The 226570-nt window shown below is 54.4% G+C and carries 229 protein-coding genes, 4 tRNA genes, 1 other RNA gene and 1 riboswitch (2 of these 235 cut by a window edge); of the genes, 150 read left to right on the top strand and 84 right to left on the bottom strand.

The window, feature by feature from the left end; translation table 11 throughout:
* Together ABWV47_RS08020 and ABWV47_RS08015 are read right to left on the bottom strand one after the other, a co-directional pair.
* Positions 1 to 261: the 5' portion of a fasciclin domain-containing protein gene (locus ABWV47_RS08020; protein ID WP_353310531.1), read on the bottom strand. It extends 243 nt beyond the left edge of the window; 261 of the gene's 504 nt are visible here — the first part of the coding sequence; its start codon is at positions 259 to 261; its stop codon lies off the left edge, out of view.
* A 199-nt stretch (positions 262 to 460) separates the two neighbouring features.
* Positions 461 to 2245 (bottom strand): amidohydrolase, encoded by a 1785-nt coding sequence (locus tag ABWV47_RS08015; protein ID WP_353310529.1) that lies wholly within the window; start codon positions 2243 to 2245, stop codon positions 461 to 463.
* Positions 2246 to 2517: 272 nt separating this feature from the next.
* Here ABWV47_RS08015 and ABWV47_RS08010 point away from each other — a divergent pair, with 272 nt between their 5' ends.
* Positions 2518 to 3828, top strand: coding sequence for an autotransporter domain-containing protein (locus ABWV47_RS08010; RefSeq protein ID WP_353310527.1), 1311 nt, complete (start codon positions 2518 to 2520; stop codon positions 3826 to 3828).
* A gap of 190 nt (positions 3829 to 4018) precedes the next feature.
* Here ABWV47_RS08010 and ABWV47_RS08005 read toward each other — a convergent pair whose 3' ends face one another.
* The 6 genes from ABWV47_RS08005 to ABWV47_RS07980 form a co-directional block, all read right to left on the bottom strand.
* A complete protein-coding gene (locus tag ABWV47_RS08005) occupies positions 4019 to 5098 on the bottom strand; it encodes a BMP family ABC transporter substrate-binding protein (RefSeq protein WP_353310525.1) in 1080 nt (359 codons plus the stop codon).
* A 43-nt stretch (positions 5099 to 5141) separates the two neighbouring features.
* Entirely contained in the window at positions 5142 to 6062 is a 921-nt protein-coding gene (locus ABWV47_RS08000) for an ABC transporter permease (protein ID WP_353310523.1), read from the bottom strand.
* A complete protein-coding gene (locus ABWV47_RS07995) occupies positions 6062 to 6454 on the bottom strand; it encodes a hypothetical protein (protein WP_353310521.1) in 393 nt (130 codons plus the stop codon). The genes ABWV47_RS08000 and ABWV47_RS07995 overlap by 1 nt, the downstream gene beginning before the upstream one ends.
* Entirely contained in the window at positions 6454 to 7533 is a 1080-nt protein-coding gene (locus tag ABWV47_RS07990) for an ABC transporter permease (protein ID WP_353310519.1), read from the bottom strand. Before ABWV47_RS07990 ends, ABWV47_RS07995 begins: the two co-directional genes overlap by 1 nt.
* Positions 7530 to 9077, bottom strand: a complete 1548-nt coding sequence (locus ABWV47_RS07985; protein ID WP_353310517.1) for an ABC transporter ATP-binding protein — start codon at positions 9075 to 9077, stop codon at positions 7530 to 7532. The genes ABWV47_RS07990 and ABWV47_RS07985 overlap by 4 nt, the downstream gene beginning before the upstream one ends.
* Positions 9078 to 9191: 114 nt before the next feature.
* Positions 9192 to 9506 (bottom strand): hypothetical protein, encoded by a 315-nt coding sequence (locus tag ABWV47_RS07980; protein ID WP_353310516.1) that lies wholly within the window; start codon positions 9504 to 9506, stop codon positions 9192 to 9194.
* On the opposite strand from ABWV47_RS07980, the gene ABWV47_RS07975 reads away from it, so the two are divergent.
* The 3 genes from ABWV47_RS07975 (at position 9489) to ABWV47_RS07965 (ending at position 13403) form a co-directional block, all read left to right on the top strand.
* Positions 9489 to 10274, top strand: a complete 786-nt coding sequence (locus ABWV47_RS07975; RefSeq protein WP_353310514.1) for a peptidylprolyl isomerase — start codon at positions 9489 to 9491, stop codon at positions 10272 to 10274. The genes ABWV47_RS07980 and ABWV47_RS07975 overlap by 18 nt on opposite strands.
* 29 nt (positions 10275 to 10303) lie before the next feature.
* A complete protein-coding gene (locus ABWV47_RS07970) occupies positions 10304 to 11284 on the top strand; it encodes a HupE/UreJ family protein (RefSeq protein WP_353310512.1) in 981 nt (326 codons plus the stop codon).
* Between the two features lie 145 nt (positions 11285 to 11429).
* Positions 11430 to 13403 carry a DUF3604 domain-containing protein gene (locus ABWV47_RS07965; protein WP_353310510.1) on the top strand — a complete coding sequence of 658 codons (1974 nt, stop codon included), beginning with the start codon at positions 11430 to 11432 and terminating at the stop codon, positions 13401 to 13403.
* Positions 13404 to 13449: 46 nt separating this feature from the next.
* On the opposite strand, the gene ABWV47_RS07960 is transcribed toward ABWV47_RS07965, so the two are convergent.
* From ABWV47_RS07960 to ABWV47_RS07950, 3 genes are all read right to left on the bottom strand, one after another.
* A complete protein-coding gene (locus ABWV47_RS07960; RefSeq protein ID WP_353310508.1) occupies positions 13450 to 14232 on the bottom strand; it encodes an HpcH/HpaI aldolase family protein in 783 nt (260 codons plus the stop codon).
* A gap of 144 nt (positions 14233 to 14376) precedes the next feature.
* Positions 14377 to 18600, bottom strand: coding sequence for a Hint domain-containing protein (locus ABWV47_RS07955; RefSeq protein ID WP_353310506.1), 4224 nt, complete (start codon positions 18598 to 18600; stop codon positions 14377 to 14379).
* A gap of 769 nt (positions 18601 to 19369) precedes the next feature.
* Positions 19370 to 19444 (bottom strand) — tRNA-Thr (locus tag ABWV47_RS07950).
* Between the two features lie 87 nt (positions 19445 to 19531).
* Between ABWV47_RS07950 and ABWV47_RS07945 the strand changes: the two genes are divergently transcribed.
* From ABWV47_RS07945 to hisD, 5 genes are read left to right on the top strand one after another with little or no spacing between them, the layout of a single operon-like run.
* Positions 19532 to 19708, top strand: coding sequence for a hypothetical protein (locus ABWV47_RS07945; protein ID WP_353310504.1), 177 nt, complete (start codon positions 19532 to 19534; stop codon positions 19706 to 19708).
* Positions 19709 to 20974, top strand: a complete 1266-nt coding sequence (gene murA, locus ABWV47_RS07940; protein ID WP_353310502.1) for a UDP-N-acetylglucosamine 1-carboxyvinyltransferase — start codon at positions 19709 to 19711, stop codon at positions 20972 to 20974. It begins immediately after the preceding gene.
* The gene (locus tag ABWV47_RS07935) at positions 20974 to 21453 is read left to right on the top strand and encodes a DUF2948 family protein (RefSeq protein ID WP_353310500.1); all 480 of its coding nucleotides are present in this window, start codon (positions 20974 to 20976) and stop codon (positions 21451 to 21453) included. The genes murA and ABWV47_RS07935 overlap by 1 nt, the downstream gene beginning before the upstream one ends.
* Entirely contained in the window at positions 21450 to 21941 is a 492-nt protein-coding gene (locus ABWV47_RS07930; protein WP_353310498.1) for a GNAT family N-acetyltransferase, read from the top strand. Before ABWV47_RS07935 ends, ABWV47_RS07930 begins: the two co-directional genes overlap by 4 nt.
* Before the next feature lie 51 nt (positions 21942 to 21992).
* Positions 21993 to 23294 (top strand): histidinol dehydrogenase, encoded by a 1302-nt coding sequence (gene hisD, locus ABWV47_RS07925; RefSeq protein ID WP_353310496.1) that lies wholly within the window; start codon positions 21993 to 21995, stop codon positions 23292 to 23294.
* 88 nt (positions 23295 to 23382) lie between these two features.
* Here the strand turns inward: hisD and ABWV47_RS07920 are convergent, their stop codons facing one another.
* A complete protein-coding gene (locus tag ABWV47_RS07920) occupies positions 23383 to 24147 on the bottom strand; it encodes an SDR family oxidoreductase (protein WP_353310494.1) in 765 nt (254 codons plus the stop codon).
* Positions 24148 to 24189: 42 nt separating this feature from the next.
* Here ABWV47_RS07920 and ABWV47_RS07915 point away from each other — a divergent pair, with 42 nt between their 5' ends.
* The 10 genes from ABWV47_RS07915 to ABWV47_RS07870 all read left to right on the top strand — a co-directional run bounded on the left by ABWV47_RS07915 (position 24190) and on the right by ABWV47_RS07870 (position 31205).
* Entirely contained in the window at positions 24190 to 24783 is a 594-nt protein-coding gene (locus tag ABWV47_RS07915) for a UPF0262 family protein (RefSeq protein ID WP_353310492.1), read from the top strand.
* A gap of 44 nt (positions 24784 to 24827) precedes the next feature.
* Positions 24828 to 25280, top strand: coding sequence for an arsenate-mycothiol transferase ArsC (locus ABWV47_RS07910; protein ID WP_502959698.1), 453 nt, complete (start codon positions 24828 to 24830; stop codon positions 25278 to 25280).
* 272 nt (positions 25281 to 25552) lie between these two features.
* Complete coding sequence (locus ABWV47_RS07905; protein ID WP_353312056.1) at positions 25553 to 26440, top strand: carbon-nitrogen hydrolase family protein; 888 nt, start codon at positions 25553 to 25555, stop codon at positions 26438 to 26440.
* A 79-nt stretch (positions 26441 to 26519) separates the two neighbouring features.
* Positions 26520 to 26738, top strand: coding sequence for a translation initiation factor IF-1 (gene infA, locus ABWV47_RS07900; protein WP_007205486.1), 219 nt, complete (start codon positions 26520 to 26522; stop codon positions 26736 to 26738).
* Positions 26739 to 26769: 31 nt separating this feature from the next.
* Positions 26770 to 27342 carry a Maf family protein gene (locus tag ABWV47_RS07895; RefSeq protein ID WP_353310485.1) on the top strand — a complete coding sequence of 191 codons (573 nt, stop codon included), beginning with the start codon at positions 26770 to 26772 and terminating at the stop codon, positions 27340 to 27342.
* 29 nt (positions 27343 to 27371) lie between these two features.
* Positions 27372 to 28394: a ribonuclease E/G gene (locus ABWV47_RS07890; RefSeq protein ID WP_353310483.1), complete on the top strand. Its 1023-nt coding sequence runs from the start codon at positions 27372 to 27374 to the stop codon at positions 28392 to 28394.
* Positions 28391 to 28573, top strand: a complete 183-nt coding sequence (locus tag ABWV47_RS07885; protein WP_353310481.1) for a DNA gyrase inhibitor YacG — start codon at positions 28391 to 28393, stop codon at positions 28571 to 28573. Before ABWV47_RS07890 ends, ABWV47_RS07885 begins: the two co-directional genes overlap by 4 nt.
* Before the next feature lie 78 nt (positions 28574 to 28651).
* Positions 28652 to 28726, top strand: a tRNA-Phe gene (locus tag ABWV47_RS07880).
* Positions 28727 to 29011: 285 nt separating this feature from the next.
* Positions 29012 to 30694 carry an anti-phage dCTP deaminase gene (locus ABWV47_RS07875; RefSeq protein ID WP_353310479.1) on the top strand — a complete coding sequence of 561 codons (1683 nt, stop codon included), beginning with the start codon at positions 29012 to 29014 and terminating at the stop codon, positions 30692 to 30694.
* A complete protein-coding gene (locus ABWV47_RS07870) occupies positions 30687 to 31205 on the top strand; it encodes a hypothetical protein (RefSeq protein ID WP_353310477.1) in 519 nt (172 codons plus the stop codon). Before ABWV47_RS07875 ends, ABWV47_RS07870 begins: the two co-directional genes overlap by 8 nt.
* An 87-nt stretch (positions 31206 to 31292) precedes the next feature.
* On the opposite strand, the gene tcmP is transcribed toward ABWV47_RS07870, so the two are convergent.
* The 4 genes from tcmP to ABWV47_RS07850 all read right to left on the bottom strand — a co-directional run bounded on the left by tcmP (position 31293) and on the right by ABWV47_RS07850 (position 34222).
* Positions 31293 to 32432 (bottom strand): three-Cys-motif partner protein TcmP, encoded by a 1140-nt coding sequence (gene tcmP, locus ABWV47_RS07865; RefSeq protein ID WP_353310475.1) that lies wholly within the window; start codon positions 32430 to 32432, stop codon positions 31293 to 31295.
* Between the two features lie 33 nt (positions 32433 to 32465).
* Positions 32466 to 33293, bottom strand: coding sequence for a DUF5131 family protein (locus ABWV47_RS07860; protein WP_353310473.1), 828 nt, complete (start codon positions 33291 to 33293; stop codon positions 32466 to 32468).
* 222 nt (positions 33294 to 33515) lie between these two features.
* The gene (locus tag ABWV47_RS07855) at positions 33516 to 33716 is read right to left on the bottom strand and encodes a hypothetical protein (RefSeq protein ID WP_353310471.1); all 201 of its coding nucleotides are present in this window, start codon (positions 33714 to 33716) and stop codon (positions 33516 to 33518) included.
* 281 nt (positions 33717 to 33997) lie between these two features.
* On the bottom strand, positions 33998 to 34222 hold the full coding sequence (locus tag ABWV47_RS07850; protein ID WP_353310469.1) for a hypothetical protein: 225 nt from the start codon (positions 34220 to 34222) through the stop codon (positions 33998 to 34000).
* Positions 34223 to 34697: 475 nt separating this feature from the next.
* Here ABWV47_RS07850 and ABWV47_RS07845 point away from each other — a divergent pair, with 475 nt between their 5' ends.
* Positions 34698 to 34928: a hypothetical protein gene (locus ABWV47_RS07845; RefSeq protein WP_353310467.1), complete on the top strand. Its 231-nt coding sequence runs from the start codon at positions 34698 to 34700 to the stop codon at positions 34926 to 34928.
* A 384-nt stretch (positions 34929 to 35312) separates the two neighbouring features.
* Here the strand turns inward: ABWV47_RS07845 and ABWV47_RS07840 are convergent, their stop codons facing one another.
* The 5 genes from ABWV47_RS07840 to ABWV47_RS07820 form a co-directional block, all read right to left on the bottom strand.
* Positions 35313 to 36599 (bottom strand): AAA family ATPase, encoded by a 1287-nt coding sequence (locus ABWV47_RS07840; protein ID WP_353310465.1) that lies wholly within the window; start codon positions 36597 to 36599, stop codon positions 35313 to 35315.
* A 39-nt stretch (positions 36600 to 36638) separates the two neighbouring features.
* Positions 36639 to 37124 carry a bifunctional DNA primase/polymerase gene (locus ABWV47_RS07835; protein WP_353310462.1) on the bottom strand — a complete coding sequence of 162 codons (486 nt, stop codon included), beginning with the start codon at positions 37122 to 37124 and terminating at the stop codon, positions 36639 to 36641.
* Between the two features lie 50 nt (positions 37125 to 37174).
* The gene (locus ABWV47_RS07830; RefSeq protein ID WP_353310459.1) at positions 37175 to 37387 is read right to left on the bottom strand and encodes a helix-turn-helix transcriptional regulator; all 213 of its coding nucleotides are present in this window, start codon (positions 37385 to 37387) and stop codon (positions 37175 to 37177) included.
* Between the two features lie 126 nt (positions 37388 to 37513).
* On the bottom strand, positions 37514 to 38236 hold the full coding sequence (locus tag ABWV47_RS07825) for a hypothetical protein (RefSeq protein WP_353310456.1): 723 nt from the start codon (positions 38234 to 38236) through the stop codon (positions 37514 to 37516).
* Complete coding sequence (locus tag ABWV47_RS07820) at positions 38214 to 39629, bottom strand: tyrosine-type recombinase/integrase (protein WP_353310453.1); 1416 nt, start codon at positions 39627 to 39629, stop codon at positions 38214 to 38216. The genes ABWV47_RS07825 and ABWV47_RS07820 overlap by 23 nt, the downstream gene beginning before the upstream one ends.
* Before the next feature lie 51 nt (positions 39630 to 39680).
* On the opposite strand from ABWV47_RS07820, the gene ABWV47_RS07815 reads away from it, so the two are divergent.
* The gene (locus tag ABWV47_RS07815; RefSeq protein WP_353310450.1) at positions 39681 to 40685 is read left to right on the top strand and encodes an HNH endonuclease signature motif containing protein; all 1005 of its coding nucleotides are present in this window, start codon (positions 39681 to 39683) and stop codon (positions 40683 to 40685) included.
* A 182-nt stretch (positions 40686 to 40867) separates the two neighbouring features.
* On the opposite strand, the gene ABWV47_RS07810 is transcribed toward ABWV47_RS07815, so the two are convergent.
* The gene (locus ABWV47_RS07810) at positions 40868 to 42886 is read right to left on the bottom strand and encodes a CHAT domain-containing protein (RefSeq protein WP_353310447.1); all 2019 of its coding nucleotides are present in this window, start codon (positions 42884 to 42886) and stop codon (positions 40868 to 40870) included.
* Between the two features lie 597 nt (positions 42887 to 43483).
* Between ABWV47_RS07810 and ABWV47_RS07805 the strand changes: the two genes are divergently transcribed.
* The 3 genes from ABWV47_RS07805 to ABWV47_RS07795 all read left to right on the top strand — a co-directional run bounded on the left by ABWV47_RS07805 (position 43484) and on the right by ABWV47_RS07795 (position 47708).
* A complete protein-coding gene (locus tag ABWV47_RS07805; RefSeq protein ID WP_353310444.1) occupies positions 43484 to 44452 on the top strand; it encodes an SMEK domain-containing protein in 969 nt (322 codons plus the stop codon).
* 227 nt (positions 44453 to 44679) lie between these two features.
* Positions 44680 to 46389 carry a DUF2326 domain-containing protein gene (locus tag ABWV47_RS07800; RefSeq protein ID WP_353310441.1) on the top strand — a complete coding sequence of 570 codons (1710 nt, stop codon included), beginning with the start codon at positions 44680 to 44682 and terminating at the stop codon, positions 46387 to 46389.
* Between the two features lie 2 nt (positions 46390 to 46391).
* Positions 46392 to 47708: a phospholipase D-like domain-containing protein gene (locus ABWV47_RS07795; protein ID WP_353310438.1), complete on the top strand. Its 1317-nt coding sequence runs from the start codon at positions 46392 to 46394 to the stop codon at positions 47706 to 47708.
* A 25-nt stretch (positions 47709 to 47733) separates the two neighbouring features.
* On the opposite strand, the gene ABWV47_RS07790 is transcribed toward ABWV47_RS07795, so the two are convergent.
* The gene (locus tag ABWV47_RS07790; protein ID WP_353310435.1) at positions 47734 to 47931 is read right to left on the bottom strand and encodes a hypothetical protein; all 198 of its coding nucleotides are present in this window, start codon (positions 47929 to 47931) and stop codon (positions 47734 to 47736) included.
* A gap of 333 nt (positions 47932 to 48264) precedes the next feature.
* Here ABWV47_RS07790 and ABWV47_RS07785 point away from each other — a divergent pair, with 333 nt between their 5' ends.
* A complete protein-coding gene (locus ABWV47_RS07785; protein WP_353310433.1) occupies positions 48265 to 48495 on the top strand; it encodes a hypothetical protein in 231 nt (76 codons plus the stop codon).
* Between the two features lie 417 nt (positions 48496 to 48912).
* On the opposite strand, the gene ABWV47_RS07780 is transcribed toward ABWV47_RS07785, so the two are convergent.
* The 5 genes from ABWV47_RS07780 to ABWV47_RS07760 form a co-directional block, all read right to left on the bottom strand.
* Entirely contained in the window at positions 48913 to 49896 is a 984-nt protein-coding gene (locus ABWV47_RS07780) for an AAA family ATPase (RefSeq protein ID WP_353310431.1), read from the bottom strand.
* Positions 49893 to 50843, bottom strand: a complete 951-nt coding sequence (locus ABWV47_RS07775) for a DNA-primase RepB domain-containing protein (RefSeq protein ID WP_353310428.1) — start codon at positions 50841 to 50843, stop codon at positions 49893 to 49895. Before ABWV47_RS07775 ends, ABWV47_RS07780 begins: the two co-directional genes overlap by 4 nt.
* 63 nt (positions 50844 to 50906) lie before the next feature.
* Positions 50907 to 51131 carry a helix-turn-helix transcriptional regulator gene (locus ABWV47_RS07770; RefSeq protein WP_353310425.1) on the bottom strand — a complete coding sequence of 75 codons (225 nt, stop codon included), beginning with the start codon at positions 51129 to 51131 and terminating at the stop codon, positions 50907 to 50909.
* 132 nt (positions 51132 to 51263) lie between these two features.
* Complete coding sequence (locus ABWV47_RS07765; RefSeq protein WP_353310423.1) at positions 51264 to 51905, bottom strand: hypothetical protein; 642 nt, start codon at positions 51903 to 51905, stop codon at positions 51264 to 51266.
* Complete coding sequence (locus ABWV47_RS07760) at positions 51836 to 53029, bottom strand: tyrosine-type recombinase/integrase (RefSeq protein ID WP_353310420.1); 1194 nt, start codon at positions 53027 to 53029, stop codon at positions 51836 to 51838. The genes ABWV47_RS07765 and ABWV47_RS07760 overlap by 70 nt, the downstream gene beginning before the upstream one ends.
* A 102-nt stretch (positions 53030 to 53131) precedes the next feature.
* Between ABWV47_RS07760 and ABWV47_RS07755 the strand changes: the two genes are divergently transcribed.
* On the top strand, positions 53132 to 54247 hold the full coding sequence (locus tag ABWV47_RS07755; RefSeq protein ID WP_353310417.1) for a hypothetical protein: 1116 nt from the start codon (positions 53132 to 53134) through the stop codon (positions 54245 to 54247).
* Between the two features lie 195 nt (positions 54248 to 54442).
* Positions 54443 to 55222, top strand: coding sequence for a hypothetical protein (locus tag ABWV47_RS07750; RefSeq protein ID WP_353310415.1), 780 nt, complete (start codon positions 54443 to 54445; stop codon positions 55220 to 55222).
* Here the strand turns inward: ABWV47_RS07750 and ABWV47_RS07745 are convergent.
* On the bottom strand, positions 55219 to 56667 hold the full coding sequence (locus ABWV47_RS07745) for a DNA cytosine methyltransferase (RefSeq protein WP_353310412.1): 1449 nt from the start codon (positions 56665 to 56667) through the stop codon (positions 55219 to 55221). The genes ABWV47_RS07750 and ABWV47_RS07745 overlap by 4 nt on opposite strands.
* 301 nt (positions 56668 to 56968) lie before the next feature.
* Here ABWV47_RS07745 and ABWV47_RS07740 point away from each other — a divergent pair, with 301 nt between their 5' ends.
* The 5 genes from ABWV47_RS07740 (at position 56969) to ABWV47_RS07720 (ending at position 61841) form a co-directional block, all read left to right on the top strand.
* Complete coding sequence (locus tag ABWV47_RS07740) at positions 56969 to 57673, top strand: competence protein CoiA (protein ID WP_353310409.1); 705 nt, start codon at positions 56969 to 56971, stop codon at positions 57671 to 57673.
* Positions 57674 to 58320: 647 nt separating this feature from the next.
* Positions 58321 to 59478, top strand: coding sequence for an ABC transporter substrate-binding protein (locus ABWV47_RS07735; protein WP_353310406.1), 1158 nt, complete (start codon positions 58321 to 58323; stop codon positions 59476 to 59478).
* Positions 59479 to 59531: 53 nt separating this feature from the next.
* Positions 59532 to 60611: a FecCD family ABC transporter permease gene (locus tag ABWV47_RS07730; RefSeq protein ID WP_353310403.1), complete on the top strand. Its 1080-nt coding sequence runs from the start codon at positions 59532 to 59534 to the stop codon at positions 60609 to 60611.
* Positions 60608 to 61381 carry an ABC transporter ATP-binding protein gene (locus tag ABWV47_RS07725; RefSeq protein ID WP_353310400.1) on the top strand — a complete coding sequence of 258 codons (774 nt, stop codon included), beginning with the start codon at positions 60608 to 60610 and terminating at the stop codon, positions 61379 to 61381. The genes ABWV47_RS07730 and ABWV47_RS07725 overlap by 4 nt, the downstream gene beginning before the upstream one ends.
* On the top strand, positions 61365 to 61841 hold the full coding sequence (locus ABWV47_RS07720) for a pseudoazurin (RefSeq protein ID WP_353310397.1): 477 nt from the start codon (positions 61365 to 61367) through the stop codon (positions 61839 to 61841). Before ABWV47_RS07725 ends, ABWV47_RS07720 begins: the two co-directional genes overlap by 17 nt.
* A gap of 199 nt (positions 61842 to 62040) precedes the next feature.
* Here the strand turns inward: ABWV47_RS07720 and uxuA are convergent, their stop codons facing one another.
* From uxuA to ABWV47_RS07695, 5 genes are all read right to left on the bottom strand, one after another.
* Positions 62041 to 63237, bottom strand: coding sequence for a mannonate dehydratase (uxuA, locus tag ABWV47_RS07715; RefSeq protein WP_353310395.1), 1197 nt, complete (start codon positions 63235 to 63237; stop codon positions 62041 to 62043).
* A 225-nt stretch (positions 63238 to 63462) separates the two neighbouring features.
* Positions 63463 to 64206, bottom strand: a complete 744-nt coding sequence (locus ABWV47_RS07710) for an SDR family NAD(P)-dependent oxidoreductase (protein WP_353310392.1) — start codon at positions 64204 to 64206, stop codon at positions 63463 to 63465.
* A gap of 87 nt (positions 64207 to 64293) precedes the next feature.
* Positions 64294 to 65604, bottom strand: coding sequence for a TRAP transporter large permease (locus ABWV47_RS07705; protein ID WP_353310389.1), 1311 nt, complete (start codon positions 65602 to 65604; stop codon positions 64294 to 64296).
* Positions 65601 to 66095, bottom strand: coding sequence for a TRAP transporter small permease (locus ABWV47_RS07700; protein WP_353310387.1), 495 nt, complete (start codon positions 66093 to 66095; stop codon positions 65601 to 65603). Before ABWV47_RS07700 ends, ABWV47_RS07705 begins: the two co-directional genes overlap by 4 nt.
* 91 nt (positions 66096 to 66186) lie before the next feature.
* On the bottom strand, positions 66187 to 67170 hold the full coding sequence (locus ABWV47_RS07695) for a TRAP transporter substrate-binding protein (RefSeq protein WP_353310385.1): 984 nt from the start codon (positions 67168 to 67170) through the stop codon (positions 66187 to 66189).
* 336 nt (positions 67171 to 67506) lie between these two features.
* Between ABWV47_RS07695 and ABWV47_RS07690 the strand changes: the two genes are divergently transcribed.
* From ABWV47_RS07690 to ABWV47_RS07665, 6 genes are all read left to right on the top strand, one after another.
* Positions 67507 to 68187, top strand: a complete 681-nt coding sequence (locus ABWV47_RS07690) for a GntR family transcriptional regulator (RefSeq protein ID WP_353310384.1) — start codon at positions 67507 to 67509, stop codon at positions 68185 to 68187.
* A gap of 303 nt (positions 68188 to 68490) precedes the next feature.
* A complete protein-coding gene (locus tag ABWV47_RS07685; RefSeq protein WP_353312054.1) occupies positions 68491 to 69741 on the top strand; it encodes a sarcosine oxidase subunit beta family protein in 1251 nt (416 codons plus the stop codon).
* Between the two features lie 12 nt (positions 69742 to 69753).
* Positions 69754 to 69921: a hypothetical protein gene (locus tag ABWV47_RS07680; protein ID WP_353310381.1), complete on the top strand. Its 168-nt coding sequence runs from the start codon at positions 69754 to 69756 to the stop codon at positions 69919 to 69921.
* Positions 69915 to 70202 carry a sarcosine oxidase subunit delta gene (locus ABWV47_RS07675; protein ID WP_353310378.1) on the top strand — a complete coding sequence of 96 codons (288 nt, stop codon included), beginning with the start codon at positions 69915 to 69917 and terminating at the stop codon, positions 70200 to 70202. The genes ABWV47_RS07680 and ABWV47_RS07675 overlap by 7 nt, the downstream gene beginning before the upstream one ends.
* The gene (locus tag ABWV47_RS07670; protein WP_353310375.1) at positions 70199 to 73159 is read left to right on the top strand and encodes a sarcosine oxidase subunit alpha family protein; all 2961 of its coding nucleotides are present in this window, start codon (positions 70199 to 70201) and stop codon (positions 73157 to 73159) included. The genes ABWV47_RS07675 and ABWV47_RS07670 overlap by 4 nt, the downstream gene beginning before the upstream one ends.
* Complete coding sequence (locus tag ABWV47_RS07665; RefSeq protein WP_353310373.1) at positions 73152 to 73712, top strand: sarcosine oxidase subunit gamma; 561 nt, start codon at positions 73152 to 73154, stop codon at positions 73710 to 73712. The genes ABWV47_RS07670 and ABWV47_RS07665 overlap by 8 nt, the downstream gene beginning before the upstream one ends.
* Positions 73713 to 73716: 4 nt before the next feature.
* On the opposite strand, the gene ABWV47_RS07660 is transcribed toward ABWV47_RS07665, so the two are convergent.
* A complete protein-coding gene (locus ABWV47_RS07660) occupies positions 73717 to 74721 on the bottom strand; it encodes a GlxA family transcriptional regulator (protein ID WP_353310371.1) in 1005 nt (334 codons plus the stop codon).
* A gap of 361 nt (positions 74722 to 75082) precedes the next feature.
* Between ABWV47_RS07660 and ABWV47_RS07655 the strand changes: the two genes are divergently transcribed.
* Genes ABWV47_RS07655 through ABWV47_RS07645 form a run of 3 tightly spaced genes read left to right on the top strand, consistent with a single transcriptional unit; the run spans position 75083 to position 76843 of the window.
* Entirely contained in the window at positions 75083 to 75550 is a 468-nt protein-coding gene (locus ABWV47_RS07655; RefSeq protein WP_353312052.1) for a YHS domain-containing (seleno)protein, read from the top strand.
* Between the two features lie 7 nt (positions 75551 to 75557).
* Positions 75558 to 76007, top strand: coding sequence for a rhodanese-like domain-containing protein (locus ABWV47_RS07650; RefSeq protein WP_353310368.1), 450 nt, complete (start codon positions 75558 to 75560; stop codon positions 76005 to 76007).
* A complete protein-coding gene (locus tag ABWV47_RS07645; protein ID WP_353310366.1) occupies positions 76007 to 76843 on the top strand; it encodes a CE1 family esterase in 837 nt (278 codons plus the stop codon). The genes ABWV47_RS07650 and ABWV47_RS07645 overlap by 1 nt, the downstream gene beginning before the upstream one ends.
* A 61-nt stretch (positions 76844 to 76904) precedes the next feature.
* On the opposite strand, the gene mdoH is transcribed toward ABWV47_RS07645, so the two are convergent.
* The 6 genes from mdoH to ABWV47_RS07615 form a co-directional block, all read right to left on the bottom strand.
* Complete coding sequence (gene mdoH / locus ABWV47_RS07640; protein ID WP_353310364.1) at positions 76905 to 78794, bottom strand: glucans biosynthesis glucosyltransferase MdoH; 1890 nt, start codon at positions 78792 to 78794, stop codon at positions 76905 to 76907.
* A complete protein-coding gene (locus ABWV47_RS07635) occupies positions 78791 to 80314 on the bottom strand; it encodes an OpgD/OpgG family glucan biosynthesis protein (protein ID WP_353310361.1) in 1524 nt (507 codons plus the stop codon). Before ABWV47_RS07635 ends, mdoH begins: the two co-directional genes overlap by 4 nt.
* Positions 80301 to 81515, bottom strand: a complete 1215-nt coding sequence (locus ABWV47_RS07630; protein WP_502959690.1) for an OpgC family protein — start codon at positions 81513 to 81515, stop codon at positions 80301 to 80303. The genes ABWV47_RS07635 and ABWV47_RS07630 overlap by 14 nt, the downstream gene beginning before the upstream one ends.
* 21 nt (positions 81516 to 81536) lie before the next feature.
* Positions 81537 to 82901, bottom strand: a complete 1365-nt coding sequence (locus ABWV47_RS07625; protein ID WP_353310358.1) for a tetratricopeptide repeat protein — start codon at positions 82899 to 82901, stop codon at positions 81537 to 81539.
* Between the two features lie 97 nt (positions 82902 to 82998).
* Positions 82999 to 84225: a CaiB/BaiF CoA transferase family protein gene (locus ABWV47_RS07620; protein ID WP_353310356.1), complete on the bottom strand. Its 1227-nt coding sequence runs from the start codon at positions 84223 to 84225 to the stop codon at positions 82999 to 83001.
* The gene (locus ABWV47_RS07615; protein WP_353310353.1) at positions 84215 to 85813 is read right to left on the bottom strand and encodes a thiamine pyrophosphate-binding protein; all 1599 of its coding nucleotides are present in this window, start codon (positions 85811 to 85813) and stop codon (positions 84215 to 84217) included. Before ABWV47_RS07615 ends, ABWV47_RS07620 begins: the two co-directional genes overlap by 11 nt.
* Before the next feature lie 617 nt (positions 85814 to 86430).
* Here ABWV47_RS07615 and ABWV47_RS07610 point away from each other — a divergent pair.
* The 5 genes from ABWV47_RS07610 to ABWV47_RS07590 all read left to right on the top strand — a co-directional run bounded on the left by ABWV47_RS07610 (position 86431) and on the right by ABWV47_RS07590 (position 95211).
* Entirely contained in the window at positions 86431 to 87843 is a 1413-nt protein-coding gene (locus ABWV47_RS07610) for an HlyD family secretion protein (protein ID WP_353310350.1), read from the top strand.
* 3 nt (positions 87844 to 87846) lie between these two features.
* Positions 87847 to 89433 (top strand): glycosyltransferase, encoded by a 1587-nt coding sequence (locus tag ABWV47_RS07605; RefSeq protein ID WP_353310347.1) that lies wholly within the window; start codon positions 87847 to 87849, stop codon positions 89431 to 89433.
* 99 nt (positions 89434 to 89532) lie between these two features.
* Positions 89533 to 90963, top strand: a complete 1431-nt coding sequence (locus ABWV47_RS07600; RefSeq protein ID WP_353310345.1) for a mannose-1-phosphate guanylyltransferase/mannose-6-phosphate isomerase — start codon at positions 89533 to 89535, stop codon at positions 90961 to 90963.
* Between the two features lie 188 nt (positions 90964 to 91151).
* The gene (locus tag ABWV47_RS07595) at positions 91152 to 92546 is read left to right on the top strand and encodes a nucleotide sugar dehydrogenase (protein ID WP_353310343.1); all 1395 of its coding nucleotides are present in this window, start codon (positions 91152 to 91154) and stop codon (positions 92544 to 92546) included.
* A 46-nt stretch (positions 92547 to 92592) separates the two neighbouring features.
* On the top strand, positions 92593 to 95211 hold the full coding sequence (locus ABWV47_RS07590) for a DUF6923 family protein (RefSeq protein ID WP_353310340.1): 2619 nt from the start codon (positions 92593 to 92595) through the stop codon (positions 95209 to 95211).
* An 18-nt stretch (positions 95212 to 95229) separates the two neighbouring features.
* On the opposite strand, the gene ABWV47_RS07585 is transcribed toward ABWV47_RS07590, so the two are convergent.
* The gene (locus ABWV47_RS07585; RefSeq protein ID WP_353312048.1) at positions 95230 to 95844 is read right to left on the bottom strand and encodes a response regulator transcription factor; all 615 of its coding nucleotides are present in this window, start codon (positions 95842 to 95844) and stop codon (positions 95230 to 95232) included.
* A gap of 342 nt (positions 95845 to 96186) precedes the next feature.
* On the opposite strand from ABWV47_RS07585, the gene ABWV47_RS07580 reads away from it, so the two are divergent.
* The 13 genes from ABWV47_RS07580 to rplP all read left to right on the top strand — a co-directional run bounded on the left by ABWV47_RS07580 (position 96187) and on the right by rplP (position 106050).
* Positions 96187 to 96678 (top strand): putative pterin-binding protein, encoded by a 492-nt coding sequence (locus ABWV47_RS07580; protein WP_353310338.1) that lies wholly within the window; start codon positions 96187 to 96189, stop codon positions 96676 to 96678.
* A gap of 36 nt (positions 96679 to 96714) precedes the next feature.
* Positions 96715 to 99210 (top strand): hybrid sensor histidine kinase/response regulator, encoded by a 2496-nt coding sequence (locus ABWV47_RS07575; RefSeq protein ID WP_353310335.1) that lies wholly within the window; start codon positions 96715 to 96717, stop codon positions 99208 to 99210.
* A gap of 669 nt (positions 99211 to 99879) precedes the next feature.
* Positions 99880 to 100188, top strand: a complete 309-nt coding sequence (gene rpsJ, locus ABWV47_RS07570; protein ID WP_044028221.1) for a 30S ribosomal protein S10 — start codon at positions 99880 to 99882, stop codon at positions 100186 to 100188.
* Between the two features lie 12 nt (positions 100189 to 100200).
* Complete coding sequence (rplC, locus tag ABWV47_RS07565; RefSeq protein ID WP_353310332.1) at positions 100201 to 100926, top strand: 50S ribosomal protein L3; 726 nt, start codon at positions 100201 to 100203, stop codon at positions 100924 to 100926.
* Positions 100923 to 101540, top strand: a complete 618-nt coding sequence (gene rplD, locus ABWV47_RS07560; protein ID WP_299423801.1) for a 50S ribosomal protein L4 — start codon at positions 100923 to 100925, stop codon at positions 101538 to 101540. Before rplC ends, rplD begins: the two co-directional genes overlap by 4 nt.
* Complete coding sequence (locus ABWV47_RS07555; RefSeq protein WP_058238271.1) at positions 101537 to 101833, top strand: 50S ribosomal protein L23; 297 nt, start codon at positions 101537 to 101539, stop codon at positions 101831 to 101833. The genes rplD and ABWV47_RS07555 overlap by 4 nt, the downstream gene beginning before the upstream one ends.
* Before the next feature lie 134 nt (positions 101834 to 101967).
* Positions 101968 to 102813, top strand: coding sequence for an RHS repeat-associated core domain-containing protein (locus ABWV47_RS07550; RefSeq protein ID WP_353310329.1), 846 nt, complete (start codon positions 101968 to 101970; stop codon positions 102811 to 102813).
* A gap of 6 nt (positions 102814 to 102819) precedes the next feature.
* A complete protein-coding gene (locus ABWV47_RS07545; protein ID WP_353310326.1) occupies positions 102820 to 103062 on the top strand; it encodes a hypothetical protein in 243 nt (80 codons plus the stop codon).
* Between the two features lie 345 nt (positions 103063 to 103407).
* Complete coding sequence (gene rplB, locus ABWV47_RS07540; protein WP_353310324.1) at positions 103408 to 104250, top strand: 50S ribosomal protein L2; 843 nt, start codon at positions 103408 to 103410, stop codon at positions 104248 to 104250.
* A gap of 3 nt (positions 104251 to 104253) precedes the next feature.
* Positions 104254 to 104532, top strand: a complete 279-nt coding sequence (gene rpsS / locus ABWV47_RS07535; protein WP_353310321.1) for a 30S ribosomal protein S19 — start codon at positions 104254 to 104256, stop codon at positions 104530 to 104532.
* 3 nt (positions 104533 to 104535) lie between these two features.
* A complete protein-coding gene (gene rplV, locus ABWV47_RS07530; protein ID WP_353310319.1) occupies positions 104536 to 104916 on the top strand; it encodes a 50S ribosomal protein L22 in 381 nt (126 codons plus the stop codon).
* A complete protein-coding gene (rpsC, locus tag ABWV47_RS07525; RefSeq protein WP_353310316.1) occupies positions 104916 to 105623 on the top strand; it encodes a 30S ribosomal protein S3 in 708 nt (235 codons plus the stop codon). The genes rplV and rpsC overlap by 1 nt, the downstream gene beginning before the upstream one ends.
* A 13-nt stretch (positions 105624 to 105636) precedes the next feature.
* A complete protein-coding gene (rplP, locus tag ABWV47_RS07520) occupies positions 105637 to 106050 on the top strand; it encodes a 50S ribosomal protein L16 (RefSeq protein ID WP_164644444.1) in 414 nt (137 codons plus the stop codon).
* 221 nt (positions 106051 to 106271) lie between these two features.
* On the opposite strand, the gene ABWV47_RS07515 is transcribed toward rplP, so the two are convergent.
* Entirely contained in the window at positions 106272 to 108437 is a 2166-nt protein-coding gene (locus tag ABWV47_RS07515; protein ID WP_353310313.1) for a methyl-accepting chemotaxis protein, read from the bottom strand.
* 207 nt (positions 108438 to 108644) lie between these two features.
* On the opposite strand from ABWV47_RS07515, the gene ABWV47_RS07510 reads away from it, so the two are divergent.
* The 19 genes from ABWV47_RS07510 (at position 108645) to ABWV47_RS07420 (ending at position 119243) form a co-directional block, all read left to right on the top strand.
* Positions 108645 to 109265: a TIGR02466 family protein gene (locus tag ABWV47_RS07510; protein WP_353310310.1), complete on the top strand. Its 621-nt coding sequence runs from the start codon at positions 108645 to 108647 to the stop codon at positions 109263 to 109265.
* Between the two features lie 211 nt (positions 109266 to 109476).
* Positions 109477 to 109794 (top strand): hypothetical protein, encoded by a 318-nt coding sequence (locus ABWV47_RS07505; RefSeq protein WP_353310307.1) that lies wholly within the window; start codon positions 109477 to 109479, stop codon positions 109792 to 109794.
* On the top strand, positions 109734 to 110381 hold the full coding sequence (locus ABWV47_RS07500; protein ID WP_353310304.1) for a hypothetical protein: 648 nt from the start codon (positions 109734 to 109736) through the stop codon (positions 110379 to 110381). Before ABWV47_RS07505 ends, ABWV47_RS07500 begins: the two co-directional genes overlap by 61 nt.
* A 397-nt stretch (positions 110382 to 110778) precedes the next feature.
* Positions 110779 to 111765: a hypothetical protein gene (locus ABWV47_RS07495; protein WP_353310301.1), complete on the top strand. Its 987-nt coding sequence runs from the start codon at positions 110779 to 110781 to the stop codon at positions 111763 to 111765.
* Between the two features lie 209 nt (positions 111766 to 111974).
* A complete protein-coding gene (rpmC, locus tag ABWV47_RS07490) occupies positions 111975 to 112175 on the top strand; it encodes a 50S ribosomal protein L29 (RefSeq protein WP_353310299.1) in 201 nt (66 codons plus the stop codon).
* Positions 112176 to 112189: 14 nt separating this feature from the next.
* Positions 112190 to 112420, top strand: coding sequence for a 30S ribosomal protein S17 (gene rpsQ, locus ABWV47_RS07485; RefSeq protein ID WP_073253018.1), 231 nt, complete (start codon positions 112190 to 112192; stop codon positions 112418 to 112420).
* A 101-nt stretch (positions 112421 to 112521) separates the two neighbouring features.
* On the top strand, positions 112522 to 112890 hold the full coding sequence (rplN, locus tag ABWV47_RS07480; RefSeq protein WP_005849814.1) for a 50S ribosomal protein L14: 369 nt from the start codon (positions 112522 to 112524) through the stop codon (positions 112888 to 112890).
* Position 112891: 1 nt separating this feature from the next.
* Positions 112892 to 113203, top strand: coding sequence for a 50S ribosomal protein L24 (rplX, locus tag ABWV47_RS07475; RefSeq protein ID WP_353310295.1), 312 nt, complete (start codon positions 112892 to 112894; stop codon positions 113201 to 113203).
* Positions 113196 to 113756 carry a 50S ribosomal protein L5 gene (gene rplE / locus ABWV47_RS07470; RefSeq protein WP_353310293.1) on the top strand — a complete coding sequence of 187 codons (561 nt, stop codon included), beginning with the start codon at positions 113196 to 113198 and terminating at the stop codon, positions 113754 to 113756. Before rplX ends, rplE begins: the two co-directional genes overlap by 8 nt.
* An 18-nt stretch (positions 113757 to 113774) precedes the next feature.
* Positions 113775 to 114080 carry a 30S ribosomal protein S14 gene (rpsN, locus tag ABWV47_RS07465; protein ID WP_093325866.1) on the top strand — a complete coding sequence of 102 codons (306 nt, stop codon included), beginning with the start codon at positions 113775 to 113777 and terminating at the stop codon, positions 114078 to 114080.
* Between the two features lie 12 nt (positions 114081 to 114092).
* Positions 114093 to 114482, top strand: a complete 390-nt coding sequence (rpsH, locus tag ABWV47_RS07460; protein WP_353310290.1) for a 30S ribosomal protein S8 — start codon at positions 114093 to 114095, stop codon at positions 114480 to 114482.
* 10 nt (positions 114483 to 114492) lie between these two features.
* The gene (gene rplF / locus ABWV47_RS07455; RefSeq protein ID WP_353310287.1) at positions 114493 to 115026 is read left to right on the top strand and encodes a 50S ribosomal protein L6; all 534 of its coding nucleotides are present in this window, start codon (positions 114493 to 114495) and stop codon (positions 115024 to 115026) included.
* An 11-nt stretch (positions 115027 to 115037) separates the two neighbouring features.
* Positions 115038 to 115400 carry a 50S ribosomal protein L18 gene (rplR, locus tag ABWV47_RS07450; RefSeq protein ID WP_353310284.1) on the top strand — a complete coding sequence of 121 codons (363 nt, stop codon included), beginning with the start codon at positions 115038 to 115040 and terminating at the stop codon, positions 115398 to 115400.
* A 114-nt stretch (positions 115401 to 115514) separates the two neighbouring features.
* The gene (gene rpsE, locus ABWV47_RS07445; protein WP_353310281.1) at positions 115515 to 116081 is read left to right on the top strand and encodes a 30S ribosomal protein S5; all 567 of its coding nucleotides are present in this window, start codon (positions 115515 to 115517) and stop codon (positions 116079 to 116081) included.
* Between the two features lie 13 nt (positions 116082 to 116094).
* Positions 116095 to 116283, top strand: coding sequence for a 50S ribosomal protein L30 (gene rpmD / locus ABWV47_RS07440; RefSeq protein WP_209064855.1), 189 nt, complete (start codon positions 116095 to 116097; stop codon positions 116281 to 116283).
* Positions 116284 to 116502: 219 nt separating this feature from the next.
* Positions 116503 to 116718 carry a DUF1127 domain-containing protein gene (locus ABWV47_RS07435; RefSeq protein WP_353310278.1) on the top strand — a complete coding sequence of 72 codons (216 nt, stop codon included), beginning with the start codon at positions 116503 to 116505 and terminating at the stop codon, positions 116716 to 116718.
* Positions 116719 to 116954: 236 nt separating this feature from the next.
* A complete protein-coding gene (locus ABWV47_RS07430; protein ID WP_353310276.1) occupies positions 116955 to 117167 on the top strand; it encodes a DUF1127 domain-containing protein in 213 nt (70 codons plus the stop codon).
* A 423-nt stretch (positions 117168 to 117590) separates the two neighbouring features.
* Positions 117591 to 118715 carry an amidohydrolase gene (locus tag ABWV47_RS07425; protein ID WP_353310274.1) on the top strand — a complete coding sequence of 375 codons (1125 nt, stop codon included), beginning with the start codon at positions 117591 to 117593 and terminating at the stop codon, positions 118713 to 118715.
* Positions 118716 to 119114: 399 nt separating this feature from the next.
* Positions 119115 to 119243 (top strand): hypothetical protein, encoded by a 129-nt coding sequence (locus ABWV47_RS07420; protein ID WP_353310271.1) that lies wholly within the window; start codon positions 119115 to 119117, stop codon positions 119241 to 119243.
* Here ABWV47_RS07420 and ABWV47_RS07415 read toward each other — a convergent pair.
* From ABWV47_RS07415 to gcvA, 8 genes are all read right to left on the bottom strand, one after another.
* Positions 119235 to 120095 (bottom strand): bile acid:sodium symporter family protein, encoded by an 861-nt coding sequence (locus ABWV47_RS07415; RefSeq protein WP_502959689.1) that lies wholly within the window; start codon positions 120093 to 120095, stop codon positions 119235 to 119237. The two genes, ABWV47_RS07420 and ABWV47_RS07415, sit on opposite strands and share 9 nt — an antisense overlap.
* 334 nt (positions 120096 to 120429) lie before the next feature.
* On the bottom strand, positions 120430 to 120939 hold the full coding sequence (locus tag ABWV47_RS07410) for an anthrone oxygenase family protein (RefSeq protein ID WP_353310266.1): 510 nt from the start codon (positions 120937 to 120939) through the stop codon (positions 120430 to 120432).
* Between the two features lie 61 nt (positions 120940 to 121000).
* Positions 121001 to 121384, bottom strand: a complete 384-nt coding sequence (locus ABWV47_RS07405; protein ID WP_353312046.1) for a DUF4345 domain-containing protein — start codon at positions 121382 to 121384, stop codon at positions 121001 to 121003.
* 206 nt (positions 121385 to 121590) lie between these two features.
* Positions 121591 to 122145, bottom strand: coding sequence for an NADPH-dependent FMN reductase (locus ABWV47_RS07400; RefSeq protein ID WP_353310264.1), 555 nt, complete (start codon positions 122143 to 122145; stop codon positions 121591 to 121593).
* A 35-nt stretch (positions 122146 to 122180) separates the two neighbouring features.
* Positions 122181 to 123008, bottom strand: a complete 828-nt coding sequence (locus ABWV47_RS07395; RefSeq protein WP_353310261.1) for a Rossmann-fold NAD(P)-binding domain-containing protein — start codon at positions 123006 to 123008, stop codon at positions 122181 to 122183.
* Between the two features lie 194 nt (positions 123009 to 123202).
* On the bottom strand, positions 123203 to 123490 hold the full coding sequence (locus ABWV47_RS07390) for a DUF1330 domain-containing protein (RefSeq protein WP_353310258.1): 288 nt from the start codon (positions 123488 to 123490) through the stop codon (positions 123203 to 123205).
* A gap of 111 nt (positions 123491 to 123601) precedes the next feature.
* Positions 123602 to 124606 (bottom strand): AraC family transcriptional regulator, encoded by a 1005-nt coding sequence (locus tag ABWV47_RS07385; RefSeq protein ID WP_353310256.1) that lies wholly within the window; start codon positions 124604 to 124606, stop codon positions 123602 to 123604.
* A 628-nt stretch (positions 124607 to 125234) separates the two neighbouring features.
* On the bottom strand, positions 125235 to 126140 hold the full coding sequence (gene gcvA, locus ABWV47_RS07380) for a transcriptional regulator GcvA (RefSeq protein ID WP_353310254.1): 906 nt from the start codon (positions 126138 to 126140) through the stop codon (positions 125235 to 125237).
* Positions 126141 to 126281: 141 nt separating this feature from the next.
* Between gcvA and ABWV47_RS07375 the strand changes: the two genes are divergently transcribed.
* The 27 genes from ABWV47_RS07375 (at position 126282) to ABWV47_RS07245 (ending at position 150552) form a co-directional block, all read left to right on the top strand.
* Positions 126282 to 126923 (top strand): pyridoxamine 5'-phosphate oxidase family protein, encoded by a 642-nt coding sequence (locus tag ABWV47_RS07375; RefSeq protein WP_353310251.1) that lies wholly within the window; start codon positions 126282 to 126284, stop codon positions 126921 to 126923.
* A 13-nt stretch (positions 126924 to 126936) separates the two neighbouring features.
* Complete coding sequence (locus ABWV47_RS07370) at positions 126937 to 127899, top strand: alpha/beta fold hydrolase (protein WP_353310249.1); 963 nt, start codon at positions 126937 to 126939, stop codon at positions 127897 to 127899.
* 116 nt (positions 127900 to 128015) lie between these two features.
* Positions 128016 to 128858: a PhzF family phenazine biosynthesis protein gene (locus ABWV47_RS07365; protein ID WP_353310247.1), complete on the top strand. Its 843-nt coding sequence runs from the start codon at positions 128016 to 128018 to the stop codon at positions 128856 to 128858.
* 291 nt (positions 128859 to 129149) lie between these two features.
* Positions 129150 to 129623: a 50S ribosomal protein L15 gene (gene rplO / locus ABWV47_RS07360; RefSeq protein ID WP_353310244.1), complete on the top strand. Its 474-nt coding sequence runs from the start codon at positions 129150 to 129152 to the stop codon at positions 129621 to 129623.
* A gap of 108 nt (positions 129624 to 129731) precedes the next feature.
* Positions 129732 to 131096 (top strand): preprotein translocase subunit SecY, encoded by a 1365-nt coding sequence (gene secY / locus ABWV47_RS07355; protein WP_353310242.1) that lies wholly within the window; start codon positions 129732 to 129734, stop codon positions 131094 to 131096.
* Positions 131093 to 131668, top strand: a complete 576-nt coding sequence (locus ABWV47_RS07350; protein ID WP_353310240.1) for an adenylate kinase — start codon at positions 131093 to 131095, stop codon at positions 131666 to 131668. The genes secY and ABWV47_RS07350 overlap by 4 nt, the downstream gene beginning before the upstream one ends.
* A gap of 79 nt (positions 131669 to 131747) precedes the next feature.
* Positions 131748 to 131969 carry a DUF4926 domain-containing protein gene (locus ABWV47_RS07345; protein ID WP_353310238.1) on the top strand — a complete coding sequence of 74 codons (222 nt, stop codon included), beginning with the start codon at positions 131748 to 131750 and terminating at the stop codon, positions 131967 to 131969.
* On the top strand, positions 131966 to 132328 hold the full coding sequence (locus ABWV47_RS07340) for a hypothetical protein (RefSeq protein ID WP_353310236.1): 363 nt from the start codon (positions 131966 to 131968) through the stop codon (positions 132326 to 132328). The genes ABWV47_RS07345 and ABWV47_RS07340 overlap by 4 nt, the downstream gene beginning before the upstream one ends.
* Before the next feature lie 133 nt (positions 132329 to 132461).
* Positions 132462 to 132935, top strand: a complete 474-nt coding sequence (locus ABWV47_RS07335) for a DUF6392 family protein (protein ID WP_353310234.1) — start codon at positions 132462 to 132464, stop codon at positions 132933 to 132935.
* Positions 132936 to 134081: 1146 nt separating this feature from the next.
* Positions 134082 to 134444 carry a hypothetical protein gene (locus ABWV47_RS07330; RefSeq protein WP_353310232.1) on the top strand — a complete coding sequence of 121 codons (363 nt, stop codon included), beginning with the start codon at positions 134082 to 134084 and terminating at the stop codon, positions 134442 to 134444.
* A gap of 225 nt (positions 134445 to 134669) precedes the next feature.
* Positions 134670 to 135038 (top strand): 30S ribosomal protein S13, encoded by a 369-nt coding sequence (gene rpsM, locus ABWV47_RS07325; RefSeq protein ID WP_353310230.1) that lies wholly within the window; start codon positions 134670 to 134672, stop codon positions 135036 to 135038.
* A 15-nt stretch (positions 135039 to 135053) separates the two neighbouring features.
* Positions 135054 to 135443 (top strand): 30S ribosomal protein S11, encoded by a 390-nt coding sequence (rpsK, locus tag ABWV47_RS07320; protein WP_353310228.1) that lies wholly within the window; start codon positions 135054 to 135056, stop codon positions 135441 to 135443.
* Positions 135444 to 135558: 115 nt separating this feature from the next.
* On the top strand, positions 135559 to 136575 hold the full coding sequence (locus ABWV47_RS07315; protein ID WP_353310226.1) for a DNA-directed RNA polymerase subunit alpha: 1017 nt from the start codon (positions 135559 to 135561) through the stop codon (positions 136573 to 136575).
* Positions 136576 to 136714: 139 nt separating this feature from the next.
* Positions 136715 to 137134 (top strand): 50S ribosomal protein L17, encoded by a 420-nt coding sequence (gene rplQ / locus ABWV47_RS07310; RefSeq protein ID WP_353310223.1) that lies wholly within the window; start codon positions 136715 to 136717, stop codon positions 137132 to 137134.
* 128 nt (positions 137135 to 137262) lie between these two features.
* On the top strand, positions 137263 to 138432 hold the full coding sequence (locus ABWV47_RS07305; protein ID WP_353310220.1) for an NAD(P)/FAD-dependent oxidoreductase: 1170 nt from the start codon (positions 137263 to 137265) through the stop codon (positions 138430 to 138432).
* 181 nt (positions 138433 to 138613) lie between these two features.
* Positions 138614 to 139996, top strand: coding sequence for a trypsin-like peptidase domain-containing protein (locus ABWV47_RS07300; protein ID WP_353310217.1), 1383 nt, complete (start codon positions 138614 to 138616; stop codon positions 139994 to 139996).
* A gap of 17 nt (positions 139997 to 140013) precedes the next feature.
* Positions 140014 to 141336 (top strand): replication-associated recombination protein A, encoded by a 1323-nt coding sequence (locus tag ABWV47_RS07295; protein WP_353310214.1) that lies wholly within the window; start codon positions 140014 to 140016, stop codon positions 141334 to 141336.
* A gap of 122 nt (positions 141337 to 141458) precedes the next feature.
* Positions 141459 to 141848: a fluoride efflux transporter CrcB gene (gene crcB, locus ABWV47_RS07290; protein ID WP_353310212.1), complete on the top strand. Its 390-nt coding sequence runs from the start codon at positions 141459 to 141461 to the stop codon at positions 141846 to 141848.
* Complete coding sequence (locus tag ABWV47_RS07285; protein ID WP_353310210.1) at positions 141845 to 142891, top strand: RluA family pseudouridine synthase; 1047 nt, start codon at positions 141845 to 141847, stop codon at positions 142889 to 142891. The genes crcB and ABWV47_RS07285 overlap by 4 nt, the downstream gene beginning before the upstream one ends.
* 101 nt (positions 142892 to 142992) lie before the next feature.
* Positions 142993 to 143496 carry a VOC family protein gene (locus tag ABWV47_RS07280; protein ID WP_353310208.1) on the top strand — a complete coding sequence of 168 codons (504 nt, stop codon included), beginning with the start codon at positions 142993 to 142995 and terminating at the stop codon, positions 143494 to 143496.
* 52 nt (positions 143497 to 143548) lie between these two features.
* A complete protein-coding gene (locus ABWV47_RS07275) occupies positions 143549 to 144226 on the top strand; it encodes an HAD-IA family hydrolase (RefSeq protein ID WP_353310205.1) in 678 nt (225 codons plus the stop codon).
* Positions 144223 to 144933 (top strand): ATP12 family chaperone protein, encoded by a 711-nt coding sequence (locus tag ABWV47_RS07270; protein WP_353310203.1) that lies wholly within the window; start codon positions 144223 to 144225, stop codon positions 144931 to 144933. Before ABWV47_RS07275 ends, ABWV47_RS07270 begins: the two co-directional genes overlap by 4 nt.
* A 200-nt stretch (positions 144934 to 145133) precedes the next feature.
* Positions 145134 to 146150, top strand: coding sequence for an amino acid ABC transporter substrate-binding protein (locus ABWV47_RS07265; protein ID WP_353310200.1), 1017 nt, complete (start codon positions 145134 to 145136; stop codon positions 146148 to 146150).
* 126 nt (positions 146151 to 146276) lie between these two features.
* Positions 146277 to 147509 (top strand): amino acid ABC transporter permease, encoded by a 1233-nt coding sequence (locus ABWV47_RS07260; RefSeq protein ID WP_353310197.1) that lies wholly within the window; start codon positions 146277 to 146279, stop codon positions 147507 to 147509.
* 3 nt (positions 147510 to 147512) lie between these two features.
* Positions 147513 to 148814 carry an amino acid ABC transporter permease gene (locus ABWV47_RS07255; RefSeq protein ID WP_353310195.1) on the top strand — a complete coding sequence of 434 codons (1302 nt, stop codon included), beginning with the start codon at positions 147513 to 147515 and terminating at the stop codon, positions 148812 to 148814.
* A gap of 11 nt (positions 148815 to 148825) precedes the next feature.
* Positions 148826 to 149617, top strand: coding sequence for an amino acid ABC transporter ATP-binding protein (locus ABWV47_RS07250; RefSeq protein ID WP_353310193.1), 792 nt, complete (start codon positions 148826 to 148828; stop codon positions 149615 to 149617).
* 128 nt (positions 149618 to 149745) lie between these two features.
* A complete protein-coding gene (locus ABWV47_RS07245) occupies positions 149746 to 150552 on the top strand; it encodes an SDR family NAD(P)-dependent oxidoreductase (RefSeq protein WP_353310191.1) in 807 nt (268 codons plus the stop codon).
* Between the two features lie 3 nt (positions 150553 to 150555).
* Here the strand turns inward: ABWV47_RS07245 and ABWV47_RS07240 are convergent, their stop codons facing one another.
* From ABWV47_RS07240 to ABWV47_RS07225, 4 genes are all read right to left on the bottom strand, one after another.
* Positions 150556 to 151053: a SixA phosphatase family protein gene (locus ABWV47_RS07240; RefSeq protein ID WP_353310188.1), complete on the bottom strand. Its 498-nt coding sequence runs from the start codon at positions 151051 to 151053 to the stop codon at positions 150556 to 150558.
* Positions 151050 to 151703 (bottom strand): ferredoxin, encoded by a 654-nt coding sequence (locus ABWV47_RS07235; protein WP_353310186.1) that lies wholly within the window; start codon positions 151701 to 151703, stop codon positions 151050 to 151052. The genes ABWV47_RS07240 and ABWV47_RS07235 overlap by 4 nt, the downstream gene beginning before the upstream one ends.
* 119 nt (positions 151704 to 151822) lie before the next feature.
* The gene (gene argB / locus ABWV47_RS07230; RefSeq protein ID WP_353310184.1) at positions 151823 to 152686 is read right to left on the bottom strand and encodes an acetylglutamate kinase; all 864 of its coding nucleotides are present in this window, start codon (positions 152684 to 152686) and stop codon (positions 151823 to 151825) included.
* Positions 152687 to 152893: 207 nt separating this feature from the next.
* Positions 152894 to 153910 carry a zinc-binding alcohol dehydrogenase family protein gene (locus ABWV47_RS07225; RefSeq protein ID WP_353310181.1) on the bottom strand — a complete coding sequence of 339 codons (1017 nt, stop codon included), beginning with the start codon at positions 153908 to 153910 and terminating at the stop codon, positions 152894 to 152896.
* Between the two features lie 100 nt (positions 153911 to 154010).
* Between ABWV47_RS07225 and ABWV47_RS07220 the strand changes: the two genes are divergently transcribed.
* Positions 154011 to 154376, top strand: coding sequence for a winged helix-turn-helix transcriptional regulator (locus tag ABWV47_RS07220; protein ID WP_353310179.1), 366 nt, complete (start codon positions 154011 to 154013; stop codon positions 154374 to 154376).
* An 18-nt stretch (positions 154377 to 154394) separates the two neighbouring features.
* On the opposite strand, the gene ABWV47_RS07215 is transcribed toward ABWV47_RS07220, so the two are convergent.
* The gene (locus ABWV47_RS07215; RefSeq protein ID WP_353310177.1) at positions 154395 to 154715 is read right to left on the bottom strand and encodes a putative quinol monooxygenase; all 321 of its coding nucleotides are present in this window, start codon (positions 154713 to 154715) and stop codon (positions 154395 to 154397) included.
* A 181-nt stretch (positions 154716 to 154896) separates the two neighbouring features.
* On the bottom strand, positions 154897 to 155184 hold the full coding sequence (locus tag ABWV47_RS07210) for a putative quinol monooxygenase (protein WP_353310176.1): 288 nt from the start codon (positions 155182 to 155184) through the stop codon (positions 154897 to 154899).
* 127 nt (positions 155185 to 155311) lie between these two features.
* On the opposite strand from ABWV47_RS07210, the gene ABWV47_RS07205 reads away from it, so the two are divergent.
* On the top strand, positions 155312 to 155662 hold the full coding sequence (locus ABWV47_RS07205) for a winged helix-turn-helix transcriptional regulator (RefSeq protein WP_353310175.1): 351 nt from the start codon (positions 155312 to 155314) through the stop codon (positions 155660 to 155662).
* Here the strand turns inward: ABWV47_RS07205 and rnpA are convergent.
* Together rnpA and rpmH are read right to left on the bottom strand one after the other, a co-directional pair.
* Positions 155659 to 156111: a ribonuclease P protein component gene (gene rnpA / locus ABWV47_RS07200; RefSeq protein ID WP_353310173.1), complete on the bottom strand. Its 453-nt coding sequence runs from the start codon at positions 156109 to 156111 to the stop codon at positions 155659 to 155661. The two genes, ABWV47_RS07205 and rnpA, sit on opposite strands and share 4 nt — an antisense overlap.
* Before the next feature lie 22 nt (positions 156112 to 156133).
* Complete coding sequence (rpmH, locus tag ABWV47_RS07195; protein ID WP_005980833.1) at positions 156134 to 156268, bottom strand: 50S ribosomal protein L34; 135 nt, start codon at positions 156266 to 156268, stop codon at positions 156134 to 156136.
* A 377-nt stretch (positions 156269 to 156645) separates the two neighbouring features.
* On the opposite strand from rpmH, the gene ABWV47_RS07190 reads away from it, so the two are divergent.
* From ABWV47_RS07190 to ABWV47_RS07145, 10 genes are all read left to right on the top strand, one after another.
* Positions 156646 to 157386: a TVP38/TMEM64 family protein gene (locus tag ABWV47_RS07190; RefSeq protein WP_353310164.1), complete on the top strand. Its 741-nt coding sequence runs from the start codon at positions 156646 to 156648 to the stop codon at positions 157384 to 157386.
* A gap of 2 nt (positions 157387 to 157388) precedes the next feature.
* Positions 157389 to 158807, top strand: a complete 1419-nt coding sequence (locus ABWV47_RS07185) for a dihydrolipoyl dehydrogenase family protein (protein WP_353310161.1) — start codon at positions 157389 to 157391, stop codon at positions 158805 to 158807.
* Between the two features lie 18 nt (positions 158808 to 158825).
* Positions 158826 to 160214: a sensor histidine kinase gene (locus ABWV47_RS07180; RefSeq protein ID WP_353310159.1), complete on the top strand. Its 1389-nt coding sequence runs from the start codon at positions 158826 to 158828 to the stop codon at positions 160212 to 160214.
* 63 nt (positions 160215 to 160277) lie between these two features.
* A tRNA-Arg gene (locus ABWV47_RS07175) sits at positions 160278 to 160354 on the top strand.
* 417 nt (positions 160355 to 160771) lie between these two features.
* A riboswitch (guanidine-I (ykkC/yxkD leader) is annotated at positions 160772 to 160881 on the top strand.
* Between the two features lie 95 nt (positions 160882 to 160976).
* Positions 160977 to 162044, top strand: coding sequence for a putative urea ABC transporter substrate-binding protein (locus ABWV47_RS07170; protein WP_353310156.1), 1068 nt, complete (start codon positions 160977 to 160979; stop codon positions 162042 to 162044).
* Between the two features lie 54 nt (positions 162045 to 162098).
* Positions 162099 to 162911 carry an ABC transporter permease gene (locus ABWV47_RS07165; RefSeq protein WP_353310154.1) on the top strand — a complete coding sequence of 271 codons (813 nt, stop codon included), beginning with the start codon at positions 162099 to 162101 and terminating at the stop codon, positions 162909 to 162911.
* Positions 162908 to 163666, top strand: coding sequence for an ATP-binding cassette domain-containing protein (locus tag ABWV47_RS07160; protein ID WP_353310151.1), 759 nt, complete (start codon positions 162908 to 162910; stop codon positions 163664 to 163666). The genes ABWV47_RS07165 and ABWV47_RS07160 overlap by 4 nt, the downstream gene beginning before the upstream one ends.
* On the top strand, positions 163653 to 164927 hold the full coding sequence (locus tag ABWV47_RS07155) for an agmatinase family protein (protein WP_353310149.1): 1275 nt from the start codon (positions 163653 to 163655) through the stop codon (positions 164925 to 164927). Before ABWV47_RS07160 ends, ABWV47_RS07155 begins: the two co-directional genes overlap by 14 nt.
* A complete protein-coding gene (locus tag ABWV47_RS07150; protein ID WP_353310146.1) occupies positions 164927 to 165391 on the top strand; it encodes a hypothetical protein in 465 nt (154 codons plus the stop codon). The genes ABWV47_RS07155 and ABWV47_RS07150 overlap by 1 nt, the downstream gene beginning before the upstream one ends.
* On the top strand, positions 165388 to 165540 hold the full coding sequence (locus tag ABWV47_RS07145) for a hypothetical protein (RefSeq protein ID WP_353310144.1): 153 nt from the start codon (positions 165388 to 165390) through the stop codon (positions 165538 to 165540). The genes ABWV47_RS07150 and ABWV47_RS07145 overlap by 4 nt, the downstream gene beginning before the upstream one ends.
* Before the next feature lie 98 nt (positions 165541 to 165638).
* Here ABWV47_RS07145 and ABWV47_RS07140 read toward each other — a convergent pair whose 3' ends face one another.
* The 3 genes from ABWV47_RS07140 to ABWV47_RS07130 form a co-directional block, all read right to left on the bottom strand.
* Complete coding sequence (locus ABWV47_RS07140; RefSeq protein ID WP_353310141.1) at positions 165639 to 166373, bottom strand: proteasome-type protease; 735 nt, start codon at positions 166371 to 166373, stop codon at positions 165639 to 165641.
* Positions 166374 to 166461: 88 nt separating this feature from the next.
* Entirely contained in the window at positions 166462 to 167442 is a 981-nt protein-coding gene (locus ABWV47_RS07135) for an alpha-E domain-containing protein (protein ID WP_353310138.1), read from the bottom strand.
* Positions 167442 to 168866, bottom strand: coding sequence for a circularly permuted type 2 ATP-grasp protein (locus ABWV47_RS07130; RefSeq protein ID WP_353310136.1), 1425 nt, complete (start codon positions 168864 to 168866; stop codon positions 167442 to 167444). The genes ABWV47_RS07135 and ABWV47_RS07130 overlap by 1 nt, the downstream gene beginning before the upstream one ends.
* A gap of 134 nt (positions 168867 to 169000) precedes the next feature.
* Between ABWV47_RS07130 and ABWV47_RS07125 the strand changes: the two genes are divergently transcribed.
* Complete coding sequence (locus ABWV47_RS07125) at positions 169001 to 172480, top strand: transglutaminase family protein (protein ID WP_353310134.1); 3480 nt, start codon at positions 169001 to 169003, stop codon at positions 172478 to 172480.
* 123 nt (positions 172481 to 172603) lie between these two features.
* On the opposite strand, the gene ABWV47_RS07120 is transcribed toward ABWV47_RS07125, so the two are convergent.
* Together ABWV47_RS07120 and ABWV47_RS07115 are read right to left on the bottom strand one after the other, a co-directional pair.
* Entirely contained in the window at positions 172604 to 172900 is a 297-nt protein-coding gene (locus ABWV47_RS07120) for a DUF1330 domain-containing protein (protein ID WP_353310131.1), read from the bottom strand.
* Positions 172893 to 173588, bottom strand: coding sequence for a GntR family transcriptional regulator (locus ABWV47_RS07115; protein WP_353310129.1), 696 nt, complete (start codon positions 173586 to 173588; stop codon positions 172893 to 172895). Before ABWV47_RS07115 ends, ABWV47_RS07120 begins: the two co-directional genes overlap by 8 nt.
* 105 nt (positions 173589 to 173693) lie before the next feature.
* Here ABWV47_RS07115 and ABWV47_RS07110 point away from each other — a divergent pair, with 105 nt between their 5' ends.
* The 7 genes from ABWV47_RS07110 to ABWV47_RS07080 all read left to right on the top strand — a co-directional run bounded on the left by ABWV47_RS07110 (position 173694) and on the right by ABWV47_RS07080 (position 181860).
* On the top strand, positions 173694 to 174296 hold the full coding sequence (locus ABWV47_RS07110) for an amino acid synthesis family protein (RefSeq protein ID WP_353310127.1): 603 nt from the start codon (positions 173694 to 173696) through the stop codon (positions 174294 to 174296).
* Positions 174268 to 175095 carry an alpha/beta fold hydrolase gene (locus ABWV47_RS07105; protein WP_353310125.1) on the top strand — a complete coding sequence of 276 codons (828 nt, stop codon included), beginning with the start codon at positions 174268 to 174270 and terminating at the stop codon, positions 175093 to 175095. Before ABWV47_RS07110 ends, ABWV47_RS07105 begins: the two co-directional genes overlap by 29 nt.
* Positions 175092 to 176030 carry a flavin reductase gene (locus ABWV47_RS07100; RefSeq protein ID WP_353310122.1) on the top strand — a complete coding sequence of 313 codons (939 nt, stop codon included), beginning with the start codon at positions 175092 to 175094 and terminating at the stop codon, positions 176028 to 176030. The genes ABWV47_RS07105 and ABWV47_RS07100 overlap by 4 nt, the downstream gene beginning before the upstream one ends.
* 2 nt (positions 176031 to 176032) lie before the next feature.
* Complete coding sequence (locus ABWV47_RS07095) at positions 176033 to 177070, top strand: LLM class flavin-dependent oxidoreductase (RefSeq protein ID WP_353310120.1); 1038 nt, start codon at positions 176033 to 176035, stop codon at positions 177068 to 177070.
* Positions 177071 to 177084: 14 nt separating this feature from the next.
* Positions 177085 to 178548 (top strand): aldehyde dehydrogenase, encoded by a 1464-nt coding sequence (locus ABWV47_RS07090; RefSeq protein WP_353310117.1) that lies wholly within the window; start codon positions 177085 to 177087, stop codon positions 178546 to 178548.
* Positions 178549 to 178892: 344 nt separating this feature from the next.
* Positions 178893 to 181040: an MORN repeat-containing protein gene (locus ABWV47_RS07085; RefSeq protein WP_353310114.1), complete on the top strand. Its 2148-nt coding sequence runs from the start codon at positions 178893 to 178895 to the stop codon at positions 181038 to 181040.
* A gap of 367 nt (positions 181041 to 181407) precedes the next feature.
* Positions 181408 to 181860 carry a hypothetical protein gene (locus tag ABWV47_RS07080; protein ID WP_353310111.1) on the top strand — a complete coding sequence of 151 codons (453 nt, stop codon included), beginning with the start codon at positions 181408 to 181410 and terminating at the stop codon, positions 181858 to 181860.
* A gap of 81 nt (positions 181861 to 181941) precedes the next feature.
* Here the strand turns inward: ABWV47_RS07080 and ABWV47_RS07075 are convergent, their stop codons facing one another.
* A complete protein-coding gene (locus tag ABWV47_RS07075) occupies positions 181942 to 182232 on the bottom strand; it encodes a hypothetical protein (RefSeq protein WP_353310109.1) in 291 nt (96 codons plus the stop codon).
* 254 nt (positions 182233 to 182486) lie between these two features.
* A tRNA-Cys gene (locus tag ABWV47_RS07070) sits at positions 182487 to 182560 on the bottom strand.
* A gap of 249 nt (positions 182561 to 182809) precedes the next feature.
* On the opposite strand from ABWV47_RS07070, the gene ABWV47_RS07065 reads away from it, so the two are divergent.
* The 3 genes from ABWV47_RS07065 (at position 182810) to ABWV47_RS07055 (ending at position 185890) form a co-directional block, all read left to right on the top strand.
* A complete protein-coding gene (locus ABWV47_RS07065) occupies positions 182810 to 183463 on the top strand; it encodes a protein-L-isoaspartate O-methyltransferase family protein (RefSeq protein ID WP_353310106.1) in 654 nt (217 codons plus the stop codon).
* 45 nt (positions 183464 to 183508) lie between these two features.
* Positions 183509 to 184918 carry a TolC family outer membrane protein gene (locus tag ABWV47_RS07060; protein WP_353310103.1) on the top strand — a complete coding sequence of 470 codons (1410 nt, stop codon included), beginning with the start codon at positions 183509 to 183511 and terminating at the stop codon, positions 184916 to 184918.
* Between the two features lie 72 nt (positions 184919 to 184990).
* Positions 184991 to 185890: a hypothetical protein gene (locus ABWV47_RS07055; RefSeq protein ID WP_353310100.1), complete on the top strand. Its 900-nt coding sequence runs from the start codon at positions 184991 to 184993 to the stop codon at positions 185888 to 185890.
* A gap of 113 nt (positions 185891 to 186003) precedes the next feature.
* Here the strand turns inward: ABWV47_RS07055 and ABWV47_RS07050 are convergent, their stop codons facing one another.
* On the bottom strand, positions 186004 to 186324 hold the full coding sequence (locus tag ABWV47_RS07050; protein WP_353310098.1) for a DUF6280 family protein: 321 nt from the start codon (positions 186322 to 186324) through the stop codon (positions 186004 to 186006).
* Between the two features lie 219 nt (positions 186325 to 186543).
* Between ABWV47_RS07050 and efp the strand changes: the two genes are divergently transcribed.
* Positions 186544 to 187107, top strand: coding sequence for an elongation factor P (gene efp / locus ABWV47_RS07045; RefSeq protein WP_353310096.1), 564 nt, complete (start codon positions 186544 to 186546; stop codon positions 187105 to 187107).
* A gap of 82 nt (positions 187108 to 187189) precedes the next feature.
* The gene (locus ABWV47_RS07040) at positions 187190 to 187660 is read left to right on the top strand and encodes a GNAT family N-acetyltransferase (RefSeq protein ID WP_353310094.1); all 471 of its coding nucleotides are present in this window, start codon (positions 187190 to 187192) and stop codon (positions 187658 to 187660) included.
* Here the strand turns inward: ABWV47_RS07040 and ygfZ are convergent, their stop codons facing one another.
* Positions 187661 to 188404, bottom strand: coding sequence for a CAF17-like 4Fe-4S cluster assembly/insertion protein YgfZ (gene ygfZ, locus ABWV47_RS07035; RefSeq protein ID WP_353310091.1), 744 nt, complete (start codon positions 188402 to 188404; stop codon positions 187661 to 187663).
* Between the two features lie 73 nt (positions 188405 to 188477).
* Between ygfZ and ABWV47_RS07030 the strand changes: the two genes are divergently transcribed.
* Positions 188478 to 189164 carry a TIGR04283 family arsenosugar biosynthesis glycosyltransferase gene (locus ABWV47_RS07030; RefSeq protein WP_353310088.1) on the top strand — a complete coding sequence of 229 codons (687 nt, stop codon included), beginning with the start codon at positions 188478 to 188480 and terminating at the stop codon, positions 189162 to 189164.
* A 6-nt stretch (positions 189165 to 189170) separates the two neighbouring features.
* Here ABWV47_RS07030 and ABWV47_RS07025 read toward each other — a convergent pair whose 3' ends face one another.
* Complete coding sequence (locus ABWV47_RS07025) at positions 189171 to 191045, bottom strand: ABC transporter ATP-binding protein (RefSeq protein WP_353310086.1); 1875 nt, start codon at positions 191043 to 191045, stop codon at positions 189171 to 189173.
* Between the two features lie 174 nt (positions 191046 to 191219).
* Here ABWV47_RS07025 and ABWV47_RS07020 point away from each other — a divergent pair, with 174 nt between their 5' ends.
* Positions 191220 to 192416: a pyridoxal-phosphate-dependent aminotransferase family protein gene (locus ABWV47_RS07020; RefSeq protein WP_353310083.1), complete on the top strand. Its 1197-nt coding sequence runs from the start codon at positions 191220 to 191222 to the stop codon at positions 192414 to 192416.
* Here the strand turns inward: ABWV47_RS07020 and ABWV47_RS07015 are convergent.
* Together ABWV47_RS07015 and ABWV47_RS07010 are read right to left on the bottom strand one after the other, a co-directional pair.
* On the bottom strand, positions 192413 to 192598 hold the full coding sequence (locus ABWV47_RS07015) for a histidinol phosphate aminotransferase (RefSeq protein WP_353310080.1): 186 nt from the start codon (positions 192596 to 192598) through the stop codon (positions 192413 to 192415). The two genes, ABWV47_RS07020 and ABWV47_RS07015, sit on opposite strands and share 4 nt — an antisense overlap.
* Positions 192599 to 192694: 96 nt before the next feature.
* Entirely contained in the window at positions 192695 to 193798 is a 1104-nt protein-coding gene (locus ABWV47_RS07010; RefSeq protein WP_353310077.1) for a pyridoxal phosphate-dependent aminotransferase, read from the bottom strand.
* A 121-nt stretch (positions 193799 to 193919) separates the two neighbouring features.
* On the opposite strand from ABWV47_RS07010, the gene ABWV47_RS07005 reads away from it, so the two are divergent.
* From ABWV47_RS07005 to ABWV47_RS06985, 5 genes are all read left to right on the top strand, one after another.
* Positions 193920 to 194711, top strand: coding sequence for a crotonase/enoyl-CoA hydratase family protein (locus tag ABWV47_RS07005; RefSeq protein ID WP_353310075.1), 792 nt, complete (start codon positions 193920 to 193922; stop codon positions 194709 to 194711).
* 175 nt (positions 194712 to 194886) lie between these two features.
* Positions 194887 to 195471: an alginate O-acetyltransferase AlgF gene (locus ABWV47_RS07000; RefSeq protein ID WP_353310073.1), complete on the top strand. Its 585-nt coding sequence runs from the start codon at positions 194887 to 194889 to the stop codon at positions 195469 to 195471.
* A 4-nt stretch (positions 195472 to 195475) separates the two neighbouring features.
* A complete protein-coding gene (locus tag ABWV47_RS06995) occupies positions 195476 to 196852 on the top strand; it encodes an MBOAT family O-acyltransferase (RefSeq protein WP_353310071.1) in 1377 nt (458 codons plus the stop codon).
* A gap of 11 nt (positions 196853 to 196863) precedes the next feature.
* Positions 196864 to 197877 (top strand): alginate O-acetyltransferase AlgX-related protein, encoded by a 1014-nt coding sequence (locus ABWV47_RS06990; protein WP_353310069.1) that lies wholly within the window; start codon positions 196864 to 196866, stop codon positions 197875 to 197877.
* Entirely contained in the window at positions 197874 to 199178 is a 1305-nt protein-coding gene (locus ABWV47_RS06985) for an alginate O-acetyltransferase AlgX-related protein (protein ID WP_353310066.1), read from the top strand. Before ABWV47_RS06990 ends, ABWV47_RS06985 begins: the two co-directional genes overlap by 4 nt.
* Positions 199179 to 199286: 108 nt before the next feature.
* Here the strand turns inward: ABWV47_RS06985 and ABWV47_RS06980 are convergent, their stop codons facing one another.
* The 3 genes from ABWV47_RS06980 to ABWV47_RS06970 form a co-directional block, all read right to left on the bottom strand.
* On the bottom strand, positions 199287 to 200171 hold the full coding sequence (locus ABWV47_RS06980) for an NAD-dependent epimerase/dehydratase family protein (protein ID WP_353310064.1): 885 nt from the start codon (positions 200169 to 200171) through the stop codon (positions 199287 to 199289).
* A 298-nt stretch (positions 200172 to 200469) separates the two neighbouring features.
* Entirely contained in the window at positions 200470 to 203574 is a 3105-nt protein-coding gene (locus tag ABWV47_RS06975) for a valine--tRNA ligase (RefSeq protein ID WP_353310062.1), read from the bottom strand.
* Between the two features lie 606 nt (positions 203575 to 204180).
* Positions 204181 to 204618 (bottom strand): Lrp/AsnC family transcriptional regulator, encoded by a 438-nt coding sequence (locus ABWV47_RS06970; protein ID WP_353310059.1) that lies wholly within the window; start codon positions 204616 to 204618, stop codon positions 204181 to 204183.
* Positions 204619 to 204724: 106 nt separating this feature from the next.
* On the opposite strand from ABWV47_RS06970, the gene ABWV47_RS06965 reads away from it, so the two are divergent.
* From ABWV47_RS06965 to ABWV47_RS06955, 3 genes are all read left to right on the top strand, one after another.
* On the top strand, positions 204725 to 205855 hold the full coding sequence (locus ABWV47_RS06965; RefSeq protein WP_502959688.1) for a type III PLP-dependent enzyme: 1131 nt from the start codon (positions 204725 to 204727) through the stop codon (positions 205853 to 205855).
* A gap of 76 nt (positions 205856 to 205931) precedes the next feature.
* On the top strand, positions 205932 to 208229 hold the full coding sequence (locus tag ABWV47_RS06960) for a xanthine dehydrogenase family protein molybdopterin-binding subunit (protein ID WP_353310053.1): 2298 nt from the start codon (positions 205932 to 205934) through the stop codon (positions 208227 to 208229).
* Positions 208216 to 209295, top strand: coding sequence for a T6SS phospholipase effector Tle1-like catalytic domain-containing protein (locus ABWV47_RS06955; RefSeq protein ID WP_502959697.1), 1080 nt, complete (start codon positions 208216 to 208218; stop codon positions 209293 to 209295). The genes ABWV47_RS06960 and ABWV47_RS06955 overlap by 14 nt, the downstream gene beginning before the upstream one ends.
* Before the next feature lie 2 nt (positions 209296 to 209297).
* Here ABWV47_RS06955 and ABWV47_RS06950 read toward each other — a convergent pair whose 3' ends face one another.
* The 7 genes from ABWV47_RS06950 to ABWV47_RS06920 all read right to left on the bottom strand — a co-directional run bounded on the left by ABWV47_RS06950 (position 209298) and on the right by ABWV47_RS06920 (position 216609).
* Positions 209298 to 209969 carry a nitroreductase gene (locus ABWV47_RS06950; RefSeq protein ID WP_353310050.1) on the bottom strand — a complete coding sequence of 224 codons (672 nt, stop codon included), beginning with the start codon at positions 209967 to 209969 and terminating at the stop codon, positions 209298 to 209300.
* 20 nt (positions 209970 to 209989) lie between these two features.
* The gene (locus tag ABWV47_RS06945; RefSeq protein WP_353310047.1) at positions 209990 to 211099 is read right to left on the bottom strand and encodes a TFIIB-type zinc finger domain-containing protein; all 1110 of its coding nucleotides are present in this window, start codon (positions 211097 to 211099) and stop codon (positions 209990 to 209992) included.
* A 68-nt stretch (positions 211100 to 211167) separates the two neighbouring features.
* Complete coding sequence (locus tag ABWV47_RS06940; RefSeq protein WP_353310044.1) at positions 211168 to 212316, bottom strand: SPFH domain-containing protein; 1149 nt, start codon at positions 212314 to 212316, stop codon at positions 211168 to 211170.
* A gap of 23 nt (positions 212317 to 212339) precedes the next feature.
* Entirely contained in the window at positions 212340 to 213254 is a 915-nt protein-coding gene (locus tag ABWV47_RS06935; RefSeq protein WP_353310041.1) for a DUF2927 domain-containing protein, read from the bottom strand.
* Positions 213251 to 214447, bottom strand: coding sequence for a toxic anion resistance protein (locus tag ABWV47_RS06930; RefSeq protein WP_353310038.1), 1197 nt, complete (start codon positions 214445 to 214447; stop codon positions 213251 to 213253). The genes ABWV47_RS06935 and ABWV47_RS06930 overlap by 4 nt, the downstream gene beginning before the upstream one ends.
* Positions 214448 to 214481: 34 nt before the next feature.
* Positions 214482 to 215366 (bottom strand): 5-bromo-4-chloroindolyl phosphate hydrolysis family protein, encoded by an 885-nt coding sequence (locus ABWV47_RS06925; RefSeq protein WP_353310035.1) that lies wholly within the window; start codon positions 215364 to 215366, stop codon positions 214482 to 214484.
* A gap of 328 nt (positions 215367 to 215694) precedes the next feature.
* Complete coding sequence (locus ABWV47_RS06920; protein WP_353310032.1) at positions 215695 to 216609, bottom strand: pseudouridine synthase; 915 nt, start codon at positions 216607 to 216609, stop codon at positions 215695 to 215697.
* A gap of 62 nt (positions 216610 to 216671) precedes the next feature.
* Between ABWV47_RS06920 and ABWV47_RS06915 the strand changes: the two genes are divergently transcribed.
* A complete protein-coding gene (locus ABWV47_RS06915; RefSeq protein ID WP_353310029.1) occupies positions 216672 to 217136 on the top strand; it encodes a nucleoside deaminase in 465 nt (154 codons plus the stop codon).
* A gap of 11 nt (positions 217137 to 217147) precedes the next feature.
* On the opposite strand, the gene ABWV47_RS06910 is transcribed toward ABWV47_RS06915, so the two are convergent.
* On the bottom strand, positions 217148 to 217843 hold the full coding sequence (locus ABWV47_RS06910) for a metal-dependent hydrolase (protein WP_353310026.1): 696 nt from the start codon (positions 217841 to 217843) through the stop codon (positions 217148 to 217150).
* A 462-nt stretch (positions 217844 to 218305) separates the two neighbouring features.
* On the opposite strand from ABWV47_RS06910, the gene gatC reads away from it, so the two are divergent.
* From gatC to ABWV47_RS06865, 9 genes are all read left to right on the top strand, one after another.
* Entirely contained in the window at positions 218306 to 218593 is a 288-nt protein-coding gene (gatC, locus tag ABWV47_RS06905; RefSeq protein ID WP_353310023.1) for an Asp-tRNA(Asn)/Glu-tRNA(Gln) amidotransferase subunit GatC, read from the top strand.
* 60 nt (positions 218594 to 218653) lie between these two features.
* Positions 218654 to 220141, top strand: a complete 1488-nt coding sequence (gatA, locus tag ABWV47_RS06900) for an Asp-tRNA(Asn)/Glu-tRNA(Gln) amidotransferase subunit GatA (RefSeq protein WP_353310020.1) — start codon at positions 218654 to 218656, stop codon at positions 220139 to 220141.
* Between the two features lie 35 nt (positions 220142 to 220176).
* Complete coding sequence (locus ABWV47_RS06895) at positions 220177 to 221004, top strand: RodZ family helix-turn-helix domain-containing protein (RefSeq protein WP_353310017.1); 828 nt, start codon at positions 220177 to 220179, stop codon at positions 221002 to 221004.
* Between the two features lie 12 nt (positions 221005 to 221016).
* Positions 221017 to 221664 (top strand): N-acetylmuramoyl-L-alanine amidase, encoded by a 648-nt coding sequence (locus ABWV47_RS06890; protein ID WP_353310014.1) that lies wholly within the window; start codon positions 221017 to 221019, stop codon positions 221662 to 221664.
* Between the two features lie 106 nt (positions 221665 to 221770).
* An RNA gene (gene rnpB, locus ABWV47_RS06885) (RNase P RNA component class A) lies at positions 221771 to 222146 on the top strand.
* Positions 222147 to 222206: 60 nt separating this feature from the next.
* The gene (locus ABWV47_RS06880) at positions 222207 to 222881 is read left to right on the top strand and encodes a lysoplasmalogenase (protein WP_353310012.1); all 675 of its coding nucleotides are present in this window, start codon (positions 222207 to 222209) and stop codon (positions 222879 to 222881) included.
* Positions 222882 to 222929: 48 nt separating this feature from the next.
* Positions 222930 to 224015 (top strand): signal recognition particle-docking protein FtsY, encoded by a 1086-nt coding sequence (gene ftsY / locus ABWV47_RS06875; RefSeq protein WP_353310009.1) that lies wholly within the window; start codon positions 222930 to 222932, stop codon positions 224013 to 224015.
* A gap of 79 nt (positions 224016 to 224094) precedes the next feature.
* Positions 224095 to 224997, top strand: coding sequence for an EamA family transporter (locus ABWV47_RS06870; protein WP_353310007.1), 903 nt, complete (start codon positions 224095 to 224097; stop codon positions 224995 to 224997).
* A gap of 12 nt (positions 224998 to 225009) precedes the next feature.
* The gene (locus ABWV47_RS06865; protein ID WP_353310004.1) at positions 225010 to 225618 is read left to right on the top strand and encodes an inner membrane-spanning protein YciB; all 609 of its coding nucleotides are present in this window, start codon (positions 225010 to 225012) and stop codon (positions 225616 to 225618) included.
* 61 nt (positions 225619 to 225679) lie between these two features.
* On the opposite strand, the gene ABWV47_RS06860 is transcribed toward ABWV47_RS06865, so the two are convergent.
* Positions 225680 to 226369 carry a glutathione S-transferase N-terminal domain-containing protein gene (locus tag ABWV47_RS06860; RefSeq protein WP_353310001.1) on the bottom strand — a complete coding sequence of 230 codons (690 nt, stop codon included), beginning with the start codon at positions 226367 to 226369 and terminating at the stop codon, positions 225680 to 225682.
* Positions 226370 to 226407: 38 nt separating this feature from the next.
* Positions 226408 to 226570 carry the 3' end of an alpha/beta fold hydrolase gene (locus ABWV47_RS06855; protein ID WP_353312042.1) on the bottom strand. It continues 635 nt past the right edge of the window, so 163 of the gene's 798 nt are visible here — the last part of the coding sequence; the start codon falls outside the window, past its right edge — the gene reads right to left on this strand; its stop codon occupies positions 226408 to 226410.

Here is a 226570-nt window from a genome sequence, read left to right as displayed (position 1 = left end):
AAGCGTTTCAACTGTGCCCTCGGGGAGCGCCGCGAAGGCCTCATCTGTGGGGGCAAACACGGTGAACGGACCTTCACCTTTCAAAGTGTGCACCAAGCCTGCAGCTTTCACAGCGGCAACCAGCGTTGTGAAGCTTCCTGCGCCCACGGCGGTGTCAACGATATCCATCTTGTTGCCATGGTGCTCGGCAGTCGCAAAAGTTGCGCCAGTGACAGCGATTGCAGTGCCCAAAACCGTCGCGATAAAGGTGCGTCTGAACATGATCTTTCCTCTCCATTGTTGATGCTAAGGCTACGGAGCGTGCAGATCATTTGGATCAGGGTTTCTAATCCAAAGGTTAGTGCGGGTGTTTCAATTATTTGAAAATAAACAAAAAACGTTTTTGTGATACTTCCGTGAGGACGGTGTGGGATTTACCTGAAGCTGACCCTCTGGCGGTCTGGTCATGTTTTTGGTGGCATCAGTTCGAGCGGGTTGCGGCGTGGGCGACATCCAAAACGTGGTGGCCCATCGGTGGGATCAGTTCTGCCTTCTTTGGGCCATCTGTGGCGCGGTAAATCTCCTGATCTTCCTTGATGGTCACCTGCACCTTAAGGGTTGCCAGCGTCTCCGGGTCGATGGCGGTTGGGTCGTCAGACAGGATCACGAAATCCGCGATTTTACCCACTTCGATAGAGCCTTTGTTGTCTTCTTCAAAGTGTTGATAGGCTGGCCAGAGGGTCATGGCTTTAAGTGCTGTCATAACGTCCACGCGTTGATGAGGGCCGAGGATATCACCGGATCGGGTGCGGCGGGTGACTGTGGCGGACAACACGCGCATGCTGTCAGGGAAGGCGACGGGCGCATCGTGGTGGGTGCCAAACATCATACCGCGTTCGCGCACCCAGCCGGTGGGGGAGATGTTGTCAGCATTGATGGGACCGACGGTGAAATCACGGTGCCAGTCGCCCCAATAAAACGTGTGCATAGGAAAGAGCGACGGGAAGACATTGAGGTCGTGCATCTCCGCCACTTGGTCTTTGCGCAGGAATTGGCCGTGGATCAGCACCGGACGCCTGTCGTCGATCCCGTGTTTGGCCTCGGCTGCCTTGATGGCGGAAAGCAGCATGTCTGAGGCGCCTTCGCCATTGGCGTGAGTTAGGATTTGTATGTCGTTTTCAAACGCCCATTCGATGGCGTCATTGACTTGGTCTTCGCTGGCGGCAGAGTAGCCTTTGTAGCCGGGCGGATAGCTGCCCACGGGGTCATAGTAGGGGCGGTCACGCAAGGCGGTGAAACCTTGGGGAGAGCCGTCGATGGTGAGTTTGGCCCCGGCGATGCGCACGCCGTTTTCATAAGTGTCTGATCTGTTGGCCAAGATGTAGTCGCGATCAACCAACACGTCTGGGTAAACGGCGAGATCTACCGGGAGGTCTCCGGCGGCGGCTACGGCGCGGGCGATTTCGGCCACTTGTGGTGTGGCACGGCCTTCCTGTGCAGTGGTGTAGCCAAAGCTGGCCCAGAGCTGTGTGCCAGCGCGGGCGAAGGTTTTAAAACCCTCTTCGCCAATGCCGCCCATCAGTTTGCCTAAGACAAGGAAAAAGGAGTTCTCTTCGAGCACGCCATTGGGAGTGCCATCGTCAGCGTAGCGGATCACACCACCGGGCGGGATGGGGGTGGCGCGGGTGATGTCAGCTGCGGCGAGTGCGGCAGAGTTGGCCGCGCCGAAGTGGCCGGACTGATGCACGACGATGATCGGCACGTCTTGGGAGACCGCGTCGAGATCTTCTTTGGTGGGGTGGCGCAACTCGGCCAGTTGGGATTGGTCATAGCCAAAGCCGACAATGAGGTTGGCCGCCGCGATGGCCGCTTGGTTGTCGGCGATCCAAGTGCGCAGGGTGTCTTGCAGGGAGGTGATGTCTTGTACTTTGCCATCCGGTGGCGCGAGCAGGTTGGCGGAGAGCGCTTGCAAGCCGCCCATGACAGCGTGGCCGTGGCTGTCCACAAAGCCCGGCAGCATCGTGCGGCCGTTCAGATCAAACACTTGAGTGGTATCGCCCTGATGCGCGAGCATATCGGCGCGCGCGCCAACAGCCAGGATGCGGCCATCTTTCACCGCCACAGCCTCGGCGCGCGGGGCCGCGTCGTTGATGGTGAGGATGGGGCCGCCGGAATAAATTGTGTCTGCGATCTCTTGGGCGAGAAGGGGCGCGGATAGAATGGTGTACAGTGCTAGTCCGCCAAACGTGGCTGTCAAACGAGTCATCACAAAATCCTTTTGGAGTATGTGATAACTGTGGGCGCAAGCGGTGGCGGCTGTCAAATGGCGGTGTTGTGACGCGGGAGAATTGTCTTAGGACGACAAGTGCGTTTCGTTTTCACGATCACTTAGGTCTCTTGGCCCCAAATATGTCTGGCACACTAAAAATAAGGCCCGCCAAATTGGTGGGCCTTTTTGCACTCTGTGAACTCTCCTTTGAATTAAGGGTATCGAAGTCATTTCGCCCCTAGAGTGTGGTGTTTTTGGGGAGTTTAATCATGTCATTGATTTTAAAAAGGTTTGATAGCCTGTTGATTTCTGCAGGTGTTGCGGTGGTGCTGAGCGCCTTTGCCATGCAAACGCACGCCAGCACCAATGTTAGCGACTACGGAATGTGGCGATGTTATGATTCCGAGGCACAATATGAAATGGATATTGCGGCCTCAGCAGGCGAAGTGGCCAGATTTACGATCCCCTTGTCCAAGCATGACCTGATGACATTTCAGTTCTTCGGGGAAGGGACGCTGAGTTTTGATTTTCGGGAAAAAGGCGGTACGCGTCACCGCGAAACGGTGAACCCCGGGGATGTATTCACCTTTGAAGCCTTGGACGACGGCGACTACGTACTATTGTTTGAAAACGCGACCGGTGAACATCTCTGGTACAAAGCGAACGCAAATTGCGTTCCAGCTCGTAATGTTGCTTACTGGAGGCAGACTTTTGGCAACTTGGTCAAAGCCAGCGCCAGTGCACACATCGGCAGCACCATGAGCGCCTTGCAGCGCAATACCAGCATTCGTTTGGGACAGAGATCGACGGAGGCCGTCAGCCGAAATGAGGTATTTCTGTCCACAGAAGCACTCGCAGGTGGCACGGTTTCGCCATGGAATGCTTGGTTTTCGGCGGAGCGAAGAGTCCTGGACGGTGGGCTGGATGGTCACCATGACGCATTAGCTGCGGGCTCAGACGTTTTGCTTCCAGGTGGCACCGCGCTTGTCGGGGCTGCTTTGCACTATGGTGCCCTGAATGTGGTAAACGGTCCCGGCACGACCATTCAGGACCAGTCTTATAGCATCGGTCCCTATTTCGCAGCGAGCCTTGCGCACAACCTGACACTGGAAGGGCATGCAAGCTACGCGGAGCCGGAATTTACAGTCGACAGCGCCCAGTTTCGCTCGACGCGGTTGAGTGGTGGGCTTTCCCTATATGGCGCGATTGCGTTGCCATCGTTAGACGTGGCTCCGTTCTTGCGGCTCAGCGGGTTTTCCGATGACCAGCCGCCACATTTTTCAGGCGGCGTCCCCGTTGACGCGCGATCACTAAAGGCTTGGACTGCAAGTGTGGGGGCCAGTGTGGCTTTGGTGCCGCGACAGATAGGGGGGCTCGCGCCCTATGCCAGCCTCGCGCTGGAACACAGCCGAATTGATGACAGTCTGTTGGGTCGAAGCCAATTTACCGCACCGCGGGTGGGGCTTGGTCTTCGTCAGGCCATCGGTGGCGGCGTGTTGAGAATTGACTTTGATGCAGGGAAGTTGCTCGAAGACACGAAGGACTATGGCATTCAGTTTGGGTATCAGGTCGCCTTGTAGGTCAGTTTTGGTCATCGGTCGGCCGCAATAGGCCGTCTACGTCTTGAACGGTGATTTGCCGTGCGATCTGCTGTTAGCCGGTTTCGCCAGATGAAGGCGGTACTGGAGGCCGAAAAGTTGTGACGCGCAGAGATACTAAAAAAGGCCCGCCGATGAGGCGGGCCTTTGAGATAGTTAAAGAGCGATCCACTTAGTTCGGGATCTCGGCGGTGATGCCTTCAACGTAGAAGTTCATGCCAGCCAGACCGTCGTCGCTGTAGTCTTGTGCGGTTTCACCTTCGGCCAACCATGCAGAGCCGTCCTGCTTGTTTAGCGGGCCGGTGAAGGCGTGGTAGGAGCCGTCTGCGAGTGCTGCGACCATTTCCATTGCGGAGGCTTTGATCTCTGCTGGAACTGCGTCGGAGATTTCACCGATGCCAACCATGCCGGCGCCAATGCCGTCCCATGTGGAAACAGATTCCCATGTGCCGTCCATGACGGCCTGGGTGCGTGCCACGTAGTAGGGGCCCCAGTCATCGATGATGGAGGACACACGTGGGAACGGAGCGTATTCGGACATGTCAGAGGCCTGACCAAATGTGATCACGTTGCCAGCAGCTTGTGCCGCAGCTTGTGGTGCCGTGGAGTCGGTGTGCTGCAGGATCACGTCGGCGCCTTGTTCGATCAGCGCTTTGGCCGCGTCCGCTTCTTTGGCGGGGTCAAACCAAGTGTAGGCCCAGATGATGGAGAATTCGATGTCTGGGTTCACAGCCTTAGCGTGGATGTAGGCGGAGTTGATGCCACGGATCACTTCTGGAATTGGGAAGGAGGCGATGTAGCCAATTTTGTTGGTCTTGGTCATCTGGCCTGCGATGTGGCCCTGAACTGCGCGGCCTTCGTAAAAGCGTGCGGAGTAGACGGACACGTTGTCAGCCTGTTTGTAGCCAGTGGCGTGCTCAAACTTCACCTTAGGGAATTTTTTGGCAACGTTGATGGTTGGATCCATATAGCCAAAAGAGGTGGTGAAGATCAGGTCTGCGCCTTGCAGCGCCATCTGAGTGATCACACGCTCAGCATCGGCCCCTTCTGGAACGTTCTCAACAAAGGTGGTTTCAACCTTGTCGCCAAACGCCTCAACCACAGCCTTGCGGCCTTGGTCGTGCTCATAGGTCCAGCCGCCGTCGCCCACGGGGCCTACGTAGACAAAACCCACTTTGGTGGTGTCGGCCATGGCAGTGGTCGCAAGACCCAGCGCCATTGTAGCGCCGGTCAGAAGTTTGGTCAGTTTCATTTCGGGAATTCCCCCTGTTGGTAGCAGTTTTTTGTTGTGTGCCTCATTGAGAGGCGTGGAAGGTGCGGCCGAGCGCGGCGGGTGCACCGCTTTTGTCAGCCGACATGATGACGAGCACCAAGATGGTTATAAGATAAGGCGACATTGCCAAATATTCGACCGGAATTGCAATGCCTGCGGCCTGAAGATTGAGTTGCAACACGTTGATGCCGCCAAAAAGATAGGCACCCAATAGAACGCGCCATGGCTTCCAGCTCGCGAACACCACAAGGGCCAAGGCGATCCAGCCGATGCCCGCGGTCATGCCTTCGGTCCATTGTGGTACACGAATGAGCGAAATATAGGCGCCGCCAAGACCTGCGCAGGCGCCACCGAACATGATCGCCAGAATGCGCACGCGGATCACGTTATATCCCAGCGCATGGGCGGCGTCATGGCTTTCGCCCACAGCGCGCAGGATCAGCCCGCCGCGCGAGTATTTCAGAAACCACCAGACAGCAGCGGTGAGGACGACGCCGACATAGAGCACAGGGTCGTGAGAGAAGAGGATCGGTCCAAGAACCGGAATATCCGAAAGCACCGGAATATCTAACCGTTCTGTTTCTGGAGGTTTCAGTCCGACAAATGTTTTGCCCATCAATGCTGAGAGACCGAGGCCAAAGAGCGTGAGCGCCAGACCGGAGGCCACCTGGTTTGCCAATGCAAACTGGGTCAGGAAGGCAAAAAGAAGAGAAATTACTGCACCCGCAAAAATCGCGGCCAAATAGCCTAGCATTGGAGAGGAGGTTTGCACCGCGATGGCAAAGCCCGAAATGGCGCCGATGATCATCATGCCTTCGACACCGAGGTTGAGCACGCCGGATTTTTCCACGACGAGTTCACCGATGGCGGCCAGAAGCAGCGGGGTGGCGGCAACCATCAGAGAGGCGATCAGCAGGACGGGGTTGATGGCGGAAAGGTCCATTAGGCGGCTCCTCCGATGAGTTTTAGGTAGAAGATCCGGGCGAACCGAGCGAGCACACCAATCGCTAGGCCGACGTAAAAATTTTTGACGGACAGCGCTTGTCGCGCTTTGTCTTTTGCCGCTTTTTCTTCGTTGACTGGCCTTGCCACGGCTCCGGTTACTTTGCGTTTGGCCCAACGAAAAAACTTCGGAGAGTGTTGAAAGGCCAGTAGGAACGGAAGGTTCACGAGGTAAAAAAATGCGAGTACCCCAAGCCAAAACGCAAATTCATTGAAGCTGTTCGCTGATGCAAGAAGCCAAGTATACATGTAACCACATAGGATGCCGATGCAGAGCACAGCAGCGTTTATTAGTGCTTCAATTGGCCTAACGTTTGTTCCTTGGGCGGACATCACGCGGCTCCCTTTGTTTTCAGCACAACGCGGTAGTTGGTGAGCAGATCAAGTGCGAGCAGGAAGAACAGCAGCATACCTTGGAAGACCTGAATGGCGGCCGAAGGCAGGCCGAGGTTGCCTTGGGCCAGATCACCGCCAACGTAGGTCAGCGCCATGAGCAGGGCTGCGAGCAAGATGCCGACCGGGTGCAGGCGGCCGAGGAAGGCGACAATGATGGCGGTGAATCCGTAGCCTGAGGCAAAGTCGATGTTGACCTGTCCTGAGGGGCCGGTGACCTCAAACATGCCGGCCAAACCGGCCAGTGCGCCGGACGTTCCGAGGCAAAAGAGGATCAGGCGGGTGGGGTTCACGCCCGCAAACCGCGCCGCGCGGGGGGCTTCGCCGGTGAGGCGGATGTTGAAGCCAAGAATGTGCCGGTTGAGCAGCACATAGGCAAAGATCACTGCGATGAAGGCAAAGGCCATGCCCCAGTGCAGGCCGACGGCTTCGTTGATCCAGCTGCTGGCGGCGGGGTAGTCGCCGAAGTTGCGGGAGCCCGGAAAGCCGTGGCCTTCTGGGTTGCGCAACAGGCCCAGTGACATGGAGGCGAGGAACTGTTCCGCCACATAGACCAGCATCAGAGATACAAGGATTTCATTGGTGCCAAAGCGGACCTTCAAAAGCGCGGGGATCATGCCCCAAGCCCAGCCACCAAACGCGCCCGCAAGGATCATTACCGGGAAGATCAGGCGGCTTTCCGTGGGATAGACCGCAAGACCGACAGCCGCGCCGCAGATCGCGCCCATGATGTATTGGCCTTCGGCGCCGATGTTCCAGATGCCTGCCTTGAAGCCCAGAGAGAGGCCAATGGCGATCAGCACCAGAGGGGCGGCTTTGACCAATAGCTGTGGGCGGTAGTAGAAGGCGAACTCCCCAAAAACCGGATCGTAGAAAATGGTGCGAATGGCCTCAAACGGGTTTTTGCCAAGCACGGCAAAAAGAATGCCGCCCATGATCATAGTGATGATCACCGCGATGATTGGGGTGGCCAGCGATAGGGCGCGCGACGGGGTGGGGCGTTTTTGTAGCGCGATCATGCGCCTGCTCCTTCTTGATCTTCTGCGCCAACGTGGGCGACTTCCATGCCGTGGGCGCCGCCCATCATCAGGCCAATTTCGTCAATGCTGAGCCCGGCGGCGGGGCGGATGTCGGACATGCGGCCCTCGTTGAGCGCGCCGAAGCGGTCAGAGATTTCCATGAGCTCATCAAGGTCTTGGGAGATCACCACAATCGCAGCGCCGCCTGCGGCGAGATCCAGCAGCGCCTGACGGATCGCGGCGGCTGCGGCGGCGTCCACACCCCATGTGGGTTGGTTGACCACCAGCACCTCGGGGCGTTGCAGCACTTCGCGGCCGATCACAAATTTCTGCAGGTTGCCGCCTGACAGCGCGCGCGCAGCAACATGGGTGCCGGGAGTGCGGACGTCAAACCGCTCGATGATCTTCTGCGCAAACTCAGTGGCGCTGGACCAGTTCACAAAGCCATTTGATGTCAATTTCTCACGAATGCCACCCGTCAGAAGCGCATTTTCGGTGAGGCTCATGTCTGGTGCGGCGGCGTGGCCGAGGCGCTCTTCTGGCGCGGCAAGGATGCCACGTTCACGCCGGGCATTGGGGCCGAGGTTGCCGACGTCTTCGCCTTTGACTTTGATCGCATCCGCTGGTGTGAGCGCCTCGCCAGACAAGGCGGCCAGAAGTTCGTCTTGACCGTTGCCTGCGACACCGCCCAGCCCAAGGATTTCGCCCGCACGAACGGTGAAGTGGATGTTTTTGAGCGTGGTGCCAAATGGATTGGATGGTTTCAGCGACAGGCCTGACACATCCAGCACAACCTCGCCCGCCTTCTCTGCGGCGCGGGTTGGGGTTTGAAGTGTGTCTCCAACCATCATTTCCGCCATATCGCGCGCCGACGTCTCCGCAGGTACACATTCGCCGACGTTCTTGCCGAGGCGCAGAATGGTGGCGTGGTCACACAGCGTGCGAATTTCTTCAAGCTTGTGAGAAATGTAAAGGATAGAGGTGCCCTCGGATTTCAGCTTGTTGAGGGTCTCAAACAGGATTTCGACCTCCTGTGGGGTCAGAACTGAGGTGGGTTCATCCATGATCAGCAGTTTGGGGTCTTGCAGCAGGCAGCGGATGATTTCCACGCGCTGACGTTCGCCTGCGGAGAGGTCGCCCACGGTGCGGTCAGGATCAAGCGGCAGGCCGTATGTCTCGCTGACCTCGCGGATGCGGCGGGCGAGATCGTTCATGGCGGGTGGGTTTTCCATGCCAAGTGCGACGTTCTCTGCCACGTTGAGTGCGTCAAACAGGGAGAAATGCTGAAACACCATGGCGACGCCGGTGGCGCGAGCGGCTTTGGGCTCTGGCGGCGCAAAGTGTTGGCCCTGCCAAGTCATGGTGCCGCTGTCGGGTTTCACAAGGCCGTAGATCATTTTGACCAGCGTGGATTTTCCGGCGCCATTTTCGCCAAGCAGCGCGTGCACTTCGTTGGGACCAATATCAAAGGACACATCATCATTGGCCACCACCCCAGGATATGTCTTGGTCAATCCCGAGATTGAGAGTAGCGGTGTGGTCATTGGCGTCCCCCAGTGCGCGGTCTTGGTCACACCCTTTGTGTCCAAACCACTTGTTTTCATGCGTGCTTACCCTAGAAACTGGGCCGTGGACTCTGCAAGGTAAACTTCAGCACCCTATCCAGAGTTGACCGGCATGCGCGCGTGATCCTTGGTGCGGTCGCCTTCCATATCCTTGGTTTTTAAGGGCTGCGCCAGCCTATTTTCAATGAAACGTAGAAAGAGTTGCAGGTCGGTCGCATACGGGGCTGCCCATTTTTTGCACAGATTGGCTGCAATTTCGTCCGCTGAGGCTTGATTGTGACCCATCAACACATAGGGTGGCCTGAGATTTAGGTTATTTAAGAGGACGTGATGGGCGTGGGCCAATTTTTGAGAGATCCGTTTTTTCATTTTGCGGTGCTGGCCGGGGCTGTGTTTGGCTATTTCCATTTGATAGACGCCTCACCGGATGCGGAACCTGACAACATCACATTTTCTGTCGAAGAGGTCGCTGTACTGGCCGCGCGGATGCAGAAAACACTGAGCCGTCCGCCAAGCCCAGATGAGGTGACGCAGTATCTTGATCAGCTTGTGACAGAGGAAGCGTTGGTGCGCGAAGCGTTGGCGCTTGGTATGGATCAAGGGGATGGCGTCATTCGGCAGCGATTGGCTCAGAAGATGCGGTTTTTGGTGGATGGGGCCGCGCAGGCAGCGGTGCCAGACCCAGATGTGTTGCGTGCCTATTTTGACGAAAATCAAAGACGCTATGCCACTGCGCAAACCTATACGTTTACTCAGGTGTTTTTTGGGAATTTAGAAAACCCAGATGAGTTGACCACTGCCCTTGAAGCGCTGAATGCGGGCGCAGATCCGGCCACCGTCGGCGAAAGAACCGGGTTGCCATCGACGTTGACGGAGGCGAGTGCTCGTCAAGTAGAAGGGGTCTTTGGGCGTGGTTTTGTACCGGTTTTGGACCCCCTGACGCTGAATGTTTGGAGTGGGCCGGTGACATCGGCTTTTGGCGTGCACGCGGTGAAGGTGACGTCGGTTGCGCCAGAAGTTGTGCCGGCATTTGAGGAAGTGCAGGCCGCTGTTTTGACGGATTGGCGAGACGCACAAGCGGCGATTTTGCAGCAAGACATGCTTGTTGAGCTTGTCGCTCAATATGAGGTGACACTGCCTGAGCCGGCCGAGATTGCGGCGGTGCTGGCGCAATGACACGGGTTTGGACCTACATATCTGGGGCAATGGCTGCGATTTTGAGTATCGTTGTTGCCTGCGGCGTACAGGCGCACGAACTTGACCCTGGTTACGTCGACATTCGACCATTTGGTGGACAACAGTACAGTGTCAGTGTGCGCGTGCCAGATGTTCAAGGCGCGCCTATGGATGTGTCCCTGCGCCTGCCGGAGACGTGTGATCCCGGGCTCGGCCCAAAACTGCGCTCTGATGGCCAAGCCTGGCAAAGCGGGTGGATTACAACGTGTGAAGGCGGTTTGGCAGGACATGTCATCGCCATCGACGGGTTGGATGCACAGCGCACTGATGTGTTGCTTCGGGTGGTTGCCACGCCGGGTGATGGCGCGCAAACTGCGCGACTGACCAGCCATACCACCCAATTTGTTGTGTCGGCTGACCCCGGAGCTTTGGCGGTGTTTGGAAGCTATTTTCCGTTGGGCTTTGAGCACATTCTAGAGGGATACGACCATTTGCTGTTCGTGTTTGCGTTGATGCTATTGGTGGGCACAATGTGGCAACTGGTGGGGGCTGTGACAGCGTTCACTGTGGCGCATTCGATCACTTTGGGCTTGTCTGCGCTGGATGTCATCCGGGTGCCAGGACCGCCGGTTGAGGCAGTGATCGCACTGTCCATCGTGTTTCTTGCACTTGAAATTCTGCGCGGGCAAAACAGCGCCGCCGGGCGTAACCCGTGGCGGGTGTGTTTTCTGTTTGGATTGCTACATGGGCTGGGATTTGCGGGCGCACTGCGTGAGATTGGTTTGCCACAGCAGGACATCCTCGCAGCACTTGTGGCGTTTAACCTCGGTGTGGAGGCCGGGCAGCTGGTGTTTGTCGCTGTGATGGCTGGTCTGTTGTTTGCGGGGCGCTGGACAATTGCGCAGATGCGACGTGACAGGTCTATGACCCCGGTTCTGCGAACGGTTTCGGGGTATGGCATCGGCGCGGTGGCGACGTTTTGGTTTGCTGAGCGGCTGGCTGGATTTTAGGGTTTGCCGAACGAAACTACGTTTTTTCTTTGGAAAACAAGACGGTCCGGTTAGGCTTCTCTTATACCACGGCACTATTCAATTATTGAATTGGACCTGCGCGATCTAGGCGCGGGTCGCTGCATTGTATTCTGGGAGGCTCGCGATGTTATTGAGAAACGCTTTTGAGAAGAAACGATTTCTGAGATCTGATCTGCTTAAAACCACTGTTTTGGGTGTTGGATTGGCGTTGGTTGCCGGCCCGGGTTTGGCACAGGTGGTGCCATCGGAAGAGGCCGCGGAGGGGAGTTTTTCTGAGGCTCCGTATTCACCCTATGCAAATCGGGACTTTCCAATGTTTCCTTTGTGGGGGGAGACCCATTTGCACACAGGGCTTTCGCTGGATGCCGGAGCCTTTGGCAATATCTTGGGGCCAGATGACGCGTGGCGGTTCGCAAAAGGTGAGCAGGTAATGTCTTCCACCGGGCAGCCAGTGAAATTGAGCCGTCCGCTTGATTGGATGGTGTTGACCGACCACACGGATTTGATGGGGTTTGCACCGGACTTGCAGGCCGGAAAACCCGGTGTTCTGGCGGACCCGAAAGGGCGGGAGTGGTACGAGGGGTATAAAAAAGGTGGGGCTGAGGCCGGCAAAACAGCATTTGATCTGATCACCAACTTCTCTCAAATGACGTTGCCAGAATTGCTTTTGGAAAACTACAGCCCGGGTGCAGACCCGTATGCGTTCACTTGGGAAAAAATTGTGGATGCCGCGGAGACCCACAATGATCCGGGGAGGTTCTCAGCCTTTATTGGGTTTGAATGGACGTCTGTTCCCAAAGGTTTCAACCTTCATCGCAACGTGATGTTGCGTGATGGTGCAACCCGCGCCTTGCAGATGGTGCCACCCGTCACACAACCGCCTTATGGCGACACAGATCCGTTTCATCTTTGGAACTGGCTGGAAGAATATCAGGAGAAAACCGGGGGCCGTGCGGTGGCGTTTGCACACAACGGCAACCTGTCGAATGGATGGATGTTCCCGACTGAGGATACCTATCACGGTGGCAAAGTAGACAAAGAGTACGCGCAATTGCGTGCCAAGTGGGAGCCGCACTATGAAATCACGCAGATCAAAGGTGACGGCGAGGCGCACCCCTATCTTAGCCCCAATGACGAATTCGCGGATTATGAAAACTGGGATGTCGGGAACCTTGATCTGACCGAGGTGAAAACCGAGGGTATGCTGGGCGGGGAGTATGCGCGTGAGGCGCTCAAACGTGGTTTGGCGCTTGAGAAACAGTTGGGTGTAAACCCGTACAAGTTTGGATTGGGCGGCGCGACGGACAGCCACACAGCGTTGACCACAGCAGAGGAAGAGAACTTCTTCTCAAAGTCCGTCAGTGTGGAGCCGTCTCCAACACGCATCGAGCATCCGTTTATCGAAAGCGCGTTGGGCCGGATTGACGGGCACATGTTGGTGGCGTCGGGGTATACAGCTGTTTGGGCGACAGAAAACACCCGGTCTGCGATTTTTGATGCGTTCAAGCGCCGTGAGACCTACGCGACAACGGGCCCACGCATTGGCCTGCGGTTCTTCGGTGGCTGGGAGTTTGACGAAGATGATTTGCGTAACCGCAATCCGGCTGTGATTGGGTATTCCAAGGGTGTGCCAATGGGCAGTGATCTACGCCCGACGGAAGGCGAAGGCGCGCCGAGCTTCTTGTTGGTGGCACTGCGCGATCCGATTGGTGCCAATTTAGACCGGATGCAAGTTGTGAAAGGCTGGATGGATGCTGAAGGGGCACTCCATGAAAAAGTCTTTGATGTGGTTTGGTCTGGCGACCGTACGCCGGATGCCGAGGGGAAGTTGCCAGCAGTGGGCAATACAGTGGACATCGAAAGCGCCAGTTGGAGCAATACAATTGGTGCTTCGGAGCTAACCACGGTTTGGACAGACCCAGAGTTTGATGCATCTGAGCCAGCGTTTTATTATGTGCGAGCGCTGGAAATTCCAACGCCGCGCTGGGTGCTCTATGACAAAGTGCGCTATGGCATTGAGTTGCCGGAAGACGCGGTATTGATCCATCAGGAACGGGCGTATTCGTCGCCGATTTGGTACACACCCAAAGAAGGCTAAGGCGCTGTTACCTATAAAGGAAGACGCCCGATTGGGGCGTCTTTCACTATGCCTTGGGTAGCAAAGACTTGGCCTCTGCGGACAACGATCGTGCTGCGGTCGCCAACACAAAGGTGTCTATGCCAACGGCGACAAATGTGGCCCCAAGCGAGAGATACCTTTGCGCGTGCTGTAATGAGAAGGTGAGGATGCCGGGCGCTTTACCTGCGGCTGCGATGCGTTGAATGGCGTCTTCAATCACAGCTTGAACTTCGGGGGCGTCACTGTTGCCGGGGAACCCCATGTCTGCTGACAAATCTGCGGGACCAATGAACACACCGTCAACGCCGTCAACTGCCAGAATGTCATCAAGGTTGCTGATCGCGGCGCGGGTTTCAGCCTGTACCAAAACACAGATTTGAGCGTTTGCGGTCGTGGCATACTCTGTGACTGAGCCAAAGCCCGTCACGCGCGCGCCTATACCTCCCAAGCCGCGGATACCATCAGGCGCATAGTGGCACGCGCGCACGATTGCCTCTGCTTGTTGCGCGGTGTCGACCATAGGAACCAGCACGGTTTGCGCGCCTGCATCCAGGGTCTGCTTTAATATCCAAGCTTCGCCAACAGGTACACGCACCACCGCGTGGCTGGTTGTGCCATGTAGCACACGGAGTTGGTCGGTGATGGAGAGAAGGTCATTGGGGCCGTGTTCGCCGTCGATCACCAGCCAGTCAAAGCCTGTGGTGGTCATCAGCTCTGCGCCGACCGTGCTGCCAAAATTCATCCAACAGCCGATTTGAGGTTGTTTTTTGGCAAGCGCGGCTTTGAAAACATTTGGTGCTGCAGGCATGTTTATCTCTGATCCTTGGTGTTGCTCACACAGACTTGACACCAGGTTGGTGTCCGATGTCTAGCCTTGAAGATCGGGTGCGCAAAACGAGAAAGGTCGACCCGAAGGTCGACCCGTCCCATAGCGAACTTTTGTGCAGGCCGCTTAGGCCAACAGTTTGGCTTCGTGCCGTTTCAGAGACAGACGGGCTGTGGTGTAGTTGGCCAGACCGTCAAGATCTTTCAGCTCGGGGAACAGAGCGAAAATTTCATCACGCTGTTCTTTGCCGATCCCGTTCATTGAGTATTCACCTGGCTGGAAGCTTTCGCTCCATGCACCATCAGCGAGGACCACTTCGTGGTTGTCACACATGAAGTGGATGTAGTCGACGCCAGCTGCGTCCACTTGCTCCACACCGTCCAGATGCAGCAGGTGTTTGGCCGAAACCAGAACTTCGCGTTCGTCAAACAACAGCTCAGCCTGTTCCGACACCAGCAACATGCGGTGGCTCGGAGACACCATCATGTCACGTTCCGGCTGGTTTGGACCCAACGCGCCCTGTTTGATCAGGATTGGGCGGAACTCTGGGCGGGCCATAAGCTCTTGCGCAGAAACGTGTTTGCGACCTGCCCAACGGATGGTTTGCAATCCGTTGTCACGTGTCACAACCTGATCGCCTTCTTGCAGGTTCTCCACCGAAACTTCGCCCAGCGGGGTCAGGATCTTGGTGCCGGGTGTGAAGCAAACGATTTCGATGTTCTCAAAGGTTGCTGTGCCGGTGACATTGCCCGCGCCGTCGAGGAATTCGACGGTGCCGTCGAGACCGTTGCCGTCGCTGTCAGTTTCCAGATCGGTCAGGCGCCAGTCCACGCCACGTTCACCAGCGATATCAAGTGTGTCGAGGTCGTCGCCACCGTCACCACCCAAGATTTCGTCACCAATGCCTTCTTCAGCAGAGTTGATGATGAAGAGGTCTCGATCATCGCCACCTGAAAGGACGTCGGTGCCGGTGCCACCGGTGATGGTGTCATTGCCGTCCCCGCCGGAGATGGTGTCGTCACCTTCTTGACCGTAGATTTCGTCGTTGCCGTCCCCGCCGCGAATGTCGTCATCACCAGGTTCCAGCGCAAGCGCATCATCGAAATCAGCAGGGCGGTCGACCAGCTCACCTGTGTCCAGATCAAAGCTGTCTTCGCCGTAGATCACATCATCGCCGTCACCACCTTGGATAGTGTCACCGCCGATGCCGCCACCGATGCTGTCGTTGTCATCACCGCCGTTGATGCGGTCATCACCAGAGTCGCCGTTGATGATGTCATCGCCGTCGCCACCGTTCAGGACGTCAGGTGTTTGACCAACAGAGGCCACGCCTGTGACGCCGGGGGTTCCGCCGGTGATACGGTCATTGCCTTCGCCGCCGTCGATGGTGTCTTCGCCCGCGCCGCCAATGATCAAGTCATCGCCTGCGCCACCGTCGATATCGTCACCGCCAATGCCACCGATCAGCGTGTCATCACCAATGCCCGCAATGACAACGTTGTTGCCGGAGCCCGCGTCGACGTAGTTTGCACCAGCGCCGGTTGAGATGATGTCGTCGCCGTCGCCGCCGATGATGCTGTCATCACCTTCGCCGCCGTCGATGATGTCAGAGCCTTGGCCACCGTCGATTGTGTCGTTGCCTTCGCCACCTACCAGAAGGTCGGAGTCGCCTTCGCCCATCAGGACATCGTCGCCGTCGCCGCCCCAGAGGCTGTCGCCTTGTGCGCCGCCCCAAAGTTCGTCGTCGCCGTCTTCGCCGAAGAGTTTGTCGGTGCCGATGCCACCAAAGATGGTGTCGTTGTCATCGCCGCCGGACACATCGTCAAAGCCTGCGCCCGCGTCGATCAGGTCATTGCCTGCGCCGCCGTGCACAACATCGTCGCCCTCGCCGGACAACACGGTGTCGTCACCTGCGCCTGCGTCAACCGCGTCGCGATCATCGCCACGTGGTGTACCACCTGGTGCTTCAAAGAAGCTGGAAGGTACGGTGGAGTCGAGCGCCTCGTCTAGGAAGTTGTCGAGCGCATCAAAGTTGTCAATGCGATCACCTTCTGGATCACCCATGTAGGAGGCGTCGATCAAATCTGCGCCATCAGTGCCTTCGACCACGCCGTCCAACGCGCTGGTGTCCACGATCACAACGTTTTCGATGTTCACAAAGGTTGTGGTGATCCCCGTGCGTACGTCGCTGTCATCCAGATAGTAGACAACCCCATTTTCAGGGTTCAAAGGATCATATTCAACTTCAGCATTGCCGCGTACTTCGAGCGTGTCGAAGTCGTCGCCGCCTTCTGCGCCGTCCACAAATTGATTGTCGATACCAACAACAATGATGGTGTCGCGGTCATCACCTGCGTTGACAACATCTTCGCCCGGGCCGGTGGAAATCACATCATCGCCAGCGCCACCGTCGATGGTGTCATCGCCGTCGTTGCCGAGGATTGTGTCATTGCCGTCTTCGCCCCAGAGCACGTCGTCGCCCGGGTTGCCTTCGAGGAAGTCATCGCCTGCGCCCGCAAATAGCGTGTCGTCGCCACCGCCTGCGTCAAGGGAATCGTCGCCAGCGCCGCCGTGCATCTCGTCGTTGCCCTGAGAGCCGTCGAGTTGGTCGTTGCCGTCGCCGCCTTCCAGAGTGTCGTCGTCTGCGCCACCGGCGAGAACGTCGTCATCCGCCCCACCGATCAGGCGGTCATTGCCGTCGCCGCCCGTCAGCGTGTCGTCGCCATCGCGGCCGATCAGCAGATCGTCGCCCAGCACACCTTCGGCAAAATCGTTGCCTGCGCCACCGACCAAGCTATCGTCACCGGTGCCGCCGCCCAAAACGTCATCGCCCGCGCCGCCAAAGGCCACGTCGTTGCCGGGACCGGCGACGACGGTGTCATTGCCGCCGTATCCAACGATGATGTCGTCATTTGGGCCGAGAGCCGGGAAGATGTTGTCTTCGTTGTCGACAAAATCGCCATCCGGATCACCAGCGTAGATGTCGTCGATCAGCTCGCCAGCAGCGGTGCCTTCAACGATGCCATCGCGGTCGCGGTCTGACAGTTCGTCGTAAAGGATGTTCTCGATTTCGTGGAATTCGAAAGCTTCGCCGGTTTCATCGATCACGACGACGCCATTTTCGTCGTTCTCCGGATCGTAGACGATTGTCACAGGACCCTGACCGCGCAGGTCAAGCGTGTCGTTGTCGTTGCCGTCTTCGCCGCCAACAACCAGATCGAGGTGAGACCCACCGACAATTGTGTCGGAGTCCGCGCCGCCATCCAGCGTGTCCATGCCGTCGCCACCGGTGAGAAGGTCATCCCCTTCCTGACCGTAGATCAGGTCTTCGCCTGCACCGCCGGTCAAAACGTCGTCGCCGTCTACAGGAAGCTCGCCTTCGCCACCTTCAAAGAAGATGTCAGAAACTGTGACGTCCGCAGGGTCGTCAGACAGGTTTACGAGACGCACTTCAAAGTTTGCTACTGGGCCTGGAATGTTGACCAGTACCGAATTCGCACCGTCCGTGGAATCGCCCGGTGCAGAGCCATCCGAAATTGCACCTTCGCTGCCCGGAGCAGCGTCGATGTCAACAACGTTCAAGTTGGACAGGTCTTCCGCAGTGAACGTGACTTCGATTGGGTTGCCTTCAGCATCCCACGCGAGCACTTTCACAACAGAGTTTTCGTCGATGTCGTTGATGCGGAACTGAACGTTTTCAACCGCTTCGGAGAATGCAATCATTTGCGAGGTTGACGCATTGACGCCAGACCCGGTGGTCAAACGTGCTGCGCTGTTTGCGTCGCCGGTCTCTCCGCCAGTGTCGATGCCATCGAGCAACTGTGTGTCGTCTTCAAAGGTGTTGTCACCCCCGCCAATATTCGAGGTGGTGTAGGTGACCGAAATTGACCCTGTGTCCTGAACAAACGGTTCGCTTAGTACGTCGCCGTCGGCCGGGGTCCCGATCTCGCTCCAGTTAAAGCTTTCGATGGCACCGGAGGATGGGGTGGGTGTGGTGCCGGGTGCGTAGCCGCCATAGATGGTGTCGTTGCCATCCATGCCGTCAACGGTGTCGTTGCCGCCATCGCCTGCAAGGTGATCGTCGCCGGGGAGGTCATCCCCATCTTGGCTGCCAACTTCATCGCCAAACACTTCGTCGTCGCCGTCTCCGGCACGCACTGTGTCGTCGCCGTTGCCAGCAAAGATTGTGTCATCCCCAGCGCCAGCATGGATGCTGTCATCGCCGTCTTGAGCGCTGATCGCGTTGCCGTTGCTGTCTACGGTGTCGCCGTCCGAATCTGTAGAGCCGACTTCAATGATGTCGTCTTCTTCAGTTCCGTCCACAATTCCCGGTCCATTTGGATCAGCCATAATACCCTCTTTCTCCACAGCGCAGCCACCTCACACACCAAAGCGTTCCTCACCCACTTCTCACAGAAGGCGCGACGCTATTCAGCGGTTTGAAGTGACATCACGACAATGCCCATCACATGTTGTTGGCTGCCCCAAGCCAGAACTCAGTCCCCCAGTTGGACTTGGCGTAAATATGCGCGAAAGATGGCGGGGAAGAAACAAAAACATACAAAATTTGACGAAAACACGACGAGATGCGGCGGGTTGCCCTCTGCATGATGGTTAATGTAGCAAGGATATTTTTGGAATTGTTTCCGAATTGGGGCGCAATTGTGGCGCCAAATGGGGCGTGTCGAGGCATATTGACGCCATATTTTGGCCTTTATTACGTTGAGGTTCGCTTGGATGGCATCGGGAGGCCATCGGCCGTTTCCAAAATTGAACCAATCGAGTGGAGTTCTTGGTTAAGGCGAGCTGTGTTCACCCAGTCACATCGGCATCTCGGCATTGTTGCTGAAATGAAAACAGGGGCATTCAATTTCGCCAATTGGCCACAATATGTAAACGCTAGGTCTGGATTTACGTAGGGGTATGCGAATCGATAAGCGCGGTTCTGGCAAGATTCGGCCCGTTTTGGGGCGTCGAGTGCGCGGAAATCTGCCGCCCAGATTCGGCTTCAAAGGCAGTGAGTACACCCTCAAATTGATGCCAAAATTGCGACATTCTTTGTGGGCACCAAATGCGCGCGCGGCACAGATCTCTTACGTAAAGAAGCTTGGGAGTTGAATGGTGCTGTGAGGGAGGATTGAACTCCCGACCTCACCCTTACCAAGGGTGCGCTCTACCACTGAGCTACCACAGCATTACCGTGGCGCGGTGATTAGACTCAAATTTCAGACTGTGCAAGCGCAATCTGGACCCTTTTTTACGGCTCATGTAAGGAAAGTGCATGGAACGTAAAACGACCCCTGTAAATAAAGTCAAAAAAACTGCCTCAAGCCGTGAAGACCGGTTAAAGGCTGCATTGAAAGCCAATATGGGGCGGCGCAAAGCGCAGGCGCGCGCGCGGGCAACAACTGACGCGCCGGACACCACCGAGGCAGATAAGAATAAAGGGCAAGACTAAATGGACTCAATTGTTGTACGCGGGAATGGGCCGCTGAATGGACAGATCCCGATTGCCGGAGCGAAAAACGCCTGTCTCACGCTGATGCCGGCAACGCTGCTCAGTGAGGAGCCGCTTACGCTGACCAATGCGCCACGACTGAGCGACATCAAGACAATGAGCCAACTCTTGGGCTCACTGGGCGCAGAAGTCACAAGCTTGCAAGACGGCAAGGTGTTGGCGATGTCGAGTCACGACATCAACAACCATGTGGCGGACTATGACATCGTGCGCAAAATGCGCGCGTCCAATCTCGTTCTGGGTCCGATGCTGGCACGGCTGGGCCATGCGGTTGTGTCACTTCCCGGTGGCTGCGCGATTGGCGCGCGTCCGATGGATTTGCACATCTTTGGTCTGGAAAAACTGGGTGCAGAGATCGAGCTGAAAGACGGCTACCTGCATGCCAAAGCGCCAAACGGATTGAAAGGCGCGGTCGTCGAGCTGAGCTTTGCCTCTGTTGGTGCGACCGAGAACATCATGATGGCGGCAACGCTGGCCAAAGGCACCACTGTTATTAAAAACGCAGCGCGCGAGCCTGAGATTGTTGACCTGGCCACTTGTTTGCGGGCGATGGGCGCGCAGATCGAGGGTGATGGCACCTCTGATATCACTGTTCAGGGTGTGGATCGCCTCCATGGGGCCACGCATCCAGTTGTGACAGATCGCATTGAACTTGGCACCTTTATGTTGGCTCCGGCATTCTGTGGCGGCGAAGTTGAGTTGCTGGGCGGTCGTCTGGATTTGGTTGAAAGCTTTGTTGCTAAGCTGCATGAAGCTGGCATCGATGTGGAAGAGACCAAAGCGGGCCTCAAGGTGGCGCGCAAGAACGGACGTGTGAAAGCAGTGGACGTCACCACAGAGCCGTTCCCGGGTTTTCCGACGGATCTGCAGGCGCAGTTCATGGCAATGATGTGCACGGCCGCTGGCACCTCGGTGCTGGAAGAAAAGATTTTTGAAAACCGCTTTATGCATGCGCCAGAGCTGATCCGGATGGGCGCCAACATCGAGGTTCAGGGCGGTACTGCCACGGTCCACGGTGTCGAAAAACTCAAAGGCGCGCGGGTGATGGCGACGGATTTGCGTGCCTCAGTGTCTTTGATCCTTGCGGGATTGGCCGCAGAAGGTGAAACCATCGTCAGCCGGGTCTATCATCTGGATCGCGGCTATGAGAGGGTTGAGGAGAAGCTGGGCAATGTTGGTGCCCATATTGAGAGGGTCAAAGAATAGTGACGCAAGATGCACGGTTTGAAGACGGCGGCGATCGTCCGCTGAATCTTGGCGCTTTGGACGGAGAGGATCTGCAGGTTCTGTCGACTTTGGCACAGGACGCAGTTTTTCCGGCGTCTGAAATGCAATGGCTGCCGTCCGAGCGCCGCTTCGCCGTGTTGATCAATCGCTTTCGTTGGGAAGACCTGAAATCTGCAGAGTTGCGCAAGCGTTCGGTGGAGCGCGTGCAATGTTTGCTGGTGGTCGACAATGTGCAGTCCGTGGCCTCTCAGGGAGTGGAGCGCGGCGATGCCGACACCATCTTGTCTCTGCTCGCTATCAGCTTTGAAGCGGGTGAAGATGCCGAGGGGTCTGTGATCCTGACATTGGCAGGGGATGGTGCCATTCGCTTAAAGGTTGAGGCATTGGACGTTGCGTTGAAAGACGTGACGCGCCCCTATCTGGCGCCGTCCAAGAATACGCCATCCCACCCGGAATGATCAGAGCGCTGACTGCGGATGATTTGACCGCTTATCGTGGTCTTTGGCTGCATGGGTTGTCCGAAGATCCCTTTGCATTTCTATTGACCGCTGACGAGGCTGTGGCCACCCGCGACAGTGCCTTGGCAGCCAAGCTTACAGCAGGCGAGGTCATCGGTGCGTTTCGCGGTGGCCATCTGTTGGCTTTTGTGGCGTTTCGTCGGGGTGGTCCTGAGCGGCTGCGCCACATGGCGGACATCGGTCCTTTATATGTGCATCCCTCTGCGCGGCGGCGCGGGTTGGCGCAGGCTCTGATGACAGAGGCCATAAAGGTGGCAGCGGCATTGGGGGTGCTGCAACTAGAGTTGTGCGTGGATGCTCAAAACCTTGGTGCGCGGAAACTTTATGAGGCGTGCGGGTTTCAGAAAATCGGCCTGCGACCGCGGTCGGTGATTGTGAATGGAGTTCCGCGAGATGATCTCTTGATGCTCAAGACGCTTGACGCTTGAGCCTCCCATGGGGGCGGTCTAAGAAGGCGCAACCTTTTCGGAGATACTGCCATGCCCGTTTTTCTTGATGCACAGGATGCCGACTTTGAGGCCAGCTTCACCGCGCTGTTGAGTGCAAAACGTGAAGACAGCCCGGATGTGGATGCCGTTGTCGCGGACATTATCGCGGATGTGCGGCATCGCGGAGATGCGGCAGTTATTGAGCTGACGGCTAAATTTGACCGCTTGGAGCTCACGCCAGAAACGATGCGGTTTTCTGAAGAAGAGATCGACAGCTATTGTGCGCAGGTCAATGACACTGACCGTGCTGCGCTGGAGTTGGCCGCCGCGCGCGTCACGGCCTATCACAGCCGTCAAATGCCAGAAAACGCCAGCTGGACCGATGAGAGGGGCGCCACATTGGGTTGGCGTTGGACGCCGGTGTCAGCCGCAGGACTTTATGTGCCCGGCGGGTTGGCGAGCTATCCGTCTTCCGTATTGATGAATGCGATTCCGGCCAAAGTGGCTGGGGTCAAGCGTTTGGCGATTGTGGTGCCCACCCCGGATGGTGTGGCGAACCCGTTGGTGTTGTTGGCGGCACGGCTGGCTGGTGTGGATGAAATCTACCGCATAGGTGGCGCGCAGGCAGTTGCCGCGCTTGCTTACGGCACGGACACGATTGCGCCGGTGGATAAGATAACAGGCCCTGGAAACGCGTTTGTGGCTGCGGCCAAGCGGCGGGTTTTTGGAAAGGTGGGCATTGATATGATCGCCGGTCCATCAGAAATTTTGGTGATCGCAGACAAAGACAACAATCCTGATTGGATTGCGTTGGATTTGCTGAGCCAGGCGGAACACGATGAAAGCGCGCAGTCGGTTTTGATCACGGATGACGTGGCATTCGGTAAGGCGGTTGCGGCGGCGGTGGACAAGCGGCTTGAAACGCTGGAGCGTCGCGAAATTGCTGGCGCGAGCTGGCGGGATTTTGGCGCGGTGATTACGGTTCCGAATTTGAATACGGCTGCGGCTTTGTCCAATCGGATTGCGCCGGAGCACTTGGAGCTTTGTGTGGCGGACCCAGATGCCTTGAGTGAGGATATCACCCATGCTGGCGCGATTTTCTTGGGGCAATTCACACCAGAAGCGATTGGCGACTATGTGGGTGGACCCAACCATGTGCTGCCGACAGCGCGCTCTGCAAGGTTTAGCTCTGGCCTGTCAGTGATGGACTTTATCAAACGCACAACATTGTCCAAAATGACGCCGGAGGCGTTGCGTGCGATTGGGCCTGCAGCCGAGACATTGGCAATCTCTGAAAGCCTTGAGGCGCACGGCTTGAGCGTGCGTGCACGGCTTGATGCTTTGAACAAATAGGGGGTGCTTTGCACCATGTTGGCAATCTGTGCGTCTTGGTCTTTTGCGTCACCCAAAGGACAAGGTGACATCCCGGACAGCGCGGAGATCAATAATGGCTGGAATAGCCACCATCGACAGCCCAAATTTGTCCTGTGACATAGCTTGCCGCAGGTGAGGCAAGGAAGAGGATCGCGGGCGCAAGCTCGTCTGGGTGTCCCCAGCGTTGTAAGGCGGATGCTGCCTTTAACTTGGCCGTGACTGCCGGATCTTTGGCAGCTGCTGCGTTTGGCGCAGTCTTGAAGAATCCGGGCGCAACCGCATTCACATTTATGCCAGAGGGGCCAAGTTCTGCAGCCAGAGCTTTTGTCATGCCATTGATGCCTGCTTTTGCCGTGGTGTAGGCGGCATCCCCGGATTGGGCGATGAGGCCTGCGATGGACGAGATATTGACGATGCGCCCGTATCCCTTGGGAGACATTTGTTCTGCAGCATGCTGAGCGAGACGAAAGGGCGCGATCAGGTCCACGTCCATTAGGCGGGAGAGGTCTTGGTGGGTAAATTCTTTCAAGTGGCGGCGATCACGCATGCCAACGTTGTTGACCAAGATATCCACGCCGCCATGTGCAGACAGTCGCCTAAACGCCTGCTCGGATGCTGTCTCATCTGAGATGTCAAATGGGAGGGGCTGTGCGCTTTGGCCTTTGTTTTGGATCGATTGTGCAGCGTGTGTGCAATTGTCGCCGTTACGCCCGTTGATCCAGACCTGAGCTCCTGCCTGTGCCAGCAGTTCAGCGGCGGCAAACCCGAGGCCCTCCGAGCTGCCCGTGATCAGCGCGTTTTGGCCAGTGAGATCAAACATGGGTAGCGCCATCGTCGGCTCCTTTTTCGATATATTGTGGTAGAGGTCGCGCAGATGTGGTCGGGCTGTCAACCGGGGGGACGGGCCCTGAGGCGAATGGTCGTGCATGGACAAGAGAGGGCTTGCTGCGCTACTCATGCTGCATCGCAAAAAAATCAAGAGACACCCATGTCCCGGATCAGCCACATCCAGATCGACGACACAAATCTGCCGCCGCCCACGCCTGAAATTGATCAGGAGCGGAAGGTGGCAATATTTGACTTGCTGGAAGACAATAGCTTTGCGTTGCCCCATCGCGATGATCGAGTGGTGCCGGAGGGGCCGTTTTCGGTTGATCTGTCTATTCGCGATAAGCGTTTGGTATTTGATGTGACCACCGAATCCGGAGACAAAGCTGTGGAATTTCACCTGAGCCTTTCGCCGTTCCGGCAAGTGGTGAAGGACTATTGGGCGATTTGTGAGAGCTACTTTGACGCTGTAAAAAACCTACCACCCAGCCAGATCGAAACCATCGATATGGCACGACGTGGCATTCACAATGAAGGCGCGCGCGTGCTGCAGGAACGGTTGGACGGCAAAGCAGATGTGGACACGGACACCGCGCGGCGGTTGTTTACCCTGATCTGCGTTTTGCATTTTGGAGGCTGACGCACGTGGCAGGAGCGGAGCAGACACAGCCGGTTTCACCGAAGTTGCCTCAATCGGTTTTGTTTTGTTGTGATCAGAACGCTGTGCGTTCGCCCATGGCTGAAGGCATCATGAAAAAGCTCTATGGGCATGACGTCTATGTGCAGTCTGCTGGCATTCGCAGTGATCTGGACATTGACGGGTTTGCGATTGCAGTTTGTGCCGAGATTGGCGTGGAACTGGACAGGCATCGCACCCGCAGTTTTGAAGAGATGGAAAAGCGCGGTGACGAGATGTCTAGCTTTGACATGGTTGTGGCACTGACACCTGCCAGTCGCGCAGAGGCAGCGAAGTTGACGCGATTTGACCACCTAGAGCTCGAATACTGGCCGGTGACAGACCCAAGTGGGGCGCTGGCTGGGGATGGGCGTGAGGCAAAACTTGCGGCCTATCGGAAGGCGCGAGACGAAATTGTGGCCTATTTGCAGAGCCGTTGGGGAGCGCCCGAGGCCATATGAGCCCAAAAGGCAGGGGGACTTTTTGGGCTGCGTTCAACGTATGAGACGTTGTGTGCCAGGCATCAAACGGTGGTGCAGCGCGAACAACACCTGAGACGGTCGGTTTCCTGTCAGCCCCTTGGTGCATGTGACACAAGTGTAGAGATGCATGTTTAGACACGGCTACTAGGCTCGGCCATGGCTTCTTTCGGATGGGGGCAGTGGGGGCAGGCCCATCGCAGCCGTAAAACTATGCAGACATTTTTCAAAAAACTTGGGGGACCAAACACATGGTGACGATCGCGACCGCGGCCTATCCACTGGATATTTTGGAGAACTGGGAGGCTTACGAGGCCAAACAAGCTGCATGGGTGGCAGATGCAACAGCCCAAGGTGCTGAGCTTTTGGTCTTCCCTGAGTACGGCGCGATGGAACTGGCCACGTTGGCTGAAATCCCCATTGCAGATGATTTGGAAGCCGCGACTGCAACGGTCGCCTCATGGATCGACGCAGCCAATGCGGTGCATCAGCGATTGGCGAGGCAGCACGGGGTATATATTTTGTCAGGCTCCGCGCCGGTTTATGCAGAAAACGGTGTGCGTGGCCGCCCGGTGAACCGCGCGCATTTCTTTGGGCCGGAGGGTGGCATGGAGTTTCAGGACAAGCTGATCATGACACGCTACGAGCGCGAGCATTGGGATGTGGTGCCCGGTGCACCGCTTCAGGTATTTGAGACCGCGCTGGGACGGATCGGGGTTCTGATCTGCTACGACAGTGAATTCCCCTTGCTGGGAAAGGCGCTTGAAAGTTGTGATGTTGTTCTTGTCCCAAGTTGCACCGAGACCCTAGCTGGCTATTGGAGGGTGCGGATTGGCGCGATGGCGCGGGCGTTGGAATTGCAATGCGTGACGGTTCAGTCCTCGGTTGTGGGGGCAGCAGAGTGGTGTGATGCAGTGGCGATGAACCGCGGCACGGGTGGGGTATTTGGGCCGCCCGATTTGGGGTTCCCGGAGACTGGCGTGTGTGCCGAAGGGCAGATGAATGAGCCCGGCCGGACCATTGCTGATGTGAATTTGGAGACAATAGCGCATGTGCGTGAGGAGGGGGCCGTGTGCAACCGCCGCGACTGGGTGCGACAAGAGGGGGCGCAGACAAAGCTCACTTTTGCACAATTACGCTGAGATAGCCCTTGAAAACCTGTAAGATTGGGACCATTTAGGGGCAGCCCGCAACAGGCGGGTGCAATGTGAAGGAGATAACATGGCCAAGGAAGAACTGCTCGAATTTCCCGGTGTCGTTAAGGAACTCCTGCCGAATGCGACGTTTCGGGTCGAGCTGGAAAACGGCCATGAGATCATCGCACACACGGCAGGCAAGATGCGTAAGAACCGCATTCGTGTTCTGGCTGGTGACAAAGTCCAAGTCGAGATGACACCGTATGACCTGACCAAGGGTCGGATCAACTATCGCTTCAAGTAAGCGTTTGCGCGGAAAACAAACGAGGTCCGAGATGAAGCTGATCCTCGGCTCTGGAAGTCCGCGTCGCCGGGAGCTCCTGGCGCAAATCGGGGTGGTGGCGGATGACATTCGCCCGCCCGACATCAATGAAGATCCCCACAAAGCAGAATTGCCGCGACCTTATTGCGTGCGCATTGCCCAAGAAAAGGCAGCCGCTGTTCAGGCGGGCCCAGATGACATTGTGTTGTGCGCTGACACAACCGTTGCATTGGGGCGTCGCATTATGGGCAAGCCAGCAGATGTCGACGAGGCGGCCGCGTTTTTACGCGCCTTGTCCGGTCGACGACATCGTGTGATCACTGCTGTCGCGGTGAAGCGTGGCGATCGGATGTGGCAGCGCGATGTGGTCAGCGATGTGAAAATGAAACGGCTGTCTGAAGCGGAGCTGCGGACTTATCTTGCCACCAATGACTGGATGGGCAAGGCAGGGGGCTATGCGATCCAAGGCCCTGCTGGCGCGTTTGTTCCATGGATGTCAGGTTCGTTTACTGGCATCGTGGGCCTCCCAGTTGCAGAGACTGCCGGGCTTCTGGTCGCGGCGGGTTATCCGCTTTATAACACCTAATTTAGTGCCACCAAAAAGAGGAGCGCGTGATGAACGGGCGTCAAATCATTCTCGACCACATCAACGGGCGTGAGGCCGCAGCCTTGATGGTGGATGGGCAGCTGGACGATCTTTTGATTGAAAGCGATGCTCCGCGTGCTGGTACGATCTATCGCGCGATTGCGGATCGTCCTGTCAAAGGGCAGGGCGGCATGTTTGTGAAAACGCCAGATGGGAGTGCGTTTCTGCGGCAGGTTAAAGGGTTGGCACCGGGCGATCGCATTTTGGTGCAGGTTACTGGCATGGCTGAGCCGGGGAAAGCCATTCCGGTGACGCAGAAAGTGCTTTTCAAGAGCCGTTATGCGATTGTGACCCCGGGTGCGCCGGGTTTGAACGTTAGCCGGTCCATCCGTGACGATGACGCGCGCGATGCGCTGTTGGCGATTGCACATGCAGAGGCTGGCGAGGCAGATGTAGGCTTGATTTTGCGCTCTGCGTGTGAGGGCGCCCCTGAGGATGAGATTGCCGAAGATGTGCGCGCCATGCTGGATCTGTGTGAGGCGGTGATGGCCGACGTTGAGGGTGATGTCGAGATGCTGTCAGAGGGCGATGGCCCACATGTTGCGGCTTGGCGGGATTGGTCGGAGCCGGCGGATGTTGTGACCGAGGCTGGCAGTTTTGAGACCCATGGCGTGTTAGATGCTTTGGAGGCCGCGGATGGCGATGAGGTCGCGCTGGGCAGTGGCGCGTATATGTATGTTGAGCCCACACGTGCGCTTGTGGCTGTGGATGTGAACACGGGACGTGACACCTCGCCTGCGGCGGGGACAAAAGCGAATTTTGCCATGGCGAAACTGCTGCCACGTGCGCTGCGTGTGCGCGGTCTTGGCGGGCAGATTGTGTTGGACTTGGCGCCGATGGCCAAGAAGGACCGCCGCGGATTTGAGGCCACATTGCGTGCGGCTTTGAAGCGTGACGTTATCGATACCACGTTGGTCGGCTTCACCCCTTTGGGGCACTATGAACTACAACGTAAAAACGCACGCACCCCGTTAACAGAGCTGTTAAAATGAGCTGCCCGATTTGTAAGAAAACGACGGTACAGACCTACCGTCCATTTTGTTCCAAACGTTGTGCTGACATCGATTTGGGAAAGTGGTTTGGAGGGGACTATGCAGTGCCTTCGCAGGATCCTGAAGAGGCCATTGAGGCACTTGAAGAGATTGAAAAACAATCTTCGCGATTGCACTGAGGTTTTTGCCTTTTTGCTCTGGACAGCCCCGTTTGGCTGACATAGAACGCCTCCACCCAAGGTGAAACGCCTTCCCGTGCCCGGGTAGCTCAGGGGTAGAGCAGTGGATTGAAAATCCTCGTGTCGGTGGTTCGATTCCGCCCCCGGGCACCATTTTTACCAAGTAATAACAAATACTTAGTGAGAATACGACAGCGCGGGTGACTTGGCAAAATATGCACGGGTATCACTGGGGTAGCATTTCAATTTCTCAATGAAGTGTTTTCTTGCCGTTTTGGGCCCAAAGCCGCCTTAGAAGATTGTTTGGGTTGTTCGACTTAGTTCCAACTGATGCGGACATTCGAGTTTGGCATCGCCTTTCCGACTATGGCCAATGGAGCGACACTCACGTTAGTATGCTTTGATAGGCTTAATACTCATTTGGACGCATTCTTATTCATGGCAGACCCCAAAGCTAAATCATCACCGAAAACGCAGCGCGCAAGCGATCCTTCAGGACAGTCAATCCTTGCCGAACATCATAGCAACGAGCTCTTTGTAGCGATTGTCGGTCCCGCTGGTGCCGGCTCCGGAACAGCTGCTAAAAGGATAGAGGCATTTTTTGTTGACGACTACCAGTATGAAGCGGTCATCATCAAAGCCAGTGCGCTCATCAGAAGCGCTGCATTAAACTTAGGGCTGGAAGTTCCTGTTGAAGGGGCGCGCAAAAGCTTAGATGGCATCACAACAATGCAAGACAGAGGCGATGATTTGCGGAAAGGCGATTTCGCCGGTGGTGGAGAAGATCACTCTGAAGTCGCAAGATTTATTTTGAGGCAAATCTCGCTGGAACGGGCGAAGATGCAGGGCGCAACGTTCAATGAAGACGAAGGGGTCGAGCCAGATGGTCGGAAGCGAGTCTACATTATTGATTCATTGCGGCATCCGGCAGAGGCGCATCTTTTGCGTCGCGTTTATCAAGAAGCCTTTGCGCTAGTAGGTATCGTGTGTGACCCAGTTGTACGCGAAAAACGGATCCGCGAGAATCTTTTCGACAGAGCAGAATGGGGTTTGCAGTCTACAAAGGATCAGGTGAAGAATTTTCTAGATCGCGATGAAGATGCTCCAGAAAAATTTGGGCAACATGTTTCCGACACGTTCCACGAAGCCGATTTTTTTGTGGATAACTCCGCCGAAGGCGAGGAAGACCTAAGTATTACTGGGATGAATGACCAACTTAAGAGGTTTGTGTCCCTGATTGCCCAAGATCGGATTGAGAGGCCGACCATCGCAGAGACTGCCATGCATCATGCGAGAAGCGCGCAGATGAGAAGCGCCTGCCTCTCTAGACAGGTTGGAGCTGCATTGGTCAATCAAGACGGAACAATTGTTGCAACCGGCACCAATGAAGCACCTCGAGCGGGAGGAGGTGTATATGGTGAAGATGTTAGCCAAGATCAGTTTGAAGATCATCGATGTGCATTCAGAGAATCTGTTTATTGTAGTAGCAACAAGGAGCAAAATGAGATCATACAGGAGCTCATAGATGCTTTCCCAGAGTTAGCGTCTCAAACGGACGGGCATTCTGTTTTGAAAAAGATTCGAGGAACTCGTTTAGGAGGACTGATTGAGTTTAGCCGAGCAGTTCATGCGGAAATGGACGCAATACTGTCCGCTTCGCTCGCAGGCGTGTCTCCGAAGGGGTGCCGACTATTTGTAACCACTTATCCGTGCCATTACTGTGCAAGACACATCGTTGCGGCGGGTGTCGATGAGGTTCAGTTTATTGAGCCTTACCCAAAGAGTAGGGCAACCGCGTTGCATTCAGACGCGATCACTACTGAGTCTGAAGGTTGGCTAGCACCATCGATAATCGGGAACCAGTCTCCGAATACTTCAAACAGCGTGCCGGGCTTAGCGTCCGATGAGCCACACTCCGTAAAGAAGGTGCTTTTCAGGCCCTTTGTTGGGGTGTCGCCACGGATGTATCGCCGAGTTTTCTTGAAGGATCGAAACTACAAGGATAAGGTAACAGGAGAAAGAGTTCATGGAACTCCTGCGTGGGGCGGGCCCATGGACAGTTACAGAGTCTCTTACGTAAAATTGGAGAGCAAGTTGGGCCGAGAAGCATCCGATGAGTAAACCCAAGCTTACGCTCGTTCACGACTCGGCGTCCAATCCAAACGTGAGCCAGTTTAGAGAACAATGGGGCTTTGAGAACGCTAAGCAACTCAAACTATTTGACGAGAGTGATCGTGATCGTTTGTTCGTCGTACCAATGAATGAAATGGACGGGTTTCGTTTTTCTAAATTGATCGAAGGAGAAATGCCTACCTCGATAATTGATACGAGAAAATACCCTGATTTCTTTGGATTATTTCGGTCAACAAGAGCTGCCTTAGATCAATTCCGAAAGTCCCAAATTGACTACGTGCATGCGCCCGTTCGTTGGACTGCAATTCAGGAAGCAGCAGATTCTTGGACTGTAAGGTCTAGCTTGATTGATGGCCTTTCTCGAGCGAAAGGAGCATCAGATTTTCATGGGCGAGCAGTATTATTACTTATTTCAACAGATGAAATGAAAGAGGCTTGTTCTGCCATTTTCGCATCTCTTCCCGACTTTGAACAACAATGGCAACTACAGGCTTTGTGAGTGAACGCTAACTTTGCACCTAGGCCGTTTGTGTGGCCAAATTGTCAAATGTCTGGCCCTGACAGGGGATGCATAGAGTAGATCAGACTAACTACTCATGAGCGTAATTACGTCCTTGTGGCGAGGCTTTCGTTGTCTGGGCTGCCTCCACTGATCTGAAACGATCTCGGCTTTTGTCATATTCACGATTGCAGCTCCAATCTCAGTGCGCTTGAGATAGAGTTGCTCTTGCACCTTTGCGGCCAGCTCGAAGAATTCAGTTGCTCCATGCTTGATTAAAACTGATCTAATTGTGGACTCAACCCTCTCGCAGTGCTCTTGTCTTGCTCGTAGATAAGGACCCCGCACTTCAATCTCATCGAACATGTCGCCAAAAAGATCGCCACCTTTTTGGTCTACCTTCTTTGTAAACCGAGTTCGGTCGTGATCAGAGAGAGCTTTAAACTCGGCATTGCGTAGAACTTCAAGGCCCTCCGGGTGGTTGGTACCATATGCTAGGTTAAAATGAATTTGATCGCGATCCGGATTATGGATTGGCGAGTAGCAGGAGAACCTGAAACCCAAATCCTCTTTGAGCATCTTAAGATACTCTTGCTCGACGAGTTCTATCGTCAAGTCTCCTCGAACCAATCGCTCTGCGCGTTTTGCTCCCAGCAGCCCAGCGAGGTTTTTCCTAGTGTCTGGATGACCACCGGTGGCTTGACGCTCCAAAAATGACCGCATCATATTCACAATGATTTCGTATGAGCGGCCATTGTCAAACGTGCGCAGGCACGATGGAGGGAAGCCTGAGTACCCTGTTGGGTCGACAAAAAGCAGACGAAATTGATGGTCAGCCGCGCGGTCAATTGCAACAGAATTCTGCTCGAACGTCCCCTCGAAAGTCAAAAGCTTCAAAAGCGGGTACTCTGGCTTACTGCGCTCAATAAAGGCCTTCAAAATCTGGTATGAATCAGGGTCGGCCTCATTATATATGCAGCGAATACGCGGCGAGGACGCTTCATGACCTTGTTGCTCAGCAACCTTAGATAGCTCCCTCAAAGACACGCCGATGGACGTGTCGCTTAGGTTCAAGGTGTCATTATTCTTCCAGGGCCCGGCGAACCCATCGATCACATCTATCGTCCGCCAGGTGCTCAAAATCTTAGTAGCAAAAGGAACTAAATAGCGTGCGTATATTTCGTGTTTTGCTTTGCTTTGCTCTCGGCCTGCGTACAAATCCTGCAATATGTTGAGTCTCCATAAAAATACGTGAACTGGCTACCCAAAAAATCTGTTTTCAGGCAATCCGTCGTGGGTGGTGCCATCCAAAATTCTGCCAGCTGATTTTTTTCCGAGACGGAACATCGCTGTTCCATCTTTCGCGATCTTCATACGGTGAGCAGGCAGATTCTCTCCGTCACCGGGGCCCCAATCGCCCCACTGCTTGAAATGAAACGCGACCGATTGCTCCATGCACTGGGCGTGGATGTCTCTGAACCATTTTGGCGAAGCAGGACGAGCCTTGGGGCCGCTCTCGCCGCCAGTAATAACCCAGTCAATTGTCGAACCCAACCATTGCCTGAGATCAAGAGGACCAAGTAGTGGTTCCGCTGAAATGAACCTAACCTTTGCCGGTATTTCGGCCAAGTATGGAAGTAATTCGTCAGCCCTAGTCTGAAGCTCAACCGTTGTGCCAAGCCATACATTGGTAGGCCAATCTTGGCCCCACTTCGCCATGGTTTTAACGTTCTGCGGACGTTTTGTAAGCAATAGCCAGTCCAAATTCGGTGTTGCCTCGATCAGCTCGAATAGTCTTGCGCGCGGCTCAACCAATTCAGAACGATCCTCGAATACATCCGCCATTGAAGCGCAAAACACACGGGGACGATCAGTGGTACTCCCTGCATCTCGATTCCATTTTAGGGGTTGCTTCCAATGATTGTCGGACATTGTCCGACGTTCCTTTTTGGGCCCCCAGACTTTTTGACCAAGACGCTTAGCCCATGTCTCAGCATAGCAATGCTTACAAGCCTCGGACACTTTTGTGCATCCCCACCAAGGGTTGAAGGTGTGGGTGGTCCACTCGATTTTTGAATTCTTACCCATGAGTTGACCTCAACCAAAATCAAATTTCCTTCATTCTGGCACGGACCAGAACAAATGGGAAACAAAAAGCGCTCAACATTACATCGTACCTAACGTACGCGGCCACAAATGTCTGCCTTCTTTAGGAGATCTATCAGTTTTAACGCTTGCAACGAACGTCCTGTTCCCGCCGAAAGCAAAGGGCCATTTCAATGGTCCTCTTACGTCACCGACGAACCGTGTTTAGCTACGCAGTGCTTTTCTCGCTTCTTTCTCAGCAGCCGATCCCCGTACCCATTGCCACGGAGTGCGTGGTTTGCGTGCCTTCGCCAGTTCCGGGTTTACCTTGGCATCGCTGGCGGCGGCGCGCAGGCGTTCGCGGGCCTCGCGGGGATCAAGCTTGAGTTCGTCGCAGATTGCTTTGAGCGTCACGATATCTGCCATGTCAGTCTCCTCTGGTTCTGATGGAGATCGATAAGACGCAGGCTGCGATCCTGTCAGGGATAACCCCAGCGCATCTTTAGCTTTTCTCGAATTGCTGCTACCACTGATCTCGATGCAGGAGACGCACCTGCGTTGGGGCTTAGAAACCCCTCGGTGACTTAGACCGCTTCGGCGGTTGAATACCTTTGACCCTATGGTCGGGGTGCCTGTGTTATACAACAGGCTCCGGCTAAAGGCACAGGGACCGTGTCACCGCGGTTTTCTAACACCCCGATCACCAGTCAACCGCGAGGGCGCTCGCAGATCGGGGCGCTATGGGTCTTCAACTCACCGAACCAATCGAATGGGTAGATCGAGCGAGTTTGCCGCAGCAGGCAGGCATTTATGTAATCTCGCGCGGAGAACCAACCAACACCGTCTACATAGGCAGGACATGGGCGACGAAAGGGATCAGGAACCGGATACGCCAGTTCCACAGATCGGCGTCGACCGGTAAGAAAGGCCATGCAGGGGGCGTCACCTTTCACGGTGTTTTCAACGGTGACACATCAGGCATGTGGGTCTCGGTGCATTTACCTGATGGGATCGATCCATCGGATCACATTCTTCACCCTTACATCGCTTACGCCGAACGGCGGCTGATCTGGGAGCATGTCGAAGCGCACGGGGCGCTGCCGGTATGCAACTCACAATGACCTGCAACAAATCCCCGGCAGGTTGAGCTAAACGCGTGCGCGGCGGCGTTACAATGAGCCAGCAGGGCCACGTCGGGCATTTTCCGATCATACGCTGCGAATTCTCGCCGGAAGCGCTGCTTGGCTCACTGAGGTGCTGCCCCGCCCCGCCGTCTGCACAGATGGTTAAAGCCAGTATTGGGCTCTTACGCAGCCTCTACATAGGCCCGCAGGGTTTCACCTGACCGGACTCCGCAACTTTCTTATCGAGATTACATCAACCAACTTTCCACGGAGGAATTTGAAAATGGCCATCAGCGCAAAGTGGGGCTTCAACGGCGAAACGAAAGTCATTCTCGGCAACTGGCATAGGCTTTGGTGCCTGCTATTCGGACCATTCTACTATCTGTTCAAGGGCATGTGGCTATGGGCGATCTTTTCGTTCTTCACCCTCAATGGTCTCTGGATTGGCTTCCCGCTCTACAACCGTTCAATCGTGCTGCGCCACTTCCACCGTCAAGGCTGGGTGCAGAAATGATCGAAAGAGCGCTCAAATCGGCGGATTGCTATCCAAGTGGAACCCCAAACACCCGCACGATACCCGACACAGGTGCGGACTCTTTGAAAAGAATCAGAGATTTAGCTCAGGCTCGCACCCGACAGACTGATACATAGTCCTCGTGTCGCCCTAGACAGGCTTGCCGGACACTCAATTGGGTGCTGGCGCAGGAGGTATGGGGGCAGGCGTTTTTTTTACTGCGCTTGCCTCGTGGGCAGACAAGGGGTCATACATACTGCCGAGACTTCCGGCTCCCAGCCGCTCCGCACCCCAAGCCCACGCTGGCCTCCAAAAAGTGAAGGACGGACCTAAGCCCGCCCCTCATTCGATATAAAAATTATTGTACACGAATTATTATAACGATCACTCCTCGGCAGTGGGCCGTCCGAGCTTCCAGCGGCTACTTTTTCCCTTACCCACTTGCTCGATCTCGCCTGACTTCGCCATTTCAGCCCGTAGGGCGTTCAATGTACCGGCTGATGCAAGGCTCCGGGCTGTCACAGCGCTTTCGATCTTCTCCCACTTGACCGGCTTTTCGGAAAGAAATTCGAGAATGAACTCTCGCGCGGCGTCGGCGGCTGATGCGGGTCTGCCGACGGAATTCGTTTCGACTCTGCAAACTTCAGCTTCATTCGCGGCTGAGAATTCCACCGGGTGCAGGACCGGTGTTCCGTCGCGGCCTCCACCGAAACGCTCGAAAATGATCGTTTTGCCGAGTTCGCTGGCATTGGCCTTGCCGTGCGCCAGTGCGAAACGTGACCGATCTGTTGGGTCTGTACCGTAAAAAAGAGCGGACCGAATGCTTGCGGCGAAGCCGATGGAGCCAACTATGCGGTACAGAGGGTGTTCTGCCGATTGCTTGTTCAGGTGGCCAATTGCCAGCACAGCACACCCGGCGTCTTCAGCAATCTCGGTCAGTCGACCCAGAAATTCCCCGACTTCGTTTTGCCGGTTCATATCCCGCCCACTGCCCATGTAGGCGGTAAGCGTGTCGATCACTACCAGCTTGGGCCGTTCTTGCTCGATGTAACGCGCCATCGCCTCAAGGTTCTCTGGCGACAAAATTTTGAAGCGGTTCATCACGCGGATTTGGTTGATGTCCGCGTTGTTCTCTAGCAATCGCGGCAATGTCACCCTCTGCCAGTTGTCTTCAGCAGACAGCATGAGGACCTTGCCTTTCGGCGCACACTCGTCCGTGAGCGGCCAAGGCGTCCCTGTAGTCACCGCAGCGATCAGCTTGGTCACTAAAAGCGACTTACCCATACCGGGATTACCCGCAAGGAGAGTCACGCCAAAATACGGGATGTATGGGTAATAGAGGAATTCCATCGGCAAGGGCTCGGTCGTTTTTGGTGGGCCGAACAGTGCGGTTGTGTCCTCGACATAGTTTCCACTGCTCTGAATGGCGGCGTGCAACTCGCTGGCCGACAACGGCGTTTCAGTGAAATCGTTGTTCAAGGCTTCCAGCATGGCCTCAACCGCATCTTCGTCGTCGAACCGCCGACGCAGGAAGCAAGCGGAGCGAAAGAAAAAATCGTTGCGCCCACCTCTTTTAATGACGAGGTCTTTTGACTCCGATTGTGACCGCTCTTGCCCTTGCTGCGTTCGTTTGGGTCTGAGACTGCTCAGGTTATTCGGCAGGGTTGCCATTTGTGAGGGACACCGCGTGGAGCAGCGATATAGCTTGCCCTAGGGATGGTTGCTGGGAGGAACCATCGCCATCCTGTTGCCGCCAGTTAGGACGTCGAGTTTTTCTGCCTTGAAGGTGCCCTCGGATAACTCGCCTTCGAAATACAGATGGTAACCTCTTCCAGTGAACACCTTGACCGTATCTGGAAGGTCAAGCCGTTTCACGGCTGCGCGCCCTGCATCACCGTCTACATCAACGACAGTCAATCCAGAGAGAGATATAGCGAGGTTTGCATTGGTATGCCGTCGCAGGGCTCTTTGCACCAGTGCGATATCATCGGTTGCGCTATTCACACCATTTGGGAAGAACTTGGATAAGGGGTGCTTGCCGGGGGATGGGCAGTCGTCACGCTTGCAGGCACAGCGTCCATCCTCGAGTATCCCATAGGTCAGTACTACCTTTCGCCCAGCTTTAACTTGGGCTTTCGCAGCGCCCAGTATTGATTTGGAGCGCATCGCATCGGACACGCGATTTTTTCGTCGCATGGTGTTTCCTCTTACTTTTCTGTTGGGAAAAGGGGCTTGAAATCCCCCAATCAGTAGTCTGCGTAGTGAGTGCGGACGCGCTCTTCGGAACGTTCGGTAAGCCAGTCTTCGATCTCTGACATGAACCACGCGACGGTGGTTCCACCCATCCTGATACGACGAGGGAAACGCCCTTGGGCCTCCCAGCGCAGTTTCGTGGTGTTCGACACGTTGATGCCCATGCGCTTCAGGTCTTCGCGCGTAACGAGGGTCTTATTTGCCATACTGTCTGTCATAGTTTTTCCTTTCGTTTCTGAAAGGAACCGGTTCCTGACACAGTTGTGGCGCAGTTAATTTAGCTTGTCATTTCAATGCTATGAACAAGAACGTTGCAAAGTGAGACGTTCTGTTCAATCGTCAAATCGATAGTCGGAAACCGCTCTTTGAATTTGCCTGTTTAGGTTTTCTAGATTTGTGGAATCTTTTGAGAACTTTGAATAGTAGGCCGCCAGGAGCGGTCGCGCTGCCTCTCGTATGAATTCTGGGTATTCGCCATCTATTTTGCCTTCTGATGCGGAGCGCTTCACATGCTCAAGGCCCCGGATATCGATGAAAACTTCGGTTATACCGTTGACAACTGCCTGCATTGTTTCCGCATGCGCGGTTGCTGCCCCGACATCTTTCGGCGCGCCGCTGACTGCTTGAACTAACTCAAGTAGGTTCGACACGGTGGCTTCGGTTTGCTTCACCCTTTTCCTCATTTCCGAAGCCGGAACAAAACGGGAGGACTTTTCTTTCCCTATGCGGACAACCACGGATGACAGCAGGTCGTCAGAATCGGCCAAGCCTGCCATCAATCGACGGGACAAATCATCGATCTTTGCGGCCCAAGCGAGTTTTTGTGCCGGTGTCGCGGAACCGCCCACGAAGTCGAAAACGGACAGGAGGTATTCGGCGGTTGCAGCAAGTTGAAGCCGAAGCTCTTCAATTTGGGCTGGACTCTCAAGGCGTATCGTCTTTGCGATCTCGACCGCCGCATCGTTGGTATAAATTTCGGACCACGGATTTTGGCTGGGTGGGAACTTTTTGCTCGCGTATCCAACCCAGCGTTCAGGCGTGATGTCGCCTTTCAAGTTGCTGAGCATTCTTGGGCGTTGTGATTTTTTCGATATGCTCATTCCACTTGTCCAGCGCCTCGCGCTTCTCGTCCGCGTATGAATAGACATTGTAGATGGCCGCAACGCCTGAGACTACACCCGTCTTGTGGTTCAGCAACGCCTCGGTCACAGCTTGCGGAATGCCGATTTGCGCCATGTTGGTGGACATCGTGCGACGCAAGTCATGGATGTGCCACGGTTCAGTGCCATCGGGCAATGCATTATCGAACCGTTCTTTCAAGCGACCGAATCCTGAGATCGGCGTAACACCTTTCGTCGTGAATACATAATCTGACCCAAGGAAAGGAGGGACCCTGCGCAACACATCAAACATGGCATCCGTGATCGGGACTGTGTGTTGCCTCCCATTCTTGGCCCGTTCGGCAGGCAAGGTCCAAAGGCGTTTTTCAAGGTCTAGTTCCGACCAGCGCATCTCGGCAACCTCGGCGCGTCTCTGGCCGCTGAGGGCTAGAAGCTTCATGCAATCCCCAAAAGGATAACCCTCTGCTTCAAAGGCTGTCCAAAGAGCGTCTAGCTCTTCGTCGCTCAATACCCGATTGCGAGGTTGTTCTTTGGCGCGTGGCTTCATCCCGGCAATGGGTGAAACTTCGATCAAGCTCCGCTCTACGCACCAGCCCATTAGATGTTTGAGATGAGCCAATGCGCGGTTCACGCCGATTGGTGCAGATTTCTGGATCTCGTCGCATGCTTTCACCACATCTGCGCGTTTAATCTCGTTAATTCGCATGTTGAGCAAGGCTGTAAACTTGGCAAGCTGTGCTGCCTTGCGGTCGCTATCTCGGTTGTGAACTTTGGCGTATTTTTCAATGTAATCTGGGATCACTTCGCTCAAAGTCGGCTTGGTATCGACCTCGATGCGGGTGTTCTGTTCGAAACGGCCCGTTTCAACTTCATAGAGTAATTGTCGCGCTCGTGCCCGAGCGTCGGTCAGGGAAAACGGTCCGAACTGGCCGATGGTCAAACGCTTCATTTTTCCGTTTATGCGCTTGTGAAAACTGAAGGTTTTGGTGCCGGACTTGTTTACGCGAAGGACCAAGCCGGGAACAACAGTGTCGCGATAGTCAACGCGCTTGTTAGGATCGGGCTTTCTGGTTTCGATGAGCTTGGTGGTGAGTTTCTGTTTCATAGAGTCATGATAAGAGACCCGGAAATGCCACGTCAGGGACAATCCTAGATGATCTGAGACGCGACTGATCGCACTGAACCAGAGGTCAAACGGGTTTGAAGTTTGCAGACCTTCAATCGTCGGTTGACTTCTTGCCTGCGCACGCGACATTCTTCCGTTGCGTTTCAGAGCATAAGGCAGCGCCTGACGCCTTGTTTCATTTCTGCCAAAAACAACCGGCACCAGATCGAGTAGTCTGGGGAAGGCCGAGGCAACTTTGCACTGGAGAGTGTGATGCCATCTTTGGATCAAACGAATTCACCAGTGGGCGATCAAGATCACCTGCTTGAAATCTACGAAAACGAAATCGAAGTCGAATATCGGGGTGAGCGGCATCTCGTTCGCGATAACGGCGCGGTTTATCGCTTCAATGAGTATCGAAAGCGCGCCCGCCCACTGGACAAGACGTGGACCTTCGGGCGCCAAAACCAAACAACCGGATATCAGCATCTGGCGGGTGTACCAGTTCACCGCATTGTTTGCTCAGCATTTCACGGCGAGCCGCCCACAGATCAGCACGTAGTGGATCACATTGACACCAATCGTGCGAACAACCGACCGGAAAACCTGCGATGGCTGACGAGGTTAGAAAACGCCCTGTTGAATGAGATCACCGCGCGACGCATTGAACTGGTCTACGGGTCAATAGAAGCCTTCCTAGCTGATCCGACAAAAATCCAAAGTGAGGCTTCCTATCCAGATGTATCTTGGATGCGAACTGTATCGAAAGACGAGGCCGCCAAAACGAAATCGCGTTTCGAGAAATGGGCAAAAAGCGGATCGGTGCCCAGTGGTGGCGCAATTGGTGAGTGGCTATACGGCACCTCAGAACGTGCGGATTTCGAGCCTGACCCAGAAGAGTACGAGTCTCTCACCCCTTCGGTCATCCAAGTTCGCTGGCGGGTCCCAACGGAGTTTCCCGAATGCCCAACGGAAGTGAGTAACGACGCGCTGGGGCAATATGCGGAAAACCTTGTGTTTGGCAAAGTCTTCGCCCGAAACGACATCTATCAGAGCTTGGTGGTTCAACAATCTCTCGTCGAAGATGCATTGGTTGTTTTGACCCACAACCCCGGCCCCAATGCGATCAAGGATTGGGCAGTCGCGCAGATTTCCATCCATGGCGAGTTCTTCCACCATCGAAGTGAACACCAGTATTTCTCACTTCAAGGGGCACTCAAGACGTTTTGCGAGCTGACCGGGGACAGCTATGAGGATTGTATGGATGACTATTGCTGAGTCGAAGGGGAAAGGGTCCTGATGACAGCTGTTTCTGGCTACTGAAAGAACACCGGGGAAGCCCAATCGAAAATGTCACCTGGAGCATTGAAGTTTTCAAGGCGTTCCATGATTTCGCCTTCGAACTGGTCTCGCAGCGCCGTAACACGTTGCCCCCAAGGTTCTCTAACTCTTTTTAGAGTTTAAGCAAATGCACCAAAATGGTCATTTTGTGCAGCCACCAACTCGGAGCAAATTGTCAAACCAAAGGCTGAAGCCACTCGGGGCTCAACGGGCCAAAGGTGAGAAACAGCCGCTTGTGCCGGTGAGGCCAATGAAGGTGCGAGCCCCAGTTTTTGTATCCCACCCAAGCCATCTGAAACGCCGCCATCACAAATGTTCAAACAAAGAAGGCGCCTCCCTTCATTTTCTGGGTGAAGGTCAACTAGGTCGTCTACAGCAACGACCTCACCCTGATTTACGAGGATTTTTGAGGAACCAAGTTGCCAGTGGTCGAAAACTCCATGCCCTATTACTTGGATGAAGTCATAGGCACGATCGCGGTACATTGCGAAGAAGTCATCTCGACCAAGCTCACGCCCAAGATAGACATGTGCTTCGACACCGTGCCGTTGCAGAAATTCCGACGCCGAGGCCGCCTCCATTTCAGAATACCAATCATCACATGAAGCCCAGATGGCTGCCCGCCGAATTGGGCGATCTCGAAGCGGAGTCCGTAGACTCGAACTCAAAGGCCAGCATTCATTCGTCTCCCGCGACAACAGCGCCTGAAGCGGGTGAAGGTTGTGGGGAAAACATGTAAAGGCGGGCGATCCAGCCAGTTTCTCGGCTAAAACTGGAACATTGTAAAAGTCGAACAATGCTCCCTCGAATGCGCTTGCAAAATCTCTGTTTGGTTGCCCGGGACGCTCCGGTGCTGCATCAAGCTCGGGGCCAGCTTGCACAGTGCGCGTTGTTCCCAACGCGTTGTTGGTAGCTTCATTCATTGCTTCCACAACCTTGATGGCTTCAACAAATTCGCCCCGAAACTCAATCATTTCAGACCCATCCCCGAGAAACCCAATTCCTGAGATCGCCGAAGGCAACAGCACGCTAGTTCCAGCGGCAGCGGTTTCAATCTCTCCATGGTACCATGCCGCGAGAACCTTAGAGAAATCCGACGCCCGGTCGTGATCAAACGCAAATTTTGCAACAGGGCTGAGCAAACTTGATTTCCTGTCGAGTGCAATCACTTGATCTGAATAAAGTAGATAGTTTTGACAAACTTCATCCGAATGCTGGGATGCTGCGTGTATCAGCCGCTCAATGTTCTGGTCCCAATCAGCGACGTTTTCAAAGGAAGCGAATAGGAACTGAAAAAGTTCGTTCGGGATTAAAAAATCGGCAAATTTTTCCAACAGTGTTTTTGCCCAAATGTAGTGAGTGTCGCCGATAAGGTCGCAGCATCGGGTGGAAAATGCTTTTGCAATCAGTGCTTTGTTGTCTATCGATATTCCTTTTGCTCCGTAAAAACTTCTCAACACAACGGCAATAGTAGGCGCAGTTTCATGTCCCACATCTCGCCCCCAACACATGAGGCTCACCGATGCTCTAACAACTAATTCACGTTCTGCCGGCAGCCGGAAGACTGTGCCCTCAAGAAGCTTGGCGATTTTCTCCGCTGGCGATTGCAGGGCAGATTGATGGAGGCAGTAGTAGAAAAACACATCAGCCCATTCCAAAAACGAATTCGGGAAGTGTTCTGGAAGAATGTCTACTAGTATGGCAATGAAGCGAAACGGTCTCTCGAGGAAAAACTCTCGCTGAGAACTGGATTCTACGCGGTCACTCAGGCCATTGAGTATCCAGTCGAAAACACAATCAAAGCGACCTCTCGCTATCGCAGCTTTCATAGGTGCAACCGATATCTCAAACTGAAGATATTCGAGCAGCAAGCGCTCGACCTTGTCAGTCGCGCTGGCCTGAGCTTGAATGATCTCCTCCGCAACTGCCGCACTGACTCCATTGAGTTCGTCAAACGAATTGGCCTGAGCAGCAGCTTGTAGGTTGTTCAATTCAAATAGCAATCCCGGCACTTGAGGCGCTGAGATGGGAAATTCTACTTCAGGAAGCGTAAAACCGTAGTCCGCAGTGAGCTTTCGCCAGTTTGATAAATCGTACAATTGCAGTCCCTTGAAAATTGGATCAAACGGCTGCTGCATTGGGTAGGTCTACAGCCGCGTGATGCAACCCTAGGGAGATTTGGGCAAGGTTTGAATAGAGAAGGCTTCGTCCATTCGACGGAACTCAAGGCTTTTGCGGCATTCGAGTATGCTGCGCTTCACCCAATTGCCGGAAACTGAAACGGTAGTTGGATGGTCTCCTCGAGCACCTCGGGTATCGCTGGGGTAGCAGGAGTAGCGTGCTTGAATGCTATAGCGCGAGGCGGGTCGAGACGATCTGCCATGTACAAAGATCAAGGTTTTCAATCAGCTATGTTGCGGGTTGAGCGATCCTGAAACAGCACGCGTGGATCACAAGGCTAATTGAAAATCCTCGTGTCGGTGGTTCGATTCCGCCCCCGGGCACCACTTTTACAAAGTAATATCAACTACTTGAGACCTTGGTGCAGTGTGTGTCCCGTAGAGCGCTCTGGGTTTGGGTGTCGTATGGGTGTTAAGTCCTTGGGTCAGTAGGACACATATGGGGTATCGTATAAGCGTCACATCGTTTTTGAACTCGCCCTCGCTGTCCACAAATGGTTGACGCTTTCACGCTTGAGTTGCACTGTCGGATCAAGATGGTTGGAGCACCAATTTATGGGTTTGCAGAGAGATCAGGACATAAACGTAATCATTCAGCGGTTTGCGTATCTTAGAAACATAATTGAAATATCTGTTGCTCAAAATTTGACGAGCCTGAATGTAATTTCAGAGAATTTCTTCAGGGACCTGTTGAACTTGATCTTAAACAGTGATTTTCAGAACCTGAATGTTGAACTAGGGAATGCGGCAGCGATTGACTTGGGTGATAAAAACCAAGCCATGTGCATCCAGGTTACCTCGACAGGTGATAAGTCCAAGATCACTAAGACAGTGAAGAAGTTTGCCGAGCATGGTCTGCACAATGACTACAAGCGTTTGGTCGTCTTAATCGCTACGAAGAAGAAATATCAGGCTGACAAAGTCTCCAGTGCGAATTCAGAATTCGAAATTGACCTGAAAAAAGATGTTTGGGATTGGGATGATGTGGTCAAGCTCGCCAACGACCTATCTCAAGACGACTTGAGTGAAGTCCGCTCATTTGTAGAAGCCGGTATCAAGTTTGAAGAGGTTGCGACTCCGCTGAATGAGGTCGGTACATTCATCGATCTTATGGAAATCCTAAGTAACGAAACTCACGATGAAGCAGGCAAAGGCGTTTTGAAGGAACCTGATCCCGAAGGAAAGATCAAGCATCGTTTCAGTTCGCACGCTGACTATCTGCTAGAACAGTATGGAGTGCATTTTGTAGAATATGGCGCAGTACTAGCCGAGACCATCAAGCAAGGGGATCTTGGTTCCGCGCGTGTTCGTAGGCTCGGCTTACATCTCGCAACAAAGAGCAACGCCATACTCATGGCTTCTGAAGGGGACCCGAAAGAAGCGCTTGAAAAGTTGGTTGAGTTCTATGTTGAGGCCCTCCAAAAGTACAACAAGCATTCAGATGAAGGTGCAGTACGCTTCTTCATGTTAGATCAGATGGTGAAATGTCATGTTTTCCCAAACCCGGTGCAGCTAAGTGCCTAACATTTTCGCAAGCAACGAAAATTTGAGCTCGCTACCTCCCTTGGTCGGGATGGAAGTCATGCAGTTGGTTCGGAAGTCTCCCCAGCAAAAGGTCTCACTCTTTGATGTTTTCGAAAAGCTGAAAGACCGCCCATGGTTCGCACCAAAAGTGATATACTTTGCCCTGACATTCCTCTACGCCACCGACCTTATTGAGTTCGATGGAGTGCATGTATCTGCAGGTAAACATGCTACAGATTAGCAAGCTATACTCCGACCCTCCCGTCTTTGATGCGATCCCTTTTTTACCGGGAGTTAACCTGATTCTTGGGGAGCCAAGCGAAGGAAGCGCGAAAACGAACGGAGTTGGAAAATCCATTGCAATAGAATTTCTGAACTTCGCTCTGCTTTCCAAATATTCTTCCTCACGCGTCAAAAAAATCCCTAAGGACGTTGTTCCACTGGATGTGGAAGTCTGCGTTGATCTATTGATTGGAAGTCAAGAGGTAACGATTAAGAGGAAGCGCGGTGAGGAAAATAGGCCAACAATTTCGGTGAATGGAGACCTTTTTGAGTTCTCCAAATTGGAGGACGCACATTCTTTTTTGGGCAACCTTTTATTTGAGGGGAGTGAAGGCACACACCCTTCTTTTAGATCAATGTTGGGCGTGCTTCTCCGAGATGAACGATCGGAATTTAAATCGATAATAAATGGATACGACACCACGCTCAAAATATCTGATGACTACGCACCTCATCTCTATCTTCTTGGTGTGAACATCAGTTCTTACAAGAAGATCAAAGTTTTGCAGAAGGAGGCTACCGATCTCCGTCAAAAGGTAAAAGAATATGAAAAGAGCGTAATGCTTCTGCGCCAGAAGAAAATCGATGACGCTCGAGCTGACTTAAACGAACTAGATGCCGAAGTTTCAATTATTGAACAGGACATCGAAAATCTCGAAAACACAGCATCCTATGACGTACTCGAAGCTGAAATGCAGGAACTGGACGAGTCAATTCTTGAGCGACGTCGCCAGTCGGCAATAATTCTGGACAAAATGTCTCGCCTTGAACCAATAGAAGTCGAGAGAGTTGAGATATCGACCGATGAGCTCTCTGAGTATTACAATGATTTGAAGGCGGGTTTGGGAGATCTGGTTGCAAAAGACTTCGACGAGTTAAAGGCTTTCAAAGCCAAGATATACCGTTTTCAAGATGAAGTTCTGCGGAAGCGCCGAGACAGCCTTGAGCGAAGCCTGAAGGAGGTCAAAGGCGCGCTCAGGGTGATGGACAAAGAGTACCAGAAAAAGCTCCGTCTCTTGGATCAGGGTGGCGCACTCAAGGCGCTAAAGCAAACATTCGCCACCTATCAAGAAAAGGCTGACCAGCTTGCTGACCTACGTAGCTTTATTACTGGTCATGACGGTGCTGTTTCGCAAAGGCGTGAAAAGCTATTAGAAAAAGATACCGAGGTGCAACGGCTTCAAGTCAATATTGATCAAGCAAACAGGATAAAGTCGAGCTTTGAAGGAACAATTCTGGATATCCACAATTTCGTCATGGGCAATCGACAGGCGGCATTTCACATTGAAACCGTTGATAAGGCACAAGTCGTTGATATCACACTGAGAATCGACAGTGACGGAAGTCACAGCGTTGAACGAGAGAAAACCTTCATCTATGACTTCAGCCTGTTGACCAATGAGTTGACTGGTGAAAGACATTTCGGGCTTCTGGTACACGACAATATTTTCGAAGTTGACTCGGATACGTTGAAACGGAGTTTGGGCTTCATTGCTCAACATGCACCGGCGTTACAAGGGCAATACATACTTACTTTGAACTCAGATCGGGCGTCTTCAGATGCACTGGAAGCCATGAATGCGCTGGCAAGTAGTGTACGAGCTAGGTTCACGAAACAAAGCCGTTTCCTTAAGAAAAAATATCAAGAGGAATAGAAGTGGCTCTGCGAGACCTATACGGGAACACTTCGGAATCAGGCTTCACGATCAACTTCTTTATGCAAGCTGGCGTAAACCCGAGAGTGGGTCTGCTGGCCGCTCCGTTCTTCACGACAACAGCCCCCATAGAAGCGCTGACCAACAGGGGTTGCGAGGTTCAGCTTGTCGTCAGGTTCTCACCGGCCACCACACCTGAGGCACTACGTACTGCGCTCGAAAACCCGTTGGTGAAGGTGAGATACTTCACCGATGCAAAGTTCCACACCAAGCTTTACATCATCGATGACGTCGCCCTTGTTGGGTCAGCCAATCTGACAACCAACGGCCTGCAGTCGAATCGCGAACTTTCCGTGCTGCTGAGACAGGACCGTGACGAGGCGTTCTACGATCTACCCCAAATTTTCGATGACTTGTGGAATGATGCAGACGTCCTAAACGAGGGAGTGCTACGCGAGTATACCAAGGCGTTCAAATCGAAAGAAAAGCCGCAGGGGGAGGATGCGTTTGAAAAGTACATCCATAAATTTGTTAAACCTGTAGCCCCAACAAGTGTGGTCGTAGGCAGCGCGAAAAAGTCGAAGGAGCGCTCGTTCATCCAGAACTTTCGTCGCAAGTACGACGAGGTGCTGGTTCCAGCTCACAATGAGCTTCTTGCCGCCGCGAAAGAACACGGGTTTGGGCGTCCAGAATATTCAGGACATGACCCTCAGATCGAAATGGGGCGCTTCCTAGGTTGGTTGAGGCTCACACAGGGTGGCGGCAACGGATGGCGTGAGACCACTTTGTTACGTGATCCCGAGGAACGGGCAAATCGCATAGCGCAATACGTGAATGTTTGGCAGTCGACCGACGACACTGTGAAGGGTGACGCCTACCACGCCTCCTCGGAAATCGAGAACATCGAGAACATTCGAACCTACCTTTGTGACCCCTCCGAACTTGAGCAACTCAGCTACGACGACCTATTCCGCTATTTGACAGGGTGTCACGCCTTTCTTGAACGGTTGCGTTTCGCATCAAAAGATCTGGGTGAAGACTTAACCGGCCTCGAACGTTTGCGCCTCGATTTTCAAGCGAACAACACGCGCGAGGCCGTTGTTAAAACGGTGAAGTACTTGTTGTCTGGTCCCGGTGACGCAATTGATCGTGCCTACGACTGTGTGTATGGCAGCTACAAGCTAAATGGCTTTGGCGAAGCCTGCGTGATGGAGCTGCTCGGTTGGGGTGACCCAACGCGGCCGCCATTCAACAATCGCTCAATTAGGGGGATACGGCTTCTTGGATTTGATGTGGAGCACCTGGTCGCCGGAGAATAAAGGCAGCAAAGCGCTCCCTTTTCTGTCAAGAGAGAACGCGTCTCGCGGCCTTCTCAGCTGTCGATCCCTTTACCCATTGCCACGGTGTGCGTGGCTTACGTGCTTTCGCGAGTTCTGGATTTGCTTTGGCGTCGGTGACGGCTGCGCGCAAGCGTTCGCGAGCTTCGCGCGGGTCGATCTTGAGTTCCTCGCAAAGGGTTTTAAGCGTGATGATGTCAGACATATCGATCTCCTTGGTTTCTGATGCAGATCGATAAGACGAGGTCAGCAGACATGTCAGGGACAACCCTTCGCACGAACGTATCCTTGAAGCACTTTCAAGGAACCCACAACCAATCCCCAGCATGTGCAGCGATAGGCGCGCGTGGCCGCGTTGTATTGAGCCAGCAGGACGTATGACCAGCATTCGCGACATATCCAGCCCGACGCAACACCGAGCCTGACACTGGCCCCTGTGCGCCGCGCAGGCAGGTACCTCACCGGGAAATACCCTGACGACTGCTGCTGCCCGATCTTATTGCGCTGTTGCGACTGCAATCAGTGAAAGGAGATCGCAATGGTCATTCGTGCGACTTGGAGCTTCAACGGACAGGAGAAAATTGTCCTCGGCAATTGGCATCGCCTGTGGTGCCTGCTGTTCGGCCCATTCTACTATGCCTTCAAAGGAATGTGGTGGTGGGCAATCTTATCCTTCTTCACCTTGAACGGCTTGTGGATCGGCTTCCCGTTGTTCAATCGCAGCATTGTGCTGCGCCATTTCCATCGAAAGGGTTGGGTTCAAAACTGATGCGTCGGAGACTCCAGCCAATGAGTAAACCCACCCATACAGCACCCGAATACACCATTTCAGATGAACCCGAATGCGGACCGATTGAAAAGACTCAGTGATTTGGGTCCGTCTCCCTTCTAACAGCCTGATCAATAGTCCGCGTGTCGGTCTCGGACGTGACTGCACGAACCTGAGGAGACCAAGGCAACATGTGACCACAGGGGGATGGGGGAGGCGTTTTTTTAACGGCGCACGCCTTATGGGCAGACAAGGGGTCATGCATAATTCCGAGAATTTTGGCTCCTAGCCGTTTCCAAGAACGCCAAGATCGCCAAGGGCGTCATTCATGAACGTGACGAACTTGAGGAGTGAAGTGCGCCAAATTCATCAATGACGATGTTGGCGTTCTTGGCGCACTTCATATCCTACCTGTGGTCATTCTTCGTCTGGCAACGACAGGAACCAACCCTTTGCCTTTTTCTTGGACCTGACGCCCAGAGCGCGCCTTGCACGCTCCAAGGTCTTGGGGGCGATGTCGCGAGCAGCAGCCTCTTTCTCCACCTTGGTTGAAGGTTCCGGCCCATTCTTGAGAAATACGCGCAGGAACTGGGTCGCTTCATCCAGTGCCGACATGCGGGGCGGACCATCAGAAGAAATCAGGTCATCAATCGTAATGTCCGAAGGCCCCAGCCAATTCAGGGTCGCCCTGCCTCCTTCTTCACCAATGATCTCATAGCTTTGAGTTTGCCCCCGAACGGCAATGTTATGCTTGATATGTACAACAAGCTTGGTCGAACTGTCGCTCGGATGCTCGCATACTAGAAATGCTGACCTCGCCGCGCCAATCACATCCATAGAACCACCCCCCTGATAAATGGCCTTGCTGTGCTTGGCCTTAGTCAGGTGCCGGATGATGACGACAGCCGTTTCACCAGCTTCAGCAATGTCTTTCAGGAATGACAAAAGCTGCCGGATCACGTTGGGTTTGTAGATATCCTGTCCAGCCGGGATGTAGGCAAACAAGGGGTCGAGGATCAGCAGGTCTGGTGGTTTGCGCTTCACCTCTCGCATGAGCGCTTGCAGCCCTTTTTCGTCCAGAGACAGGAAGTCACCCTGAACTCGAATGCGCGACGGATCGCCCCCCATCGCATCGATGCGCGGCCTGATTGTATAGGCTGCATCATCCTCAGCGCTGAGATAAAGCACACGACCGCGCCCCAACTTTTGCCCATCGGGCAACTCCCCACCGATACTGACCTGTACGGCCAGCAGCATAGCGAGGAATGATTTTCCGACGCCGGGGTCGCCCTCCATGATTGTGATCATGCTGAATGGGATGAACGGCTCCCACAGCCACTCGACTTCCTTGGGGTCGATTGTGTCCAGACCGACAAAGAGCTCCTTTTTCTTCGAGGTCATTTCGCACCTTCTTTCTTAGCGATGATGCGGGACACTTCAGTTTCTAGCGCGCTAAGGTCGTCGCCGTACTTGTCTCGAAAATACGGGCTGCTCCAAACCACGCTGGCGATCTCGTCCAATGTGGCATTGGCCTCGTACAGCCCAGCGACTAGCGCATATATTCGGTTTGAACGATTGTCCGCTTGAACTTGTTTGTGTCGTATGAGTGAGCGCGCCGAAGCACTTAATTTGGCCCGATGATTTTTCAGAACCTCCAATGGGGTAAATGCCAAATGATCCATACCCAATGCTTTGTACGTGCGCTGATAGCTTCGTCCGTTGTCTGGCGTCGGTTCGGGGCGTTCTGCAACACGGTTCCAGTTACGCGAAACCAACTTGACGAACGGCTCGTCATATTTGGGCTTGTGGTTGATCGAGCCGGGAACGCGTAGCATCTTGGTAATGGTCCAGCCATTGTCGCCCCCGTGTCTGTCAGCAAGCGAACGTGAGAAACGTTCGGCTTCTTCTACGCTGTACCGCTTGTCCCAAAGCCAAAGACCTTGGAAGCGGCCCGGCGAGGTTTCCCAGAGATGATTGGGATGTGGCTCATAAGCGCTGGGATCGCTATCGTCGATGTCGCACCAAGCCAGCCTTGTGGGTAGCGCAAATTCTGTTTTGCGCCGTTCGACCGAAAATGGGTTTGGACAAAAGTAAAGATTGAAATCCCATCGCGAGTGAGTGTTCAGGAACCTGTTCAGGCCAACAGTGACATCGTTGGCCCTCACAATATGTTCACGCCAGTGGTTGCCGTCGGGATCGGTTGTGGCGACAAAAAAGAAGCTGGGCTTCGGTGCACCTTTCCAAATGTCATGCAGGAAACCCACCATGCTTTGGTGGATGACGCAGTCGTCGTTATAGTCCTTGAATGCATATGGATGCCCTTTGCGAGGGCGAGCTTTTGCTTTCACGCGAGTTCGCATGTTCTGTCCTTTCAATTTTTTGGGGGAAGTCAGGGCGCTTTGCGCCCCATATCAAAACTCGGCGTAATGCGTGCGAGAGCGTTCTTCGGCGCGCTCAGCGAGCCACTGTTCAATCTCATTCAGCAACCAAGCGACGCTTGTGCCCGCAAGGCGGACTCGGCGTGGAAACCGTCCACGTGCCTCCCAGCGCAAAAGCGTACTGTTGCTAACCATAATACCAAGGCGCTTGAGATCAGCGCGTGTTGCAAGGGCCTTTTGGCCATCTGAAATATTCATTGTCTTTCCTTCTACATGTTTGCGTTTGTGAAGGAGCGCTCCGACAAGAAGGAAGATGGATCAGGTTGGATCGTATTGCGAGCGAAGGTCCTGAAGCCCTCAACTCATTTCGAATTCGGGTTTTCAAATGGCTTAGATGTTCGCCTGTATTGGGCCGTCAAGCTGTTCGTAGTTGCCAGTCGTTTCAAAGAAAACGCGCCTAACGAAATCAGGGACATGGCCTATGCTCTGACCCAGATCCTTGTCCCAATTTCCCCGTGAAAGCTTTAGGTTTGGATAGTGTTCACGCAGTTCTGAAAGACAGACAAAAACCACGTAATGTCTGATTTCATGAGTGTGAGTGATCTTGCCAGCGGTTTCACCCGTGATTTCGTCCTCAAATTCACGTTGAAGCAATGTCACCTTGTTCTTTAGGTCGGCCAGCGCATCATGCAGAGCCGCATTCGCGTGCGGATCATCGTCGCCAAAGCGCTCCCAATGCGCGAAATGGGGAGCATTCTCATCACTCAAAGCAGCTTGCAGCGTTTCAATCGGATTGACCACTTGGCGTTGCAGCCATGTCTTTCGTTGTGTCAGCGATTTGTCGAATGGAGCCAGACAGAAACCATTGGGAGAGGCTTCAATCCCCCGACGAACTCGAAGGCATTCGTCGCGCAGTTTGCCCCAAAAGGCTGCAAAAACTTGATCGTCTTCAAGCCCAAGGGTTACTCGGACTTCCTCCCGGCACTCGTCTCCGAACGCGCCGTCGTGATTTTCGTCAATTCGTTCGCCCACAATTCCAGCGCCTCGCGTTTCTCGTTGAAATATGTGTAGCGATTGTAGGTTGCGCCGACGCCTGAGACGACTCCTGATTTATGGTTGGTCACGGCGTCGATCACATGAGGTGCCACACCGATCTTCGCCATGCCCGTGGAGGCCGTGCGTCTGAAGTCATGGAAGCGCCAATCAGGTGTGTTTTCCGGCAGCGTCGCCTCGATACGTTCCTTGAGGCGTCCGAACCCAGAAATCGCTGAGCGCCCTGTCGTCGTGAACACGAAGTCGCTGTCGAGGAACCTGTGCAGGGATCGCAGTATTTCCACGGCCTGTGGAGGTAGGGGCACGATATGCAACCGTGCGTTTTTGACACGGCTGGCTGGAAGTTCCCAAATACCTTCATCGAGATTGAGTTCAGACCAGCGCATGTCAGACACTTCTGCCCGTCGTTGCCCCGTCATCATCAGCAGCTTGAGGAAAGGTCCGAATGGGTAGTCCTCGGCATCGCTGTGCTGCCATATCGCGCGAATTTCATCATCGCTCAGTACGCGATCACGAGGGATTTCACGCGTCGGCGGCCTAAGGAGAGCCACAGGTGATGTTTCAATATCGCCACGCATCACACACCAGTTCATGAGCTTTTTGATCGCTGAGAGCGCCCGATTTGCGCGATATGGCGTACCCTTAGCGATGATATCGTCCAACACCTTGGTCACATCTTGCCGCTTGATCTGGTCAATGGGCCGGTGTTTCAACCCGTCGAACTTGTGCAGAACGCTTTCGGTACGCTTCCAGTCCTTGGTGTTGGGCCTAGCATAAAGATTAATGAACTTGGGAATTGTCTCGCCCAGCGTCAGGGCCGACGCCTCTGAAACCTCAGGGGCCTTTTCGAACTCCCCCAACTCAACATCACGGGCGATCTCCATCGCACGGCGTCTAGCATCGGCAAGGGAGACCACAGGATAGGGGCCGATTTTAACGCGTCTGCGCGAACCATTTGGGCGTACCAATGTGTAGAACACCTTGGCACCTGTGGTAGACACACGTACATGCAGGCCGGGTGTTTTCGGATCGCGGACTTCGTACCGCTTGGTGGCCGCAGGTTTCAACGCGTCGAGTGATTTGGTTGTCAGTATCTGTTCCATATGGATATTGTAAGACACTCAGAATCCGCGTGTCAGGGTATGGTTTGGTGCGGTCTGAGAGTTTATGTTCAAAACTCCTATAGAATGCGTTCAGTTGGGGGTGTGCTTTTGGAAAAATTTTGTGTCTTCTGTGGGAAACCTCCGGAAAACAAGAATAAAGAGCACGTCTTGCCCCAGTGGCTCTTAAGGGAGACAGGCGACCCAACGCGCGTTGTGAAAATGGGCATCAACTACAAAACACAGAAACCCATACAGTTCTCTTGGAATAGCTTGACCATGCCGTCATGCACGTCCTGCAATGACGAATTCTCTGGGCTTGAAAGCCGGATCAAGCCGATCATCAAGGCGTTACAACGTCGCGAGGGCGTCACCGTCGAGAACTACATCTTGCTTATGGACTGGATGGATAAAGTTCGCGTCGGGCTTTGGTTAAACTACCACGTCCTCCAAGGAAACCCTACAGGGATAGCCCCCAACTTCCATATCAAGGAAAGGATCGGCCGAAAGGATCGATACCTTGCAGTCCACGCAATTGATACCGAGGAAAAAAGCCTAAACGCGTTTGGTGTGGAAAGCATCGTATTTCACAACGCGCCCATTTGCTTCGGGTTGAAGGTTAACAGCATTCTTCTAGTCAATATTTCTGCCGATTTCATCTTTTCAGAACGAGCTGGTTTCCCATTTCCAACACGCCGAGAGTACATAAACGAAGGTGAATACGTAGGTGCTCAAAAGTTGGTCGACTTTGACATGCGAAAAGCAGTCGAGCACCCTGTTCTACACCCGAGGATGCATAAGGCTTCAATCGAGTTGGTTCAGCCTATCCTGCAATTAGACGCACGTGAGGCGGCCTCAACGGAACCACAGGAAACTATGCGAAACTTCTTGGGCGTTAACTGGGATTTCGATTCATATCTTGCGCCGCGAACGTACCCACCACATTTCCAACCCAAAGGTGTCGTGTTGCGCCAATTCCAAGACCAAACCGTTCAGTTGCCGGATATCGAGCAGAAGATTGAATTCGACTCTGTTACCGGGCGCGAGTGTCGGCCACTTGGCGAACTAGTCGCACAAATCTACGAATATCAAAACATGATGTTTGAGAGTGTCGCACCAGAGGGTTTCAGCACAGAGGATAGGCATTGGCAGCGCATTCTGGAGTTTAACTTGGCAGTTGCTGGTGAGTACAGAAAACGCGCTGGAGAAAGTTCGACATAACTGCCAAAAAAACGCGATTTCTGGCTGGTTGCCTTTTGTGAATTCGGCTTGGAGGCACCTTAGAAGACGTGTAGCAATATCGTGTACTAACTTGAGCGATTTGAAATGACGGCTGAATACCACAGGAAATTGGCGATGGACGCTGTTGCGTCGATCAAGACTTGGCAAGATTGCTGGCCAATTTGGCGCGAGGTCGTGTCCGACCTTACAGATGACTTGTCAGACGCGACCAAGGTGCATCAGGTTGGAGATCACCTTCGCGAAGTGTTCTTCGCAACCAACACTGGTAGTCGAGATCAGGGTTCATTATCTGGTGGTGGGGCTGGCTGGGAAAGTCTGGTAACGTGGTATCTCAACTTGGTGTTCTCAGGAACGAACGCCGTTGCGATGCGACAGTCTCAGGCCGTGGTGCCTCGAACTTTGCTGGACGCAACAACTATCCGGTACGGAAACCATCAGACGAACACGGAGTCAGATGTTTGTGTCGTCGTGTACCCCGAGGATTTCGATTTCCCAGAACCCGACAAGGGTTTCATGAAGAACTTAGATGTCGAGGTAGCCAAGCGAATTGGTGACGTTGAACTCGGGATCATTCAGTGCAAGACGAACTGGAACGACAACGCCCAAGTGCCAATGTTGTGGGACATGGTGTACCGGGCCAGCTTTGGGCCAAGCACAGGCATCCACATTGGGAAGAATGGTTACAGCGTGAAGAACCTTCAAAGGTTCACCTACTCTTTTGTGACCGTCCCGTCACAGAAAGAAGGACGCATGCCCAGTAAGAGCACGCAGATGGCCGTCAAGCGTGTTTGCAACCTCACTGGGGGTAACTACTGGGGCTTGCCAACGAAATCCGGCGTTGCCCTTTCGCTGTCAGAGATATTCGACAGTAATTTCGCGAGCGCATTCAGCTTGAACGTCCGCGCCAGCATAAAGAAATCAATCGACACACAAACGGGTCTGTTTGAAAGCTAGACTGCCGCATCGATAATCTTGCGGAAGTGCTCACCTACGGCCTCGGCAAGACCCACCGGAACAGCATTGCCGATCTGGGTGTACTTTGGCACTTCGCGGTCGAACAAGCCTTCTCGAGGATTGCCTGCGCGACGCAAACCACCTGTGGTTCGTTTGCCAGCGAATTGGTACCAATCCGGGAACAATTGAAGACGTGCCCACTCGCGAACCGTCAGGGCGCGTGGCTGGCTGAAGTGCACGTAGTCATCTGCAAGCGAAGTCGCCGTGATGTTGGGCTCGGTGTTACCCCAGCGCGCCCGAAGAACTCGCTGAGAAAACTTCTTGGTTTTGAACTGGTCTGGGATCTCACCGTTGTTGTCCAGCATGTGCTGAAACTTGGCGACGATGTTCGGCTTGTGCTTGCTGTATTCTTGCTCGGTCAAAGGCACGGTCTTGCTGTGGAACCAGTGCGGGGCCGTACGAAGCCGTCTTTGTAAATCGTTCTTTGGCTTAGATGGATACTTGTCCGTTGTGAATGGCCCCTTCGCGAAGTCGCCACTGCGCAAGGCATCGGCCACACTGTCATCGATCAGGTCGCCCAGAAGGTCGATAAGATCCGGAAAGCCCCCTGTAGGTTGGGGGAGGAAGCCACATTTGACGGCGTCTTCCTCGTGGGCTTGGGGCTCCAGCCAATCACAAGAGTCCAAGATGTCGTCACGAATGCCGACCAATAGGACGCGAGGACGGTTCTGCGGGACGCCATAGTCTTTTGCCTTCACCAGCGAATAACGAACGGTGTAGCCGGGGATCGAACTAAATTCGGACAGCACGTCTGGGAAAATCTGGTCATCGCCACCACGGGTCCACTTCGCGTTCAGCAGACCCCTCACGTTCTCAAACAGAAAGATGCGTGGTCGTAGCTTTCGAATGACGTGCGCCATACGAACAAACAAGTGGTTAGACGGCATATCAGTCTTGTCAACATCGTAGGAACGCCTGATGCCGATGCCGGAGTAGCCTTGGCAAGGAGGCCCACCAGCGAGAACGTCCAAGTTGGAGCCAGCGCCAGATGCTGTGCTCGCTCCCAAATCAAATTGCAGGCCCAGCTCTGGGATGTTCCTGAGGTCGGACACCAACTGCTCAAGCCTCGAACCGCGTAAGTCGTTTGCATCATTACAACGAAGGTCTTCGTTAGCTGAGAAGTGCAGCCCACCCAACGAGTGATGACGGTTCTTCAAGTATGTAGCCATCGCGTCGGGGTTCAGTTCGTTCACGAACACTGGCACGAAGTCCGCGTTCTCCATTCCCATAGACAAGCCACCACAGCCTGCGAACATGTCGACCATGTACATCGGGCGACGATTTGAGCCGTTTTTCTCGTCGGCAAGAGGTTCGATATCGGCAACTTTATTCACGGCTTCGAGCATTTCCAGAAAATGTAGCTGTTTCAGGCGTTGATGTAGCATATCTAGTTCGAGGCTGATTGTGAACGACTAAACCTGCCTGAGCTTGAAGTGTTCTACCTATTTTTGGTTAACGCCAGTCGCAGCGAGTTCAAGGAACAAAATAGGAAAGTAGGTATGCGGGGAGGTCACGTCTCAGCGTTTGTGGCATCCAGTGCCTTTTTCAGTGTCATTCGCCTAAACGTCAGAATCTCGCCATGTGAACGTTTTGGGGGCGCGAACTAAAAGATTTTGGTTCACTTTGAAATTTGTCAATTTGGTACCCATCTAAATCCGTATACAAATTTCCTTAGGGCAAAGATTCATGAAGTTTGCGGATCTTGATGGTCAAAGAATTGAACCACGGCCAAAAACCTCAGCGACGTGCCCCTTTTGCCAGAGTGACGTCATTGCGCGGTGCGGAAAGGTCCGCGTCTGGCATTGGGCACACAAATCTACCAAACATTGTGATCATTGGTGGGAACCCGAAAAGGAATGGCATCGCAAGTGGAAAAACCACTTTCCCGATGAATGGCAAGAACAGGGAAGACGCGATGCAAATGGTGAGCTTCACATCGCAGATGTTTTAACACCTCAAGGATTGGCCCTAGAGTTTCAACATTCAGCAATTTCACGCGAGGAGGTCGACGCTCGCACAGAGTTTCATCGTGACATTTGCTGGATTGTTGACGGACTAAGACTACAGAGCACCATTGAACAATTTCGTGAAGCTCTCAAACATGCAAATACACCCAATTCAAGTGGAGCCCAAGTTTTTGAGGTTCATTACTATGACTCTCGGTTCCTGAAAAAGTGGAGTGGCCTGAATGCGCCTGTCATAATTGACTTTGGCATAGATGACCTCTGGGTCATAGGTCGCAGCATGGACGCGTCAGCCTTGATGTACACGCTAAATCGCGACAAATTAGTTGAGCAGTTGAAGTTGGGAAACCGCCCACCACCAGTTCAAATCAGACAGCCAAAACAAACTCGCAGATATGGAGTGCGGCGTAGGGCTAGGCGCTTCTAGCTCACAACAACCATCCCAATCTGGCCTCAGCCTAGCTTAACGATCTGACCCAACTGTTCGTAACTTATTTGAGAAGCCATTGTACCAGCGCTCACCAATAGTTGATATCTAGAGGCTGGGTGCAAATCGGGTGCCACTAGTGCCGGGCTAGGATGAAAACGTCTGAGACGGTTTAGCTGGCTTTACGGGCCACAGGTCATTCAAGTGAAACAGATTTCGCGGTGGACTGCATAAGCTTGCTTGGAACTGCGCGGGTTCCTAGGAAAATTGAAAATCCTCGTGTCGGTGGTTCGATTCCGCCCCCGGGCACCATTTATTGAAAAATATATATGTAAAACAGCTTCTTGATGGAAGCAGTGCTCTGTATTTGCGTTGATGCTTTATTGGCGGAATGGTTTTCTTTGTCCGTGCTTTAGCGCGTTTCTTGGCGGAGCTACTCCGTAGTCAAGAAGAGCGCTTGGCCCGTGCTTTGCCAACAGTCCCAGTTGGCGCCCCAGCACTCACGCATCACATCCAATATGCCCTGAATGTCGGAGCGCGAATCAAGGTGTCAGGTGGGTACAATTAAATAATTGACAAAAATACTTGGATATACATCGCAAACGGGTTAACAGGCGTTCACATCGACCAACACAATGGAGACCGCCATGTCACTTTCGACATTCACACGCGGCTTCCTTGGTGCTGCAACAGCCAGCGTGATTATGTTCGCGCAAGCCAGTGAAGTCCAAGCGGAAGCCTTGACTGTAACTGATATTGCGGGGCGGACCGTCACGTTCGACGAATTGCCCGATAAAATCGTTCTTGGCGAAGGCCGGATGATGTATGGCATCACGCCTCTCACAACGCGCAACCCTTTTGAAAAAATCGTGGGTTGGAATAACGATCTGATCCTGTACGATCCGGACGGTTTTCGCCAATTCGAAAATGCGTTTCCTGAAGACACGGCGCGGCTGATCAACTTTGGCAACCCTTACGCCGGTGACTTCAGCATCGAGGCCATTCTGGAAGCCGACGCTGATCTTGTACTGCTCGAATCCGGATCGTTGTTCAAAGCCGAAGAAACCGGCTTGATGGAAAAGCTCTCCACTGCCGGTGTGCAGGTCGCATTCGTGGATTTCCGTCGCAATGCAACTGAGAACGTTGTGCCCTCTCTTTTGATGCTCGGACGTATCCTTGGTGAGGAAAAACGCGCAGCTGAGTTCATCGATTTCTACATGGCGCAGATGCGAAAAGTGACAAATATCATTGACCAAATCCCGGCAGACGAACGCCCGATGGTCGTTGTTGAAAACGCAGCGGGTTGGCAGACAGATTTCTGCTGTTGGTCCTTTGGCCCTTACAATTATGGCCGTTTCGTTGAGCTTGCCGGTGGTACGAACTATGCGTCCACTTTGGCAAACGCCTATTCTGTCACCTTGAGTCTTGAAGGCGTGATTGAAGCGAACCCAACGCACATCGTTGCAACAGGCGCGAACTGGGCTGAAAACCGGCCTGAAGTCACGTCCGTTCTGCTTGGCTATGACGCACAGGAAGATGTGAACCGTGAGCGCATCGAAGCGCTTGCTGCGCGTGCAGGTTTTTCTGACTTGGATGCAGTGAAAGAAGGCAACTACCACGCGATCTTCCACCAATTCTACAATTCGCCATACCACTTTGTTGCGATCCAACAGTTGGCAAAATGGTTCCACCCAGACGACTTCGAGGATCTCGACCCGTGGGGCACATTCGAAGAGCTTCACGATCGCTTCTTGCCGTTTGATGCCCAAGGCACGTTTTGGATGTCTGCGAACCGCGCGGGCTAAACTCTATCACCTGCGGCCCAAGTGGCCGCAGGATTTTCATTTGAAAGTTCCCCATGTCTGATCAAGTCACTTCGGCGCAAACCGGGGCGGTATCGGATCTCATGCAAGCCTATAATCGCCGCATAGCGAAGCGGCTTTTGTTGATCTTGCTGGCGTTCGTTGCTCTCGCTGTTCTCATCATTTTTGATGTCATCACTGGCCCAGCCAATCTTAGCTTTGGGCGCACGCTTGAGGTGATATTGAACCGCGCTGATGCCACTCCCAAAGAACTGGTGATCATTTGGAAGCTTCGCCTTCCTGTTGCTTTGATGGCAGTGTTTGTGGGCGCCATGCTGGGAGTTGCGGGCGCAGAAATGCAAACGATCCTGAACAACCCGCTTGCTGATCCGTTCACCCTTGGCCTGTCATCCGCTGCCAGTTTTGGCGCAGCCCTTGCCATTGTTTTGGGCTGGTCCGTCGTCCCAGGTGTGGGGGGACTCTTTGTGACGGTGAATGCGTTTGTTTTCGCCTTAGGCGCATCTTTCTTTCTATACATATTCACGAAAATTCGCGGCGTTTCCCCTGAGGCCATGATCCTTGTCGGGATCGCGATGCTTTTCACCTTCAATGCTCTGCTTGCCTTCCTACAATACGGTGCATCTGAGATGCAGCTCGCGCAGCTGATTTTTTGGCAACTTGGGTCTTTGTCGCGTGCGACATGGGAAAAAGTTGCGATTTGCGCAATTGTTTTGGGCGTCCTGCTTCCATGGTTTTACAGCCGCTCATGGTCGCTCACGGCGCTCCGCATGGGTGAGGACAAAGCCGCGGCACTTGGGGTAAACGTCGGCTTGCTACGCGTGTCAATTCTTGCGGGGGTCTCGCTCTTGGCGGCGGTTGCAGTATCGTTTGTCGGCGCGATCGCATTTGTTGGCCTCGTTGGCCCGCATATTGCCCGCATGATCGTTGGAGAAGATCAGCGCGGTTTCTTACCGCTCTCGGCCCTTTGCGGCGCGGTGATACTGTCGGGGACGTCCATTGCATCCAAAGCCATCACTCCAGGAATCGTCTATCCGATTGGGATGATCACGTCGCTGATCGGCATACCATTCTTTATCCTGCTCATCTTGGGACAACGCAAAAGGCACTGGCAATGAGTATTCTGTCTGCGACCGATCTTGAATTTTCGTACGGCGCGCAGCCAGTATTGCGCGGTGTCGGGTTTGATGGCCTAAAGTCAGGTCAGGTCACGGCGTTGATCGGCCCTAACGCTGCTGGTAAGTCGACGCTTTTTCGGTTGATTTCTGGCCTGACCAAGCCGCGTTCAGGTACAATCACTCTGGGCGACATTGACCTTGATACGCTGCCTATGCGCGAGCGGCTAAAACGCATCTGCTTTATGCCGCAATACTTCGCTGCCAATGCCGCATTGACCGTTTTTGACGTAGTGATGATGGCGCATAAACAGCTAAAGGGGTGGCGCGTCTCCGAGGAGGATATACGTACGGTTAGCTTGACTTTGCATTCTGCTGGAATTGGTCATTTGGCCGAAGCCTATGTGAGCGAACTCTCTGGCGGACAGTCGCAAATGGTGTCTGCTGCGCAGGCGCTGATCCGTAGATCGGACGTCTATTTGTTTGATGAACCAACTTCTGCGCTAGATTTGCGACACCAGCTTGAGGTGCTTGGTCGGATCAAGCGCGCAATGGCTGATCGCGATGCAATCGGGCTCGTAGCACTGCACGATCTTAACCTCGCGGCGCGTTTTGCAGACCATTTGATCCTGCTTGGGAAAGGCAGAATTTTGGCGCAAGGCACGCCTGAGACAGTCCTGCGATCCGCTGCCATTTCCGAAACCTACGGTGTTGATGTCGCAATCTCTACTGGGCCTCGAAAGGACCTTATTGTTCATGCCTACGCGTCGTAAGTTCTTACTATCCATGACCGCGCTTGGCGCGTCCTCTGCGGTTTGGGCCTGCCCTTTGCCGACAGTTTTAGAGGAAAACAAACATAGCATACTGATGCTCAACGCAGCTTGCAGTGATGCCAATACGCCCAATGTGTTTGAGCCCGCAATTTTGCGGGTCGCGCTTGGGGATAGTGTTACATTCATCCCAACCGACACGGGTCATAATGCAGCCTCTAAGCGTGGCATGATCCCTGAAGGTGCAGAAGGATGGAATGGTGCGATCGATGAGGAAGTGACTGTCGAATTCACCGTGCCAGGCATTTACGGTTATATATGCTTGCCCCACTATGACATGGGCATGGTTGGATTGATCGTCGTCGGCGACGACTTGTCAAACCTCGAGGCTGCCAAGAAAGTGCGCCACCCTGGCTCTGCCCGAAAAGCATTCCGCACGTTCCTAAAAGAGCTTGAGGCGTAGGTGTCGTCGTTCGTTTCCCAACCGCCTTGGCTCGCGTGGCTTCCTCACTTCAGGTCGCGCCGAACCTTTCGGCATCTCCCCAGCTGGGCATGACCTGCGTGAAGTGCTTTCTCTTAGAATGGCCCAAACTTGAGTTGTTGGCTTTGACGTCAGCCAGTCAGGTTTAAGTGCGGTTCCTGAGGTGTCGCTCTTGGCGTGTTTAAGTACAGGCAAGTATTGCGCCGCGCAGTTCAGCAAGGCCGCGTAGTCGACCAATGAGCGGGTATCCGGGCTGCGTGGGGCGGTCAAAATCACTCAGCAATGCATGACCATGGTCTGGTCGCATGGGAATGTCGTGATCCGGTCGGCCTTGATCGCGGCGTCGACTTTCTTCCGCCAATAGGGCACGAATTGTTGCAATCATATCAACGTCCCCTTCCAAATGCTCTGCTTCGGAGAAGCTGTGGCGGTCACCGTCGCTTGCTCCGGAGCGGACTGTATTGCGAAGGTGCACGAAATGGATGCGTTCACCGTGCCTTTTTATGAATTCTACTGGATCAAAGTCTGTGGCAACACCCAGCGAGCCTGTACAAAGAGTCGCTCCGTTTGCCGGGCTTTCCACGGCGTCCAGAACTTTTGCGTAGTCGCTCATCGAGGACATAACACGTGGCAGGCCAAGCAATGGAAACGGTGGATCATCTGGGTGACAGCATAGTCTGATCCCGAGTTCTTCGGCCGTCGGGATGACTTCTGTGAGGAAATCTATGAGATTGGTGCGAAGCGTCTCGGGAGTCATACCCGCGTAGGCCTCCAGAAGATGTTTTAACTCATCAAGTTGCCAATGATCGTTCGCTCCGGGCAATCCTGCAACGATATTGTCTGACAGGTTCCGGCTCTCTGAAACGTCGAGATGCTGGAAGCGCATCATCGCAGTTTCTACGATTGCGGGGTCGTAGTCATCCACCGCGCCTTTTCTGCACAAAATGAAACAATCAAAGGCGACGAAATCAATGAGGTCAAAGCGCAAAGCGTTTCCGCCATTTGGTAACGGATAACTGTGGTCGGTTCGGGTCCAATCCAGCACGGGCATGAAGTTGTAACACACCGTTTGAATGCCGCATTGAGCGAGATTTTGCAGGCTTTCTTTGTAAGCCGCTAAATGACGCTTAGTGGGGCCGGTTTTCGACTTGATTGCCTCAGATACGGGTAGGCTTTCGACCACATCCCAAGTCAGGCCGGACGGATTCCCGTCGGGTGTTTCAATCTCACGCTGTCGGGCCTCTATGTCCGTGACCGGCCAAACCTGGCCGGCCGGAACATGGTGCAGCGCGGACACAATCCCGGCCGCGCCAGTTTCCCTTATTTCGCGAATTGAGATCGCATCCGTGGGGCCGAACCATCGCCAAGTCTGTTTCATGATCTCATAACTTTCCGATACCAGTTGTTCATCAGAGCGTCTGTTACGTGACTTCGATACTCTCAAAAGAGGCACCTGTGACCTCTTTTGGGATTATGCCTTAGCCTCGGCGGCGCCTTTTAAGACGTTCGGAGGCGTCAGTGTAACCGCGATACAAATTGCGTTTGCCGAAACACGCTCGACAGTTGCAAGATCGCGAAACTGTGCAGTAAGAACTCCGAAACCTTATGAAAACAGCATGCCTCCATTGAGATCGATATTGGCGCCGGTGATAAAGGCGCTGTCTTCGCAGGCAAGGAACAGCACAAGATTGGCGGCATCTTCCACAACACCCTGACGTTTCAATGGTGCGTTTGCCTCAAAGCCACGCCGACCCGCATCGGGCGTAAAGATGTTGTGGAAATCGGTGTCGATCATACCCGGGCAAAGTGCATTGACGCGAATGTCGGGTCCAAGTTCCTTGGCCAAGCCTCGGGTGAAGGTCATCACTGCGCCTTTTGATGTCGCATAGGCAACGGCACCTGGTCCGCCGCCATCTCGACCGGCTTGGCTGGCGAGATTTACAATGGCACCGGAATTCATCTTGGTGAGGCAAGCTTTGGTCATCAGAAAGGTGCTGGTGAGATTTAGGCTCATCACTGCATTCCAATGCTCAACGGACATTTCCGAGATGGTTTTCCGGCCGATCAAACCGCCAGCGTTATTAACGAGAACATCAACGCCGCCGAAGGTTTCCACAGTGCGAGAGACAAGCGTGTCAACTTCCGCTTGTTTGTTCAAATCGCCCTGAATCGCGATGGCTTTGCCGCCTGCGGCTTCGATTGTGGCAATTGTTTCGTCTGCGCCTTGTGAGCTGGAAAAGTAGTTGATCGCAACGTTGGCGCCTTCTGAGGCCAGCTTTGTTGCGACTGCGCGACCTATGTCACGTCCACCGCCCGTAACGATTGCTGTTTTACCTGCAAGTTTCATGTCAGTCTTTCCTTTTGCGAACCGATGCTTCGCGGTTGATGTTGGGTTGAATTTTGTGGTGTTTCGAACCCGCGTTGCTGGGTGCGTTTATCGAAACGCGCCGGGCATAAGTGTCTTAGGGAGCCACAGAATTATCTCTGGAAATGCAGCTAGCAAAATGAGGATCACCAGCATTGGTGCAAGGATAAACGCGACTTCGCGCAATACGTTCACAACATTGAGGCCGCCGATGGCTGCAGAGATGAGGAGGCATAACCCATAGGGTGGCGTCACCAAGCCAAAAGCAAGTGAGACGATACCAATAATAGCGAATGCGATCGGATCTACACCTCCTGCCTGAGCGACGGGCATCAGGACAGTGCCCAAGATAATGATCGTTGGGATAGCGTCTATAAACAGGCCAAAAAGCAAGAACAGTAATGCAATGAGCAATGCAGTGCCAAATGGGCCGAACTCCCAAGCGGTCAGAATGCTGACGATAAGACGTGGCGCATCGTAAAACGATAGCAGCCATCCAAAAGCGGTTGCGGTACCAATGGCGAACAGAGAGATGGCCGCGAAACGTGCCGTGTCGTAGAGGATGTATCCAAGGTCTTTTGGTGTCACCGTCTTATAGACAAACATACCGAGGATGAGCGCGTATCCGGCAGCGATAATAGCGCTTTCGGTTGGTGTAACAAGACCACCCACGATACCGCCAATTACAAATATCGGTGTCAGCAGCGCAAGTGATGCACCTTTCCAAGCGGCCCAGAACTCGGCCCAGTTCGGCGTGGCGGTGACCGGGTAGTTGCGAACCTTTGCGAAGCCGTAGACCGTCGCCATCAAGGAGAGACCAATCATCAGGCCGGGGATCGCTCCGCCTAAAAACAGCGCACCAACTGACACCTGCATGACGCCACCCCAGACGATCATCAGGATAGACGGCGGGATAATGACGCCCATTACAGAGGAACAGGCGGTAATGGCGACGGAAAACTTTGTGTCGTAACCCTCTTTTTCCATAGCTGGGATTAGAATTTTTCCTATGCCGGCTGCATCCGCTGTCGAAGACCCTGATATGCCCGCAAACAGCATCGAAACCGCGACATTCACATGTCCTAACCCTCCGGGCATCCACCCCGTGAGGACGCGCGCAAGTTCGATCAGGCGGTCGGTGACTTTGCCGGAATTCATTAGGTTTGCTGCCAAAAGAAAGAAGGGAACAGCAAGCAAGATGAACGAATTGTAGGATTGGAACATCCGGTCTAAAACGATGAAAGGTGTCAATCGCAGTTCAAGCAAAACCACCGGAACTGTTGCAAGGCCCAGTGCAAAGGCGACCGGTATGCGGATGAAGATCAAAACTAAAAACGCGGCGATCAGCATCGTCGCGGCGGTGGCTGTATCGAGGATCATGAGTGGTTGTTCTCTCGGGTAAGGAATTGTGCCACGTCTTCGGACAAACGATATCCAGCCATCAAAAGCCAAAAGCCGCCGGCAATCGGCACAGAAACATGGGTAATGGCCAAGTTCGCGCGCATCATTACAGACCGTTGGTTTCCGCCGAACTCGGCGTAGTCGATGCCATAGATCAGGAACAAAGCTCCGAACATCATTATGGAAAGGTGAACTATTCCGTTCTGTATAAGCCGCAAAAATGGTGAACGCGCATCCGAGGTGATCCGCACGTCGAAGTGGGTTCCGTCCCAAACGGCCACAATAGAACCGATCATGACGATCCAGACAAAAAGGAATGTCGCTAGCTCTTCGGTCCAAAGATAGGTGGGTATTAGGCCTGTGTATCGTGAGATGACTTGCATCGCTACAGGTATCGCTAAGAGCCCCATCATCAGCCCAAGCAACGCGCGAAGACCAAGGCAGAACCGATTAAGAAATATTCCAAGCATATGAACTGCCCTTCATCGCTGTGTGACACGCGATAGCGTCTGGACGTGTGCTGACGGTCGGGACAAACGCTGCCGACCGTCAGCAAGGCGACTACATGCCGCGCACGTTTTGGAGCAGTTCCGTTGCGCCAAGCTCTGCTGCATAGGCGTCTTGAACCGGCTGGACCAATTCCAACATTTGTTCGCGACCTTCGAAATCATGCACTTCAATTTGACCAGCTTCGATCATTGCTTGAAGTTTCTCGCCGTCCTGCCCGCTCTCCAGGGCACGGCCAAACGCACCTGCTTCTGCTCCCGCTTCCAGAATAGCGGCCTGCAGACCTTCAGGCAGATCATCAAAGATCTTTGCAGACATTACGATCGGTCGCACGGTGATCGTGTGTTGCGTTAGCGAGATGTGTGGGGCGACTTCATAAAACTTTAGGTTCTGGATAGACGCTGCTTCATTCTCGAAACCGGCGATGACTCCGGTCTGAATTGCATTGTACACTTCGTTGTAAGCTATGGCAGAAGGCGCGGCCCCGACCGCTGCGAATGTTTGTGCCTGAATAGGGGCGCCCATAACCCGCATTCGATGTCCTGCCAGTTCTTCCATGCTGGTGATTGGCTCGGCAGAGGCAAGGTTGCGCACACCGCCGCCGTGATACCCAACGATGACAATTCCGGCTGCTTCTCTGAGGTCATCTTCAAGAGGTTTGAGCGCGTCAGAGGACAGTACTGAGTTCCAGTGCTCAAGGTCACGGAAAAGGAATGGCATATCCATCAATGGAATTGATTCCGAGAAAACCGCCATGTTTGATGGGGCGAGAATGGTGTAGTCGACTGCAACGCCTTGATTGAGGTAGGTGACATAGTCGGACTCAACGCCGAGCTCTCCATTCAAGCGCAAATCGAAATTGACCTCACCCTCATATTTCTCAGCGACCAGCCGTTCGAATTCGCGCAATGTTATCGTAAACGCGTGCTCTTCGTTGAACATACTGGCTCCGCGAAGCGTTACATCCGCGTGTGCACCGGAAACGCCGCTTAGCAAAACTGCCGCCACGGCCATGGTTTTTAGTGTGTGATTGAACATTCTATCCTCCCAGATCAGGTTCAAGTCTTGGTTTGCTCCAGCCCATCAGGACCGAATATTTCTTCCGAAATTTGCGGAGCATTGTGCGTGACCGTCTCACACCCAACTCGTGGATGGTTTGATTCTCTCCCGGCACGCTCCTCCGACCGTCCATGGCCTCACTCAATATCCTAACTTGGATACTAGTCAACTAAAAATTGGATTATCGATACAGGGCCTATTTCGTTTTTGCTGATAAAAATGCAGAATAATTTGTCATCTAGTATCCAAAAACCCCTATGTTTTGGATTTTATCCGTGCCACATTGTCGGTGGGCAAAAGTAGGAAGCGCACACGATGGCAGCAATTGGCACATTTGATCGAACGACAAGCAGTGACGTTGTGTTCGATGCGCTGTTTGACCAAATCACTCAGCTCGATTTGCTGCCCGGTACAAAAATCTCCGAAACAGAGATTGCTAAGTCCTTTGGCTATTCGCGGCAGCCGGTTCGTGAAGCTTTCACCCGACTTGCAAACCTCAATCTCCTGTTGATACGACCACAACGCGCAACTGTCGTTCGGCCGTTTTCACGACAGTTGATTTCAAATGCCAGGTTTTTGCGGGCAGCCGTTGAGTTGGAGGTAATCCGCTGTGCTGCAAACACTCGCGACAAGTCGGTAGACGCGGCATTGAAGGCAAACCTTCGCGAGCAAGCTGTCGCAATCTCCTCGGAAGATGCCAGTATGTTCCACAAGCTGGACTATCAGTTTCATAAACTTCTTTGTGCATCTGCCAAGCAGGCGTTTGCTTTTGAAGTCATTGCCGAGAATAAGGCGCAGGTAGATCGTCTTTGTATGTTGGCGCTGACGAGCAAGGAAACGATGGACGTTTTATATCAGGACCATCAAATGCTTTTGCAGGCCTTATTTGGCGGCCAGGTGGAGGCCGCCGATCAGATTCTACGCAAGCACCTTGACCGGCTGACACCAACGATTGATGCCATCTACACCACACACACATCATACTTTGATGAGTAATTCTGTGTTGGAGGTGAGTGATGTAGGGCAAGCAAAGTGCATGTCCCTTTTAGCGCGTTGACTTTCCAGCCGATAGCTGTGCGGGAGGGATGCCGTTCTCTGCCGGCGGGCGTGAATGAATCGACACTTTTGGAGGCTTGAAGTGTCTTAAAGAGGGTCGCAGTTGGATGTCGAATGTGAGCTTCAGCCTAGATTTTTCTGACTTGCGCATATTTGTCGGAAATGACGCCATCCTCGTCTGAACTGAAGCTATTCAAACATGATTAAATCGTGATGATCTTGTCCGAAATGGATGAGGACGCCATGCGGTATAGTGGATTTCGGGTCATCAAAGAGGCCCTCACGGGACACAAAGGCTGGACACCTGCGTGGCGAGATGTAGCCCCGCAAGATGCATATGATTACGTGATCATCGGTGGTGGGGGGCACGGGCTTGCTACGGCCTACTATCTAGCGAAGGAATTTGGCGGCGCCAGAATTGCCGTTCTGGAAAAAGGTTGGATTGGGGGCGGCAATGTTGGGCGCAACACCACGATTGTGCGCTCTAACTATCTGCTGGAAGGCAACGGGCCTTTTTATGAGTTTTCGCTAAAACTGTGGGAAGGTCTGGAGCAAGACTTCAACTACAATGCGATGGTAAGTCAGCGTGGCATTCTGAACCTCGTACATACGGATGCACAACGCGATGCGGCGCGGCGGCGCGGCAACGCGATGATCTTGAACGGGTCAGACGCGGAGCTTCTGGATATGGAGGGTGTGCGCAGACTGTATCCATTCTTGAATTTTGACAGTGCCCGTTTCCCGATCCAAGGTGGGTTGTTGCATCGTCGCGGTGGCACAGTGCGCCATGATGCGGTGGCTTGGGGCTATGCACGTGGCGCAGATATGCGCGGCGTGGACATTATCCAAAATTGTGAAGTCACGGGGTTCCGTATCCAAGCTGGCAAAGTGCACGGTGTTGAAACCTCACGAGGATACATTGGGGCAGGCAAAGTCGCGGTGTCAGTGGCCGGATCTTCAAGTCGTGTGATGGCGATGGCTGGCATGCGTTTGCCCATCGAAAGTCATGTGTTGCAGGCGTTTGTGTCAGAGGGTTTGAAGCCCATTCTTTCTGGCGTCATTACCTATGGCGCGGGTCATTTTTATTGTAGCCAGTCGGACAAAGGTGGTTTGGTTTTTGGCGGCGATATCGATGGGTACAACAGCTATGCCCAGCGTGGAAATTTGCCAGTGGTAGAAGACGTTATCGAAAGTGGCATGTCTCTCATCCCAGCTCTGGGGCGTGTGCGTTTGTTGCGCAGTTGGGGCGGCATTATGGACATGTCCATGGATGGGTCTCCTTTTATCGATAAGACCCATATCGATGGGCTCTATTTCAATGGTGGCTGGTGTTATGGCGGCTTTAAAGCGACGCCTGCGGCGGGATATGCGCTTGCACATTTGTTGGCCACAGACCGTCCACATGAAACCGCCACCGCCTATCGTCTCGATCGGTTCCGGACAGGGAACATGATCGACGAAAAGGGGCAAGGCGCTCAGCCCAATTTGCATTGAGGAGGCTTCGGAATGATCGCAAAACGCGCGCGAGACTTGGCCAAACATTGGCGTCTCAATTTGTTTGTCATCGCCAATGAAGAAAAACACTCAGATCTTTCGACCAAGGGGGCCCTAGCAAGCCAAGAGGCCACCGAAATCGATACCATCCACAATCAGTCGGAGAGCGTAGTATGCTGATCCCTCATCCTCTTCTTGGACCACGTGATGCGGCGGAATTCATCTATCTGGGGGATGCAAGCTTGATCGACCGGCCTGATTGGCAAAGCGATACAGCGGCCGAGGCGTTTCATGATTATCTCTATTTGCGTGACAACCCTGCGGGGGAACACCGGGAGCTGTGGTTCCATGAACAGGGTGATCGGTCTTGGTTGGTGGTGACACGCAATACGCTGACACATGAGATTACATCCGCAGAGCTGGCCCGCGATGTGGCCAAAGAGCGGGGACGGAGCGTATGAGTATCAACCGACTGACTGGCGGTCTGATTGATCACAACGCGCCGGTGAAATTTTCATTTGACGGAAACACTTATGAAGGGCGTGGCGGTGATACCTTGGCCTCGGCGCTTCTGGCCAATGGGGTGCGCCTTATGGGACGTTCCTTTAAGTATCATCGCCCACGCGGCGTGGTGACGGCGGGCTCTGAGGAGCCCAATGCTTTGGTGCAATTGCGCACGGGAGGGCGGCAAGAGCCCAACACCCGTGCAACAACTATTGAGTTGTTCAATGGTCTGACCGCCAAAAGCCAGAACCGATTGGTGTCTCTCAAGTTCGACGCACTTGGGATAAACGACATATTCCACAACTTTCTTGCAGCGGGTTTTTATTACAAGACATTCATGTGGCCGCGCGCATTTTGGGAGAAGCTCTATGAGCCAGTGATCCGCAATGCGGCAGGGCTTGGTAACCTCTCACTTGAAGACGACCCGGATTGTTATGACAAAGGCTTCCTGCATTGTGATTTACTGATAGTGGGCGCAGGCCCTGCTGGTCTGGCTGCCGCGCTGACAGCAGGTCGTGCCGGTGCTCGGGTGATCCTTGCAGAAGAAGACTTTTTGCTTGGTGGGCGGTTTCTCGCGGAGACCGGTGGTTTGACCGACATGTCAGCCGCGGATTGGCTGGCGGTGACGCAGGCCGAATTGGCCGCGATGGACAATGTGCGCATTATGCCACGCACGACGGTTGTTGGTGCTTATGATCACGGGATCTATGGTGCGCTTGAGCGGGTGGCGGATCATGTGCCGATCCCAGAGAGTGGCAGGCCAAGGCAAATCTTCTGGCGCATCTACGCAAAGCAAGCCGTGGTTTGTGCCGGGGGTATTGAGCGACCGATATCCTTTGAAAATAATGACCGGCCGGGGGTGATGCTCGCAGGGGCCGTTCGCGCCTATGTAAATCGCTGGGCGGTCACCCCAGCGCAATCGGTTGTGGTCTTTACCAACAACGACGATGGCCATCGCACAGCCCGAGACTTGATTGCCAAAGGTGTCAGTGTGCCGGCGGTTATTGATGTGCGTGTGGATGCCTGTGCCAGCGCTGGTGACATTGAAGGGACCGAGGTTTTGGCCGGAGCACAGATTGTGGATACCAAAGGGCGGTTGGGAATCAAATCCGTCACGATCAGGTTGGCCAATGGCCAGACGCGCGTGGTGCCCTGTTGCGCCGTCGCTGTCTCTGGGGGCTGGAACCCGAATTTGGGCCTGACCTGCCACCAACGCGGCCGGCCAGTTTGGAATGATACCATCCACGCCTTTGTTCCCGGCGCAGACCTACCTGTCGGTCAATTGGTTGCGGGGGCCGCCAATGGGGTGATGTCAACCCATGGCGCCCTGAAGAGCGGCGCAGAGAGTGCGGTGCAGGCTCTGGCGAACATTGGCATTGATGCACATCCCGCTGAAATACCACGGGCTGAAGATGCACCGCTGTCCATCACGCCGTTCTGGCATGTTAAAGGTGCCAAACGCGCTTGGGTCGATTTCCAGAATGACGTGACGGTGAAAGACATCCGGTTGGCACATCAAGAAGGGTTCCGTTCGGTTGAGCATCTGAAGCGGTACACAACTTTGGGAATGGCCACAGACCAAGGGAAGACCGCCAATCTCACCGGGTTGGCAGTGATGGCTGAACTCACCGGAAAAACCATCCCAGAAACCGGCGCTACAATATTTCGCCCGCCCTATACCCCGGTGGCGATGGGCGCTTTGGCTGGGCGTGCGGTTGGCAGGGAATTCCACCCAACACGTCTGACCCCCAGCCACAAGTGGGCCAAGGAGCAGGGTGCAGAATTTGTTGAGGTTGGGAACTGGCTGCGGGCGCAATATTTTCCACGTTCTGGCGAAACAAATTGGCGCCAATCGGTGGACCGCGAGGTATTGGCCACGCGCAGATCCGTTGGCGTTTGTGATGTGACGACACTGGGAAAAATAGACGTGCAGGGGGCGCATGCTGCGACGTTCCTAAACAAAATCTATGCAAACGGCTTTGGCAAATTGCCCGTTGGTAAGGTTCGCTATGGTGTAATGTTGCGTGAGGATGGGGTGGCGTATGACGACGGTACAGCCGCGCGGCTGGCAGAGGATCACTTCGTTGTGACAACGACGACAGCCAATGCGGTTCTGGTGTATCGCAACATGGAATTTGCGCGTCAATGCCTTTGGCCGGATTTGGATGTGCAGCTTGTCTCGACCACCGAAGCTTGGGCGCAATATGCGGTCGCCGGACCGAATTCACGTAAAGTGTTGCAAAAAATTGTCGATGCCACATTCGATATTTCGAATGACGCGTTTCCGTTTATGGCCTGTGGTGAGATCACGGTTTGTGGTGGGCTGCGAGCACGGTTGTTTCGGATCTCGTTTTCAGGCGAACTGGCCTATGAGATCGCTGTGCCGACCCAGTATGGGGACGCGCTTATGCGCCGGTTGATCGAAGAGGGAGCGGAATACGATATCACGCCCTATGGCACAGAGGCGCTGGGCGTGATGCGCATTGAAAAGGGCCATGCAGCCGGGGCTGAGCTCAATGGCACGACCACAGCCTCAAACCTTGGATTGGGGCGCATGGTGTCAAAGAAAAAGGACTGTATTGGCAACACATTGTCTGAGCGCGAGGGCATGGCTTTAGATGGCGCTATGGCGTTGGTTGGATTGAAACCCACAAACGGCGACATAGTTTTGGCAGGGGCGCACCTCATGAATTTGGAGGGACCTGTCGATGCGGCTCACGATCAAGGCTATGTGACCTCCGCCGCCTATTCGCCGGTGGTCAAGAGCTCTATTGGGTTGAGTTTGCTCAAAGATGGCAGCAATCGCATGGGCGAGACACTGCGTGCCATAAGCCCACTTGATGGCAGTGATGTGTTGGTTCAGGTGGTCTCCGCCCACTTTGTGGACCCAGACGGAGGGCGTTTGCGTGACTGATCTCAAACCAATTGCGGCATTAGGTGGTACGACGCCATGCATAGAGGTGATCGGCGATCTTACCATTTCGGAGATCTCTGATCGTGCTCTGGCCTCGCTTGCGGCCAGAGCCGGGGCTGGGCCATCGGTGGCGGCGAAAATGAAGGCTTTGACAGGTCTCGACCTTCCCGAACCGGGCGCTCTTGTTGCGAGTGACACTTGGAGCATTTGGTGGATGGGCCCCGATCAATGGATGGTCGACGCAGACCACGCTTCCCACGAATTGCTGGAACGCACTGTTAAGTCCGCTGTCGGTAGCGAAGGATCTGTGACCGAACAAACCGATGGCTGGTGCCGATTTGACATCACCGGGCCGAGCAGCGAAGCGCTGTTTGAACGGCTATGTCCTGTTGATCTCCAATCGATGGGACCTCAAGGTGCGACCCGCACAATGATCCACCATCTGGGCTGTTTCCTGATCCGGCTTAGAGGTGGGTGTGCGGTGCTGGGGCCACGCTCATCGGCTGGCTCTTTGCATCACGCGCTTGTCACAGCGGCACGGTCCATCGCTTAAACAATCAGGTCGACGGCACGGGACGGTTGTGCTCGACTCTGAAGCGATTGACCCGTTTGCGCTCTTCACTGGGCGTGAGGCCAAATTCTGTTCGGTAGTGCTTTGCTAGGGTGGCAGTTCCCGAATAACCGACAGATTGGGCGATTTCGGTCAAGCTCACACCTGAATAAACAACCATCTGCCGTGCTGCATTCATGCGGAGCGTGCGATAGTATTGCAATGGACTTTGATCAAGTGACTGCTTGAAGAACCGCTCCAATTGGCGTGGGGACGTGTTGACCTGTTCCGCGACATCGCTAATGGCCAGTGGGTCTTCAAGGTTCTGAGAGAAAATATCGATCGCGCGTGCGACAGGTTCGGGCATATCTTTCGCCAATCCGTCCGTCTTAAAGGCCGGTACACTTTGGCTCACGCCTTCTGATCGCACGAGTGGGTGTTGAAACCAACAGGCGACTTCGGTCATGATCGTTCCGTCCAAAGTGTTTTCGATGAGGCGAAGCATCATATCAAACATCGCACTCGATCCCGATGCCGTCAGGCGTCCGCGATCAATGACAATGACATCATCATTTGACTTGATATCGGGATATTTCGTCTGGAAGGCTGACTTGTAACACCAATGGACCGAGCAGGTTCGGTCCAGCAAAAGTCCAGAATCCGCCAAGGGAAAAATGCCCCCGCTAGCGGCTCCGATTTCGGTGCCGTGGCGTACGAGATGACGCAAACGTCCATTTCCTGCTTGCGGGTTACTAAAGGTACCCTGAGGGCTGGATAGCAAAAATAGGTAGTCCAAAGTTTCTGCGCTGCCCAAAGCTTGATCCGGTTGAAAAACAACGTTTGCGCTGGCCGTGACTGGGGCGCCGGACTCGGAAAGAACAGTCCAAGAAAATGACGTTTTCTCAGCAATTTCGTTGGCTGCACGCAACGGTTCAATTGCCGAGGTCAAACAGGCCATTGGGAACCCAGGAAAAATGAGAAATCCGACGTGGACGGTGTCTTTGGCGGGCATTGGTCGTTTCCGATTGCGATTTGGGCGGGAGTGTATTCTGCTTTCGAAGCAGAAACCACTAAGTAACAATCTCCAACCGGTGGTCACCTTCCTGAACGTAGAGCGAGCTGAACTGCTGATTGGTTTGCCGGTCTATCTGCTGCCTGACTGGCCGCCTAATCCGAAACAGACCTCATTTAATTTGCATACCTGCTTGGATGAGTTTTGGTTGGGAGTCTTGTAGACACAAGTGATCACAGGGTCGGGAGCACGGGTAGTCTCGCTTGAGCGGCGTGATAATGTTTCTACAAACATTCATCTAAGAAGGAGACACCCAGTGAAGTGGATTTTTGCATCTGCGATTTTTTCTGTTGCAGCCAATATGGCATTTGCAGGCGACCAATACGTCGATGAAACGGGTTTCGCCGTTTCAGGACATGATGTGGTTGCATATTTTGATTTGGAACCCGCGCCTGTAGGCTCCGCACAGCCGGCAGCGGTCGCCGGAGACAAAAATATCACCGCCGAGTACAACGGTGCGATGTTTGCGTTCTCTACCGAAGCCAACAAGGAGACCTTCCTGCAAGACCCAGAAAAATTTGTGCCAAAGTTTGACGGGCATTGCGCTTACGGTGTTTCCAAAGGCGGCAAAGTCCCAGGTAATCCCAACCTGTGGAGGATTGTTGATGGTGAGCTTTACTTGAACATTACCGAAGCAGTGGTGGGATTTTGGGAAGAAGACATTCCAGGTAATATTTCACTGGCCGATGGGAATTGGGACGGTATCGAGGCAAAGCCTGCATCGGATCGCACCATTCCCAACTACACGTCTTCTGCCCCTTTGAATTGAGTGGAATATGATACTGTCGCGCCGACTGTTTCTTGCCCTTGGAGGGGCCTTGGCGATTGGCGCGACAGCGTATCATTTGAACGTGGGCAACCGCTCACACGAGGCGACCACTCTCGTAATGTCACCGACTGAGGCGCATCAGGCGGCCCAAACGGGTGACATTTTGTTGGTTGATATCCGACGGCCTGATGAGTGGCAAAAGACAGGTGTGCCTTTGCACGCGCTGACATTGGATCTGAGGATGCAAGAGTTTGTGAGTGAACTTCAAGAAGCGCGGGTGTCACACAATCAGCCGATTGCCGTGATTTGCGCGCGGGGGGTGCGATCAGCCAAACTCAGCAGGCAACTAAAGAAAGCCGGCATCGGTCCGATTTTCGATGTCTCTGAAGGTATGTTGGGCTCTCGTTTGGGGCCGGGTTGGTTGGGCCATGGTTTGCCAGTGAGAAAGGTGCAGTGATGCGGTTTGGTTTTTGGGGGTGTTTGGCTTCTGTTCTGACGTTCGGGACATCGATCCAAGCGTGCTCAAGTGAAACACCGTGCGATGTTGGTGGGCGCTCCTACTACATTGCGATGCCTGAAAATGTGGATAGGCCTGTACCCGCGGTGGTTTATGTTCACGGGTGGGGCGGAAGCGGCAAAGGCGCATTGCGCAACAGCGGCATGGTGTCCGGTTTTTTGGCGCGCGGAGTGGCAGTTGTCGCACCGGATGGCGTGGTACGCGAAGGGCGCAACGGCCGGAGCTGGCGGTTTCACCCAGATTCCGGCGCGCAGTTGGATGATATCTCTTTCCTGGTCGCTGTGCGCGATGATGCGGAGGGTCGATTTGACCTTGATCCAAATCGGATGATTTTAGCAGGTTTTTCCATTGGCGGTTCTATGACTGCGTATTCGGCATGTTTGAAGCCGGAAGCCTTTGCGGCTTACGCCCCATTAGGTGGAAATTTTTGGCGACCGCACCCCACGGAGTGTGCAGGGCCAGTGAGGCTGTTGCATACGCACGGTTGGACGGACGGAACGGTTCCGTTAGAAGGGCGGGTGGTAAATGGTCGCCCGGCAGATGATCCTGATGCCTTGGTGCAAGGAGACATCTTTCACGCAATGTCAGTGTGGCGCGAAACCAACCAGTGTGACAATTTGAAAGCGGATCGGTTTGACACGGACGGTCCTTATTGGCGACGTATTTGGGATCGTTGCTCACCGGATTCAGCACTAGAGTTAGCGTTGTTTCCCGGAGGACATTCTATTCCACGCAGCTGGCCAGATCTCGTAGTGGATTGGTTCGAAGGGCTTTGATGTTTCACTTTGCCGTCGACAATTTGCATGGGCACTAGTGGGAACCCCCGTCGACTGCCGCCTATTCTGCGGCAATCCTTTGTGGAGACGGTGTTTCTGTCAGAACTGATTTCATCCAAGCACGTTCACTGCGCGCAAGAGCAACAATCTTGGGCTCGACAAGTGTGTGGGGCGTGTCGAGGCGCAATACACGGGCCGTGGCGTTTGCAACCGATATAGAGCTGAGTTTGGACAGTGGAACAGCCGCTGCAAGGCTGATTGCAATCGGAAGGATCCAAGCTGATATGTCTGCAAAGAGTATGCCTCCCAAAAGAGCACATCCAAAGACTGTCTCGATCCAGTGAAATCTCAAACTCTGAAGCCAACCATAGCCTTCTTCGTTTCGATTTTGAGGTGCCCATCCTGATTTACGCCCTGCAAATGCCGACAGCGCTGCGATGGTGTGATGCACCATCATGATCGGCGCGTATAAGACCGACAAGAGCAGCTCTACAGCCATAGATCCTACAAAGAGCCGAGTTGAGCCGTAGGCTGCTCGCGTTTGCGGTTGAAAGCCAAAAATGACTGCACCGGCCAATTTTGGAAATAACAACATTCCGTAGATGAAGAGCAAAAAGAACCAAACCATGTTGTCTGTGGTCTGTTGCCATATGGGCATCAGCGGATTTGCAGGGGAAAAATAGCTGATCGCGGTGTCGTCGGTTACACCAACAAATGCCCACAAAATGGTGACGGCAAGCCAAGCGGGTGACATCAGGAATGCCAGCGCCCCAAGAAGGAGGTGAAACCGAGAAATGACATGGAACCCGCTTGCAGCGAGTATGCGGAGGTGTTGCATGTTGCCGTGGCACCAACGGCGATCACGTACAACGTAGTCTATCAGTGTTTGTGGGGTTTCTTCATAGCTGCCATCAAGACGGGGGAGTAGACGTACAGCCCAGCCTGCACGCCTAAGCATGCCTGCTTCAACAAAGTCATGGCTGAGCAATAGTCTCGAGTCGCCACGCCATCCTTTCAAGTGCGGCAATCGCGCACTTTCAGCGAAGGCCCTTGTACGGATAATGGCATTGTGCCCCCAATAGTTGCCTTCATGTTGAGACCAACTCGCCAGACCTTCGGCGACCAGCCAACCATAGACCGAATTTGAGAACTGTTGGACGCGGCCAAACAAGGTTTGCGCGCCAATCAGCATTGGGCGGCTTTGAATGAGGCCTGCGTCCGGATCATCTGCCAAAGCGCGCGTGAGTTGGTGAATGGCGCTGCCACTCATAAGGCTGTCAGCGTCCAAGACCACCATTGCGTCATGGGCTGCGCCCCAGTTTTCAACCCAGTCGGTAATGTTCCCGACCTTCTTATCCGTGTTGTCCTTGCGCCGGCGATAATAAACATCGGTGTTTGGACAACAGTGCTCTCCTAATTTGTGAAAGGCGCGTTCCTCTAAAATCGCCGTTTCAGGATCACGTGTGTCGCTTAAGATAAACAGGGCATAGCGGTCACCACCTGCGTTATCGGAAAGTTCGCGCAACATAGCAGATGCGTTGCCAAAGACGTCCCATGGTGTCTCGTTGTAAACAGGCATCAAAAGCGCGACATCGCGTTGAGAGTGCGAAAGCTGTGGTTTGGCAACTCGAACATTTCCCAGCGCAAGGCTGAGCAGCCCCAGACATGCGTTGGTCGCCGAAAACACCAGCCAGACTGTCGAAAGTGCGACCAAGCCCAAGACTAGAATATCTATCGCGGACACGCCTCCAAAACTGAGGTAGCGCATGACGGATAGGCAGAGCACGAACGTTAAGGCGATCGACGGCACAAATGCGGCTATCCGCCAAAGTAAAACCGTTGGACGTGCACGTTTGTGCATGCCGCGCCTACTTCCAACCTTGGAGAAGGTTTGCTTCGGCATATTAAGTGGCGCGCGTTCAGGCATATGCGCGGCGGCGTATTGCGTCATGCAGTCCACCGGTAGAGCCAGACTTCACTTAGTGGTGCGCCTGCCAGTCGGAGCTGTGCGCGAAACTCGATAAGAGTTTCTTCGCCAGTGTGAAACTTGAAAGCCAGCCGGGGACCGCCCGTCTCAGGATTGCGTTGAAGTACTCCCGAGGACACTTCGCCCGCAGTGCTTTCGACGTGTATTTCGACTTCAGAGAGATCTTCTGGTACAGAGCTAGCGGGGGCGAAGTCGATCGCAACGATCGTGCCGTTGTTTTCAAATGCTGCACCTATCATTGTATTCAGGACACTTATGCCCTGGCCCTGTTCGGTCTCTTCTCCCCAAGTTAGGCGATAAGAAAACGTCGCTTCTGACCCGCGTTTGAGGCCGGCTTGAGGCTTCCAATAACACACAATGTTGTCGTAGATTTCTGATTGTGTAGGAATTTCTACCAGCGTCACAGCACCGGGTCCCCAATCGCCTTCGGGTTCTATCCAGACGCCGGGACGTCGATGATACAAAGCTTGTAGATCCGCAAAGTCTCCGAACTCTCTTGCGCGTTGCAGAAGACCAAAACCTTTTGGGTTGTTGTCGATAAACTCGCTGATCTGAAGCGTGTTTGGGTTGGCGAGTGGACGCCAAAGCGTTTCACCTGCGCCGTTTACGATAGAAAGCCCATCGGTGTCATGTACCGCGGGACGAAAGTCCGAGAAACGATGGCGGTTTGTCTGATCGTACTGGAACATGGAGGTGAGAGGCGCGATGCCGACATTTTCCAGATCCACTCGGGGAAAGACATGACTTGTAACATCCATGGTCAGCGGCTGCCCAGGCGTGATTTCAAACCTATAGGCCCCGGTACAGCTGGGGCTATTGAGCAGCGCATGCACCACGAAGGTTTGTGAACCAGATTGCGGCTTCTCTAGCCAAAATGCGCGAAACTCCGGGAACTCCTCCCCGTCCGGTGATGCTGTGTTGATTGCCAAACCTCGAGCTGATTGGCCGTAGATATCGCCGGTTCCAATGGCGCGGAAATAGCTGGCCCCTTGGAAGACAGCGAATTCTTGATAGATGCCTGGCTTCTCCAATTCGGCGCGCAAGCGCAAACCGGAGTATCCCAGTGTATCGTCGGTCGGTAGATCTGGGAACTTGTCTGTCTTGTCAAAGACTTCAAAATCAAAGCGCAGCGGCCGTGCCATACCGTCTTCGACAATGGAAATATCGATGGGATGTGGAAAGTACAGTCCGGGTGCAAACACATCCAGTCTAAGAGGTGTTTCACTTTCGTCGTTCCACAAGGCGTTGCGTACATCGAACCAGATTGAAACGTAGTCTTCGTAGGCGATGTCGGTCCATTCTTTTGGCACACGTGCAGGGGGGTGGTAGGGGTGTTTGCTGAGGGTGCGCGCTAGGCCCAATACATCAGCAGGATCGAAGGGTGTGGGGCCGTCAAGTTTCAGTCCGGGTTCATGGGTGCCCTCGGCCCACGCAGGCGAGGCGGCAAGCGCAGCGAGGCTCGCTATAAAGTCACGTCTTAGCATTTGAAGGGCTCCGAGATCGCCAAGGTTGAGATTTGAATTTGGCGGCGCCATATGCCACGCCGACAATTAATGCTGCGCCGAAAAAGTTGACCCAGAGCATTGAAAAATGGGTTCGGCCTACTTGGTCAAGCAAGGCACCCATAAGTCTTGCAAGGAACATCGATGCGATGAACACAGCCAAAGATTGCTGTCCTACCTTTAGAACCATGGTCAGAAGCATTTTCCATGTCGCGCCCAGTTTTGATGTAGGATCACTTGGCAACAAACGCTTGCCTGTGGGGCCTGCCAGCATCCAAGCTACGTAAGCCAAAGAGAGAAAATGAACGTATCGCAGGACGCCAAAATTGGTTTTGTTGAAAAGGAACGTCCACTCTTTTCGCCACTCTAAGAACCAAGGAAAGGCATTAAAAACCCGAAAGTGCGCAAATGGGACAGTCACCAACACTATGAGAAACGCAGCAACGAACAGACGCGTGTCGATTGGCGGCGCTTTGATCCAACCTGCGTTCAATGCAAAGCCCGTAAAAAAGATGAGCTGCCAGCCGAAAGGGTTAAAGAACCATGATCGATCTGACCAGGGCTCGGCAGGGAAATTGATGCCGTATAGGTTTGCAGAAAGCCATACTGTGATAACAGCGCCAAAGAACAGCGCCTTGTGAATATCCGCTAGGACGACAGCTATCGGCAGCATGGCGAGAATGACCAGATACATTGGCAGGATATCGAAATAATTCGGAACATATGTGAGGGTCATTAAGCCCAAGAGATTGTCCTGAGTGTTTTTAAAGAACGGGTAAAGGTTGAGTTGGGCGACGTAATCGCGGCCGTCTGGAAGAAGACTGTTTAGAGCCACCATTGCTGTGGAAATGGCGAAGAATAGACAGATGTGTGCCCAATAGATCTGCCATATTCGATAGCTGATCCGCATGGTGCCCATAAGATTGCCTTGCTCGCGAAACACGCGCCCAAAGGCAAGTGCACTTGCCATACCTGAGCAGAAGACAAACACTTCGGTTGCGTCTGAGAACCCAAAGCGTGCAGGAATCCATAGGGTAAGCCAGTTCCCGGGGACATGTGCGATTAAGATGATGAACATCGCGATCCCACGGAAGAAATCGAGCCGAACGTCGCGTGTATTGACGGCCGCTTTCGTTGCGGAGGTCGGCAAGGCCTGAGCAGGTGCAAAGGTCGTGTTACCCACAGTTTGTTTCCTTGTTCAGGCTTAGTTCGCCGCTGTTGACGCAGCGGAAAAGGAGCGAAGTTTTGAAATTTGGGACATGCGGGACGCTGCAAATGAGTCCTCATGGCCACCGCGTAAAAGTGTGCGGGCACGTAGCAATGTTTCGGTTTCGGCCAAACGACCGGCGCGCAGACCAGCTTCGATTGTCAAACGCTCAAAAATATCGCGCTGTGCATGACTCCCGCCCATCGCTTTGAAATTGGTTTGCGCCGATCGAAGGTGCGAAAAAGCGGTGGCGTAATTTGCGCCTCCAAAGGCTACAAGTCCTTCGCATGTTGCGACGCCGGGAGACTTCATGATGCAAGCCGCCTCATCGTTGTTACGTGCATCGTATGCGACGCGGGCGTTCAGACGCGCGGCGGCGTCAGGCCGCTGCTCGCCGATAAGGGCCAGCATGTAATGCATGTCCGCAAAAGTTAAGCAGCCGTCATCAGTACGTTTTTCCGCCAAATCTGCCAATTCGGCCCAGCGATTTCCAACATTGATACCTTCAATTTCCAAGCGCATGAGAAGGGAGCTGGCATTGGAGAAATCGCGGTAGTCGTCAGTTTTTTCGTCTCGAACTTTGGCATCATAGAGGTCCAGAACAGTGCTGATGTCACCTTGATCAAGGTGCAACAGGGCCTTGTGCCACCAAACGTGGAAACGGAAGTTGTTGCAGTGCCCCCAAGCCTCCAAATTGCTGTCGATGAGGGAGATCCCTTGTTCTGTCATATGGGTCATATCGTAGACATGCGCCACGGCGTGTAGGCCCCAAGCATCATCGGACGCAAATTCGAGTCCGCGCAGTCCCACCCGTTCCGCTTTGTCGTAGCGGCCGTTTTCTTCCAGCGCAAACGCGTGACATCCCAAGGCATATCCATAGAGCGGGTGTGCAGTACCATGGGCGCTGATGACACTCTCAACCGACCGTAGCATCCCGTGGCTGTCACCCAGCATAAAACGTATACCGTGAGACAACTTCATGCTGATCGTATCCGCTGGATTGAGGCGCATCGCAGCTTCCATTCGGGCGATAGACTGAGATGGTTTTCCATGAAGCCAATCTGCGAGCGAGGCACACCATAAGCGTTCTCGCTCTGTTGCCCCTCCAAGAGACAGGCAGCGCTTGGTTTCCTTAAGAGCATCACGTGCCACATGCACCATTTCGCGCCGCCCCAACATCAGACAACTTAGACCTTTGATAGCGTGGCCCATTGCATAGTCAGGAGCGAGTGAAAGCAAGCGGGTGAGATGTTGGCCTGTGGATTGCGCGTGCGATAGCACGCCGAGGATGACACTGTTCCATTCGTCTAAGGCAGCCTTATCGGATAGGCTCACTTCGCAATCACTGATATCTGTCAGCATTATTAGACCTTTCGAACGCATCAAGAGTGTTGGTCCGACTATATGGCTGCCGCAGAATCCGCGCACTTCACCAAACCGTTATGGCTCTAAAAGGTGATCAGTTTTCACCCTTTCGTGATCTGTGTTGGGATTTGTGTTGCGACAGAAGGGCAAGTATGTCTTTGGAATCTTCGCCAAAACGCGGAGGAGATTTCGCGTATTGCACAGGCGTTTTTGAAAACTTCAGCGGGTTTCCAAGCACATTCACACTGCCTGATGTCGCAGTCGAGGATGGAACATTGACAACGCTCTCGCGTGCAATCGCTTGAGGCGAGGAAAGCGCTTGATCGATGGTATGAATCGGCCCGCAGGGAACGCCTCGACTTTTCAAAATTGAAATAACTTCACCCGTGCTTCTGGCACATAATGTTTCAGTAATGGCGGTTTCGAGAGCGGCTCGATTTTGTAACCTTAGCGGATTTGTTTCAAACTTGGGGTCGTGTTTCAGATCGTTGCGGTCAAACGCGGTGCAGAAAGATTGAAATTGGGTGTCGTTGCCGACTGCAAGGATCACATGCCCATCAGAGGTTTCAAAAACATTGTAAGGCGCAATGTTCGGGTGGCCGTTCCCGCGCCTTTTTGGTGGGCTGCCGGAGGTGAGGTAGTTTGTGCCCTCATTGATGAGCCAAGCCATTTGGCTGTCTACGAGTGAAAGATCAATTTGCTGACCCTCTCCTGTCGCTTCAGCATGACGGAGCGCGGCCAACATGCCGATTGTTGCGTACATACCGCACATCACATCGGCGATCCCGACGCCAACTTTCATGGGTGCCCCCTCTGGGTCTCCGGTGATGGACATGATGCCGCCAAAGCCCTGCGCCATCAGATCATACCCGGGCTGATCACGGTTGGGGCCAGTTTGTCCAAACCCAGATATAGAGCAATAAACAAGGTCCGGGTTGAGCGCACTCAAAGAGGCATAATCAAGTCCGTATTTTTTGAGCCCACCGGGCTTGTAATTCTCGATTACAATTTGGGCCTGAGAGGCGATTTGTTTAACGAGGTCTTGGCCCTCTCTTGTTGACAGGTCGGCGGAGACCGAAAATTTGTTGCGGTTGGCGGAAAGAAAATAGGCGCTGAGATCGCTTTTTCCATCGATCGTTTGCACGTACGGCGGTCCCCAACTTCGAGTGTCATCGCCCCCCGTGCTTGGGTTTTCGATCTTGATAACCGTGGCGCCCAAATCCCCCAAAAGTTGGGTTGCGGTCGGGCCAGCCAAAATACGACTCAGGTCCAAAACAAGAACGCCGTCTAACGCCCGAGGCGTGGGGTTATCAGAAGGCATTGTCGTAGGCTTTTTTGTCGATTTGAACTGCAATCACGGTAAAAGTATCGGCGTTTTGCGCTTGACTAAGTGCGTCACGAAGCGCGTCTTCGTTAGAAACTGATACACCTTTGCCACCAAAGGCAAGCCCGACGGCCGCGATGTCCGTACCTGTGAAGTCTACACCGACATTCTCGAGTTTTCGCCCGCGTTGCTTGAGTTCGATTAAGGCCAAGGACGCATCATCAAAAACCACAAAGATCGTTTTAAGGCCGTGGTCGGCGGCGGTTGCTAGCTCTCCTACAACCATCAGAAAACCAGCGTCACCGCTAAAGGACACAACTGTGCGGTTGGGTTCTACGAGCTGTGTTCCGATTGCGAGCGGCACTGCGCATCCCATCGTGCAAAATCCAGAGGATTGAGTGAGCGCGCGGGGAAACTTACAGGTCCACATCTGACTGAGCAAAATGCGATGGGCACCACTGTCTGCGGTTGCCAAAGTGTCGAGCGGCAACATTTCTTGGCAGACACTTATGGCACGCGCAGGTCCCCATTCCTCTCTAGGCGGAAAGGCTGCGTGCAGTGCGGATTTTATACTCTCGATTTCAGGGACTTCCCAACTGCCATTTGTGGTCTCGGGAAGAAGCGCATGAACGCTTGCCCCGCAATCACCAACAAAGCTGTAGGTGGAGTGATGCATGTAGTGGTGGTTGGGCTCCGCTGTGATGTCTATCACCACCTGTGTTTCAGGATCCCATGGGGTTTGCCAACCGATGCGCATTTCAACGGGGTCATAGCCAATGGCCAAGATGACGTCGGCCTGCTGAACCACGGGTAGCAGAATTTTATCTGCCTTCGGTGACAGTCCTGCCCCGCCCAAAGACAAAGGGTGATCTTCGGAAAGCACACCTTTGGCTTTATAGGAAGTGATGACAGGTGCGCCCAAGCGCTCCGCTGCGGTTTTGACCGCTGCGGCATTCGCGTCACTCAGCGCGTCGAGCCCCACAACTATCAGCGGTTTCTTTGCTTCTCGTAAGGCAGCCTGAGCAGTGGCCAGATCACCACCTGAGGGAACCATTGGGCTGGCTGCTACGCGCTTTCTGCCTTCGCCGTGTGCCGGAGCGTCGGCGACTGAAATAGGCACGTCGATGTGGACCGGTCCCGGACGCCCTTCCGTCGCAATTCCGATCGCCTTGTCGATAATAACGTGGGCGGTCGCGGCGTTCAAAGTGAAGCTAGCTTTGGTGACATTCTCAAACACACGCGCTTGGTCAAGCACTTGGTGGGTGTAGACTTGTGCCGTTTCTGGATCCACGCAGCCCGTCAAAATAATCAATGGTACACGATCTTCGCGCGCATTTTCGACTACGTTGATGCCGTTCAGCGCGCCGGGGCCAACAGTGGTAAGCAAAATGCCGGGCGCACCCGTACGGTGATAGGTGGCTTCCGCCATAAAGCCTGCTGCATTTTCGTGGCGTGCCAGAACAAATTGGATACCAGCCTTTTTCAGGGCGTCTAGAAGGGTCAGAACCTCCCCCCCCGGCATGCCAAAGGCCCACCGGCATCCTTGTTCATAAAGTCTTTTTGCAATCACATCAGCCGCGCGCATATCATGTCCAATCTTTCCTGAGCTTTGTCGTGTATCAGACGGGGCCCTGAAGCAAGTCAACGCACGGAAACGTCATCTAGCGTGATTAGATGGAGTTGGACGCATTTGCGATCAGTGCTCTGGTTTCTTCGTCTTACAAAAAGTGAGCTGGCGGCAAGGAAGCCAACATGACCAATTGCGCAACGGCCACTGAGGCTTGCATCATACGACTTGACCGCTCGTCAGCTTTTTTCCGGTGATGGACGAAGTCTTGTGGTCAAATAGGACTGCGATACTCTGGCCACAACCATAGTCAAGAACCGGCGTTCAGCCAGAACCGCTCTTGGTTATGGTAAGCCCGTACTTGGATTTTTCGTTGGGTTTTATGGTGCGATTTTCCCATTGAATTGAGACCGACACCTTTGTCGAAAATACTCAACGAAATTCATCGTCGACGAGCGCAAACTCACCCTATGGCACACGTATCTCATCTTTTGCGCGTTCGGATTGGGGGTTGCTCTTACCGACATATACTTCTGGTTAGGTCTGTGACCTATCGGAAGCTGACCGATACCTGCGCACAGTCTGTTTGTGCACAACCCGCGATAATATGAGGATGATTAGGGCACGAGGGTTCCGTGAAGATTCGTCATCAACATCCGAGTTCAGATTTGAGCTGGACAGTGCAAGCGCCGCTTACGCTGGAGACGCCTACTGGGGAAGTAGTCGATATCGACGCATGGTCTTTGGCTGGGCTGGTGTGGCCCGAAGCCGCGGGAGATTGCCCGCAAACGGGTGTTCTAAGTGTGCCTTTTCAGGGTGTCGACATCAGGTTTCCCGTTCGATTGTCGTCAAATAGCAGCACTGGCACTGCAGACTTTGAAGGTCTCAGCGGACGCCAAAGAGAGACTTTGGCAATTTTCTACCGTTCTCTGTTGTCCGGAAAAATGGCGAGTAGCGAGGATGTTATCACTAGTCTGGACACCCCGGTTGACTTGGTGCCGATGGGTGAGACGGAGAGTGAAATATCTCAAGTCGGCGCAAGAGTCCTGCCGGCGCCGATCCGGGTGATCCTGAATGTCGCGCTTTATGTCGGTCTTGCTATCTTAGTATCAACGGTGCTTGGAACGACGCTCTTTAACAGCTTTATGCGCATTGATCTCGAGCATGGCCGCGTGGTTGCTCCGATTGTGGATCGCTTGCCGGCAGGCGAAGGTTTCGTCAAATCGATTTCGGTGTTGCCTGGCGAGGCCGTGAAAGAGGGGGATATCCTGGTCCGCATAAAAGACCCCGTTGCAGAAGCACGGCTTACACATTCGAGAGCGCAGCTGTCCGTCGCCGAGAAGGAGCTTAGTGATCTCTTGCAGGCCATCGGCGATCTGGAAGACCTGCATACAGTGGCTTCGCCGCAAACACGCGCCGCGTCCGTCGTGCAGGTATATGCGCGATTTGTGGGAGACCGTGGATTTGAAAATATGTATGTGCGATGGACAGATCTCCTGGCGACTGACCCTGTTTCGGCTCTGCAAAATGATCCGTTTGTTTTTGCCCTAAGCCGTCTCAAAGAGGTTGAAACGGCGTTTCGTGCGAAAATTCGGGGCCTACGGGCTGCAAGAGATGCGCAACGAGGGGAATTAAATTCGAGTCACGTGAGAGCGCCCTCTGACGGAATTGTACATGAGATATTGGTTCGAAAAGGTCAGCCCTATCGACCATCTGATCTGGCGGTTGTGTTCGAAGCCGACACGCCAAGAGTTGTTGTTGGTTGGGTCAGTCAAAGTTACGCGCAAACAATTTTTGTGGGGATGCCTGCGAGCATAGGCCTTAACGTTGGTGGTTCACGACGCAATTTGGCAGGCGTCGTGACCGATGTCACTGCGGGTAGTGACCCTAGGCGACCTGGGGAATTTGGTATTCTTGTCACGGTCACATCCAAAACGCTTTCGTATGAGGAAACTAGGGAGCAGCTAAGAAGAAACGCTCCGGTTAGTTTGGAAGTCCGCAAAGCTATCGCCCAAAAATTCTTCGACAAAGTCAGCGCAGTGTTTTGAACCATGGTGAATATCGCGTCTGAATATGAGTTTGATAAGGATCTGACACTTAGGCTGCGGGATCTTCAAACCCCTCAACTGCCTTATTGGAGACGCTGGCCACTACAACATTTTCTGGCGCTGATGGTTGTCATAAATTTGTTGGTCTGGTTGGTTCTAAACGTGCCGAACCGCTTTTTGGATCCGAATGCGGTGCACTTGACTATCGTGTTGGGAAGCCTTGGTATTTGGCGGTTTGGGTGGTGGTTCACGCATGCGGTGCGGGCTTTTGTTTTCGCACGCTTTAAGTGGCCCGAAATGAGGCGCAGCGCAGACGCTCATTGGGACGCCGGATGGCGCCCCAAACGGTTACATATTCAGATGACAACGTACTTTGAGGAACCATCGATTACCAAACGGGTTATAGGGTCGATCCTCGGCCAAATCCGTAGAGAACAAATTCCTACAACACTCTACATTGGTTCGGGCAGCGCATTTGACGAACAAATCATCCGAGAATTCGTTGAAACCTATGCTCAAGATATCCCTGATGAATTGGCAGAGTTGGTATTCGTCCGGCAAAATCAGCCCGGAAAGAGAATGGCCATCGGGCTAATCCTGCGTGCAATTTGCCGCACGGCTGCTGATCCAGAGGATATGGTGATTTTTATGGACGGCGACGCGTTGTTTGGCGACGATGTTCTCAAAAAAACGCTTTCGATGTTTGCCCACGACCCGGAACTGCAAGCTTTGACAACCAACGAAGAAGTCATTTGCTACGGACCAGAATGGATTTCTAAGTGGCTCAACATGCGTTTTGCACAGAGACGATTGGCGATGCAAAGCCATGCTCTTGCAAAGCGCGTGCTCACACTCACCGGGCGCATGAGCGTTTTTCGCGCGCGTCACATTTTGGATCCAAAGTTTATCCGGACAATCGAGGCGGATCATTTGGATCACTGGCTGTGGGGGCGATTTCGGTTTTTGTCTGGAGACGACAAGTCGACTTGGTTTCGGCTGTTAAGTGTTGGTGCGAAGATGACGTATGTGCCCGATGCCACGGTTTACACAATCGAAGTAATCACAGAAAATGGACTGCTTCGTATGATTCAGAACTTTCGGCGTTGGTCGGGTAACATGCTTCGCAACGGAAGTCGGGCGATTGCATTGGGGCCCACCCAGATGCCATTTTTTATTTGGTGGTGCGTCGTTGATCAGAGGCTCGCCATGTGGACCATGATGGTGAGCCCTGTATTGGCTGTGTTGGGCAGTTTCGTCGCGCCTGGCTACTTTTGGAACTGTCTGATTTGGGTGCTGTTTTCAAGAGTTGTACTTTGCCTGTTTTTGATCGGGTACAGTCGTCGCGCCGATATGACTTGGCCGTTTATTCTGTACCTCAATCAGGTGATCAACGCGTCGGTGAAAATCTATATGATCTTCCATCTCTCCAAGCAGAAGTGGTCCAATCGGGGCAACCAAAGCGCTGGAGGCGACGCAGGAGTTTTAGATCAACTCAGAAGTGGGTTTGCGAAGTTTCAAATGGTCACCGCAGTAGCGTGCTTCTTAACTGTAATGATGATTTTCGTCGGGCTGATTGACGTGCCATTTTGAAACTCATCTATCCTTTTGAAAGTGGCCGCTAACCTTTCGCAAAGAACCAACGCGCTCTTCATCCGATAGCTTGAGAGGAGATAAGCAAGAGAGGTTCTCATGATCCATCCCATTATTCTAGCCGGCGGTTCCGGTTCCCGTCTGTGGCCTGTTTCACGTCGGAGTTTCCCCAAACAATTTGCCAATCTACTTGATGGCGCCAGTCTTTTTCAACGTACCGTGGAGCGCATGATTGCGCCGAACTTCGCTCCACCCACGGTTGTGACAGCGGAAGACTATCGTTTTATTGCGCAAAAACAACTCGCGGACATTCAAGCGCCTGTTTCTCAATTGCTTGTTGAACCCGTCGCCCGCAACACTGCTGCGTCAGTCTTGGTGTCGGCACTGTCACTCAAAGACACGCCTGATGCGGTTCTTCTGGTTGTTCCGAGTGATCAGAAAATACACGACGAACGAGCGTTCCATCGGGTTATTGTAGAAGCTGAGCGCGTCGCGCGAAACGGGTTGATCGTCGCTTTGGGTGTGCCTCCTACACGGGCAGCCACGGAATTTGGGTATCTCAAAGTGGAGGGTGGCAATGACGCCTCGGTGATGATTTCAGAATTTACCGAGAAACCTGATGCTGATCTCGCGAAAGCCATGCTCGAAGAAGGCAACTGGTTGTGGAACTCAGGTATGTTTTTGTTTCGGGTAGACACTGTCTTGAGAGCTTTCGAGCAGCACGCCCCTGAACACATTGGGCCAGCCGAAGCCGCCTTGGCTTTGGCCAGCGAAGATTTGGGGTTTTCTCGTCTTGAGAAGGATTCGTTTCAACGATGTCCCAACATTTCGTTTGACTACGCGATTATGGAAAACCTTCAGGAGTTCGCGGCGCTGCGGATGTCGGGGGGATGGAATGATCTCGGAAACTGGCAGACGATGAAGGAAGTTGAGGAAACTGATCCCAAAGACAACGTTGTTGCAGGCGATTGCACGGCGATTGATTGTGAAGGTTCGCTACTTAAATCCGAAGATGCAGGCACCAAATTGGTCGGGTTGGGATTGAAGGACATTATAGCGGTTGCGACCCAAGACGGCATTCTGGTGGCGGACAAATCTCGCTCCGCAGATGTCGGCCAAGTCGTTGACGTTTTGAGAACAGAAGGGGCTCCGCAAGCGGATAGTTTTCGGAGATGTTTTCGGCCCTGGGGATACTATGAAACATTGTCGCTTGGCCCCCGGTTCCAAGTCAAACGCATCATGGTAGAGCCCGGCGCGAAGCTGTCTTTGCAAAGCCATGTGCATCGTGCCGAGCATTGGGTGGTTGTCAGTGGGTCTGCTTTAGTCACCGTTGATAGCGATGTCACGCTGCTCTCAGAAAATGAAAGTACATACATACCGTTGGGTGCGGTTCACCGCTTGGAAAACCCAGGTAAGCTGCCGCTACATCTGATTGAAGTCCAATCTGGTTGTTATTTGGGTGAAGACGATATCGTCCGATACGAGGACATTTATCAACGTGAAGAGCCCACAAAAGACATCGTTCACTAAGAATTTCAGCCTACCCAGTTTAGTGAGCAATGCATGCCTGCATGGGAAACCATGCAGGCATTTTTGTTTTTGGCAGGAGCTAATCGAAGGTATAGGCGGGTGTTCCTTCGCTCTTCATTTCTGATCTTAAGTCATCAAGGCAACGAGACATTTTTCCATAAAATCATCTCAACCAGGAGGACAATTTTATGGAATATCGGAAGTTTTCTACCTTTGACGCAGAGATCGTTGTTACCAAACCTCATTCAAAGCCACGTATCAGTGTTGTCGGCCTTGGCTATGTTGGTGCTGTTTCGACGGCGTGCCTTGCAAAACTTGGACATGAAGTTGTCGGTGTGGATGTCGATGCGCACAAAGTGAAGCAAATCGGCAATGGCTGCAGCCCGATCCATGAGGCTGATTTGTCAAAAACGCTCAGCGAGGGTGTGGATGGCGGCTTGATCAGCGCGACACAAGACCTCAGAGCCGCAGTGGCAGACACAGATGTGACCTTTGTGTCTGTTGGTACGCCGACGGCAGCGGATGGCGGCTGTGATTATTCGTATATCGAGCAGGCTAGTGAAGCGATGGCCGAAGGTCTGCGCGGCAAAGAGGGTTTCCACGTCTTTGCGATGCGCTGCTCCATTCCGCCCGGCACCACGATGCGTGTTATGGCGCCGATTCTTGAGCGCATCTCCGGTAAGACGGTTGGGCGTGACTTTGGTGTGTGTTTTAATCCTGAATTCTTGCGTGAAGGCGTTGCGATTGACGACTTTCACAATCCGCCCAAAACAGTCATTGGCACAACCGATTTTGCAACTGCAGAAATTATGCGGAATATCTACGCCCCGGTTGATGCGAAGCCCATTCTGACGACCATCGAAGTCGCAGAGACCATCAAATATGTCGACAATGTATGGCACGCAACCAAGGTCTGCTTTGCCAACGAAGTGGGGCGTCTTTGCAAACCTCTGGGTGTTGACAGCCACGCGGTGATGGATGTGTTCACGCAAGACACGAAACTCAACCTGTCCCCATACTATTTGAAGCCTGGCTTTGCCTATGGCGGATCCTGCTTGCCAAAAGAAGTCCGGGCGGTGAAGCACGTTGCGGATACGCTTGGCGTTGATCTGCCAATGATTAGCAGTTTGGAACAATCAAATTCTGAGCAAATTCGACAAGCCGTGGAAATGGTGCAGAGGTTGGGTGCCAAGCGCGTGGGTGTTCTTGGGCTGGCGTTTAAGCAAGGCACAGATGATCTGCGCGAGAGCCCGATCTTGGAAGCCATGGCCGAACTTCAGCAACAGGGAGTCGAAATTGTTGCACATGATGCAGCTGTGACCAAAGACACCCCTATTGCTGGTCTGGCCAGCTACACACGACACGGCAGCAAAGGGCTATCTGAACTGGTGGATAGCTTAAAGGGCATGCTCCGGGACGATGTCGGTACGGTCATGGCGGAAGCAGAGGTGGTGATCGTCTGTCACAGCAACGACCTGTACCGCAGCGCCGTTGTCGGCAACCCAAATGTGCCTGTGATTGATGTTGTGCGCCTGTTCAAAACAGCTCCAGCCAGTGTGTCCATCAACGGCATTGGCTGGTGATCAAAGCACATTGACCCAACTTTAACTTTAAACGCGAGGACGCATTATGCCTGACAGCAACCTTTCCGCCATTCTTGGTACAGGTCTCTCTGACGAACAAACAGGAACATCCGCCGACGACATCATGATCGGTTTGGCAGGTGACGATAGCCTCTCTGGAGGAGCCGGGAACGACGAAATACACGGCGATTATTCAGAGAGTAACTTACTTGAGGGGACAAACAGTGCCGTCGGATTTCAAGACTATGCTGAAAGCGGTCACTGGACAGTCGTTGCGCTAGAAAATGGTCATCAGGCCATGTCTCAGGTCATCTCAACCGAAGGCGGTGGCGTCTACAATATGACATTTGATCTGGCGGCAAACTTTGCGGCCGGGCATGTGGGAGCGTCGATTGAGGTTTTGGTGGATGGGGTGGTTTTGGACACTGTTTCCACCGAAAGCGGAGCATTCACACAATTTGATGTTTCATTTGTCGCAGACGACAGCACCTCTGACATCACGATCCGATCCATCGATGGCACCGCAGGGGGTCCTGTAATCGACACATCTGGGCCCGTTCTCCACTATGCACGTGAAATGGAGATCGGTGGACAATCGGTTGAAGTCGCAGTTTTTGCAGAAGGGCAGTCAAATTTGTATCAGGTCCTCAACGGCACGCTACATGTGTTTGATGTTGAGACCCAAACATATGAAATGGCCGGTGCAGTGGGCACAGTGAATGTAAATTCAATGGGGTACAACGCCGAAGACGATCTGTTGTACGCAATTGCCGTTGGAAATGGAGTAGACTGCCTAGGAAACACAGTAAGTCGATCTGATTTGATCATGATCGATGCTGAGGGAAACAGCTATCGCATTGGCGAAACGCCATACCGTGCATGGACGGGAGATTTCGATGACAGCGGCAACCTGTGGTCCTTCCAATCGAGTATGGACCGAATTTCAGTCATTGATGTCAATCAGTTTGACGAGCAAGGTAATCCCGTAGTTACAGTGCATAATTTGCCAAATGATCTGGTTCAACATCGGGTTTACGATGTTGCGTTCGACTCAAACACGCAGTGTTTTTATGGAGTTGCACGGCCATCGGCTGAAGGAGAAAATACAATTCTTCTTGTGGTGGATATCTCCGGAGGAACTCCGGTCTTCACGACAGTTCCGGTCACCGCCACGGTGGTAGATGGCGTTGCGTTGGATGGCGCGCCGCTGGTTACATTCGGTGCCGCGATCATGGATGCCGACGGAAATCTGTTTGTTGGTGGTAACAACGGCGACCATGACATGAACGATGCGACTGGAAACGCAGGAGGCATCTATCAAGTTGTCATCGATCCGATCTCGGGAGAGGCAAGCCTGCACCTGATGACGTCAGCGCCAGGATCATACTCTAATGATGGTGCAGCTGACCCGACTGCCGAAAGCCCCTTTGTTCAGGTTGATCTAACTTCATCTGTTTTGATCCGCGATCTAGAACTTGTAGCGACTGCGGAAGGCGCTTTGACCTACAACGATACACTTGTTGGCGAAGCCGGAAACGATACGCTTTCGGGCGGCATTGGATCGGATGACCTGATTGGTGGTGGTGCCGGCGACACGTTGATTGGTGGCGAGGGCGATGACTACCTGGATGGCGGCGCAGGGCCTGGTTCTGTGAGCGATATTATTTCACATTACGACAGCGATGGTTTGCGGTTTGATCAATTTGGCAACCCCTTACCGGAAAACGATGACGTGCTTCTAGGGGGATCCGGTGACGATACATTGCGGGGATCTGCGGGGCATGACACTTTGGATGGTGGACAGTCCAATGACGTTCTGAGTGGCGGATCTGGGTCCGACTTTTTGTTTGGCAGCGGTGGAAATGACACGCTTTCTGGCGGTGGGCAAAATGACGTTCTGTCTGGCGGAGATGGTGCCGATGACATGACCGGCGGTTCTGGTGACGATAGGCTTTCTGGGGACGGCGGAGACGACGTTTTGAGCGGCGGATCTGGAAATGATACTCTCGACGGCGGTGAGGGTGGCGACCAGTTGACCGGCGGTTCTGGCGACGACGCTTTATACGGTGGTCTGGGCGAAGATAGCCTGATTGGCGGCTCCGGTAACGACGTTTTGGACGGTGGCACAGGTGCTGATAGCTTGCGAGGTGGTGGCGGAAACGACACGCTAGAAGGCGGTGGCGGCGATGACAATTTGCGTGGCGGAGCTGCGGATGACCTACTTATAGGTGGGGAGGGGCGCGATCAACTACGCGGAGACCGAGGGGATGATAGCATCGATGGCGGCGCCGGAAATGACTATTTGTCTGGAGCGAGCGGCGACGATACGCTCGACGCGGGGGCCGGAAACGATCGGCTTTATCTCGGTGCAGGTAGTGACATCGCAAGTGGAGGTTCGGGCGCTGATAGATTCGTATTTCGTTCTGATGATTTGGATGGATCGACTGACCAAATCCTAGATTTCAATCTAACGGAAGGTGATCGATTGGACTTCCGTGGCTTGGATACTGGAACGACAGAGTCGGATTTCGCTGCTTGGTTTTCAGAAAATGTATCGTTCGCTGGTCCCGACCTTCATTTCGGATTGGATAACGGTACAACGTTGATTTTGGTTGGCGGAGCCGAAGACGCGACAACCATCTATGACAATATCTTATTTGGCTGAAACTCGTATGAAGCAGGTTTATTCAAAACCTGCTTCTTTCGCCAAGATTGCAGCCTGAGTGCGGTTCTTGGCGTTGAGCTTCTTACATACAGTCCGCACGTGTAGCTTGATTGTGACCTCCTGAAGATCGAGATCTCGCGCAATCTCTTTATTCGATGCGCCTTTGCAGAGCCATGCCAACACTTGTTTTTCACGCATGCTGAATTGCTTAGAAAAATCGTTGTCCTCGCGTCCATCTTTGTCAGCCAATACGCTGGCGGGAACGAATGTTTCTCCTGCAATCATAAACCGGACGGCGTTCACAAGAGATTTGGCGCCCATCGTTTTTGGCAGAAACCCGATTGCGCCCGCAGCCAGTGCTTCGTGGGCCACTTTGTTGGTTGCCGTGCCACTGATGATTGCAAAGGCCTGATCCGGGTTTGCCTTGATCGCGTCGGTAAGCCCTTGAAGCCCATTCATGCCTGGCATGGAAAAGTCCAACAAAACGAGATCAAATGGTCCTTTCTGATCCAATGCCTTCATCGCTTCAAAAAAATCTGAAGCTGCTACAACAGCTGCACGCCCCTCGTTTGTCAGGTAAGCAGAAATGGTTTCACGGACCATGCCGTGGTCGTCGGCAAGCAAAATTCGCATGGATACAGGACGCCTTGTGCGATGATAACCCTTAGACACTAGCGGCTTGGTGTGAGTTCCGCCAGTGGTGTCAGCTGTATCTTCAAGTTGAACGTACTGCATTACTTTCTCCTTAATTTCTTTGTGTCGGAGGCCGTGAAGGTGAAGGCCTTGCAACATTGGATAACCCTATGAAATTTCGCATAGATACGTGCTCAGAAATGAAATCATAGGGTGTGAACGCCCATCGATCGTGTATCCAAGCTATACTTAAGGTTAGCTATTTGACCGAATGCACTGAGCAGCGCGACGGGTGCATGTGCGAGAAACCACCCCAATGAACATGCAAAGGGGAATAAGAACATGATGCATTTCAGGGGGCTGGTCGTAGCGATCGCAGTTTGTTTGCCGTCTTTTGGGGCTGCGTCTGATGTCTTGCTTTCGGTATCCGGAGACGTAGCATCTCCTCCGCAGGGCACTACATGGGCGTTGACGTCTGAAGACCTGCGCGGGATGCCCGCAACTGTGTTTGAAACGGAAACCATTTGGACCGAGGGGCCCCAAGTTTTTGAGGGGGTGTCCTTGAAAGCGTTGCTAAAGACAGTCGGAGCAAGTGGCGGAATGTTGCGAGCGACGGCAGCCAATGATTACGCAGTATCGATACCGGTTTCAGATGCGGTGGAAGGCGGGCCGATTATTGCCTATTCTCGGAACGGCGAGACCATGCCGTTACGAGACAAAGGTCCTTTGTGGATCGTTTACCCATATGATGATAACGAAAAATACAAGACAGAAGAGTTTTATTCACGCAGCATTTGGCAGCTCAATCGCCTTGAGGTGATTGGGGAGGAGTAATTTGAGGTCACTATTCGACGCATAGATAAACCGAGAATGATCGGGCGGTGGCCCTACTTGTTGTTCGCAGGCTTGTTGGTCGCCAGCCTCCTCTCTGTAGGTGTGCTCGAGCGTAAGGTCTTCGCTGATCTGCAAGCGCTTGCGACGGCTCAGAACGATGATGTCAGCTGGACCATGTCGCAACTGGAGGTTGAGCTGATGGGATTGCAGAACGCAATTCTTGACGCTCGAGCAGAGGCCACTGGCGAATTTAGCACTGTCAGGAAGCGCTTTGACATTTTTTTCAGCCGGATCACCACGTTCCGGCAAAGTGCATTTTTTAAATCTCTCTCGAGTGACGAAGATACGGTGAAGAGGTTGGCCATCGTGGTCGATTTTTTGGATGTGACCGCACCAGTCATTGATGCAGATGACGGTCTACTAGAAGCCGCTTTACCAGACTTGAATATTGCGGTTGTCGAATTGCGTACGGTGGTTCGTGGGCTCGCTCTCGCTGGGGTCGAGGTGTTCTCACAGCAAGAGGCAGAGAGGCGTGCCACGCTTTCAGGAACTCTAAAGCGATCCGCCTATGGCCTCGTCCTTTTGATCTGCCTTTTGATGTTTGCTGTCGGGATTTTGATTACTCTCTTTCGACAGGGTTTGAGGGTTTCGCAAATGAGTGAAGTCGCACGCGCTAGATACGAGGCCGCAATTGCCTCGTCACTGGATGCGGTTTTAGTCGTTGATACAAACGGTCGGATCATGGAATTCAATGGCGCGGCTGAAGCGGTATTTGGGTATAGCCGTGAAGAAGCCCTAGGCGCAGATATGTCAGAGTTGGTTGTCCCTGCGCGGTTGAGAGCGCTGCACAGGGACGGAATGCGCAGGTTCTTGAAGACTGGCGAAGCCCACGTCATTGGAAAAGGGCGTTTGCGTTTGGAAGGGTTGAGAAAGTCGGGCGAAGTCTTTCCTGTTGAACTGTCAATTTCGCTCTCTGATGCGAGCGGCGAGAGAGTATTTGTTTCTTTCCTTAGAGACATCACCTCTGAGTTGATAGCAGAGGAAGAATTGCGTTCAGCTCTGACGAAAGCGCAGGACAGCGAACGTGCAAAATCTGATTTGCTAACCGTGATGAGCCACGAAATGCGGACTCCGTTGAACGGTATTCTTGGGTCGCTAGATGTTCTGGAGAAAGACGGGTTGAGTGAGAAGCAAGCCCAGCATCTCAATGCGATCTCTGTGTCCGGCGAATTGTTGTTGTCGCATGTGAACGATGTTTTGGAGCTGTCAAGCATTTCAGCGCAAGCCCTCGATGAGAAACGCGATGTATTTGATTTGAAAGCTTTGGTTCAAAGCACTTTGGACAGTTTACAGGGTCACGCAGAAGCCCGGAATAACAAGCTGACAGTCGAGTTCCTCACGCCAGATTTGACATGGGTGACAGGCAATCAAACGTCTTTTCAAAGATGTCTGGTCAATTTGGTTGGGAACGCGCTCAAGTTTACCGAGGATGGGATCGTATCGGTCGACGTTGAGCGGTTAGATAACAGTGAAGTGGTAGAGGTGCGCATTGCTGACACCGGTGTCGGTATAGCGCCTGAAAATCTCGGAAGGATCTTCGAAGAATTTGTGACCGTGGATACAGCCTATGATCGCACAAACAGCGGGACCGGCCTTGGTTTAGCTATCACCAAGGGATTGCTCGAGGGGATGCGGGGCTTCATTGAGGTGGAAAGCGAACTAAATGAGGGCAGTTTGATAACGGTTCGCGTACCACTGCCTCCCGTGGCGCAACGCGAAGCAACACCGGTGTCTGGTTTCGGAGAGCAGAGTTTGCCCTCACTACCCGCGGGCTTCCGATGTCTCGTCGTTGACGACAATAAAATCAACCGCGATGTATTGACGGCTATTTTGACGGAATTGGGCGGCGTCGTAACGGAAGCCAGCGATGGATTTCAGGCAATTGATCTTGCTGCTGAGACAGCCTTCGAAGTTATGTTCTTGGACATCAGCATGCCTGAAATTGACGGGATTGAAACGCTTGCTCGCATCCGCACGCGAAGCGGTGCATCGCAAAACGCGACAGCAATGGCCGTCACCGCGCATGCCGCTCCGGCCGATCATGCCAAAATCCGTTCCGAGAGCTTTACCGACGTGCTGATAAAACCTCTCAACAAGGCCGTAATTCACCAGTCTCTTGCTGCCCTTTGGGGGATAGATGTGGTCGATGATTTCGTCGGTGAATCAGAAAAGAAAATTCCGGAGTTCCTTCAGCAATTCGGTATGGAGAAATTTCAGGCTGCACTCGATGAAGCTCTTATTGAAATCGAAGATTTGCTATCATCTATATCTGAGAGTTCTTACATCAGTGAAAAAGTGCGAGAAGAGGCTCACCGCCTCTCCGGTTCGGCGGCAATACTTGGCTTGGAGCCATTGTGGGTCGCTTTGCAAGAACTTCAAAATTTTCCCGATGATGCGTGGGGTGAGGGCCAAAGCACCCTAATTTCAAACATCCAAGCCGAGGTCGATCACGCACGGAAGACTTGGGCCTGAAAATATGTTGTTCGAAGCTCTTCGTTGGGCAACAGCCCGACTATAGCGAAGCGTTGCGGGCTTGCGGTACAATCTTAGTCCGACTTCGAAAACGAGCGCTGGGCCTGTCAATATCGCACTCCGATCAGTAGCCCGAAAAATAACAAGTACCACGTTCTCTACTGGCGACCTTTGGGTCGCTCATGGCAGGCGTTCTAAGAAGAATTGTTGAGGAACCGATATTGCCGAAGTGCACGTTAGTTTCTTGAACGCGGTTTGAACTCTGGAGGTGCCCACCGTGCTAGGGCACATCGCTTTGGCCGTAGTGTGGGGTTCGATGTAAACGGTTGTGGCGAACACAGTTGGTAAGGTCAGCCATGCGGCAGTTCTCGTGCGCCCAATGGAGTGACTTAAAATCGGGCCGACATATCGTGTGGACAGTGCGCTTCTTAGTACTGCCCGCTAAATGTCAAAAGGTAAGCGGATGAAAGGCACGTGGTTTTGATGAGAAAGTGAACCGAAAGACGGAATATGGATTAATTCCTTGCCAGTCTTTGGAATCGGCTGTAAAGGGCGCTGGTTCCTATCGTGAACGTAAGGCGGGCTTTGTCCCGTCTTTTGGGTTCGACGAGGGTTTGCGATGGTCGCGGCTCCTCCTCTCAACTCCAACGCCTATACAAGGCTGACGAAATGCAAAGTCAAAATATTCGCATTCGGCTGAAGGCTTTTGATTACCGTGTACTGGATGCCAGCACTCAGGAAATCGTGAACACTGCAAAGCGCACCGGCGCGCAGGTTCGTGGCCCGATCCCACTTCCCAACAAGATTGAGAAGTTCACCGTTCTGCGTGGTCCACACGTAGATAAGAAATCCCGCGATCAGTTCGAGATCCGTACGCACAAGCGTCTGCTCGACATCGTTGATCCGACCCCGCAGACCGTAGACGCGCTGATGAAGCTCGATCTGGCGGCCGGCGTGGACGTTCAGATTTCGGTATAAGGAGAGTATCTGATGCGCTCCGGTATTATCGCGAAAAAAGTGGGCATGACCCGCTTGTTCATGGAAGACGGTAAACAGATCCCTGTGACCGTTCTTTCCCTCGACGGCCTGCAAGTTGTTGCTCAGCGCACCGAAGAGACAGACGGTTACACCGCTGTTCAACTCGGCGCGGGTACAGCAAAGGCCAAACGCACCTCCAAAGCCATGCGTGGCCACTTCGCAGCAGCGAAAGTGGAACCAAAGCGCAAGCTGGTTGAGTTCCGCGTTCCAGCTGAAGGTCTGATTGAAGTCGGTGCGGAAATCTCCGCTGAGCACTTCCTTGAAGGTCAAAAAGTGGACGTTGCGGGCACCTCGATCGGTAAAGGTTTTGCCGGTGCTATGAAACGCCACAACTTCGGCGGTTTGCGCGCGACACACGGTGTCTCGATCAGCCACCGTTCGCATGGCTCGACTGGTCAATGTCAGGATCCCGGTAAGGTTTTCAAAGGCAAGAAAATGGCCGGTCACATGGGCGCAGTCCGCGTGACCACGCAGAACCTCGAAGTTGTCAAAACTGACGCTGACCGCGGTCTTCTGTTCATCAAAGGTGCCGTTCCTGGCTCCAAAGGTGGCTGGGTCTCCGTTAAGGACGCCGTGAAGAAGAAAGCTCCTGAAGGTCTGCCTTTCCCGGCAGCCGTAAAAGCAGCAGCAACGGAAGCTCCGGCTGAAGAAGCGCCTGCGGAAGGTGGTGAAGCATGAAACTTGACGTGATCAAACTTGACGGCTCCAAAGCCGGTTCGGTTGAACTGTCCGAAGATCTGTTCGGTCAGGAACCACGTGCGGACATCCTGCACCGTGTGGTCCGTTGGCAGCGCAACAACGCGCAGGCTGGCACTCACAAGGTGAAGACCCGCTCTGAAACTTCTTACTCCACAAAGAAGATCTATCGCCAAAAAGGCACCGGTGGCGCACGTCACGGTGACCGTAATGCGCCGATCTTCCGTGGTGGTGGTATCTACAAAGGTCCAGTTGTGCGTAGCCACGGCCACGACCTGCCAAAGAAGTTCCGCAAGCTGGGTCTGAAGCACGCACTGTCCGCGAAAGCGAAAGCAGGTGAGCTGGTTGTGATCGAAGATGCCGCTTCTGAGGGCAAGACTGCTGCTCTGGCCAAACAGGTGAAAAACCTGGGCTGGAAACGTGCTCTGGTCATCGACGGCGCTTCTGTGAACGAAGACTTCCTGAAAGCATCGCGCAACATTGAAGGTCTGGATATCCTGCCAACAATGGGTGCGAACGTTTATGACATCCTCAAGCGTGACACTCTGGTGATCACCAAGGCGGGGATCGAAGCACTGGAGGCTCGACTGAAATGAGCGCGAAGGCAGAACACTATGATGTGATCCGCAAGCCGGTCATCACCGAGAAATCCACAATGGCGTCTGAGAACGGTGCCGTGGTTTTTGAAGTGGCGATCGACAGCAACAAACCCCAGATCAAAGAAGCCGTAGAGGCGCTCTTTGGTGTGAAGGTCAAAGCGGTCAACACCACCATCACCAAGGGTAAAGTCAAACGTTTCCGCGGCCAGCTTGGCAAGCGTAAAGACGTGAAAAAGGCTTACGTGACCTTGGAAGAAGGCAACACAATCGACGTGTCCACCGGTCTGTAAGGACTGCTTTCTTTGAGACATTGAAAAGCCCCCTGCCAGTGATGGCGGGGGGTTTTTTTTGTTGTCTCCTGAATGCAATTGTATAGAGTTGTGGGGAAACACGCTCCGGGAGAGTTTTTGCTGTGTTAATTTGATTGATTGTTTTGCAAATTGGATTTTTGATCGCCGCGACGCAAGTATCCGCGATGTTCATTCAACCTGACTGGTTCGAGGCTAGCGATCCTGCTGTTGGAACCAATCGATATGCGTACTCTCACAATGATCCTATCAATTTGGCAGATCCAGAAGGCAATATTCCCTACAATCCCGGTGGATCGACAAGTACCGGTTGGACTGATCACGAAGACGGTAGAGAAACTTACGATAGCCGTACAGACCGTTGGTCGAACGATTATGCCGAGCGCTCCTTCGGTGCGGGAGACGTCGATGGTATGCATACTGTGGGTGTCTATGATCCAGTAAACTATTCATCCAATGAATTTGGCAGTAGAACCCAGAGTCTGGAGGTGCATTCAGGTAACTTCGATAGGTCTCGCAGCTTCAGAACTGAGGTTTATGATATATTAAATATCCGGGGAATCGCCGCTACTGAGAATTTTCCAAAGGGGATTGGAGCTGGTTTGATGGGTCTTTCAAGGTGCATTCAATCCTGTTCCGATGGTGCAGCCGCAATTGCGGCTGCATTAGATTTATATCAGAGTTCGCCCCCGCATGTCCGTCGTGAAATCGCAAGCTATGTGCGTCAACAGTTGAGAAAGGGGAGTCCTGCCTACGTCGCCGGAAGAATGGTACCTGGCGGGGTTATTGGGGGCGTGGTGGGCCGGTTTATGGTAAAGAAATTTGGTGCAGAAGCATCCATGTCTCTTGGTATCTTGTCCGCGCTTGGTGAAGTGGGGCATCGAGTCAATGAAGCCCGAAACGTTGGACTTGATGTTGGAGTCGATTTCATTGCAGGCGTGCTTTCGGGTAGAATAAGGTAGCTTCAAATGGTTTCTGGATTGCAGTCTTTTTTTTGGGGAACAATTGGAATCGCATTGATCGCAATCGATTTGGTGCAGATTTTTCCAGCATTGAGTCTCAGTCGTTGGCTGCTGCATTTTGATTTTTCTGGTCAAGTGGCGCTATTTGGCGCAATTTTATTTTACCTTCTTTTAGTGCCCCTTTTGATAAGTTTTTTTGATAGGTTGTTTGGATTTCTTTTTAAGAAGGCAGGAAGTGACGGCGAGTGACGCACAGCACTGAGTTGGCTGAAAAATAAGTGCGGCTTGGTCTATTCGGCCTGAGTCGGGTGAAATCTGTCGCTGACAGAGGATGGCGTAGTAATTTCGACAATGCTCTTTTGGGAAACCAACAAAAACAAGTCCTCCTATAGACACCCCCCCCCATCCCCGCTATATCGCGCAAGTCGTGTGGCCTCAGATTCGTTCTGGGGCTGCTCACTTTTGAGAGTCGGGCACCTACGGGGGCCTATAACATTGGCACCTTAGTAGTTGGTTTGAATTCAAAACCAGCGAGCAGGGGCCTTCATCTACGCAGAGAGCACGCTCTTTGCATGCACACGGAAGACAGAAAGCATGGCACTTAAGTCGTATAAGCCGACGACGCCGGGCCAACGTGGGTTGGTGCTGATCGACCGTTCGGAGCTCTGGAAAGGACGCCCCGTCAAATCCCTCACTGAGGGTCTGACGAAATCGGGTGGCCGGAACAATACCGGACGGATCACATCGCGTCGCCGCGGTGGTGGGGCGAAACGCCTCTACCGGATCGTTGATTTCAAACGCAACAAATTTGATGTAGCCGCAACCGTTGAACGGATCGAATATGACCCGAACCGGACTGCGTTCATCGCACTCGTAAAATATGAGGACGGCGAGCAGGCCTATATCCTTGCTCCTCAGCGTCTGGCTGTTGGTGATCAGGTGATCGCCTCTGCTAAGGCTGACATCAAGCCGGGCAACGCAATGCCATTCTCTGGCATGCCAATCGGTACGATCATTCACAACATCGAGCTGAAGCCAGGCAAAGGCGGCCAGATCGCCCGTGCAGCTGGTACATACGCTCAGTTTGTGGGTCGTGACGGTGGTTACGCTCAGATCCGCCTGTCGTCTGGTGAACTGCGCCTCGTGCGTCAGGAATGCATGGCCACCGTTGGTGCCGTGTCCAACCCCGACAACTCCAACCAGAACTACGGTAAAGCCGGTCGTATGCGCCACAAAGGCAAACGTCCAAGCGTCCGTGGTGTGGTCATGAACCCGATCGATCACCCTCACGGTGGTGGTGAAGGCCGGACCTCTGGTGGTCGTCACCCGGTTACTCCTTGGGGTAAGCCAACCAAAGGTGCACGGACCCGCAACAAGAACAAAGCGTCGCAAAAGCTTATCATCCGCTCGCGTCACGCCAAGAAGAAGGGACGTTAATCTATGTCTCGCTCTGTATGGAAAGGTCCTTTCGTCGATGCTTACGTGCTTAAAAAAGCCGAAGCAGCGCGCGATTCCGGCCGCAACGAAGTCATCAAGATTTGGTCTCGTCGTTCCACCATCCTGCCCCAGTTTGTGGGTCTGACTTTTGGTGTTTACAACGGCAAGAAGCACATCCCTGTGAACGTCACTGAAGACATGATTGGTCAGAAGTTTGGTGAATATTCGCCAACTCGTACCTATTACGGTCACGCAGCTGACAAAAAAGCGAAACGGAAGTAAGTCATGGGCAAGGTAAAGAACCCCCGCCGCGTGGCCGAAAACGAAGCAATGGCGAAAACCCGCATGCTTCGCACCAGCCCGCAGAAATTGAACCTAGTGGCCGGCATGATCCGCGGCAAGAAAGTTGAGAAGGCTTTGACCGATTTGACTTTTTCCAACAAGCGGATCGCACAGGACGTGAAGAAATGCCTTCAGTCCGCGATTGCCAATGCCGAGAACAACCACAACCTTGACGTCGACTCTCTGGTCGTTGCTGAGGCCTATGTGGGTAAAAACTTGACTATGAAGCGTGGTCGTCCACGTGCTCGTGGTCGTTTCGGCAAGATTATCAAGCCGTTCTCGGAACTCACCATCAAGGTGCGTCAAGTTGAGGAGCAAGCCTAATGGGTAATAAAGTCAATCCGATTGGCATGCGCCTTCAGGTGAACCGCACCTGGGACAGCCGCTGGTATGCTGACACTAAGGACTACGGTGATCTTCTTCTGGAAGACATCAAAATCCGTGAGTTCATCAAAACTGAGTGTAAGCAAGCTGGTATCGCACGTGTGATCATCGAGCGCCCGCACAAGAAGTGCCGCGTGACTGTTCACACTGCACGTCCGGGCGTGATCATCGGCAAAAAAGGCGCTGACATCGAAACGCTTCGCAAGAAGATCGCTGCGATGACTGACTCCGAGCTGCACCTCAACATCGTTGAAGTGCGCAAGCCGGAACTCGACGCAACGCTGGTTGGCGAGTCTATCGCTCAGCAGCTGGAGCGCCGTGTGTCTTTCCGTCGCGCGATGAAGCGTGCCGTTCAGAACGCTATGCGTATGGGCGCCCTGGGTATCCGGGTGAACGTTGCAGGCCGTCTGGGTGGTGCAGAAATCGCACGGACCGAATGGTATCGTGAAGGCCGAGTGCCTTTGCACACCCTGCGTGCCGACATCGATTACGCACATGTGGAAGCCACGACCGCTTACGGGATCATTGGTATCAAAACCTGGATCTTCAAAGGCGAGATCATGGAACATGATCCACAAGCACGTGATCGCCGCGCTCAAGAAGTCCAGGATGGCCCAGCACCTCGCGGTGCAGGCGGTCGTCGCTAAGGGAGACTGATCAATGCTTCAACCAAAGCGTACTAAATTCCGCAAGATGCACAAAGGCCGCATCAAGGGTCTGGCTAAGGGTGGTTCCACCCTTAACTTCGGCTCCTTCGGCCTGAAGGCAACCACACCGGAGCGTGTGACTGCTCGCCAAATCGAGGCAGCACGTCGTGCAATGACCCGTCACATGAAACGTCAAGGCCGTGTTTGGATCCGTATCTTCCCAGACACTCCTGTGACCTCCAAGCCTACCGAAGTCCGTATGGGTAAAGGTAAAGGTTCTGTGGATTACTGGGCTTGCAAAGTTAAGCCAGGTCGCGTGATGTTCGAAATCGACGGTGTTGACGAAGACATCGCACGTGAGGCTCTGCGCCTTGCCGCGATGAAACTTCCGGTCAAAACGCGCGTCGTGGTTCGCGAAGACTGGTAAAGGTTTGGCGAGCTTTGCTTGCCTAGCCAAAGAATTGAGCCTCCGCCGGGCAACTGGCGGAGGCTTTTTTGTCAAATTCATGAACCGCCTCACTTCAACATTCGAGTCCGGCAGCGCCTTGAGTTGTCTTCTTGTTTCAGTAGCAACACTTGGATCAAAAAAGCCCCTGCCGAACGGGCAGAGGCCTTTTAGCTTAATGGTTTCAAATGAAGTGCAGCCGCTTAGGCCGCATCCCATTCCTCATCCAATGTATCTTCGGACTTGGGCTCGGCTGCTTCACTCTTGAGCGTGAAACCGTCCACCGCACGAACAAGGTTTTCCGCTTCTCCCAACAGGACTTGTCCTGACGCTGCAGTCTCCTCGAGCATGGCCGCGCTCTTCTGGCTGTCGCGGTCGAGGTTTTCCACGGCCGCGTTCACCTCTTTCAGCCCGGTGGACTGCTCCACGGCGTTCTCGGCAATCTCGTTCACTTTTCCGACGACCTGCTCTACGGCTTGCATGATTTCACCGAGTGAGTTGCCGGTTTCATCCATTAGGTCGACGCCGTTTGCCACTTCTGATTGTGAACTGGAGATCAGCATGTTGATTTCATGTGCCGCTTCGGATGAGCGCTGTGCAAGTGCGCGAACTTCGGAGGCAACCACTGCAAAGCCGCGACCTGCATCGCCGGCACGAGCAGCTTCCACGCCTGCGTTCAACGCCAGCAGATTGGTTTGGAAAGCGACGTCTTCGATCAATCCCGATATCTGAGAAATCGCATCGGAACTCTCTTTGATTTTCTGGATAGCAGCGACAGTTTGGTCCGCGACATCACGTGTGGTTTCTGCCTTCTTCTGTGCGTCGTTGACGTGTGCACGTGCTTCTTGAGCACTGTTGGCAGTGTGGTTCACGGTTTCTGCGACGGTCTGCAGCGAGGATGAGGTTTCTTCCAAGGACGCCGCAGAGATTTCTCCACGCCGAGAAGCATCATCGACAGAAGACGAGATCTCTTGCGAGGTATTGTTGAGGACTTGGCCAGATGCGGACAGCTGACGCACCATGCCGTCAAGGCTGTCGGTCAAGTGGGTGATCGCATCAGAGATATCTTTGAAGACACCTTTTTGGCCATCTGGCATCTCATGCGTGAGATCACCTGTCGCTAGGGTATCCAATGCGACCTGAACGTCGCCCAGACCTTTTTCAGCCACTTCACCAATGGTGTTCACACCCTGACCGAGATCTTTGAAGACGCCTTCTGCACCTTCGACGTCAATACGACGGGAGAAATCACCTTCGCCACAGGCCTCGATCACTTTGGTGATCTCACGGGTCATGTGCACTTTGGTTTCTTCGGTTTTGCGGAAGTCTCCAACTGCCTCAGAAATGGCCGAAAGCTCTCGCATCTTGGACTTTGGCAAATCTTTGGAGAAGTCTTCGTTCATCATGTCTTTAAGGACGACATCAATTCGCTTCAATGGCTTGGCGATGCCACGTGCCAAAAGGAGAGCAAAGATGGCAAAGATCGACGCCCCTGCGATTGCAGCCCACTGAGAGCTGGCTTGCGCCCTTTGGCTGAGCTGATCGCTCTCTACGCGGACATGATCCAGTGCTACGGCGACGTCTTGGACAATGGCATCCATATAGGGAGCGGCATCGGAGTAGCGCGCAGAGACCTGCTCGCGGGAGCCGCGCTCTTTCAGTGTTTCTTGGACCAACGTTTCAAAGGCCACCTTATAGGCCGCCATCACCGGCAAAATTCCTTCACGTTGTGCAGCATTGTCATAGAAGAAAACTGGAAATGCTTCGAACTCTTGCAGGCGCGCGTTGACTTCTTCCAGCCAAATTGGGTCCGCTGAGATGATGAAGTCTTTCTCGTGTTGGCGCATTGTCAGCACATTGACTTTCAAGACAGGGATGGCGACATCTTTGAGGCTCTCGGTGACCGTGTCCGATGCGGCGGCCAGCTCACCGCGCAGCCCTTCCGTATCGGTGAGGCCCAATCGGTGGTTGCTGTCGACCACATCTTGAAAACTGAGGACGTATTGGGTCGCATTTTCGATCAGCATTGGAAGATTGGCAATCGACTCTTCAAGACCAGGAATTTCGGGAAGCACACGTTCCAGAATTTCGATTTGTTCATTCATACGCAAAACGACAGAAGCATGTTTGTCGACATACTTGTCATCAAGCCGCAGCAGGAAGTCTTTCTCTGCGCGGCGGGCCGTCAGAAATTCGACCTTTAGCGTTTCTATGGCAGCATTGGCTTCTTCGATTTTTTTAACTCGAAGCTGCATCTCGTCTCGCATTTCGTGCGAGTAAAGCGAGATTCCTGCCAAACCAGCCATAACGCTGATGGCCGTTACGATGATCATAAGGATCGCGAAGGAGACTGTAATTTTGCGTTTCATGGTTGTGTACCCTGTTACGGTAGGAGGGCTAAAGGATCGTGGCAAGAAGTTGTAAAGTCGGAGTGTTAAAAGAGTGTGCCCCCCAGAAAAACGGGTTTTGTCGGGAGTTGCTAAACGTGTTTATTCAACGCTCATAGGTTGTTACCGGCACATAACTGTTGATTTGTACCTCTCGTAAATCGAGACGAAGTGGAGTAGTAACCCTTCATGTCGACCATCGAATCTCTTTTTGTGACCCGCTTGTATCGTGCCAAGATTTCAGAATTTGGCGTGCCTGTTGATGCTGAGGAACTGGAGGCGTCTTGCTTCTCCATCGCGGGAGATGACGAAGCGGGGCAGGCGTGGTGTGAGGACAATGCTTACCCCGGGTACACATCTTATGCTTCGCTGACGGATTTGCCGTGGCGGTTCCCGATATTTGCGGATGTGGTGGCTTCGTTGGATCAGCATGTGGCTGCGTTTGCCAAAGATCTCGAGTTTGATTTGGATGGTCGCGCGCTTAAGTTGGAAGACATCTGGATCAACATTCTGCCTGAGGGCGGAATGCATGCCAGCCATATCCATCCCCATTCGGTGATCAGTGGAACCACCTACGTGTCCATGCCCGAAGGCGCTAGTGCGTTGAAATTGGAAGATCCTCGGTCCGCGCGGATGATGGCGGCACCGGTGCGTCGCAAGGAGGCGCGGCGGGATTTGAAGCCGTTCATTTATGTCCAACCTGCTGTTGGAGATGTGCTGCTTTGGGAAAGCTGGCTGCGCCATGAGGTGCCGATGAACACCTCTGAGGATGAGCGGGTTAGCGTGAGTTTCAACTACATTTGGGAGTGACGCAGAGCGTCGCGCAACACCCAAATCACAACGTCGGTATTGCGTCTGTATCGCGACTGTATTGCGGAGGTGCGCATGTCGTCGTCCCCAGTGCGTCCGTTAACTCTACGCGCGGCTATTTATTGCCGTGTTTACCCGTGCCGATGTATCCGCAATTCGGTTCAAATCTTAGCGGTTTGAAACATCGGGAAGCGGAAAGCGTAAGAACGTAATGAGGAAGACAACAAGTGCAGCTCTGGTGGCGTTGATGGCTGGGTGTATGTCCATCGCCCATGCAGACACAGTGACCTTTGGCGAGGTTGGGATGCGGGTTGAAACGCGGTCTCTGAGCAGAGACGCACTCAACGCTTCAGTGGGGTCGACCTTCGAACCGGAGGCGTTTCAGGCCAGCAAGCTGGCGGGACACTTTGGTGTCGCCACGGGAACCGGACTGACTTGGGCATTGCAGGGCTGTACACTAAGACGTCTTTGTCAGCGGTCACCAATGGGCTTGAAACCAATGAAGGTGTCGACGATGCCGCGCAGCTGACAGCCACCATGGGGCGCTACAAAAACGATGTGCATTGGGGCGGCATTGTGGGCGCAGGGCAAATCCGCTTCATAGGTGATGACGCGGATCAGGACATGACATACGGTCTTGTGGGCGGCGGCATTGGTGTGGAACGCGGGAGCTGGGCGTATGGCGGTTCGCTGATGTTGATCAACGCCACCGCCGCCGACAACGCCGAAACACTGGACAACGCAGTATTGGCAAAATTTCAGGCAGAATACGCCTTGGCCGCTGAGCGATCGTGGATGGGTGTTTATGCGCTTTACGCTGACGGGGACCAAGATGCGGATGGCGGCGCAGATAAGACACGTGGACCGGGGGCAGGCATCTATCTGCGTCAGCAGATAGGAACGTGGGGCGCGCGCAACGACGTGATGCTCAATGCAGGTCTGGATATCATGAAGCTCAAAGAGGCGGGCGGTTCAGGGACTGACACCACGTCGGCGACTAAAGCGTATGTGGGTGTCAGCATTGCGCTGGGTAGGGCGTCTACGCCACGCGCAATGCGCATGGCCTCCGCGCCGGAGAGCGGTTTTTTGCAACTTCTGACGCCGTACGCGGATTAGAACAAGGCGTCATTGATCTCAGTAGCTCGGCGGGGAGTGCGTTCGGTTTTTTGCCGAGGTGGTAAAGTGTCCCGAAAGGCCCTTTTTAGGGTGACAGTAAGGCGAGGCGCATGGCTATGCAGGGCGGATTGGGTGAGGACAAAGGTGTTGTCCGGCCCCGGCGCCAAGGCCAGCGGAATCGCCGCCGTCATGAAGAGTATCGCCGCGTTGATTGGTATCACACTAGGGCCGCCTGAAGTCGGCTGCGCGCCCAACAAGAGCGCGGCGATGTGTGATGCTGTGTAGGGGAGATGAGCGAGAGAGGGAAGGTGCATCCCCTGAGCCAACGGTCTGAAAACTTGACACATGTGTTGGTTCAATTCACCTTATAGGCGATATTATATGTAGCGGTTCAATTATGATTTTGTTTTTTGCTGGCCTATTGGCCACGGCGGGTTTGGCGGCGCTGGTAACGGATGGTTCCAATGACGAGGAGGCCAACAGCTGTGAGGGTCTCGACGAGGAAGATGCGCTGCGCCTTGATGACGGCGGTGTGGCGCACGGCACGGATTGCGACGATCTCGTGGGCTTTGAGCAACTTCTAGAGGCAGAAATTGCCGGTGCATCTGTGGACTTGGGTGCCGGTAACGATTTGGTGGATGCGACGCCGGACGACCGTTTGCCGGTGGAAATCGAAATTGTTCTTGGTGCGGGAGATGACACCATCGTTGGCCCGTTTGTCGGGTCAAACTTGTTTGGGGGCGCGGGAGACGATGTTTTCCAAGTCGAGGAGACAGATGGAGAGATCTTGAGCATCGACGGTGGCGAAGGGAATGACACCATTGATGCCCGGACTACTGACAACGCTGCCATCGCCGGTGGAGAGGGGGACGACCTGATTTATTCAATGGGTCGTGCAGAAGGGGGCACCGGATATGTCATTAATGTAGATGGGGGCGAAGGGAATGACACGTTGCATGTCTTCGCCGACAGTGACTTTGCCGTCGGATCGTTGGGTCAATTTGGCGCGGTGAACGGGGGCGAGGGTACAGATCACTTCATCGTTGCCATTGATGATCAAGTGGCTGACCGGGTGGATTTGAGCGCGCCCTATCCTGCGCCTTGGGCGGATTTGGCAAACGAAGACAACAGTGGGTGGCGCTCCAATGTGGTGTCTCTGACGGATTTTGACCCGACCTCGGAAACGCTTGAGCTGCATCTGACGTCACCCAACCCGGATTTTGAGGTGGCGTCGGTGCATATGGAAGACGAAGGTGTTGTGGTGACGTACCAAAGCGACAGCTACCCGGATCTGGAAATGCTGATCGCCTGTGACACTGCTGGCCTGAGCTGGGATCAGGTCACATTGGTTGGGGCAGAGCGATCGGTCTTGGTCGGCGTCTGAGGTTGCGGTTGTGAATTCGTTTTGGGTGTTGTTGTGTTGGGATAAACCTTCAAGTTTCCCTTGCCATCCCCCAGCCTCCCCCGTATAGAGCGCCATCTCGCGGATTCCGTTGATACGGGATTCGTGTGTTTTGTATTTGTCCATCAGACAAAAGGGTCACCCCGCTCATAACCCGGGCGCCCTCTGATGTATGAGAAAGGAAGAGGCGCATGAACGCCAACGAACTGCGTGAAAAAACGCCGGATCAGCTCCGTGAGGAACTGGCCAACATCAAGAAAGAATCGTTCAACCTGCGTTTTCAGTCGGCCACTGGTCAACTTGAAAACTCCGCTCAGATCCGTGCCGCGCGTCGCAACGCAGCACGTGTGAAGACGATTTTGAACGAAAAAGCCAAGTCGGCAGCAGAGTAAGAGGAGCCTGAAAGATGCCCAAACGTATCCTGACTGGCACCGTTACTTCGGATGCCAACGCACAAACAGTCACCGTGTCCGTAGAGCGCCGCTTTACACACCCGGTTCTGAAGAAAACCATTCGTAAGTCCAAAAAGTACCGGGCGCACGATGAACAGAACGCTTTCAAGGTCGGCGATCAAGTACGCATCATCGAATGCGCGCCGAAATCGAAAACGAAACGCTGGGAAGTTCTGGAAGCCTAAGAGTCTCATCTTGAGACTCCTGGCGACTGAAACTTTTTAGTTTAGTCGAAACCCTGGGGGATACACCACGCATCGGTGCCCCATAGGTCGGGAGAAACCACATGATCCAGATGCAAACAAATCTGGATGTAGCTGACAACAGCGGCGCTCGCCGTGTTCAGTGCATCAAGGTTCTGGGTGGTTCCAAGCGTAAATACGCATCCGTAGGCGACATCATTGTTGTCTCGGTTAAGGAAGCCATTCCACGCGGTCGCGTTAAGAAAGGTGATGTCCGTAAGGCCGTCGTCGTACGCACCGCTAAAGAAGTCCGTCGTGAAGATGGCACAGCGATCCGTTTTGATCGCAACGCAGCTGTAATCTTGAACAACAGCAATGAGCCTGTAGGTACACGTATCTTCGGCCCAGTTGTTCGTGAGCTGCGCGCCAAGAACTTCATGAAGATCATCTCGCTCGCGCCGGAGGTGCTGTAAGATGGCTGCTAAGCTGAAAAAAGGCGACAAAGTTGTCGTTCTTGCCGGTAAGGACAAAGGCAAAGAGGGCACTATCTCCTCTGTTGACCCCAAAGCCGGCAAAGCAGTAGTGGACGGCATCAACATCGCCATCCGCCACACAAAACAGAGCCAAACCGCACAGGGCGGTCGCATCCCTCAGGCGATGCCGATCGAACTGTCCAATCTGGCAATTCTGGACGCAAATGGCAAAGCAACACGCGTTGGCTTCCGCATGGAAGGCGACAAGAAAGTGCGCTTCGCTAAGACCACAGGGGACGTAATTGATGCTTGATAATGCAGACTACACCCCGCGTCTGAAGTCGCTCTACAAGGATTCTATCCGCGCCGCTCTGAAAGAAGAGTTTGGCTATAAGAACGACATGCAGATTCCTTCGCTGGAAAAGATCGTGCTCAACATCGGCTGTGGCCGTGCAGCCGTGAAAGACAGCAAGAAAGCCAAGTCGGCACAGGCTGATCTGACCGCAATTGCGGGCCAGAAAGCTCTGACCACTGTTGCTAAGAACTCCATTGCTGGCTTCCGCGTTCGCGAAGGCATGCCAATGGGTGCCAAAGTGACACTGCGTGGCGACCGTATGTACGAATTCCTCGATCGTCTGATCACCGTTGCGATGCCCCGCATCCGCGACTTCCGTGGTGTGAAGCCGAGCTTTGATGGCCGTGGCAACTTTGCCACCGGTTTGAAAGAGCACATCGTGTTCCCGGAAATCGACTTTGATAAAGTCGACGAAAACTGGGGCATGGATATCGTCATCGCCACCAATGCTGAAACCGACGCCGAAGCGCAGAGCCTGTTGAAGCATTTCAACATGCCCTTCATCGCGTAAGGCTGAGAGGATTACGACATGGCTAAAAAAGCAATGATCGAACGCGAGAAAAAGCGGGAACGTCTGGTGGCAAAATATGCCGCTAAGCGCGCCGAGCTGAAAGAAATCGCAGCCGATGAGTCCAAGCCAATGGAAGAGCGTTTCAAAGCGCGTCTGAAACTGGCGAAATTGCCGCGCAACAGCTCGGCAACCCGTCTTCACAACCGTTGCCAGCTCACCGGCCGTCCTCACGCTTACTACCGTAAGCTGAAGGTCAGCCGTATTGCGCTGCGCGAGCTGGGTTCTGCAGGTCAGATCCCCGGCATGGTCAAATCCAGCTGGTAAGGAGAGAGTATTATGAACGATCCTATCGGTGATATGCTGACCCGTATCCGTAACGGCCAGATGCGCGGCAAGTCGGTGATTTCTACACCTGCTTCCAAACTGCGCGGCTGGGTTTTGGATGTGCTGACCGACGAAGGTTACATCCGTGGCTACGAAGCAGCTGAAGAGAACGGCCACCCGGCCTTCGAAATCAGCCTGAAGTACTACGAAGGCACTCCTGTTATTCGCGAACTGAAGCGGGTTTCCACACCCGGTCGTCGTGTTTACATGAGCGTCAATGACATTCCAACAGTCCGTCAGGGCTTGGGTGTGTCGATTGTCTCCACCTCTAAAGGTGTGATGTCGGATGCAAGCGCACGCTCCAACAATGTTGGCGGCGAAGTGCTCTGCACGGTCTTCTAAGGAGAGCCAGATGTCTCGTATTGGTAAAAAACCGGTCGAGCTGCCCAGTGGCGTTAGCGCTTCTGTCTCCGGCCAGACCATCGAAATCAAAGGTCCTAAAGACACCCAGTCTTTCACCGCAACAGATGATATCAATCTGGTGGTAGAAGACAACGTTGTGAAAGTGACACCGCGCGGCTCGTCCAAGCGTGCACGTCAGCAATGGGGTATGTCTCGCACAGTCATCTCTAACATGGTGACCGGTGTGACTCAGGGCTTCAAAAAAGAACTCGAGATCAACGGTGTTGGTTATCGTGCACAGATGCAGGGCAACACCCTGAAGCTGTCGCTCGGTCTCTCTCACGAGGTGAACTTCGAAGTGCCGGCCGGTATCACCGTGACCGCACCGAAGAACACTCAGATCATTGTCGAGGGCACAGATAGCCAGCTTGTTGGTCAGGTTGCGGCGAATATCCGCGAATGGCGTAAGCCGGAGCCCTACAAAGGCAAAGGTATCAAGTACGTTGATGAATATATCTTCCGCAAGGAAGGTAAGAAGAAGTAAGGACCAGACAGATGGCAAACAGCAAACGGACACTGTTCCTCAAGCGCCGCCTGCGCGTCCGGAACAAACTTCGCAAGGTCAATGGCGATCGCAAGATGCGCCTTTCGGTACACCGTTCGAACAAGAACATCAGCGCTCAGCTGATCGACGATCGCAACGGCGTTACTGTGGCTTCTGCGTCCACCTTGGAAAAGGATCTGGGCGTGGTCGGCAAGAACACAATCGAAGCAGCCACCAAAGTGGGTGCAGCGATTGCGGAACGCGCGACCAAAGCTGGCGTAAGCGAAGCGTACTTCGATCGTGGCGGCTTCCTCTTCCACGGCAAAGTGAAGGCTCTGGCCGACGCTGCGCGTGAAGGTGGCTTGAAAGTATAAGACTTGTGGGGGACGTTCGCGTCCCCCCGATGATCCGGGAGGTTTGGTTTCGGCTGAACATCACTGGGATCGGATATATCAGGCGCCAAGCGCCAGTAGATAAAGGAATGCCAAATGGCAGAACGTGATAATCGCCGGGGCCGCGGTCGCAACCGCGAAGAAGAAACTCCGGAATTTGCGGATCGTCTAGTCGCGATCAACCGTGTTTCCAAAACCACCAAAGGTGGTAAGAACTTTGGCTTCGCAGCTCTGGTTGTTGTTGGTGACCAAAAAGGCCGTGTAGGCTTCGGTAAAGGTAAAGCGAAAGAGGTCCCTGAGGCCATCCGCAAAGCCACCGAACAAGCCAAGCGCCAAATGATCCGCGTGCCTCTGCGCGAAGGTCGCACATTGCACCACGACATCGAAGGCCGTCACGGCGCCGGTAAAGTGGTCATGCGCTCCGCACCAGAAGGTACCGGGATCATCGCAGGTGGTCCAATGCGTGCTGTTTTCGAAATGCTCGGCGTCAAAGACGTTGTTTCGAAATCCATCGGTTCGCAGAACCCCTACAACATGATCCGCGCCACCATGGACGGGCTTAAGAAAGAAGCCAGCCCACGTCAGGTTGCGGCACGTCGTGGCAAGAAGGTTGCTGACATCCTGCGCAAGGATGAAGCACCTGTCGAAGCTGCAGACGCGTAAGGAGTAACGAGACATGGCAAAAACCATCGTTGTAAAGCAGGTCGGTTCGCCGATCCGTCGCCCTCAAGACCAGCGTGCTACGCTGATCGGCCTGGGTCTGAACAAGATGAACCGGACACGTGAGCTGGAAGATACCCCTTCTGTTCGCGGCATGATCCGTAAGGTTTCCCACATGGTGGAAATCATCGAAGAGCGCGACTAAGCCCTTTTTGATTTGAAATTTGGGAAACGCCCCCGGCTCTGCCGGGGGCGTTTTTCGTTTGGGTTAAGATTTGATGACTTTGAGCATGCATAAACTGCATATCAGGAATGCTATTTTGCCCCTAGCTTGGGTAAAAAATGGGCACTATGTGAAGCGCATACTGATTAGGAAACGCGCGATAGCCGAAGTGGCGCACCGGCAGCACAAAGGAGTAGCCCAATGCAACATGCACCATCCCTGCACATCGAAGCCTTTGATATCGTTGGTCGCCTTGTCCGGTCGATCGAGACCTGGCGTTTGAACCAGAAGCGTCAAGCGTCATATGCCCGCACCGTGAAAGAGCTGTCACGCCTGACCAACAATGAGTTGGCTGACATCGGTCTGAGCCGCGGCGACATCGAAGATGTTGCGCGCCAGGGTGCCGCTGCTCTGTAAGAGAATTCACTCTCCCTGTGAGACTGGCCCCGGACATTGTCCGGGGTCTTTTTCGTTTTGGGGGACATTTCGGTTTGTGGTTAGCAAAAGGTAAAGAGCCATGACCCAAATGCATATCAGACAGATCAAACCGGCAATTGTTAGCGATAACGCTTCGGCCTAAGTTCAAAGCACAGAGGAGACAAACATATACCGCCGGAAAATACGTTTCGGCACTGATCTAAAGGAGCCATACGATGGCACATGTAAACGCAACTTATTATACTGGTTTTGACTTCACCGCACGTGTTCTGGCGGCAATCGAGAGCTTCAAAGAAGCCCGTGCGCTGCGCCAGCAGTACAACACCACTGTTCGCGAATTGGCGAGCATGTCTAACCGTGAACTGGCCGACGTCGGCATCTCTCGCTACGACATCAAAGACATCGCAGAAGCCCACGTTTACGGCTAAATCTGCGACCAGACGATTGTAACGCCCCTGCCTCGTGCGGGGGCGTTTTGTTTTGTCAGGGCGGCTGAGGCAGGCACAGCTTGGTGTGCCCTGTGAAGACACCTGACCGAACTCTGCGGGTTACTGCCCCCAATACAGCGCCACACCCTGTGACTGATGCGAAATCCGAGTCGCCCTCGAAAACTGGTGGGGTTGCTGCGTGCCAAGACCCTTGGTGAGCGGCAATCTGGTTGTCTGAAGCTGGTCCTTTCCACAGCGGTGTTGATCAAAGGACGTGAGGCGGTCTGCCCTTAGAGCAGAGATGCGTGCATCGTGTGCCCGAAATTCTTGCGTTTCCGAGCAAAAAGACCACTTAGATTTGGTATATCGTTCTGACATCGACTGCTCAGCAGCACTTCAGACATCTCAAAAGGAGCGCTTCCGGTGCTTGACCTCACTTCTTTCCGCCGCGACCTGCACAGCCACCCTGAAACGGGGTTTGATCTTGAACGCACCCCGCGCATGATCGCAGAGGTGTTGGAAGCTGCAGGCCTTGAGGTGGTGCGCGGCGTTGGGAAATCTGGTCTTGTGGCCACGTTGCGGCGCGGGCCTGACGAGACGGCTGTGGGTTTTCGCGCCGATATGGATGCCTTGCCCATCAAGGAGGCAAACCGGTTCGCCTATCGCTCCAAAATCGAGGGCTGCTTTCATGGGTGCGGGCACGATGGGCATAGTACCATGTTGCTTGGTGCGGCCTTAAAGCTGGCGCAGGATCCAACGCTGGAGCGCACGGTTCATTTTATCTTTCAGCCTGATGAAGAGAACGGGAATGGCGCTGCGGCTATGATCTCTGATGGTTTGTTTGACCGGTTTCCGATGGCGGCGATCTTTGGCTTGCACAATTTGCCGGGCATGGCGCTTGGGCAATTTGCCACGCAGGCGGGGCCGTTTTGTGCGTTTGAGGATAATTTTGAGATCACGATTGAAGGGCAGGGGGGGCATGCCTCGATGCCGGAAAAAGGCGTGGACCCTATCGTGGCTGGATCTGCGATAGTGATGCAATTGCAATCCATCATTTCACGCACTGTCTCACCCAGCGAGCATGCTGTTGTGTCCGTGACCGAATTTCTAACCGACGGCGCGCGAAATATTTTGCCTAGCAATGTCACTCTGCGCGGTGATTGCAGGGGGTTCTCTCAGGAGGTGTCCCAAGCCATCGAGCGACGGATGCGTGCCATCGTGGAAGGTGTTTGTACGGCACAGGGCGCGCGGGGGCAGGTCTCCTATTCCACGTCGTTCCGGCCCTTGGTGAATGAGGATCGCGCCACCAATGTGATCGCGGCTGCGGCGCGCGGCGTTGGCTCCGTTGATGCGCATTATGGTCGGGTTGGTTTTTCAGAAGATTTCGCAGAATTTCTCACCCATCGACCGGGGGCGTTTATTTTGATGGGAAATGGGACGGAGGGCAGCCATGCCATGCCGCTGCACAACCCGTCTTATGACTTTAATGACGAGGCTATTGTGCATGGCATCGATTTCTGGTCGCAGCTTGCCCATCAGGCGCTTTGACCGCAAACAAAGGGCCGCATGGCTTGAGCGAGGGCGAAAGCTTGGGTTTTCACGCGGATCGGGTGGGGCTGGAAGAGTTGTACGACGTCCATCCGCACTGGCAGCCTGCGTTTACCATATAAAGCGTTGGCGCGTCGCAACTGATGTCTGTTCTGACCCCTCGGCCTCACGTGTATCGCAGCGAAGGTCAGCTTTGAGCCCATACCGGAAACCTTCGATTCATGCTGTGCTCGCTCGAAGCGCGAAAATCACCGTAGCTGCTTGGTTCGTGACGCTGCTGGGCGGCAGAGATACCTGTCATTCAGGTATGGTTCAGTAAAGATTTAAGCGGCAAGGAAAAACTTGCGGGACTTTTTGCAGTGATCGCTGTGTTCATCGGTTTCTTCCCGGTCAATGTTTATGCCGCAGTTAATCGCATCGGCATGGGTGGCCTGTGTGGGGCCCTACCTACATGTTGATCCGCGCGCCGTTGCAAACGTGCCTGATTTGGTGGGCGTGGTGTTTCATCATTCGCCAAAGCTATCGTGACCGGGCGATAAGCAGAAACATTGGCAGTGCAGTCGTCAGCCAGACGACACTGTAAAGCGCCGCAGGAATTGCGTAGGCGTTGAAGGTCGGGCCATGCACGACCAGCAGTCCAGAGATTGCTAACGCCAGCGCCCCGTTCTGAACACCAGTTTCAATCGCAATCGTCTTTGCCTCCCTGGCGGATGCCCTCAGGAAACGCGAGGAAACAAAGCCAATAACCGATAGAGCGGCGATCAAAGTAAAAAGTCCCACCCCAAGCCGCGCAATGTTCTCAGTCACAACCTGCCAGTTTGACGCGATTGCTCCGGCGATCACACCAACGAAAAGAATCAAAGCGACCTTTGCCAATATCGGCGCAACGTCCTCAGTTATGTTCGGCACCGCCGCCCGAAATGTCACGCCGAGCGTAATTGGTAGCGCGGTCAGCAGAAACGTCGAAATTGCTGTTGATGCAATGTTAATTTCAGGTGCATTCACCCCCATAAATTGGGTTACTGCAAAACCGAGAATGATCGGAATCGTCACGACGCAAGTCAGGCTAAAGGTCGCGGTCAACGTCACCGAAAGCGCGACATCCCAACCCGCAAGCTTTGTGATAATGTTGCTTGCTGCCCCTCCCGGACAGGCCGCAAGTATCATAATTCCGACGGCAGTCTCGGCTGTGAACCCAAAGACAAGGATGATGACATAGGCAATCAATGGAAGCAGAATGATCTGGTTCAGCGCTCCTATGCAGAACGCACGTGGACGCTCCGCGATGCGTCGGAAATCTGCTGGCGAGAGGTCCAATCCAAGGCTGAACATGATGAGCACAACGGTAAGGGGCAAAAATCCCGTAACGAATACCTCCATGTCCCGTCCTTTCGCCTTAAAATAGATCAAACATGCCTGCAGGGTATGCAACAGCAACCGATTTGACGAGGGCTGACGCCCATGGCCAAGGTAGTCACCGTGAAATTGCATCTCTTTCGAGAAGCCTCAGCGCGTTAGAAATCTATCATTTGAAAGGAAGTGAACATGTCTGCATTTACATCAACACTCTACATGCTGTGCGGTAAGATCGCGGCGGGCAAGTCCACCAGATCAGCGCCTACTTCAATCCGCCAACCCATGTCGAAGGTTTTAACCTTATCAGTCACGACACAGACAAGGCGTGACGAGGCCAATACGGCCCCGCTCTAGGGTCTTAGACAGTTTGGGCCTGACTTTGCGTCATCCAAAGCACGCCGACCAGCAAAAGGGCCGAAGACACAGAAGAAGCAGCGGTCCGAATGCTGTTCCAGAAGGTCCACCGTGGCAGGTAGGTTTCGGCCCAATACGCACTTGTTGCAGCTGAAGATGTGTCCATGTCCGCAAGGGTTTCATTCATTGGCACGTTGAAGAAAACGGTCACACCAAAACATCCGACAAAGTAGATCAAGCCCGCCAGAACCAGCAGCCCTCCAGGCCCATTGCCAACAACAAACCCACCATATGCCGCGATCGCCAGCGATACAGGTGCCATGCCGATGAACAGCGTCATGAACACCCAGCGAAAGACCTCGCGGTTGATGACCTGCATCGCATCAACGCCGCCAATCCCGCCGGTATGGGCAAGGGATCGCATGATGAAGTCGGAAAAGGCCAGAAAGACACCACTGACAAGCGCATAGGCGATGATCGAGAATTGTAGTGCAATGAAGACGACTGGTGACATGGGAGGTTTCTCCTTATGTGAAAAAGGGGCGGCACGCAGGATACGCGCGCCGCATGTAGGCTTAGGATTTGGAATCGGGGCTGACCAAGCGTTTGCCAAAGGCAAAAAGGCACAGGACAGCGATTACAATTTCAAGGGCCAGCGCGCCAAGGATGCCAAAGGACGGCATGCCATCCAAAGCAAGGCTGATAAAACGCCCCGCTGGGAAGGCGAGAAACACGATCAACGTCGCAGCGATTGCCAGTTGCACTAAAGCGGATCGCCAGATGCCGAGAAGCATCAGAATGCCCAGTGTTACAAGACCAGCACCAGGTGCCCGCAATTCGCTCAGCAAACTGGGGTTTTCGCCAAGGGATATACCATAGCTGGCATAGAATACATGTGGCGCAAGCGTGATCATCCCTCCAATCCCTAAAGCCGTGAGTCCGGAGATTCCAAGGGTGATTTTTTCAATTTTTTCAATGTCATAGATCTAGACTTTCGGTTTTCTGCTGGACCGGCAAAGGGTCCGCCGATGTGGCTTGCGACGCCAACAGTCCAATCGGAATGAGTATCGCAAGCGTGGTAAGCTTCAGAGTATTCATCGCACTGATCCTTTGGGGGAAGTGTGGCTGAGTTAGGCAGCCCTAAAGCGCTGCCCATACTGGACGCTCACGATGCAACGCGTTCGACACTGTCATCCAAGACCAATGCCTCGGCCGCTGACGTGAGCTCTGACAAAACGGTTGGGTCCGTAATCCGCCCGCTATTTGCATCAAAGACATCATAGAAACTGCCAACGGACACGGCCGCCCTAAGATCCACGCCAAAGAACCTCGCAGAGCCTTTCGCCGCGGCCAGAACGCTTGCGGCACCGCCCGGACCGGGGGAGGTCGCAAGATAGAGGGTCGGCTTGTTTTGGAACACCTTTTGATCAATCCGGCTCGCCCAATCGAACAGGTTTTTATAGGCGGCGGAATATGTCCCGTTGTGCTCGGCGAAGGACACAATCACCCCGTCTGCAGCGCCAATTTTCTCAAAGAACCTCTTGGCTGCCTCGGGTTGTCCGATGTCTTTCTCAATGTCTTCGCTGTAAATCGGCAGTGCATAGTCATTGAGGTCCAAGACCTCGACATCCGCATGATGGATCAATGTTGCCGTGAAATGCGCAAGCGTCTTGTTGATCGAGGATTTGCTGTTGCTTGCGCCGAAAGCTAGAATTTTCATGTCTGTTCTCCAGTTTGTTAGGGTGATTTTCGATGTCAGGCCGCTGTGGCCCAAACACCTTGCGAGGCCGCCAGTGCAGCAAATTCAGCGAAATCGCGGGGCTTGCGACCAAGCGCGCGTTCTACCCCGTTGGCCACATTGGCGTTGCGCCCATCCAGCGTTTCGCGCGCGATTTGAGTGAACACATCAGCTACAAAATCATCACCCGAGGCCGCAACGTTCGCGTGGAAATCTTCAAAACTGATGGGGATATGCTGAATGGGTCGCTCAAGCGTGGTGGTGAGCACTTCTGCCATTTCGGCAAAAGTCATCAAACGCGGACCCGTGACTTCGTAGCGTTCGCCCAGATGACCATCTTCGGTGAGGGCCGCGACAACGACATCTGCGATGTCATCAATATCGATGATCGGCTCGGCGATGTCGCCGCCGGGCATCGGAAGAACGCCGCCCAGAATAGGATCGCGCAGATAACCTTCGCTGAAGTTCTGGGCAAACCACGCAGCACGCACGATCGTAAACGGGATGCCAGAATTGCGCACGACATCTTCGCCCATGCTGGCGAAATGCTCGCCACGCCCCGACAGCAGCACGATGTGCTCAAGTCCGGTTTCAGCCGCAACTTTTGTAAATTCCTCTAACTTCTCAACCGCGCCCGGGAATGCGAGGTCGGGGAAGTAAGTGACATAGGCCTTGGTGACGCCTGTCAACGCAGGCTTCCATGTTTCGGCGGCCTCCCAGTCAAAGGGGATGCTCGCACCACGTGAGCCACGGCGGACCGTAACGCCTTTGTCTTCAAGACGCGCCACCACGCGAGAGCCGGTTTTTCCGTTCGCGCCGACAACGAGGATGGGTTGGGTGTTCATAAGTTATTCTCCTTGGTTGAAAGTGATGACCAAGAATTATGCGTGCCGCCCGCAGATATATTGACAGTTTTAGCCAGCCTTTTGACCGCTGCGGCCAAAGAGGAGCGCCTGTAAGGTTTGAGAAGACAAGAGCGGCGCTGGACCTAAAACCCAGCGCCGCTTGAATGTTGTAATATAGACGATAAGCCTTGAGGTCAGACCGCCTCGAACAAAGAGAATTGCATCTGTGCCGCGTCATCGCGCAGGCCTTTCAAGGCCTGATATTCTTCGGAGCTGAACCACCCCTGCGCCGCCGTAACGGATTGGACTTGGATAATGGCGACGGCTTGAGAGGTGTCATGTCCCAACAGGGTTTCGATGTGCTTACCACGCAATGCAAATGTTCCGCCGTGTTCCGCAACGGTGGCACCAGCTGCCACGTTATAGGCTGTCATTTTTTCAGGCTCGATCACATTGATACGAGCAACAATTAGTGCAGTCATTTCAGTTTTATTTTGATAGGGTTGATCTGTGTGACTTGCATCTAATCTGCGCGGCATCCGACGGCATTGACCGCACCCGCCACTGTTTTGACCGCTGTGGCCAAAACTTAACTAGAGTGAGAGCGACTTGCGATAATTTGCAGGTGTCTGCTTTGTCCAACGTTTAAACGCGCGATTGAACGCGCTTTGCTCGGAAAAACCCGTCAGAAATGCGATCTCGGACAGCGCGCAGGTCTCATCGCGCAACATGCTCATCGCAATATCGCGGCGCGTTTCCTCTGCCAACGTTTGAAAGCTAGAGCCATGATCGGCAAGGCGACGATGGAATGAGCGAACACTTAAGCCTAAGGAACGCGCCACATCGGCCATCTTCGGCAAACCCTCACTTAAAACGCGGGCGATCTCTTCCTTGGTGGTGCGCACAAGGGAGGGTTCGGCTTTGAGTTGCTCAAGTTCTGCTTCAAGGTGTTTTGTTAGAAACTCCGACAAAGCAAAATCACCAAGCGTGTTTTCTATCATTAAACTGTCTTGTGAAAAGAGTATCCCATCTGCCGCGGCACCGAACTTTACCTCACAGCCAAACAGTTCCTCAAACAAATGGGCGTCCCTTGGCGGTTGATGTTGAAAGGTAACGGAGTGCGGCGTTATCTTCTTGGCCGCCACTTGATCAAAAGCGCAATACATCGCTGACAAGCCAGCTTCGGGCGAAAACACAAGACCGTAGCCCGACCCAGCAAGAATGTCTTGACGCAGAAAGATCGACCTGCCCACCGGATCAAGATGATAGCGCACACTATTGGTTATCAGGGAATGATAACGGGCCATCCGCTGCAATACCCCGCCTAGGTTGGGGGCCGCCTTACAGGCCAGCGCGAGCGTGCCAAGTTTGTTGATATCTAGCGATTTGGCATAGCGCACAGAAAGGGCGGCGCGGTCTGGGACTTTTCTTGCAACGAGCCCAAGGATTTCATAGTGGTCTTGCGCAGAAATTCGACCGCTTTCTACCGTTGTCTGAAGCAGCGTTTCATCGCCTTGTAAAAGGGCACCATCCGTTGTCAGCGAAAATCCCGCAGCTCCCGCAAAATACTGAGCAATGATAATCGAGACGGAAGACATATAACGAAGCCCAAAATATAGGTCGTAAAATTTGTATTGCGTTGACAAAATAACATCATGTAATCGGCAGAGCAATGCATGGCCAATGTATCGATGTCGTTATGGTGTCGCGGGCGGCGTAAAATTCGGCCTCTTTGCCCTTTCATTTGATGGGCGGGCTTGGGGACATTTACTGTCGAATTGTATTTGATGGCACCCCGATCCCAATTTCGTTCTCGCCCGCTCACCCCATAATTTCCCACCTCGAAAAATGTAGCATGATACGCTTTAGCGCGGCCTTAGATCTGGCGAAATAGACACACATCAACGACCGATTTGGCGACATGTACTGCGCTGCAGCGTTAGGAGTGCCGCGCAGGCGAACGCATGCCGCGTCAGCGAAGGTCGTAAATCCAATGTCGCTAAAGTCCACGGAACAGTCCTTGTGGTTGGATGCCGCGAACGGCGGGATTGGGCCGAAACACACAGATGCGGCAGCTTGCCTCAAGGGCTGTGAGCACGCTAACAGCTGAAATTTCAGAGCGGCAATTGGCCCACAATGAACACACTAAGCGTTGGCGCGACTTTGCGTTGTCTGCTGCGTGCCAGCCACTCTCCGGAAGGGGGGGATACTGTCCTCGCTTGCCTTTTAGGGGTCTCTGAGCTCTCCCAAAACCCATTCACGAAAGGCCACAATATTTGGTCGACGCGAATGGGCCTCCGGATAGACGAGGTAGAATGTTGACCCCAGCGGAATGGCAAGGTCGAAAAGCTCGACCACGCGGCCGGCTTGGACATCTTTTGCCGAGAGAAAACGCCAGCCCAGAACGACGCCGGCACCGTCGATCGCCGCTTGCAGCCCATGGTCCGGCAGACTGAATTGCATGCCGCGCGTGGCATCAACATCCTGTGTGCCGCTTGCGTCAAGCCAAGTTTGCCAGGTCGGCGCATTCGGGTCAAAATCCATGGACTGATTGTGCAATAGAACTTGGGTCTTGAGATCAGAGGGCTCTCTGATGGCGTTTTGTCCTTCAAGCAGACGCGGACTGCACATCGGTATCACCGACTCGTCGAACAGCTTGATGGCTTCAAGACCTGGCCATTGCCCGTGTCCCAGCCTGATGGCGGCGTCAAAGTCGTCACGCTGAAAATCCACAAGACCCAAGCTGGTCGAAACAAGTACGTCAATGTCTGGGTGTTGTGCGTAAAACTTCTGCAGCCGCGGGATCAGCCACATTGCAGCGAAAGTTGGCGCAACGGTCAGCGCCAAAGAGCCACCCTTGTCCGTTTCCATCACGTGTTCCATGGCCTGATCGAGTGTCAGAAACACGGAGTGTAGCTCCTTGGCCAAAAGCTGACCGGTCTCAACAAGGACGAGGCCGCGCGTCCGTCGTCGAAATAGCGGGCAACCGAGATAGTCTTCCAGCTTTTTGACCTGATGGCTGATCGCCGCGGGCGTCACAGACAACTCTTCGGCGGCAGCAACAAAACTCAAATGTCGTGCCGATGCTTCGAACGCGCGAAGTGCGTTTAGAGGATAGGTTTTGCGATTCATATTTTTGACTAACTTTTTCTAACCCTGCGATAGACATACTCGTTTGTCAAATTGGCCGATTGCACACAAATTCAGGCTCACAAAGAGCCCGAACGGGCACCTCAACGAACATAAACTAATGAAACCCGAAAGGACTACGCTATGGCACGAGCCTTTGCGACTATCGCATTTACGCCGGAAGTGCGCGCCCAACAATCGCGGATGGGATCTGCTGAAGGGTACGGAAAGTTCCTCAGCGATGACGCGGCGGGCGCAGAAGAGCTTGGACCGGAAGAGGTTCGTTTCATTGGCGCACGTGACGGGTTTTATCAGGCTTCTGTGTCCCAGACCGGGTGGCCCTATGTACAGTTCCGAGGCGGCCCGACCGGCTTTCTCAAGGTGCTGACATCGACGCAGCTGGCGTTCGCTGATTTTCGCGGAAACCGCCAATACATCAGTACCGGCAATTTGTCCGGCAACGATCGTCTTTCAATGATCCTGATGGACTATCCCAACCGCCGCCGTCTGAAAATCTGGGGCCGGGCGCGCCTGATTGAGGGTGCCGAAAATCCCGAAATTCTCAGCCAGTTGCATGACCAAGCTTACCCGGCGCGACCCGAACGCGCGGTCCTGATCATGGTCGAAGCATTTGATTGGAATTGTCCAAGCCACATTCCGCGTCGCTTCACTGTTGATGAGGCGCATCAAGAGATCGCGGCATTGCGCCGTGAGAACGCGGCCCTCAAGGCCGAAAACCAAGCCCTGAGTGCGTCCAGCGCCTCGGGCTCCCCAACCCAAATCTGAAAGGAAGAGACCAATGAAGACACGTATACACGCATCCATCCTCGCTGCAGTGCTTGCCAGCACCTCGCTCTTGCCGGTGACGCTGCCGAGCACGGCCTTCGCGGGCCAGAGTCCCTTTGTGGTCGACATGAAATCGATGGAGATCGACGGACAGACCATTGCCTATCGCGAGGCTGGTGATCCATCAAACCCGACGGTCTTGCTTTTACATGGCTTTCCCACGTCCTCGCACATGTTTCGCGAGTTGATCCCCGTTTTGGCTGAGGACTACCACGTGATAGCGCCGGACTATCTTGGTTTCGGCGCATCGAGCATGCCGCCTGCCGAAACGTATGACTACAGCTTCGCCAATGCTGCAGAAACGGTAACACGGTTGATCGACAAAAAAGGCGTGGATACCTATTCTGTCTATTTGATGGATTATGGCGCTCCCATCGGATTTCGCATGTTCGCGGAGCATCCTGAACGCGTTACCGGCTTTGTCATCCAGAACGGCAATGCTTATGAAGAGGGGCTGCGCGAATTTTGGGACCCGATCAAAGCTTATTGGGCCGACCCCAGCTCTGAGAACGGTGATGCGCTACGTGGCTTCCTGACGCTTGACGCCACCAAATGGCAATTCACCCACGGAGTTGGTGACGTCTCAACGGTGAGCCCGGACAATTTCTGGCACGTGCAGTATCTTCTCGACCGTCCGGGCAATCAGGAAGTGCAACTTGAGATGTTTCTGGACTACGGCACCAATGTTGCTGAATATCCGAAATGGCAGGCCCTGTTCCGGGAACATCAGCCGCCGGCGTTGATTGTTTGGGGTAAGAACGATCACATCTTCCCAGCTGACGGAGCCCACCCCTACAAAGACGATCTGAATGACGTCGAGTTCCATCTGCTTGATACAGGGCATTTTGCGCTCGAGGAATATGGCGATGAGATTGCAGCAGAAATGCAAGATTTCTTGGCTCGTACAACCAAATGACCGCAAGCAGCCCCTGTGGCCATCTCCACGGGGGCCAATGGACGCACACTATGCAGGCTTCACACCTCAAGGTGCTTTCGTGCCAGACTTGCGACGACAGAAAAAGGACCATGACAATGAAACACGAAACCAACCGGCCCGTTCTCCGCCTCGCGGCCTTTTCGGATGGCGGTGAAGGCGGCAATCCCGCCGGTGTCGTCGTCGACGACGCGCTTCCCTCCGATGCTGAGATGCAACGCATTGCAACAGACGTCGGATATTCCGAAACCGTTTTTGCCGCGCCCCAGGACGATGGGTGGCGGGTGCGGTTTTTCTCACCGAAGGAAGAGGTGGCTTTCTGTGGACACGCCACCATTGCTCTGGGCAGCGTGTTGGCTGAGCGTGAAAGCCAAGGGCTTTTTCAACTCGACCTCAACTCAGGACGCATCAGCGTTGAAATCAATGAGGATGGCAGCGCGACTTTGATGTCTCCACCGGCACACAGCGCGGGCGCGGACCCGAGTCTGTTGACGGCCGCGCTTGAACTATTTGATCTCACGGTCGCTGACCTTGACCCTGCTCTGCCGCCTTCGCTTGCCAATGCTGGGAACAATCATCTCATTCTGGCGCTAGGTGACAGGCTCACACTTTCCAAAATGTCCTACGATTTGGATGAAGGTGCGCGGCTTATGCGGCAGTATGATCTGACCACGATCAGCCTTTTGTGGGCGGAAACGCCACGCCGTTTCCACAGCCGCAATGCCTTTGCGATCGGTGGTGTGGCCGAAGATCCAGCGACAGGGGCTGCCGCGGCGGCACTGGGTGGTTACCTTCGCGACATCAGATGGCCTCATGACGGCGAGATCAACATCGTCCAAGGCGAGGATATGGGCGCAAGATCATTGCTGAAAGCAAGTATCAGCGCTGAGCCAGGTGATGGCATTCGCGTCTCAGGGATGACCCGGGTCATAGGCGGATAGACAATTATGCCTGTGCCGCCAAGCGTGGCGTTCGCCTAAGCCAGATCTTTCTCAAAGCCGTCGCTTGTACTCATCAAACACGCGGCGGCTTTGTCCGCGCGGTGATCGTCAAAGCCAAGTGTTTTTTCATTCGTCTACGCAAGCGGGCGACATCCATCTTCCACATTGCAAAGGATCCTCCAAGCGTCTATACGCCCCCGGTGGCGTTTTGCGTCATAAGAATCAAAACCAAGAAAAGCCGTGTTTGACCCGAAGACGCTTCGTGGGTCAGTTCCGGCAAGGAGAAGCGATATGAAACTGCACGAACTGCACGATAACGAAGGTGCAACCAAGAAACGCATGCGCGTTGGCCGTGGCCCAGGCTCCGGTAAAGGTAAAATGGGTGGCCGTGGTATCAAAGGTCAGAAATCTCGTTCCGGTGTAGCCATCAACGGCTATGAGGGCGGCCAGATGCCATTGTACCAGCGTCTGCCTAAGCGTGGCTTCAACAAGCCAAACCGCAAGGCATTTGCTGTGATCAACCTCGGTCTGATCCAGAAATTCGTTGATGAGAAAAAACTGGACGCCTCTGCTGCGATCACCGAAGACGCGTTGATCGCGTCCGGTCTGGTACGTCGCAAAAAAGACGGCATCCGCGTTCTGGCGAAAGGCGAAGTCTCCGCCAAGTTGACCATCGAAGTGACCGGTGCTTCTAAAGCGGCAGTGGAAGCTGTCGAAAAAGCGGGCGGCTCTCTGACGGTCAAAACCGCGCCAGCGGCTGAATAAGAGGTTGTGAGCGGGCCAGTGTCCGCTTACATATCCTTGCAAGTTTTCCTAACGCCGCCAAACCGGAAAACGGTTCTGGCGGCGTTTTCAGTTTAAGAGAGATCCTAAATGGTATCTGCAGCAGAGCAAATGGCGGCCAACACCAGCTGGGCCGCGCTTGGAAAAGCCACCGATCTGCGCAATCGCATCCTGTTCACACTGGCACTGTTGATTGTCTATCGTCTTGGCACATGGATTCCGGTTCCCGGCATTGACGGCATCGCACTCCGTGAGTTCATGGAAGAAGCGGGCGCTGGCATTGGCGGCATCCTGTCCATGTTCACCGGCGGCGCGCTGGGGCGGATGGGGATCTTTGCTTTGGGCATTATGCCCTACATCTCTGCCAGCATTATTATCCAGCTTCTGGGATCCATGGTGCCTTATCTTGAGCAACTCAAGAAAGAAGGCGAACAGGGCCGTAAGAAGATGAACCAATACACCCGCTACGGCACGGTGGCATTGGCAACGTTGCAGGCCTACGGTCTGGCGGTCAGTCTTGAGGCTGGCGAGTTGGTCACCGACCCGGGCATGTTCTTCCGTTTCAGCTGTCTTGTGACACTGGTCGGCGGCACCATGTTCCTGATGTGGATTGGTGAGCAGATTACCGCACGTGGCATCGGCAACGGCATCTCTTTGATCATCTTTGTGGGCATCGTGGCGGAACTTCCGGCCGCCTTGGCACAGTTCTTCGTCTCTGGCCGCACCGGTGCGATCAGCGAAGCGGTGATTGTCGGTGTGATTGTCATGGTGATTGCGACCATCGCCTTTGTGGTCTTCATGGAGCGCGCGCTGCGCAAGATCCACATTCAGTATCCGCGTCGCCAAGTAGGCATGAAGGTTTATGACGGTGGCTCCTCTCACCTGCCTGTGAAAGTGAACCCAGCCGGCGTGATCCCTGCGATCTTTGCCAGCTCGCTGCTGCTGCTTCCAACCACGATTTCGACCTTCTCCGGTAGCCAGACGGGTCCGGTCATGTCGACCTTGTTGGCCTACTTTGGTCCCGGCCAGCCGTTGTACCTGTTGTTCTTTGTCGCGATGATCGTGTTCTTTGCCTATTTCTACACCTTCAACGTCAGCTTCAAGCCTGACGAGGTCGCTGACAATCTGAAGAACCAGAACGGCTTTGTGCCCGGCATTCGCCCCGGCAAGCGTACCGGCGAGTATTTGGAGTATGTGGTGAACCGCATTCTGGTGTTGGGCTCCGCCTACCTTGCGGCAGTTTGTCTCCTTCCTGAGATTCTGCGTGGCCAGTTTGCAATCCCCTTCTATTTTGGCGGCACATCGGTTCTGATTGTGGTCTCTGTGACCATGGACACCATCCAACAGGTGCAGAACCACCTGCTGGCCCATCAATACGAAGGGCTGATTGAAAAGTCGCAGCTGCGCGGCAAAGGTAAAAAGCGCGGCGCACGCAAGGGAGCCTCTCGTCGATGAACATTATTCTGCTTGGCCCACCAGGGGCCGGTAAAGGCACACAGGCGGGTCGTCTGGTCGAAAAACGTGACATGATCCAGCTTTCCACCGGGGACATGCTGCGGGCCGCAAAAACCTCCGGCACGGAAATGGGCAAGATTGTTGCGGACGTGATGGACCGCGGTGAACTTGTCACCGACGAGATTGTGATTGGGTTGATCCGTGAACAGCTTGAGGGTGATAAGAAGGGCGGCTTCATTTTTGACGGCTTCCCGCGCACGCTGGCCCAAGCGGATGCTTTGGCAGAGTTGCTGTCGGATTGTGGCGAGACGCTGGACGCAGTGATTGAAATGCAGGTGAACGATGAGGTGCTTGTGGACCGCATCGTCAACCGCGCCAAAGAGGCGGTGGCCGCCGGTGGCGAAGCCCGTGCTGACGACAACGCGGAAAGCCTGAAAGTGCGTCTGATGGCGTATTACAAGCAGACCTCGCCGCTGATTGGATACTACCACGCCAAAGGCAATTTGACCGCCGTAGATGGTCTGGCCTCGATGGATGAAGTCGAAGCCTCGATTGCGGGCGTGTTGGGTTGACCTGACACGCACCTTCTGGATGTATTGAACGGAGTGCTTTCGAGCGCTCCGTTTTTGTTTGGGAGCAGGCTTGAGAACCATGACGCATCACAAGGATAGGTTTGGAACGAGCGGTCGCACCGATTTCAAATTATATGAAGAAGTTGAATTGCGGATCAGCGCTGAAGGGCTGCCTGCCGGTTCGATTGGGACGGTTATCGACATCCCTCCTAGGTCGCATGGCGTATGCGTTGCAGAGTTTATAGACGAAAACGGCGTCACGGTTGCGATTCTTGATCTGAAACTCCGAGACGTCCAATGAAGGCAAAGTCCTACGACTTGGATGGCCTGCAAGCCGTATTCTCAAGTGTCAACGCGTTAACCGAGGAAGTTGTCGGATTCGGGTTCCAGCGCCTTGTGTTCGGTGCCGGATGGTACGCAAATCGGGACCGCGTTGCACAGGCAATTCAGGAGCCGGAACAGGTTATAGAGATCGGGGAAACTGAGCGGGTATTTGAGGTCATGGATGTGCATGCAATGATTGGGCTCTTTGAGCGCGACGATAGTGTAGCAGCTTGTGAGGTTATGTTCGCCACGCTGAAAGATTTGAGGCAAGAGTGGCCCTTTAGGCCGGCTGAGCTCCGGCATCGGGTCGCGCGGTTTCCTCGCAATGATGTTTAAGGGCCTAATATTCTGCTGACACCTGTGAAAAACCTCACCGCAAAACTTTGGATTTCAGGGGGCAGGCTGTCGTACCACAGCAAGACCTTCAAGCCCATGTAAAAAATGTAACCGCAAAATATGGAGTGCCTTGTTGACGATACTGGATCGCCTCTGCACAAACCCGCACCTTTTGATCAACAGAACTAGTGCAGATACATCTCTCTTAGTGGTGCTCGAGCAGCTAGAGCTTGAGCAGGAGGAACCTTGGGAGTTTTGGGGGAACGACTATGAAAACGGCGTTTCGTTCGAATTTGAGGTCAGTCCCCAGAAGAGTTTTAAACTTATAACGATTTTTGTTTTCGTCTCAGCAGACGCGGCAGAGGATGCTTCGTTGGAGAAGGCTTTCCGGCCATTCCCGGGCTCATTGCCCTATGCGTTGAAACGCGAAATGGGGCGCGCTGAAGTGGAAGCCATCATGGGGACGCCGGTCTTCCGTCGGAAGGAGATAGCCGACAGTCCGGCCGGTTTCTTGGGGGCCGCGTTGAAATATCGATTGAGAGACACTGCAAATGTACTAATTGAGTTTAAGGAAAGCAAAATTCATAGAATTGTCGTCACGGACTAGTGTCATCTCAAAGTTCTTGTTTTCGGGCGGCTTGACACCCCCCCCCCCCTCAATCCCCCCTATTTCACCCCATCTCTTAACGGAGAACCAAGTCTTTGCGCGTGGGTCGCCCCCACGTAGCAAGACCACCTGATCAGCTGAGGCCTGGTTGGTTGATTGCGTCGGGCTTTTGTTTGTTTGGTCTAGGTTTAGTCTGGTTTGCGATTCCGCTTTTGCGGGAATTGTGGGTGGCAATTGCACGACATATTTGGACGTACTGAATGCCTTCTTTTCCCGCGATTTTGCAGAAGCTGCTGCTTTCCCTGACATTTGCCCTGTTTGCCAACACCGCCTCGGCGATGTTCATCCAGCCGGATTGGCTTGACCCCCGAGCCGGGGGTGGGGACCAATCGGTATGCGTATTCGGGGAATGATCCGATTAACAAGTTGGATCCGGGTGGGAATGCGGCTGTCTATAGGGATATCGATGGCGATGGACAAAATGAGTATTATGGACAGGTAAACCCTGGTGATCCTGGCTATGATGATTTGACATCGTTCGGGTCGAACTCTGGTATGAAACCATCCGATTGGGTGGACTTCAACTCAGCGATCAGCGGCCAGGCCGTTAGCGGATGTATTGGTTGAGAACAGGGTGGATACGCAGGTCTAGTTAGCTGTCTTTCCACCAAGGATATCGCAATCGGAGGATCGCGATCTTCAGGCGTCTCCTCCAATCATGGCAAAGGGGCAGGTAGACTCGGTTTTCTAGGTGCCATTGGGTCGATTGCAAATGCGTTGAAGGACAAGCCTAAGTCTCAGTCTGTCTATTTTCACTATACTAATGCTAAAGGGTTTGCTTCCATTGCAAATCCCAAAAACTACGGTAAGTTTACCATCCAACCTAATTGGAAGGGGTTTGTGTATGTTACTCCACTGGCGCTGCCGGCGAAGACAGTAATCAGAGAATTGTTCGCTGGTTTAGAGTGGCATAACGGAAAAGGAGCGTACGTGGTCATGATCCATCCATACGTTACGACCGAGGCAAATTTTCAGCCTGACAATAGTTTCGCGGGTGGATATGCATACAAACACTTGGGTCCAATAACGCAAGGTGTGGATGCAACTTTTCCATTTCTTGGGCCCAACCCATTTTGAGGATCCGCGATGGAAGTCACAATCTCCGCCTCAGCACTAGAATTGAGGCAGTTGCTAACAGCCTTTCTGGTAGCCAAGTTCTGCCCAGACGAAAGGCAGTTGGTTTTGGGGAATCCGCCATTTGAGGCAATAGTACAAGAAGCATTGGCGCAATTTATTAAGTTGGAAGGGGACGAAGAATTCAGGCGGTTGTTTGAAAGGTCCTATCTGGAGGACCAAGAGATTAATCTGCTCGCAAGTCAAGTCTCAGACATTTTGTCTGGAACCGGATTGGATCGAAAAGATGCAGGGGAGTTGTTGGAACAAATCTCGGCACCCGCGTTGCTTTCGGTGGCGTTAAAAAACACAATACTAGGCAGAGTCGAAGTTTGAATTCTAGGGTGCAGAAACTCTTGTTTTCTGGTAGCGCTTGACACCCCTCCCAAACCCCCATAAATCACCTCATCTCTTAACGGAGAATCAATTCTTTGCTTGTGGGTCGCCCCCGCGTAGCAAGACCACCTGATCAGCTGAGGCCCGGTTGCTTGATTGCGTCGGGCTTACGTTGTGAAAAAAGGTTCTGGAACCACGGAACCGCAACGAAAAGGAAAGTGACACGTGGCACGTATTGCCGGCGTAAACATCCCGACCCACAAACGGGTCCCGATCGCCCTGACTTATATCACTGGTATTGGACCAGCTTCGGCCAAAGAAATCTGCGAAGGTGTCAAAATTGACCCGACTCGTCGTGTAAACGAGCTGAGCGACGCAGAAGTTCTGGCTGTGCGTGAATTCATCGACGCCAACTTCACCGTTGAAGGTGACCTGCGTCGTGAAGTGCAGATGAACATCAAACGTCTGATGGATCTGGGCTGCTACCGCGGTCTGCGCCATCGTCGTAACCTGCCCGTTCGCGGTCAGCGTACCCACACCAACGCTCGCACACGCAAAGGCCCTGCAAAGGCCATTGCTGGCAAGAAGAAATAAGGGAGGGTTTGATCCATGGCACGCGAAAAGACTCGTACCAAGAAAAAAGAGCGTAAGAATATTGCGTCGGGCGTAGCCCACGTGAACTCCTCGTTCAACAACACAAAAATCCTGATCTCTGACGTGCAGGGCAACGCGATCTCATGGTCGTCTGCTGGCACAATGGGCTTCAAGGGTTCGCGTAAATCCACACCTTATGCGGCTCAGATGGCTGCAGAAGATGCTGGCAAAAAAGCGCAAGACCACGGCGTTAAGACGCTGGAAGTTGAAGTGCAGGGTCCCGGTTCCGGCCGTGAATCCGCGCTGCGCGCTCTGGCGGCAATTGGTTTCAACATCACATCTATCCGTGACGTAACGCCAATCGCACACAACGGCTGCCGCCCACCAAAGCGCCGCCGCGTCTAAGCGACTTTTTATATACCCTGGGGCCGCGTGATCCGCACGGCCCCAGTTCGTCATTTTGAAACCTCGGGCGTCTGGTTCTTTTGGACATGGGAACGAGACAAGTATGGAGGGACGCATGATCCACAAAAATTGGGCAGAATTGATCAAGCCGACACAGCTTGAAGTAAAGCCGGGCAACGACCCCGCGCGTCAGGCAACGGTTGTTGCTGAGCCGCTGGAGCGTGGTTTTGGCCTTACATTGGGGAACGCGCTGCGTCGCGTTCTGATGAGCTCGCTGCAAGGCGCGGCCATCACCAGCGTTCAGATCGACAACGTTCTGCATGAATTTTCCAGTGTTGCCGGTGTACGTGAAGACGTGACCGACATCATCCTGAACCTCAAAGGCGTGAGCCTGCGCATGGAAGTTGAAGGGCCAAAGCGTCTTTCGATCAATGCAAAAGGTCCGGGTGCTGTGACAGCTGGCGACATCAGTGACAGCGCTGGTATCGAAGTTCTCAACAAAGACCATATCATCTGCCACCTTGATGATGGTGCCGACCTTTATGTCGAGCTGACCGTCAACACCGGCAAAGGCTATGTCTCTGCTGACAAAAACAAGCCAGAAGACGCGCCCATCGGCTTGATGCCGATTGATGCGATCTACTCGCCTGTCAAACGCGTGTCTTATGATGTGCAGCCGACCCGTGAAGGTCAGGTTCTGGACTACGACAAGCTGACCATGAAAATCGACACCGATGGTTCCATCACGCCAGAAGATGCCGTGGCTTTTGCTGCGCGTATTCTGCAGGACCAGCTGTCGATCTTCGTGAACTTTGATGAGCCTGAGTCGGCTGGTCGTCAGGAAGAAGACGATGGTCTCGAGTTCAATCCGCTTCTGCTGAAGAAAGTGGACGAGCTGGAACTGTCTGTTCGTTCGGCAAACTGCCTGAAGAACGACAACATCGTGTACATCGGCGATCTGATCCAGAAAACCGAAGCAGAAATGCTGCGCACCCCGAACTTTGGCCGCAAATCTTTGAACGAAATCAAAGAAGTGCTGTCCGGCATGGGGCTGCACCTTGGCATGGACGTCGAGGACTGGCCACCAGACAACATCGAAGATCTGGCGAAGAAATTCGAAGACAACTTCTAAGAAATTTGGGCGGGGGCAACCCCGCCCACTTCTACAAATGCCCGGACTTGCCGGGGAAGACTGGGCCCAAAGCCCTAAGGAGAGCCGGTGACACGCATCACTGGTCAGACAAAGCAAAAACGCAAGATGGAGAAATAAAATGCGTCACGCTCGTGGTTATCGCCGCCTAAATCGTACACACGAACACCGTAAAGCCCTGTTTTCCAACATGGCGGGTTCGTTGATCGAACACGAACAAATCAAAACCACCCTGCCAAAGGCGAAAGAACTGCGCCCGATCATCGAAAAGATGATCACGCTGGCAAAACGTGGTGACCTGCACGCGCGCCGTCTGGCCGCGTCGCGTCTGAAAGAAGACCAGTACGTTGCAAAACTGTTTGACGTTCTGGGCCCACGCTACAAAGACCGTCAGGGTGGCTACGTCCGCATCATGAAAGCCGGTTTCCGTTATGGCGACATGGCACCGATGGCGATCATCGAATTTGTGGATCGTGACGTTGACGCAAAAGGCGCCGCCGACAAGGCGCGCCTGGCAGCTGCGGAAGCCGCCGACGAATAAGACACTCTCGGATTTCCCGAAATCTGGACCCCTGCCGTTTGGCGGGGGTCCTTTTTGTTTGTGGTGGTCATTTTTGAACGCGGACGCCATGGTCTGCCTTGGACCTCTGGGTGGCAAGGAGCAGGCTGATGGCATTTGATACGATTGTTGTAGGGGCGGGGCTCTGGGGGAGTGCCTGTGCCCGGCATTTGGCTGAGATGGGTGCGAAGGTCGCTTTGATCGGGCCCAAAGAGCCTGCGCAGGCCGCGACGCACACAGGTGTGTTCGGCAGCCACTATGATCAGGCGCGCATCACCCGGCGGCTTGATCGAAAGCAAGATTGGTCGCGGTTCGCGGCGCGGTCCATGGAGCGTTACGGCGAAATTGAATCGGCGAGCGGTACACAGTTTTTTCACGCTTCTGGCTATTTGTTGGCCGCACCAACGCAAGGTGGGACCAGTGATGCCATGGCCGAGAATTTGGCAGTCGCCAAGCGCGATGGGGTGGAACATATTGCTTTGGACAGCGCGGGGTTAAAGGCGCGGTTTCCGTTTTTCGGATTTCCTACGGGTATCGCAGGGCTCTTTGAGCCGGGCGGCGGATGGATCAATCCGCGCGTGCATGTGATTGCTGAAATCACTGTGGCGCAAGCGCGCGGGGTGACGTTGCTGCGCACAGAGGCCGTTGGGATTGAGGAGACCGTCCAAGGCGTTGTGGTGCGTTGCGCTGATGGGCAACATGTTGCTGCTGATAAGGTTGTGGTTGCCTGTGGCGCATTTTCCAAAGTGGAAGAGCTGTTGCCAGAGCCGCTGCCGTTGAAGGTGTATGCGCGCACAACAGCGCTCCTTGAGATCGATGCGGCGGAAACAGCGCGGCTAAAAGATATGCCGTCGGTGGTTTACTATTCCCCAGATGGGAAGGGCGATTGTTATGTCTTGCCCCCGGTGAGCTATCCTGACGGAAAAACCTATTTGAAACTTGGTGGGGACCCCGAGGATAATGAGTTGACCGATGTGGCACAGATGAAAGACTGGTTTCGCAGCGGAGGAAGTGCCGCTGTTGGAGAGCATTTGAGGGAGGTTTTGCTCGGGATGATACCGGGGTTATCCTATCGTAGCGTGTCCTATCAGAGCTGTGCCACGTCTTTTACGCCGCGTGGCAATCCATTGGTTTATGGACAGAGTGATCGCATCTTTGTGCTTGCTGGCGGCAACGGGGCGGGGGCGAAATGCGCTGATGAGATGGGGCGTGTTGCCGCTGTGAAGCTTCGCCGTGGGGACGCGAGCGCTGAGGGTTACGAGACTGACTTTCTGCCCTGAGGCTTGCGTTTAAGTGTGGATCAGATTGTACGCGAATGATTGGTGGGCATCTGGCTTTGCAAAGTGCGCGGTCGGCATGGACGCATCATGCCTGCATGGACGTGGCGCGCAACATGTCCCGGCTTGCAATTCAAAGGCCTGCTGCGCATATCTGCCACAAGGTATTTTCAGAGGAACCTGCATGATCCGTTCTGCTCTTTTTGCCCTTGTGCTTGGCCTTGGGACAAGCCTGTCTGCTGAAACCAAAATCCCCCAAACCCAGAGCGAGATTTCACTCGGTTTTGCGCCTTTGGTGAAAAAGGCAGCTCCAGCGGTTGTGAACATTTATGCCAAGCAAATTGTGCAAGTTCGCCAGAGCCCTTTCACGGGTGATCCGTTCTTTGACCAATTGTTTCGCAACTTTGGCTCACCGCAGCCTCGGGTGGAGAACTCGCTTGGCTCAGGGGTGATCCTGTCGGAGGACGGCATTGTGGTGTCCAACTACCATGTGGTGGGCATGAGCACAGACATACGGGTGCATCTCAATGATCGTCGGGAATACACAGCTGAGGTGCTGTTGTCCGATGAGGAAAGCGATTTGGCTATTCTCAAACTCCAAGACGCCAGTGGGTTACCGTTTTTGACGCTGCGTGACAGTGACAACGTCGATGTGGGCGAATTGGCCATGGCGATCGGCAATCCGTTTGGGGTGGGTCAAACCGTGACAAGCGGGATTGTGTCTGGTCTTGCGCGCTCTGGTGTGGCGACGGGGAACGCGCGCGGCTATTTCATTCAGACCGATGCGGCGATCAACCCAGGCAACTCGGGCGGGGCATTGATTGACGTGAATGGCGATTTGATCGGTATAAACACGTCGATTTTGACCCGCTCTGGAGGCTCCAATGGGATTGGATTTGCCATCCCGTCACGCTTGGTGGCGCAGTTCGTCGAACAGGCGCGCGCCGGTTTTGATGCGTTTCAGCGCCCGTGGGCGGGGATGTTTGGCCAACCGGTTGATGCGGATATGGCGGAAGGGCTTGGCCTCAAGCGGCCGGGCGGGATTGTTGTGTCCTCGTTACATGAGGAAAGCCCATTTTTGGCCGCCGGGCTTGAGTCGGGTGATGTGATTGTTGCCTTAGATGGACAGCCGGTGAACACACCTGCGGAGATGATTTTCCGTATGTCGGTTTCTGGACTGGGCAACGAGGTTGAAGTTGAAGTGATGCGCGACGGCGCGGCGGAGAGCCGCGTGGTCAAAATGACCAACGCGCCCGAAAATCCCGCGCGCAATTCCATTGAGACCGGTCGAACATCCGCGATCCCGGGCATGCTGATGTCCAACATCAATCCAGCGGTCATACGAGAATTTGGTTTGCCGCTCAGTCTGGAGGGTGTGGTTGTTGAGAAACCCGGAGAGGTGGGGGCACGCTTGGGGTTGCGCGCGGGAGATGTTCTGCGGGTGATCGATGGCGCAGACATTTTGGCAACCAAAGACGCGGACAAAGCTTTGCGCGCGGCGCGTAACCGGCTTACGTTAGAGGTCCAGCGCGGCACCCAGCGGGTGGTGATGCGTTTTAGACTTTAAGGATATCGTCTCAGCCTATGGCCGACCTATTTGACACCACACCGGCAGAGATTTCGACACGCCCTGCGGGAGACGCCCCGCGACCTTTGGCGGATCGACTGAGGCCGCGCGCCTTGTCTGAGGTGATTGGACAAGAGCAGGTTTTGGGACCGGAGGCGCCGTTGGGGGTGATGCTGTCATCAGGCTCCTTGTCGTCGTTGATTTTTTGGGGGCCACCAGGGGTGGGCAAAACCACAATTGCGCGCCTTTTGGCAGATGAAACGGATCTGCATTTTGTTCAGATCAGTGCGATTTTTACCGGCGTTCCTGAGCTGCGCAAAGTGTTTGAAGCGGCCAAGATGCGGCGCGCCAATGGTCGCGGAACGTTGCTGTTTGTGGATGAGATCCACCGTTTCAACAAAGCACAACAAGATGGATTTTTGCCCCACATGGAAGATGGGACAATCCTGTTGGTGGGGGCAACCACAGAGAACCCTTCGTTTGAACTCAATGCTGCGGTGCTGAGCCGATCACAGGTTTTGGTGTTGGAGCGGCTGAGCCTTGCGGATCTGGAGCGCTTGGCACAGCGCGCGGAAAAAGAAATGGATCGCGCCATGCCGTTGGACGGGGCAGCGCGCGAAGCGCTGTTGGAAATGGCCGATGGAGATGGGCGGGCGCTGCTCAACCTGATTGAACAGGTGATGGCTTGGTCTGTTGAGGGCAAGCTTGACACGGACGCTTTGGCAACGCGCTTGATGCGTCGCGCTGCGAAATACGACAAATCCGGTGATGAGCACTACAATTTGATTTCAGCACTGCACAAATCGGTGCGCGGCTCAGACCCCGATGCGGCGCTCTATTGGTACGCGCGGATGTTGGAAGGCGGAGAAGATCCAAGGTTTTTGGCGCGGCGGCTGACGCGGATGGCTTGTGAAGATATTGCGCTGGCAGATCCACAAGCGCAGGGGGTGTGCCTCAATGCTTGGGAGACCTATGAGCGTTTGGGCAGCCCTGAGGGTGAGTTGGCATTGGCGCAGGCCGTTATCTATTTGGCTTTGGCGCCCAAAACCAATGCCGGTTATGCGGCCTATAAAGCGGCGCGGGCCTTGGCGAAAAAGACCGGATCAGAGCCCCCGCCGAAACACATTCTAAATGCGCCAACGTCGTTGATGGCAGAGCAGGGCTATGGCGATGGATATCAATATGACCACGATGCACAGGATGGGTTTTCCGGGCAGAATTACTTTCCCGACACAGTGAAGCGCCCTGCGCTCTATCTACCGGTCGAACGCGGTTATGAGCGCGAATTGAAGAAGCGGTTGGATTACTTTGCCAAGCTTCGCGGCAAACGCGGCGGGTGACGGGCCGGACCGGTTGGCTTAGTGCCAATTCGCTGAGATGTATTTGCCCCAAAAAAGCAGTGCTATTTTGAGAGATATCAGGTTTTCTTGACATTACCTGCATAAGGGCAGAGAGACGCCGGATGATTTTGAACCTGACATATGTGGCTTTGGGTGGCGCAGTGGGCGCGGCGCTACGCTATCTGGTAGGTCTTGGCGTTGTGCGGCTGATTGGGCAGGGGTTCTGGAATGGGTTCCCTGTGGCGATCATCACGGTAAACGTCATTGGATCTTTCTTGATGGGCGTGTTTGTCGTGGCGGCGGCGCAGCGTGGGCTGACTCATTTGTCACCTTTGGTGATGACTGGATTGTTGGGCGGGTTCACAACGTTTTCGGCGTTTTCCCTGGAAACGGTGACTTTGATTGAGCGCGGCGACATTGGTGCGGCGACGTTTTATGTGGGACTGTCGGTGGTCGGCGCGGTGGGCGCGTTGATGCTGGGTGTCGTTTTGACAAGAGGACTGCTGGCATGAGCCGCGTAGAGACTGTGACCGTGGATGCGGGCGAAGGTGATCAACGATTGGACCGGTGGTTCAAGCGGAAATACACCCACGTGAGCCAAGGACAGATCGAGAAGATGTGTCGCAAAGGTGAAATCCGGGTAGATGGTGGCCGGGTGAAGGCCAACACGCGGGTTGAGGAAGGCCAATCGGTGCGCGTGCCGCCACTGCCGGATGCGAGCACCAAGCCTGCAGCGCCAGTGCGCACAACCGTATCTCCAGCGGATGAGAAACTGATCCATGGCTGCGTGATTTATCGCGACGAGCATGTGATTGCGCTGAATAAGCCACCCGGTTTGCCAACACAGGGTGGCAGCAAACAGAACCGCCATGTGGATGGCATGGCTGAGGTGTTGCGGTTTGGGTTTGATGAGAAACCAAGGCTGGTGCACCGGTTGGACAAAGACACCTCTGGTGTGTTGCTCTTGGCGCGTACGCGGCAGGCGGCACAGGGGCTGACAGCTGCGATGCGTCACAAGCAAACGCGCAAAATCTATTGGGCCGTGGTGGCGGGTGTGCCGACACCTTATTTGGGTGAAATCAAATATGGCTTGATGAAAGCGGGTGGGCATGGCGCGCGCGGAGAAGGTGAGAAGATGATTGCGGTGCATCCGCGTGAAGTTGATCACACACCCGGCGCCAAACGCGCGATCACGCAATATGCAACGCTGTATCGCGTCGCAAACCGTGCGGCTTGGGTGGCGATGGAGCCCATTACGGGACGCACGCACCAGTTGCGCGCGCATATGGCCGAGATTGGTCATCCGATCATTGGGGATGGCAAATATGGTGGGTCAGGTCAGGAGAACCTTGGTGATGGTTGGGGCGCAAAGCTGGGTGGGGTGATCTCCAACAAGCTACACCTGCATGCCCGCAGCATGACCTTTGAACATCCAGCCACACGTAAGCAAATTACGGTGACAGCGGATTTGCCGGATCACATGGAGCACACCTGGGAAACCTTTGGTTGGTCCGAAGATCTTGCGGCGGATGATCCGTTTGAGAGCCTGCGCTAAGCCAAAATAATCTCTTCAAAAGTTTGGAGCGTATCAAGACCCGTGGCATGCTGTGAGCATACCACGACTTTGATACGCATCTTATTTGAGAGGAGAGGCCCATGGCGGCTGTTTCGTTTTCCCATATTGGCATCACTGTGCCTGATTTAGACCGTGCGGTGGAATTTTACACCAAAGCGTTTGATCTATACTTGTTGATGCCGCCCAGCGAGGTTGTGCAAGACAACAGCGCGATTGGCGAAATGTGTGATGATGTGTTCGGGGCAGGGTGGGGCCGGTTTCGGATTGCGCATTTGTCCACGGCTGATGGAACGGGCATTGAGCTTTTTGAATTCCCTAAGACAGAAGACACACCGCCGCCGTTTGACTATTGGAAGCCCGGAATCTTTCATTTCTGCCTGCAAGACAATGATCTGGAGGCGCGTGTTGCGCGGATTGAGGCTTTGGGGGGCAAGCAACGTATGCAGCAGGTGCGCTATTACTATCCGGACCAAAAGCCCTATCGGATGGTCTATTGCGAAGACCCCTTTGGCAACTTGGTTGAACTCTACAGCCACTCTTATGAACTGACCTATTCTTCGGGGGCTTATGCCGACGACGCTTGACCTTTGAAAGGGACCGTGATGAAGCAGGCTCCCATAGGCAATTGGGGGTCTTATGCGGTTAAAACTGGTCATTTTTGACGTCGATGGCACCTTGGTGGACAGCCAAGACCTGATCGTTGAGGCGATGCGCATGGCGTTTGAAGGGCAGGGGCTTTTGCCGCCGTCGAGAACAGACACATTGGGTATTGTTGGCCTGTCGCTCGATGTGGCGATATTCAAGCTTTTCCCCGAAGGGGAGCCTGATCTGCGGGCGCGGTTGGTGGACGGATATAAAGCGGGGTATATGCACCACCGTGCGGCGGTCGGCGCGGCCAAGTCATCGCCATTTTTTGATGGTGCCTATCAGATGCTCGCCAGATTGCACGCGCGTGATGACGTGCTCTTGGGAATTGCGACCGGAAAGTCCCGGCGTGGCGTTGATAAGCTGATCGAAGGGCATGAATTACGCGGAATGTTTGTCACCACACAGGTGGCCGACGACCATCCGTCAAAACCACATCCTTCGATGATAGAAACGGCCATCGCAGAGACCGGTGTGACCAAAGCGGATACGGTTATGATTGGGGATACCAGTTACGACATGGATATGGCTGCAGCGGCGGGTGTGCACGGTATCGGCGTGGCTTGGGGCTACCATCCGGTGGCGGATTTGGGCAAAGCGCACACGGTTGTGAATGATTTTGAAGCGTTGCAAAGAGCGCTGGATACACTTTGGGAGCGACAATCATGAGTGGCTGGGCAACGAAACGATTCTGGAAGGACACCACCCCGGAAGCCGTTGAGGGCGGATACGGTGTGTTTTTGGACGGGCGCGCGGTGAAAACGCCAGCCAAAGCCGCTTTGGTGGTGCCCACGCAGGTTATGGCTGAGGCCATGGCGGCTGAGTGGGATGCTCAAGACGGCGAAGTTGATCCAGCGTCGATGCCAGTCACACGATCGGCGAATGCCGCGATCGACAAGGTGGCGATCCAGCACGCGGAAGTGGCGGAGATGCTTGCAGAGTACGGTGGCAGCGATTTGGTGTGCTACCGGGCGACAACGCCGCAAGAATTGATCGATCGGCAGGTCGAGGCTTGGGACCCGCTTCTGGTTTGGGCCGAAGAGAGCCTTGGTGCCAAACTCAAGCCTGTTGCCGGGGTGATGTTTGAGGCCCAAGACAGCGAGTCGCTGCGCAAGTTGAGCACTCTTGTGCATGGGTTTGACAATTTTCAAATGGCTGCGTTTCACGATCTTGTGGGGATATCTGGATCTTTGATCATAGGATTCGCTGCAACGCACGACCTCCATCCAATTGAAACGCTTTGGCGGCTCTCACGAATCGACGAGCAGTGGCAAGAAGATCAATGGGGCCGCGATGATGACGCGGCTGAGGAAGCCGAAAAGAAACATCAGGCGTTTCTCCATGCTTACGCATTTTTCAAAATGGCGACAAACTAGTCGGAACGGAAGCAAATCAAGCCGCTTTGGTCAATGTCGCAAGCATTGATTGTATTGCGTGATGGACCTCTTGACGTTTGGCGATGAATGCGAGCAAACTGCTCTAGATGTAAGGGGGGTGTTATTCCTCAACATCGATCTACGGCCGGGAGTGGCCATATAACCGCCCGCAAATGGGTGGGAAACAGGAAGAGGTAAAAATGAAAAAATCCGTAGTTTTTGGTGCGTTGACAGTTGCTGGCCTGGCGGCTGGTGCAGCTGCCGCCGGTACGCTTGACGATGTTAAAGCGCGCGGCAAGCTGAACTGTGGCGTAACCACCGGTCTGGTTGGCTTTGCCGCACCAGACGCAAACGGCGAATGGATGGGTTTCGACGTTGGCGTGTGTCGTGCTGTTGCAGCTGCTGTACTGGGCGACCCGAAAGCCGTTGAATTTGTTCCAACCACTGGTAAGACACGCTTCACAGCGCTGGCTTCTGGCGAAATCGACGTTCTGGCACGTAACACCACTTGGACCTTCAGCCGCGACGTTGACCTGAAGTTCACCTTTGTTGGCGTGAACTACTATGACGGTCAGGGCTTCATGGTTCCAAAAGAACTGGGTGTGTCCTCCGCGAAGGAACTGGACGGCGCAACCGTTTGTATCCAAACTGGTACCACAACTGAGCTGAACTTGGCGGACTTCTTCCGTTCCAACAACATCAGCTATGAGCCGGTTCCAATCGAAACCAACGCTGAAGCACAGCAGCAGTACCTTGCCGGTGCATGTGATGTGTACACCACCGATGCGTCTGGTCTGGCCGCGACACGTGCGACTTTTGAAGATCCATCTGCGCACACACTGCTGCCAGAAATCATCTCCAAAGAGCCTCTCGGCCCGCTGGTTCGTCACGGCGACGACAACTGGGGTGACGTGGTTCGCTGGACTCTGAACGCTCTGATCACAGCAGAAGAGCTGGGTGTGACTTCCGCAAACATCGCTGAGATGGCTGGCGGCACCAACAACCCAGAAGTAAACCGTCTGTTGGGTACCGAAGGTACGCTGGGCGAGATGCTGGGTCTGGAAGCTGATTGGGCGAAATCCGCACTTATGGCGGGCGGCAACTATGGTGAGCTGTTTGAAGGCAACATCGGTGAATCCACTCCGATCGGTCTGGCCCGTGGCCTGAACGCTCAGTGGACTGATGGTGGTCTGATCTACTCTCCACCTTTCCGTTAAGAACTCTTGATGAAGGGCGCGGATCAAACCGCGCCCTTCTCACATTACGTGACCCAACAACAAAAATCGGCCATGGCGCATAAGACGCCCTAGACAAAAACGGCCGACGAACGGGGAAGATCCCATATGACCACTCTGACCGACCCTCCCAAGGAGTCGTTCCGGCTGTCTATGCTAATCAATGACACCCGGTACCGCTCTTTGACGTTTCAGGCGATCGCCGCGGTCTTGCTTGCGTTTGCTATCTGGTACCTTGGCAACAACCTGATCCAGAACCTGCGCGCCGCCGGCCTCAACATTTCTTTCAATTTCTTAGGCGATCCCTCTGGGTACGACATCAATCAACGCCTTGTTGAATATGACAGCCAATCCTCTCATGCACGTGCGGCACTGGTAGGCATTCTCAACACCCTGCTTGTCGCGGTGTTGGCCTGTATCACAGCGACCGTTTTTGGTGTGGTCGCGGGTGTTCTGCGCCTGTCCAACAACTGGCTCGTATCTAAGCTGATGGCCTTCTATGTCGAGATCTTCCGGAACATTCCGGTTCTGATCTGGATCATCATCATCTTCACAATCATGACGGCAGTTCTTCCTGGCCCCCGGGCGTTTCGTGGGGACAATGCGACGGCCAGCATGGTGTTTGATATGTTTGCTTTCACAAATCGCGGCATTTACATTCCTTTGCCTTGGTTTGAAAACGCCCTGTTTGGCTCTGCTGGACTGAGCTGGCTTTTGGTGATCGCGGGTTTGGTTGGATCATGGTTTGCCACGCGTCGTTTGAGCGCATGGGCCACTGCCAAGCAAGAAGACACGGGTATCCGTCCGAAGACGATTTGGATGACGTTGGCAATTTGGTTTGTTCCTCTGATCGTTCTGATGCTGGTCATGGGCTTGACGTGGGAATATCCCGCGCTGAAAGGCTTTAACTTCAGTGGTGGCATCAAAGTTGGCGGTCCGCTGATTGCGCTTTGGTTTGCTTTGTCGATCTACACCGGCGCATTCATTGCAGAAAACGTGCGGGCAGGTATTCAAGCTGTGTCCAAGGGCCAAACCGAAGCAGCCTCCGCTTTGGGTTTGCGGTCCAACCGCGTAATGAACCTTGTGGTACTTCCACAGGCGCTGCGGGTGATTATTCCGCCGTTGATTTCACAGTATCTGAACATCACGAAAAACACGTCTTTGGCGATCGTTGTGGGCTACGCCGACATCACCGCAACGCTGGGCGGCATCACGCTGAACCAGACCGGGCGGGCCATCGAATGTGTGCTGCTGCTGATGCTGTTCTATCTCACGGCGTCGCTGCTGATTTCGATGGTGATGAACGTCTACAATTCTTCTGTGAAGCTGAAGGAGCGCTGAGTGATGTCTGATACTCAAAACAACTCAATCGCTTTTGTGGCCACAGAAACCATTCCGGAATCCCCGCCTCCGGCGCGTGAAACCGGTGTGATCAAGTGGATGCGAAAAAATCTGTTCTCTAACGTTCCGAACAGCATTCTAACCATTGTCGCACTGTATTTCGTATTTATTGTGCTTCAAGGTGTCGTGCCATGGATCGTGAATGGCTTGTGGACAACAAGCTCATTGGCGGAATGTCGCGAAATTTTGGCTGGCAAAACCGGCGCGTGTTTCTCGGTCTTGACCGAGCGCTGGCACCAGCTGATTTACGGTTTCAAATACCCAAGCGAAGAGTACTGGCGCCCGAACTTGGCGTTTGTGCTGATGCTCGTGGCGATTGCACCGGTGCTGTTCTTTGACCTGCCACGCAAGTTGCTGATCGTGACCGCGTTGTATCCGTTTGCGGCCTTTTGGCTGATATGGGGCGGAACCATTCTTGCACCGTTGGTGGCTCTTGCGGGCGTCGCGGTTGGCTTTGCAGTGTTTCAGCGGTTTGGCAAATCGACTTTCGCCGTTGGTTTCTTCGGCGGCATTGTGGCGGCATTTGTGGTCTGGGGCATCGGCGGGGCACTGATCCCCGAAGGCGCTTCTGAGAATGCGCTGTTACCGGCCGTGCCTTCACGTGACCTTGGTGGCTTCATGCTCAACTTGATGTTGGGTGTGACCTGTGTGTCTTTGTCCGTGCCTCTTGGCATTGCTCTTGCGCTGGGACGTCAATCTGACATGCCACTGATCAAGGGTGTCTGTGTGGTGTTCATTGAGTTCGTGCGCGGCGTGCCGTTGATCACGCTGCTCTTTGTGGCATCGGTTATGCTGGCGTACTTCTTCCCGCCAGAAAGCACAGTCGATCTGTTCCTACGTGTGGTGATCATGATCACGATGTTCTCTGCAGCCTATATTGCAGAGGTGATCCGCGGTGGTCTCGCTGCGCTCCCCAAAGGGCAGTATGAGGCCGCTGACAGTCTTGGATTGGACTATCCGCAGGCGATGCGGTTGATCATCCTGCCGCAGGCATTGAAGATTTCGATACCAGGGATCGTGAACGTGGCCGTTGGGCTGTTCAAAGACACCACCTTGGTCTCGGTCATTTCGATGTTTGATCTTGTTGGTATGATCCGTGGCCCAATTTTGGGCGGCGCACCTGAGTGGACAGGCATTTACTGGGAACTGTGGGGCTTTGCCGCGCTTCTGTTCTTTGTTGTCTGCTACGGCATCTCACAATACTCACAATGGTTGGAGCGTCGTCTCGCAACCGGACACAAGTAAGGAGTTCATCTATGTCTGAACTTATGACCGAACGCGCGATCGACCGCTCTAAGATGCAGGTGAGTGATCAGGTTGCGATTCAAATCGTGAACATGAACAAGTGGTACGGCAGCTTTCACGTGTTGCGTGACATCAACCTGACCGTCAACGAAGGCGAACGGATCGTGATTGCAGGGCCTTCTGGGTCCGGTAAATCGACGCTGATCCGCTGTATTAACCGTCTGGAAGAGCACCAGTCGGGCGACATCATCGTGGATGGAATCGAGCTGACCAACGACCTGAAAAACATCGACAAGATCCGTTCAGAGGTTGGCATGTGCTTTCAGCACTTCAACCTTTTCCCGCACCTTACCGTGTTGGAAAACCTGACGCTGGCTCCGATTTGGGTACGCAAAACACCCAAAAAAGAAGCCGAAGAAATTGCGATGCACTTTCTTGAGAAAGTGAAGATCCCGGATCAAGCTTTGAAATACCCAGGTCAGTTGTCTGGTGGACAGCAACAGCGTGTGGCGATTGCACGCTCGCTTTGCATGAAGCCACGCATCATGCTGTTTGATGAACCGACATCAGCGCTTGACCCAGAAATGATCAAAGAGGTGCTCGACACCATGATCGAGCTGGCTGAAGAGGGCATGACCATGTTGTGCGTGACACACGAGATGGGTTTTGCCCGTCAGGTTGCCAACCGCGTGATCTTCATGGACCAAGGCCAGATCGTGGAGCAGAACGAGCCCGAAGAGTTCTTCAACAATCCGAAGAGCGAGCGGACTCAGCTGTTCCTGAGTCAAATTTTGGGCCACTGATCCAAACCATCACATTTGAAAATCAGAGAGCCGCGGCGGAAACACCGCGGCTTTTTGCTTTGCGCATGACAGCTTTTGATCGACACTGCAGGGGTATCAGTGTGTGAGTGAAAAGGTGGCAAGCAAGAATGACAAAGACGATTTTGATCACGGGCGCCACGGATGGCATTGGGTATGAGACCGCGAAGCGATTGGTCGCAATGGGGCACTCCGTATTGGTGCACGGGCGAAACACAGAGAAGCTTTCGGCCGTAAAAAGCACGCTCGACACGCTGTCAAAAGGTGCGACGGTGAAAACCTATCAGGCGGATCTATCCCGGTTCGCCGAAGTCGTTCGTCTGTCAGATGAACTGTCTGCGGAGCAGGTTCTGATTGATGTGTTGATCAACAATGCGGGGGTGTTGAAGACGCCAAATCCCTTGACCGAGAGCGGGTTAGACGTGCGATTTGTGGTGAACACATTGGCGCCATATCTGCTGACAAGACGGCTACTGACAAAACTGCCTCCAAACGGACGAGTGGTGAACCTTTCGTCCGCCGCGCAGGCATCTGTGGATGTCGACGCGATGGCTGGCCATGGACGACTCGCTGATATGGAGGCCTACGCACAGAGCAAGCTTGCCCTAACCATTTGGACACAGGAGATGGCGCGCGAGTTGCATGATGGACCGATCTTGGTGGCCGTAAACCCAGGGAGCTTGTTGGCCAGTAAGATGGTCAAAGAAGGTTTTGGATTGGCGGGCAACGATCTTGGGATCGGTGCCGACATTTTGGCCCTCGCGGCATTGTCAGATGACTTTTCCAATGCGTCAGGCCAGTATTTTGATAATGATTCCGGTCGGTTCGTGCCGCCACACCTCGATGCTTCGAACCTTAAAAAAGCTGCGGAAGTCTATGAGGCTGTGCAGACGCTGGTGAAAAAATACAGCCCCTGACTGTTAGGTGTCGATTTCTTTGGGCACAACAAAATCGATCACTTGCCCGGTCCCAAATCGGACATCACCCCAAGTGGCCTGATCGAATTGAAACACAGTTGTGGCGCCGGTTGGGTAGTCGAAAAACCGTGGATGTTTCGGCGTGGTTGAAGCCAACAGGGAAGCCAATGTGGCGATGCCGGGGTTGTGCGCTATGAGCATCACGGTTGCTGCCTGTGCCGTGTGCAGGACCTGCAGCAAGGTGTCTGGGCCGGCGAGGTAGAGCGAGTCTTCGTAGCGCTGCTCTTGCGGCAGGAGACGCATCCGGGCCCATGTCTCCCGTGTTCGTGCCGCGCTTGAGCACAGCAGTTCTTGTGGTAAGTATCCTCGCGTTTCAAGCCAACCACCAAGTGCCCGGGCGGCGGTACGTCCCCGTTTGTTCAGTGGACGCGCATGGTCAGGCTGCAACGGATCGTCCCAACTGGACTTAGCGTGCCGGGTGAGGATCAGGGTGCGGCTCATGGGTGAAAGGCTTTCATATGCAAGGCGGATTGCGCGGCTGGACGGTGTGCGCCGTTGCTGAGGGGACATATTTGGCGGACGTGACAGCCGTGCGACATGCATGCATCCCCATCTGGTGTGTCCAGAAAGGAATGGCAGGCGGCCACATCATAGGCGTTTGTGGCAGAGAGCGCGCCTACAGGGCAGGCGCTTGTGCAGGGTGCTGCGCAGGTGTCACAGGGGCTACGAGACAGGGGTGGTGAGGGCAGAGTAAGCGTGTCCTCTATCAGCACGGCACCGCGCATCGATATCATAAGGCCAACGGTGTCATGTACCAACATCCCCACCGGGCTTTGAAAAAACCGTCCTGATTTCAGGGCCCAAGCGATGAAGGGCGGATAAGGTGGCCCGTCCGACGGAAATTGACAGTCGCCGTCAAATGCCTTTGCCAGCGCGCCAATGACGCGTTTGGACCAACGGTCAATAGGATGAGGTTTTCCGTCGAGGTATTCGGGGGCTGCGGTAAACGTGGGCCAAAAATCGCGTCCTGTGCCAAGGAGAACGAGCGTGCCGGACGTGGTTTCGGTTTGCGCTTCAGCCGACAAATGGAGCGCACCCATTGTCAAAAGACCCGCATGTTGCGCCGCCGTTTGCAGCGCAGCAACGCTCATAGTGGCCTCGTTTGGGCAATTTCCGTAAGCGGTACAAAACGTGTCACAGTGGGCCTCTCAAGCTAACACATAGACTGGCCCGTTGCGCAAATCGTGAGAATAGCGCGCGCTAAGCTGGCCTAGTCGTCTCGGATCATAGACCCTGCACCGTGTTCCGTGAAGAGTTCCAACAGACAGGCATTGGGCGCACGCCCATCCAAGATCACCACGGCGCGCACCCCTTTTTCGATAGCCGAAAGGGCGGTTTCGGTCTTAGGGATCATACCACCCGCGATCACTCCTTCGGTGGTAAGGTCTCGAATTTGTTGCGCTTTTAGTTCGGTCAACACGTTGCCTTCCGCGTTCTTAACCCCTGCCACATCGGTGAGGAGCAGCAGGCGGTCAGCTTGCAGAGCACCGGCGATGGCACCGGCAGCGGTGTCGCCGTTTACATTGAAGGTTTCGCCGTTGCGGCCCGCACCCAAGGGGGCGATCACCGGGATGGTGTCGTTGGCGGAAAGTTCGTGCAGAATCGTGGGATTCATTTCTGCAGGTGTCCCCACAAACCCCAGATCTGGGTTGGTCTGATCACACACCATGAGGTTGGCGTCTTTGCCTGAAAGGCCTACAGCTTTGCCACCTTGGCGGTTGATGGCGGACACGATGCGTTTGTTGACCACGCCGGAAAGCACCATCTCTACCACGTCAACTGTGGCGGCATCGGTCACCCGTTTTCCGTTCACAAATTCTGATTTGATATCAAGCTTTTGAAGCATCGCATTGATCATCGGGCCGCCGCCGTGAACAACCACTGGATTGATGCCAACCTGACGCATCAGGACCACGTCTCGGGCAAAGTCATCCATGGCTTCGTCACTGCCCATAGCGTGGCCGCCAAGCTTGATGACGACAGTCGCATCGCTGTAGCGCTGCAGGTAGGGCAGGGCTTGGGACAGAGTGCGGGCGGTGGCAATCCAATCGCGGTTCATATCTTGTGTCTTCATCTTGGCTGACCTCTTTGAAAGAGCCTGTTACCTGCTCTGAAAAGGCGTGCCAAGGCGCAATGCACGACGCAAGCTCCAAAAGGGGCGAAATGGCCCAAATTAACCCGAATTGGAACGTCGGTATTGCGTCTGTAATGCGGCTGCATTGCGGAGGTGGGAAGTGGGTCGGGGCGCAAAGTGCTAACGCCCCGACCCAGAGGCCTTTGATCAGAAGCCTTCGAGGACAATTTTGCCCTTGGCGTTGCCGCTTTCGATCAGGGCATGAACCTCTTTCAAAGTAGCGGCATCAATTTTGCCTGCCACGTCTGTGACGGTGGTTTTGATGCTGCCTGCGTCGACGAGGGCTGCGACTTCATCAAGCAGTTTGCGCTGAGCGTCGATGTCCGGGGTGCCAAAGAGCGAGCGGGTGAACATCATTTCCCAATGCAGCGAGATCGCTTTCAGTTTCAGAGCCATGATGTTGAGGCCATCGGCGGGATCGTCGATCAGGCCCAAACGGCCCTGTGGGGCCATCAGTTCGACAATTTGATCGTAGTGAGCATCGGTCATGGTGGTGGAGAACACAAAACCTGGTGCGCCAAGGCCAAGGCCGGCCACTTGGGCCGCGAGGGGTTTGCGATGGTCGATCACATGTTGCGCGCCGAGCTCTTTCACCCAATCTTGGGTTTCTGGGCGAGAGGCGGTTGCAATGACGGTCATATCGGTCAGCGCGCGCAGCAACTGGATGGTGATGGACCCGACGCCACCAGCGCCGCCAACAACCAGGATCACATTGCCGCCTTCGGGCGTTGGTCGAGAGACGTTGAGGCGGTCAAACAGCATCTCATACGCGGTGATCGCGGTCAGAGGCAGAGCGGCGGCCTCAGCATCGCTCAGCGTCTTGGGTTTGTGGCCCACAATGCGTTCATCGACGAGATGGAATTCGCTGTTGGTGCCGGGGCGGGCGATGGATCCGGCGTAGTAAACTTTATCGCCCACGCGGAAGTGCTCCACCGCGTCCCCCACGGCGTCAACGGTCCCAACAGCATCGTAGCCAAGCACCCACTGGCTTTGACCTTCCGGCAGCGGGCGTTGGCGAACTTTGGTGTCTACCGGGTTCACAGAAACGGCGGAGACGTTCACAAGGATGTCGCGACCGGTGGGCGTGGGTTTGTCGAGTTCGACGTTGATCAGGCTGTTGTCAGCGTCGATCGGACCGGGTTGGGTGTAAGCGATGGCTTTCATGGGGAAGCTCCTGTTGAAATCTGAAGCCAGAAATATGATATATACTCAAAGGCGCAATACGCACAAAAACCGCCAGTAGTGTCAAAATGGATACCGTTAAATGGTCAAGCCACGTCACGAAAAACCCGATTTCTTTCCCGGCTGCGCCGTGGAGGCCGCAATTCATCTGATTGATGGAAAGTGGAAGTGCGTGGTGCTGTGGCATCTGCTGACCGAGGGAACACTGCGGTTCAACGAGTTGCGACGTCGTATTCCGAAGGTCACGCAGCGGATGTTGACCAACCAATTGCGTGAACTTGAGGAAGACGGGGTGATCCACCGTGAAGTGTACCCGGTGGTGCCACCCAAGGTGGAGTACTCTCTGACGGATATGGGCCGTGAGTTGGAGCCGATACTGCGGTCTCTGCATGAATGGGGCGCGGCGCATATGGATATTTATGAGCGCCCGAAGGTGGTCGTGGGCTAAAGACGCCCTTGCAGAGGATCAGCAGGCGATCAAAATCGGTTTGTTTTCTGCGTTGGCCACTGGTGTGAGTTCTTTGACCAAGAGTTCGCTGACAAGGCCTTTGATTTCAACAAATGCTGCATTGAGTTCGTTGCTGTTTATATAGGCCTGATAGGCCTCGCGGTTGGCCCAGTATTGATGGATGTGGAAGTAATTGGGGTCGTCTTGGCCTTGGTATAGGGAGTACCGCAGGGCGCCTGTCATTTTCTGTGACACCTGTGCCAATTCAGTGAGTGTTTCACGGAGGTGAGACGGATCGTCGACGGTTGCGACAAACGTCAAAAGAACGGTGACAGGCATAGTGTTGCTCAACTTAGATTGTGGTCGTTTGTCTTGAAGACGATCATAGGTTGAGTGCAAAAAAGTTAATTATCAAAGAAAGCAGGCGGCGGGAGGTGGGTTTTTTTGACCTGGGTTTGCGCGGAGCTGATGACGGGATTGGGCTGAAGAGCGGGCGCTAGAGTTGCGCCCGCAACACCGTTCAGTCGACTTTGGACATTTCATTCAACACGAAGCTGTCCACAGCGCCCTCGGTGGCTTCCATGTAGGCCGCCAGATGCGGCGCGTTCATGTGGGTCTGCCAGAGTTCGCGGCTTTCCCAATTCTCATAGAAGACAAAGAAGCCGGGGTTTTCATTGTCCTTGTGCAGATCGTAGTTGATGCAGCCGGGCTCGGAGCGGGTGAGGTCGATCAGCTTTTTGAGCTCGGCTTCGACCAGAGCTTCTTTACCAGACGCGGCGGTAATTTGGGCGAGGATGGTGAGGGACATGATGGTCTCCGTACTAAGGTTTTGTTTCTGTGTGGTCCTTATCTGTGAGTCGGGCTATATGTGACAAGTACGCACCTTTTGGGCATATAGTGTCCATTTGGATACCATAAGTATCGATGAGGCCAGAATGAACAGGTTTGACGACTATGAGTGCAGTGGCGGGTGTCCCGTAGAAGGCGCGCTGGAGCAGATTTCCGGCAAATGGAAAGGGCTGATCATTTTCCATCTTCTGGGTGGGACGTTGCGGTTCAATGAGCTGCGCAGACGTTTGGGGACAGTCACGCAACGGACCTTGACCAAGCAGCTGCGTGAGCTTGAGGCAGTGGGCATTATCACACGTGAGGTGTATGCTGTGGTGCCGCCAAAGGTGGAGTATTCCCTGACCGAGAAGGGGCAAAACTTGCGCTGTGTGGTGGAAGGACTGCGGGCCTGGGGGATGGCGTTTCCGGCCTCCGAAGTCGCGCCGGTGCCAGCTTAAGCTTGAGGCGTCCTTGGCTTCGCAGGGGCGTGCAATTTGCGCAGAGCGTATTTTAAGTCGCCTTGCAGCTCGATCAGATCGCGGATGGCCGTGGCGTCTTTGCGGCCGATCAGCACGTAGTCCCAGCCGGGTTTGCCAAATGTGGGAAGCACAGCGCGGGCAACTTCACGCATGCGCCGTTTGGCACGATTGCGCGCCACGGCGTTGCCAACTTTCTTGGAGCAGGTGTAGCCGACGCGAATGGCCTCCGCGGCCACAGTGTCGTCGTCGCGGCGTTTGCGGGCCTGCACCATCATCGCCTTTGTGCCTTGCTTTCGGGCGCGGGCGGCGGCGAGGAAATCGCTGCGTTTCTTTAAAACGTCCAATGGTCTGTCCAGACAAACGGAAACCGCCGGAGACGCTGTCCCGTGGTTGGCAGGGCCATCCGTGGGGGTCTCCGGCGGTGTCATTCCGTCTAAACGGTCGGTGAGCTTATGCGCTCAGCGACTTACGACCGCGTGCGCGGCGTGCGTTCAGGATTTTGCGGCCAGCTTTGGTGGCCATGCGCGCACGGAAACCGTGGCGGCGTTTACGAACCAGGTTCGAAGGTTGGTAGGTGCGTTTCATCGCTCCGTCTCCGTAAGTTGTTTCAGTGGGCGTCGGCGTGAGATTCGCGATGCCTGTCTATTCGAAGCCCGGTCAATAGACGGGGCTGTGGGATAAGTCAAACGGCAGATGGCGGTTTTTTGGCAAAAACACAAGGGCCGTTCATAAAACCTTAAAAAGAGCAGCCATTTGGATGTGACACACTGCCGAAATCGGGGTTTGGATTGTCATCTAACAGGGTGCAGCGCGGCCATCAACGGCTCTGGAGGGCGCGTTTTGTTACGCTTTGGCGCTGATTCCTCACAAAACGCGGGTCCGCGATCAAGCGCGCGTGAGGTGCCTGTTGTTTTACTCGGACGTAACGCATGTTGAGGCAAGACGAAGGAAACGGATCAAAGATGTCAGACGTGACCAACACACCACAGGATACCAAATCGAAATGGGCGCGGCTGTTGCCGCTGGCAGCGATTGCGGCTGGTGCGGTGCTGGGGGCCTATGCGCTGGGCGACTACCTGAACTTTGAGACCTTGCGAGACAACCGCGAGATGCTGATTGCCTATCGCGACGCGCATTACGGATTGGCCGTGTTGGTCTTTATGGTGATTTACGTGGTGATTGCGGGTTTTTCCCTGCCGGGCGCCACAATAGCGACGCTCACAGGGGGCTTTCTGTTTGGCACCTTTCCGGGCGTGTTGTTCAACGTGGCTGCGGCAACCTTGGGGGCGACGGTGATTTTCCTGGCCGCGCGCTGGGGACTGGGCGATCGTCTGGCCGCAAAGATGGATGCCGGTGAGGGGCGTGTGAAGGCCATTAAGGATGGGATTGATGAAAACCAGTGGTCGATGTTGTTCATCATCCGCTTGGTGCCACTTGTGCCGTTTTTTGTTGCCAACCTTATTCCCGCGCTCGTTGGCGTGTCGTTGTGGCGTTATGTGGTGTCGACCTTTGTGGGCATCATTCCGGGCGGATTGGTTTACACCTCCGTCGGGGCAGGCCTTGGCGAAGTGTTTGCGCGTGGAGAAACGCCGGATTTGGGCATCATTTTTGAGCCACATGTGTTGTTGCCCATTCTCGGGCTTGCGGCGCTGGCGATGTTGCCTGTTGTTTTGAAGCTCATCCGCGGCAAAGAGGCGCTGTAACTATGGAACAGATCAAAACAGATGTGCTGGTGATCGGTGCCGGCTCTGGCGGGTTGTCCGTGGCGGCGGGTGCTGCACAGATGGGTGCAAACGTGGTTCTGCTGGAAGGCCATAAGATGGGCGGGGATTGCCTGAACTTTGGCTGCGTCCCCTCCAAAGCGTTGTTGGCCAGCGGCAAGGCTGCCCACGGGCAGACCAAAGCGGGTGTGTTTGGTGTGGCGGATCAGGCGCCGCAGGTGGATTACGCCGCCGCCAAGGCACATGTGAAAGACGTGATCGCCCAGATCGAACCCATGGACAGCCAAGAGCGGTTCGAAGGGTTTGGTGTGCGCGTGATCCGTGAATTTGGCCATTTTGTCAGCCCACGCGTGGTGCAGGCCGGAGACCACCAGATCACCGCCCGGCGGGTGGTGATTGCCACGGGGTCGCGCCCGTTTGTGCCCCCAATTCCCGGTTTGGACGACGTGCCATACCTGACCAATGAAACCCTGTTTGATCTGACCGAGACACCGGAGCATCTGTTGATCATTGGTGGCGGTCCTATTGGAATGGAGATGGCACAGGCGCATGTGCGGTTGGGTATCAAGGTTACCGTGATTGAGGGTGCGAAGGCACTGGGACGGGACGATCCGGAGATGGCGGCGATTGTGTTGGACCGTCTGCGCAGCGAAGGTGTTGAGATTGCCGAGGATGCCATGGCAAAGTCGGTCTCTGAAGCTGATGGCGTGATCTCGGTCGAAACGCTGGATGGCCGCAGCTTCGCGGGGTCACATCTTTTGGTGGCTGTGGGGCGCAAGGCAAACACAGCGCAACTTAATCTGAAAGCCGCGGAGATTGAGACCCACAAGACGGGCATCACGGTGGATGCGGCGATGAAAACCACAAACCGGCGTGTCTATGCCATCGGTGATGTGGCTGGTGGGGCGCAATTCACCCACGTGGCAGGCTATCAAGCTGGCGTGATCATACGGTCTATGTTGTTTGGGTTACCCGCTAAGGCGCGCACCGATCACATTCCTTATGCCACTTACACCGACCCGGAGCTGGCGCAGATTGGGCTGACCGAGGCGCAAGCGCGGGCGCAGTATGGCGACAAGCTGACTGTGACGCGCTTTGAGAGCCATCACAATGACCGCCTCATTGCCGAACGCAATGCTTATGGGCTGATCAAAGCGATGGTGGTCAAAGGCCGCCCTGTGGGGGTGTCGATTGCGGGACCGCACGCCGGGGAACTGATCAATCTGTGGGCCTTGGTGATGGCCAATAAGCTCAAGATGAGCGCGGTTGCTGGCATGGTGTCACCCTATCCAACCGTGGGCGAAATCAACAAGCGGGTTGCAGGGGCCTATTTCTCACCCCAACTGTTTGATAATCCTAGAGTCAAACAGGTGGTCGGCTTTGTACAACGCTGGCTGCCCTAACCAGAACGGTCACGCATTATGCTCAATTCGCTTTCAGGTCGGTTCCTGATCCTGACAGTCATCTTTGTGATGCTGGCGGAAATACTGATCTTTGTGCCGTCGGTGGCGCGCTACCGCGAAGACTACCTGTTGTTGCGTTTGGAGCGTGCACAGATCGCGTCTTTGGCACTCTTGGCCGACGATATGATCGATATGGACCTGGAAGAAGAGCTGCTGCAGAACGCGGGTGTGTACAACGTGGTGTTGCGGCGCGATGAAATGCGCCAACTGATCCTGAGCTCACCGATTCCAGAACCGATCAGCGATACCTATGACATGCGTGGGGCGACCGCAGGTGTGTTGATCCGGGACGCAATGATGCAGCTGCTGGATCAAGACGCGCGGGTGGTGCGGGTGATTGGTGCACCGGTGCAAGAGGCGGGCCTCTTGATTGAAGTCACCATGGGCACGCAGGAACTGCGGGCAGCGATGATTGATTATGGCGTGCGGATTTTGCTGCTGTCTGCGGTGATTTCGGTGGTCACAGCGTTTCTGTTGTTCCTGGCTGTGCGCGCCATTTTGGTGCGCCCCATCAAAGGTGTGGTGGGCTATATGCAGACCTATGCTGCAGCCCCTGAAGATGCGCGCAGTGTGATCACGCCGCGCTCTGGCGTGACCGAGCTTCGGGAGGCCGAAGAAGCGCTGTTGGCGCTTCAGACCGAGCTCACAGCCTCGCTTAAGCAACGCGAACGGCTGGCGCAACTGGGCGGCGCGGTGGCCAAGGTGAGCCATGATTTGCGCAATATCCTGACTTCGGCGCAGTTGTTCACTGACCGCATTGAGGGCAGTGAGGATCCGCTTGTGCGGCGTTTGGCGCCCAAGCTTGTGAACTCGATCACACGTGCCGTGAACCTGTGTGAGGGTACATTGGCCTTTGGCAAAGCAGAAGAACCTGCACCTAACCTCACGCGCTTTCCGCTTGGTGAAGTGGTGGGGGATGTGGTGGCCAGCGAGCGGCTTGCGGTGGAAGATTTTGACCTGAGTTTTGCGGATGACATTCCGGCGGGATTGATGGTGCGGGCAGATCCAGAGCAGATGTTTCGGGTGGTGAGCAATCTGGTGCGCAATGCGCGTCAGGCGATTGTGGCCAGTGGTCAGCCGGGTGAAATTGCTGTGGCGGCGACTGAGACAGACGATGCTTGGATGATCACGGTGCGCGACACCGGGCCCGGGTTGCCACCTAAAGCACAAGAGCATCTGTTCACGCCGTTCCAAGGTGGGATTCGCAAGGGTGGCACCGGTCTGGGCTTGGCCATTTCCGCGGAACTGGTGCGCGGGCACGGCGGGTCGGTGGCGTTGTCATACACCGGTTGCGACGGAACCAGCTTTGAAATTTGCCTCCCCAAAGGGGAAGTGGCGAGAAAATGATTTTTCTTACTTTTTGCTCTTGCGCTCCCCTCCGGTTGGCTCTAAATCCCCCAAACACACCGCGCTCTGGTAGCTCAGCTGGATAGAGTACCTGACTACGAATCAGGGGGTCGGGGGTTCGAATCCTCCCCAGAGCGCCACTTTCCAAACTCAGTTTAGAGATCTTCCTCGGTTGGAAGTTTTTGAGTTTTGAGTTCTCACACCCCCCATTTTTGATGTGTTTTGGTTTGGTGCGCGTGGCGCCGGGTTTGGTATGTGCTGATGGCTGCGATCATGGGTTGTTGCCGCTGTATCTGGATGTTTTGTCAGGAGCGTCGTTGTTTGCGTGCCCGCTTGGCTGCTCTTGATTTTGCGCCGTCGGAGCGGATTGAGCCACCGCAGATTTGGGAATGTGGCGTCTGACCGGAGCGCGCCAACATCGCATTTCAGGAAGAACCGCGCCAAAGCTTTCATCAAATCGGGTCATTTGAGTCCAATTTTTAATCTCTGAGCGGCGGTTTCGTTGGTCGAGGGGGGCAAATCGTTGATTGGTCCAAGAGGTTGGCCGTTCAATGGTGGAGCAGGACGCTTAGGGTTCCGCCGCAAATATCTGCGGGTCAGGTCCGAGAAGCGTCACCTTGTTGGCAAAATCCGGCAAGGCACACGGCGGGGCAAAATCCCGGGAGACTACTGCGCTGGTTTCGTCCGCGCCTCTTCTCTTTGTTCCGCCAGCGGCCCGCGAACCTACACAAGCTTCGGCGGAGCGCTACAACGGGGAAAGACATGAAACTTACGAAACTAATGTCCGCAACCGCCCTTGCTCTGGGTGTATTGTCTGCCGCAGCTGCGCCATTGGCCGCTGAAGAGAAAACCGAATTCAAGCTGGCTTGGTCGATCTATGTTGGTTGGATGCCTTGGGGGTATCTTGAGGATTCTGGCATCATGGACAAATGGGCCGACAAATACGGCATCGATGTCGAGATTGTTCAGTTCAATGACTATGTTGAATCGATCAACCAATACACGGCTGGTGCCTTTGATGGGGTGTCTGCAACCAATATGGACACGCTTTCCATCCCGTCGGGAGGTGGCGTGGATACCACCGCCTTGATTGTGGGCGATTATTCCAATGGCAACGACGCGGTCATACTGAAAGGTGACGGGGGGATTGAGGCGCTCAAGGGCAAGCCTGTGAATCTTGTTGAGCTGTCAGTGTCACACTATCTGTTGGCGCGTGCGCTGGACACTGTGGGCTTGGAAGAAGCGGACCTTGACGGTGTGATCAACACATCTGACGCGGATATGATTGCAGCCTACGCCACCAAAGACGTCGAAGCGGTGGTCACATGGAACCCGTTGGTCTCTGAGATCACCGGCTCAAACCCTGACGCGAACACGCTTTTTGACAGCTCTGACATTCCCGGCGAGATCCTCGACCTCATGGTGGTCAACACCGAAACGCTGGCGGACAATCCCGCATTTGGGAAAGCCGTTGCCGGGGCGTGGTATGAGGTCATGTCGTTGATGGCAGCAGGTGATGAGGAGGTGCTGACGGCTTTGGCTGAGGCATCGGGAACCGATTTGGCAGGTTACAAAGCCCAGCTGGAAGCCACCGAGATGTTCTTCTCACCTGCGGATGCTGTTGCGCAGGCGCGCGCTTCAGATCTGCCTGCAACTATGACCAAAGTGGCTGATTTCCTTTTTGACAAAGGCATCTTGGGCGAAGGTGCCCCAAGTGCGGATTTTGTTGGCATTGCCTACCCAGACGGCGCGACGTCTGGAGACGCATCCAACGTCAAATTCCGCTTTGACACCACCTACATGCAAATGGCCGCCGACGGCGCGCTGTAATTCAACAACGGATGTGCCCGGTTCAAATCCGGGCACAAGACCGGAGGTTTTACGATGCGTCTGATCAATCATATTCCCAACCGCGCCGGGGGCCTGTTTTTGGCAGCCTTGCCGTTCATTGCCGTCTTGATCGCCTACTCAGTGGCATCAGACATACGGCTGAGCGCCAATCCACAGGACAAGCTGTTGCCTGCGCCTTCGACGATTTTGAGCACAGCAGAGCGGCTGTTCACGGAGCCTGACCGGCGTTCAAAGGACATTCTGCTGTGGAAAGACACATTCGCCAGCTTGGCCAGGTTGGTTGGTGGGGTCTCGATTTCGGCGGCCATTTCGTTGGCTCTTGGATTGGCAATTGGTCTTTTTCCTTATGCTCGGTCCTTTATGTCTGGATTTGTGTCGGTGTTATCCATGGTGCCGCCGCTTGCCTTATTGCCGATTTTGTTCATCGTTTTTGGATTGGGCGAGACATCCAAGGTTGTGTTGATTGTGATCGGGATCACGCCCTTTATGACCCGTGATCTGTCGCAGCGGGTTCTGGATATTCCGCGCGAGCAGATCGTGAAAGCACAGACACTTGGTGCCTCAAGCCTGGTGATTGCCTGGCGCGTCGCGTTGCCGCAAATTCTACCGCGGCTGATCTCAAATATCAGACTGTCACTTGGCTCTGCTTGGCTGTTTTTGATTGCCGCAGAAGCGGTGGCCTCCAATGTGGGGCTTGGGTACCGCATCTTCCTTGTGCGGCGGTATCTGGCGATGGACGTGATCCTGACCTACGTCATATGGATCACCGCTTTGGCCTTTGTGATTGATTGGCTGCTCAAGACGCTTTCGCGCAAATCCTTTCCATGGATGGAGGCGGGTCTATGAGCTTTGTTTCTGTGTCCAACGTTTGGAAAAAATACAACAATCGTTCGATCATCGAGCGGGTCAATGTCGACATCCTTGAAGGTGAATTCATCTCGATTGTTGGTGCGTCCGGCTGTGGAAAATCGACCTTTTTGCGCATGCTGTTGGCCGAGGAAACACCCTCGCGCGGGGAGATCCGTATTGACGGCGGCGCCCCTGCCAAAGAACCCAATCAAGAACGTGGTGTGGTGTTCCAGAAGTATTCTGTCTTTCCGCATCTGTCGGTGCGAGAGAATCTAATTGCAGGGGAAGGCTTTGTTACACCGTTCGGAAAGCTGTTTGGCACAAAGCGGCGCGTTGCCGTAGCGCGCGCCGATGAGATGCTCGAACGCATTGGGCTCAACCATGTTGCGGATCAATTTCCGGCCGCTCTTTCCGGAGGGATGCAGCAACGGTTGGCGATTGGCCAAGCCATGTCTGCGCGCCCTCGCATATTGCTTTTGGATGAACCGTTTGGGGCGCTGGACCCCGGCACACGTATTCAAATGCATGATTTTCTTATGGAGCTGCGTGACGAGACCAACATGACCGTGTTCATGGTCACGCATGACCTGCAGGAAGGGTTCAAACTCGGGGACCGTGTTCTGGTCTTTGATAAGCCGCGCTGGGACCCGCATGACCCAGGCATGTATGGCGCGACCATCACCTATGACTTTGATGCCCGCGATGGGGGTATCCCGTTTCAAATGAAGGAGGAAACTGATGTTTCTGAATGATCGGGATCGTTCCCGCTCTCACCACCCTGTTGATGTTCAGGGGGCCGTAGACGCTCGCGACAAGCGGCACCATCATCCGGACCTGACCAAATTGGCAGGCTGGAAAGCCATGCAGAAAGAAGCGGATCTCCCGGAGGGGCGCCATGATGAAGAGCGTCGCTGGGCGCTGCGTATGGGGCTCACGGGTGCAGATGCGATTGAAGACAAATCGATCCCAACATTTGCACGCGGAGAGTTGCCGCATTTTGCCGGTATCAATACTTTCCTAAAGGCGCCTTATGCTGAAGATGTTTTGGAAGTGGCCAATTATGACGCCACGGTTCTGGGCATTCCGTTTGACGGGGGGACGACCTATCGCCCCGGCACACGGTTTGGGCCTCAGGGGTTGCGAAAAATCTCGGCGCTTTACACGCCTTACAACTACGAGCTTGGTGTCGATCTGCGCGAACAAATGACCCTCTGTGACGCGGGTGATGTCTTTACGATCCCAGCCAACATTGAAAAGAGCTTTGATCAGATCAGCCGGGGTGTGAGCCATGTTTTCAGCTCCGGGTCGTTGCCGATCATGATTGGTGGGGACCACTCGATTGGGTTCCCATGTGTGCGCGGCATTGCGGAATGCACCTCTAAAAAGATTGGCATCGTGCATTTTGACCGTCATGCGGACATCCAAGAGAAAGACCTTGATGAGCGGATGCACACCACCCCGTGGTTCCATTCCACAAACCTGCCCAATGTGCCTGCGACAAACCTTGTGCAAATCGGCATCGGCGGCTGGCAGGTGCCACGCGAGGCGGTCAAGGTCGCGCGGGAGCGAAACACCAACATCATCACCATGGGTGACATGGAAAAGATGGGCATCGACAAAACCATCGAAATGGCGCTGGAAATGGCGTGGAAAGACGTCGACATGGTGTATCTGTCATTTGACATCGACAGCATTGACTGTGGGTTTGTCCCCGGCACCGGGTGGCCTGAGCCCGGCGGGTTCCTGCCCCGTGAAGCCCTCGCGTTGGCGTCGGGCATCGCAGCCGAAGGCATTTGCGGCATGGAACTGGTTGAGGTGTCTCCACCTTATGACACCTCAGACATCACGGCGTTGATGGGAACACGGGTGATTGTTGATGTGCTGGGCGCTTTGGTGTCAAACGGCAAACTTGGCGCGCACAAGCGGCACATCGATAAGCCGGTTTCCTTGCCACATGGAGAGTTTGAGGGGCGGCGCTGGTCCAATCCGACACCGCACAAGGTGGGCGAATAATGCCACATGATCACCCACACGACCATTTCGGTGGTCATTCTCACCACGACCATGCCCACCACGGGCATGGTCACAACCACGCGCATGGCGACCACCTGCACAGCCATATGCATGACCACGACGAGGCGGCTGATATCCAAGTCTTGGCCACCCAGTTTATCGAAGGGTTTCTGCAGGCCTCTGACAAATCCAGCTATCTTAAGCTAGCGGGGGTGCCATTTGAGCGTCCATCCAAAGACGGCGCCAAGGCACTGAAACTGATTGATGTAGAACTCAAAACCGATTGGCAGGTTGGCACCGCGTCTCCGTCATTTGGATCACGTGACCTTAGTTACCTGCCGTTTCCGGGTGAAATGGTTCAGGAACGCACCAATATGTCGCTGATTTACGTCTCGATGGATGAAAAATCCACGTTTGACGTGCGCGATTTCTTAGCCCAACGAAAACAGGAGATAGAGACATGAAACTGAGTCTTTCCATCATCACGTCATTGGCCTTTGCCGCCCCGGCGTTTGCCCATGTAGAGGGGCATTTTCACACCCACGGCGCAGAGAGTTTTCTGATTTTGGCCGGGATCGCAGCTGTTGTGGCCGTTTTGGCCTTCAGGCGGTGATCAGACGTCATCCTCTTTGAGTTGGCGGTGGATGTCAGCTCAAAGAGAGTACGTTGTTGTTAGAGTCCAATTGCGATGGCGCCTTGGACTCTGATGTCTTAGGTGAACGTGAACTGAAACATGTCGTGGAACGCGTTGCGCAGCGCACCGGACCACGCCTCTGACAGCGCGAGATAGTTTGGATCATTGTCTTCGATCCGGCTTATTTGGCTAAAACGCAGCTCGTCACCTGCAATCACGGAGAGATCCAAAGGCATGCCAACGGACAGGTTGGAGCGCAGTGTTGAGTCCATTGAGAGAAGGGCGGCAGTGACGCAAACATTGACAGGGGAGTCGATGTTGATCACGCGATCCAAAATCGGTTTGCCGTATTTGTGTTCGCCAATCTGGAAATAGGGTGTGTCTTCTCCGGCCTCAATGAAATTGCCAGCAGAATAGACATGGAACAGGCGCATGGTTCCGCCGATCCGTTGGCCCCCCACAATAATTGAGGAGATGGTGCTTTCGCCCATTTGCGAAAGATTGGTGCCGTATCGCGTTTGAATAACGCGCATGGCGTCCCCGACAATTTCGGCCACCCGGAACATAGACTCTGCATTCAAGAGCGTGTCGATGCCGTCTTGAGGTTTGTCGATGTTTTCCTGCAAGAGGCTCACGACCGCCTGAGTGATTGCAAGATTTCCGGAGGTCATCAATGTGATGACCCGATCGCCTGGAACTTCCCAAGTGAACATTTTTTTGTACTTAGAGATGTTGTCGACACCTGCGTTGGTGCGGGTGTCAGATAAGAAAACCATTCCGGTGTTGGTTTTTATGGCGACGCAGTAGGTCATCAGGCCTCAAACTTCCTTTGCAAGCCCAGCCAAGATTCGGTGAGCGCTTGGCGTGCTTTTATCATCGCCGCGCGCCAGTTCCGAGACGCTATTGCGTCTCGTTTTGCGAAAAAGAAAGGGTATCTCCCCCAAATCCAAACGCGGAGGATGTCTGCTGGGCCATCGCGTTTGTTGCGACAATGAACTCGGTCAACCAAGTATGCAGGCCTTGGTTGAAGATGTCGTGATTTTCGGTCGCCCGTAGCGTGTTCTCAGCCACAACAGCTTGCCTGACCAACTCTTGCTGTACAGCAAGCGGTGAGGCCAGCCGTTCAAGCGAAATACGGATCTCGGTCAGGGCCGTCACCAATGAACGCGGGCTCACGTCGTTGAGCACCAACAGATCCACCACACCCTGCGGATCGACAACCCGTGAGTACAGATGCCGGAAGGCAACCGCAGAATTGGCGGCTCGCAAAATTTGCACCCACTGCAGATAGTCGAGCCCACCGCCCACATCCGTCGCTTCGGGCAGCAGCACGTGATATTTCACATCCAAGAGGCGGGCCGTCGCATCCGCCCGTTCAAACCATTTCCCAAGTTTGGTGAATTGGGAGCTGTCATCACGCAGCATTGTGCTCTCGATTTTGCCAAGCGCGAGTCCTCCGCGCATACGCACCCAATCCAGGAAATCGACCAGATTCTTGCGGTCGTGTTCTTGGTCCAAATGAACCCGCAATTGGGCGCGCGTGTCGTTGATCGCTTCCCAGACCTCGGCGGTAATGGCATTGCGCACGGCTTTGGCATTGGTCCGAGCCGCCTCTATGCATGACAAGATAGAGGACGGGTTTTCGATGTCGCGGATCAGATGGTCGGCGACAGTTTGTGCTGTTGCCTCATCTAGCGGCGATGGGAAGGTGCTTGTTGCGCCAGAGGCGACAATAATTGAACTCCACTCGCTGTGAGCTTCAGGCGTGTCTCGCGGCAGATTGTCGAGGCGGCGACCCGCGTCCAGCAAACGGGCGACGTTTTCCATTCTTTCGATGTAGCGGCCCATCCAGAAAAGGCCCTCGGCGGTCCGGCTGAGCATCAGTTGGCTCCTTTGCTTAAGACCCAAGTGTCTTTTACACCGCCACCTTGGCTTGAATTGACGACGAGAGAGCCCTCGCGCAGTGCAACACGGCTCAGGCCGCTGGGCACCATACGGGTAGAGGCGCCTGACACCACAAACGGGCGCAGATCTACGTGGCGCGGGACCAACCCTTCTTCGGTCAACACTGGCGCTGCGGACAGCGACAGCGTGGGTTGGGCAATGTAATTTGAAGGGGCGGCTTTCAGCTTTTCGGCAAACTCGGCGATCTCCGCTTTGGTCGACGTTGGGCCGATCAACATGCCATAGCCCCCCGATCCCTGCACCTCTTTCACCACCAGCTCAGCAAGGTTGTCCATCACGTAGCCGAAGTCGTCAGGCTGATCACAGCGGAAGGTTTGCACGTTGGGAATGATCGGCTCTTCGCCGAGGTAAAACCGGATCATTTCCGGCACAAAAATGTAGACACCTTTGTCGTCGGCAACGCCTGTGCCCGGCATGTTCACCAAAGTGACATTGCCCGCCATCATCGCGTCCATAAGGCCCGCAACACCAATCATGCTGTCTTTGCGAAAGGCCTTGGGATCAAGAAAATCATCGTCAATCCGGCGATAAATCACATGCACCTGTTCGAACCCATGGGTCGTTCGCATGTAGACTTTTTGGTTTTCGACCAAGAGATCGGGCCCTTCGACCAGTTCAATTCCCATCATATCGGCTAGAAAAGAGTGCTCAAAATAGGCCGAGTTGAACTGTCCTGGTGTCAGGATTGCCATCGTGGGTGCGCCTGCGCAATTTGGCGGCGCGACGGATTTCATGGCTTCGGCAAGAATGTCGCTATAGCCATCTACCGGACGAATTCTCCCATCTCGAAACAGATCGGGGAACATGCGGGACATGACTTCGCGGTTCTGCAATACGTAGGACACGCCGGAGGGTATGCGACAATTGTCTTCGAGGACAAAAAACTCATCGGGGCCAGTACGGACCAGATCAACACCGACAATATGCGCCCAGACATCTCGCGGTGGGCGAAAGCCGTTCATTCGTGCGAGCCAAGCGGGATTTTCGGCAACCATGGCCTTGGGCACAATCCCTGCTTTGACGATGTCTTGCGACCCGTAGACATCTGCAATGAAACAATTCAGAGCGCGGGCGCGTTGGATTGAACCGCTTTCGATCTTCTCCCATTCATGCGCATTAAAGATGCGCGGGATCATGTCAAAGGGGATCAGCCTGTCTGGGTCGCCACCCTCGCCATATACGGCAAAGGTAATTCCGATCCTGCGGAACAGCGCCTCAGCTTCATCTCTGCGCGATTGTAGCGCTTCAATGCCGTTTCTTTCCAACCAGTCGACAACCACTTGATACTCAGGGCGATTGGCTGCCCCATTTTTCATCTCGTTGAAAATCTCGTTCGGCATCGCCACCCCTAAGCCTATAATAAGGTTGACTGTATTCACTTTGATCCTTCAAACAAGTGGTAACTGCCATTTCGGCAGCCCCGAAGCGGCATAGCTCGGATTTTCACGGGTTTGCCAAAAAAGACGGCGATTGAATGTCAATAAGCGTAGCTCTGAGCCATCGAACCACCTATGAATACGACCGTTTGGTCACCCTTGCCCCCCATGTGGTGCGGCTGCGTCCAGCCCCCCATAGCAGGACACCGATCAAAAGCTATTCGTTGCGGATTGAACCTGAAGATCATTTCCTAAACTGGCAACAGGATGCCTATGCCAATTGGCACGCGCGTATTGTTTTTAACAAACCAACGCGAAAATTCTCGGTCACAGTGGATTTGGTTGCGGACCTTGTCGCCATCAATCCATTTGATTTCTTCGTTGAAGAGCAATGTGCGCAAGTGCCCTTTTCTTATTCTGCGGAGCAAAGAAAAGACCTGCGCCCGTATCTGCGCAAAGTTGGGCGCGGGGCGGCGTTTAAAGAATTCGCGGCGCAGGCACCTGAACAAAAAGGCATGACCAATGACTGGCTTGTGGCGTTGAACACGTTTCTGGCCAATCAGATCGCCTATACCATCCGCATGGAGCCCGGTGTGCAGAACCCGTCGGTGACCATCCGCAAAGCGCTTGGGTCGTGCCGCGATACCGCTTGGTTGATGGTCGCGCTGTTCCGTGAGTTCGGATATGCGGCGCGATTTGTGTCTGGTTATTTGATTCAGCTGACAGCGGATCAGAAACCCATCGAAGGCCCCTCCGGTCCAGAGACTGATTTTACCGATCTGCACGCTTGGTGTGAGGTTTATCTTCCGGGGGCGGGCTGGGTCGGAATGGACCCAACGTCGGGTTTGTTTGCCAGCGAAGGGCATATCCCCTTGGCGGCGACCCCTGAACCTGTCACGGCGGCGGCGATTTCCGGCGCACATGACATGGCTGAGGTCACGTTTGGTTTTGACATGTCGGTGAAACGTGTTGATGAGCCCCCGCGTGTGACGCGGCCTCTTAGCCCTGAGCAGTGGGCGGAAATCGACCGCGCAGGGGAGGCCGTCGACAAAAAGATTGCAGCGCAGGACATGCGCCTGACGATGGGGGGGGAGCCGACGTTTGTCTCTGCCATCGATCGGGATGGTGATGAGTGGACCACTGCGGCGGTTGGCCCAACCAAACGCACCCACGCAGACGCGCTTGTGCGCCGATTGCGCGACCGATTTGCGCCACATGGTGTTCTGCACCACGGACAGGGAAAGTGGTATCCCGGAGAGCCTTTACCGCGCTGGGCGTACTCTCTGATATGGCGGGGAGATGGTTTGCCGCTGTGGCAAGAGAGCGAACTTTTTGCGAAGGAAAACACCGGCAAAGCGACATATGAAACGGCGCAGGAGTTTTCCGAAAAGTTGGTTGATGCATTGGAGCTGGGTGAGGAAGCTTTTGCGCACCCGATCTATGAAGATCCGATGCATTTTGTGGGCAAAGAGGCGATGTTGCCTGACAACGTGACCGTTGAAGACAACAAGCTTGAAGATCCGCAAGAGCGCGCACGGTTGGTGCGCATGCTCAACAACGGGCTGTCAAACCCTGTCAGCTATGTCATTCCCATTCAGTTGGCCCAAGCAAAAGCAAGTGCAAGACGGCGATTCCGGTGGGCGTCAGATGTGTGGGGAACCCGGCGGGACAAGTTGTTCCTGTTGCCCGGCGACAGCCCTGCCGGATATCGCTTGCCGCTGGACTCGCTGAACAAGACCGAAGAGTTCAAACAATACTTCCGGGACACGATGTTGCGGCGTAAGCGCAAGCTGGCACCGCGGCGGGGCCCTGAGGCTGAAGACGAGGCGGAGACCGAAACCTTTTGGAACACACCGTTTTACGGCCCGGGTTATGGTCCGGGCGGTGTGACCGGGTATGGGCAACCCACTATGCAAGCGCCCGCACCTGTGCGCCACATCCGGCAATCTCGGGTCAAGCCAGCACCGGGCCCGGCGCAGGATTTTGGCGAAGATGTCTGGCTGCGCGACATTGAAAGTTCAGATGATTGGCTGACCAACGACCACGGTTTCTGGGTCGAAGGCATGCCGGTGCGGACGGCGATGGCGGTTGAACCGCGTGATGGAATCTTGCATGTCTTTATGCCTCCAACGGGATCTTCTGACGAATATCTTGATCTTGTAGAGGCGGTTGAGGAAACAGCGGCAGCCATGGAATTGCCGGTTCGGATTGAGGGGTACGAGCCCCCAAACGATGGCAACTTCAACGTGATCCGCGTGACCCCGGACCCGGGTGTGATCGAAGTGAATATCCATCCGGCCACCGGGTGGAAGCAGCTAAAGGCGATCAACGAAGTTCTGTATGAAGAGGCGCGTCAAAGCGGGCTGGACAGTTTTACGTTCATGGTCGATGGGCGGTTGACCGGCTCGGGTGGCGGCAACCACATCGTGGTGGGCGGTGCAACCCCAGCTGACAGCCCCTTTTTGCGGCGTCCCGATATGGTCGCCTCTGTGGTCCGATATTGGCAGCGACACCCGTCGCTCTCCTATTTGTTCTCGGGCACCTTCATTGGTCCAACCAGTCAAGCGCCACGCTTTGACGAAGGTTTGCCTGACAAAGTTTACGAAATGGAGATCGCGCTGAACGAGCTTGCGCGGATACAAGACAACGGACAGGTTTTCCCCTGGCTGGCGGACCGTATCCTGCGACATTTGTTGACAGATTTGACCGGAAACACGCACCGGGCAGAGATATGCATTGATAAGATGTTCTCCCCTGACAGTCCTACTGGGCGGCTTGGTCTGGTGGAGTTTCGCGGCTTTGAGATGCCGCCCCATTGGCAGATGAGCATGGCGCAATCGCTGGTTATGCGGGGGCTGTTGGCTTGGTTCTGGGAGAAACCCTACACGGAGCCGCTGATCCATTGGGGCAGTGAGCTGCATGATCGATTCTTGTTGCCGCATGATTGTCACGCCGACTTCAAAGAGGTTCTGGGCGATCTGAGTGGCGCGCATGGTATGGCTTTCCGTTCCGATTGGTATGACGCGCAATATGAAATGCGTTTCGGAAAGGTTGGGCACACAGAGGTGGAGGGGCTGACACTCACGTTGCGCAATGGGATCGAACCTTGGCTTGTTCTGGGCGAAGAGGCGACGGGCGGCGGTACATCGCGCTATGTCGACAGTTCGCTTGAGCGCGTTGAGCTCAAGGTGGAGGGCGAGCTGCCCAGTCGGTTTGTGATCACCTGCAATCAGGTTGAGGTGCCGCTGCGCCAAGTCGCGCCAGACACCTACGTTGCCGGCATTCGGTTCCGCAGCTGGCAGCCGTGGTCGTCACTGCATCCAACGATCCCAGCCCACGCGCCATTGGTCTTTGATGTTTATGACCGTGTTGCTGGACGTTCTGTTGGCGGATTGAAATATCTGGTGGCCCATGAAGGTGGCAGAGCCCATGAAACGCGTCCTGTAAATGATCTTGAAGCCGAGGGGCGTCGCCGGGTCCGTTTTCAGGAAGGGCAACACACGCCGTTCCCGTTTGATCCAATCAAGCCAAAGCCAAATCAATGGAATAAGGCGACACTCGACATGCGGTTCATCTGACCAAAGGGCAGGGAGGCGTCGCCTGCGCTGGTCGGTTCAGTTCGATGAGGCGCCAGCTTTGGCGATAGGCTCCGCACTTTGCACACTTTGCGCGGAAGACGAAGTGATCAAGGTTCGATTGGTCTAGGACAGGCCTTCGATCAGCGCAATGTCGGCGATACAGGCTTGCTCACGCTGCGCGCGCGCTGCTCGGTACTCTGGCGAATTGTAACACTCTTGGGCCTGTTGCATGGTGGCAAATTCGATAATGACACGCCGTTGCCATTGGGTTCCTTCAAGGGTTTCGGCGTCGCCGCGTGCCAAGAACCGCGCGCCATATTTGGCGAAGGCTTCTGGCGCGAGCGCTTGATATCCCTGATAGGCTTCGGGGTCCGTCACTGTGACGTTTGCGATCCAGTAGGCTTTTGCGGGTTTAGTCATTTTTTGTATCTTCGTCTGCATCGGAGAGGAGCTTTTCGGCAATGGCTGTGGTGTCTTCCAGATGGTGGATGACCGCCTGTCTGGCCGCCTTGGCGTTGCCCGAGATGATGGCCGAACAGATGGCCTCCATATGAAAAATGCCAGGTTGCTTCCGTTGTGTTGAGGAGAGCGTCATCATGCGCAGCCGACTAATGCGGCCATTCAAGCGCTGTACGATGTCCCATGCGACGTGGTGGCCCGCGCCTTCGAAAATCTCAGAATAGAAATCGGAGGTCGCGCGAAACAGGGCACCGGGTGTCTTGTCGCCAAAACCCTTCTTCAAACGGTTGAGCGCGGCCTCAAGCGACCGTGCCCGGTCTGGCGTGATTTTGCGGGCGCAGTCTTCGGCAGCAGACGTTTCAAGCATACGACGGATGTCATAGATTTGGCGCGCTTCATCGCGGCTGATGGTGGCAACGATTGGGCCACGACCGGGTAGAATCTCCACCAACCCTTCGGCCTCTAGATAGCGAATGGTTTCTCTGATCACGGTGCGGCTGACACCCAATTGGTCACAGAGCGGGCGCTCGACAAGCCTTTGTCCCGGATGGAAAACGCCTTCGATGATCGCCTCGCGCATGCGTTCTTGGACCATGTCACGCAGGGTCGCTGGGGGATGTTCAATTTTTGCCAAGGTTGGTGTGCTCATGCCTAGATCGTTAGCAGTATCTGGGTGTGGCAGCAAGGTATGATTGACTTATGGTAGTATGGTATACCATGATATCGGAAAGTCGAATCGTTCAGGAGAAGCTCGATGCCCGCAGAAATCCGTAAGACGCTGCTTCACGTCGAAACCACACTTATTGAAGGCACCAAGATTGCGGAGCGCCCCCTGAAAATGGTTGCGGCGGTGGCTGTGATCAAAAACCCTTGGGCGGGGCAGGGATTTGTAGAAAACCTAAAGCCCACGATTTTGGAGTGCGCGCCGGGTCTGGGCCGTCTGCTGACCGATATGGTTCTGGACGCGACCGGCGGTGGAGACAAAGTCGAAGCTTACGGCAAAGCCGCAATTGTCGGTGTGAACGGCGAAGTGGAGCATGGCTCTGCGCTTATTCATACGCTGCATTTTGGGAATGCCTATCGCAACGCCGTTGGCGCGAAATCGTATTTGGCGTTCACCAACACGCGTGGTCCGGCCAATGCGTCGCTGCAAATTCCGCTTATGGACAAAAACGATGGCGGCCGACGCAGCCACTATTTGACGATACAGCTGCAAGTGGCTGATGCGCCGGGTCCGGACGAAATCATGATAGCGCTTGGGGCCTCGATTGGAGGACGCCCGCATCACCGTATCGGTGATCGGTATCAGGATTTGGAGGAGTTGGGGCATGATGTCGACAACCCAGCAGCTGTCTAGAGCCTTTGGCACAACGACGTATCGCGAGGCGGGGCGATCTCATATTTGCGCGACGACGCCCGTGGTTCTGGTGCACGGCGTTGGCATGCAATCCGCGTCATGGGACCCCCAAGTACAGGCTCTTTCGCGGCAACGACACGTGATCGCGCTGGACATGCCGGGCCACGGTGGAAGCGACCCGTTGCCTGAGACCGCGAGGTTGCCGGAGTACATCGACTGGTTGCGCGACGTTTTGGAGGCGCTGGGGCTGGAGCGTGTGAATATCGCGGGACATTCCATGGGGGCTTTGATTTCTGGCGGCTTTGCGGTTTGTCATCCGCACCGAGTGGAGCGGGTGGCGCTTTTGAACGGTGTGTTTCGCCGTGACGCAGCCGCAAGAGAGGCCGTTATCACACGGGCACAGCGGATCGGCACCGGAGACTTTGATCTGGAAACACCGCTCAAACGTTGGTTTGGTGACACACAGTCCGAACGGAAGGCACGTGACCGTGTGGCGACGTGGTTGTCTGACGTGAACCTCGCGGGATACGCCACTGCCTATACTGCGTTTGCCCACGGAGATGCAACGTTTGCAGACGGGTACGCGCAGCTGCGCTGCCCGTTCTTGGCGCTCACCGGCGCAGATGATCCGAATTCAACGCCTGCCATGGCCCATGCAATGGCGCAAGCTGCGCAGCACGGGCGAGCGGTCATCATTGAAGGCCATCGTCATATGGTGAATTTGACGGCCCCCGAGATCGTGAACGCAGCGCTGGAAGAATGGTTGCAAACCCCAATTGAGGAGATCGACGTGGCATGATTAGATTTGACCCCGAGACGTTGACCGATCCACGCGCTTTGCGCACCGCATTTGGCGCATTTATGACCGGCGTTACCGTTGTGACGGCACAGGACACCCGCGGCATGCCAGTGGGTTTTACAGCCAACTCCTTTGCGTCCGTGTCGCTTGACCCGCCCTTGGTGTTGGTGTGTTTGGCAAACACTTCCAGCAACTTTGATGTGTTTGCCAACACAGAAAAGTTCGCGATCAATGTTCTGTCTGAGACACAAATTGATGTGTCCAACACGTTTGCGCGTCCTGTCGAGGATCGTTTTGCGTCTGTTGGTTGGCAGGATGGGCCGCACGGGTCACCCATTCTGGACGATGTATCGGCATGGTTTGATTGCGCAATGCACCAGACCATTGATGCCGGGGACCATCTTATTTTGATTGGTGAGGTCAAAGGCTTTGACCACAATGTTGCGCCCGGGCTGGGCTATGCACGCGGCGCTTATGTGACACCTGCCGCCGAAGCGGAGGCGTTGGGCAAGCGCAGCAATATGGTGGTGTCCGCCTTGATTGAGCGAGATGGCAAAGTTCTGTTGTTGGACAATGCGCAGGGCCGTCTTACGCTTCCGATGACCAATGACTTATCATCGGGAACGGGCGCAGCGCTGAAACAGTTGATCTCAGACACTGGCGCAAGCGCGGAGCCCGGATTTATATACTCTGTCTATGAGGACAAAGCGCGCCAACACCAACACATTTCGTTTCTCTGCAAAGCCTCTGACGGCCCACCCTCCAAGGGGGTCTTTACCGAGTTGACAGAGTCGACTTTGATGGGGGTCGCGGACCCTGCGATGTGCACCATGTTGGAAAGGTTCGCCGAAGAAAGCCGTTTGGGAAACTTTGGCGTGTATTATGGCAACGAAGTGATTGGCGAAGTGAAACCTGTCGCTGATGGGAGCAGGTGACTATGAAATTCTCCTTGTTTGCGCATATGGAGCGCATCAGCCCGGATCAAGATCAGAAACAGCTCTATGAGGAGTTCATCCAGCTCTGCAAGATTGCGGACAATGGTGGCATGCACGCGGTCTGGACTGGCGAGCACCATGGAATGAATTTTACCATCGCGCCAAATCCTCTTTTGTCTCTTGTGGACGTGGCGCGACACACAAAGCATGTACGACTTGGCACTGGGACGGTGATCGCGCCGTTTTGGCATCCGGTGCGTCTTGCCGGTGAAGCGGCCATGGCCGACATTATCACGGATGGGCGTTTGGATTTGGGTGTGGCGCGCGGCGCCTATAGCTTTGAGTATGAACGTCTCATGCCCGGGATGGATGCCTGGGAAGCCGGGCAGCGTCTGCGCGAAGTCATTCCAGCGGTGCAAGCGTTGTGGGCGGGTGACTATGAACACAAAGGGGAGTTTACCCAATTCCCCAAAACCACGTCAGCGCCAAAGCCACTTCAGGAAAACGGCCCGCCGATCTGGGTCGCCGCGCGCGATCCAAACAGCCATGAGTTCGCCGTGGAGCACGGGTGCAACGTGCAGGTGACACCACTGTGGAATGGCGATGGTGAGGTTGAGGACCTGATGTCCAAATTTAACGATGCCTGTGCCAAATTCCCCAATATTCCGCGTCCAAAAATCATGTTGTTGCGCCATACATATGTTGCGGACAGCGACGCAGACGCAAAGGTGGCAGCAAAAGAGCTGAACCGTTTCTATTGCTATTTTGGCGCTTGGTTCATGAACAAGCGCGAGATCACACAGGGGCTGATTGATCCGCTGTCAGATGAGGACATTGCGGCGCACCCTTTCTACACCCCAGAAAACATGGAACGTGATTTGGTGATTGGCACCGCTGACACCGTAATTGATCGCCTGCGCAAATCCGAAGAACTGGGATTTGACGAATATTCCTTCTGGATCGACAGCAGTATGACATTTGAACGTAAGAAGGCCTCGCTTGAACGTTTCATAAAAGACGTCATGCCTGCTTTTCAATAGGTACCGGAGATACAATGCAGCAGTTTCAACACTATATCGACGGATCGTTTCTGAACGCCGCAGCGCAGTTTGACAGTCTGGATCCTGCGAGTGGATCTGTTTGGGCAAAAATGCCTCAAGCAACACCAGAAGATGTCACTGCGGCTGTGGATGCTGCTGACCGCGCGTTCAACGCGCCGGACTGGGCGCAAATGACCGCTAGCCATCGGGGAAAGCTGTTGCATGTGTTGGCCGATTTGATTGCAGAAAATGCGCCGCGCCTTGCCGAGCTTGAAACCCGGGATACTGGAAAAATCATCCGCGAGACATCGGCGCAAATTGCTTATGTCGCGGATTTCTATCGCTACTACGCGGGTCTTGCGGATAAGATCGAAGGCGCACATTTGCCAATCGACAAACCGGATATGGAAGTTTGGCTGCGCCGGGAACCCATTGGCGTTGTGGCTGCGATTGTTCCGTGGAATTCGCAACTGTTTCTGTCGGCGGTGAAGATCGGTCCCGCGCTTGCGGCGGGGTGCACCGTGGTTTTAAAAGCCTCTGAAGATGGACCCGCGCCGATGCTGGAATTTGCGCGGATTTTTGATCAGGCCGGATTTCCCAAAGGTGTTTTGAATGTGATCACTGGCGGGCCTGATGTGGGCGCCGCGCTAACAAGTCACCCGAAGGTGGCGCATGTGGCCTTTACAGGCGGGCCGGACACCGCCCGTCACATCGTGCGAAATTCCGCGGAAAACTTGGCTTCGACGTCTTTAGAGTTGGGGGGCAAATCGCCGTTTATCGTGTTTGAAGACGCCGACATTGAGAGCGCTGTGAACGCACAGGTGTCAGGCATTTTTGCGGCCACCGGCCAAAGCTGTGTGTCCGGGTCCCGTCTTGTGGTGCACGCTTCGATCAAGGATCAGTTTCTTGCGCGCTTGAAGGAGAAAGCAGAAGAGGTGGTGATTGGCGCCCCGGATGACATGCAGACAGAAGTTGGACCTCTGTGTACAGAACGCCAACGAGACACTGCGTTAGACCTCATTGAGCGTTCTCTTGCGCAAGGGGCCAAGCTGATCACGGGAGGACAGCCTGTGGAAGGTGAGGGCTTCTACTTTCAACCTACCATTCTGGACTGCTCTGAGGCACGAAACGCCGACAGTCTAAGTCACGAATTTTTTGGCCCTGTGCTTTCGGTTGTCTCATTTGAAACAGAGCAAGAGGCCATAGACATTGCCAATGACACGGCCTTTGGATTGGCCTCAGGCTTGTTTACAAAGAATTTGACGCGGGCGCATCGTATGATCCGAGCCATCCGAGCGGGGATCGTGTGGGTCAACACCTATCGCGCTGTCAGCCCAATCGCGCCCTTCGGGGGGCACGGTTTGTCTGGGCACGGTCGTGAAGGCGGCCTTCAAGCGGCTTTGGATTACACCAAAATCAAAACCGTTTGGCTGCGCACCAGCGACGATCCGATCCCAAATCCGTTTGTGATGCGCTGATTGCGTCAAAAACCGTGACGGAGATTCCTCGACCTGCGGCGTTTGGTGGTGTGCTAAAAAAGTGCAGGTCGACGCCGCATCAAAGGATGTTGTTTGTCCGCGCCTATCTGTACGGCAAGGTTGTTGCCGCGTGTGAGGCGAAACAGCCTTTGTCCAAAATTCAGAACTGACGGCATTCGGCTTCGTCCATAGGGCGGACGGCGGGGCTTTTGCGTGAGCTTGCGCCGGCGTTGAGATCACGCTCAGACGTCTTCAGCGTTTTTGCAGCCGCGCGGTAACGGTTGCTTGTCAATTGACACATCTCAATGCAGTTTGAATGACACATTACGTTTGGGAATTTGCTTATGTCGTCTCGCTCCCCGTCCAGCCTCGGAATTGCCACCGACGGAATGATGTTATCGCAGGTTGACCAGATCGCGTATCCGCTACGCGTGGAACATGTTCATGTCGGCGTAGGTGATTATGTAGATGAAGACACGTTTGTGTACGTTGTTATAGATCGAAACGGTGTGCCATTTGGTTTTCAGCCAGACAAGGCGGGTCAAATCACGCGTGTCATGGCTGCGGTGGGGGATATATTCACCGAACCGCAGCGGGTGTTTGAGCTGTGCTGTGATGAGCAGGCCCAAGGTTTCGCTGCAGAGCGGGCGATTACGACAGAGTTCCGTCAAGCTGCGCGCCCTGCGGCGCAAACGACAGCAACCAAGACCGCGATCCCACCCGCCTCACCGCGGGAGCGTCAAGGTGAGGCGTCAACTTCGGGAGGAGGAACGCGACGCCTAGGGATGCTTGGCACTCTGGTTGGCCTGCTGATCATCGCCGGTGTCATCATGGGGGCCAACGGGACATTTGATGATCTGTACACACGGTTCGACATTTGGCGTAATCCTGCGAATTACGGCTACGCCTCATATCAAGATTACCTTGATAAAAAGGAAAACCCGGCACCGGTTGAAGAGCGCATTTCGGAAGGGAATGCGACCTGGCAGGGTCTGAAATACACTGGGGGCCTGAAAAACTACAAACCTCACGGCGAAGGCAAGCTCGCGCTTGCAGGCTATGAGGAGTACTTTGGGACATGGGTTGACGGTGTTCGCCAAGCTGGAGGCTACACAAAGATTCTGTTCCGTGATGCAAAGCGGGAAGGGACGTTTAACGACGATCTGCTGCTAGACGGTCAAGGCACGCAGGTTTTTGATAGCGGAGATCGCTACGAGGGTCAGTTTCGTGCTGGTCTACGACATGGCCGTGGCGTCTATCGCTTTGCTGATGGTGCGATCTATGAAGGCGCGTTTGTCGAAAACACTCGCCATGGAACTGGCACGCTAAAGTTTGCAAACGGGGATGTCTTCACCGGCGATTTCAAAGAAAACGAGCGTACAGGTGACGGGACGTACAGCTTTGCGAGTGGCAGTCGGTATTCCGGTGGATTTGTTAATGGCAAGTGGCATGGACAAGGGGTCATGCAACATTCGGATGGCACGTCTTTTGAGGGCTCCTTTGAAGAAGGTGTCCGTCACGGGATTGGAACGCTTAAGTTCGCAAATGGTGTCGTTTATATTGGTGATTTTGCGTCTGGTTTAAGGACCGGAACGGGTAAGCTCACCTTTCCAAGTGGTGCCTATTACGAAGGTGCGTTTTTGGACGGGCGCGTGAATGGCCGCGGCGTTTACCGCAACGCGACCGGGGATATCACAACGGGCGAATTCAACAACGGGCTGGCGGAGGGAACAGGCAGCATAAAATACGCCAACGGTGATAGCTACACGGGAGATTTCAAGGACTTCAAACGCGACGGATTGAGCGAATTTGAAAAGGCTGCTGAAGTGCGGCGCAAGGCGGAGCGCGACCGCTGGGCGTGGGTTGATCGTATGCGACAGAGACACGATGACCGAAAAGACGCGCGCGCCCGAATGAGGCGTCTTGGAAATAGGAACTCAACTGGGCAGAGCTTAGAGGATGATTTGCGCGCTCCGGGGCGTGTGTTTTGGGCCAGATTTCATCCGGGCGATGTTCCTGAGAATGTTGGGGAAACTGTCGCTTGTCCCGGTGGATACTTGGGAGATGCCGAATGTTCTATCGTGCGGAAAGAGAAAGTCTGGACCCTGCAAAAGGGTTGCGGCTCCAATGGGGCGGGAAGCGGACGGGCCGAAGCGTTCGACAAAGACAGGATCATTGTTTTCGAAGCACGCGGTGACTTGACCGATGTGCTTGAGGCTCTGGACGCGGAAGAGCAGAGGGGCAACTCGGGCGACAGTCCTGAACACTATCAGGTACGTGTGAGCAAAGGTTTGTTGACGAGTTTTCTTGTAGACGACATTTGGCGCGATCTGCAGAGTTACAAGGCGCGCGTAAATGACCGTACTTATGAAAACACTGGCGTACGGGATATGAGGGTGTTCTTTCGGACCTACACCTCTTTGGCGACCTACAGTTTGACCAGCGGTTGTTATGTCCTGATCAACGATGGAAGCCCCTCCAAAATGCGGTGACGTTCGCCATTCAAAGATCATCGCTTCACAATCGAGAGTGCACGTAAATGACCAGTGATTGGCAGGAAGAAGAAAAGGATAGCGTAAGCGGGCGGATAATATTCGCACGCGATATTCCCAGAAAGCGGCAGGGTACCTATGGAACCCACGATTTTGCGACGGCGCGAGAATTCCAAGTTCGGTCCAAAGCCGGCGACGTTTTGTTTCAGGTCTCAGGATCCGCAGAGGGGGAGTATTGGTGCGGTGTTTTTCTCTTTTTCGTTGAAGGTTCTGAGGGTCGCCAAGTCAAACTGGATGAATCTGACGTCCCAGAGAATAAGATTTTTGACGTCCCTGAAACGCCTCTGCACCAGTCGCAAGTTTGGACATGACTTTGGTCTGCCCTGAGTGCGAGCAGCACGGCTTTTCCATTGTCGACAGTGTCGAATTAGGCCCAAGTGCCAGTGCCGACGAGCGCACGGTTCAAAGGGCACACTGCACAGACTGCGATACTCGGTTCTTCTGCCTCTATTTGGCTGTGCGGAGTCACAAACAGGGACGCGATGACGATGAAACGCACCTCGCCTATGTCGCCAACAAAGATGTTTGGACGAAGTGCGCTGATGTGTTTGAGACGCCGACACGCAGACGAGCATCGCCAGAACGGATTGAGGACGCTCGACGTGTGTGGGACCTTGCACAGCAAAGCGGATCGATGGCCCGCACCATCACTTTTCGCAGGTCTGATCAAAACCCGGTTGTCGCGTCACCATCAAAGACCAAACACATGGATGATACATGGATGCGTAAACTCTACCTGAAGCTGTGGGGCGGGCAGTGATTGTACGCCCAGAGTTTGCCGTGTTTTGCGCAACCAATTTTGGCCAGAATAAGTATGCAGACAAAGGTGAAACAAGCTGCCTCAGCCGGTATTTGCGAGGTGCGGCAGGCAAGCTGGCACCGCGGGACGTTCGAGATCTAGCCTGATCCGCTTCCTCCGGCGATCGGCGTTGTTCGTGATATCTGGGCCGAGAAAAGCCTGGCTAGAACTGAAACCCATCGCATCTTCGAATTGCAGCGCGCCAATAGGGAGCATTGGCGGCCAACCAACGATCTTGTCCAGCTCGTGGTTGTCATGATGCGCCACGCGCTGTTGATTGGCTTCATCAAAGAGAAGATGCAACAGGAGCGCGCGCGAGGCTCCAAAACGCACGGGTTCAGGAAGAGCACGACGATCAAGCTTTGTCTGGCTGGATATGATGACGAGAGAGTTAAGGCACACACCGGACACTCAGGCGTTGAGAGGCCGAAAAAGTACAGCGAGTAATCTGGCAAAGGAAGCTGGCAAAGCGCGCTCAGTAGGCAAGAAATCAAATGGAACGAAGCAAGGCCGAAAGATGAAGGTCTCACCAGAAGTTTCAAAAAGGCGGTAAAGGAGAGAAAGGTGACGCAAGTCATCCAGTTTCTTGGAGGCGAGTACCGGAATCGAACCGGTGTACACGGATTTGCAATCCGCTGCGTCACCACTCCGCCAACTCGCCATCCGTGGTGTTTTGGGTCTCCCCAAAAAGTCGGGCATAAATGGGACGAATCTGCGGGAGGTGCAAGCCCCTTTTTGGATCAGCACCAATGTTCTCGTTTCAGGGAATGCACCGAGCAAGCGGTGACTGGTCAGAGGCAGGTCTCTGCGCACTGTTGTCACAGCGGCGGAAAAGAACGCGCTTGCCGTTGCCGTGTTCGCTCAGTTGTGGCAAGAGAACGCAACAAGAGTTTGAGCCTATAGGAATTCGATGACCGAATACGCCGCACTCCGTACCACAATGGTGGATACACAGATCCGTCCTTCTGACGTGACCAAGTTTACTGTAATCGAGGCCATGTTGTCGGTTCCGCGAGAGGCGTTTGTTCCAAACAGCGCACGGGATGCCGCCTATGTGGATACGTGTATCGAGCTGGATCGCGGTCGTGTTGTGTTGGATGCGCGCACGTTGGCGAAGATGCTGGACGCATTAGACATACAGAGCAACGAACTTGTGCTCGATATTGGTGCAGGTCTTGGCTACTCGTCTGCTGTGATTGCGCGCATGGCGGAGGCTGTGATTGCGGTCGAAGATGACGACGCGCGTGCCTCAGAAGCGCAAGCGACTCTCAGTGAACAGGGCGCAGACAATGCTATCGTGCACACAGGTGCGCTGATTGAAGGCGCGGCGGCACATGGACCATATGACGTTGTCTTGCTTCAGGGCGGTGTTGGTTTGCTGCCCAAAAATATACTCGATCAGCTAAAAGAAGGCGGCCGTATCGCAGTTCTGTTTATGGAAGGCGCTTTGGGGGTTGTGCGCATCGGCTACAAGATTGATGGTGATGTCAGTTGGCGGTTTGCGTTTAATGCCGCTGCACCGATTATGCCGGGCTTTGAGCAGCCTCAGGAATTCAAACTATAAGCCCAGGCAAGTAGGCCTGTGCAGCTATGCAGGGAGACAGATGCCATGTTGCAGAGCGTCCAAAGAGCGGTCCTAAATGGGCTTGCAGTTGTTTCGGTATCGATTCTTACGGTTAGTGCCGCGCAATCTCAGACGCTTCCGGATGCAATGGCGCAGGCGTATGAGCACAGCGGCCTTCTAGAGCAAAACCGCGCGCTCTTGCGCGCCGCAGACGAAGACGTGGCGGTCGCATCTGCTCTGCTGAAACCCATCGTAAACTGGTTTGGCAATGTAAACTTGGACTATTCCAACGCGGGCAACAGTGCGGTCTCCTCCAGCAGTTGGGATCCCTACGTCAACATTGGGATATCCGCGGATTTGCTTTTGTTTGACAATGGTGCCTCCAAATTGGCCAAAGAGGCCGCCAAAGAGAATGTGCTTGGGACACGACAGGGGTTGGTGTCCGTTGAGCAGCAAGTCTTGTTTGATGCGGTGCAGGCTTTCATGAACGTGGTTCGTGATGATGAGATTGTCGACCTGCGCCAAAACAACCTGCGGCTTCTTGAGCGCGAGCTGCAAGCTGCACAAGATCGCTTTGAAGTTGGCGAAGTGACTCGTACCGACGTCGCGCTTGCTGAAGCACGTTTGGCAGGCGCGCGCGCGCAGCTTGCTGCGGCGCAGGGCGACCTTGAGGCAAGTAAAGAATTCTATGCTGCGGCTATCGGCAGCCGTCCCGGCAATCTGGTGACGCCTCGGCAGCTGCCAAGCGCCGCGAAGTCGATTGATGATGCAAAATCGGTTGCCATTCGTTCCCACCCGCAAATGCTACAGGCGCAGTTCGCCATTTCTGCCGCAGAGATCAACGTAGCGCGCGCGAGGGCGAATATGGGGCCAACCTTGACGCTAAAAACGAGCATCGGGACACGCCAAGAGTTTGATTCATCTGGGTTTGCCGACAGTGGACGGGTTGGTATTGAGTTGGGTGGCCCGATTTATCAGGGTGGCCGTCTGTCCGCACTTTTGCGCCAGAGTATGGCGCAGAGAGATGCGCAGCGTGGCGCTCTGCATGTGACGCGCCACAATATTCGACAGAATGCGGGTACCGCTTGGGCGCGATTCGTCGCGTCTGGTGCGCAGATTCAAGCCAGCATTCGCCAAGTGGATGCAGCACGGATCGCCTTTGAAGGTGTGCGTGAAGAAGCCAAACTGGGCGCACGTACCACGTTGGATGTTTTGACAGCGGAGCAAGACCTGCTGGATGCGGAAGCTGATCGAATCGACGCGCAGGCGACACAGATCGTCGCGGCGTATGCTGTGCTGTCCTCAATGGGGCTGCTGACAGTGGATTATTTAAACTTGCGGGTCGAACGGTATGATCCCGAAGCTTACTATAATCTGGTGAAAGACGCGCCTGCATTGCGGTCTGAACAAGGTAAAAAACTAGACCGCGTACTTAAAGCAATTGGGAAACAATAACATTTTTCCTATCTGTTGTATGGGGATGCGGGTGCCGCTACACTCTCCCTGAGGTAAGAGCGGTGAATTTCTATGTCCGATCCAGTAACCAATACTGAAATCGAGGATGTGTTGACGTCCATTCGGCGGCTGGTTTCAGAAAACCGGCCGTTGTCTAATTCTATGGAGCCTGAGGCCCCCAAGCCTGAGAGTGTCTCTCCGGATGCCGACGAGTCTGCTGAAGGCGCGTTGCCTTTGGCGCTTGTTCTTACGCCTGCTTTGCGGGTGGATGACGAAGAACAGGAGACGGCGGAGGATGCTCCGAAGGAGGCCAATGCTCCGTTGGAGGAGTCTGACGAACAGCCGTGGGACGAAGACGCCGCTGTCTCTGAGGAAGACTTGGAGATGGAAGAGGGAGCTGACATCGAGACGACTCAGGTTCCGGACACTGTCGAGGTCTCTGATGATCATGACAGTCTTGGTCATGATGCGCACGCTGACACAGAAAGCGCCATCTCCTCTGACGTGGTGGAAGAAGAGGAAGCCAACGTTGAGGTCGATGATGATGATCTGCATGATTTCCAGCCAGAGGTATCCAGCGAAGGCGATGTGGCGTTAGAAGAAGTAGACGAAGATCAACCGTTTGATTTTAAGCAAGTGCTCGAGGCGCGCATTCATCATTTTCGGGATGCGAAGTCTTCTGAGGGCATGCCGCCAAAGGTGGAAAACGATACCTTTGCTGAGACAATCATAGACGAACTTAATGAGACATTGCCTGACGATGTCGTGGACGCGCTGGGCGTTGACGAAGGTGAATCTGTTGTGGTGGTCGATGACGCTGCTGAGATAGATGAGGCCATTTTGCGCGAGATGGTGGCCGACATCGTGCGTCAAGAGTTGCAAGGTGCGTTGGGCGAACGGATTACCCGCAATGTACGTAAGCTGGTGCGCCGCGAAATCCACCGCGCGCTGGCAGCGCATGATTTAGGGTAAGTCACGGGGTTTGGCCGGGTAGAGCGCGGCCTGACGCGCCAATATATCTTCAAGTTTTAAAACAAAAAACGCGCCCCAAGGGGCGCGTTTTTTGGTGGCAGCCTAAAAACAGATTAGGCGGCTTCAGCCTGTGCGGCTGCATTGCGACGTTCGCTCTCTTCGCGTGACAGTGCAACAGATGTACGTACACCTTTGCCCACGAATTCCATAAGTCCGGAAACAACCCGCTCGTTAGGGTCAATTCCAGCACAGGACAGCACTTCGCGACCATCACGAGACCGCGCCCAGCGGGCGATCTGTTCGGGGCCATTGCCATATTTTTTGTCGTCAGCTATCGCGTCGTCCAGTGCAGCAAGAACAACGGCCGCAAAAAGTTTGCGTGCCCGGTTGCCTTGCTCATTGTTGTAAGCCGCTGCATCAACGAAATCGGTCATCTCGTCGTCCTTGTGTTATTGCTCTTGTGTTTTCGGCGTGGCGCTCCTTATGGCGCATTCCATTCGATTCGGATAGCCCGCAAATGCATAGCTTCTATGCGCAATTTGCATGACATTTCGCGGAACATCCGTTTGACAGGTTGTCTTGTCACCTGCCGACTGGCCAGATATAGGAGGCTAAATCATCCGATCAACCTTTTTTGCTTAGGTTTTCTTAATATGCCCAAGATCAACGGAAACGAAATTCGCCCCGGTAACGTTCTGGAACACAACGACGGTCTCTGGGCTGCCGTGAAAGTGGACCACGTGAAGCCAGGTAAGGGTGGTGCTTTTGCGCAAGTGGAAATGAAGAACCTTCGCAATGGCTCTAAGCTTAACGAACGCTTCCGCTCTGCCGACAAAGTGGAACGTGTGCGCCTGGAGCAGAAAGATCAGCAGTTCCTCTATGAGGACGATGGCATGCTGATGTTCATGGACACTGAGACCTATGAGCAGAATCAGATTTCGGCAGATCTGCTCGGTGATCGTCGCCCATTCTTGCAGGATGGCATGACCATTGTTGTGGAATTCTACGAAGCAGAGGCGCTCAATGCGAAATTGCCACAGAAAGTTGTCTGCAAAATCGTAGAGACCGAGCCTGTGGTGAAAGGCCAAACTGCAGCGAATTCGTTTAAGCCAGCCGTTTTGGACAATGGCGTGAAAGTTATGGTGCCGCCTTTTGTGGGGCAGGACGAAGATATCGTCGTGAACACCGAAACGATGGAGTACTCCGAGCGCGCATAAGCCGCGCTCAGATGGACATCCCAGCGCAACCTGCCAGGGGTCAGATAGAGAAACCTCTGGTGCAATCACTGGAGGTTTTTTTGTGATTAGATTTTTGAGAGCGGATGAGGTGGAGAAGCTTTTGCCGCTGTCAGCACAGGTGAATGCACTGCATGAGGCGCAGCATCCGGAGCAGTATCGTGGCGACAGTACGCCGGAAGAGGTTACTGGTTTTTTTGTGGAGCGGATGGCCGAGGGTGCACGGATCTTTGTGGCGGAGGAGCAAGACGGTGCTTTGACTGGCTTTCTGCTGGCGGTACCTGTGGAAAGGGCCGCGTCACCGTTTCTACATCCCGCCCGGCATTTGGAACTGGATCAGATTTGTGTCGACAAAACCTATAGAGGGCGCGGCGTTGGCAAAGCCTTGGTGGCAGCCATGGAAGCTTGGATGCGTGATAATGATTTCCGAGAATGGAAGTCGATGGTGCATGGGTTCAACAAACACTCCCAAAACCTTATGACCCGGCAGGGGGCGGACGTTTTTGGACTGCGCTATCGCAAAGTACTTGGCTGATCAGGCCGGGAGGCTGATTTTGGCATCGCCCGCGGTCATATCCTCGCGGGCGCGATCAAAACGCAGGTAGGCGAGGGCTTTGCCGTCAGTTTGTGTCAGCAGGCGGCCAACCTCTCGTCCATCTCGCAAAATCGCCGTGCCAACGGGGGCCGATCCGATGATATTCACCTGCGCCAGGCCTTTGCGCAGCTCAGTTTTGTGTTTCATGCGCGCGGTGACTTCTTGGCCGACGTAGCAGCCCTTTCGGAAGTCGACACCGTTAAGGCGCTCAAACCCCATTTCTAGGATAAAGCTGTTTTCATCGAGCTCAACACCGGCGCTGGGAATTTGGAGAGCCACATAGAGCGCAGGCCAGTCCGTGGTGTCATCTTCCTGTGCGCCGTCGCGATAGGCGCGCCATCCGAGATTTGGATGGCGTGGATCTTCCGCAGCGTCGTTTGGAGCCTCACCCAACCCGCGATGTAGATGCAGGCTGGTGGCCTCAATGGTGACGTCAGCGCGCAGTTTGTACATCGTCAGGCGCTGCTGCAAAGACGGGGCTTGGGCTGCATCTGCGTCGAGCAAAATCGTGTCGCCGTCCCGCTTCAGAAAGAAGTCCGCAATGTATTTACCTTGTGGTGTCAGCAAAGCGGCATAGAGCAGACCGTCTTTCAGGTGGTCCATGTCATTGGTGACAAGGCCCTGCAAAAAGCTATCGGTATCGCTGCCGGAAAAGCGAAAAATGCTGCGCGCCGAAGATGTCATCACGGTGATCCTGTTCTTGCGTGTCCTTGTCATATAGAAGCTATGACGCGGTGCAACAGGGATGGAGACTAAAATGCGCGCACCTTTGAGTGTTGTGATCCCCACTTTGAACGCGGGCAGCGTGCTTCCTGCTTGTTTAGGGGCGCTTTACGAAGGCGTGTCGGCTGGGGTTCTGCGCGAGTTGATCGTGGTCGATGGCGGCTCTGATGATGACACGTTGGAGATTGCGGATGAGGCGGGGGCAAACATATTGCGATGTTCTCCCTCGCGTGGCGGACAATTGCGTGCAGGTGCGGAGGCAGCACAAGGTGATTGGCTGTTGTTTGTGCATGCGGATACGCTTCTCGAAGACGGTTGGATAGCCGCAGCGCAGGAGCTGTTTCGCGACAAAGCGAAGGCTGGCTACTACCTCTTGGCCTTTGATCGCGGAGGAAAAGCAGGTCGCGTTGTCGCGGCATGGGCGAACTTGCGCTCCGCCCTTTTTGGGCTGCCTTACGGTGATCAAGGTTTGTTGATTTCCCGCCGATTGTACAACGAAATTGGCGGATTTGACGATGTCCCTTTGATGGAAGATGTGGCACTTGCCCGCAAACTTGGACGGCGCCGTTTGACTGCACTGAACGCGCGGGCGATCACCAGTTCAGAAAAGTACCGCTCGCAAGGGTGGTTGCGCCGAGGGCGGCGCAACCTCTGGACCTTGGTGTGCTATTTTTCTGGCGCGTCGCCTCAGCGACTGGCGCAAATCTACAATCGCACTTAGGGCTTGTTATTGCCGCACGCCCAATCGCCCCAATAGTCGTGTGATCAATGATTTTGGTGCTGAAGTTGGCTCTGCTGCCAAATTGGCAACAGGACGAAGCGCGCGCGCTTCTGCGGTTTCGCCCTTGGTGTTGAACTGTAGTTGATACAGCTCAGCATATATGCCGCCGCGCGCAAGAAGGTCATCGTGGGTGCCTTGGTCCACCACTTTGCCTTTGTCCATTACCACAATCTTGTCTGCTTCTCGAACGGTCGACAAGCGGTGCGCAATCACCAATGTGGTCCGTCCCGAAGACAACTCATCTAAAGCGGCCTGCACCACAGTTTCAGAGCGGGTATCAAGCGCCGAGGTTGCTTCGTCTAGCAACAAGATTGGCGTGTCGCGCAGGAGTGCGCGAGCGATCACGACCCGTTGGCGTTGCCCCCCTGACAGGTTTGTGCCGCGAGGTCCAACTTCGGTATCGAGACCATTGGCCAGCTTTGGCAGAAAGTCTGCGACATGCGCGGCCTTCAAAATTTCGTTCAGTTGTTTGTCAGTGACATTCTCTTTGTCCAAAACAATGTTTTCGCGGACTGTGTCATCAAACAACATGGCCTCTTGCGACACGACTGAGAACAAAGCGCGTAAGTCGTGCAAGCTCAATGAGTCTGTCTTCGCGCCGCCGACCACACTGCTACCCGACTGCGGATCCACAAGTCGTGTAAGCACATTGAATATAGTCGATTTGCCAGCCCCAGACGCGCCCACGATGGCCGTGGTCTTACCTGCTTCGGCCACGAAGCTCGCCCCATCGAGCACTTTGACGTCACCATATGACAAATGCACGTTGTCAAAAATAATCTGGGGCACGCCTTTGGGCGCAGGCTTGGGTGACGTGGGCGATTGGATGGTGGGTTCCGCTTCGACCAACTCTTTTAGACGCTCAATCGCAGCTGCGGCCACTTGCCATCGGCCCGAGAGACCGGCGAGTCGCCGCAGTGGCTCAAACATCATACCCAAGGCTGTGAAGAAGCTCATGAATTGGCCAACAGTTTTTTCGCCGGCAACAATTTCGCCACCGCCGTATAGAAGCACACAGAAGAAACCAATCCCGGCAGTGATGTCGACCATAGCCGCAATGGATGAGCTGCCCGCAGTGGCACGTACCTCTGCCCGCACAAGCCTGCTGGTCCAGTTGCGAAACTTGGTGGCCTGGTACTTCTCGAGTAGATTGAGTTTTGTAGGCACGATCCCGTGGAAAATTTCATCCAGCAATGTTGCTATCTTTGCACCTAAATCTCGCGCTTCTCGTGCGCGGCGGCGCACAAATCGTTGGGCCACAACAGACGGCAGGATCAGCAAAGGTGTTCCAATGCAGGCCACAACAGTCCAACGCCAATCAACGTTTATTGCGACGGCAAGCAATGCGATCAGAGAAATGAAGTCCCGGCCTGCTCCGGTGATGAAGCTTTGCCAGACACCGTTGATCGCTTGAACGTCCGACTGGGTGCGCTGAATTAGGTAGCCCGGTGGATGAGTTTGGTGGAAGGCGTTGTCTTGAAACATCAATCGTCCAAGAAGATCCATTCGCAAGTCAGCGGATGCGCGCTGCGAAGCGGTCGTCATCATGACCTTGTGGCCGATGCTGGTGACAGCGCGCAGAAAGAAAATACCAGCGAAAATGAGCCCGACAGCCCAAAGAGCGCTTTGATTGCCTGGCGCGAACGCCTGATCAAACATAGGCTCCATCATCCAAGCAACCAGCCCCAGTGTGGACCCTTCGATTGCCATCAGAACACTAGAGGCAATCAACAGCCACTTGTGTCGGTGCAGGTATTTGCGCCACAGCCAGGACAACAGATACCCGCTGTCTTCGGTCGCTTTTCCGTCAGGTTCGTTCACGGTTTGCACCTTTGTGGGCTGTGAGTGTGTGTTTTGACCTTTACCGTGTGGGCGCAGGCAAAACCAGTGCGAATGCAATCGCATTCGTTTGCGATCCGCTGGGTAATGTCGCAAGCGATTGACCTCGGGAAAACCCGCGATAGGGTGCCCAGAGACACAAAGCGGAGTCGCGTCATGGATCTCACTCAGGGACACACTTATCTTGCAATTCCTGGCCCTTCGGTGATGCCAGAAGCCGTATTGCGTGCAATGCACCGGAGCGCTCCAAATATTTATGAAGGTGAGCTAATTGACCTCACTTACGGCGTGGTGCGCGATCTCAAAACCGTCGCCCGGACGGCTCACAACGTGGCAATTTACATTGGCAATGGTCACGCGGCCTGGGAAGCTGCCTTGGCCAATGTGATTGAACCTGGAGACACGGTGCTTGTGCCTACGACTGGCAGTTTCGGGCACGGTTGGGGGGAAATGGCCGCGGGTCTGGGTGCAGAGTGTGAGGTGTTGGATTTTGGCCGACGCACCTCAATTGACCCGGTGTGCGTTGCAGATGCATTGGCGGGGGACAGTGCGCACAAGATCAAGGCTGTTTTGGCGGTGCATGTTGACACTTCTACGTCTGCGCGCAGCGATATTGCGGCTTTGCGCAAAGCGATGGATGCCACGGGCCATCCGGCGCTTTTGATGGTGGATTGCATTGCTTCGTTTGGATGTGATCGCTTTGAAATGGATGCCTGGGGCGTGGATGTTATGGTCGCCGCCTGCCAAAAAGGGCTGATGGTGCCTCCGGGTGTGTCCTTCGTGTACTTCAATGACAAAGCGGCTAAGCGGCGTTCGGAAATTGCACGAGTGAGCCGCTATTGGGATTGGACCCCGCGTGCCAACCCTGAAGTATATTATCAGCTGTTCTGTGGTACCGCGCCGACCCATCATCTTTATGGATTGCGTGCGGCACTCGATTTGATCCTAGAGGAAGGATTGGATCATGTTTGGAGCCGTCACGAGGTTCTGGCGCAGGCCATCTGGGCGGCCTGTGACGCCTGGTCGGTAGTGGGCCCTTTGGAACTTAACATCCAAGAAATATCAGGGCGCAGCCATGCGGTTACATCGCTGCGGATTGGTCAGGAACACGGGACGCGCTTGCGTCGTTGGTGCCAAGATCAGGCGGGCCTTACGTTGGGGATTGGCCTAGGCATGGCCACGGAAGAGGATCCCAAAAGTGATGGATTCTTTCGGTTCGGTCACATGGGGCATGTAAACGCACAAATGATTATGGGATTGTTGGCGACCGTTCAGGCAGGGATGATCGCTATGGATATCCCGCATGGCCCCGGTGCGGTGGAGGCGGCTGCGAAAGTTGTCGCGCGGGCTTAGTCCGCGCCACCTGTACGGTGGGTGCAACGATCAATTCCCGCATTTAGAACCACGGACAATACCATCACCGAAGGTAGGCCCCAGAGCACGTAGATCAGGACAAAAACCCAGAGCAAGTTCACGAAGGCCATTATCAAACAGGCCGTGGTGTAGTCTTGAACAGGTTGTACAGGGCGGGACATGACAAGGCTCTCCTGACGCAAAGGGTAGCCTTGATTCCTGTCATGGAACTTAAAAGATTCCGTGAACGATGTGTGAGCACCGTTGCCAGTATGGGATCAGGTGAGGTTTGCCATGACTTGTCCCAAAGCTGCGTCGAGTAAATCAAGTATGTTGTCCGGCGCGCAGCTGACCCGAATACAGCGGTTTTGAGGTGCGACAAACGGCATGCGGACAAAGACGCCGCGCGCAACCAAGCCATCGAGCACGGACTTGGCAAAGGTGCCATCTCGTCCACAATCAATCGCCACAAAATTGGTCGCTGAGGGCAGCGCCTTGAAACCGTGTTTGGTGGCGATCTCACCGATGCGTGCTCGGGCCCGCTCAACGTTCTTGCGGGTCGTCATCAACCATTCTTGATCAGTAAGCGCCGCCAGGGCGCCGGCTTGTGCCGCACGGTTCATGCCAAAATGGTTGCGGATCTTCTCAAAGGCGCGAATGGCGTTTTCCGCGCCCATGGCGTAGCCGACGCGCGCTCCAGCCATACCATAGCCTTTTGAAAAAGTGCGCATGCGGATGACGCGCGGATCATTGATGTCGATGGCCGGAGCCGTGTCAGCGGGGCTAAGTTCTATGTAGGCCTCGTCAAGCAGCAAAACGCAGCCGTCTGGAATAGCATTGAGATGGGCCTCGATGTCCTTGCCGCGATACCAGCTGCCCATCGGGTTGTCTGGATTGGCGAAATACACAAGTTTGGCGTCGACTTCTGCGGCTTTGACAAGCAACTCAGCGAGATCTTCGCGATCGTCGCGATAGGGAACCTTGTGCAGCTCGCCACCGAACCCGGTGACGTGATAATTGAACGTTGGATAAGCGCCCTCGGAGGTCACCACAGCATCGCCTTGCTCCACAAGAAGGCGTACAAGATAGCCCAAAAGCCCGTCGATGCCTTCGCCAACCACAATGTTGGTAGGTGCAATTTTATGATGCTTTGCCAATGCCTCGCGCAGGTCGTGGCTTTCTGGGTCCCCGTACATCCAGATGTCTTTGGCGGCATTTTGCATCGCGACAATGGCATTGGGGGAGGGGCCGAAGATGTTTTCATTCGCGCCAATTCTGGCCGCAAAGGCATGCCCCATCGAGCGCTCTTGCGCCTCTGGGCCAACAAAAGGAACGGAGGCGGGCAGGCTGTCAGCCAATTTGGTATAACGAGGTCCAGTCATGCGCGAAATGTGACGTAAGGAACGTCTAGGGGCAAGGCCAAATGCCCTAACGTCAGGGTGGATTTCCAATAGGTCTGCGCTGAGTGTAGGCTTAGGCAAACACATCGACTAGGAGGCTTCCATGGCCCGCGTTTCTGTTGAGATCAAAAACCATATAGCCCATGTGACGCTGACGCGGAGCGACAAGATGAACGCGTTGGATCCGGATATGATGGCAGCGATTGTTGACGCTGGCGAAAGCCTGCGGGACAATGATGACGTGCGCGCAGTGGTGTTGTCTGGCGCGGGCAAATCGTTTTGTGCGGGGTTAGATGTTATGTCATTTGCGTCGATGGCAAGCAAAGATCCCAAAGAGATGTTGATGCCGCGAACACACGGAAATGCAAATTTGTTTCAACAGGTTGCCTTAGTGTGGCGCAAGCTCCCTATGCCGGTCATTTGTGCCCTTCAAGGGGTAGCGTATGGTGGGGGCTTGCAGATTGCGCTGGGCGCGGATGTGCGATTTGCAGCGCCCGGAACCAAGATGTCCGTGATGGAGATGAAATGGGGCATTGTGCCTGACATGGGCGGCATGGCGCTGTTGCCGCAATTGACACGGTCAGATGTGATCCGCAAGCTGACTTATACTGCTGAGCCGTTTTTGTCTGAGCAGGCTCTTGCGTGGGGATTGGTCACTGACGTTGTGGATGATCCGCTGAAGGCGGCGGTGACATTGGCTGAAGAGATCGTGGATAGGAGCCCCTCAGCCATCAGGGCTGCAAAGGCACTGATTGATTTTGCAGAGACACATACAGATGATGTGGACGCAGTTTTGCTGGAAGAAAGCCGTGTGCAGGCGAGCTTGATTGGCAAACCACATCAGATGGAAGTGATCGCAGCAAACTTGCAGAAACGGCGACCAAATTTTAGCTGAGGTAAGCGCGGGCGGTTGGCCTGATTGACGACGCGTTGACAATACCGCTGCCACCTGCACCGTGCCTTTCTCGCTCATGGTAGGGCGCAATAGCCTTCTGACACATCAACATATCCTTTCGATGGCCCGAGAGCAGACAGTGCATCGGTATACCTGCTGTTGAAGGAGGTGTCCGATGGATCGATTTTTAATTGCACCAATAGTTGCTCTTGTACCTATGTGTCTCGCTCAGGCTGGGGTGGCCGCTGACAACGAGCTGTATGACACCCCTCCGCCTGATGACGCTGCGTTCATTCGGTGGATAGAGGACGATGTTGCGCCCGAGATACTCGGTGTGCGGTCGCTGGGCAAAGAAGGCGATGTGTTTCACCCAGTCTCTGCCGCCCTGTCAGATGGCGCACGGGCAGGTGCTTATTATACTGCTGCTGTGGACGCCTCTGGCCATGTCGTGCTGATTGAGGAGCCTGCGCGGTCGGACAAATCAAAGGTATTGGTGACACTTGTAAACCTCTCTGACGCGTCTGTCCGCTTGGTTCTCACAGAGCAAAATGTCGATGTCATTGGCACCACTGAAAAGAACCAATCTGGGGGACGCGCCGTCAATCCAGCCGCCGCAACGCTGTCTGTTGTTGCCGGACAGGGCGATGTGCTGGGCACATTTGATGTCCAATTGCGCAGAGGTCAAAATGTCACTTTCGTAGCGCGTCCTGAACAGGTTGAACTCATCGAAAACCGTTTCGGTTCAAATCTCGAAGGTTGATGGGATGATCTTTTCGACACCGATCTTTGTCTTCGGCTTCCTGCCAGCGTTCCTTGCGGCCTACTACACGTTGCCTAAATCCGCGCGAAACTGGTTGATCCTTTTGGCCTCGACTTTGTTCTTTGCATGGTGGCGCGCCGATGCGCTGATCGTGCTCTATGCCATCGCCGGAGGCAGTTACCTTGCTGGTCGTGTCGCTGACAAAACTGCCAACGAACGAACAAAAACCTGGGCTGTGCGCCTGGGAGTGACCTTTAACCTTTTGGTCTTAGGCTGGTTCAAATACACCACGTTCCTGCTCGGCAATCTCAACACCGCATTGGGTGGTGACGCGTTGACAGTCCCGGAAATCATCTTGCCGATTGGATTGTCATTTCTCACCTTCCAATCCATCAGCTACATCATCGACGTGGCGCGCGGCGATGCGCCTGCCGCGAAGCGGCTTTCAGATTTTCTCGCCTTTTCGTCGCTTTTTCCTCAGCTGATTGCGGGCCCAGTTCTCAGATACAAAGATTTGGCGCATCAGTTCGAACAACGCCCCCACTCACTCATGTTGTTCACACGCGGTCTGCGCCGATTCATTCAGGGATTGGCCATGAAACTTCTCGTGGCAGACAGCGTTGCGCCTTTGGCGGACCGTGTGTTTGACCTACCTGACCCCACAATGGCAGAGGCGTGGCTTGGCGCGATGGCCTATTCGGTGCAGCTGCTTTTTGATTTTGCGGGATACTCGGCGATGGCGATAGGTCTCGGCTTGATGATCGGATTTCGCTTCCCTGAGAATTTCAACACGCCTTATGTCAGCCAATCTATCACTGAGTTTTGGCGACGCTGGCATATTAGTCTTTCAAGCTGGTTGCGCGACTACCTCTACGTTCCGCTTGGTGGCAATCGCGGCGGCAAGGTCAAGACCTACCGAAACTTGCTTTTGACAATGCTGCTGGGGGGAATCTGGCACGGTGCGAACTGGACATTTGTCGTCTGGGGCATTTGGCATGGCGGGTTGATGGCAGTGGAGCGCGCGCTTGGCGCCAAGGGTCGAGATACCGTCTGGCCAAAGGCGATCGCATGGCCACTGACAATGAGTTTTGTGATCCTCGGCTGGGTTGTTTTTCGCGCCGAAACTTTGTCTCAAGCGCTCGCGATGTATGCAGGCATGTTTGGTTTCAATGGCATGGTCATGCGGCCTGAGATAGTGACGCTCACCGCTCCGACGGAGCTGGTCTTCCTTGTGATTGGAACCGTCATAGCGATCGCGCCGCGGCTGTCACTACCCCAGGTTACGCTGTCTCCTGCCCTGCAATCTGCCGCGCTCTCGGTCTTGTGTTTTGTTGCCTTGCAGGCCCGCACAGCGAGCCCTTTCCTCTATTTTCAATTCTAAGGAGCCTTCTGATGCAAAGCACATTGGATACATTTTGCACACTGACGATCGCTACGGTGATGGCAGGGCTCTCCATAACAGCCTTTTCGCGTATAGACGCTGGCAACCCAACGAAAGGCTGGGCAAGTGGCACGTATCAGAGAGGTTTTGAAAACCGCTTTGAGCAATCCATTCCAGCGCAAGAGGGATCCGTCGCGCTCTGGGCCGCTGCCAAATGGGCGCTATTTGGTGAGACTGCGGCCGGTGCCGTGGCGGGCCGAGAGGGATGGCTGTTTACAGCAGAAGAGTTCACCGAGCCGAGCGAAGCCCGCGATCTGGCAACAGAGTTATCACGCGTTGTTGAGGCTCTTTCTGAGAACGGGACAGCACTTGTGCCCGTCATTGTTCCGGACAAAGCCCGTATGCGGTCTGATCGTCTTCCCCGAGGACGTTCTGAGGGTTTTGACACGCGATATCAGCGTGCGCTTGAGGTTATTGAGGATACAGGTCTTCCTGTGATTGACCTGCGCCCTGCGCTGAGCTTTGAGAAGAGTTTCATGCGCACCGACACCCATTGGAGCCCAGAAGGTGCACGGAGGGCGGCTGAGGCTGTCGCGGAGGTGGTTGAGGGTTTTGAGTTGCCTCACACTGACGTGCAAACCGTCGCCACGGGCTCCGTGGGTTTTGATGGCGACCTTCTATCGTTTGTGGCCACGGGCCCGTTTCGCAGCATTGTTGGTCCCGCGCCGGAGAGCATCGATACCTTTGAGACCATTGTTGAGGCATCTGCAGGGTTGTTTGATGATGCAGCCATCCCGATTGCGCTGGTTGGAACGAGCTACTCCGCCAAACCTGAATTCCACTTTGCGGGTTTTCTCAAACAAGCTGCGCGCGCCGACGTCTTGAATGCGAGCTATGTCGGTCAGGGTCCTTTCGCACCAATGGACACATTCTTGAAAGACCGCGCCACACTCTCAACCCTCCCTTCGCTAGTTGTGTGGGAGATCCCAGAACGATTTTTAACAAGCAGGAGCCTCCTCCCATGAAACTCATTTTTCCTTTGATCGTAACTTTTTTCGCGGCGGCTTCGGCACAGGCAGCGCCATATTGCACGGAGCTCTTAGATAAGTCGGCGTTGCCAAAGAAATATGCAAAATCCGCCCCGATCTACAGCGACACAGCCAGCGGCTGGATGTTCACGCAGGACCAATTGAAAGATCGCTATGATATGAAAACCACGTCGCGCCAGCTGGTGCAGGCAATTGTCGATGAATTTGCGAAGCGCAATGTGCCGCTGGCAATTGTTGTGCCGCCGCCGCGACCCGTCGTAGCGGGGCAAACTAAACTTGATGCGGCGATGGGTGGAACGCACTACGACGTTGCTGCGGCGCAGAACTCCTTTGATCTGTTGATACAAGGTCTATCCGCCACCGGTGCAACAGTGCCCAATCTCTCTGATGTCGCACTGTCGGATCCGGACATTCAAAAGAACTTCTACTTTCAACGGGATACCCATTGGACGACCACCGGCTCGGCTGTCAGCGCGATGATGCTTGCGAGAGCTGTCAATGAGAACTCGCCTGACCTCTTCTCAAAAGATGGCGAGATTGGCTTTCAAGATCTTAGGACATCTGGAACAATCAAAGAAAAGGGCTCGCTCGCGGAAGTGGCACGCAAAACTTGCGGCGCTTCGCTAACACCTGAAACGGCTGAGAGTTATGATCTTTCTCGGGGTGTTGGACTGTTGGAAACATCCACAGAAGGGGCTTCAATTGCACTACTCGGGAGCAGTTTCTCCAATCGCTACAAACGGGATCATTATCGTTTCGCTGACGCTTTGGCCCGGGCTTTTGATGCCGATGTCGAGAATTTTTCGGTGTCTGGCGGTGGTCCAATCGGTGCCATCGAAGCCTATGTGTTGTCAGGCGCCCTTGACCGACGGGAGCATGCATTGGTGGTGTGGGAGTTGCCTTACACCGAGAGCTTCAACTCTCATTCCTTCTTGCGGCAGCTTCTTGGGGCTTTGCAACTTGGCAATGCATCGCGAAAGTCAGTTCAGGAAAATCAAGGAGAGGCTGCCATCACCCTCAAAGCGGAGAGCGGCATAACGATGTCCGGGATCGAGATTGTTTCTGCTGACAATACGAAGCAGAGCTTCAAAGTTGAGGTGAGATTCGACAATGGCTCAACCTCAAAAGTCTTTATTGGACGTCGCAACGCAGTCCCGGCTGACATGCGCTCATCACGGCTCTTAAGTAGTTTTTCGCACTTCGGAAACAGAACGCCAACCGAAGTTGTGGTGTCTTCTGGAAAGGGTGCGCGAATTGTTCATGTCGCCTTGTTCTGAAGCAAGGAACACTTGGTGGGTTCACTTTATGCTGCGATGCACATCAAGCTCATAAACAGGTTGTAAGCCAGCGTTGGACTTTTTGCGCCAACGCTGGCTTCAGGTCTGTTACTCGAAAAGGTCGCGCCACGTTTGTTTGGGGGCAAAGCCAACCATCTGTTTCGCCTTTTTGTTGGCATAGAATGTCTCGTAAGTATCCATGTCACTGCGGACTTCGACACCTTCGTAGAATTGCTCAATCACTTGCGCAGAGGGCATCCCAACCGAAGTGTCATCATTGGCAACATTGAACACTTCGTAGCCCAGCCCGTCGGTCTTCAAGCAGCAATCCACCATATGACCAAGATCACGCGCATCGATGTAGGCAAAGATATTACGGCGACGCAGAGAAGCGTTTTCCAAAAATGCAGGAAACTGATCTGCATATTCGTCGGGTTCAATCACATTGTTAATCCGCAATCCATAGATGTCGATGCCTGAGCGTGCCTGAAAACTGCGCGCCGTCATCTCATTGCAAATCTTAGACATGGCGTAGCTGTCATGTGGCACCGTGGGATGTGTTTCATCCACAGGAACAAAGACGGGCTTCACCTCGCCATCGGCGAAACAGATGGCGTAGGTGGTCTCCGAGCTCGCAAAGATCACCTTGGGAATGCGCAGTTTGATTGCCGCCTCAATCACGTTGTAAGTGCTTTGTGTGTTTTGACGAAAACACTCGCCATCAGGGCCGATCATTACGCGCGGCACGGCCGCGAAATGTACAACTGCGTCGTAAGTCGGCACCCCCGTGCCAGCATCCAGTTCCGCGAAATCTGTGAACTGAGACATAGCTCCGAAAACTTGTCCCGCATCGCACAGATCTACCAAGAGCTCAGAGCATTCCAACCCGGAAGGTACCTTGTCTGCGTTGACCACGTGGTGGCCCTGCGCCATCAAATGTCGGATGGCCCATTTGCCTGCTTTACCGCTTCCGCCTGTGAAGAAAACTCTCATAATATCCCCCTGCTTAGCGTGTTTACGCCTGTTCGCCTTCACGGCAAAGATGATCCAATTGCCAAGCTGTTGCAAGGATTGGACCTTGGTGCCGGCGGGTTTGAAACCGATTCAACGCGGTGTGGCGGATCTGCCTTGGCACCCTAGGTGCTTGGTGTTCGGAAAACGGTGAGGCTTCGCCCTCAAAACCGGTCAACTGACCGTTTGCCTCGGCATTCTTGATATGCAGTTCAATGAGGTTTCAAAAAGGAACGCATCATGCCCGAGAATGGGCATGATGCCGTTGTTTTTAAGCGATTTAGTCGAGCTCGGCGAGCTTGGCCAGTGCCACTCTGATTTTGGCTTCTTCTTCTTCACGTAGAGCTAGGTTTTCGCGTGCCTCAGCAACCACTTCTTCAGGCGCAGAGGCTGCGAATTTGGGGTTTTTCAACCGCCCGCGCAGGCCACCCAGCTCTTTCATCAGCTTACCGAGGTTCTTTTCCTGACGTGCTTTTTCGGCGGCCACGTCGATGATGTCAGCAAGTGGCAGGGCAAAGGAGGCCCCTTGTGCGCCAATCGAGATACAGCCTTTGGGCAGATCTTGCGCTTTGGTAAGGCTTTCGATGCGCGCTTTGTTCATGATCAACTCACCGTTGCGATCCCAATAGCCTTGTGCCGCGTCGTCCATCTCAGTGACCAGCATGGGCACAATGGACCCGGATGGCACGTTCAACTGCGCACGTGCGGAGCGTACGTTGCCGATGACAGCGATCACCCAGTTCATTTCTGCCTCAGCCTCTGCATCAACCAGATCTGCGGCAGCGTATGTGGGCCACTGTGCGTGGGCCAGCATATGCGAGGCGTTGCCCGTTTTCACGCCACGGCCTTCTGTGACGTTCCAAAGCTCTTCGGTGACGAAAGGCATGATGGGGTGCATCAGGATCAAGGCTTGGTCGATGGCCCATGCAAATGTTGCGCGGGTTTCTTCTTTGGCAGTGGCGTCCTCACCTTGGAACACCGGTTTGGTGAACTCCAGATAGCGGTCGCAGAAGGTGTTCCAGAAGGTGGAATAGAGCGCATTGGCCGCATCATTGAAGCGGAAGCTTTCAAAGCCTGCATCCACCTCTTCGCGCAGTTTGGCGATCTCACCAATAATCCAGCGGTTGAGGGGCAGGGCGGCCTTGGGGGGCTCGGCACCGCGCCTGACGCTAAAGGCATCAAGCTGGCTGTCGCCATAGGAACAGGCCTGCCAGATCTTGGTGACAAAGTTGCGATACCCCTCGATGCGTTTCATATCGAGCTTGAGTACGCCACCGAGCGAGGCCATCGCCGCATTAGTAAAGCGCAGGGCATCGGTACCGAACTCGTCGATGATTTCCAGCGGGTCCACGACGTTGCCAGTCGATTTGGACATCTTTTTGCCCTTGGCGTCGCGCACGAGCCCATGCAGGTAGACGGTGTCAAACGGCACCTGATCCACCACGGCGAGCTGCATCATCATCATGCGGGCCACCCAGAAGAACAGGATGTCCTGACCGGTGACCAATGTGGAGGTTGGGAAGTATTTTGTCAGCTCCTTGGTCTGTTCAGGCCAGCCCAGTGTGCCGATGGGCCAGAGGCCGGAGGAGAACCAGGTGTCGAGGACGTCGGGGTCGCGCCATAGACCCAGATCCGTGTTGGTCCATGCTTTAGCAGCGGTCACATCTGAGACTTCTTCAAACGTTAGAGGAGCGGCTTGCGTGTCCGTTCCAAAATTGCTGATGTAATAATTCACGGCTTGGTTTTGAATTTCGCTAAACGAGCTTCCACAGAAAGCTTGGAGGTTATCAAAGTCGAGCTCATAGCGCTTAGCCCGAGAAGGCGGGCGATGCATGTCTTCAACGACTTTGACGCTCGGACCATACCAAACCGGGATCTGATGCCCCCACCACAGCTGGCGGGAGATGCACCAAGGCTCGATGTTTTCCAGCCAGTGGTAATAGGTCTTCTCCCCGCTTTCCGGCAGGATTTTCACGGTGCCGTCGCGCACGGCTTCGAGCGCGGGGCCAACCACTTTGGCTGCGTCCACAAACCACTGATCGGTCAGCATCGGCTCGATCACCACTTTGGAGCGGTCGCCAAACGGCTGCATGATCGGCTTGTTTTCCACATATGGCACGGATTCGGAGACCTCGGAGGTGTTGCCCTCTTCGTCTTTCACCGTCTTGGTCTCTGTGGTCATCACCGCGAGGCCTTCGCTGGTGATTTGCTCCACCACCAATTTGCGCGCCTCAAAGCGGTCCATTCCGCGGATGTCATCGGGCACGAGGTTGACGGCGTCGGCCTCTGCCTCGCTCAGGGTCTTTTCACCTTTTGCCACTGACATCGCGAGCGTGGCGGCCGCGGCATAAGCCTCGCCGTCGGCGCGCATCGCGCCTTTGGTGTCCATCAGGCGGTACATCGGTATGCCGCCACGCTTGGCAACTTGGTAGTCGTTGAAATCATGCGCGCCTGTGATTTTCACCGCACCAGAGCCGAAGTCTTTGTCCGGGTATTCATCGGTGATGATCGGGATCAAGCGGCGGTGCTCTTTGGGACCAACCGGAATTTCACAGAGCTTGCCAACGATGGGCGCGTAACGTTCGTCCGAGGGGTGCACGGCTACCGCGCCGTCGCCCAGCATGGTCTCAGGCCGGGTTGTGGCGATGGAAATGTAGTCGCGTGTTTCTTGAAGGGTGATGTTCCCGTCTTCGTCTTTCTCGACGTATTCATAGGTGGCCCCCCCTGCTAGGGGGTATTTGAAGTGCCACATGTGGCCTGCAACTTCGATGTTTTCCACTTCGAGGTCGGAGATGGCGGTTTCAAAATGCGGGTCCCAGTTCACGAGGCGTTTGCCGCGATAGATGAGTCCTTTGTTGTACATCTCAACAAAGACTTTCAGAACAGCGTCGTGGAAGTTGCCGCCAGCCACATCCGCGGGCGCGCCGGGCGCGCCGGACATAGTGAAAGCCTCACGGTCCCAATCACAGGACGCGCCGAGGCGTTTGAGCTGGTTTACAATGGTGCCGCCGGATTCGGCTTTCCACTCCCAGACCTTTTCAAGGAACTTCTCGCGGCCAAGCTCGGCGCGGGAGGGCTGTTGGGTTTCAGCCAGCTTGCGCTCGACAACCATTTGGGTGGCGATGCCCGCGTGGTCGGTGCCCGGCTGCCAGAGGGTGTCAAAGCCCTGCATGCGTTTCCAACGGATTAGGATGTCCTGCAACGTGTTGTTGAAGGCGTGGCCCATATGCAAGACGCCGGTGACGTTGGGCGGGGGGATCATGATGCAATAGGTGGAGGCACCGGGTTTCGCGTTTGCACCTGCGGTGAAGCAGCCTGCTTTTTCCCATGCATCGTAAAGCCGGCTTTCGGCCTCGGCTGCGTTGAAGGTTTTTTCCATCGCCATCGGTCTGATCCCTTTTGTCGGTCGCGCATGTCTCTAGCGAAAGCGCGGGCAAAGGGGAAGCATGAAGCGTTGGGATTTGGGCGACTTGTGGTGATGCGGCGGATTTGCGTCGCTGATTGTCGGGTCACGTTCTGCCATTGGCAAAGGAGAGGTCCGCTATCGGGCTGCGCTTGCCCGTACGAATGATGGCGAGATCATAGGCTCTGCGATCAAACGCTTCACTTAACAATGGGCCAAGAACGTGTTCGGAAGGGCGCCATGGCTGGGGCCAAAGCTGGTCTGATACCGACGTTCATAGACCGTCATTCGGTCGTCTACGTCGGGAGGGCCGCGCTGGCGTTTACGTAAATCAGAGGCATCAAATGCTGTCCTTAGCAAGGCACGCGGAAGTCGCGATGGGTTGGAACGCCCCATCTGCATTGCTCTTGCCGAAGAGATTTCAGAATTGTGGCGGTATATTCCTCATTTGCGCCATCCTTCTTTTTGGGGAATTTCGCTGCGTTTTTTGTTGGGAGTGCCAGAGCCATTGCGGCGCCCTGATACGACGTTTGAATATCATGGGGCAGTTTGTCGGAGGGACAATCTGAGGGCCAAAGGGACGGATGTCTAGCCTATGGGCCGGTCCAACTTTGTGGACAGGTGAATGAGGCTTTCTGAACTTTTGACTCCTTTGGCTTCGCCAATTTTGTCGAGCGCAGCATCGAGAGCCGTGGTGCTGTCTGCGGCTAGTTGGACAATGAGGTCAAAGCGACCAGAGCAGGTGTGCACGGTTTCTACGGCGCTAAGTGATTTGAGACGGTCAAGTACAATGGGACCGCTGCGCAATTCAATCGACAAGAGAGCGGTGGCGCGCAGGCGCGGGCGGGCGACTTCGCCGAGGCGCAGCGTATACCCTGCAATGGCGCCGGAAGTTTCCAGTCTGTCGAGGCGGGCCTGAACGGTTGTGCGTGCCAGGCCAAGTTTGCGCGCAAGCGTGGCGACGGGCGCGCGCGCATTGTCGCTTAACAGATTGAGTAGTTGTGTGTCCGCTTCGTCGAATTGCATTTTTTACGCTCATATTGCCGAATCTTATGCACATTATTGCCGAAACGACGCGTTAAATCGACGTCCAACGCGCGCAAGATCAAAGAAAACAGGATTGAGGTTCCCCATGCGCAATGAGCCGGCCTTGTGGCCATCGCCTTCGTGGCATTTGACAAAGTTTTCCCCCGACAACCCCGTGCTGTATTTCGCGCCAGAGGTGTTGCAGACGACTGCGCGTCGTTTTATCGATGGATTTGAAGGGCTTGTGACCTATGCGGTCAAAGCCAACGACGACGAAGCTGTGCTGACCAATTTGGCGGGTGCGGGAGTTTCTGCTTTCGATGTGGCGTCCCCGTTGGAGATGCAAAAAGTGCGTCGTGTGTCGCCAAATGCGATTTTGCACTATCACAACCCAGTCCGCTCAGATGCCGAGATTGCGGAAGCGGTTGGACATGGAATTGCAAGTTGGTCCATTGACTGTCTGCGCGAACTTGAAAAATTGGCAGATGTCCCGCGGTCTGGAACAGAGATCGCAGTGCGATTGAGGTTGCCGGTTGCGGGGGCGGCTTACGATTTTGGCGAAAAATTTGGGGCAGACCCGGAACAGGCTGTTATGCTGTTGCAGCAGGCCTGTGCCATGGGATTTGAGCCGTCTTTGACATTCCACCCGGGAACACAATGTGAAGAGCCGGAAGCCTGGGCCGTGTACATCCGTGAGGCCGCAGACGTGGCACAGCGCGCGGGCGTGACGTTGCGGCGATTGAATGTCGGTGGTGGTTTCGCCGCGCATCGCAACGGAGGTGTGCCCAACTTAGAAGCGGTGTTTGCTCGCATTTGGAGTGAGACTTTGCGTGCCTTTGGCGATGCGCCTCCTGCATTGGTGTGTGAGCCAGGGCGCGCCATGGTGGCGGAGGCATTCACTTTGGCGGTGCGGGTTAAAGCAGTTCGCAATGAGTCGATTTTTTTGAACGACGGAATCTATGGTGCGTTGATGGAGTTGCGAGACATTGGTGTGCCGGACCGCATTTCCGTGATCCGTAAGACGGGCGCGCCAGTTGGCGGCGCCCAATGTACAAAGGTTGTGTACGGGCCAACATGCGACAGCTTAGATCGACTGCCGGACGTTGTGGCGTTGCCAGAACAGATTGCGGAGGGCGATTTTGTTCTGATCCGTGCGATGGGTGCTTATTCGTCGAGCCTTTCAACTCGGTTTAACGGCTATGGGCTTCAAGAAATGGTGACCGTCGCAGGGTTGTAAGACGTATGATGCTCTAGACACCAATCTGATGCGCGATACAGTCCGCTTCGTAGGCACGCGCAGGGGAGCTAGAGCCATGGACAAATTTGGAAAGAGTCAATCGGTCAAACGCAGCGAAGATAGCCGTTTCTTGACGGGTGCGGGACAGTATGTGGACGATATTGCGCCTGAGGGCGCGCTGTTTGCCTATTTCTTGCGATCGCCTGTCGCGCATGCCGATATCGCGCAACTCGATGTGTCCGACGCGCGTGACGGTGAAGGCGTAGCATGTGTCTTGACGCAGGCAGACCTTCTCTCCGCTGGGCTTGAAGCGAATCTGCCGGGGGTGCGAATGGACAACCGCGATGGCAGTAAAGGCGCTGGACCAGAGCGGCCGTTGTTGGCAAACGGTCGTGTGCGCTATGTTGGGGAGCCAGTGGCCGTGATCGTAGCTGAAACGCTTGATCAGGCGCGTGATGCCGCAGAAGCGATCCTGTTTGATTATGAAGATCGCGACGTGCATCTCGATCTGGTACGTGGTGGGGAGCAGTTGCATGACGATGTGCCCGAAAACCTCGCATTTGATTGGGGGCTTGGCGATGAGCTTGCAACAGAGGCGGCTTTTGCCAGTGCCGCACATGTGGTCAGTCTCGAAATTGGTGACAATCGGATCATTGCCAATTCGATGGAGCCGCGCGGTGCTTTCGCGGAATGGGATGGTGACAAAGTGCATTTGGCCAACAATGGCCAAGGTGTTTGGGGGCCAAAAGGCGAACTGGCACGGGTTTTGAAGTTAGATGAGGCCAATGTGCGCGTGACTAACCCCGACACCGGTGGTGGGTTCGGTATGAAGGGCATGATTTATCAGGAACCGTTGATTGTTGCGTACGCGGCGAAGATTATCGGAAAACCCGTACGCTGGATCGGCGAACGCAGTGAAAGCATGATGTCAGACAACGCGGGGCGGGATTTGGTATCGGTTGCGGAACTGGCGTTTGATGAAAACCTAAAAGTTACGGCGTATCGCGTAAAAAGTTCGGCCAATATGGGAGCCTACAATTCGCAATTTGCACAGGCAATTCAGACCAACCTTTTTGCGCGGGTCCTTATGGGTGTCTATGACGTTCAGTCCACTTGGCTGCAGGTGGATGGGATTTACACCAATACCACACCTGTGGATGCCTATCGCGGCGCCGGGCGTCCTGAAGCGATCTATGTACTGGAACGGTTGATGGACCGTGCCGCGCGCGAACTTGGCGTGAGTGGATATGATTTGCGCCGGCGCAACTTCATTGCGCCCGAAGCATTCCCGTACAAGTCGGCCACCAATGAGACCTATGATGTCGGGGATTTCGACCGTGTGCTGAGCCGCGCAGAAGAGTTTGCTGATGTCGCAGGTTTTGCAACGCGTAAAGCCCAGAGCGCAAGGTCCGGAAAACTGCGCGGGGCGGGGCTGTGTTACTATATCGAAAGCATCTTAGGTGACCCCAGCGAAAGCGCGCGGGTCGAGTTCAATGAAGATGGCACCGTGTCGATCTACGTGGGAACACAATCCAACGGGCAAGGTCACGAAACTGTTTACGCACAGTTCCTGAGTGATCAGACAGGTATTCCAACTGAAATGATTGAGGTGGTTCAGGGAGATAGCGACCGCATCAAGCAGGGCGGTGGTACTGGTGGGTCTCGGTCTGTCACAGTGCAAAATACTGCAACGCTGGCGACGGTAGAAACGATGATTAAAGCTTTTGTCCCCTATATTGCAGAGAAGATGGGCGTGGATGCCGAGGACGTGACATTTGATGATGAGCAATTCCGGGCGGACGGTTCTAATCTACATCCGACTTTCCTCGAGGCTGCAGAGATGGCGCGATCTGATGGGCGTGATGACCTAATGGTGCACGAAGAGCGCACCACCCTACCAGCGCGCAGCTTTCCGAATGGAGCGCACTTGGCTGAGGTGGAAGTGGACCCTGAAACCGGGCAAGTGACGTTGGAGAAATACACGGTGGTGGATGATTTTGGAAACCTTATCAATCCGATGCTCGCAGAAGGGCAGGTACATGGCGGTGTCGCTCAAGGTATCGGTCAGGCATTGATGGAACACGTGGTGTTTGACGACGAAGGCCAATTGTTGACTGCCACCTTCATGGACTACGCCATGCCAAGGGCCAGTGATATGCCAATGATTGGTTTCGCTACAGAGGCAGTGCCATCGACGGCCAATGTCATGGGCATGAAGGGGTGTGGTGAAGCAGGTACCGTAGGTGCCATGGCAGCGGCGGCCAACGCCGTGCAAGATGCGCTATGGGATGCAGGGGTACGCCAAGCGGATATGCCTTTCACGCCCCACCGCGTATGGCAGATGCTGAAAGAGGCCAAAGATAGGGCTGCATGAACGCATAACGCGCTGGCTGGCGGGAACGTTCGCAAGCCGACAGTCACCAGCGGCGCCGAGACGGGGCCCAGTGACCCATGTGATCATTTTGGATGGCACGATGTCCACTTTGGCGCAAGGCCATGAAACCAACGCTGGGTTGACTTACCGTCTGCTCAGCGAAATTGGTGCTGAGGTGTCGGTCTACTATGAGGCGGGGGTCCAGTGGGGCTCGTGGCGGCGCACACTTGACGTGATGATGGGGCGCGGGATCAACCGGCAAATCCGGCGTGCCTATGGCTACTTGGCAAGCCGATATCGCCCGGGGGACCGGATATTCCTGATGGGCTATTCGCGTGGCGCTTTTGCGGTCAGGTCTCTTGCCGGCGTGATCGATCGTGTGGGACTGCTGCGTGCAGAATGTGCCACCGAGCGCAACGTGCGTTCTGCGTATCGCCACTATGAGTTGACACCCAACAGCCCTGCTGCCTCGGACTTCGCAACCGCCCATTGCCATACGCATGTTGAAATCGAGATGATTGGTGTTTGGGACACGGTAAAAGCGCTGGGCGCGCGGGTGCCGCTTTTATGGCGCATGACCGAACAGCGGCACGCGTTTCACAACCACCACTTGTCACCTGTTGTGCGGCATGGGTTTCATGCGCTGGCGCTGGACGAAACGCGGCAAGTGTTTGCGCCTGAACTTTGGACATGCCCTGACGACTGGCCGCACCACTGGCAGGGGCGCGTCCAGCAAGTCTGGTTTCGTGGTGCACATAGTGATGTCGGCGGCCAATTAGGTGGTTACTTGGAAGCTCGCCCTCTATCTAATGTATCTCTCGTGTGGATGTTGGATCGGCTGGAATTCTGTGGGATAGAGTTGCCGGATGGATGGCAGAAACGTTTTCCCACCAACCCAGACGCCCCCATGGTGGGTACTTGGCGCGCTTTGGGGAAGTTCTTCCTGTTTCGAGCGCGGCGCAACGTCGGCGCAGACCGGTCAGAGAGCATTCATGAGAGCGCCCGATCTTACGTGGCTTCAGGCGATGTAAAAGCTCGGCGAACGCAGCCACTGTTGGGTGAATAAGCTCAGCCTTTCCATTCCACGAATTCTTCTAAATTCGCGCGTTCAGTGCGAAACCGATTGATCGGGGCACTGTCATCCGAATGGCCGAAGGAGATCGCAGCAAGGACATTGCGATCTTCAGGAATGTCAAAATGACCCCGCACCACATCTGAGAACAATGATAAGGCCGCTTGGGGCACAGTGCCGATCCCTTGGGCTTTGGCCGAGAGGCAAAAGGCAGTGATAAAGCCGCCACAGTCGAGCACGCCATAAGGTCCAAGCTCTTTTGGGCAGGTGATCAATGCCACGTGCGGGGCTCCAAAAAACGTGTAGTTCTCTCGCATTTGCTGTGCTCGGCGATCGCGTTCGCCCCGTCCAATGCCGACAGACTCATAAAGTTGAAATCCACAAGTGCGGCGGCGCTGTTGATGGGCGCCAGTGTAGGTGTTCGGAAACGGGTAGTCTGGTGACGGTAGACCTGTATCAAACGCGGCCGCCATGGCGGTGCGAAAACTTTCGGTTTGTGCACCCGATGTAACAATTACTTTCCAAGGTTGAGCGTTACACCATGACGGCGCGCGGCCCGCATCAAGCAGGATCTGGGCGATCACTTGTTGTGGCACGTGATCGGGCTTGAACGCGCGGCAGGAGTGACGCGTCTGTAGCAGGTCTTGCAAGGCCGTATGATGGCTCATTGCTGTTCTCCCGGCGTTATTTATTGGCTTTGGGCGATGATAAAGCCAATGGCAGCCGCCGCAAGTGCGCCGCACGCAACGGCACATGCGATTTTCCATCCCGAATATGGGCGTTCTCCTTGTACCCGCCCGGTTTGGCCGTTCACCACAAAGCGGTAAGACGTTCCGCGGTACTTGTATGCCGCCATCCATACGGGCAGCAGGATGTGTTTGAAGGTTACGTCATTAACCGCTGTTTGCACCGAGTGGATGCGTTGACGATCGCCCCCAATGTCAAAGGCAACGTCGCGGCGGATCGCGCGATCCATTTGTCTGCGGGCTTCTTCATAGCCGTGCTCAAGATCAACGGAATAACCTTCAGCTTGAAATCCCGCGAGGAACTCTGGTGTGTATGGCTCAAGATCGGAGAGATCCCAGGGTTGCAATGCGTCGGTGTATTTTTTGGGAAGGGCCTTAGACCCAAGAACCAATATGTCGTCAAACCAACGGGCGACATGCCCAGACGCCGGGCGCCAACGAATTTTTTGCACTTTGCGTTGTTCCGGTTTCCCGTCGCGCATAACTGTTTCCGTGACGTAGTATATTGTTCCACGTTCCCCTGAGTATGCGGATTTCGTGTCAGCGTCGTAGGTCCAATAAGGAACATAGATGCCATTCATCTTACGTCCCTTTCGCGCGTAGTCCTGCAAACCATTGGGCGCAAACCAAAGCTTGCCGAGCCAATCGTTCATTGCGTCATGTGCGGTGCGTTCGGCAATTTGAAAGGGCAGTACTGCGCGAGGTTTGATCAAACGGTGTGTGCCGGTGTCCACCACCACAGGCGTGGCGCAAAACGGGCATTCAGTGGCGTGGGTGTCACCGTCAAACACCACATGAGCGGCGCAGTTTGGGCAGGAGGTGACGCGTGTTTCAATCACTTCGGCGACAGGGAGCTGCTGCGCCAAGGCAGCTTTGAAATCCAGCTCCGCTATGGCGGCTGCTCTGTCGCCAGTTTCGGTCGCTTCCTCATGTCCACAGTGATCACAGACCAGTTTCGCTTCGCGGGGTGCAAAGCGATAGTCTGCGCCACATTGAGGGCAGGGAAACCGTGTTGTTTCTTTGGGTAATGGCGGTGGAGCGGGTTGTGACATGAGATTTATGCATCCAGCGGAGGTTGCAAGGCCTTTAAAAATTTGGCGTTCAGGATGTAGTTAAACGCTCAAACACCGGGCGGGGGCGGGGGCAAAACAGTAAAGAGCTGTGCCAGCTCAGCCACGTCATCTGCATGTTTCCAACCGTCTTGACCGGCGGTCCAGACATGGGTTGTGCGGGTGATATCGCCCGCGGTGGCCATACGACCAAGGGCCGCCTTGGAGAAGGGGCCTTTGGTTTGGCCATTCTCTGCGATATGCCAGACATGCTCAACGGGAGGCGGCGGCGGCGCAGCGGAAGTCGGTTGTGCGGTGGGTGCTTGTGCTGCGGCGGGGCGCGCTCCCCAGGGGCCGGGCTGGGCTTGCGCGGATTGGGTTGCCATTTGCTGGGCCATGGCCATTCCCATCCCCATTCCGAGACCTGCGCCGACACCAGAATTTGGCGTCTGTGCGGCAGCGGTCATCGCTTCGGCGGCAGAAAACTGTGTATAGGCACCCAAATCGCCAACAATTCCCATCGAGGTGCGTTTGTCCATGGCGGCTTCAACGGCAGGGGGCAGTGAGATATTTTCAATATAGAGCTCGGGAATGGAAAGGCCGTATTCGGCAATGGTTCCCGAAATCTCTGCGGCGACGAGATTGCCGAGATCGGCGGTGTTGGCAGCCATATCCAAAACTGGGATGCCAGAGCTGGCGATCACCCGTGAGAACTCCTGCACAATAATGTTGCGGATCTGGTAGCTGATCTCATCCATGGTGAATTCGCCGTCTGTACCAACAATTTCGGTGAGAAACCGCGCGGGTTCCACGACGCGGATCGCATAAGTACCGTAGGCGCGCAGACGCACAGGGCCAAACTCCGGGTCTCGCACCATGATCGGATTTTTGGTGCCCCATTTCAGATCGGCAAAGCGCGTGGTGTTGACGTAGTAAATCTCGGATTTGAACGGACTCTTGAAGCCATGATCCCAGTGCTGCAGCGTGGTCATAACTGGCATGTTGTTGGTTTCAAGCATATAAAGTCCGGGCGTGAAGACATCCGCGAGTTGACCTTCGTGCACAAAAACAGCGGATTGGCCTTCACGGACGGTCAGCTTGGCGCCATATTTGATTTCATGACCTTCACGTTCAAAACGGTATACCAGCGTGTCACGAGTGTCGTCGACCCAGTGGATGACGTCGATAAATTCGCCGGTGAGAAAATCAAAAATACCCATGAAGTGGTCCTTTTCGAGGTTGGCTAGAAATTCTGGTTTGTTTGTTCGCGCGCCAAGATGTGGACCACCGGGCGGGCTTCTTCCACGGTCATGCCAATGGAAAGACGCGGGTCAAACAGCATGGACAGCAGCATTTCGTCATGTGTGGTTAGCAGCGCAAACTCCTCGTCATCGTTGAAGATAGACGGGCGTGCTTGGGGGCTATCATTGGTGAGGCCAAGCCCCTGTGCGATCTCTTCCTGGATACAGGATTTTCGCAATAGGTCTGGGTGTTCTGCGCGGATCAAGGCAACTGCAGAGGTATAGGCGTTGGGGGCTTGCTCTGACGCTTGGGTGACCACGAAGCAGTAGATATGACGTGGTGGATTGGTAAACAACGCGCGGGTTTTGGCGGAGGCGGTAGGAAGGACACGATCCAAATGATCCGCTAGTTCAGTGGTGTCATCAGCCCCCATAACCAGCACGTGAAAATTGGCTTTGCCAGAGGCTGCCCTAATGGGGTGACCGGTGGTACGGGCCAAACGCGGCAGGTAAGCGGTCAGCGCTTCTTGGTCTGTGGCGCGTTGGGGTTCTGATACCGAACTGCCAAAGCTCATGCTCACGCGTACAGGCGATTGCCACCGGCGCAGTTGTCCTGCCTGACCAGACGCGCGTTCCAACCCTGCCCCGGCTGTGTATTCATCATAAAAGGCGATGCGTTCGAAGTTGCGCGCCAGCATGTCCGGTGTGAAGGGAGTGTCTGGCCCGCCGCCATCTGTCCTCAATAAGCCGCGCGCAAGCAGGTCGGCCTGAACTTGACTGTAGTAAGTGCTGAGAGCTTCGCTCTGTCCTGAGATCGAAGGAGGCGGCGGTGACGTAACGGAAGGAGGGCCGCCTGTTTCATCACAGGCGGCCAAAAGGCTCAAGACGCCAAGCGTTATGAGAAAACGCGATATCACGTTTTGGGAACGGACGTCGCAGTGGTGTCGCCCAGACCGTCTTTGCGTGCTTTCGCGGATGCCAGAGTGTCGCGCAATTCGGCCTCCATTTTCTTCATGTCTTCTTCTGCGGCGGCACGCTTGGCTTTGCCATCATCTGCGATTTGCAAAGACTCGTTGATGGTGGCGATCAGCTCTGCATTGGCTGTTTTTACGGCTTCAATGTCAAACACACCACGCTCCATTTCGGTGCGTACTGCACGATTGGTTTCACGCAAATTTTTGGCGTTTGCAGTTAGCAACTCATTGGTGAGGTCGTTCGCGTCGCGCACGGCAGCAGCAGCCTCAGCGGAGCGTTGAATGGTCACGGCCTGCGCCAATTGGGTTTCCCAAAGCGGCACCGTGTTGACCAGTGTCGAGTTGATCTTGGTGACCAAAGATTTGTCGTTTTCCTGAACCAAACGAATTGAGGGCAACGACTGCATGGTGACTTGTCGCGTCAATTTGAGATCGTGTACACGACGTTCCAGATCGTCACGCGCTGCTCGCAAATCGCGCAGCTCCTGCGCCACCATCACCTGTGCATTTTCGTCAGCGGCGGCGACTTCAGCTTCTTTAGCCGGAATATCGGTGGTGTCGAGATCTGCAATTTTGGCCTCGCCCGCAGCGATGTAGAGGGCCAACTCGTCATAGAACGCGAGGGTTTTCTCATAGAGCACATCCAAAGACTTGATGTCCTTCAGGAGAGTGTGCTCGTGGCCGAGTAGGTTGTCTGTGATTTTGTCAATCTGGTCTTGTACATCTTCAAACTGCGCTGTGAATTTGGCGAAGGGAGCGGCACGGCCGATGAGTTTTTCCCAGAAGCTGCGCTCCCGACGGACGTCGAGCTCCGAAACAGAAAAACCGCGAATGGTGGTGACGATATCGCGTAGGCTGTCGCCTGCTGGTCCAACATCCTTGTTGCGAACGTCTTGTAACATGGCTTGGGATATCGTCTGTAGTTCCGACTGGGCGGCAGAACCAAAGGATACAATCGAATTGGTGTTTGACATGTCCAGCTCTGCCATGCGTTTGCTGATTTCAGCAGATACGGGCGCATCCGCATCGGCAAATGGCACAATTGCGTTGGCTTCAACCGGTTCTGGTAGTGCTACGGTTGCCTCGGTGATGGCAGCAACCTCAGCTTCGGCTTTCTTGCGTACAGTTTCAGACATTTCAGACACCTTTCCCAGTCACATTCGTTATGTTTTACGCGTCGTCTCGCGACATACCTTCACGCTCCAAACGCTCGCGCAACACGTCAATTTCGATATTCATATCACCTCGGTCATCCAAAAGCAGTTTTTGGGTGCGGGCAGCAAAATTCTGTTCCAGATCATCTAGCAGAGCTTGGTAGTCGTCACGCGCTTTTGCATCTTGAGTGCGGGCATAGAGGTCGGCGAACTTAACTGTCGCGTCCTTGGCGCCAAGCAAATAGACACCAAGGTAGCGACGAGCAGCTGTCAAATCGCGCGGGTCTTCTTCGACCGTTCGGAACAAGTCACGTGCGGTTGTTTGAAACGCATCTACCCGGCGCTCTAAGGTGCGATCCCCGGCACGTTCGATGGCATTGCGCATGGCACGCAGGTGGTCTTCTGCTTCTTCTACGGCGCGTGCGACGCGATCGGATTGATGACTGTTAATGCCGTCCATGCCCTTGTTCTGTAGTGGGTCTAGACCAAAAGAGAAGCTGTGAAGGGCTCCGCCGAGTAGGGCGAAAATGATTGCCTCCATCGGTCCGTGACCAGCAATACCAGCCAAACCCAGCCCGATAGCGGTGAGTCCCGAGCCAAGAATTTTACGTGGAAGGGCCGGGCGGCGAGCGACTTTGCGGGCGCTATAAGCTTCTTCGGCAAACAGCCCCTCGCGAGTCATCCATGCGGCCAGTAAAAGTGCACCGAGTGCTACTAAATATTGCGCCATCACAAGAGGTTCAGACGAGAATGCCCTCCATATGAGCGGCAAGGGGGCAAGAAATAAGAGGTTTACGCGGCCGCCGACGCGGCTGCGTCGTGCCCCTTTGAACCCTTCAGAATTTGAGGCCTGTGCAGACTCTGTGTCCGGGCTGAATTTCCCACCAAATCGCTGTGCCATCAAGCGCCCCCTGTGGCTGCGACATAGAAGATAAATATGACAAGCAGGCCAAAAGCCAACCGTTGCAAACCACTTGAAGACATGAACGCTCCACCCCGCGCTAAGTTACAGAGAAATCTATGAACTCTGCCTCTTAAAGGCTAGGGGGAAGTTCTTTCTGTTTGTCTCATTCGTTCGAAAACGGCGCTTTTTTGCGGATTGCGCGGTTCTAGAAACTACATGCAGTGGCTTGCAGGCCACCGCATGGGCTCTGCTGATCCTAGAGCGGTGCAGGAAGCGAGCGGGCTCTTACGGAAGAGCCAGTCTTCTGCGCAGGACATTTTTTGGTCTATTTGCGACGCCGCACAGGCTGACGGCGTGTTTCTGGCTCAACGGCACCGTCTAAGCCAAGTTGGTCTCGTACCACCCGACGCCGCACTTCTTCCACTTCGCCCGGTTTCAACTGGCCAAGTTGAAACGGTCCATATGATGTGCGGATCAGGCGGTTTACAGTTAGGCCAACGGCCTCCACCGCACGGCGAATTTCTCGATTTTTGCCTTCGCGCAGACCTACGGTTACCCAAGCATTTGCACCTTGTTGACGATCCAGAGAGATGTCCATTGGTTGAAACCGCTCACCGTCCACGACGATGCCTTTGCGCAAGGGCGCAAAGGTCTCTTCGGTTGGACGGCCATTGATGCGCACGCGATACTTGCGTAGCCATCCGGTGCTGGGAAGTTCAAGCTGTCGTTTGACGCCGCCGTCGTTTGTCAAAAGCAGCAGGCCCTCAGAATTGAGGTCCAATCTTCCTACTGTCATGACGCGTGGTAATGTATCGGGCAGTTTGTCGAAAATTGTCTCGCGGCCTTTTTCATCACGGTTTGTGGTCACGAGCCCGGTCGGTTTGTGATAGAGCCAAAGTCGTTCTGCGTCGGGAGAACCAATAACTTTCCCGTCAACCGTGATGCGGTCTTTTTCAGTTACATTCAGTGCAGGACTGCTTAGTTTTTCCCCATTTACGCTTACACGCCCGGCTTCGATCATCCGCTCTGCGTCGCGGCGAGACGCTACACCCGCGCGTGCCAAAACCTTGGCGATCCGGCCGCCTTCGCGCGCCGTTTGTGCCGTGGTTGGCTTCGCAGTCGTTTTGGGCCCTGGCTTGGAACCGCCTTTGGCGCGGTCTTTGGTTGGGCGTGCTTTTGCGAACGGTTTTGCGGACGCCTTGGCAGAGGTGCGGCGGGAGGCTGGTGGCTTTTGTGTCATGCCCTCGTTTAACCGCGAAACGGGGATTGCGAAAGGGGGCGCGACGGGGCACACCATAAGGAATGCAATTTAAATCCCATATGGACCTTGCGTTGGCCGAAGCGCGGGCGGCGGCTGAACGGGGCGAAGTGCCGGTTGGTGCGGTTGTTGTTGGACCGGATGGTCAAGTTTTGGCGTCATCTGGAAATCGCACAAAGGGAGACCATGATCCCACAGCACATGCAGAAATTCTGGCGATACGCGGGGCCTGTGTGGCTGTCGGGAGTGAGCGTTTGATTGGGTGCGATCTGTACGTCACGCTGGAGCCGTGCCCGATGTGTGCAAGTGCGATTAGCCAAGCTCGGATTGCGCGGGTTTACTATGGAGCGTCAGATCCAAAGTCAGGCGGTGTCGCGCAAGGACCAAAGGTGTTTTCGCACCCGCAAAGCCACCATGTGCCGGAAATTTACGATGGATTGGCGGCCGAAGAAGCTGAATCTTTGCTCAAGATATTTTTTGCTGAACGTCGCGGCCCTTCCAGAGGTTAATGCGCCTGCGTTCAAATGACGATTGCCCGCAACACTTCGGGTTCAATGATGTCGACATCAGGCAAGCCAACGCGCAGGGCCTCTGCGGTTTGTTCGAGAATCGGAAATGTTCTGTAGTGGCAAGGAATGAGGCTCTTGAAGTCAAAGTAGCGTTTCGCTGCATAGGCTGCAGCCGTCATGTCCATAGTGAAGTGTCCGCCCGCGGATAGGATGCCAACGTCGGGTTTGTAGAAGTCACCCATCCACTCCATATCAGCCATGATATCGGTGTCACCGGAGATGTAGATCGTGTGACCTTCTGCTTTTAGCATGTAGCCGACCTCGGAACCTGCGGCTTTGGGGCCATCCGCTGTTCCAAAGGTCGAGCTGTGCGAAGCAGGTACCATGCTAAGGGATACGCTATCCCCCAAGTGTACGGTTCCGCCTTTGTTGAAGCCAACCGTATCTTGGTTCTCGTATTCACTCCAATAAGACATGAGGTCGTATTGGCCCACAATCGGGCAGGACATTTTGCGCGCCAAAGGCAGTATGTCGGCCACGTGGTCAAAATGCGCGTGGGTCAGGATGAGATGCGTTGCGCCGGACACGGCAGCAGCATGTTGATCTTCACGCAGCATTGGGTTGCCAGTCAGCCAGGGGTCTATAAGTAACACGAGCTCGCCGGTCTCAATGCGAAACGAACCGTGCCCAAGCCAGATGATTTTCATACTGTCACTCCCTTCGTTTCCTTAAAGACTAGCACGCCATAGCCCCATTAGAAGCCGATTTGAGAAAATGTGATGGATCAGCCCAAACCGGTGATGGCTCTTGTGAAGTGCTGGCTTCGGTTTTCTGGGTCGTTTCCTATTTCAATCGTATGCAATGCGCCGGGCTGCAGTGCCAGACGCGGGGCCAGTCGTGCTCGGTATGTGTGCAGCAAACCGGTACTCTTGGTCGCTGACGTGGCTTTGGGCGATTGGCGCCACGCTGCTATTTTTTTCTTTGTGCAGCCATCTGAGACAATCAAAGCGTAAGGCAAGGCGTCGAACCGTTCTCAAGGCACGTAAGAGCATGCTTGATTATTGGTATCGGTGCGCGGTTCCTGTCACCGCAGACCGGGCAAGCGCTTGCACCGCTGCGGCCTGCGCGCTAAAGGCTGATGGCACATCTGCAACGAAAGAGTCTTGCCCATGTCGATTGATGAAAGCACTGCCGCCAAAGTGGCCAAACTGGCCCGGATCAAGGTTGAAGACGAGGCCCTGCCCGCGTTGGCGCAGGAGTTCAATGCTGTGCTTGGCTTCATCGAACAACTCAACGAAGTGGATGTCGAAGGTGTGGAACCGATGGTTTCTGTGACCGCCATGCGTCTGAAACGTCGCGAGGACGTGGTAACCGATGGGGATCAGCAGAGCAAAATCCTGAAAAACGCCCCGGATGCCCGCGAAGGCTTCTTCGCCGTGCCCAAAGTGGTGGAGTGATCCGGCCTCGCCCGTTGATCCTTCAAACCTGAGTTTTTGCCCCAAAGAGAGGCGACCGATATGACCGAATTGACCAAACTTACCTTAGCGGAAGCCCGTGATAAGCTGCGCGAGGGTGATGTCAGCTCTGTGGAGTTGACCCAGGCGTTCTTAAAAGCGATTGACGACGCAGACGCTCTGAACGCTTTTGTTCATAAAACACCTGAGATCGCTCTGGAGCGCGCCAAGGCTGCGGATGCGCGGATTGCTGAGGGCGATGCGCCGGATATGTGTGGCCTGCCGATTGGCATCAAAGACCTGTTTTGTACCAAAGGCGTGGCCAGCCAAGCGGCGAGCGGCATTCTTGAAGGCTTTAAACCAGAATATGAGTCCACGGTCTCGCAGCAGCTCCAAGACGCGGGCGCCGTTATGTTGGGCAAACTCAACATGGATGAATTCGCAATGGGTTCTTCCAACGAGACTTCCGTGTACGGCAATGCGGTGAACCCGTGGCGTCGCGGCAATGATGAGGCCGCACTGACGCCCGGCGGATCGTCTGGCGGATCGGCGTCAGCTGTTGCGGCAGATCTCTGTCTTGCGGCGACCGGCACAGACACCGGCGGCTCGATCCGTCAGCCTGCCGCCTTCACAGGTATCACAGGCATCAAACCAACCTATGGTCGGTGTTCCCGTTGGGGTGTAGTTGCATTTGCCAGCTCGCTTGATCAGGCAGGGCCGATGACCAAAGACGTGCGCGATGCCGCCATCATGTTGGAAACAATGTGTGGGTACGACGCCAAGGACAGCACCTCCGTTGAACTTGCTGTGCCGAACTTTGAAGCGATGCTGACCGGTGACATTCGCGGAAAAAAAATTGGCATTCCAAACGAGTACCGCATTGATGGTATGCCTGCTGAGATCGAGAAACTCTGGGCTGACGGTATTGAGATGCTCAAAGCCGCAGGGGCGGAAATCGTCGACATCTCTTTGCCGCATACCAAATATGCATTGCCAGCCTACTACGTTATCGCGCCGGCAGAAGCCTCGTCTAACCTCGCGCGCTATGACGGCGTACGCTACGGCCACCGCGCGACATTGGCGGCGGGTGACGGCATCACAGAGATGTACGAAAAGACTCGGGCTGAAGGTTTTGGTCACGAAGTACAACGCCGTGTGATGGTGGGCACCTATGTGTTGTCCGCAGGTTTTTATGATGCCTACTATAACCGTGCCCGTCGTGTTCGGACCTTGATCAAGCAAGATTTCGAGAATGTCTTTGCGCAAGGCGTCGATGCTATCCTTACCCCTGCCACACCCTCTGCGGCCTTTGGTCTCGGTGAAATGTCGGATGCGGACCCAATCCAAATGTACCTCAATGATGTGTTCACGGTGACCGTAAACCTTGCTGGATTGCCGGGCGTGGCTGTTCCAACAGGTTTGAATGCCCAAGGTCTGCCATTGGGTCTTCAGTTGATAGGACGCCCATGGGAAGAAGGTGATCTGCTGAACACCGCTTATGCATTGGAGCAGGCCGCCGGATTTGTGGCCAAACCAGGTAAATGGTGGTAAAGCTGCTGCTAAGCACAAAGCAGGCAGAGCAGAACATGATACGGACATTTGGTGCACTCTGCGCCCTTGTGGCGCTGACAGCATGCCAGCCGCGCATTCCAGACAGCGCGGCGGGTGTAGGATTTGACAATGCGAACCTCTCTCCAGAGGCTCGTGCGCAGGTGGGAACGGCAAACAGTAGCAGCCCGATACCTTCCCCTCTGGCCGTGTCCCAAGAAACCATTCCTGAAGCGCCGCAGGTCGCTCGGGTTCAGGTCCAAGCTGCACCAGATGTGGCCGCAACTCCTTTGGTGACTACGGCGGCGGCGTCCCCTCCAACACAGACCGGCATTGCGAACTCTTCTGTGAACAGTGAGGCGTCCGCCATTGCTCAGGAAACCTCTGCCGCGCTGTCAGCGGCTTCAGTGAATTCCGGTGTGTTGCCGCTTGAGGCGAGCCCTTCAAATCCAGCACCGCAAGTCTTTTCCAATCCGGGGATTTCGGATGAGAATGACTTCGCCGCAGTCGGTGAACGTCGCTCAATTGAGGCCGATGCTGCGAGGCGCGCGCAAAACAAGGCAAGTTATACGGTGATAGAGCCTACAGCAGTGCCCAAACGTACCGGTACGCAAGGCCCCAACATTGTCGCTTATGCTTTGCAAACCAACCATCCGCGTGGGACCAAAATGTATAACCGTCTTGGTCTTGGCGGTGCTGCGCGTTTTGACAAAGCCTGTGCCCGCTTGGGCAGTGATGAGGCAGCACAGCTTGCCTTTCTTGAAAAAGGTGGCCCAAAGAACGACCGCTTAGGCGTTGACCCGGACGGCGATGGCTATGCTTGTCAATGGGATCCCAGCCCGTTTCGTAAGGCTGCTGGGCAATAACACTTGGGAAACTTGCCTGAGATCACACAGCGTCCGTCCCCCAACTTTGGTGATCGGCGTGACGGGTTGCGACCTACGCTGATTTTAATCCACTACACCGCCATGGACAGCGCGCAGGCCGCGATTGATTGGTTGTGCAACCCCAAGGCGGAAGTTTCGGCTCACTATGTGATTTGTGAACTTGGTCACATTACCCAGCTTGTGGCTGAGGAGAAACGCGCTTGGCACGCAGGTGTTGGGCAGTGGAAAGGATACAACGACGTCAATTCGCGCAGTCTTGGCATCGAACTCTCAAACCGTGGTGATCATCCTTTTGCTGAAGCACAGATGAGTGCGCTTGAGCGTTTGTTGCCGGAAATGATGACGCGCTGGGGCTTGTCACCAAAATGCGTGATTGGGCATTCGGATATGTCACCGGGTCGCAAAATTGACCCAGGGCCACGATTTGATTGGCGCCGTCTTGCGCAACAGGGTTTAGCGGTTTGGCCTGACGAGGCGCCTGCGACAGGGGACTGGGCTGAGGCGGCTGCACGCTTTGGTTATGACGTCACCCACCCAAATTGTTTGGAGGCATTTCGGGCCCGATTTCGTCCTTGGGCGACCGGTCCTATTGACGCTGAAGATGCACGTATCGCAGTGCGTTTGGCACAGAGCTCCTAGACTCGCTGCTTCCGAGCTAAAACGTACTGCGTGCCGCGTTTGGACGCGGTGCGCGCGTGGCTCAGCAATTGACGGCACCCATGCAACCCCCTAAACGTCCGCTTGCACAGAGGGCTGGATGGCCGCGGGGGCGTAAGCCCGCGAGGAAAGTCCGGACTCCACAAGACAATGGTGCCGGGTAACGCCCGGCCGGGGCAACCCGAGGGAAAGCGCCACAGAGAACAGACTGCCCCGATTCATCGGGGTAAAGGTGAAACGGTGGGGTAAGAGCCCACCGCGCGGCTGGCAACAGAAGCGGCACGGCAAGCCCCACCAGGAGCAATGCCAAATAGGGATCGCGCGTGCGCAAGCACAGGGGTGTCTTGCCCCGAGCAGGTCCGGGTTGGCAGCTGGAGGCGTCTGGTAACAGGCGCCCTAGATGAATGGTCATCTACCTGAGGTAACTCAGGAGACAGAATCCGGCTTATAGGCCCTCTGTGCGTATATCACTTAGTTTGGTAGACACCAGGCTGTTGAGATGCCGGAAAACCAAAGAGGGAACTATGAGCATTGTCGAAGAAATCGCCCTGCGCCAAGGCATTCGCTTGGGCATCTTAATTTTCGGATTTATCGCGGGGTTGGCCTATGCGGTCTTCTTTTGCCATCGCTCTGCAAGCCCACTAAAAACAATCGTCAAATTAATTCCTATGTCTGCTTTTGCGGTAGCGGTTGCTATTAGTTTTGGATCCGGCGCTGTGGTGCTTGCTCTCGTCCTTTCAGCATTTGGCGACTTTGCCTTGTCTCGCAACGGCGAAAGGGCATTTTTAGCGGGATTGGTTTCATTTGCATTGGCACATATCGTTTACGCGCTGTTTTTTTGGCAGCGTTCCGACGGTGCATTGGCTGATCCTGTAATCCTGATCAGCTTAGCAGTGTTTGCCCTATCCACTGAGTTCTGGTTGCGTCCGTACACCGGTCGTTTGAAGTGGCCGGTGCGTGTCTATGTGGTGCTGATTTCATTGATGGGGGCGACAGCTTTGGGGGTCTCATCAAATGCGCTTGTGGTGACGGGGGCTTTGATGTTCATGGCGTCTGATACGCTGTTGGCGATGCAACTGTTTCGTATGGCGGCGGATGCACCGCAACAGAGGCTGGTTTCAATCGCGCTTTGGTGTTTGTACTTTGTTGGTCAGTTTTTGATTGTGTCCGGTGTTGGCTGGTACACGCCGCTCTTTTAAATTCTGTCAATTAGGACTAACTGAGTGGCAACATGTTCGGAGGCCACAATGGCGTTTTTTTCTAAGCTCAAGGACCGGTTGTTCAAGTCTTCCACCAAATTGGAAGAAGGATTGGATGCCATCATAGAAGATGGCGGTGAAACCGAACCGGTCTCCGAAACTGCGCCGATCACTGCAACAGAAACAGTTGAGGCTGCTGTACCTGCAGCAACACATACCGAACCAGAGGTGCAGCCTCCGGCGTCTAAACCTGGGTTGCTATCGCGCTTGACGGGCCAGGCAAGTGAGGCGGTCGTCAAGCGCGTTTTAGATGACGACATGTTGGAGCAACTTGAAGAGCTGTTGATTGCCTCCGACATGGGCGTTGATACGGCCTTGCGGGTGACTGCCAATATCGCTGAAGGGCGCATGGGGAAACGGGTCTCTACAGATGAAATCAAAGGCCTCTTGGCAGGCGAAGTTGCACGCATCATGGAAACGGTTGCGCGGCCACTGCCGCTTTACCCATCTAAGCCACAGGTTGTGTTGATCGTCGGTGTAAATGGGGCTGGCAAAACCACGACGATTGGCAAACTGGCCAGCCAGTTCAAAGGCGCAGGAAAATCGGTGGTGATTGCCGCTGGAGACACCTTTCGTGCGGCGGCTGTCGAGCAACTTCAAGTCTGGGGGGATCGGGCAGGGGTGCCGGTATTGACTGCACCTGAGGGCTCTGATCCCGCCAGCCTGGCTTTTGATGCGATGAGCCAAGCTGAGGCAAATGGTGCAGACCTTCTGATGATTGATACGGCCGGTCGGTTGCAAAATCGACAAGATTTGATGGAAGAGCTTTCCAAAATTGTGCGGGTGATCCGTAAGAAAGATCCGGACGCGCCACACAACACTCTGTTGGTTTTGGATGCTACAACAGGTCAAAACGCGATCAATCAAGTCGAGACCTTTCAGAAACTCGCCGATGTGAGTGGCTTGGTAATGACAAAATTGGATGGCACGGCCAAAGGTGGCATCTTGGTTTCTTTGGCCGACAAGTTTGGGCTTCCCATCCATGCGATTGGCGTTGGTGAACAGATTGATGACCTGCAAGCATTTGACCCCGAAGAATTTGCTACGGCGCTGATCGGCATGGGGAAATCCTGATTTTTTGTGCGTTGTGTAACTTCGCTGTGCGACTTCTGGTGACCGACGATTTGTGTCGCCAAATTCAAAGCCGCGGTTTATGAGCGCGTGGCTGACATCGCTTGAGGGCACAGATGCCGGGCATCAGCTTGCCCTGATCCTTGCGCTTTCAGCCGCTTTCTTACACGCGGTTTTCGGAGCTCTTCAAAAGGGACGGCACGATCCATGGCTGTCGCGCGGAGCCATCGACTTTAGCTATGGAGTCATGGCCGCACCCTTCGCGTTGTTTGTGGTGCCTTGGCCTGAGCCGCACATGTGGCCCATTTTTGCAGGCGCGTTTGTCATCCATGTTGGGTACAAACTTCTACAAAGCTGGGCTTATACAAAGGGCTCATTTACCGTCGTGTATCCTGTGGTGCGCGGTACGGGCCCCTTTTTCGCGGTGATTGGCGCGTACCTCATATTCGGGGAAACCTTCAGTGGCTTGCAATGGTTCGGTGTGGCTGTTTTGATGTCAGGTATCTTGGGCCTCGCAGCATACAATATGCTTTTTATGACTGAGGGTCGTGACACTTTGGTATCGGCCATGGTGATCGCGGTGTTCACTGGCTTCTTTGTTGCGCTCTATACCACCTACGATGCCTATGGAATTCGCGCGACCGCAGATCCATTCACTTTCTTGGCATGGTTCTTTTTCATTGATGGACTTGTGTTTCCAGTCATCGCAATGCTTCGCTGGCGCGCGATGTCGAAGCCACCTGCTTTAGGCCCGCTTATGACGCGTGGGTTCGTAGGTGGATTGGTGGCTTTTGCCAGCTTTGGCTCTGTTATGTTGGCCACGCGATTGGGGAACGTCGGGGAAGCGGCGGTGTTGCGAGAAACTTCGCCGGTTTTCGCCGCACTTATTGGTTGGTTGGTACTGAAAGAAACAGTTGGCCCACGTCGGATCGCATTGATGGCATTGATTGCTGCGGGCGCTGTGATAGTGGAGTTGGGAAGATAAAAGGAATGCGCGATGACTGAAAAGAAGATCAATCCCATGCTCAAAATGGCTTTGGAGTTGGGTCCAATCGTTGTGTTCTTTATCGCTTACCTGCGCATCCGTGATCAGAGTTTTGACATCGCAGGTACCAGTTATGACGGCTTCATTGTGGCAACGGCTGGTTTCGTACCGCTTCTTGTCCTCACGACCTTAATCTTGTGGAGGCTCACGGGCAAGGTCAGCAAGATGCAGATCGCGACGCTGATTTTGGTTGTGGTGTTTGGCGGTCTATCGGTGTGGTTGAACGATGAGCGGTTCTTCAAGATGAAACCAACCATGATTTATCTGTTGTTTGGCGGCGCGTTAGGCATTGGTTTGTGGCGTGGGCAGAGCTATTTGAAGTTTGTTATGGAGGAGATGATGCCGTTGCGGGAAGAAGGCTGGATGTTGCTCACAAAGCGGCTCACCTTTTTCTTCCTTGGATTGGCGGTACTCAACGAGATTATCTGGCGCACACAAACGACGGACACGTGGGTCTACTTCAAGACATTTGGTCTGACAGCGGCCGTGTTCATTTTCTTCATGACGCAAGGCAAGATCTTTCAAGACTACGCCATCGAAGACGATAATCCTAAGAACTGAGCGGGCTGACTAGAGAGAGCCCCGCTTCAGCTCAGTTCTCCTTAGACCAGTCGGGGCGACTCTAGGAATTGGGTGGGAGATCGGCTTGCAGCCAGGAGTCGGAGCGATCAGCGCGCAGATGTGCATGCAGTGAGCGGCCCCGTTTAAGTGCAGGGCGATCCCAAAGTGTTTTGAGCCACCGCGCCATATGAGGTTTATCGTCTAAGGTTTGTCCTTGCCCTTCCCACAGAGATGCCCATCCCCAAATGGAAATATCTGCGATGGAGTAAAAGTTCCCCGCGACGTATTCGGTTTGCGCAAGGCGCCGATCCAACACGCCGTAAAGGCGTGCGGTCTCTGTGCGGTAGCGGTCTTTGGCGTAAGCGATGTCTTCTGGGGCGTATTTTAGGAAATGGTGGGTTTGGCCAGCCATGGGACCTAGCCCGCCCATTTGCCACATCAGCCATTCTTCCACAGCAATTTGATCACGCGTTGTCGAGCCCATGAACTGACCGGTTTTGCGCGACAGATACATAAGGATCGCACCACTTTCAAATAGGCTGACGGGTGACTTGCCGGGCCCGTTGGGATCAACAATTGCGGGCATGCGGTTATTTGGCGCAATTTTCAGAAAATTTTCTGCAAATTGATCGCCTTTTCCAATGTCGATCAGGTGCGTTGTGTACGGCAGCTGCATTTCTTCTAAAGCGATGGATATTTTCCAGCCGTTGGGTGTGGGCCAATAATATAGCTCAATGGGTGCTTCGGGCATGAGGGCTCCTGATCCAGTTCCCTCACATGATGCGCAAATCAGGCTGTGCTGCAAGAGCCGCCGGGGAGTGCTAAGCCAGTGGCTTTGTTTTGTGCTGAGTTTGCGAGTTGCGCTTGCAATGTAGCGAGAGGCAGCCGCAATGGCTCTCGCATCAGTGCGCCATAAAATTCCATCGCGCCAGGCCGCAGATACGTAGACCAA

This window comes from Shimia sp. NS0008-38b (genome assembly GCF_040370365.1).
GTDB lineage: Bacteria > Pseudomonadota > Alphaproteobacteria > Rhodobacterales > Rhodobacteraceae > Shimia.
Note: the sequence above shows the minus strand (reverse complement) of the source record. Positions and strands in the feature narration are given on the sequence as shown.

Bases quoted from the DNA above. Each gene is read 5' to 3' on its own strand.
- ABWV47_RS07280 (WP_353310208.1), top strand. From the start codon at position 142,993: ATGGCGGCTGTTTCGTTTTCCCATATTGGCATCACTGTGCCTGATTTA.
- ABWV47_RS07140 (WP_353310141.1), bottom strand. From the start codon at position 166,373: ATGACCTACTGCGTCGCCATAAAAACCAACACCGGAATGGTTTTCTTA.
- ABWV47_RS07125 (WP_353310134.1), top strand. From the start codon at position 169,001: ATGTCAATAAGCGTAGCTCTGAGCCATCGAACCACCTATGAATACGAC.
- ABWV47_RS06870 (WP_353310007.1), top strand. From the start codon at position 224,095: ATGAGCGCGTGGCTGACATCGCTTGAGGGCACAGATGCCGGGCATCAG.
- ABWV47_RS07555 (WP_058238271.1), top strand. From the start codon at position 101,537: ATGAGCGCGAAGGCAGAACACTATGATGTGATCCGCAAGCCGGTCATC.
- ABWV47_RS07250 (WP_353310193.1), top strand. From the start codon at position 148,826: ATGTCTGAACTTATGACCGAACGCGCGATCGACCGCTCTAAGATGCAG.
- ABWV47_RS07385 (WP_353310256.1), bottom strand. From the start codon at position 124,606: ATGTCTTCCGTCTCGATTATCATTGCTCAGTATTTTGCGGGAGCTGCG.
- ABWV47_RS07625 (WP_353310358.1), bottom strand. From the start codon at position 82,901: ATGCTGACAGATATCAGTGATTGCGAAGTGAGCCTATCCGATAAGGCT.
- rpsJ (WP_044028221.1), top strand. From the start codon at position 99,880: ATGCAAAGTCAAAATATTCGCATTCGGCTGAAGGCTTTTGATTACCGT.
- ABWV47_RS07605 (WP_353310347.1), top strand. From the start codon at position 87,847: ATGGTGAATATCGCGTCTGAATATGAGTTTGATAAGGATCTGACACTT.
- ABWV47_RS06910 (WP_353310026.1), bottom strand. From the start codon at position 217,843: ATGAAAATCATCTGGCTTGGGCACGGTTCGTTTCGCATTGAGACCGGC.
- ABWV47_RS07720 (WP_353310397.1), top strand. From the start codon at position 61,365: ATGCCTACGCGTCGTAAGTTCTTACTATCCATGACCGCGCTTGGCGCG.
- ABWV47_RS07000 (WP_353310073.1), top strand. From the start codon at position 194,887: ATGGATCGATTTTTAATTGCACCAATAGTTGCTCTTGTACCTATGTGT.
- gatA (WP_353310020.1), top strand. From the start codon at position 218,654: ATGACCGAATTGACCAAACTTACCTTAGCGGAAGCCCGTGATAAGCTG.
- ABWV47_RS07545 (WP_353310326.1), top strand. From the start codon at position 102,820: ATGGTTTCTGGATTGCAGTCTTTTTTTTGGGGAACAATTGGAATCGCA.
- ABWV47_RS07635 (WP_353310361.1), bottom strand. From the start codon at position 80,314: ATGCTAAGACGTGACTTTATAGCGAGCCTCGCTGCGCTTGCCGCCTCG.
- efp (WP_353310096.1), top strand. From the start codon at position 186,544: ATGCCCAAGATCAACGGAAACGAAATTCGCCCCGGTAACGTTCTGGAA.
- ABWV47_RS07980 (WP_353310516.1), bottom strand. From the start codon at position 9,506: ATGGAAATAGCCAAACACAGCCCCGGCCAGCACCGCAAAATGAAAAAA.
- ABWV47_RS07505 (WP_353310307.1), top strand. From the start codon at position 109,477: ATGAGGAAGACAACAAGTGCAGCTCTGGTGGCGTTGATGGCTGGGTGT.
- ABWV47_RS07090 (WP_353310117.1), top strand. From the start codon at position 177,085: ATGCAGCAGTTTCAACACTATATCGACGGATCGTTTCTGAACGCCGCA.
- ygfZ (WP_353310091.1), bottom strand. From the start codon at position 188,404: ATGACATCTTCGGCGCGCAGCATTTTTCGCTTTTCCGGCAGCGATACC.
- ABWV47_RS07785 (WP_353310433.1), top strand. From the start codon at position 48,265: ATGGTCATTCGTGCGACTTGGAGCTTCAACGGACAGGAGAAAATTGTC.
- ABWV47_RS07670 (WP_353310375.1), top strand. From the start codon at position 70,199: ATGAGTATCAACCGACTGACTGGCGGTCTGATTGATCACAACGCGCCG.
- ABWV47_RS07800 (WP_353310441.1), top strand. From the start codon at position 44,680: ATGCTACAGATTAGCAAGCTATACTCCGACCCTCCCGTCTTTGATGCG.
- rpmH (WP_005980833.1), bottom strand. From the start codon at position 156,268: ATGAAACGCACCTACCAACCTTCGAACCTGGTTCGTAAACGCCGCCAC.
- ABWV47_RS07850 (WP_353310469.1), bottom strand. From the start codon at position 34,222: ATGGCCTTTCTTACCGGTCGACGCCGATCTGTGGAACTGGCGTATCCG.
- ABWV47_RS07875 (WP_353310479.1), top strand. From the start codon at position 29,012: ATGGCAGACCCCAAAGCTAAATCATCACCGAAAACGCAGCGCGCAAGC.
- rplD (WP_299423801.1), top strand. From the start codon at position 100,923: ATGAAACTTGACGTGATCAAACTTGACGGCTCCAAAGCCGGTTCGGTT.
- ABWV47_RS07375 (WP_353310251.1), top strand. From the start codon at position 126,282: ATGGCACGAGCCTTTGCGACTATCGCATTTACGCCGGAAGTGCGCGCC.
- ABWV47_RS08000 (WP_353310523.1), bottom strand. From the start codon at position 6,062: ATGGACCTTTCCGCCATCAACCCCGTCCTGCTGATCGCCTCTCTGATG.
- rpsH (WP_353310290.1), top strand. From the start codon at position 114,093: ATGAACGATCCTATCGGTGATATGCTGACCCGTATCCGTAACGGCCAG.
- rplP (WP_164644444.1), top strand. From the start codon at position 105,637: ATGCTTCAACCAAAGCGTACTAAATTCCGCAAGATGCACAAAGGCCGC.
- infA (WP_007205486.1), top strand. From the start codon at position 26,520: ATGGCCAAGGAAGAACTGCTCGAATTTCCCGGTGTCGTTAAGGAACTC.
- ABWV47_RS06945 (WP_353310047.1), bottom strand. From the start codon at position 211,099: ATGTCACAACCCGCTCCACCGCCATTACCCAAAGAAACAACACGGTTT.
- ABWV47_RS07740 (WP_353310409.1), top strand. From the start codon at position 56,969: ATGAAGTTTGCGGATCTTGATGGTCAAAGAATTGAACCACGGCCAAAA.
- ABWV47_RS07920 (WP_353310494.1), bottom strand. From the start codon at position 24,147: ATGGCGCTACCCATGTTTGATCTCACTGGCCAAAACGCGCTGATCACG.
- ABWV47_RS07420 (WP_353310271.1), top strand. From the start codon at position 119,115: ATGCCGCAGTTAATCGCATCGGCATGGGTGGCCTGTGTGGGGCCCTAC.
- ABWV47_RS07100 (WP_353310122.1), top strand. From the start codon at position 175,092: ATGATTAGATTTGACCCCGAGACGTTGACCGATCCACGCGCTTTGCGC.
- ABWV47_RS07810 (WP_353310447.1), bottom strand. From the start codon at position 42,886: ATGCAGCAGCCGTTTGATCCAATTTTCAAGGGACTGCAATTGTACGAT.
- ABWV47_RS07135 (WP_353310138.1), bottom strand. From the start codon at position 167,442: ATGCTCAGCCGGACCGCCGAGGGCCTTTTCTGGATGGGCCGCTACATC.
- ABWV47_RS07650 (WP_353310368.1), top strand. From the start codon at position 75,558: ATGATACTGTCGCGCCGACTGTTTCTTGCCCTTGGAGGGGCCTTGGCG.
- rplX (WP_353310295.1), top strand. From the start codon at position 112,892: ATGGCTGCTAAGCTGAAAAAAGGCGACAAAGTTGTCGTTCTTGCCGGT.
- ABWV47_RS07220 (WP_353310179.1), top strand. From the start codon at position 154,011: ATGGTCAAGCCACGTCACGAAAAACCCGATTTCTTTCCCGGCTGCGCC.
- ABWV47_RS07780 (WP_353310431.1), bottom strand. From the start codon at position 49,896: ATGACCTCGAAGAAAAAGGAGCTCTTTGTCGGTCTGGACACAATCGAC.
- ABWV47_RS07010 (WP_353310077.1), bottom strand. From the start codon at position 193,798: ATGACTGGACCTCGTTATACCAAATTGGCTGACAGCCTGCCCGCCTCC.
- ABWV47_RS07435 (WP_353310278.1), top strand. From the start codon at position 116,503: ATGCAACATGCACCATCCCTGCACATCGAAGCCTTTGATATCGTTGGT.
- ABWV47_RS07225 (WP_353310181.1), bottom strand. From the start codon at position 153,910: ATGAAAGCCATCGCTTACACCCAACCCGGTCCGATCGACGCTGACAAC.
- ABWV47_RS07615 (WP_353310353.1), bottom strand. From the start codon at position 85,813: ATGCGCGCGGCTGATGTGATTGCAAAAAGACTTTATGAACAAGGATGC.
- ABWV47_RS07115 (WP_353310129.1), bottom strand. From the start codon at position 173,588: ATGAGCACACCAACCTTGGCAAAAATTGAACATCCCCCAGCGACCCTG.
- rplO (WP_353310244.1), top strand. From the start codon at position 129,150: ATGAAACTGCACGAACTGCACGATAACGAAGGTGCAACCAAGAAACGC.
- ftsY (WP_353310009.1), top strand. From the start codon at position 222,930: ATGGCGTTTTTTTCTAAGCTCAAGGACCGGTTGTTCAAGTCTTCCACC.
- ABWV47_RS07760 (WP_353310420.1), bottom strand. From the start codon at position 53,029: ATGGAACAGATACTGACAACCAAATCACTCGACGCGTTGAAACCTGCG.
- ABWV47_RS08010 (WP_353310527.1), top strand. From the start codon at position 2,518: ATGTCATTGATTTTAAAAAGGTTTGATAGCCTGTTGATTTCTGCAGGT.
- ABWV47_RS07270 (WP_353310203.1), top strand. From the start codon at position 144,223: ATGAGTGGCTGGGCAACGAAACGATTCTGGAAGGACACCACCCCGGAA.
- ABWV47_RS07305 (WP_353310220.1), top strand. From the start codon at position 137,263: ATGGCATTTGATACGATTGTTGTAGGGGCGGGGCTCTGGGGGAGTGCC.
- ABWV47_RS06960 (WP_353310053.1), top strand. From the start codon at position 205,932: ATGGACAAATTTGGAAAGAGTCAATCGGTCAAACGCAGCGAAGATAGC.
- ABWV47_RS07160 (WP_353310151.1), top strand. From the start codon at position 162,908: ATGAGCTTTGTTTCTGTGTCCAACGTTTGGAAAAAATACAACAATCGT.
- ABWV47_RS07330 (WP_353310232.1), top strand. From the start codon at position 134,082: ATGGAAGTCACAATCTCCGCCTCAGCACTAGAATTGAGGCAGTTGCTA.
- ABWV47_RS07020 (WP_353310083.1), top strand. From the start codon at position 191,220: ATGGATCTCACTCAGGGACACACTTATCTTGCAATTCCTGGCCCTTCG.
- ABWV47_RS06975 (WP_353310062.1), bottom strand. From the start codon at position 203,574: ATGGCGATGGAAAAAACCTTCAACGCAGCCGAGGCCGAAAGCCGGCTT.
- murA (WP_353310502.1), top strand. From the start codon at position 19,709: ATGGACTCAATTGTTGTACGCGGGAATGGGCCGCTGAATGGACAGATC.
- ABWV47_RS07365 (WP_353310247.1), top strand. From the start codon at position 128,016: ATGAAACACGAAACCAACCGGCCCGTTCTCCGCCTCGCGGCCTTTTCG.
- ABWV47_RS07495 (WP_353310301.1), top strand. From the start codon at position 110,779: ATGATTTTGTTTTTTGCTGGCCTATTGGCCACGGCGGGTTTGGCGGCG.
- ABWV47_RS07415 (WP_502959689.1), bottom strand. From the start codon at position 120,095: ATGGAGGTATTCGTTACGGGATTTTTGCCCCTTACCGTTGTGCTCATC.
- ABWV47_RS08005 (WP_353310525.1), bottom strand. From the start codon at position 5,098: ATGAAACTGACCAAACTTCTGACCGGCGCTACAATGGCGCTGGGTCTT.
- rnpA (WP_353310173.1), bottom strand. From the start codon at position 156,111: ATGACACCGCCGGAGACCCCCACGGATGGCCCTGCCAACCACGGGACA.
- ABWV47_RS06940 (WP_353310044.1), bottom strand. From the start codon at position 212,316: ATGGGTATTTTTGATTTTCTCACCGGCGAATTTATCGACGTCATCCAC.
- ABWV47_RS07515 (WP_353310313.1), bottom strand. From the start codon at position 108,437: ATGAAACGCAAAATTACAGTCTCCTTCGCGATCCTTATGATCATCGTA.
- ABWV47_RS07655 (WP_353312052.1), top strand. From the start codon at position 75,083: ATGGCATTTGCAGGCGACCAATACGTCGATGAAACGGGTTTCGCCGTT.
- ABWV47_RS06970 (WP_353310059.1), bottom strand. From the start codon at position 204,618: ATGCAATTCGACGAAGCGGACACACAACTACTCAATCTGTTAAGCGAC.
- ABWV47_RS07580 (WP_353310338.1), top strand. From the start codon at position 96,187: ATGATGCATTTCAGGGGGCTGGTCGTAGCGATCGCAGTTTGTTTGCCG.
- rplR (WP_353310284.1), top strand. From the start codon at position 115,038: ATGGCAAACAGCAAACGGACACTGTTCCTCAAGCGCCGCCTGCGCGTC.
- ABWV47_RS07660 (WP_353310371.1), bottom strand. From the start codon at position 74,721: ATGCCCGCCAAAGACACCGTCCACGTCGGATTTCTCATTTTTCCTGGG.
- ABWV47_RS07705 (WP_353310389.1), bottom strand. From the start codon at position 65,604: ATGATCCTCGATACAGCCACCGCCGCGACGATGCTGATCGCCGCGTTT.
- ABWV47_RS07295 (WP_353310214.1), top strand. From the start codon at position 140,014: ATGGCCGACCTATTTGACACCACACCGGCAGAGATTTCGACACGCCCT.
- ABWV47_RS07185 (WP_353310161.1), top strand. From the start codon at position 157,389: ATGGAACAGATCAAAACAGATGTGCTGGTGATCGGTGCCGGCTCTGGC.
- ABWV47_RS07815 (WP_353310450.1), top strand. From the start codon at position 39,681: ATGCCATCTTTGGATCAAACGAATTCACCAGTGGGCGATCAAGATCAC.
- ABWV47_RS07840 (WP_353310465.1), bottom strand. From the start codon at position 36,599: ATGGCAACCCTGCCGAATAACCTGAGCAGTCTCAGACCCAAACGAACG.
- rplF (WP_353310287.1), top strand. From the start codon at position 114,493: ATGTCTCGTATTGGTAAAAAACCGGTCGAGCTGCCCAGTGGCGTTAGC.
- ABWV47_RS06915 (WP_353310029.1), top strand. From the start codon at position 216,672: ATGCAATTTAAATCCCATATGGACCTTGCGTTGGCCGAAGCGCGGGCG.
- ABWV47_RS07180 (WP_353310159.1), top strand. From the start codon at position 158,826: ATGCTCAATTCGCTTTCAGGTCGGTTCCTGATCCTGACAGTCATCTTT.
- ABWV47_RS07005 (WP_353310075.1), top strand. From the start codon at position 193,920: ATGGCCCGCGTTTCTGTTGAGATCAAAAACCATATAGCCCATGTGACG.
- ABWV47_RS07735 (WP_353310406.1), top strand. From the start codon at position 58,321: ATGTCACTTTCGACATTCACACGCGGCTTCCTTGGTGCTGCAACAGCC.
- ABWV47_RS07060 (WP_353310103.1), top strand. From the start codon at position 183,509: ATGTTGCAGAGCGTCCAAAGAGCGGTCCTAAATGGGCTTGCAGTTGTT.
- ABWV47_RS07410 (WP_353310266.1), bottom strand. From the start codon at position 120,939: ATGTCACCAGTCGTCTTCATTGCACTACAATTCTCGATCATCGCCTAT.
- ABWV47_RS07130 (WP_353310136.1), bottom strand. From the start codon at position 168,866: ATGCCGAACGAGATTTTCAACGAGATGAAAAATGGGGCAGCCAATCGC.
- ABWV47_RS06930 (WP_353310038.1), bottom strand. From the start codon at position 214,447: ATGTCTGAAACTGTACGCAAGAAAGCCGAAGCTGAGGTTGCTGCCATC.
- rpsN (WP_093325866.1), top strand. From the start codon at position 113,775: ATGGCTAAAAAAGCAATGATCGAACGCGAGAAAAAGCGGGAACGTCTG.
- ABWV47_RS07395 (WP_353310261.1), bottom strand. From the start codon at position 123,008: ATGAACACCCAACCCATCCTCGTTGTCGGCGCGAACGGAAAAACCGGC.
- ABWV47_RS07855 (WP_353310471.1), bottom strand. From the start codon at position 33,716: ATGGCAGATATCGTGACGCTCAAAGCAATCTGCGACGAACTCAAGCTT.
- ABWV47_RS07215 (WP_353310177.1), bottom strand. From the start codon at position 154,715: ATGCCTGTCACCGTTCTTTTGACGTTTGTCGCAACCGTCGACGATCCG.
- ABWV47_RS07150 (WP_353310146.1), top strand. From the start codon at position 164,927: ATGCCACATGATCACCCACACGACCATTTCGGTGGTCATTCTCACCAC.
- ABWV47_RS07370 (WP_353310249.1), top strand. From the start codon at position 126,937: ATGAAGACACGTATACACGCATCCATCCTCGCTGCAGTGCTTGCCAGC.
- ABWV47_RS07725 (WP_353310400.1), top strand. From the start codon at position 60,608: ATGAGTATTCTGTCTGCGACCGATCTTGAATTTTCGTACGGCGCGCAG.
- secY (WP_353310242.1), top strand. From the start codon at position 129,732: ATGGTATCTGCAGCAGAGCAAATGGCGGCCAACACCAGCTGGGCCGCG.
- ABWV47_RS07190 (WP_353310164.1), top strand. From the start codon at position 156,646: ATGTCAGACGTGACCAACACACCACAGGATACCAAATCGAAATGGGCG.
- ABWV47_RS06965 (WP_502959688.1), top strand. From the start codon at position 204,725: ATGCGCAATGAGCCGGCCTTGTGGCCATCGCCTTCGTGGCATTTGACA.
- ABWV47_RS07600 (WP_353310345.1), top strand. From the start codon at position 89,533: ATGATCCATCCCATTATTCTAGCCGGCGGTTCCGGTTCCCGTCTGTGG.
- ABWV47_RS07235 (WP_353310186.1), bottom strand. From the start codon at position 151,703: ATGAGCGTTGCTGCGCTGCAAACGGCGGCGCAACATGCGGGTCTTTTG.
- ABWV47_RS07620 (WP_353310356.1), bottom strand. From the start codon at position 84,225: ATGCCTTCTGATAACCCCACGCCTCGGGCGTTAGACGGCGTTCTTGTT.
- mdoH (WP_353310364.1), bottom strand. From the start codon at position 78,794: ATGACGCAATACGCCGCCGCGCATATGCCTGAACGCGCGCCACTTAAT.
- ABWV47_RS07700 (WP_353310387.1), bottom strand. From the start codon at position 66,095: ATGCTTGGAATATTTCTTAATCGGTTCTGCCTTGGTCTTCGCGCGTTG.
- ABWV47_RS07805 (WP_353310444.1), top strand. From the start codon at position 43,484: ATGGGTTTGCAGAGAGATCAGGACATAAACGTAATCATTCAGCGGTTT.
- ABWV47_RS07930 (WP_353310498.1), top strand. From the start codon at position 21,450: ATGATCAGAGCGCTGACTGCGGATGATTTGACCGCTTATCGTGGTCTT.
- ABWV47_RS07055 (WP_353310100.1), top strand. From the start codon at position 184,991: ATGTCCGATCCAGTAACCAATACTGAAATCGAGGATGTGTTGACGTCC.
- ABWV47_RS07695 (WP_353310385.1), bottom strand. From the start codon at position 67,170: ATGTTCAATCACACACTAAAAACCATGGCCGTGGCGGCAGTTTTGCTA.
- ABWV47_RS06985 (WP_353310066.1), top strand. From the start codon at position 197,874: ATGAAACTCATTTTTCCTTTGATCGTAACTTTTTTCGCGGCGGCTTCG.
- ABWV47_RS07690 (WP_353310384.1), top strand. From the start codon at position 67,507: ATGGCAGCAATTGGCACATTTGATCGAACGACAAGCAGTGACGTTGTG.
- ABWV47_RS07155 (WP_353310149.1), top strand. From the start codon at position 163,653: ATGTTTCTGAATGATCGGGATCGTTCCCGCTCTCACCACCCTGTTGAT.
- ABWV47_RS07990 (WP_353310519.1), bottom strand. From the start codon at position 7,533: ATGATCGCGCTACAAAAACGCCCCACCCCGTCGCGCGCCCTATCGCTG.
- ABWV47_RS07110 (WP_353310127.1), top strand. From the start codon at position 173,694: ATGCCCGCAGAAATCCGTAAGACGCTGCTTCACGTCGAAACCACACTT.
- ABWV47_RS07285 (WP_353310210.1), top strand. From the start codon at position 141,845: ATGAGCCGCGTAGAGACTGTGACCGTGGATGCGGGCGAAGGTGATCAA.
- rpmD (WP_209064855.1), top strand. From the start codon at position 116,095: ATGGCAAAAACCATCGTTGTAAAGCAGGTCGGTTCGCCGATCCGTCGC.
- ABWV47_RS07105 (WP_353310125.1), top strand. From the start codon at position 174,268: ATGATGTCGACAACCCAGCAGCTGTCTAGAGCCTTTGGCACAACGACG.
- ABWV47_RS07685 (WP_353312054.1), top strand. From the start codon at position 68,491: ATGCGGTATAGTGGATTTCGGGTCATCAAAGAGGCCCTCACGGGACAC.
- ABWV47_RS07030 (WP_353310088.1), top strand. From the start codon at position 188,478: ATGCGCGCACCTTTGAGTGTTGTGATCCCCACTTTGAACGCGGGCAGC.
- ABWV47_RS06865 (WP_353310004.1), top strand. From the start codon at position 225,010: ATGACTGAAAAGAAGATCAATCCCATGCTCAAAATGGCTTTGGAGTTG.
- ABWV47_RS07210 (WP_353310176.1), bottom strand. From the start codon at position 155,184: ATGTCCCTCACCATCCTCGCCCAAATTACCGCCGCGTCTGGTAAAGAA.
- rplB (WP_353310324.1), top strand. From the start codon at position 103,408: ATGGCACTTAAGTCGTATAAGCCGACGACGCCGGGCCAACGTGGGTTG.
- ABWV47_RS07895 (WP_353310485.1), top strand. From the start codon at position 26,770: ATGAAGCTGATCCTCGGCTCTGGAAGTCCGCGTCGCCGGGAGCTCCTG.
- ABWV47_RS06860 (WP_353310001.1), bottom strand. From the start codon at position 226,369: ATGCCCGAAGCACCCATTGAGCTATATTATTGGCCCACACCCAACGGC.
- ABWV47_RS07645 (WP_353310366.1), top strand. From the start codon at position 76,007: ATGCGGTTTGGTTTTTGGGGGTGTTTGGCTTCTGTTCTGACGTTCGGG.
- ABWV47_RS07835 (WP_353310462.1), bottom strand. From the start codon at position 37,124: ATGCGACGAAAAAATCGCGTGTCCGATGCGATGCGCTCCAAATCAATA.
- ABWV47_RS07085 (WP_353310114.1), top strand. From the start codon at position 178,893: ATGTCGTCTCGCTCCCCGTCCAGCCTCGGAATTGCCACCGACGGAATG.
- ABWV47_RS06980 (WP_353310064.1), bottom strand. From the start codon at position 200,171: ATGAGAGTTTTCTTCACAGGCGGAAGCGGTAAAGCAGGCAAATGGGCC.
- ABWV47_RS07845 (WP_353310467.1), top strand. From the start codon at position 34,698: ATGGCCATCAGCGCAAAGTGGGGCTTCAACGGCGAAACGAAAGTCATT.
- ABWV47_RS07885 (WP_353310481.1), top strand. From the start codon at position 28,391: ATGAGCTGCCCGATTTGTAAGAAAACGACGGTACAGACCTACCGTCCA.
- ABWV47_RS07860 (WP_353310473.1), bottom strand. From the start codon at position 33,293: ATGGGTAAGAATTCAAAAATCGAGTGGACCACCCACACCTTCAACCCT.
- hisD (WP_353310496.1), top strand. From the start codon at position 21,993: ATGCCCGTTTTTCTTGATGCACAGGATGCCGACTTTGAGGCCAGCTTC.
- ABWV47_RS06995 (WP_353310071.1), top strand. From the start codon at position 195,476: ATGATCTTTTCGACACCGATCTTTGTCTTCGGCTTCCTGCCAGCGTTC.
- rplE (WP_353310293.1), top strand. From the start codon at position 113,196: ATGCTTGATAATGCAGACTACACCCCGCGTCTGAAGTCGCTCTACAAG.
- crcB (WP_353310212.1), top strand. From the start codon at position 141,459: ATGATTTTGAACCTGACATATGTGGCTTTGGGTGGCGCAGTGGGCGCG.
- ABWV47_RS07080 (WP_353310111.1), top strand. From the start codon at position 181,408: ATGACTTTGGTCTGCCCTGAGTGCGAGCAGCACGGCTTTTCCATTGTC.
- ABWV47_RS07960 (WP_353310508.1), bottom strand. From the start codon at position 14,232: ATGCCTGCAGCACCAAATGTTTTCAAAGCCGCGCTTGCCAAAAAACAA.
- ABWV47_RS07915 (WP_353310492.1), top strand. From the start codon at position 24,190: ATGTGGTCGGGCTGTCAACCGGGGGGACGGGCCCTGAGGCGAATGGTC.
- ABWV47_RS07095 (WP_353310120.1), top strand. From the start codon at position 176,033: ATGAAATTCTCCTTGTTTGCGCATATGGAGCGCATCAGCCCGGATCAA.
- rplC (WP_353310332.1), top strand. From the start codon at position 100,201: ATGCGCTCCGGTATTATCGCGAAAAAAGTGGGCATGACCCGCTTGTTC.
- ABWV47_RS07675 (WP_353310378.1), top strand. From the start codon at position 69,915: ATGCTGATCCCTCATCCTCTTCTTGGACCACGTGATGCGGCGGAATTC.
- ABWV47_RS07340 (WP_353310236.1), top strand. From the start codon at position 131,966: ATGAAGGCAAAGTCCTACGACTTGGATGGCCTGCAAGCCGTATTCTCA.
- ABWV47_RS07965 (WP_353310510.1), top strand. From the start codon at position 11,430: ATGTTATTGAGAAACGCTTTTGAGAAGAAACGATTTCTGAGATCTGAT.
- ABWV47_RS07065 (WP_353310106.1), top strand. From the start codon at position 182,810: ATGACCGAATACGCCGCACTCCGTACCACAATGGTGGATACACAGATC.
- rpmC (WP_353310299.1), top strand. From the start codon at position 111,975: ATGAACGCCAACGAACTGCGTGAAAAAACGCCGGATCAGCTCCGTGAG.
- ABWV47_RS06950 (WP_353310050.1), bottom strand. From the start codon at position 209,969: ATGAGCCATCATACGGCCTTGCAAGACCTGCTACAGACGCGTCACTCC.
- rplV (WP_353310319.1), top strand. From the start codon at position 104,536: ATGGGCAAGGTAAAGAACCCCCGCCGCGTGGCCGAAAACGAAGCAATG.
- gatC (WP_353310023.1), top strand. From the start codon at position 218,306: ATGTCGATTGATGAAAGCACTGCCGCCAAAGTGGCCAAACTGGCCCGG.
- ABWV47_RS07015 (WP_353310080.1), bottom strand. From the start codon at position 192,598: ATGTCCCGCCCTGTACAACCTGTTCAAGACTACACCACGGCCTGTTTG.
- ABWV47_RS07315 (WP_353310226.1), top strand. From the start codon at position 135,559: ATGATCCACAAAAATTGGGCAGAATTGATCAAGCCGACACAGCTTGAA.
- ABWV47_RS07240 (WP_353310188.1), bottom strand. From the start codon at position 151,053: ATGAGCCGCACCCTGATCCTCACCCGGCACGCTAAGTCCAGTTGGGAC.
- rpsC (WP_353310316.1), top strand. From the start codon at position 104,916: ATGGGTAATAAAGTCAATCCGATTGGCATGCGCCTTCAGGTGAACCGC.
- ABWV47_RS07955 (WP_353310506.1), bottom strand. From the start codon at position 18,600: ATGGCTGATCCAAATGGACCGGGAATTGTGGACGGAACTGAAGAAGAC.
- ABWV47_RS06925 (WP_353310035.1), bottom strand. From the start codon at position 215,366: ATGGCACAGCGATTTGGTGGGAAATTCAGCCCGGACACAGAGTCTGCA.
- ABWV47_RS07245 (WP_353310191.1), top strand. From the start codon at position 149,746: ATGACAAAGACGATTTTGATCACGGGCGCCACGGATGGCATTGGGTAT.
- ABWV47_RS06895 (WP_353310017.1), top strand. From the start codon at position 220,177: ATGATACGGACATTTGGTGCACTCTGCGCCCTTGTGGCGCTGACAGCA.
- ABWV47_RS07400 (WP_353310264.1), bottom strand. From the start codon at position 122,145: ATGAAAATTCTAGCTTTCGGCGCAAGCAACAGCAAATCCTCGATCAAC.
- ABWV47_RS07255 (WP_353310195.1), top strand. From the start codon at position 147,513: ATGTCTGATACTCAAAACAACTCAATCGCTTTTGTGGCCACAGAAACC.
- ABWV47_RS07050 (WP_353310098.1), bottom strand. From the start codon at position 186,324: ATGACCGATTTCGTTGATGCAGCGGCTTACAACAATGAGCAAGGCAAC.
- ABWV47_RS07265 (WP_353310200.1), top strand. From the start codon at position 145,134: ATGAAAAAATCCGTAGTTTTTGGTGCGTTGACAGTTGCTGGCCTGGCG.
- argB (WP_353310184.1), bottom strand. From the start codon at position 152,686: ATGAAGACACAAGATATGAACCGCGATTGGATTGCCACCGCCCGCACT.
- ABWV47_RS07870 (WP_353310477.1), top strand. From the start codon at position 30,687: ATGAGTAAACCCAAGCTTACGCTCGTTCACGACTCGGCGTCCAATCCA.
- ABWV47_RS07205 (WP_353310175.1), top strand. From the start codon at position 155,312: ATGAACAGGTTTGACGACTATGAGTGCAGTGGCGGGTGTCCCGTAGAA.
- ABWV47_RS07945 (WP_353310504.1), top strand. From the start codon at position 19,532: ATGGAACGTAAAACGACCCCTGTAAATAAAGTCAAAAAAACTGCCTCA.
- ABWV47_RS07770 (WP_353310425.1), bottom strand. From the start codon at position 51,131: ATGAATATTTCAGATGGCCAAAAGGCCCTTGCAACACGCGCTGATCTC.
- ABWV47_RS07300 (WP_353310217.1), top strand. From the start codon at position 138,614: ATGATCCGTTCTGCTCTTTTTGCCCTTGTGCTTGGCCTTGGGACAAGC.
- ABWV47_RS07590 (WP_353310340.1), top strand. From the start codon at position 92,593: ATGCCTGACAGCAACCTTTCCGCCATTCTTGGTACAGGTCTCTCTGAC.
- ABWV47_RS07170 (WP_353310156.1), top strand. From the start codon at position 160,977: ATGAAACTTACGAAACTAATGTCCGCAACCGCCCTTGCTCTGGGTGTA.
- ABWV47_RS07345 (WP_353310238.1), top strand. From the start codon at position 131,748: ATGACGCATCACAAGGATAGGTTTGGAACGAGCGGTCGCACCGATTTC.
- ABWV47_RS07680 (WP_353310381.1), top strand. From the start codon at position 69,754: ATGATCGCAAAACGCGCGCGAGACTTGGCCAAACATTGGCGTCTCAAT.
- ABWV47_RS07710 (WP_353310392.1), bottom strand. From the start codon at position 64,206: ATGAAACTTGCAGGTAAAACAGCAATCGTTACGGGCGGTGGACGTGAC.
- ABWV47_RS07510 (WP_353310310.1), top strand. From the start codon at position 108,645: ATGTCGACCATCGAATCTCTTTTTGTGACCCGCTTGTATCGTGCCAAG.
- ABWV47_RS07970 (WP_353310512.1), top strand. From the start codon at position 10,304: ATGGCTGCGATTTTGAGTATCGTTGTTGCCTGCGGCGTACAGGCGCAC.
- ABWV47_RS06920 (WP_353310032.1), bottom strand. From the start codon at position 216,609: ATGACACAAAAGCCACCAGCCTCCCGCCGCACCTCTGCCAAGGCGTCC.
- rpsQ (WP_073253018.1), top strand. From the start codon at position 112,190: ATGCCCAAACGTATCCTGACTGGCACCGTTACTTCGGATGCCAACGCA.
- ABWV47_RS07145 (WP_353310144.1), top strand. From the start codon at position 165,388: ATGAAACTGAGTCTTTCCATCATCACGTCATTGGCCTTTGCCGCCCCG.
- ABWV47_RS07430 (WP_353310276.1), top strand. From the start codon at position 116,955: ATGGCACATGTAAACGCAACTTATTATACTGGTTTTGACTTCACCGCA.
- ABWV47_RS06880 (WP_353310012.1), top strand. From the start codon at position 222,207: ATGAGCATTGTCGAAGAAATCGCCCTGCGCCAAGGCATTCGCTTGGGC.
- ABWV47_RS07350 (WP_353310240.1), top strand. From the start codon at position 131,093: ATGAACATTATTCTGCTTGGCCCACCAGGGGCCGGTAAAGGCACACAG.
- ABWV47_RS07995 (WP_353310521.1), bottom strand. From the start codon at position 6,454: ATGTCCGCCCAAGGAACAAACGTTAGGCCAATTGAAGCACTAATAAAC.
- ABWV47_RS07985 (WP_353310517.1), bottom strand. From the start codon at position 9,077: ATGACCACACCGCTACTCTCAATCTCGGGATTGACCAAGACATATCCT.
- rpsS (WP_353310321.1), top strand. From the start codon at position 104,254: ATGTCTCGCTCTGTATGGAAAGGTCCTTTCGTCGATGCTTACGTGCTT.
- ABWV47_RS07390 (WP_353310258.1), bottom strand. From the start codon at position 123,490: ATGACTGCACTAATTGTTGCTCGTATCAATGTGATCGAGCCTGAAAAA.
- uxuA (WP_353310395.1), bottom strand. From the start codon at position 63,237: ATGAAACAGACTTGGCGATGGTTCGGCCCCACGGATGCGATCTCAATT.
- ABWV47_RS07595 (WP_353310343.1), top strand. From the start codon at position 91,152: ATGGAATATCGGAAGTTTTCTACCTTTGACGCAGAGATCGTTGTTACC.
- gcvA (WP_353310254.1), bottom strand. From the start codon at position 126,140: ATGAATCGCAAAACCTATCCTCTAAACGCACTTCGCGCGTTCGAAGCA.
- ABWV47_RS07275 (WP_353310205.1), top strand. From the start codon at position 143,549: ATGCGGTTAAAACTGGTCATTTTTGACGTCGATGGCACCTTGGTGGAC.
- ABWV47_RS07575 (WP_353310335.1), top strand. From the start codon at position 96,715: ATGATCGGGCGGTGGCCCTACTTGTTGTTCGCAGGCTTGTTGGTCGCC.
- rplQ (WP_353310223.1), top strand. From the start codon at position 136,715: ATGCGTCACGCTCGTGGTTATCGCCGCCTAAATCGTACACACGAACAC.
- ABWV47_RS07830 (WP_353310459.1), bottom strand. From the start codon at position 37,387: ATGGCAAATAAGACCCTCGTTACGCGCGAAGACCTGAAGCGCATGGGC.
- ABWV47_RS07890 (WP_353310483.1), top strand. From the start codon at position 27,372: ATGAACGGGCGTCAAATCATTCTCGACCACATCAACGGGCGTGAGGCC.
- ABWV47_RS07165 (WP_353310154.1), top strand. From the start codon at position 162,099: ATGCGTCTGATCAATCATATTCCCAACCGCGCCGGGGGCCTGTTTTTG.
- ABWV47_RS07260 (WP_353310197.1), top strand. From the start codon at position 146,277: ATGACCACTCTGACCGACCCTCCCAAGGAGTCGTTCCGGCTGTCTATG.
- ABWV47_RS07585 (WP_353312048.1), bottom strand. From the start codon at position 95,844: ATGCGAATTTTGCTTGCCGACGACCACGGCATGGTCCGTGAAACCATT.
- rpsE (WP_353310281.1), top strand. From the start codon at position 115,515: ATGGCAGAACGTGATAATCGCCGGGGCCGCGGTCGCAACCGCGAAGAA.
- ABWV47_RS06990 (WP_353310069.1), top strand. From the start codon at position 196,864: ATGCAAAGCACATTGGATACATTTTGCACACTGACGATCGCTACGGTG.
- ABWV47_RS08015 (WP_353310529.1), bottom strand. From the start codon at position 2,245: ATGACTCGTTTGACAGCCACGTTTGGCGGACTAGCACTGTACACCATT.
- rpsK (WP_353310228.1), top strand. From the start codon at position 135,054: ATGGCACGCGAAAAGACTCGTACCAAGAAAAAAGAGCGTAAGAATATT.
- ABWV47_RS07790 (WP_353310435.1), bottom strand. From the start codon at position 47,931: ATGTCTGACATCATCACGCTTAAAACCCTTTGCGAGGAACTCAAGATC.
- ABWV47_RS07120 (WP_353310131.1), bottom strand. From the start codon at position 172,900: ATGACTAAACCCGCAAAAGCCTACTGGATCGCAAACGTCACAGTGACG.
- ABWV47_RS07745 (WP_353310412.1), bottom strand. From the start codon at position 56,667: ATGCTACATCAACGCCTGAAACAGCTACATTTTCTGGAAATGCTCGAA.
- rplN (WP_005849814.1), top strand. From the start codon at position 112,522: ATGATCCAGATGCAAACAAATCTGGATGTAGCTGACAACAGCGGCGCT.
- ABWV47_RS07730 (WP_353310403.1), top strand. From the start codon at position 59,532: ATGTCTGATCAAGTCACTTCGGCGCAAACCGGGGCGGTATCGGATCTC.